This window comes from Halorubrum tibetense (assembly GCF_055396225.1).
This window is the reverse complement of the sequence record NZ_AP043742.1, coordinates 1,725,338-1,950,096: the sequence shown is the minus strand read 5'-3', so window position 1 is coordinate 1,950,096 and position 224,759 is coordinate 1,725,338. Positions and strand designations below refer to the sequence as shown.

Below are 224,759 nucleotides of genomic sequence, written 5' to 3'. Positions count from 1 at the left end.
GCCGCTTTTCCTTCGCGAACAGCTGTTTGACGACTTCGAGGAGGAGCTCGTTGGCAGTACTCTCTTCCAGATAGCCCGAGACGTCGAGGATGATCGGAACGTTCTGCTCTAAGGCGAGGTTCGCGAGTTTCTCGGCGTGTTCGGGCGAGACGACGATGTCACACTCCTCGTCCGCGCCGGCGTGGAGGATCTCGTACTCCTCCTTGAGGCCATAGTACTCCCCGTCCGTGTCGACGATCATGACGGGGAACCCGTTGTCGAGGAGGTTCTCGATAACGACGCTCGCGGTGTTGCTCTTCCCCGACCCGCTTTTTCCCGTGATGAAGGATCTGCCGGTGAGCACGTCGACGACCGGGAGTTCGACCGGCGAGCCCGGATCCGCCGTCGCGTCGCCGCCGATCCCCTCGCTGACGTCCGCGACGTGGATCGTCTCCTGCTCGCTCATACACGTGACAGGAACCCCTCGCCTCATAAACCATCGGCTCGGGGACGACGATCGGACCCTGTGGAACGAAGCGGCGCGTGGCCGCCACAAGACGTATGACTCGGCGGGGAGAGAGCCGGGTCGTGAGCACCGACAACACCCTCCTCAACGCGGTTATCGGCGCGGTTGCGACGTTCGGCCTCTCGTTTACCGGGATCTCTCCGGTCCTCGGCGGTGCGCTCGCGGCGTATCTCGAAGGCGGCGAGACCGCTGACGGGCTCCGTATCGGCACGCTCTCCGGGCTGATCGCCGCCCTCCCCCTCGGACTGCTGGTCGTCGCCGGGTTCGTACTCTTCGGGTTCGCCGGCACCGGTGCCGCCATCGGTGGGATCGCCCTGCTGATCGTTGGCGTCACGCTCGTCGCCGGCTACATCGTCGCGCTGAGTGCGCTCGGCGGCGTCATCGGCATCTACTTGAACGGTGAGCTGTAGCGGGGTCGGCGTCGCAACAGCACCGGCGACCGAAGCGCTCCCGTTCACCGTCTGACGTGGTTTTTAACCCGATGAGGGCCCACGGTCGGCGTGTGAGCATCGTCGTCGCGGTGAAACCCTCCGCGCGGAAGCGCAACGCGAAGGTGGGGCGGCTCGTCTTCGAGGACGGCTCCCGCCACCCCTTCGAGAGCCGTGCGGCCGCCGAGCGCTGGGCCGCCGACCTCTCGACCGGCGACGGCCACGTGTGGGTCGCCAGCGCGCACCCCCGCGACGACGGCGACGCCGACCTCTATCTCGTCTCCCGTGCCACCAACGCCAAGCTGGAAGCAGCGTACGACAAGCGCCGCCGCCGGCTCCGCGGCGATCCGGACCCCGAACAGGAGTCGCTCGGCGGGCGACCCTAACGGTCCCGACGACCCCGGCAGTCTCGGCGACCTCGTCGGCGTCTACCGCTCGACGATCTCCTCGCGGTACCTCTCGACGGCGTCCATCACCGCCTCGCGGTCCGTCGCGTCCACGTCGAACTCCCGCAGCGCGGCGTCGAGGTGTCCCGCCACGACATCGAACTCCTCGTCGGAGATATCGAGCCCCTCGTGGGCCTCTCCCATCTCCGGACCGTCGTACTGCATGGGGCCGTCGGTAACCGCGCTCAGGAACTTGGTCTGGTGGGAGCGCTGCTCCGCCATGTCGACGTCGTCGAAGAACCCGGCGACACGGTCGTCTGCGAGGACGCGGTCGTAGAACTCGTTGACCACGGCCCCGACCGCCGGCTCGCCGCCGAGCCGTTCGTACAGCGTCGCGTCGGACATACGAGATACACCGGTGCCCGCGGTATGGTTCTTTCCCTCCGTACGTGGTCGTCACGGCAGCAGGGCACTCCTAACCCTGTCGGAGCCGCCGACCCAGCGCGACGAGTCCGCCGACGAGTGCGATCCGGACGAGGAAGCGTCGAACCGCGTCGCTCTCGGGAACGAAGAGTGGAGCGCCGAGGCGGAGATTTGAACTCCGGTGTCCGAATGGACAGTAGATTTCGAATCTACCGCCTTGGCCAGGCTAGGCTACCTCGGCTCGATTCGACGTTGACGGGTTCGGATGTTATGGGTTTCGATCGTCGGTCGGTCCGGTGGTGTGATTCCCCCGACAACGCTTTTCGGGCCGGCCGTCCTCTCGCGGGTATGGACGTCCCCGACGCCGCCGACACCTGCGCCCGCGTCATCGACGAGGTCGGCTCCGCCGTCGTCGCCGACCGCGACTTCCTCGAACGCGTCACCCTCGGGATCCTCGCTCGCGGCCACGTCCTCTTGGAGGACGTTCCCGGTACCGGAAAGACCCTCTCGGCGCGGTCGTTCGCGACCGCGCTGGGTTTGGAGTTCTCCCGGATCCAGTTCACCCCGGACCTCCTCCCCTCCGACGTCACCGGGACGAACGTGTTCGACGAGCGCGACAGCACGTTCTCCTTCTCGCCCGGCCCGATCTTCGCGAACGTCGTCCTCGCCGACGAGATCAACCGCGCACCGCCGAAGACGCAGGCCGCCCTCCTCGAGGCGATGGAGGAGGGACAGGTCACCGTCGACGGCGACACCCACGACCTCCCGAGCCCGTTCTACGTCATCGCTACCCAGAACCCCGTCGAGAGCGAGGGGGCGTTCCCGCTGCCGGAGGCCCAGCTCGACCGGTTCATGGTGAAGACCTCGCTCGGATATCCCGACGAGGCCGGCGAGGTGGAGATCCTCCGTCGGCGCGCCGGCCGCGTCGATCGGAGCCCGAGCGTCGAGCGCGTCCTCGACGCCGGCGCGGTGAGCGAGCTCCGGACCGTCCCGGAGTCCGTCCACGTCGACGACGACCTGCTCGGGTACATGGCGTCGCTGGCGCGGGCGACCCGCGAGGACCGCCGCGTCGCCGTCGGGGTTTCCCCCCGCGGCACCCAGCGGCTGTTCGAGGCCGCCCGCGCGGCCGCGGCGCTCGACGGCCGCCCGTTCGTCACTCCCGACGACGTGAAGCGGGTGGCGGAGCCGACGCTCGCGCATCGGCTGGTGTTGACACCGGACGCGACCGTCGACGACGTGGACAAGCGGGACGTGATCGCCAACGTCCTCGACCGCGTCGCCGTCCCGACGGTGGAATCGCCGGAGGCGTGAGCGGGCTCAGGCCGTATACGGGCGCGAGCGGTCGATCGGAGAAAGGTAGTCACGAGCAACACGGCCGGCAAAGAGCGGATGCGACACAGTCGATCAAGAGCGGATATCGGGCCCCACGTGCGGCGGACCCATGCGGCCCACCTACGCGTCCGTATCCCGGTCCGCGAGCAGCGCCGACGCCGTCAACAGCGACTCCAGCTCGATATCGTGTTCGGCCAACCGCTCCGTCGCGCCCTCCTCTCGGTCGACGACGACGAGCACGCGGTCGACGACCGCGCCCGCTTCGCGGAGCGCTTCGACCGCGTCGACGGCCGACTGGCCGGTCGTCGCGATGTCTTCCAGGACGACGACTTCCTCGCCCGCCTCCAGCCGCCCCTCGATCCGGTTTCCGGTGCCGTACTCCTTGGCCTGCTTGCGCGCGATGACGTAGGGCCGACCGAGCCGGTCGGCGGTCACGGCGACGAGCGGGACCGCGCCGAGCGCGACCCCGGCAAGCGTCGCGTCGGTGTCGGCCAGCCGGTCGGCGAACGCGTCGGCGATGAGCCCGAGACAGTCGGGGTCGGTTTCGAAGAGGTACTTATCCACGTAGTAGTCGCTCGTCCCCCCGTGTGAGAGCTCGAACTCCCCGAATCGAACCGCATCCGCAGCGCGAAGCGCGGCGATCAGCTCGACCGGTCGGTCGTCGTCGGTCATATCGGATCGGGGTCGTGGCGCGATAATAAACCGGCCGGTTCCCCCTCACTCCAGGTCCGACTCGCCGGGTGCTGGCTCGTCGGATGGCGACTCGCCGGATGGCGACGACTCCGCGGCCGGCGGACCCGCGGCGGGCAGCCGGAGTCGAACGGTCGTCCCCTCGCCGTCGATCCCGGGCTCGAACCCGACCGTCCCACCGTACGCCTCGACCACCCAGGCGACGATCCACAGCCCGATCCCGGAGTTGTGTCGGAGCTGCGTGATCGCCGCGTCGCCCGAGACCACCTCCCGGATCGCCTCCGGGATCCCCGGCCCGTCGTCGGCCACGCGTACCGTGACGGAACCGCGATCGGGGTCCGCGGTCGCGTCGATCGACACCCGCGGCGCGTCGGTGTCGGCGTGGACGACCGCGTTCTCGACGAGGTGATCGAGCACGCGGTCGAGCCGGTCGTCGGCCCGGACCGTGACCCCGTCCGGGATCGACACCTCGATCCGGGCGTCGGGGTGCTGCTCGGCCCGACGCTCGGCCACCGTCTCGGCCACCGGCCGAACCGACAGCGGCCGCGGCTGTTCGGAGAGCCCCTCTTCGACGACGCGTTTGATCTCCCGTGCGCCGTCGCCGAGGTCCGAGAGACGCTTCGCGGTCGCCTCGATCCGGTCGGCGTAGTCGGCTATCCGGTCGTCGTCGGTTCGATTCGCGATCTCGCTGGCGAACCCGAACACGACGTTCAGCTCGTTCCGGAGGTTGTGTCTGAGGATCCGGTTGACGACGCTGAGATATCGCTCGCGGTGTTTCCGCTCCGTGATATCCGTGTAGATACCGAACGCGTACGTCTGGTCCGGCGCGTCGTACGTGAACCCACGAAAGAGGAACTCCCGGGGGCCCGCCACCGTTCGGCGACGGATCTCGTCGGTGACGTGCCCCTCCTCGCGGACGCGGCGGTCGATCGACGCCTCGCTGGTCGCCGGCTCCGCCGGGTCGAGCGTGTCGTACCGGAGGTCGAGCTCGCCGATCGACTGCCCACGGACCGTGGCCGCCTCGTATCCGAACTGCGACTCGAACGCCGGGTTTATCGATTGGATGACGGTGTCGTCCGCCTCGTGGACTACCTCGATCACGGGATCGGGAAGCCGCTCGAACAGACGGTTGAACCGGTCGCGCTCTCGGCTGAGCTCGGTTCTCGTTCGGTGGAGATCGGTGGTGTCGACGAGTGACGCGACCACCCCGCCGGAGCCGTCGTGGAGCGACGAGAGCCGAAGCTCCCCCCGACGCGTCCGGTCGTCACGTCTCACCCCACCCGAGCCGCCATCCGGCCCCGCCGTGCCTCCCGTGTCCGCCGGCTCGACGGTCACGTCGACGACAGTGCTGTCCGCCTCCTCGTCGCGCGCCAGCGACGCGATCGCGTCCAGGATCGTGCCGTCGGTGCGTGACGGGGAGGTAGCGCGCCCGTCCGCCCCACCCGACGCGTCCAACACCGCCGAGATCGCTCGGCCGACGAGCGCGTCCTTCGGGATGCCGAGCCACGCCGCGAACGGGGTCGTCGCGTACGTGACCGCGCCGTCGGCGTCGAGCACACACACCATGTCGTCGACGTTCTCCAGCGCCGACTCGTACGTTCGGAGCTGCCGCTGTCTGTCGACGCGGTCGAACGCCGCCGTCGCGTTCGTCGCCAGCAGCTGGACGACGGAGAGGTCGGCGTCGTCGAACGCTCCCGGCTCCGGTGACCCGACGGAGAACACCCCGTGACGGCCGAGCGGGACCGCGATAACCGAGCGGATATCCCCGTAGTCACGGCCGTCGTCGCGCTCCCGGACGTCGTCGACGACGACGTGCTCGCCGGTGTCGAGCGCCTCGCTGGAGGTGTCCTCGCCGACCGGTCGCGGCGTCCACTCCCCGAGACGCTCGGCGGCCTCGTCGCTCCACGAGACGATTTCGAGCGTCTCCGTCGCCTCGTCGTACAGCTCGATCCCGTTGATCCGGTAGCCGAGTACCTCACGGGCGGCATCGACAAGTCGGGTCGCGATCCCCTCGGCGTCCTCGGCGCGCTGGAGCCGTTCCGCCGTCCCGAGCAGCTGTCTCAGCCGCTCCTCGCGTCGCTTCCGGTCGGTGATATCGGTGAAGAAGACGGAGAGCCCGTCTTCGGAGGGGTACGCTCGGACCTTCGTCCAGAGGTCGAGCGGGCCGTAGTGGTCCTCGAAGGAGACCGGCTCCTGTGTCTCCATCGCCCCCCGGTACGCCGACTCGTACCTCCGTCCGAGCGCGTCCGGGAACTCGCTCCAGACGTGCGTCCCCACGAGCGCGTCGGGGTCCCGGTCGAGCAGCGTCGCCGCCTTCCCGTTGACGTAGGTGAACTCCCAGTCGGCGTCGAGCGCGAAGAACGCGTCGTCGATCCGTTCGAGCGTGTTCTCCAGCCGTTCCGTCGCGGCCTCGCGCCGGTCTCGGGCCTGCTGGCGCTCGAACTCCTGGCCGAGCCACTCCGCGAGCAGCTCGACGAACAACCGCTCCGCGTCGGTGAAGCGCCGCTCACGGGTGTCCTCGTCCGCGAAACACAGCGTCCCGAGGGTCTCCCCCTCGACGACGACCCGACCGCCGATGTACGTCTCCAGACCGAACAGCTCGTAGGCTGGGTCGTCGGCCCACCCGTCCCGCTCCGGGTCGGTGAACGCCGTCGTCCCGCCGTCTTCGATCGTCCGCCGACAGTACGTCGTCTCCAGCGGGACGGTGCCGTCGGGGCTGATCGCCCCCGCTTCGATGAACGACTGGAGGAGCTCGTCCGCCCCCACCTGCTGGAGCAGCTCGTATCGGTCCTCGTCGACCCGCGAGGTGAACCCGATCGTCAGGTCTAGTCGTTCGCGGCCCACTTCGAGGAGGCGGTCGACCTTGGCTTCGACGTCCATGGAACGGTCGGACGTGATCCGGAGGAAGCGCTCGAGGAACTCGTCGTTCGCGCTTCGGCCGGTGCCACGGCGGCCGCTTGCCGCCCGGACTCGGTTCGCGAGCGTCTCCCCGTCGGCCGTCAGTCGGCGACCGGAGACGTACTCGATCCCGTGTCGACCGGCGTCGATCGCGGCGTCAGCGTCGTCATCGGCGGTATACGCGAGGACCGTCGTCTCGGGGAAGCGCTCGCGGACGGCGCGGAGGCAGTCGGGTCGGTCGATTCCGTTGTATCGGTTACTGCCGTCGTCTCGATCACCCACGTCAAGCCGGACCACGACGGCGTCGGCGTCGCCGGCGACGGCAGTGGCTACGTCCGCGTCGGTTCCGTCCGACGGGACCGCGTCGACGACGCGCGTCTCGGGAGGGAGCTCCGCCCACGGGGCGTCCGCTGGCGCTCCGAGGTGGAGGAGTCGGTTCTCAGCCGCCATCGATCGATCCCCCCGCGCGGCGCGCCACGCCCACCGACGGCCAGCGGATGGGATCCGGTCCGCCCACGGCGTCGTGAGGCGGCCGTCCTGTCGTTCCGATCACGCCCCACCGTACCAGCAGTTACGACTTAACGGTTTCCCGTATATCCTCAGATCCGATATTCGCGCCCCGTATCCGGCCGCCGAAAGTGGACGTTCGATCCGGATCCCTCCGTGTCGGATCGGATTCATCACGTCTCGGCCGCGTGAAGAACGGTGTCGCTCCGCAATAGCCGGACGCCGGAGCCGATGTCAGCGGTCGATCCCGCCGCCGCCGGCGACGACCCGCTCGACCTCGGCGGGCGTCACGACCGCGAGGTCGCCGTCGACGGTGCGTTTCAGCGCCGCAGTCGCGGCCGCCCACTCCAAGGCGTCGGCCGTGTCGCCGCCGGCGAGTCGCTTCGCGAGGAACCCCGCCACGAACGCGTCGCCGGTGCCGATCGCGTCGTGGGTGTCGGCGTCGAAGACGCCCTGCTCGGCCACCGACCCGTCGCGGAGCGCGACCGCGCCCTCCGTGCCGCGGGTGACGACCACGCAGTCGAACCCGTGCTCGGCGGTGAGCCCGTGTGCGATCTCGACCGCGTCGCCCTCGCGGTCGAGGACCTCGCGCGCGTCGCGCCGCGGGACGAACAGGGTGTCGACGTGCTCGAACAGCGCCTCGTACGCTGCCCGGGCGGTCGCCGGCTCCCAGAGTTTCGACCGGTAGTTCAGGTCGAACGTCCGGGTCACGCCGGCGTCGCCGGCCGCCCGCAACAGCGTGGTCGTCGCCTCCCGCGTCGCCGGCGCGAGCGCCGGGGTGATACCCGTCGTGTGGAAGTACGCCGCCGACTCGAACACCTCGGTCGGGAGCTCGCTGGGCTCGACGGTCGTGATCGCCGAGTCGGCCCGGTCATAGATCACGTCCGTACCGCGGGGCTTCCCGCCGTGTTCGAGGTAGTAAGTCCCGACGCGGCTCTCGGCGGGGTCGGTCCACGCGACACCGGTTCGGACGCCGTGGCTGCGGAGCTCGCTCACGACCCGGCGGCCGAGCGGCGAGTCGGGCAGTTTCGAGATCCAGGCGGCGTCGGCACCGAGCCGTGCAGCGCCGACCGCGACGTTGCTCTCGGCACCGCCGGCCTGTACGTCGAGCTCGCGGGCCGTCTCCAGCCGGTCCCCCCGCGGGGGCGAGAGCCGAAGCATCGTCTCGCCGAACGTCACGAGCTCCGTCACGCCGACCACCCCGCCGACGCGGTCGTTGCCGTGTCCATACCCGCCGATCCGTCCCGGAGTACAAAAGCGACCCCGATCCGACGGGCTCGAACGGTCACGATAGGGGCACCATCGGTCACCGGAACGCCGACGCCAACACGACCGCGCCGAACAGCAACAGCGCGAGCGCCGCGACGGGCTGGCCGCCCGCGGCGGCGACGTAGGTCCCGTAGACGACGACCGCGGACAGCGTCCCCACGAGCACCGCGCTCCCGGCGTGGACGGCGACGTTCCGCCGGGTCCGCCCCTCGCGGCCGACGTGACGGCCGACGGAGAGCCCGTGGTCCGCAACGTCCCACCCGACCGCGAGCGCGACGGCGGCGATCAGTAGCGGCTCCGCGCCACCCCCGGACCCGACCGCGACCGCGACGCCGACGACGCCCGCGCCCGCGCCCCACGAGAGCAGGCGGGACGACCCGAGGACCAACCCGACGCCGTATCCCGCGACGGAGAGGCCGACCACCGCCCCGCCGATCGGCGCGGCCAACACGGCGGCCAGCGTCGCCAGCGTCGCCGCGCCGAGCGACAGCGCGACAGCGAGTCGGGGCGGACGCGCGTCCCGTTCCGTATCGCCCGCGAACTCGGGTCGATCCCCGCTTGCAGTTCCTCGCGTTTCGCCGCGAGCTCGGCCCGGACCACGACTACGTTCGCCGCCCCGTCCGTCGCTCCGTAACTCTCCGCCCCGTCCGTCGCTCCGTAACTCGTCGCGACCGCTCATCGCGACCACCGCCGGCCGGCGTTCGCGACGGCGGCCGGGAACGATCCGTCGCCCCACTCCAAAGCGCGGATCCCGGCCGCCCGGAGGTCCCGGATCCGTTCGTCGCGTTCGAGCGCGACGAGTCGCTGCCCGGCTCCGCCCCCGCTACCCCACCCGTCGGCCGCTCCCGACCCCTCGGCGTCGGCCGACGAGCCGGTCGCGGTCGCGTCCGGCGAGAGGACGGTCACGAGGTGGCCGTACGCGTCGAGCCGCCGGGCGATCGACGCGGGGTACCGGTCGGTCAGGGGGCTGAACAACAACACCTGCGCGTCCGCCGGGATCCGGCGACGGAACCGCCGAAACCACAACGACGGGTAGAACGACTCCTCAGGGGGTGTCGGCGCGAGCGCGGGGTCGGTCGCGAGCGTCTCCCGGCCCCGGACCGCGTGTTCGGTCCCGACGCCGGGCGGAAGCCAGCAATCCCCCGGGCCGATCGCCGCGATCCCGACGCGGTCGCCGGTGGCGAGCAGCGCGGTGAACGCCTGGCCAGCCGCCTCGACGCTCGCCTCGACGGCCGTGTCCGCCGACGGCTCCGGGGCGACGTACGCCTCCGACCGCGCGTCGATCAGCAACACGACGGTCGCCGCGCGCTCCTCGCGGAGGTCGAGCGTCGCCAGCTCGCCCGTCCGCGCGCGTCGGTTCCAGTCGACCCGCTTGAGGGGGTCGCCGCGGCGGTACTCGCGGGTGGCGTAGAACTCGACGCCGGAGCCCCCGATGTCCGTCGGTACCCGCCCGTGCGAGACGGTCGTCAGCCCCCGGAGCGGGAGGTCGCCGCCGGCGGAGAGATCCGGCGTACACGCCAGTCGCGTGGGCGTCTCGATCTCCGTGAGTCGCTCGCGCGACCCGGCGGGATTCCGCGTCACTGCCCGTATCGTTCCCCACTCGTGGTCGCCACGGGCCGCTCTGACCGTGTACTCCAGGGTGACCGACGCGCCCGGCCGGAGCGCCGTCGCGACGCGTGCGGGCCCGTCCGTCACCTCCAGCGCCGGCGGCACCCCGTCGACGAGCCGGAGGTCGAAACAGGAGCGGTCGCCGACGTTGCGCGCGCGGAGCGACACCCTCACCTCGTCGCCGGGGTCCGGACGCTCGTCGCTCACGGTCCGCGAGACCGCCAGCTCGGCCGTCCCGGCCTCGCCGACGCGGGCGTACAGCGCGTAGCCGACTCCCGTCGCGCCGACGAGCACCGTCGCCGGCTGTCTGAGGACGACCCCGATCCCCACGAGCGCGAGCGCGACGCCGGTGATCCCGACCCAGCGTCCCGTGTCGAACGCGCGTCGCGGGCGACGCTCGGCGGTCGTCCCTCCCTCGTCCACCCCCGTTTCCTCGTCCCCCACCGCAGTCGCCTCGTCGTCCTCCACCGCAGTCGCCTCGTCGTCCTCCACCGCGGGCGTCCCGTCACCGGCATCGCTCGCATCGTCCTCGATGGCGCTCGTCACCGGTCCGGACGCCCCCGTTCATCCGCCGCCGCGCCGCCCTCCGCTCCGGCCTCCACGCCACGATCCAGGCGTTCGATCTCGGCGAGCGCGGCCAGGACGCCGACGTGGTACGTCGGCCGCCCGAACAATCCCCCGCGAAGTCGGTCGCGAAGGGGGTATCGGACCGACGACGAGAGGAACGCCGCGGCAGTCGGGTCGTCCGTCCACTCGCCGCTCTCGACAAGCGCCTCGGCGCGGTCGTGTGGGTGATTTCGGCGTCGGGCGACGGTCCGGACGGCGACGGACCGCACTCGCCCCTGGATCCGTTCCCGAGTGCGACGCCGGCGAAGGCGGCCGCCCGCCGCGCGGCGGATCTCCCCGTCGAGGTCCGCGCCCGGGACCGTCGCCGGCTCGCGCCGCTCCGGCTCGCCGAGCGTCACGGTCGCTCGCTCGCGCCCGCGACGCGCGTTCACGTACCGGATCCCCTGGAGCACGCCCAACACACCGATCAAGGTGACGACGAACGTCGAGAGGCCGAACGCCTCCGCGAGTCCGGCGTCGAACACGACGAGGAACCCGGCGGCGACAGCGGCGACGCCGACGACGGCGAGCGGGCGCATTACCGGTCACCCCCGAACGAGCCGCCATCGCGAGCGTCGTCGCCGCCCCCGCGGATCCAGCCCTCCTGTCGGTCGCCTCCTCCGTCCGTTTCGCCGCCGTTGCCGTCGTCCCTGTGTGCCGCCTCGATCCGCCGGAGTGCCGCGACGGCCCGTCGCTCGCGCTCGTCGGTCGGGTCTTCGCCGCCGTATCGGACTCGCTCGAAGACGTCGGTGAGCTGTGAGACGGGCCCGGGCTCGACGCCGGCGTCGACGGCCGCCGTCGCGAACTCCGCGGGCGTCGAGGAGGCCGGACGGTCGATGTCGAGGGTCTCCGTCATCTCCCGCCACGCCCGGTACACCTCGTTGCCGGCGCTTTCGGACTCGATCCGGTCGGCCGCCGCGCCGGCAGTTCGGGCGACGGCCGCGAGGTCCGGGTCTGACGGGTCCGTCCCCTCGTCCGAACCGTTCCCTGCCGCCGGGACGCCCTCGTCGTCGCCGGACGCCGCGACGAGGACGAGAACGCTGGCGACGAGTGCGACCACGACCACCGCGACGAACAGCAGCTCCGGCGTCGAGACGGTGCCTGACCCCTCGCCGAACACGCCGCCGCCACCGCCACCCCCTTCGGTGAACGTGCCGTTCTCGTCGCCGATGATCCCGAACTGATCGCGACCGGGGAACTCCAGCGGCCGGCACATCGACAACAGGAGTATCACGACCGCCAACGGGGTACCGACCGTCGCCGCGACGACGGCCCCGGCGAACGCCGACCCGGTGTCGCGGTACGCGAACAGCCCGATCGCGAGGAGGCCGAGTCCGAACAGCAGTAGCGCCGGCGGCTCGCGCAGCCACTCGTAACACACCGGCGGGAGCGACACCCCCGCCTCGCCGCCGGGGCTGTCGGACACGGAGACGTCTTCGCTCGTTTCGCTCGGGCCCGCGCCGCTGCCGGGTGAGTCGCCGCCGAACCCGCCACCGTCGCCCGTGACGGCGGTGTCGAGCGTCGCTGCCGCGACGCCGAGGGCGACGACCGCGAGGAGGGCTAAAACGACCGCAGCGAGGGTCTCTCGCTTCACGGCGATAGATACGGGCTCCGGTGGGTATACCTTTCGCCAACGTTCGGTCGTCCGCGCCGTCGGCGATCACCCGTCCGCGCCGTCGACGACCCCGTCGAGCCGAGTCGTCGGGAACAGCCCGGTGATCTCCGGTTGCTCGGCGGCGTCGACCGGGGTCTCCACGAGCCGATAGGCGTTCCCGTCACGCTCGACGACGCCGGCAGCCGCGAGGTGGTCGAGATGGGCGAACGCCTCGCCGGGGCCGTGGAGGATATGGATGGCCTCGAGCTCGCCGAACAGCGCCGCCGACACCTCCCAGGCGGTCGCCGGACCCTCCGCGAGCACGTCGAGGACGCGCCGGGTTCGGTGGCGGTGATGATCGAGGATCTCCGCGGCCCGTCGGCTCGGCTCGTCGATCCGCTCGCGGTGTCCCGGGTGTGCGGCGTCCCAGTCGCGTTCGACGATCCGCGCGAGGCTATCGGCGTACTTCCCGAGCGGGTCGTCGACGCGGACGTCCGCGCCACCGACGTTCGGCGTGTACCGCGGTAAGAGCGCGTCGCCGGTGAACGCCTCCGCGAACCGTCGTCCGTCTTCGTGGCGATCCGACGCGGCCGACTCGTCGTCCGCGACATCGGATCTGGCGGCGGCGTCCGATTCGCCCGGTAGCTCCCGCGGATCGAACGCGAACGCCGACAGGCCGGCAGTGTGGCCCGGCAGGTGGACCGCTTCGAGCGCGAGTCCCCCGATGTCGAAGGTATCGCCGTCCGTGAACGTCGTGACGGTCGCGTCGCGACCGCGGAGCCCGCGTCCGACCGCGGCGTAGAACGACTGCAGGCGCTCTCGCGCCTCCGCCGGCATCCCCCAGCGGTCGAAGACGGCCGTCTGCGCGTCGGGGTCCTCCGCGAACGCCGTTTCACTCCCGTCAACCAGCGACGCGTCGGCCGCGTGGACGAACACGTCGGCGTCGCCCGCCGCCTGTATCTCGCCGGCGAGCCCGGCGTGGTCCGGGTGCCAGTGGGTGAGGAACACCCGGTCCACGTCCGCGAACGCGACGCCGTGTGCCGCGAGCCCGTCGCGGAGCTCCTCACGGGTGTCGGGCGTCGCGACGCCGGTGTCGATGAGCGTGGTCTCGTCCGTATCGAGCAAGTAGGCGTCGTTTTCGCCCTCGAAAACGGTGTTCCCGAGCTGGATGCGTTTCACGGCCGTGGATCGTCGGGCTCCCTTTTGAGGGTTGCTACCCGGTCACGCCGGTGAACTCGAAGCGAGCGCCGCCCCGTTCGGTCGTGTCCTCGTCGCTGTCGTCTCCGTCCGCCTCGTCGCCGGCGGCGTCGGTGGCCTCGGTGGCGTCAGTCACTCGCGCGTCCCAACCGTGGGCGTCCGCCACCTGCTCGACGATGCGGAGGCCGAACCCCGTCCCCTCCGGCGTCGTGGTGTAGCCGCTTTCGAACACGCGCTCGCGGTCGTCGGGCGGGATCCCCGGTCCGTCGTCGGCGACGTAAAAGCCGTTTTCGAGGTCGCCGACCGTGACGGTCACGTCCTCGCCGCCGTGTTCGATCGCGTTGCGGAACAGGTTCTCCGCGAGCCGTTCCAGCCGGCTCCGGTCGCCCGAGAGGCTCCGGTCCGTCCGAACGTCGAGGATCGCCTCCGCGGTGGCCACGTTCCGCCACGCGTCCGTCGCGAGCGATGCGAGGTCGACGACCTCTCCGTCGTCGACGTCGTCGTCAGCCCGTGCCAGAAGGAGGAGGTCATCGATGAGCTGCCGCATCCGACCGTGTGCGTGGGCGATCTCCTCGACGTGCGTCTCCAGGGCGGCGGTCTCGTCGTCCGAGTCGGCCGGGTCGTCCGAGTCGACAGACCCCTCCGCCCCCGGGGGCTCGCGAAGCTCCCGGAGGGCTCCCTCGAGGAGGTCGAGCCGACCTTCCGCGACGGACAGCGGGTTCCGGAGGTCGTGGCTCACGACCCTCGCGAACTCGTCGAGCCGCTCGTTCTTCCGACGGAGCGACTCCTCGCGTCGCTTCCGGTCCGTGATATCGCGGATAACGCCCACTCGGTCGAGCGTCTCCCCGTCCGCTTTCACCTTCGTGAACCGCATCTCCACCGGGAACCGCTCCCCGTCCGCCGTCAGGAAGTCGTACTCGATGACGCCCACGTCGCGGTCGCCGTCGGCGAGCTCGGCGCGCGCCCGTTTCGCCTTCGCCGCCGTCTCGTCCGTGACCCAGTCGTAGATGTCCGTCCCGATCAGGGTCTCGCGATCCACGCCCTTCATCTCCGCGTACCGGTCGTTGACGTACGCGATGCTCCCGTCCGGCTCGATGGCGTAGACGGCGTCGTCGAGCGAGTCGAGGATCGTCTCGTACCGGCGGAGCGCCCTGTCACGGGCGGGTCGGTCGGCCATACGCGTTCGTCGCACGCTTCGACCTGTCGAGGCATAAACACCGGGTTCCCGAGACATCCCGTTGTCGTCGGGCGGGCCGTCGACACGTCCTCCGGATCACCCGGTTTTTGTTCGCCGGTCACCTCGCGTCGGTATGGAGTACGAACCCGGGGTCTGCAATATCGGACCGGCCCAGCAACGGCGACGCCTCCTGCTGGGCGTCGGATCGCTTCTCGCCGCCGCCGTCCTCGTCGCGGCCGTGGTGACGGTCGAGTGGCCGCGCTGGGCGCTCCTGGCCGTCGTGTTCCCGCTGTACGGGACCGCGCTGGGGTTCATCCAGTACCGCGAGCGGTTCTGCGTCGGCTTCGCCGGGATCGGCGTGTTCGACGTGGGCGACGGGACGACCGAGGTCGCCGATAGCGCGGCGCTGGAGGCCGACCGGAAACGGGCCGTGCGGCTGAACGCGACGGCCGCCGCCGTCGGCGTCGTCGGCGCGCTCGTCGTGTACGGCGTCGCGGTCGTCGGTTTATAAGTAGCGAGCGGCGTCGCGGTCGTTAGTTTATACGTAGCGAGCGGCGTCTCGGTCGTTAGTTTATACGTAGCGAGCGGCGTCTCGGTCGTCGGTTTATAAATGACGAGCGGCGTCGCGGTCGTTAGGTTGTACGTAGCAGACCGCGTCCTCGGCAGTTTCCGACACCGGACCGTCGCGATCAGCGGGGACGGTTTGCGGCCGGTCACTTATAAGTGATCGCTGAAGCAGTGACGGCGGGCGTCCTCGGAAGCAGCTTCAGTCGGTCGCGTCGATATCTCGTCGGGTCCTGCCCTCTCGCAGGGCACCGCACCCCACACGCTTCCTGATCACGGCGACCGGCTCGCGCCCGTATAAACGCGTGAACCGGCGCGCCCGTGGTCGGGACGCGTTCGTGTCGTCGGATCCTGTCGATGCCGCGTCGAATTTGGATACACGAACGTGCACATAGAAAAACATTAGAACGGGTACGATGTCCACGTAAGTGAATGAGCCTGTCCGAGACGGACCACGAGCTCGTGACGGCCGAGCTCGACCGGGAGCCGACCCCGGCGGAAGTCGAGCTGTTCGAGAACCTGTGGAGCGAACACTGCGCGTATCGGTCCTCGCGACCGCTGCTGTCGGCGTTCGACAGCGAGGGCGACGGGGTCGTTGTCGGCCCCGGCGACGACGCCGCGGTGCTCGCGCTCCCGGAGCCCGACGCCGCCGACACCCCACCGGGCGAGCGCGATCCCGACGACTACGGCGAGACGTACGTCACGTTCGGGATCGAGAGCCACAACCACCCTTCCTACGTCGACCCGTTCGACGGCGCGGCGACGGGCGTCGGCGGCATCGTCCGCGACACCATGTCGATGGGCGCGTACCCGATCGCCCTGCTCGACTCGCTGTACTTCGGCGGCTTCGACCGCGAGCAGTCGCGATACCTGTTCGAGGGCGTCGTGGAGGGGATCTCCCACTACGGCAACTGTATCGGCGTCCCCACTGTGGGGGGGAGCGTCGCCTTCCACGGCGGCTACGAGGGGAACCCCCTCGTCAACGTCGCCTGCGTCGGCGTCACGAACGCGGATCGGCTCGTGACGGCGACCGCTCAGGAGCCCGGCAATCGGCTGCTGCTCGTCGGCAACGCGACCGGCCGGGACGGCCTCGGCGGTGCCTCCTTCGCGAGCGAGGACCTCGCCGAGGACGCCGAGACGGAGGACCGCCCCGCGGTCCAGGTGGGCGACCCCTACGCCGAAAAGCGGCTGATCGAGTGCAACGAGGCGCTGATCGACGAGGACCTCGTCCTGTCGGCGCGGGACCTCGGCGCGGCCGGGCTCGGCGGCGCCTCCTCCGAGCTCGTCGCGAAGGGTGGGCTCGGCGCGCATATCGAGCTCGACCGTGTCCACCAGCGCGAGCCGAACATGAACGCCCTGGAAGTCCTGCTGGCCGAGAGCCAGGAGCGGATGTGTTACGAGGTCGCACCCGAGAACGTCGACCGCGTCCGCGAGCTCGCCGACCGGTTCGACCTCGGCTGTTCGGATATCGGCGAGGTCACCGACGGCAACTACGTCTGCACGTTCGACGGCCCGGGCACCGACGGCCGCGAGACGGTCGTCGACGTCGACGCCGAGTTCCTCGCCGACGGCGCGCCGATGAACGACCTCGCGGCCGCCGAGCCCCCGGCTCCCGAACGCGACCTCCCGGAGCTCGCGCTCGCTGACGCCTTCGAGACGGTCGTCGCCGACCCGAACACCGCGAGCAAGCGCTGGGTGTACCGCCAGTACGACCACGAGGTCGGTACTCGAACCGCGATGAAACCGGGCGACGACGCCGCGATCATCGCGATGCGGGAGACGGCCGGGACGACGACGAGCACCGACTCCGACACGGAGGGCGTCGGCCTCGCGCTCTCCTCGGGCGCGAACCCCCGCTGGACGAGCGTCGCCCCCTACGACGGGGCCCGCGCGGTCGCGCTGGAGAACGCGACGAACCTCGCGGCGAAGGGGGCGGTCCCGCTCGCGGCGGTCGACTGTCTCAACGGTGGCAACCCCGAGAAGCCGGACGTGTACGGCGGGTTCACGGCCATCGTCGACGGGCTCGCTGACGCCTGCGCCGCGCTCGACACGCCCGTCGTCGGCGGCAACGTCTCGCTGTACAACGACAGCGTCGAGGGACCGATCCCACCGACGCCAACGCTCGCGCTGCTCGGCACCCGGGCCGGGTACGACGCCCCGCCGGCCGCGCTCGATGCCGACGCCGCGGGAGATTCGACCCTGCTCCTCGTCGGAGGCGCCGGTGACGCGCTCGGCGGGTCGGCGTACCTCGACGCCGCCGGCGGCTCCGACCGGTTCCCGTCGCTCCCGGCCGACCCGGCGGCGGTCGTCGCGTCGCTCGCGGCGGTCGCGCGCCACGAGACCACCCTCGCCACCCACGACGTGAGCGACGGCGGCCTCGCGGTCGCGCTCGCCGAGCTGGTCGGCGACGACACCGGTGTCGACGTCTCGCTGCCGGACCGGATCGCCGCCTTCGAGGAGACGCCGGGGCGGCTCGTCGTCCAGACGACCGACCCCGACGCGGTAGCCGACCGCGCCGGCGACCTCCCAGTCCTCCGGCTCGGGGACGTGACCACGGACGGGACGCTTTCACTGTCGGTCGGTGACGAGTCGATCGCGGCCGACGCCGACGCGATCCGCCAGCTCCGTGGCGTGATCGACCGTGAGCTGGCCTGAGATCACGGCGGTGCTCATCGGAGCGTCCGGGAACAGCCGTCGTCGTCCCGCTCCGGCATTCCCACGCCCCGAATTCGAACGACATGCTTTTAGGTACTCCTAAAATACATCGGGCAACAACGGGACGCCGGTTCGGTCGGTGCCCGACCACCGCATCATGGCCCATACCCAACGGACTGACGCGGACCGATCGACCGAGAGCGTGCGCCGATCGTCGACCGGCGTCGCCGGCGCGGACGACACGGGCGGCAGCGCTGACCCGGCAGCCACCACGTCGGGCGGTCGATCGACCGGGAACACCGCGTCCGCCGACCCCGTATTGACGCTCGACGAGGTCACCAAAGAGTTCGGCCCCGAATGCGCCGTCGAGGAGCTCTCGCTCGACGTTCGGGCGGGGGAGCTCCTCACGTTCCTCGGGCCGTCGGGCTGCGGGAAGACGACGATGCTCCGGATGATCGCCGGCTTAGAGGAGCCGACCAGCGGGTCGATCACCCTCGCGGGCGAGCGCGTCGCGGACGGCGAGTCGTTCGTTCCGCCGGAACGCCGCGACGTCGGGATCGTGTTCCAGAACTTCGCGCTGTTCCCCCACCTCACCGTCCGCGAGAACATCGCGTTCGGCCTCTCCGACGCCGACGATGCCGCGACTGCGGCGCGTGTCGACGAACTCCTCGAACTCGTCGATATGCCGAGCCACGGCGAGAAGACGCCGGACCAGCTGTCCGGCGGCCAGAAACAGCGCGTCGCGCTCGCGCGCTCGCTCGCACCGGAACCCGACCTGTTGCTGCTCGACGAGCCGTTCTCGAACCTCGACGTACGCCTACGCGTCGAGATGCGTGAAGAAGTCCGCCGGATCCTCAAACAGACGGGTGTCACCGCGGTGTCCGTCACGCACGATCAAGAGGAGGCGCTGTCCATCTCCGACCGCGTCGCCGTCATGAGCGAGGGGTCGATAGAGCAAGTGGGCGAGCCCGAGTCCGTCTTCGAGCGGCCGGAATCGAAGTTCGTCGCCTCCTTCCTCGGTCGGGCCTCGTTCCTCGAAGGCTGTCTGTGTGACGGGCAGGTCGAGACCGGGGTCGGCCGCTTCAACGCCGCCGCCCTCGAGGGATACGACACCACCTACGACGGCGCACCCGTCGACGTGCTCGTCCGGCCCGACGACCTGCGGGCGACGCCCGCGAACCCCGACGTCGCCGACGGGGTCGTCGTCGCGCGGCAGTACGTCGGCCCCTCGTTCATCTACCGGGTCGAGCTCGACTCCGGCGAGTCCGTTCACTGCCTCCACAACCACGTCGAGGAGTTCGGCCTCGACGAACCCGTCACGATCGACCTGATCGCCGACCATCCGCTGGCGTGGTACCCCCGCGGGCCGGCCGACGGTGCGGACGAGACCGATTTCTCCGCGATCGACATCGGTGACGGCTGTCGGACCCGGTGAGTGCCGTCGCTGGCGAGGGGAGGCGGTGTCGAACGAACGAGGGTCGGAACGAGGGTCGACGCGCGGGGCTCAGGCGAGGAGCGCCGGCAGAACGTACGCGAGCAGGATCCCGAGCAGGGTGACGGCCGCGCCGATGGCGACCTCGCGGCTCCCGAACTCCTGCATCGGGGCGGTCACGCGTGCGTCCGGGTCGGGCTCGTGGGAGTGATCGGCCATACCCGCGGATCCGTCCGGGGGATACATAAGGGCAGCTGAACCGCGTGGTCGGGGCGGTGAGCGCGGTTCGCCGTCAGATCGCTCCCAGCGGACCGACCCGCCGGGGATGTTTATATAATGCCGCACGGACGGACACGTATGTCCGGCGTCGAACTCACCGAGCGCGGGCTCGTCGTCGACCGCGAGCCGAACCGGCTCGACGAGCTCGCGATCGGCTTCTCCGAAACGCTGTCCGGGCTCGACATCGATCACGTCTTCGTCGCCGGCTACGTCGCCATCCTCGCCGGGCGGTCGCGGTCGACCGAGGACATCGACGTGTTCATCGAGCGCTGTTCGGCCGAGCGCATCGACGAGCTCGTCGCCGAACTACAGCGAGAGGGGTACTGGGGTCCCGCGATGCCGCTCTCCGAGATGTACGGCAACCTCGAAAACGAGACGAACATCTGGGTCGCTCCCGACGGCGAGATGACGCCACACCTCGAAGTGAAGTTCCCGAGCGACGAGTTCGATGACGCCTCTCTCGCGAACACGGTGGACGCACACGTCGGTGGTCACACGATCCCCATCGGTCCGCTTGAACTCCAGATCGCTTATAAGCTCTCGCTCGGGGGCCGAACCGATCTCGAGGACGCTGCGCACCTCTATACTCTCTTTGGAGAAACGCTTTCCCGCGCCCGGCTCGAAGAATGGGTCGAACGACTCGACGTCGAGAATCGCTATGAGCGACTCACAAACGCCTGAGGACGGCTCGGCCGAAGCCGACGACGACGCCGAGCGACCGCCCCGCTACGAGCAGGTGATGCGCTGGGTGGAGTATATAAATGAACACCCGCCCGAGGTGTGGGGCCCACAACAGAACGCGGTCGTGAACGGACAGATAGAGAGTGCCCGAGCGGTCGAGATGAGCGCGGAGGAGAGAGAGCGGATCCGGGCGTTTGCGGACGCGGAGCTGCGTCGAGACGGCGAGAAGGATGCGGACGAAGCGGACGGTGGCAGAACGGAGTGAGGTGTCGGACGACGCGGAGTGAAGAGTCGGACGACGCGGGAGCTACTCAAACGACTCCAGTTTCCGGACGAGCGTCGTATATAAATCGGGCGCGACGTACCAGCCCGCGTCGATCATCGCGTCGACCGTCTCGCGTCCCCGTTCAGGAGTCAGCATCCCCCGCTGTACGGCTGAGAGCACGACGTATGCGCTTCCGCGCGTCTCGATGTCCTCCACCTCGGCCGCGGAGCGTCCAGCGGACTCGTCCATCACGGCGACCCCGTCGCGGGCGTCGGCACAGGCGAGGACTGCCACGTCGGCGTCGCTGAGCCCGGGATGGCGACGGAACCGGGTCGCGGCAGAAGAATCGTCGGTGTCGACCGTAACGACGGCCTCGGTGAGCTGGTCGGTGAGCTCATTGAGGACGGCCGTGCCGGCAGGGACCGCGAGCGGCACGGCCACTAGAGCGCCAAACGCGAGTAGCGGGGTGGTCAATCTGCGAATCTACATCCGACTCATTTTATAGCCGCTATCCGCCGCTCGTTGCGTCGTAGAGATCTTTCACCTCATCTTCAGAGAGTGTACGGTCGTACACTCTCACATTACCAATCCGACCCCGGTGGCCATACCCTCCTCCGATATAACCACCTATCCGGGCAGGACCGGGAGAAACCCGGATGGGGCCTTGCGCGGTCTGGGTTCCGTCGTTTTCGCCATCGATGTAGATGCTCAGTTCGTTTCCGTCGTACGTCCCGACGATATGTGTCCACTCTTCTTCCGGTATATCTCCGCTCTCGGCGTTCAAAACGTGGAGTCCGCCGTTATCGTCAAAAACGCCTACCTGCGGGGTACTGGTCCTATCGTCGAGTTTTACGAAGTAGTTGTGATCACGGCCATCGAAGACGTATACCCGGTTCTTCGAACCAACTCGATAGATCCACGCCGATATACTGACGTTCGTGACACCAAGGCTCTGGTTATCGGAGATTTGAACGTAATCGTCGTCACCGTCAAATTCTGCTGCGCCACCAACCTGTCCGGATGCCGGCTCAACATTTCCATTAATTTGACCGTCGTTCTCTCCAACGATGTCCGGTGTCGTTCCATCGGAGAGATCGTCAAGCGGCCAGTAGCCCACGAGTCCGTCTGTCGGTCCTATCGGCGTCGGATCCGCGACGTCGCCGCCTTTCTCCGGAAGCGTACACTCCGCGTCGGCGTCGGCACGGATCGTCAGCTCCTCCCCCTCGAACAGATCCTCGGCGGAATCGAATCCGAACGCCCGAACTTCGAAGCCGATACACTCGGCGTTACCGTTATCGATCGGCAACCTGATCGCTCCATCACGGTCCGGGTCCAGTCGGTTGTTGACAACGAGTCGCTCGCGATCTGATCCCCGGTAGAACACCACAGCAGGGTCACCGGGGCCGAAGTCGTACCGGTCCGGCACCTCGGCATCATTGGATAGCTGCGGCACGTCAATTTCGAAATCGACACAGACGTTCTGCGTCCCTTGGTTTGCGATCTGGAAAACGTCGTCGAACCGCGTAATTCCATGGGGATTAACACCATCTCCACTCGGGTCGGAGTTACTGTTACTTCCCGAGAGGTTTATGTACAGAAGGCCGTCTTCATTGTCTACGTACTGTCCGTTCGGTGAGTCACAGGGTGCGAGTCTTAAAAAGCCGTCAGCGTCGTCGGCAACAGTCACTGACACGTCACGGTCAGCGCTGACGCTCGTAAACGCCCCGGTCCCCAGTATCGATGCCCCACCTAGTGTTGCCCCGCTTCCGAGCAGGAGTTGGCGTCGTTTCATTGCTGCTCCCTCGTTTGAGGCCCACCGGCGGAATCGAACCGCCGTGAACACCAGTGTGGGAAATATACTGAAATACGATTCCTATTCGATTGCCTCAGCCACGACGGTTACCGTCTCGTCGATTTCGGAGTTCGGGGTCGCACCTTCACCAGCGAAGACTTCGACATCGTACGGTATCGCCTCACCCGGGGAAGGTGTTTGATCTGTGGTTTCTACACTGGGAGAGATATTGACGGTGAGATCATCACCTACATCGGCCAGCCTTATCCTGGCCTTTGGGCCACCATTGGTACCGCCATTGAAGAGCACCTGAATCGACTGTGTTCCCTGGTTTTTGATCTCGAATGCGTCCCGGATGATCGTATCAGCATTCGCATTGACACCAGTCCCACCAGCCTCAGTTGGGTTACTCGGCGTAAGGTCCAATGTGAACGTTCCGTCGTCTCGAATCCTCGCATATTCGGTTGTTGGATTCAACGCGAGGAACGCGTCGCTATCATCGGCGACCTCAACGGTAACGGCTCGTTCTGCCTCGACCGACGTGAACGCCCCGGATCCGATTATCGCGGTTCCAGCTGTCGTGACCGCACCGAGTCCGAGAGCGAATTGTCGTCTCTTCATCTTATTTAACCGTCAGATCGATATTTACTCGCTGCCCTGGTATGGGTCGACGTCGTCGCGAACATCGCCGACGAAGTCACTGTCAGTGGGAGCGTCTTGTTGCGCGACGATCAGTTTGTTTGAGACGAACTCGCCGATCCGAGTTCCCTCACCAGTCTCGAATTGGAAGTCGATCGTGGTACTCTCACCAGTTCCCAGTGTGCGGGAGTTATGCGCGGGTGCGGTCAGATCATCACCATTGTCGTCAAACACATTCGTGCGGTCAGCACGGCCCGCGTCAACGTCCTCTTCATCCGTGACAAAGAAGAGTTCAACTTCTTCTGTGCCTTGGTTTTGGATACTGATAACCTCGTCAAAGCGAGTCGTCGCGTTCTTATTGATGCCGTCCCCATCTGCGCCACTGGCACTTGCACCAGTTGCGTCACCATCGAAAGCCAGTTCCACAATATCATTGTCAGTGACACCAGCGTGTTCGGGATCCTCAACGGTGATTGTGAGGAAGGCGGCCGCGTCGCCCGCGGTAGCGAGTGCGAAGTCACGCTCAGCCTCAACACTCGTGAACGCACCCGTACCCACTGCCGCCGCGCTACCTGTTGCCAATGCACCTGCGCCGATCATGAATTTGCGTCGTTCCATGGTTGGTCTACCTCTGTTACCGCACACGACCCGCGTCCAGGCACACGAGACATCCCGTGTCACCCCGGGTCGCTCTACTTCACCCATGGAACCCTACCCATATCGTTATGACACGCCGGAAGAACTTCTGCCCGCGTCTGAAGGATTTCTGGCCCGGTCTGTAGATGGTTCCGGCTCGGTCTGTACCGGTTCTGGATGGGCCTGAAACGGGTTTTGAGGCCGTTCGAAGGCGACGAGGTGGCCTCAGATCGCTGCCGACGGCAGCAGCAGCCGCCTACACGAACGCAGGTCCCGCCACCGACGCGTCCTCCGCGTCACGCCACGAGTGTGCGGGCTCCCAACCGAGCACGCGCGCCGCCTTCGAGCAGTCGAAGATCGACTCGGTCCCCTCGATCTCGCACGTCTCCGGCAACTCGCCGTGGACCGCCTCGATCGTCGCAGCCGTGTCGCGTCCGAGGAAGTTCTCCGCCGCGGCGACTAACACCGCCTCGTGACCGTCGATCTCGGCGTCGATCGCCGCCTCGATCGCGCTCACGAGGTCGCGCACGTCGATGTGACTCCAGCCGTTGCCGCTCAACGCGGCCGTCTCGGGGTCGAACCCCTCGCGCGCCTCGCGGATCCGTGTCTCGCCGGGATACGTCACCCACGACGACCGGAGCGACACCGCGCCGACGCCGTACCGCCGCGCGACGCGCGCGGCCACCTCCTCGCCGACGACCTTCGAGAGCGCGTAGGGATCCTCCGGCTCCGTCGACGTCTCCTCGTCGATCGGGAGCGCGTCCGGCAGCCAGTCCTCCTCGGCAAAGACGGTGCCGTAGAGACTCTCGCTCGACGCCTGGACGACCCGCGCGCCGACCGCGCCCGCGGCGTCGAGGACGTTGTACGTACTGGTGACGTTGGTCTCGAACACGCGCGAGCCCGCGTGGTCCTCGGGGTTCGGGATCGCCGCGAGGTGGACCACGGCGTCCGGCTCCGCCGCCTCGACGAGCTGCTTGGTCTCGCCGTAGTCGGTGAGGTCCGCGGCCTTGAAATCGACGTTTTTGCGGGTTTTCTCCGGCGTTCGGAGGTCGACACCGACGACGTCGTGACCCTCGCGGGCGAACTCTTCGACCGTCCAGCTGCCGACGCCGCCGCAGGCTCCCGTGACGAGAACGTTCACGATCCGGTTTCCGGCCGGGCAATAATACGCGTTGTGTGTCACGGACGCGGCGGAGCGTGGCGGGGACGCGGCGGAGAGACGACCCGAACTCAGTAGTCGTCGGGGAGACAGCCGCCGAATGCGTCTTCGGAGCCGCGTGTCTCCGTCACCGTGCTACCGGAGACCCCATTTCCGTTGTCGTTTCCGTTTCCGTTGTTCTCTCCGCCCCCACCGCCCGGTGTGACACCACAGTCATCGGCGTCGAACTGCGGGTGAACGAACACGCCGTCGATCCCCTTGACATGAACGCCGGCGATCGTCTTCCCGCCGAGGGACGTCTGCCCACGGAGGTTCTCCCCTACCGAGACGTTCTTGTCGTCGGTCACGGCGACCCCGCCGCCGTCGACATAGTAGATCTGTACGTCGACCTCGCCCTCGTCCGGAGAGGATATCTCGGCGTTACCGTTCCCCTTGAACTCGACGCCTTCGACGCCGACGCCGCCTGAAGCACTGTACGTGGTAACGTCGTAACAGACGATCTCGAAACGGCGCGTCTCCGTGTCGCCGAACAGCTCCGCGCTGACGCCCTCGCCCGCGACGCGAACGGTGAGCTCGACCGTCGCGCGCTCGCCGCTTCCGGCACACTCGATCGTGCCCTCGATCGTTTCACTGTCGCCCGATCCGAACGTCCCGTCGTCGTACGTGACCTCGGTTACCTTCGGGTACTCGCCGTCGTCGGGGATGACCTCGAGCGTGACGTCCTCGATCGAGAGCTCCGCACCGTCGGCGAACCGGTTCTCGACGGTGACCAAGTCGACCCGCTCGCCGTCAGTCACCGCCTTTCCGTCCGCCTCGTCGCTCGGGCTGTCGTACCCCACCAAGGCGTGATCGTCGTCAACGACGCTCACGCTCACCCCGCGTTCGGCCTGGGCGCTGCTGAACGCGCCCGAGCCGATCGTCATCGCGCCGGCACTGGCGCCGCCGAGTGTCAGGATGAGGTGTCGTCGTTTCATGACTGCGTGGGGACCGAGGTTCGGTTAGTCGATCTAACGTGTTCCATCCGTATGGTTACGCGGTGTCTGAAGACCCGTATGGAGTGCCTGAACTCGGGTATACGACTCATTGAACCGGCGTCCGGTGTCCGGTTTTCGGCGACAGTAGGCCCCTGGGTCGGACCGCCGTCGCCGAGTCGCTGTATCGGTACGGACCCGCGATGCGACTCGACGAGGTGGTACCGAAACGGGGGACGACCACTACAGCTCCGGTGGCTCGTCGGGTTTGCCGACTTCCATCTCCGTCGTGTAGTACTTGTGCGCCAGCGCGGAGAACGCGAACGCGACGACGATAGCGAGCGTCCACGCGAGCTCGGGCAGGAGCACGAACGGCCACGCGCCCATCCACACCGCGGCGACGAGCGCGGTTGCAACCCCCGATAACCCCAGATAGCATTCGTCTTTAGCTAAGACTCACACCTCGGTTGTGTAGCGGTAGCAAGTGTCTCTTGTAAGATCGGTCGTTGTTGATGGATCTTCTGAGCGTCCTCGATGAGCCGCTCCAGCAACGGTGGTGGTGAGTAGCCGAGGTACTCACCGAGTTCGTGGAGAACAAGCTGGGCGTGCGACCGGAAGGTCGCCGCCCAGCGTTCCGGTGGAAACACAATCTCGTCGTCAGCCTGCTCGGTGACCAGATCCAACAACTCACGGCTCACTAGCAGCGACAGCAACGCCGCATACAGCAAAATCTCCACCACAACAGGGTTGCTCGTGTCGAACTCATCTAGTTCGTATTGCGTCTTCAACTCACGGAACAGCGTTTCTACCTCCCATCGACACCGATACAGCGTCCCTAGATCTGCCGGGAGAAACTCTTCTCTCGGTAGATTTGTGATGTACAGATGGTAGTCGTCGGCGTCCTCGTCTCGGACGCCGACGACGCGGAACCGCTTCGTGTCTAGCGACCGTGTTCCCTCGTACTCACCCCGCTTGAACTCCGCTTCGACCTCTACGTCAATGTACTCCCGCGAGAGATCACCGACCACGTCGTGGATCTTCTCCCCTTCTAAGGGAATGGCGCGCCCGCGCCATTCCCGTAACTCCTCTGTTATCACCGGATTCGCGTTCTGCTTCAACCGGCTCACAAAGTAGCCGTCGTTCTCGTCGATCAGCGCAAAGCGGCGGTACTTGAAGTACGCTAGGTCGAACAAAACTAGCCGTCCATGCAGCCACGATCCCGTCTTGAACAACGTGCTGTCGTGCGCTTTTTCATCGGTCACGTCAATCCGTTCAATCGTCTGATCGGTGGCATTGTGGAGCAGGTGGAGCTTCGCTCCAGCCTGCTCCTCGTGGCGAGCTTGGAACTCGTCGGAAAGGAACTCGTGTAACCGCAACACCGTTCCATCAGCGATCATCACGTCCCTGAATCGGTCGATATCAGCGTCAACAGCGTCGGGAACAGCGACCTCGTCGAGACCACGCTCGACGAGGTCGCGGAGATACTCTGCAAGTGACGGCGTCAACCGGTGATAGAAGCCACCAGGAGAGATCGTCTCATCGGCTGTGGAGTTGTAGCTACGTCTGAACCCAGCGAGTGTTCGGCTCTCGCCTGCGGCGAAGCCGAACACGAGCGCCCACACGAGGACGGGAATCTGAAGCTTCCCCTCCCGTTCGACCACGCCGAGTTCCTCGGCGTGCTCTTCAAGGAACTCAGAGGGAAACAGTGTAGTGAGACGACGCAAGATTCTCGATGAGGAGGTCTCGTTGTACACACTCGACACCTCCTCATTCCTTCCGAAAAGTAGCCTCGATAAGCCGCTGCTGTCACGCGGTTCTTCGCTTAGCTAAAGACGGATGCCCCAGATAGTACTCGCTCCACGGGATCTCCTTCCCTTCGACGACGTCGAGGTACAGGTCCACGTCCTCCAACGCCGTCGTCGGCGCGACCATCCCGCGATTCTTGTTGAACTCGACGACCCCCGCGCGGTCCATCTTCGGCAGGTGCGACTGCTGAAGTGCGGTGTACACGCGCTTTCGCTCGTTGCCCGTGATCTCCGCCATGTCGACATCGTTCTCCCACGCCGCGATCTGCTCGGCCATCCGCCCGATCTCCATCGACTCCTCCTCGCGTTTCAACAGATGCACCGCGAACCGCCGCCGCTGGTTCGCGAGCACGTCGAACAGTTCGTCTTCAGAGATCTCCGGTCCGGCGGCGGAGGGCCCCCTATCGATCTGCTGTGCCGACGCCATTTCTGTCTGACATATATGAGCCACTCAACATAAAACCCTCGGACGGTTTGGGTCGCTTGACACGTTTCGGAACCGCAACCTTGACCGCGCTAATGTGGGCTACAACGGCCCTAAAGCCACTACAAATACAATTTGCACAGTGTTTATTCTTATATTCGGTGTTCGTACCAGTACTCAAATAGTGAAACATACCCGATCGGACACGAGTCGTCGGGCGTCCTCGGGGGGCGATCGCCGGTTCAGGATGACCCTGAAGTCGGGTTTCACCGCTCCGAACGTCGACGTTCGAGGGTTACCGCCCGACGAGCGCTTCGACGACATCGTGCGTGCGTATTCGTCACACGGTGGCTGTTCGTCTCGGTTTCATGCGGTGCATAACTATGGCGGTACGCCTGATAGATAGCGTTAAGAACCGTATCGATGTCCCGATCACGCACACGGACCGCGCTTCTCCTCTGTCTGATCGGTCTCGCGGCCTCCCTCGCGCTGGCGACCGGCGCGACCGTGATCGACGGCCCGGCCGACACGTTGGCCGACGACCGGGTGGCGATCCAGCCGGCCGACGGGCCGAACGGGGAGTACGCGTACCTCGACGGCGACGACGAGCTCGTCATCGATGTCTCGCCGACGAACCCGAACCTCGACGGCGAGTTCGAGGGAGTCAACGTGAACTCCCGAACCGCCTTCGGAGACGTGTTCACGGTGACGTACACGGCCGACGAGCTGGCTCACGTCTGGATCGAACACGACGTGGACGGGCTCTCCTTCGTCGTCAGCGACGACTCCGACGAGGGATATCGGTCGATCGAGAGCGAGGAGCATAACGTGACGCTCGGCCCGAACGCCACGGCCTCCGTCGGGGTCGTCGTCGACACCACCGACGAGGACGCGGTTCCCGGGACGCTCTCGGAATCGGCGTTCGGGATCCACGCGCGCGTCGCCGACCCTGCCACGGAGCCATCGGACTTCGGCGGGGAACGCGACGAGACGGGCTCGACCGGACCGGTCACGACCGTTACCGCCCCGAGTCCGTCGGAACGGGTGTTCGTCGCGGAGAACGTCGACGACGGTGACACCGTCCGGTTCGATGCTGGGGAGATGGAGCTCGCCGGCGCAGCAGTCAGTCTCGACCGGCTCGATCTCCTCGGCGCGTCCACACGGAGCTACGAGCTCGAGGCCGCCGGGAGCCCGGACGCCTTCGCGGACGCGGGACCGCTCGAGGCCGACGACGATCCCCGACCTCTGGCCTACCTCGCGTTAGCGTATGATCTCGACGCGAACGACGTTGAGGGGCTCAGGCTCCTGTTCAGCGCGGAGCCGGCGTACCTCGACGATACGGCGACCGCGCTGGGTGACGTCACGCTCTATCGGCTCGCCGCCGACGGCGAGTGGGCGGAGCTCGACGCCGACGGCGTCGACGAGCGCGTCGTCGAGCTGCGTGGATCGCCGGCCGACCGTGACCACTTCTCCGCTACGAGCGAGGGGCTCTCGGTGTTCGCGGTGGCGGCACACGTACCGCGGATCCACGCAACGGGAGCGTCGCTTCCCGACGGATCGGTCGACGCCGGCGAGGAGACCGTCGTCGACGTCGACGTCGAGAACCGCGGCGGGGCGGCCGGCGAACGGAGCCTAACGCTCGCGGCCGACGGCGAGGCGATCGCGACCCGAGCGGTCAGGCTCGACCCGGACGCGTCGACGACGGTGTCGTTCCCGGTCACTATGGCCGACCCCGGCGTCTACGAGCTCACGGTCGAGGGCCTCGGCGCGGGCGATGACGCCCTCGCCGCCGGAACGCTCACCGTCGGGAGCCCGGACGCGGGCGACGGGGCCGGTACCGGGAGCGAGGCCGATGTGACCGAGACGCCCGAGGACGCGGGTAACGCGGGCGAGGGAGGCGGCGCTAACGGGGACACAGCGGGGTCCGCGGACACGTCGACGCCGACCGACGAGCCCGGGGGGCTGGGCCTCTCGGGGGTCGCCGGACTCGTGCTCCTGCTCGTCGTCGTGACCGTGGCGGTTCCAGTCGTCCGGCGGATCGGCGGGTCGTGACGCTTAGCCCCGTCAGGTTATCGGATATGGTACTTTGGGCCGTAGGGATTTACCCCGGCATCGCCGAGTCTCGTCCGTGACGACCGTCTCGACCCGAACGGGTACTGGTCGGGAGCGGGCCTCGCTCCGATCGGCCCTGTTCGCACACGCACGAGCGTCCGATCTGGTGCCGTTAGCCGCGGTGCCCGTCCTCCTCCTCGCGGTGTTTACCCTCCCGGAGGCGACCCGTCGCTCGCTCGCGTTCGCCTACACGGAGCCGACGCTTCTCACGGCGTTCACCGCACATTACGTTCATCTCCGAGTCGAACACCTCGCCGGGAACCTCGTCGCCTACGTGCTGCTCGCAGGGATCGGCTACCTGTTGGCGACGGCCGGCCGACAGCGTCGGCTCTTCTTCACCGCCTTCGCGACGTTCTGTCTCGTCCTCCCGGTCGCGCTCTCCGCGCTCAACCTCGCGGTTCCGCGAAACGCGGTCGGGTTCGGCTTCTCCGGCGTCAACATGGCCTTCGCCGGACTACTGCCGCTGCTGCTCGCCGCCTTCGCCCGCGAGCACCTCCCGACGAGCCGGGCCGACCCGGACTCGACCGTCGTCGCGTCGCTGTCCGACTCCGTCCCGGTACGCCTCCTCCCGCCGGTGTTCCTCGTATCGGTCGGGTGGATGGGCGCCCTGGCGATCCCGACCGGCTTAGACGTCGCGGGGACCGCTGGCCCCGCCGTCGCCCTGGTCGGAGGAGGGTGGCTGCTCTGGACGATCACGTCGGTGGCACCCGGCGGTCTCCGGTCGCTCGCGGGGGTGCCGCGTCGGCTCATCGGCACGCCCGGGTACGGCGACCTGTTCGTGGTGGGTGTCGTCCTCGCGGTCGCGTATCCGGTCGCCGGGTTCCCGGCGGACCCGACCGGAGACGGCCGCGTCCTCAACCTGTACGTCCATCTGCTCGGGTACGCGCTCGCCTTTATCGGCCCGTACGTCCTCGTCGCTTTCGGGGCGTTCGACGATCCGGAGGCGGAGTCACGTGACGTCGCCGGATCGCGCGATGCGGCGTAGCCGTCTCGTGGCGACGCGCCGTCCCGTCCGCCCACAGCAGCCCGGTCTGCTCACAACGGTCCCGCCCGCCGCGCGACACCGACTCCACACCGGTGCCGTGATCCGCGAGCTTATTACGCGTCGTGATGACTCTCCTGCAGAGAGCGATTGATTACTGGTTGACACATGTCTCCTCGACGCGCCCTCTCGGTGTTCGCCCAGGCGGCGGTCGTCGTGATCGTCGTCTCGCTCGTCGTCGGGCAGTACCTCGGACAGCCCGTCCTCCTGAGCTTCGTCGAAACCGGGAGCATGGTACCCACGCTCGACCCCGGCGACGGGTTCATCGCGATCCCGGCACCGCTGGCGGGCGGCATCGGCACCGGTGACGTCGTGACGTTCGACGCCCAAGAGATCGAGGGCGGCGGCCTGACGACCCACCGCGTCGTCGAGGAAACCGAGCGGGGGTACGTTACGCAGGGGGACGCCAACCCGTTCACCGACCAGGACGGCGGCGAGCCGATCGTCCAGGACGCGGACATCGTCGCCAAGGCGTTCACGGTCGGCGGGTCGGTCGTCGTGATACCCCACCTCGGAACCGTGGCGATGGCGTTCCAGTCGACCTTGGAGAGCGTCCAGACCTGGCTGGCGGTGACGTTCGGAACCCGCTCGTTCCAGGGGACACAGGGGCTCGCGTACATCCTGTTCGGCCTCTCGATCGTCGCGTACGCGGCCGACTGGTACCTCACGAGTGGAACCCGGGACCGGCCCGACCGCGACCGGTCGCGTGACGACGGCACGTCGGTGGTGTTCGTCCTCGGCGTCCTCGCGCTCGTATTGATGGCCACGGCGACCGCCGCGATGGTTGTCCCCGCCGGAACCCAAGAGTACGGCGTCGTCAGCGCGGACTTCGAGTCCGACAACCCGACCGTGATCGAGCGTGGAGCCAGCGAGGAGCTGGAGTACGTCGTCCCGAACGCCGGACTCGTCCCGGTTCAGGCGTACGTCACGCCCGCCAGCCCCGGGGTCGACGTCAACCCGGAACGCGTCGCCCTCGGCGGGCGCGACGAGGCGTCGACCACGGTGACGCTCACCGCGCCCGACGAGACGGGCTACTACCGCCTGTTCGTCGAGGAACACCGATACCTCGCGGTGTTACCTCCGACAGTCATCGACGAGCTCTACGAGGTTCACCCGTGGACGCCGCTGGTGGCGATCAACGGCCTCCTCGGCGGCGGGATCATCCTCGCGGGACTGCTGTTGTTGCGCGGCGAGCCGGCGCGAATACGGAGCCGCACGTCCCGCCGGAAGACCCCCTTCTATCGACGACTGCTACGCGAACTCTACAGGTGACCACATGAGCACACAGTCAGACCCCGACGAAACACGGATCCGCCTCCGAGCAGTCCTAGACGCACAGTTCACGCTACTTCTCGTCGGCTGTCTCGTCCTCGCCGCGGCGGGCGGCTTCCTCGTGTACGGCACCTACGTCGACCCCGGCACTGAGGAGGAGACCAGGACCGTCTCGTCGTGGACCGTCGACAGCGAATACGTCCACGCCGCCGAGGTGACGGCGGAGAACCCGGTCTTCGAGGTGGGTTCGACGCTCGAGAACCGCGAGACGTACTTCAGCCGGATCGCACCCCAACTCGACGTCGCGGCGGAGGCATCCTACACCGCCGAGCAGTCGGAAAACGTCCGGATCGACGTGGAATCCGAGCTCGTGATCCGGAACGTCGGCGACGGCGTCGAGTACTGGGAGGAGCGCGAGACGCTCGCGGAGACGACCGTCGAGGACGTCGAACCCGGCGAGACGGTCGGGGCCGAGTTCACGCTAGACAGCGCCGCGATCGACCAACAGGCGTCCGATATCGAGGAGGAGCTGGGTGCCTCACCCGGACAGACGGAGACGGAGGTCGTCACCACGGTCGAGCTTGAGGGGACGCTCAACGGCGAGGCGGCCACCTACACGCGGTCGATGGAGTTCGGGATCGATCACGGCGGCGACACGTACACGGTCAGCGATCCGGGTCCCCAGTCGGACACGACCCCCCAGGAAGTGACCGAGACCGTCGAACGGACGTACGGCCCGCTACGATCGATCGGCGCGCCACTCCTGCTCGTGATCGGCGTCGTCGCCGGCGCGGGGCTCTCGTACGCCCGGTACGAGGGACGCCTGGCGGTGAGCGACGCCGAGCGAGCGTACCTCTCGTACCGCGACGACCGCTCGGAGTTCGACGAGTGGATCACGCGGATCCGACTCCCGCCGGCGGCCCACGACCGACCTGTCGCGTACGCCGACAGCCTCCGGGACCTCGTCGACTTCGCCATCGACAACGACACCGGCGTCGTGGAGGACCCCGACACCGGCGCGTTCCACGCCGTGACCGGCGAGTTCGTCTACACGTATCGACGACCCGACCCGCCGGTCCATCGATCCACCGAGGAGGACCCCGCCGGTCCCGACGCGGACGCCGCCGAGGACGGGGTCGGCGTCGACGCCGACCCGCTCGACGACGGAGAAGGGTCGACGGTCGACACGGCGGACATCGGCACGTCAGTCGCCGATAAGAACGTAGGGGCCGACGACGAGGGCGATGACGGCGAGCGGTCCGACGAGGAGGCGAACGGCGATGGAGGCCCGGATCCGTTCGCGATGGGTCCTACCGAGACGGCCGAGCGCGACACGGACGGCGACGACAGCACGGACAGTCCCGAGACGAACGGTTGATAAACGGAGACCGCGGACGGCCGGTGGCTGGCGAGGATCAGGCGACCGGTTCGTAGCCGGCCTCCTCGACGGCGGCCGCGAGCGCGTCGTGGTCGGCGTCCCCTTCGACCGTCGCGGTTCCCGCCTCGTGGTCGGCGGTCGCCGTCTCCACGCCCGGCACCGCCGAGAGCGCTTCCACGACGTTCTCCTCACAGCCGCCACACGCCATTCCCTCGATCTCGATGGTCGTCATAGATCGGATATCGGTCGCCACGGATAACTCGGTTTCCCCTCCGGCAGGACGCTTTTTGTCGCGGCGCGACGAGGTCCGACCATGCGCACGCTCGACGAGACGGACCGGGAGATCCTGCGGCTCCTGTTGGCGGACGCCAGACGGCCGTTTAGCGACATCGCCGAACGGGTCGACCTCTCCGCGCCGGCGGTGTCGGACCGCGTCGACCGGCTTCGCGAGGCGGGCGTCATCGAGGGGTTCACGCTGCGTGTCGACGCGGACGGGCTCTCAACCGGGGTGGAAGCGCTCGTCACGCTGGATGTCGCGCCCGCCGACGCCGAGAGCGCGTACGAGGCGATGGCGGGCCACGACCGCGTCGAACACGCCACCCTGACCGCCGACGGCGACGTGACCGTGCTCGTCCGCCTCCCTGGCGACGACGCTCGCGGGTTCGTCGACCGAACCGTGGGGCTCGACGCGGTCCGAGACCTCACCGTCCGGCTGATCGATCGGCGGGAGTGGTCGCCGGGGCTCGGTGACGCCGACCTCGCCGTCGACTGTGTCGAGTGCGGGAACACCGTCACCGCGGAGGGGGAGTCGGAGCGGGTCGACGGGACGCTGTATCACTTCTGTTGTGGGTCGTGCCGGGGGGCGTTCCGCGACCGCTACGATCGGCTGGCGGAGGGGGCGTGAGTCGTCGGCGGACGGCGGAGCGTCGCGGAAAGTAACCTACTTGAGTCCGGCCCGGTTATCCGCATTCGCAGTCCCGTGGTGTAGTGGCCAATCATAATGGCCTTTGGAGCCATTGACGGCGGTTCGAATCCGCCCGGGACTATCCTGCGGCGAGCGATCCGCGAGCCGCGAGTTGCGGAGCCTCCCTAGTGGTCCACGAGCCGTGCGCCCGCCGGGTGCGTGTGACAGACCGCGGGGTCGTAGCCGGCGTCGGAGAGGCCGGTGCCGAGCGCGAACGCGGTTCGGCCGAGCATCGCCATCGCCGCCCCTGACGCGTCGTCGTCGGTCGCGGCGTCGACCGCCTCGATCGCCTCGGAAACCTCGGGAACGAGCAGGTCCGCCGACGCCGCGAACTCGCGCGCGGCGTCCATCAGTGTCGGGAGCCGCGGGTCGGCGCGGAGCCGATCGAGCGCCCGCTCGCCGACCGTCGAGAGTGCGGTCGTGTCCCCGGCGAGAACCGCCTCCGTGGAGCGTTCGCCGAACGTGACGTACTCGACGCGGGCCTGTGCAGGGATCCCGTCGAGCTCGCCGTGGCCGGGCGCGCCGGGTTCGAGCCGGATCGGAACCCCGCCACGAGCCTGTGCAACCACGTCGCCGAGGCCGGTGCCGCGCTCGACCTCCGCCTCGTGTGCGAGCCGGACGAGCTCGTTCTCGGAGCGCCCGGCGTCGGCGGCGGCGTTGGCGGCGAGAGCCGCCCCCAACGCGGCCGCACCGGAGACGCCGAACCCCGCGCCGATCGGGAGGTCGGTCTCGACGGCGACGGACGCGGCGTCGGCCGCGGGGGCGGTGTCGGCGGCGGGGGCGGTGTCGGCGGCGGGGGCGGTGTCGGCGAGATCGAGGGCGGTGAGCACGTCTTCGACCGCGCCGATCGCGGCGGGAGCGCCGTTCAGGGAAAGCGACGGGGAGTCGGGGGTGTCCCCGGTGTCACCGCCGAGCTCGACCGTCGTCTCGACCCCGTCGGTGAGGGTGAGGCCCGCGCCCCGAGAGCCCGCGGCGGCCGGGGAGTCCGCCGGATGGGCGCTGAAGAAGGCGGTGACGTGACCCGGGACGAACGCGGTCGCCCGCTCGCGTGTCATGGTTCCGGGGAGACCGGCCCGCCGATTAACGGTTGTTATCCGAGTCGGCGACGACACCGTAGGCGGTAAGTAGCGGTCGGTGAAAACGGACGGTATGCGACGCCGTCTGATCCCGCCGCTGGCCGCCTTCCTCGCGGTGTGTTTCCCCGGACTCGGCCACCTGTTCCTGCGCCGGTTCGGGCGGGCGCTCGTCTGGCACGGTGCGATCATCGGCGGGGGAATAGCGCTGTACACCCTGTACGACGTCGGCCCGCTCGATCCCACGGCGTCGATCGCGGAGGTCGCGGCGGCGGTCCCGACCGACGTGTTCCTCCCCGTCGCGCTGCTCGTCACCCTCTCGGCGATCGACGCGCTCCTCGTCGGGAAGGCCACCGTCGCGGAGGCGGAGCGCGCGGACGCGACCGCGGCGGCGATCCGCCGCCGTGTCGCCGAGGAGGACGGCGAACACGACGAGAGCGCCCCGATCGAAGCGATCGTCGGCGGCGGCGAGGGCGACGAACCCGCACGAGTCGAGTGTCCACACTGCGGCCGGGAGACCGACGCCGAGATCGAGTTCTGTCACTGGTGTACCGAACCGTTGCCGTGGGCCGACGAGGAGTGACGCGTGGCGACGTAGTTTCTCACACCTGATAACTGCGCGCGAACGTTCATATACTCCGACAGAAACCGTTCGGGTACGGACGCGAACGACGGACGGAACATGAGTCTGAATCCACGACGATACGACGTACGGGAGTTGCGCTGGCTTGCGGGAACGCGGGCGAGCGCCGACGATGCGGCTCGGGAGCGGCCGCTTCGTCCACCGAACGGGAGCCGAGCCGAGCAGGCGGCGCGCTCGGCCGCGTTCACCGAACTCCTCGGGCGTCAGCGCGGCCTTCGGAACGCGAGTCGCGGGGACCGACCGTACCTACGGACGGTTCCCGGCGGGCCGGCAGCGGAACACGAGATAGCCGACTGGATCGGCTACCTCGTCGATGTCGGCGGCCATCTTCGGAGCCGAGACGCGCTCTCGTACTACGCCGAGATCGGGTGGATCGCCCCCGGTGTCGCCGACGCGTTGGAACGCCGGTTACACGGGTTCGACGCGCCACGACACGACCGGGCGTTCACCCCGGCGGACCATCGGATCAGCCTCGTCTCCATCGTCCGGATCGCTTCGTGTGCGAGTGAACAATGAGCGACGCAGAATCCACGGAATCCACTGACTACGACGGAACCGACGCCCCGACACCGGTCGGGGTGAAACTCGGCAGCACCCGGACGGTACTCGACCTCCCCGACGAGCGCGGGGAGCGCGAACGACACTCCACGCTCACCTGCCTGGCGACGTACGACGACGCCATCACGGGCGAGGAGAAGGTCCTGTTCGGCCACGACGCCGCGATCGAGTACCCGGACACGGTCCGGTTCATGCTCCGATCGGGGCTCCCCGAGGACGACGACAGCGTCGCCGACGCCGAGCGCTTCTTCGAGGCGATCGTCGAAGCCCACGACGTCCCCGCGGACAGCGCGGTCGTCTACGCGGTGCCGACGATCGACAACGAGGCCGGCGTCGAGAACCTCACATCCGTGATCGAGGGCTCCTCGATCGGTGAGGCGGCGGCGCGAAGCTTCCCCGAATCGCTGTGTGGGGCGATCCCCGCCTACGGCGACGGCCTCGACGCGATCGACGACGTGTTCGTCTCTGTCAACATGGGGTCGACGACGCTGGAGGCGTGTGCGTACCGCCGCGGCGAGCAGCTCTCGCCGTTCTCGACCGGCTCGGTGACGGGCAACGAGGTCGACCGCTGGATCGTCGCCGCCGTCGAGGAGGAGAGCCAGGGCCGCGTCCACATCGATCGGACGACCGCCCGGGAGTACAAGGAGGAACACGCCGACGTGTACGAGTTCGAACCGTTCACCGACGTGGTCCAACAGCCCGGCGGCGGGAGCCACGAGTTCACCGTCGATCGCGGGGTCCGCGACCCGGTCGACCGCTACATCGACGACGCGGTCGACGTCGTCGCCAACGAGTTCCTCCCGGCGCTCGCGAACGACCACATGAAACCCTACCAGCTGGCGCTGGGCCGTCCGATCGCCGTCACCGGCGGGATGGCGTGTATCCCCGGCCTCGTCGAGGAGTTCGAGACGCGGCTCGCCGCCGAGCTCGACCGCGATATCGAGGTCGTCTCGCCCGACGATCCCGCGACGGCCGCCGCGGAGGGTGCCGCGCGCATCGCGGAACGACTGGTCTGAACGGCGCCTTCGGCGCACTCGCTTTTCGGAGCCGACCTGTCGTAGAGAGCCGACACGCTCTACCGTCGGATCGGAACCGTGTGATCGGGAATGACCCGCTTTGCGCATCGAGGGGTCGGCCAACGACCGTCTCGGGAGCTCCAGACCTCCGGAACTGAACTATCTGCAGAAATACGGACCCTGATTCGTCGTTTGACCAAATATATATATTCAAACTCGTCGAATGCAATTGTATATAAAAGATGTTATCAGTACGTTATGTGAATGAATGGTCACAAAACTATATATCACCGTGTGCCCTCCGGCCGGTGTATGCCATCTGGTAACCAGAGTCGACGTAACTTCATCAGGGCTGCCGGCGCGACCGGCGCGGCCGGACTAGCGGTCTCGATCGCGGGCTGTGCCGACGACACGGACGAGAACGGGCAAGGGTCCGCCCCCGACGGTGCCGACGAGCTCGGCGAGCAAGTGCGCGAGATCAACTTCGTCATTCCGACGGCCGGCGCGAACTCGTTCCGGAACGAGCTCGGGGTGATCACCGCGGAGAACTGGGAGGAGATCGGGTTCGAGGTCGACCTCGAGGTCCTCGAGTTCGGCGCGCACGTGGACAAAGCCGTCGTCCAGCAGGACTTCGACGCCTCGCTGCTCGGCTGGGGCGGAACCCCGGAGCGGATCGACCCGCACACGTTCATCTACGACATGCACCACTCGGACAACACGGGACAGGGCGGCCGCAACACGCCCGGGTACTCGAACCCCGAGTACGACGAGCTCGCCGAACTCCAGGTGACACAGCCCGACGAGAACGAGCGACAGCAGACGGTGTACGAGGCACAGGCGATCCTCTCGCGGGACCAGCCGCGGACGTACATCGCCAACGAAGGGGGGATGCACCCGTACGCGAGCGCCCGTGTCGAGAACGTCGACGCGACGCTCGGCGAGGGGCTCAACTCCTTCTGGAACATGATCTCGGTCACGCCGATAGGCAGCGATACGGTGACGATGGGGTACCCCTCCGAGATCATCTCGCTCAACCCGATGCAGGACCTCGCCACGCCGGACAGACAGTTCGTCCGGCTGTTGTACGACCAGCTGTTCCGCATCGGGCCGGACGGGCTCCCGCGACCGTGGGCGGCCGCCGACAACCCGGTCGTCGAGGACGACGGCCGGACGTACACCGTCGAGATCCGCGACGACATGACGTTCCACGACGGGGAACCGGTCACCATCGACGACGTCGAGTTCACGTACGATCTGTACGCCGATTCGCCGACGTACAGCGGTCTCGTCGAGATCATCGAGGAGGTCGACACGTCCGGAAACGAGATAACGTTCCATCTGGGCGAACCGTTCGCGCCGTTCACGGCGAACGTGCTCGGACAGGTGTACCTGTTCCCGGAACACGTCTGGGGCGACGTCGAACCGGAGGAGCTGGCCGACTTCCGCGACCCGAACTGGACCGGGAGCGGGCCGTTCCAGTTCGAGGACTGGGAGCGTCAGTCGGAGCTCCAGCTCAGGGCGTTCGCCGACCACTTCAACCCGCCGAACACGGAGCGGTTCATCCGTATTCCGGGTGCGGACGTCTCCCAGCTGGTCGGCGACCTCGAGTCCGGACAGATCGACTTCATCGGTGCGGTTCCGCAGCCGGCCACACTCACCCGGATCGAGGACGACCCCGACCTCAGTGCCACGCCGTTCGAGGCGATCGGTTACGCGAAGATCGCATACAACCTCCGCCGCGAGCCGCTCGACATGCGCGGTATCCGCCGAGCGCTCTCGTATTCGGTCCCGAAGGAGGAGTACGTCGAATTCATCCGTGACGGGATGGGGACGGTCACCGACTCGACCATCTCGGTCCACAACGAGTTCTGGCACAACCCGGACGTCGAACAGTTCCGGCTCGACCTCGACGCCGCCCGACAGGAGCTCGCCGACGCCGGCTTCGGCTGGGACGACGACGGCCTGCTCCATTACGGAGCCGACCAGTAACGATCCGAATTATGAACCCTATTTCACCGTGACCGCTCAATCGGCACCCCGATCGAGACAAGCCGCCCGTGCGCCAAGAGGGGGTGAGTGACGCGTGGCGCTCCGTGAGTTCGTCGTTCGCCGGGTCGCCCAGCTCGTCGTTACGTTCTGGGCGTTCTTCACGCTGCTTTTCGTCCTCTTTCGGCTCGTCCCGGGGGACCCGACATCCATGTTCCTCCTGGACGGGATGACGGCGGAGCAGCGCGAACAGCGGATAGCCGAGCTCGGGCTGGACCAACCGCTGTACGTACAGTACGTCAACTACGTGGAGCAGCTGCTCACCGGCGACTTCGGGCAGTCGTTCATCTACCGCGAACCGGTGATCGACATCATCGTCGTCAGGTTCATGAACACCATCGTCCTGATGGGGACCGCGCTGTTCTTCGCGTACCTCATCGGCGTCACGTTCGGTGCGCTGATGGGCTGGTGGCGCGGGTCACGGTTCGAGCGCGGCGGGATCATCGTCACCCTCGTCGCTCGCTCCTCGCCGGAGTTCTGGGTCGGGATCGTGTTGCTCTCGGTGTTCGTCTTCTGGCTCGGTTGGTTCCCGTCCAGCGGGATGCGGACCACCGGCGGGGTGCTGGGCGGCGGGTTCCTCCAGCGGTACGGCTCCGTGGACTTCCTTCGGCACCTGTTCCTGCCGGCGCTCACCGGCGCGATCGTCTACCTCGCGACGCCGACGCTGTTGATGCGGAGCACGATGCTCGACGTCCTCAAGGCTGACTTCGTGGAGATCAAGAAGGCCGAGGGGCTGCCGGAGTGGACCGTCCTGTACAAACACGCCGCCCGCAACTCGGTGTTACCGCTCGTCACGGTCATGGCGATCGCGACCGGGGCGGCGATGGGCGGCTCCGTCGTCATCGAGACCGTGTTCAACTGGCCCGGGATGGGCCGTGAGATGGTTCGAGCGGTGAACAACAACGACTACCCGGTCGCCATGGCGGCGTTCTTCCTCATGGGATCGGTGGTGATCCTGATGAACTTCGTCGCCGACTTGGCGTACGTGTACCTCGATCCGCGGGTGGAGTACGAATGAGCACCGAAACAGACCGATCGACGGACGGCGCAGTCACCGGAACCGCGAAGCGCGTCGAACAGCTCAGAGCCGGACTGGCGGTGTTCAAAGGGGACCGCCTGGGACAGATCGGCCTCGTGCTCCTCGCCGTCTTCGTGTTCGTCGGGGTTTTCGCCCGACCGATCTCGATCGAGTTCCTGAACGTCACGATCCCGGGGCTCGCGCCGTACGACCCCAGCGAGCGAGCGATCGGCGGGCGGTTGGAGTCGCCGTCGCTCGCACATCCCCTCGGAACGACACAGCTCGGCCGCGACGTACTCTCCCAGCTGATAGCGGGGACGCGCGTGACTCTGCTCGTCGGGACGCTCGCCGCGTTCATGGCCGTGTTCATCGGCACCAACGTCGGGCTGGTGAGCGCCTACTACGGCGGCTGGGTCGACGACGTGCTGATGCGGATCACGGACATCGTCTACGCGGTCCCGTTCCTGCCGTTCGCGATCGTCCTCGTGGCGATCGTCGGCAGCAGCATCGTCAACATCATCGGCGCGATCGTGTTGATCCTCTGGCGGTCGACCGCCCGGGTGATCCGGTCGCAGGTGTTGAGCCACAAACAGCGGCCGTACGTCGAGAGCGCCGAGGCGATCGGCGCGAGCGACCTGCGGATCATGTACAAACACATCCTCCCCAACGTGTTGCCGCTGGCGTTCCTGTACGCCGCGTTCGCGGTCGGATACGCGGTTATCGCCGAGGCGAGCCTCTCGTTCCTCGGCTTCGGCGACCCGAACATGCTGTCGTGGGGAGAGATGATCTTCACCGTGTACACCGCCGACGCGATCCGACAGGCGTGGTGGTGGGTGTTCCCGCCCGGGATCGCCATCACGCTGTTCGTGATGTCGGTGTTCTTCATCGGCCGCACGTTGGAGAAAGTCATCAACCCCGAACTGAGGCATCAAGAATGAGCCTACTCGAAATCACTGACCTACGGACGTACTACCGGGCCGACGACGGCTGGGTTCGCGCCACCGACGGCGTGTCCCTGTCGGTCGACCGCGGCGAGACTGTCGGACTCGTCGGCGAGTCCGGCAGCGGAAAGACCACGCTCGCGAAGTCGATCATCCGGCTGTTCCCGGACAACGCGGAGATCCGCGGCGGATCGATCGAGTTCGACGGAACCGAGATAACCGAACTCACCGACAAGGAGCTCCGCCGACGGATCCGGTGGCAGGAGATCTCGATGATCCCGCAGAACGCGATGAACGGGTTCGACCCGGTGTACACCGTCGGCGACCAGATCGTCCAGGTGATCCGTCACCACGAGGACGGCGTGTCGAAAGCCGAAGCGCGGTCGCGCGCCCGCGACCTGTTCGACGAGCTCGGGATCGAACCCGACCGGATCGACGACTACCCGCACCAGTTCTCCGGCGGGATGGCCCAGCGGGCGATGATCGCGCTGGCGCTGGCGCTCGGGCCGAGCCTCGTGTTGGCCGACGAGCCGACCACCGCGCTCGACGTCGTGATCCAAGACCGGATCCTGGAGACGATCACGGAGAAACAGGCGGAGATCGACAGCGCGATGATCATGATCACCCACGACATGTCCGTCGTCTCCGAGACGTGTGACCGGATCGCCGTGGTGTACGGCGGGCGAGTGGTCGAGATCGCCGACACCAGAACGGTCATCACGAACCCGCGACACCCGTACACGCTCGGCCTCCGGAACGCGTTTCCGGACATCAGCGACGACGACCAGGAGCTGATCTCCATTCCGGGGACGCCACCGGATCTCGTCGACCCGGACGAGGGGTGCCGGTTCGCGCCGCGATGCCCGTTCGCGGAGGAGGACTGCTGGGACGTGACGCCCGAGCCGCGGGAGTACGAACCCGGCCATCTCGTCGAGTGCCACCGGGCGGACGAGATCGACTACCTCCAGGAGGCCGCCGGCCGGAAGGCGACCTGGCAGGACGCGGACGCCGACGGTGGCACCGCCGTTTCGGACGGCGGGACCACCGAGGATTCGGGCGATGACGCCGGCGCTACGGCCGGGAGGTCCGACGCCGTCGACCCCGGAGGTCCCGACGATGTCTGAGGCGACCGAGCGCGTCGTCGACCCCGACCGGACGTACAAGCTCGAGGTTCGGAACCTCGAGAAACACTTCCCGGTGAACACGGGGATCGTCTCGCGGATCCTCCGCGGCGAGAGCGACCGGGCGGTGCGGGCGGTCGACGGCGTCTCCCTCGGAATACGGGAGGGCGAGGCGTTCGGGCTCGCGGGGGAGTCCGGCTGTGGGAAAACGACGCTCGGAAAGTCGGCGATCCGCCTGATCGAACCGACGGGCGGCGAGGTGTACTTCGACGGGACGGAGATCACGAACGCCGGCGGGGCCGAGCTCAATCGGTTCCGCCGGGAGGCACAGATCATCCACCAAGACCCGTACCAGTCCTTGAACCCGCGTTTCACGGTGTACGAGTGGGTGAAGGAACCGCTCGACGTCCACGACATCGGGAGCGCCGAGGAGCGTGACGCCCGGGTGTACGAGACAATCGAACAGGCGGGGCTCCGGCCGGCCGGGGCGTACGCATCGGAGTACCCGAGCGAGCTGTCGGGCGGCGAGCGCCAGCGGGTCGGGATCGCCCGCGCGCTGGCACTCGAACCCTCGTTCCTGCTCGCCGACGAACCGGCGAGCATGCTCGACGTTTCGATCCGCGCGAGCATCCTCGACCTGTTCAAGCAGCTCCAGACCGACCTCGGGCTGACGGCCGTGTACATCAGCCACGACCTCTCGCTACTGAAACACATGTGTGACCGGATCGGGATCATGTACCTCGGGCAGCTGGTGGAGGTCGGCCCCGCCGAGGAGATCATCGACGACCCGAAACACCCGTACACGCAGGCGCTGGTCTCGTCGGTGCCGCGGATCAACCCCGACGAGGACCGCGAGCGGATCGAGCTCGTCGGCGAGGTACCGGACCCGGTCGACATGCCTGCGGGGTGTCGGTTCCATCCGCGCTGTCCCCGGATCGTTCAGCCGGAGGGGTACACGTTCGACCAGGACGACTGGCGGGCGGTCGTCGACCTCCGCCGTGACCTGCTCGCGGACGAGCTCGACCCGACCGCGGCGACCCGGGAGGACGGCGGTTCGGGGAGCGACCCGACCCCAGCGGCGATCCGCGAGGCGTACGGCGTCCCGGAGCGACTCGGGGACGCCGCGGCCGACGACGTCCTCGACGCCGCCCTCTCCGACCTGTTGGCCGGGGACGCGACGGCGGCCCGCGACGCGCTTCGGCGCGAGTTCGCCACGCCGTGTGAGTCCGACCCGATCGAGGTACACCAGGTGACGCCGACACAGGAGGCGAAGTGCGTGCGCTACGACGAGGGCGAGTCGTACGCGGTCGAGTGACGGCCGTCGAGTGCTAGTCACCTCGATCCGTTTGCGACCACCGGACGATGGTCGCACCGATGCGCTCGCGCCCCCGACGAACAAAGCCTTTACCGCGTGGCGCGTCTAGTCTCGTCAAATGGTACTCGACGACCTCGGAACGTCCCTGCGGAGCAGCCTCGACAAGCTCCAAGGAAAGACGAGACTCGACGAGGACGACGTCGAGGAGATCGTCAAGGAGATCCAGCGGTCGCTGCTCTCCGCCGACGTCGACGTCTCCCTCGTGATGGAGCTCTCCTCGTCGATCGAGAGCCGCGCGTTGGAGGAGGAGCCGCCGGGCGGTACCACCGCCCGCGACCACGTCCTCAAGATCGTTTACGAGGAGATGGTCGCGCTCGTCGGCGACTCCACGGAGCTCCCGCTGGAGAACCAGACGATCCTGCTGGCCGGCCTCCAGGGGTCGGGGAAGACCACCTCCGCCGCCAAGATGGCGTGGTGGTTCTCGAAGAAGGGGCTCCGCCCCGCCGTGATCCAGACTGACACCTTCCGGCCCGGGGCGTACGACCAGGCCAAACAGATGTGTGAGCGCGCGGAGGTCGACTTCTACGGCGACCCGGACGGCGACGACCCCGTGGAGATCGCCCGCGAGGGGCTGGAGGCGACCGCCGACGCCGACGTCCACATCGTGGACACGGCCGGTCGCCACGCGCTCGAGGACGACCTGATCGCCGAGATCGAGGAGATAGAGGGCGTGGTCGACCCGGACCGCTCGCTGCTCGTGCTCGACGCCGCGATCGGCCAGGGGGCGAAAGAGCAGGCCAAGCAGTTCGAGTCGTCGATCGGGATCGAGGGCGTCGTCATCACCAAGCTCGACGGGACCGCGAAGGGTGGCGGGGCACTCACGGCGGTCAACGAGACCGGCTCCTCCATCGCCTTCCTCGGCACCGGGGAGACGGTCCAGGACATCGAGCGGTTCGAACCCTCGGGGTTCATCTCGCGACTGCTCGGGATGGGCGACCTCAAGCAGCTCTCCGAGCGGGTCGAGCGCGCGATGCAGGAGACCCAGGAGGAGGACGAGGACTGGGATCCCGAGCAGCTGCTGGAGGGGAACTTCACCCTGAAGGACATGCAAAAGCAGATGAACGCGATGAACCGCATGGGCCCGCTCGATCAGGTGATGGACATGATCCCGGGGATGGGCGGCGGGATGATGGACCAGCTGCCCGACGACGCGATGGACGTCACTCAGGACCGGATGCGTTCGTTCGAGCGCATCATGGACTCGATGACCGACGAGGAGCTGGAGAACCCGCGCGTCGTCGGCCAGGAGCGAACCGAGCGGATCGCCCGCGGCTCCGGCACCGACGAGGAGACGGTCCGGCAGCTCCTCGAACAGCACGCGATGATGGAGCGGACCATCGACCAGTTCCAGGGGATGGGCGAGGGTGACATGCAGCGGATGATGAAGAAGATGGGCGGCGGGAGCGGCGGCCTCGGCGACATGATGGGCGGCGGCAAGGGCCCGTTCTGAGTGACGACGGCAAGGAGCCGTTCCGAGCGACGACAGCAAGACCGGTTGAGGCCCGACATCCTCGACGTGTCGGCTCTGTTGAGATCCGTAGAAAGAGAGATATCTCACCCGATTGCGGCCGATACGGATACGACAACGATCCGTTTCGGGAGTGAGTCTCGTACTGTGAGTGGTCGCCTGTTTATAAATGAACGAGTGGTGTTGCTGGCGCGGTGAACACGCCCGAAGCCCCAGTCGCTCGTTTATACCTCGTTGACTATAGATCGAGTGTGAACGCGTCCAAAGCCCCAGCCGTGGGGACGGCGTACGCTCGCTGCGCTCCTCGTCACTCGCGTTGCTCGTTCCTGCGGTGCTTGGGTCGCCTACGCCGTCCCCACGGCTGCCCCTTTGAGTCCCACCCGGCACCGCAACCGCCCCGCACCTCACGCCTCCCCAGCCTCGTCGTCGTCGGCCTCGCTTCGCTCGGCCGCCGGCGACTCCCTCGCACCGGCGGTTCGCGCCTTTATAAGGCGCGAACCGGGGCGCGCAGCCGCGCTCCTTTATAAACGATCGTCGCAGCCGTTCGTGGTTAATTTATATACTATCCCGTCGCTATCGATCTGGGAGATTTACTCCCGACATCAGCCGACACGTACTCTTCAGTTGGCCGGGTTTTCACCTTCTGTTATCGCTGAAAACGGACTCCAACGGAGCTGGAGCGTCCTAAACAGCCCCCGAACCGTGCGGCGGATCGTGGTGCGGGCCACGAACGTTTTTCAGACCTGCTCTCGATCCACTCGCATGGTCCAGCCCTCCGACGACCCGTCGAGCGACGGCTCGCGACCTCGCGGCCTGCTCTTCGACCGGACCCTCACGCACGTCGAGCGACTCCTCCCGCTCGCACTCGTGCCGCTCGTCACCGCACTGCTCAACGTCGATGACCTGACTGCGACGGGAGGAACCGACACGCTGGTCTCCGTCAGAGCCTCGTTCCCGGTGTACCGATACGACCTCTGGAGCATCGTCGAATCGCCCGGCGACGGGAGCACGTTGGCCTCGGTCCCGCTCGACTCGGTGGGGCCGCTCGCGCTCGTCCCCCCGCTCCTCGGCGTGTACGTCGTCGTCTCCGGGCTCCTGAGCGCGGGATACTTCGGGAGCATCGCGGCGGGGATCGAGACGGGGCGGTTCGATTTCGGGACCAACGTCCGGCGGTTCGGCGTCCGGCTGATCGTGTTGGAGGCGGTCGTGGTCGCCGGGGTCTTCCTCGCTCTCGTCCCGTTGGTCGCCGTTCCGCCGCTGTTCGCGCTCGCCGTGCTGGCGCTTCTCGTCCTCTCGTATCTGTTCTTTCCGACCGTGTACGTGCTGGTGTTGGAGGACCGCGGGATCGGATCGGCGGCCCGGCGGGCGTACGGGCTCGTCAAACGCCACCAGCCGGTGTGGTTCTTCCTCGCGCTGCTGGCAGTGACGGCGCTCTGTTCGGTTCCATTGAGCATGTTGACCTACCTCGGCCCCGTGCCCGCGGTCATCGCGGCGGTCGTCGCGGCACCGATCGCTCTCGCGTTCAACGTCGCGACGGCACTGAAGGTCGACGAGATGGCCGCCATCGACACGACCACCTGACGCGGTCGCCGTCTTCACATAGATGCAAGGTGGAAGCCCACGGCTTCAGCCGTGGGAGGAATCCGACACTCCTCGACACAAACCACGAGCGATAGCAACCCGACTCCCCCAACGTCAGTCGCAGAATTCATAAAATAACGCTTCGTGTGTGAGGTTACAGATGGAGGTCAAACGAACTATTCCGGTCAAACTCTCGGTTCCAGAAGACCGAGAGGATGACCTCCATCAGACCATCGAGCAGTTCAACCACGCCTGCAACTACACCGTCCAACACGGCAGGAATGACGACGGCTATCTCGTTCTCAACAAGTCCACCATACACGACGAAGTGTACCATGGCTTGCGAGACGAGACAGACCTGCCCGCGAACCTCTGCGTCCGGGCGTACTCGAAAGCCGTCGAAGCGATGAAATCGACAGTTGCAGACTGGAAGAAGGGTGACAGCCGACCACTCCCCCGATTCAACGAGCCGTCTGCCGTCTACGGCAAACGGACGTTGACCATCAAGGACAGGTCGGCCACTCTTTCGACCATCAAGGGTCGGGTCGCCGTTGACTACGTTCTCGGTGACTACCAGAAGTCCTACCTCGATGATGACGACTACGAGAAACGGATGGGGACGCTCCACTACCGCGAAGACGAGGGTGCGTTCTACCTCCACATCGTCATCCAGAAAGAGGTAGAGGAACGCGGTGGCGACCGCGTGATGGGCGTGGATTTGAACCTGAAGAACGTCGCCGTGACCAGCACGGGGTCGTTCTCCGATGGTGGCGAACTACTGTGGGGACAGAACCACCACTTTCGTGTGCGTCGAAGCCTTCAGCACAAAGGCACTCGCTCCGCCAAGCAGGTACTCCGGCGACTGTCGGGGCGAGAAAACCGCTTCGTGCTGAATCGCCTGCACACTATTTCTCGACGCATCGTGGAGGAGGCAGATGCCCACGACTGTTCGTATATCGCCGTCGAACGCTTGACCCACATCCGTGAGCGAATGGATAATCGGAACGACCAACTGAAGCGTCAGATGCACAATTGGGCGTTCCGAGAACTCCAAGAAATGCTCGCGTACAAGGCCAGCGAGTACGGCATCTGTGTCGAGCAGATACCGCCTGCGTTTACGAGTCAGACCTGCTCGAAGTGTGGCCATCAATCAAGTACGAACCGCGACAGCGAGACTGGTTGGTTCGAGTGCAACGACTGTGGCTACTCGATTGACGGCGACTACAACGCAGCGAAAAACATCGGTCTCAAACTGTTAACTTTACCAGAGGGCAAACGTCCCTCTGGGTTGGGCGACGGTCATCTCGCCCTCAGGTCCGGGACGCTAAACGGGAACGGCGATTACACCGCCTACGACAATTCGTCGTCAGACCGGGAGTCCACGGACAAGCCCACGACTTCAGTCATGGGTCGATGACGACGCTTATACAGCTCACCGGAGTACGGGCGTCCGATGGACCTCCGCCGGCTCGGCGAGTACGACGTGTTGGTCCTCGTCTCCCTCATCTGGTTTCTCGGGAAGTTCGTTCGGTACGCGTTCCCGCCGTTGTTCGAGACGCTGCAGGGTGCTTACGGGGTGAGCACCGCGACGATCGGCGTCGCCTTCACTGGGTTCATGACGGTGTACGCGCTGATGCAGTTCCCGAGCGGTGCGGTCGCGGACCGGGTCGGCCCGGTTCGGGTGATCGTCGCCGGCGCGGCCGTCGCGGGACTCGGCGCGTTGGCGGTCGCGGTCGACGCCCCGTTCGCGGCGCTCGTCGCGGCGATGCTCGTGATCGGTGCCGGAACGGGCGTCCACAAGACCGTCGCGGTGCGGTTGCTCGCGCGCGCCTACCCGGTTCGGACCGGTCGGACCCTCGGCGTCCACGACACGTTCGGGGCGCTGAGCGGGGTGGTCGCACCCGCGGCGGTCGTCGTCTTCCTCTCCGCGCCCCCCTCCCTCGCGTTTCTCCTCGATCGGGTTCCCGGGGCGTCTTGGCGCGGGCTGTTCGTAGTGATCGCGGGCGCGGCGTTCCTCCTCGCCGTCCTGTTCCTCGTCCGGGGGCCCTCCCGGCTGCCGGACGGGGCGGCCGACGGCGACGACGGGGGGTCGGAGCCCGGCGTCACGGAGTATCTGGCGCTGTTTCGGGACCGGCGGTTCACCGCCTTCGTCGCCGTGACGGTCGGGTTCTCGTTCGCGCACAACGGGCTCATCGCGTTCCTCCCGTTGTACCTCTCGCGGGAGGCCGGGCTGACGGCGGCGACGGCGAGCCTACTGTACTCGGTCGTCTTCGCGGTGACGTTCGTCCAGCTGGTCACGGGCGAGCTGTCGGACCGGGTCGGCCGCTACCCGGTGATGGTCGGGACGCTCGGGGTGGCGGCCGTCGCGCTCCTCGCGCTCGTGCTCGCGCCCGGTGTCGCGGTCGGGGCCACCGGCTCCGTCGGCGGCGTCGATGCCGAAACCCTGCTGTTCGGTGTCGTGGTGGCGGCGTTCGGGCTGGGATCGCACGGCTTCCAGCCGGTGCGGAGCGCGTACCTGATGGAGGTGTTGCCGGACCGGATCGCCGGCGGGGGACTCGGGGTGGTCAGAACCCTCCTGATGGGTGCGGGGGCGCTCGCGCCGGGTGTCGTAGGTATCAGCGCCGACCTCGTCGGATTCGGACCGGCGTTCGGGCTGCTGGCCGCGTCGATGGGGGCCGCGGCCGTGCTCGCGGCCGCGCTGTGGCTGAGCGAGTGAGCGACAGAGCACCCACCTCCCTCTCGCTGTCGATCACCCGTCGAGCGTTCCCGGTTCGAACGTCTCCGGGTCGAACTCGTGTGCCCGGAGGTCGTCGGGATCGACTGCTCGAAGCACGGACTCGTCGGTCGCCTCCAACACGACCGGCGGGGCGACGCCAGCCTCCAGCGCCTCCAGCCAGCGACCCACACAGAGACACCAGCGGTCGCCGGGGTTCAGCCCGGGGAACTCGAACTCCGGCCGCGGCGTGATCAGGTCGTTGCCGCGGTCGCGGCTGTACGTCAGGAACTCGGCCGTCAGGACCGCACACAGCGTGTGTTCGCCGACGTCGCCGTCGACATCCCGGCAGTGGCCGTCGCGGAGGTACCCCGTCACCGGGTCGGTGCTGCAGGGCCGGAGCTCGCCGCCGAGGACGTTGCGGTCGACGGAGGTGTCGGCGTCGTCGTGTGGGGGTTCGCCTCGATCGGAGGGTTCGTCTCGATCGATGTCGTCGCGGGAGGCATCGCCGTGAGAGGGATCGTGAGACACACCCGTAGATCGGCCCGCAGTGACTTGGGGGTGTCGCCGACGGGCAGACAGTATAAGGATCGTCCGGGCGAACGACGCTTATGAGCCGGAACGACGAGGTCGCCGCCCTTTTAGAGGAGTTCGCCGACCGACTCGAGGCGACGGGCGTCGAGTACAAGCCGAGCGCGTACCGCCGCGCGGCCGAGAACGTCCGCGAGCACACCGCGCCGATCGAGAACCTCGCGGGCGAGAGCGAGGAGGCAGTCGCGGAGATCGACCGCGTCGGCGACGCTATCGCCGCGAAGATCGTCGAGTACTTCGAAACGGGAGCGATCGAGGAGCTAGAGGCGCTGCGCGCGGAGCTGCCGGCCGATATCGAGGCGCTGACCGCGATCGAGGGCGTCGGCCCGAAGACGGTCGGGACGCTGTACGAGACGTTGGGGATCACGACGCTCGACGAGATGGAGACGGCCGCGGAGGCCGGCGAGATCCGCGAGGTGAAGGGGTTCGGCGCGAAGACGGAGGAGTCGATCCTGGAGAACATCCCGTTCGCACGGGAGTCACGGAAGCGCACCCGGCTCGGCGACGCCCGTCCCGTCGCCGACGACGCGCTCGCGTACCTCGCGGCGCTCGACCCCGTCTCCCGCGTCGAGGTGTGCGGCTCGATCCGTCGCTGGAAGGACACGATCGGCGACATCGATCTGCTCGTCGCCAGCGACGAGCGGGAGCCGATCCTCGACGCGTTCGTCGACTGGCCGGCCGCGGACGCGACGATCGAGGCCGGCACGGGGAAGGCGAGCGTCCGCGCGAACGGCACGAGAGTCGACCTCCGGGTCGTCGACGACGCGGAGTTCGGCGCGGCGCTCCAGTACTTCACCGGCTCGAAGGCGCACAACGTAGAGGTGCGGAACCGCGCGATCGACCGCGGGCTGAAGCTCAACGAGTACGGGCTGTTCGACGTGAGCGACGTCGACGACCCGGACGCCGGGCAACGGGTCGGCGAGCGCGTCGCGGGCGAGACCGAGGACGGGGTGTACGAGACGCTGGGGATGGACCCGGTTCCCCCGGAGCTCCGCGAGGACACGGGAGAGGTGGCGGCCGCGGCCGACGGGACCCTTCCCGACCTCGTCGAGCTGGCCGACCTCCGTGGCGACCTCCACACCCATACCGACTGGTCGGACGGCGGGTTCACGATCCGGGAGATGATCGAGGCGGCGGCCGAGCGCGGTCACGCGTTCCACGCGGTCACCGACCACGCGTCGGGACCCGGGATCTTCGGCAACACCGGGCTCGACGAGGCCGAGATCGCCGAGCAGGTCGAGGCGGTCGCGGCCGCCCGCGACGCGGTCGCCGCCGAGTCCGACATCGAGGTGTTCCACGGCATCGAGGCCAACATCGACGCCGAGGGAGCGATCACGACCGACGACGACGCCCTCGCCGAGCTCGACATCGTCGTCGCCTCGCCGCACTCGGCGCTGGACGCCGGCCCCGACGCCGCGACGGAGCGGCTGGTCCGTGCGGTCGAACACCCCGAAGTCGACGTATTGGGCCACCCGACCGGCCGGATCATCAACAGCCGACCGGGACTCGCCCCGGACATGGACGCCGTCGCGGCGGCGGCCGCCCGCGAAGGGGTGGCGATCGAGGTGAACGCCAATCCCGCCCGCCTCGACGCCGACGGGTCGGCGGTCCGTGCGGCGGTCGAGGCCGGCGCGACGATCGCCGTGAACACGGACGCCCACTCGCCGCGCGAGCTCGATAACGCCCGCTACGGGGTCCACACCGCCCGGCGCGGCTGGGCCGAGCGCGCAGACGTGCTGAACGCGTGGTCAGTTTCGACGATCCGCGAGTTCCTCGGGTAGATGCCGGGTACTCCGGGCACCGACCGCGACGCCGACCCGCCACGCGTTCTCCTCGACGCCATGTGCGGGTCGCTCGCGACGTATCTCCGGATGTGTGGGTACGACGCCGCCTACGCGCTCGACCGGGGGGCGGAAGCGGACGACCGGCTTCGGTCGCTCGCGGCCGCCGAAGATCGGGTCCTGATCACCCGTGACCGCGAGCTCGCGGCCCGGGCCGCCGACGCGGTATTGCTCACCGAGCGCGACGTCCTCGACCAGCTCCGCGAGGTCGCGGACGCCGGATATCCGGTGTCGCTCGCAGCCGAGCCGACCCGCTGCGGGTCGTGTAACGGAGCGGTCGAACGGGTGGATGGGACCGGGGATGAGGACGGCGACTGGAACGGGGGTGACATCCTCCTCGCCGTAAACGGCGAGGCTTCCCACGCATGGGGAATACCAGTTAGTCGTCGCTGGCAGAGGGTTTCGGCTCTTCGTAGGCCGTGAGCGTCATCTGCGCTGGTACGCTCTTCTCACGGTGAGTCGTGGCGGTGTCACAACCGCTCCCATCCCGATGTGAGTCATCGCGTTCCGCCTTGTCAAGCGGGACGCTCTCTCCCCACGGGTCAATCCGTCGTGCGATATTCGCGGAAGCGTTGATGTCGGCCTGAAACGTCGAAACGTGGCAGTCGTCGTTCGGACATCGGAACTCGGCCTGCGAGTCCCGCCGACCGATACGGTGGCACGAGTGACACGTCTGCGAGGTGTACGCCGGATTCACGTACTCGACCGGGATGCCTGCTTCCGTCGCCTTGTCCTCGATGCGCTCTTGCAGTCGGGCGAACGCCCACGAGTGAAGCCGACGGTTCATGTACTTCCCGTAGTCGAGACGCTCACGGATGTACGTCAAGTCCTCCATCACCAACACGGGATTCTCGTACTGCTTTGCGTACTCGACGGCTTGCCGAGACGCTTTCTCCACGATGTCGGTGAGCGCGTTCTGGTAGTGCGAGAAACGGTCTTCGATACGCCACTCGGATGCGTCACGCTCTTGGAGTCGTTTCAGGGTCGTGTGCATCTCTTTGCGGAGATGCTTCGCTCTGCTCCCGCTACACACGAACGGGTCAGTCGGAGAACCATCCTTGAGGGCACAGCCCGTGATAAGGGCGGTTTCTCCGATGTCTAAACCGATGTGCGTGGCGTCACCGTTTGTCGCTGGTTCTTCAACCGGGTACTCGACGGTGACGTGCAGTACCCAGTTCTTCCGGTGCTGTTGAAGCCGTATTTCGCCCGCCTTCGCGCCCTCCGATACGAGGTCGTGCCAGAGGTCTTCCTGTTCAGGATTGATTTGGAGCGGTATCCAGAAGTTCGTTCCCCGACCGGGACGCGGAACCCACCACGTGAACGCGTAGTCGCGCTCGTCGGAGTGGTCGAACTTCGCGGCTTGGTTCGTGAGCCGTATCGGGTGGCCGTCGTCCAACTCCTTCGCGTTGTACGTCTTGCGGAGTTTCGGGACGTAGTTGCAGAGCGCGGCTTTGGCCTGATACGGCAGGTCGTAGGGCGTCACGATGTCGCTCACCGCCGACATGGTACTCGCCCCGGCGTCGAACGCCTCTTGCAGACCGTCACGGTACGTGTCGAGCAGGTCGTTGAGTTTCGACTGCTTGTGCGCGGTGGGGGGCGCGAACGTCGCCTGCAACGTCTTCGTGACGGTCGTGGACATCGCTACTGCCCCTCGACGTACTTCATGAGTACGTCGATGCTCACTTGGCCGGTGGTGGCGAGGAAGTATCCCGGTTGCCAGAACGCTTTGTTGAGTGCCTGCCGAACCTCGGGGTTCTCGTCACGGATTTTGCGGGACGTGACGCCCTTGAGCGAGTTGATGAACTTGGTGAGGTCAGTCGTTGGCTTCGCCGTGAAGAGGATGTGAACGTGGTCGCTTCCGCCGTTGACGTTCTGGATGTTCACGCCGAAATCCTCTGAGATGTCGCTGGCAATCTCACCGACCCGTTCTGCGATTTCGTCGGTGAGTAGGTCTGCGCGGTACTTCGTGACGGTCACGAAGTGATATTGGAGTGCGTAGACCGTGTGCGACCCGGTTTCGAGGTTGTAATTCATTTGGCCGTACTGATTTCTGCACACCCAATTCTAATAAATGTTTGCAGTCGTGGGGTATTCGGCCTGCAACCGACGGTGGTTCGTATAGGAGTTGTCGGCTTCACGCCCGCCGTAAACAGCGGGATTCTCGCCTTGAAAAAAGATAGGGACGCGAACGGGGACGGCGACGGAGGTGATGACGCGAACGGAGACAGCGACGGAGGTGATGACGCGAACGGAGACAGCGACGGAGGTGGTGACGCGAACGGGGACGAACACAGCCGTGGAGACGCGACACCGGGCGTCGACCGACCCGACTACGTGCCGGATCCCGGTCCCGAGAGCCCCGACCGGTTCTGGCGGTGTCGCGAGTGCGGCCAGTGGTTCTGGAAGGGCGGCCACTGGGAGTCCGTCGGCGAGCGGCTTCGGGCGCTCTGACTCGGGTCCTCCCGCCGTTCCCACCGTCTCTTCCCCTCTCATCGGAGCACAACCGGTATCCGCTCCCCGACCGTATGCCCCGGCAATGGAGCTGGGGACAGCCGTCGATCGCCTGGAGGGGATCGTCGACCGCGTGGAAACGGAGCCGATGCCCGTTCCGGTCCGGGAGGTGTGGGCGTTCGGCGACGTCGCCCTCGGGCTCGACCCGATCCAGCGGCTCGACGTGTACGTGACGAAGGACGTTATCATGGGCGGCGACGCGGACGCGGCCGCCGAGTTCGAGGCCGAGTATGGGATCAAGGGCGTGGGTACCACGGTCGACGCCGCGTGGGCTCGGGCGAACCCCGACCGGGTCCGCGCGAGCGACAACGGGTACGCCGCCCCCGAGAAGTGCCTCGCCGCCGAGCTCGTCGGCGAGGGGGCGGGTGCCGACGACGAGCCGATCCACCTGGAGGTGTGTAACGCGAGCTTCGGCGACAACGTCGCCCAGCGGCTGAAGGGTGCGCTGGCACGGGAGGCGTACGGGGACGCGCTCGACCCCCGAGGCGTCTGTCTATGGGTCGACGGGCAGCGCGATGAGGAGGCGTTCACGAAGCTCCGTGAGGCCGCCTTCGCGATGCCGACGCTGTCGGACGCGTTCGGAATGCTCGGCGCGAACGACGCCGACGCCGAGGCGGCCGCGTCGGCGCTGAACGCCGAGCGGGCGACACAGGAGGGGGCGTCCGTCCGCGGCGACATGGTATAACGCCGCACCGAGGGCGACCCGCTACCGACGCCGATCATCGAGCGTTCGGTGGCCCGACGTCGGTCAGTTCGTCGCTCGGCCGTCGGTCGATCGACCGTCCGGCACCCGGCCGACAGTCACCTCGAACGGGACGAGTTCCAGCCGCTCGTAGCTTCCCTCGCGCATCCCCTCGATCACGTCGCGGCCGAGCTCGCGCCAGCGCTGTCGGAGGTCGTCGTACGCGTCGGCCGACAGCGCGGCCCGCAGCTCGGTTCGGTGGTCGGCCAGCCCCGCCCCGGACGCCTTCCGCGCGGCGGCCTCGAGGGCGGCCTCGTCGTACGGCGGAGCCGTCCGTTTCTCGTGGAGGTACTGCCGTGTCCGGACGTCGACGAGCCCGGCGTCGGCGAACAGCGTCCGCACCCGGTCGCCGAGCGCGACGTCCGTCTCCACCCCGTCGAGGTACGCGCGTCGCGCCTCCCGTTCGAGGTCGGCCTCCCGGTCCACCGTCGAGGAAACGGCCACCTGGGCGTTGTCCGGTTCGACGACGGCGACGAGGTCGCGAGAGACCCGCGCCAGCTCCGCGACGCCGACGGCGGGGTCGGGGAGGTTGATGAGGAGCGCCTGACAGGCCGCGAGGTCGACCCCGCCGTCGGCGACCGGGAGCCGGGTGGCGTCGCCGGCGAGGTAGACGGGCGGGGCCGCGGACGCCCTGGACCCAGCAGCCCCTGCAGATCGATCGGAGGGCCCGGACCCGCCGTCCACGCCCGCAGCCGGCCCGCTATCCGCGCCTACAACCGACTCGCTGTCCTCGCCCGCAACCGATCCGGCGGACTGTTCGCGTGCCACTCCCAACAGGTCGATGTCGGCGTCGACGCCGATCACGGTCGCTTCCGGATCGGTTTCCTCGCGGAGGACGCGCGTGAACTCGCCCGTGCCGCAGCCGACATCGAGGACGCGCCGCCGACTCGACAGCGCGAGGTCGGCCAGCGCCGCTCGGTCGCCCTCCCACATCCCCTCGCGGGTGCGCTCGAGGTACTCCGCCGAGAAACGTCTCACGGGGGGCGTTGGCGGACGACGGGATTAAAGACGGGGATCCGGTTGCCCAACCACGGCAGAGGCACACCGAGTCACGGTAGTCGCAGCAGAGGCACACCGAGTCATGACCCGGCCGCCTCACGCCTCGCTGTCGTCGCTGCCGATCCCGAGAAGGTCGGCCGCCATCGCGGCCGCGACGCCGACGCAGTAGCCGAGGAACGCGCCGCTCACGCCGACGAGGGCGAACCCGACCGTCAACGACCCGAGCAGGGCGTCACCGCCGCCGACGTTGGGGACGCCGACGAGCGTGCCGACGGCGACGAGGACGGCGAACACGACGGCGGGGACGATCCCGACTGCGAGACAGGCCGGACCGCCACACCGGGCGTACGCGCCAAGCGCCGCTACCGGCGCGGGCGCGTAAAACACCAGCAGTGGCACCACTCGCTCCGTGAGTACCGCCGCGACCGGGGCGTCGACGAGGTCTGCGACGACCGCCGCGACCATCGCGAGCGCGACGAGAGCGGCGAACCCGCCGACGAGCTTGACGGCGAGATCGCGTTCCCGGCCGACGAGCAGGGCTTCCGAAGTCGCCATATCCGGGGTGTGTGAACCGGAGGCATAAAAAGCCGCGTCGGACGCGCGGCGGCGGCCCTCGACGGGGCTCGGAGGCGATCGGTCGATCGTATCCGGTGGGTTTCCCTGTGCGCCGAAGTCAGTCATGCCCGGTTCCGAGAGACGGGAACGCGCCGTGTTTCGGGAAGCACGTGGAGCGGGGATCAGTCCTCCGGCCATCGCTCGTCGCCCCGGTCTTCGTCCGTCCCGACCCCGTACTTCTCGGAGAACGTTTGGTCTGAGAGGTCCCCCCGGGCGACATCGACGGCGTCGCGGATCAGTTCGACGGTGGCGTCGTCCATGGCCGGCTCGGGGGCCGATGAGGGATCGTCGGCGGGATCGGACCGATCCAGGGCCGAGTGATCGGTGGCCGGTTCGGTCGAGCGCTCGTGTTCCTCGTCGCGTCCCATGGTCGGGGTGAAGCTCACCGCACCCCTCCGACTGCCGCTTGACCTATTGACTGTTTTATACCCATCCGGTGTCGAGCGACACAGTCCCACACCCATCGTCGATCGGTCCATCGTCACGTCGGCGTGCTGTCTCTCCGCCGACTCGATGTCCACGTCGTTCCGACTGGCGGGACTTTCGCCTCGACTGTCGCATAAAAACGTCCGAACAGGTGAAGGGACATAGAGACGGGAGTAGAGACCGTTCGATGGAGCACGATGAACGAGACGACTGCTGTCCGACCGATGGCAACCGGCGAACGGCGGGAATATCGGGAATGATTGGAGCCCAGCGGCAGGCGGGATCGCCCGCCCAGCCGTGTGTCGCCCGATCGCCCTGCTGCCTATCGAACGCCACGTCGTCGACCGCGGGTCGTCGGGTGCTCGTGGCTCGTCGAGTCTCGCGATCGTGGCCCGACACCGGGCTCCGGATCCCCCGCGATGTCGACGGGTTCGTTCGGCAGCTCGCGACGAACACCGAGGAAGAGCGACCAGTAGGACAGCACCGAGAGGTGTCGCCGTGACCCGCCCTGAAAACCCCAACGACCCGAAAGAGAGGGCTATCGACCTCTTGACCGGGCTCGACCGCGTTCGACGGGAGCACGGGACCGTGACGGTGTCGTGTCAGTTCGAGTGTGCGTCAGATGGGACGTTCGGCGGTCGGTGGCGGGGTGTTCGCCTCCGTGACTTGCTCGGGTCGGCACCCCCGGAGACGACCCACGTCCGAGCGGTTTCCACCGACGGCTACTGTGCACCTGTCGCCCTCGCGGACGCACTCGACACCGTGGTGGCCGTCGACCGACTCGACGCGCCGAACGAGGGGCTTCCCCGACTCGTCGGCGAGGGACTCGACAGCACCGAGACGGTCCGCGGTCTCGACCGGCTCGAACCGGTCGCGTTACCCCCCGATGCCGACCCCGAGCCGACGGCCATCGACGGCTCCGATCCGACCGACGCGGAGGAGTAGTCCGACTCAGTTCTCCCGCAGCTCCCGGACCCGATCGATGTTCCACGCGAAGCTCTTCCCGTCTTCCGTCGGCGTTTCGAGCGCCAAGGGAACGTCACGTAAGTCCGGATGGTTGAGTATCCGTGCCATCCCGTCCTCGCCGATGTGTCCCTCCCCGATGTGGGCGTGTTCGTCCTTGTGGGTGCCACAGGCGTGTTTCGAGTCATTGAGGTGGATGTACTCGAGGTGCTCTAACCCGACGACATCGTCGAACTCCGCGACCGTCTCGTCGACCGCCTCGGGCGTGGAGAGGTCGTAGCCAGCGGCGAACGCGTGGGCCGTGTCGACACAGACGTCGATCGGCGTCTCGGTGCGGTCGATGATCCCGGCGAGGTGTTCGAACTCGCCGCCGAGCTTCGTCCCCGCGCCGGCGTCGCTCTCGATCAGGATCGTGACGCCGTCGGGGACGTCGAGCTCGTCGATGACGCTCGCCGCGTTGTCGAGGCCGCCCTCGACACCCGCGCCGGTGTGTGCACCGAGGTGGACGTTCACGTACGGGATGTCGAGCGTTGCCGCCGCGTCGACCTCCTTCTGCATCGAGTCGAGCGACTTCTCTCGGAGTCCCTCTTTTGGCGTACAGAGGTTCACAAGGTACGAGGTGTGGATCACCCACGGTCCCTCCAGGTCCCGTTCGGTCCCCGAACGGAAGCGTTCGGCCTCCTCGTCGCCGATATTCGGGTCCTGCCACACCTGCGGGGAGTGGGTGAAGATCTGCCCGCAGTTCCCGCCGACCTCGATCTGGTTCGCGACGGCGTTGTCGACGCCGCCGGCGATAGATACGTGTGCACCGACTCTCAGGCTCATACCTACCGTAGACGGTCGGGGGGAAAAGCCGCTTCGGAAGGGTCACGCGGTCTCGGTTCGCCGTGTCGCCCGGATCGGGTGCAAGCGAACGGTTCTTATCCAGTTGTCCCGTCCGGCCACCATGACCGACGACGCACTTCGCGTCGGCGACGAGATCCCTGACGTCTCCGGGGACCTCGTCTCACCCGGCGGGGAGGCGACGCGGACCGCCCTCCGAGCCCTCCTCGCGGACGGTCCGGTGTTGTTGTGTTTCTACACGGCGGACTTCAGTCCGGACTGCATCGAGCAGTGGTGTTCGTTCCGCGATTTCGACTGGTTCGCCTCCGGCGACCACGTCCGGGTCGTCGGCGTCAGCAAGTCCGGGGTCGGGCTCCACCGCCGGTTCATCGCTCGGCTCGGTCTCACTTTCCCCATCTTCTCCGACACGGACCTCTCCATCTCCGAGGGGTTCGGCGTCGACTACCGGGTGCTCGGGCTCGTGCGGCGCTCACGACGTTCCTGTTTCCTGATCGACGGGGCAGGGGTCGTCCGCTACCGCTGGCTCAGCGAGCACTGGCTCGACCCGACCCGCGATGTCCCGCCGGTGGCGGAGATCCACGAGGCGGTCCGTGAGCGCCTCGACGCGACGGATCCGGACACGTTCGGGTTCTGAGACGGCTGGCGGGCTTCGCGTGTCTCGCGCTCTCGCGCCCCACGCACGTCTCACGTCCCCGGCCTCCAGCCACCTCACTCGTGGTCCCTCCCCGACTTCCCTCGTGGCGATCGGACCCAGCCGTCGTCCCGGTACTTCCCCACGACGAGATTGCGTGCCAACTCCGTCTCGTCGTCGCGCCACGCCGCGTCCGTCTCGATCGACCCGGTTCCCGACTCGATCCAGTCCACGAGCGCTGACTCCAGTGTACGGACTGCCGCCGCGCGGTCAACATCGGCCAGCTCGTCGATCCCGACGACCCGCTCGCGGAACCGCTCGGCCGTCACCGGCGGGTCCGCGAAAACGTCGAGGTGTGCCGGCGCGTCGACCGAGAACGTCAACGAGCCGTGTTGGACGACCGCGTCCCGGGTGCGGTACTGCGCGTTGCCAGCGATCTTTCGGCCGTCGGCGACGACGTCGTGTGCGGGGTGGAGCTCCCGGAGGTAACAGGCCGGGTGGTGGAGCTCGGGGACCGACTCGTCGACGTAGTCGGCGTCGATCCCGAGTCGGGTGAACGCGTCGAGCACGGGCTCACACAACAGGTGGTAGGCGTCGAGGAGGCGTCCCGGAACCGCGTCGGTGGGGACCGCGATCGAGTAGGCGATATCGCCGTAGGCGTCGTGGTAGATCCCACCGCCGCCGGTCTGTCTCCGGGTGATGTCCACGCCCGCGCGGTCGCAGGCGTCCCAGTCCACCGTGCCGGGGTCCTGCCCGTAGCCGAGGGTGAGACAGCTCGGGTCCCAGCGATAGGTCCGTACCGTGGCGGTCCCCGTCTCGCTCGCGGTCGCGGCCGCGGCCTCGTCGAGCGCCATCTGCATCGGCCCCGGTCGCCGCTGCTCGCGCATCACCCGCCAGTCGACATCGGGCGCGGTCATACCCCGAAGTCCGGTTGGCGTCCCGAAAGCGGTTGTGTTCCTCGCGGTGGTCCGCCCCACTGACGAGTTCAAATTGTATATCGCTGCATGTGATTTATCAGCCCGAGCAGTCCGACGCGGGCCGTTTTTACGAATCGCCGGAGTACGGGCCCGTATGGTCAGAAACGTCGCCGGCGATATGGCGGAGCTCGCGCCCGAGGACTTCTACTTGCTCTCGGGCGTCGAGCAAGGGATGCGCTTCTCGGAGTGGGTGCGCCGGGACAAGCTCCCCGACTACGCCGACCTGACCCCCGAGGAGGTCGACTACCGGCTCGATCGGTGTCTCGACCGCGAGCTGGTCCAGCGGAAGACGATCCAGTACGAGGGGTACCAGCTCACCTTCGAAGGGTACGACGCGCTCGCGCTCCGGACGTTCGCGGAGCGGGAGACGATCGACGGTGTCGGCTCCCCGCTCGGCTTCGGCAAGGAGGGGGACGTGTACGAGGCGCAGTCGTTCAAGCCGCTCGCGTTGAAGTACCACCGCGAGGGGTACACCAACTTCCGCGAGGTGAACCGCGAACGGGAGTACACCGCCGACCGGAACCACGTCTCTTGGATGTACACCGCACGCAAGGCGGCCGAACGGGAGTACGAGGCGATGGAGGCGCTGTATCCCGACGTGAGCGTGCCGCGACCGGTCGATCACAACCGCCACGCCATCGTGATGGACAAGTTCGACGGCGTCGAGCTCGCCCGCTCGACGCTCGAACCGGCGCAGGCGGCGGCCGTCCTCGATCTGATACTCCGAGAGCTCGAGAAGACGTACGATCGGGGGTGGATCCACGCCGACATGTCCGAACACAACGTGGCGGTCGCCGAGAGCGGGATCACGATCTTCGACTGGCCCCAGGCCGTCCCGGTCGATCACGCGAACGCCGACGAGTTCCTCGCGCGGGACGTGGCGAACCTCCACCGATACTTCGCGCGGAAATACCCACACGAAGTGCCCCGCGGTGTCGATACCGACGCGCTCGCCGCCGCTATCGCCGACGGCTCGTTCGGGAGCGTTCGCGACTTCACCGAAAAATAAACCACATACTGCAATATTAAATTAGTTCCGTAGTTGCGTCCACAGTTTCGGAGGATAGGCTAGTTTTGGATCGAATCGCCATCAAGTCGTGGTGATTCTCAGCAGTCGGGGATCGATTTTGAATCCTTACTCTCGAACTACCGGACGAGCGTACGAAATTGCGTGGATTTTGGCGCTGCTGGATACGGTTGTCACTCTTGAGCGGCGGACCCAGCGAGAGCTCAGCCGACTAGTCGTGCGGGATCAACGCCGAGGCAACGAACTCAACACACTCACCCGCAGTAATCACAGGCGCGTAGTCCATCTCCCCGTCGACACCTGCTTTCAGCAGGAAGTCGGTCAGCCGCCAGATATTGTATAGGAGTACCGCGAACACGAAGTAGAACAGGCGAACGCGGTATTCTTTCGAGGAGGTCTTGGCGAGAAAGTCGTGCTTGATCGATTTGTACTCGCTCTCGATTTGCCACCGGCGACTATACCGTTTACAGAACGCCTCGGCCTCATCGGGTCCCACTCGGAGATTCGTCGCGAAGACGGCTGTCCCCTCCCCACCCGTCGACGGCACGTACAGGAGCCGCATTGGATGCGATCCAGATTCCACATGGACAGAAGCCGACTCAACAGCCACCTCTTGGTCGTCTTCCCCCATTTGTTTGAGTACATCCCGTTCAGAGCTGGAGACTCGCTTCGGAATGAGGTAGTTCACATCGAGGTTTGAGAGCGTCTGAAACACCCGTATCGAATCGAACTCCCGATCACACAGCACTGTCTCGATTGGAACATGCTCTTTCGCTCGTCGAACGAGTCGCCGAACAGTACGATGGATCTGATTCGACGGGTTCTCATCCCACTCAGAACTCTCTCGAACCGGCTCGACAGCTAAGACCAGCGGGATGTTCTGTCCGATGATCGAGAGGGTCGCAAATTTAAACGCTCGACCGTCTCTGTCCTTCGTTCCACTGACCATCGGCATCCCTTCGACATCCCCGTAGTAGGGAATGGTCGTGATATCGATCGCGGCAGTGACTGGCCGGCGGAACGATGCTTCAGAAGCAATCACGGAAAGCAAGCGATCCGTTGTCTCGTTGAAGCCGTCGACGAGCTCGTCAGGATCGAACTGCTTGACGGTGCGAAGGTGGGTATCGCCATGCGGGCCGTAGTCCTCGCCACGCCGGTACTGAAAGGGAGTAGCTCCCTGCGTGGCTCCGCACCGAACCATCCCCATGAATGTCTGTAACTCGAAAAATTGCGTGTCCTCGTACGAGGCGTTCGGCGCCCGATCAGAGTCGAAGTGTCCGAAGGCGTGATCACGCGCGAGGCGCGTTGTCTGAACAATCTCCTCCTGTGAGAAGGATTCGTCTTCTACTGAGTCTGTATCTTCTTGCTCATTGTCGACGATCTCTGCCTTAGGCCGCACCTCCGGCGCTGAGATGCTGCGATCATGGACTTCTTTGACAACGAAGTGGGCGGCAGCGTGGATGTATTCGTGGGTCGCGTCGTCGAATCGATTTCGCCACGCACGAGAGAATGCTGATTCGTCGGGCACTCGACTGAAGCCGAGGATAGTCGCTACTTCCGGTTGTCGGGTGATTCGTCGAGTGAAGTTGGCGTATGAGTCACCCGTTATCTCCATGAACGGCTGTGTTGAATCACCATACAGCAGCGAGGTAGGCCGCTAAATCAAAGGAGTTGAAGCGGGAGAATGCGGTTGTCTATGACGCAAATCTCCCGCTTCATCGGGGAAGTTGTACCGGTTGCTCAAAGAGTTACTGGCGATGGAGGCGAATCCGCCGCCCCGGAAGGCGGCGGCGGATTCGCCGACTATGCACTCGTTTCCCTCCATTGTCTTCGGATTTACCTCGATACGTCGTACCGCATGACGATCGACTTACTCAAAGAGATGCCACAAATAACCGCGGAGATCGGCCTCAACGCGGCCGATCTCCCCGCGCCGTCCACATTGTGTAAGGCGTTCGACCGGATCAGTATGAGCGTCTGTCGAGTGCTGCTGCGCCAGTCGGCGCAGCTGCACGATCTCTCTGAACACGCCGCGATTGACGCCACGTTCTACGACCGCTCACCAGCGAGCCGCCACTACTGCCAGCGAATCAGCTACTGCGTTCAAAAGCTCAAAGTTACGAAACTCGTCGATACAGCGTCGCAGGCCGTCATTGACGTTCACTGCTCAACGAATCGAGAAGGAAGTGACGCAGACCTCGCTGAGCAGATCGCCCGCCGGAACGCGGGCGATCTGCGGTCTCTTGCGGCCGATAAGGGCTACGACAAGCAATCGCTCCGCGAAGCTCTGCGTGAGCTCGGGATCAGACCGCTGATCAAGCACCGCATCTTCGCACCGTACGACCACGCGCACAACGCCAGAATCGACGATAACCGCTACAATCAGCGCTCAATGACTGAAACCGTGAACTCGGCTGTGAAGCGCTCGCTCGGCTTCGCCGTGCGAGCGCGGTCATGGTTCCGTGAGTTCCGCGAAATCGCGCTGATGTGTGTCGTCTATAACATCAAACGCTTCGTCAAACAGTGAATCCATTCGCCTTACAGCGATTCAACACAGCCCTGTCAGCACAATGAACCCTCCTACCGCAAGACCGACAATGCCTCGCAGGAGGCCAGCCATCGGTGTCAGTTGATCAGCGGTGACAAAGACGACGCTTCCGAGCGCGCCGAAGACAGTTCCAAGAATTGCGTACGTCGTCGCTCGCCCGACGTTGAACAGGAAGTGCTGGCGAACCTCGTAGGTCGTGAGATGACCGGCACGTCCGTCGTTGGCTGTCGTCGTTCCGCTGTCAGGCTGCGGCGTCATCTGCTTCGAGTACATCGTCACAAGTGGACCGCACATCCCGATACAGTGTGCGCCGCCCAGCACGCCGATGAGGACGAAGAGCACGACGTCAATCCGGAGGAGCGACTCGATCACAGTCGTTCTCGGCTACGTATTGGTTTGTGTCGTCTGGTGTGTCTATCGAACGAGACCGGACAGATACCGAGGACGCGTTACCACTGGCTAACAAGGGGTCGTGCTAGGCTGGGGACGCCTCAATCATCTGGAGTGTAGCTTGGGACAACAATTCTTCACAGTGGGTGCCAATACGTCAACGATGACGGACGAAATAGATATCCCAACCGAGCCGCGGGCTGCGGTCGACGCACTGGCGACTCATCTAACTGCGACCGCAGATCGCCCAGTAGCGCCAGCAACGAACCGATGGCTCGGAGAGGCTGAAGCCGTCGCCCGTGATGCTACCAGTGACGATCTTGACCCGCAAACCAGACAGAAACGGGTTCGTCAGGTTGTCACACTGCTTGAGTCGGCTGACGAAACAGACGATGTGGTCGCCGACCGCCACATCGAAGCGGCGATTGAATGCTGTCGAGTCGTTCTCGCTAACGAGTGACTGTGTTCCTTTTTGCACGGAATCGCCCTCTCGGCGCTTATTAAATTCATTAATTAGAATAACCAAATTAAACCTCATAAAGTTATTCTCTTTCGTTAAAGAAACCTATATACGTTACAAAAGTATATTCTAGCGCGCCACACTTATATTCGTAGTCTCTGAAGAATACTTTGATGAGTTCAAAACAAGACGATCTTAAAGAGACAAACACCGAGGCTCGCTTCGAGTTCAAAAAAGAGGAGAAGTCCGCCTTCAAAAGCGAGAAGGGGCTCACCGAGGAGACGGTCCGCGTCATCTCTGAGGACAAAGACGAACCCGAGTGGATGCTGGAGCGCCGGTTGCGCGCGCTCAGACAGTTCCAAGAGATGCCGATGCCGACCGACTGGCCCGGCCAGCCGGACCTGAGCGAGGTCGACGTAGACGAGATCGTCCCGTACATCCGCCCCGACGTCGATGTTCGCGCCGGCGTCGATGACTGGACAGAGCTCCCGGACGATATCAAGGACACGTTCGACAAGCTGGGCATTCCCGAGGCGGAAAAGAACGCGCTCTCGGGCGTCGGCGCGCAGTACGAATCGGAGGTCGTCTACCAGAACATGCAGGAGCGGTGGGAGGAGAAGGGCGTCATCTTCTGTAACATGGACGAGGCCGTCCAAGAGCACGAGGAGCTCGTCAAGGAGTACTTCATGACGGAGTGCGTCCCACCGAGCGACAACAAGTTCGCGGCGCTTCACGGTGCGATCTGGTCCGGCGGCTCATTCGTCTACGTCCCCGAAAACACCACCGTCGACATGCCGGTTCAGGCGTATTTCCGGATGAATTCCGAGGGAATGGGCCAGTTCGAGCACACGCTCATCATCGCTGAGGAGGGCTCCGAAGTCCACTACATCGAGGGATGCTCGGCACCGAAGTATTCGAAATTTAATCTTCACTGTGGGGGCGTCGAAGTGTTCGTCGACGAGGACGCCCACGTCCAGTACTCGACGGTGCAGAACTGGTCGAAGAACACGTACAACCTGAACACGAAGCGCGCCATCGCCGAGAAGGGCGGGCGCATGGAGTGGATATCGGGGTCGATGGGGTCGAAGGCGACGATGCTGTACCCCTCGACGATCCTCAAGGGTCGCGGCGCCTCCGACAACCACATCACCATCGCCTTCGCGGGCGAGGGGCAGGACATCGACACGGGCGCGAAGGTGTACCACAACGCGCCGGAGACGAAGTCGACCGTCGAGTCGAAATCGATCGCGAAGGACGGCGGCCGCACGAACTACCGCGGACTCGTCCACATAGCTGACGGCGCGGAGAACTCCTCGACGGCCGTCGAGTGCGACGCGCTGATGTTCGACAACGAGTCGACCTCCGATACGATGCCGTACATGGAGATCAACGAGTCGAAGGTCGATGTCGCCCACGAGGCGACCGTCGGGAAGATCGGCGACGAGGACATCTTCTACCTCCAGTCGCGTGGGCTGGACGACGACGACGCGAAACAGATGATCGTTTCGGGCTTCATCGAGCCCATCACCGAAGAGCTGCCCATCGAGTACGCCGTCGAGCTGAACCGGCTCGTCGAACTCGAGATGGAGGGCTCGCTGGGGTAATTCGATGCCGGAGTGTACACACTGCGGAGGACACGTCTCACAGCGATTCGTGACGGTGTTCGGGTTAGACGGTGGTGACGTAGTCGCCTGTCCGGCATGTTCCGGTCGGTCACACATTGCAGAGACGATCGTGGATCGGTACTAGTCAGGGACCATGGAACACTGCTTTGCGTGTGAGACCGACTACGGGTACCTCGGAACGGCCCCACACGAAGGGTGCTGTCCAGCCTGTGGCTCGACTGCTGTCACTCCCGCAGGCGATCTCAGCGTCGTCGACACGACAACATGGGAGAGCGCGAACGGGCTCTCAACGGTCCACGTGACAGCGACTGACAACCTATCACGCCAATTTGAATTTGTCATTGCGGCGCGGCGGGGACAAGGGAAACTCGTCTGTCTAGCGATCGATGAGGTAACCGTGCCCACTAAGACTGTGTGGTCAGTTCCATCTGCCGTTGCTACGAGAGTTACCGCGCATGGTATCAGGATCAGCGACTCAGCGCCAGCTCAGAGCTCACAATGAACAGTACTGGCCAGACACACAGTAGAACGCGTCTGTCCTGTCCCAGTCACGAGAGGTGATGCCACGTGATGAAAGAGCGCACTAACGAAGAGTGGCTGAACACAGTTTCCCGCAGAAACGGTACTGATGAGCCTTCATCGAGCGAAACCGGCGACGGACAGTCTGTTACCCACTCCGTTTCGGAGGAGGGTAGGGACGGACAGCACAGTCGGACCACATGTCCGGAGTGTCACGGACGACTTCGTCGAGCCGATGATGAGGTTGATGCGGTCTGTGACGACTGTGGACTCGTCGTTTCAGATGCGACGCTTGATACGAACATCAAACTGTACACGCCGAACGGCACCGGCGATCAGGACTCCCGCGTCGGACCAGCAAGCACGAACCTCTTACACGATAAGGGGTTGTCAACGATGATTGGGTGGCAAAACACCGATGCGAAGGGGAACGCGCTGTCAGGGGAACAGCGACAACAGATCCGCCGCCTCCGACGGTGGGATGAGCGCTTCCGACGACGCTCATCTGCGGATAGGAATCTCATGCATGCACTCGGTGAGATCAACCGCATGGCTTCCGCGCTTGGCGTACCCGACAGCACCCGAGAGACAGCAGGCGTCATCTATCGTCGCGCACTTGCGGACGGACTCGTTACGGGTCGAGCCGTTGAAAGCGTCGCCACTGCGGCGCTATACGCGGCGAGTCGCATGGATGATGTCCCGCGCTCTATTGACGAGGTCTCAACAGTGAGCCGCGTCGAACAAATTCGCGTCGAGCGGGCGTATCGACACGTCTCACGTGAACTCGGGTTGGAAATCGCTCCGACAGACCCCCGTTCGTTCATCGGACGGACCGCGTCGGACGTGGAGTGTACGGACGCGACAGAGCGAGAGGCACGACGTCTCGCCGGAATAGCGGTTGAAAACGGCGTTCACAGCGGGAAACATCCGGTAGGCATCGCCGCTGGGGCATTGTACGCGGCCGCTAAGCGATGCGATGAGTCGCTCCGACAGACAGATATCGCTGATGCTACGGACGTGAGCGAGATGACGATACGGAACCGGTATCCTGAGATTTTGGCCGCAACAGATACGGAGGATGAGTAGACACAGTGAATGACAACGCTGCCCCCGAACTCAGAGGCGTATCTGGCTAACCCACATACAAGCTTGCTGCTGTATGGCGATTCAGCACAGCCTCTTACCCCCAAATATTCGATTCTTTTGTTCGATGCCGGACTGTTCCGCCAAAGAAAATAACTTTTCTTCGACTGACTGAAACCTGTCGACCTCTAGACTAGGTTGACGCTATCGACGAAGTGGGGAATCTGTCAGAGGCAAAACGCGTGGCTCGAAGGCACCATCGAGTCACGCGGGTTTCCGCTCTAAGCCAGGCGATCTGTGACTGATTCGATAATCGCGGTTGTCTTATGAAGTGTACCAGCGGATGTCTGTCGAGAGTCGCGCACACGTACATATACGGTATAGGCCATGAGAGGCGGAGTGGTCCGCGAGACGAAAATATATTGATCCACTATTTATGTATATTGACAGACCTATGAACTCGGACTCGTCAGTTACTCGGTTTGATCCGACGACTACTCGGTCAGCACTCGACGCTGTATTCACTGCTGTCTCCGAGTTTAAAAATACAGATGCGAAAAATCTCCGGCGTCTCGACAGATATATTGACGCCGACACAATCAACCTCCTGTTTGGTGGTCCGGATAGTTCAACAACGCGTATTGAAGAGGGGACCCTTTCGTTTCGATACGACGATGTATTCGTGACTGTGACACATGACGGATGGATCGAGGTCGTCGACGCAGACGCGTTCCCCACACGGCCAGCACACCATAGACTGTCAGCCGACGCACGCGCACAGCAATCGACCGAAGCGGCTCTCGAAGCGGCGGCAGCGGCGTTTGCCGAGGCCGAAGAATACGTCTGGACCGCCGCTAGCAACACTTCGGATACTGAACTCGGCGATCCGCTCTGGGCAGTGGTGGAGCAACTCTGGGCCATTCAGACATCGATTGACGACCTGACCGCGCAGTCGTCTTCGACTGAACCGCTGGCAACACAGACAGATGACCAGTTGTGACGAGATGACCGATGACGCACTGTTCAACCTCGGCATCGATCTCAACCGAGAAGAGACAGTAGGTGGCGCTATTGATCGGACACTGACTGCGGTCCGTACCACACTGGGGGACACAGTTATTACCGTGTGGCGAAACCGCAACGAGCATGGTAGTAACCCCGAGAATGCCCAATCGCCGGAACAGCCGTCCCCACCGTTGTTCGGTTCCGAACGCCATACGGGTCGGTCGGCTCGAATCCCTTCACCAGACGCAGCTCTAATCAAGCGATGTTTCACGGCTGATGCGCCGGTTCGAACTGACGGGGTGGCCGGACCAATCGCACCGGATGATAACCGCTGGCTTCCGCGTCAGGAACTTTTCGTTCCGATCGATTCCGAGCGTGTGCTATCGGTTGGCTGGGATCACCACGATCTCGCGACCGCGTTGGACGAGGCCGCTGTCCGTGATGTTCTCGAGCGAGCAGCAGGGTCACTCGCCGCGGCACTCGACCGTATTAGCTCCCAGACCCGTGACCCGACAGGCGAGATCGCCTCGGATATTCGCCTCGGTGCGTTTCAACAGGCGATCGAGGACGCCGCCGATGGCGTCGCCATCCTTGACGACGAGGCGTACGTCTATATCGACCAGACGCACGTCGATATGTACGGATTCGACAGCAAACAGGAGCTACTCGGTCGAAGTTGGCGGGAGCTATACGCTGCGGATGAAGCGGCACGGATCGAGAAGGAAGCTTTCGACGCGCTCGAACGCGATGGTCACTGGCAGGGGCGAGTAACGGGAAGTCGGCCAGATGGAACGACGTTCCCGGCGGAGCTGTCCCTGACGATGGTCACCCCATCCCGAATGGTCTGTACGGTGCGTGACGTGAGCGATCGTGAAGCACGGGAACACGAACTCGCATTAAAAGAGCGGGCGCTGGACGAAGCAGGGACCAGCATCCAGATTACGGACCCAACCCAACCGGGGAACCCGTTGGTGTACGTTAACGAGGAATTTGTACAGCTAACCGGATACGAGCGGTCAGAGGCTCTCGGCCGAAACCCGAGATTCCTCCAGGGCCCCGGATCAGATTCGGAGACGACAAAGCGAATCCGTACGGCGATCGAAACCGAGCGACCGATAACAACTAAGCTGAGAAACTACACCGCGGGGGGTGAACCGTACTGGGCGAAGCTCTCCGTGACGCCGGTTCGAGACGCAAACGGAATCGTGACAAACTACATCGGGGTTCAACACGATATTACCGAGCAACGACGGCGGATCAGAGAGCTCAGAAACCAGACTGAGCGGCTGGAACTCGTCCTCAGCGGGACGGAGACGGGCATCGGTGAGTGGGACTTCAGTACCAACACAGTCACGTTGGACGCCACTTTACGAGAGACGGTCGGAGCGAGCCCGACGACGATAGACGAATGGCAAGCAGTAGTTTATCCGGAGGACCGCGAACGTGCCGCTGACGCCCTGCGGCGCCCGATCGAGACCGGTGACCCGGCTGCTGAGACGATACGAATCGGGACGGATGACAGCGAAGTCACGTGGATAGATCTACACACCGTTGTGAGTGATGCGGGTGATGGCTCTGCCAGTGTGCTGGCGATGGGGCGAGACGCGACGAAGCGCTCCGAGCGTGTGAAATGGGCGTCGAAACTGTTTGATCAGGGCCCGCTGCTGTTCGTTCAAACTCGGGCCGTTGGCGGCGAAGCAGTCATTGAGGCCTGTGACCGGTCGTTTTCCGACGCGCTGGGGTACGAGCGCGAAGCGGTGGTTGGACAGCCGCTCAGTGAGTTTTACGACGATACCTCGGCCGATTCGCTCCAAACAGACGGCTACGAACGCGCGCTTAGCGGCGATCTTACCGTTGCGGAACGCACGCTCGTGACGACGGACGGCGACACGGTCCCGTGTCTGTTACGGGCGATCCCGCGCACCGTCGACGACGAAGTCGTAGGTACCGATGTGCTGTTCATCGATATCTCTGAACGCGAGAAGTACACTCGGCGACTGGAGGCAGTGTTTAACAGCCCGCACCAGTTTACCGCGTTAGTCCGCCCCAACAAAATCGTGACCGACGTGAACGATACGCTGGTTACACGCATCGGCGTTGATCGGTCGACAATAGTTGGTGAACCGATCGACAAATTCCCGTGGCTGAACCTTGACCCGGGCCACGGGCTCACGGTTTGTGAGGCGGTCAACCGCGCGGGTGACGGTGAACTCGTCCAGACCGAAGGAGAGCTACAGGGTCCAGACGGTCTCGCACGCATCGACGTGTCGTTCAAGCCGATTCGTAACGCCGCTGGTGAAATCACGCTGATCGCGGTTGAAGGGAAAGATATCACCGTGAAGACGCGACAGCGACAGCATTTACAGGTGTTCCAGCGGGTCGTCCGACACAACGTCCGAAACGATTTAAATAAACTCGTGGGATGGACAACGATACTCGCCGAGGAACCGGACGCTGACTGTCGTCAGGATCATCTCCGCCGACTGACGCGTATATTCGACGGGTGGGAACGACTTACGAACAAAATGCAGGTGATCGATCGCGCGATACGGGAGATACCACACGACGAGTCGAGCGTTAACATCGCTGAGGTCACTGAAACGGCCGCAACGGCGGTACGAGATGACCACTCGGACGCAACGATCGCTGTCTCTGTCGACGCGACCAACGAGAGTGTCTCACGATGGCTTACACACCCACTTACCGAGGTGATAAAGAACGCGGTGGCCGCAGGAGACCGAGAAGATCCGTACGTCAACGTATCGGTGAGACAGGTCGACAACGGCTGGCTCCAGATCGTCGTGGCCGACGACGGGCCTGGCATGCCAGATATCGAGCGGGAGGTACTCGTCACCGGCGAAGAGACGCCGTTACAGCACGGTTCTGGGCTCGGGATCTGGCTGATTCGGATGTTAGTCTCGGTACTCGGCGGGGAGATCGACGTCGACGTGACCGACACAGGTACCGAAGTTGTGCTTCGCGTTCCGACGTCGTCAGCAAACCGTAATCTGGGTTTAGCCGCACCCGGGCAGATGTCCTAGGGGGCATACCGTACAAACTGCGAGGCGTGTGGAAGGGTCGGCAAAGCCCCGTCTCACAACGAGGGGCAGCGATCCGAAACCCAGCAACCGAGGCCGGGTTGTGACACGGACTCGTCGGGTAACAGTACCGTATTCACTCCGGGGTAGACTCGCCGCCGTCTTCATCGACTATTCCGGAAGGCTGTCGGTCCACTGCTTGGGCCGACGCTTCACTATCCGAGCACGGCGACGAGCCAACCACCTGCCATGTGGGGGCAACATCTCGCTTTCCACACACTCGCGCCTCAATCTGGCCGTCGTCGGTTCGCATCTCAATAACGTAATCGAAGTGTGCCGACCCAAACCAGCTGGAACCGTCGATGTCGCTCGCTGGTGGCAGGTGGATGAGCCCGCCGACGCCCTGATTTCGCCACTGGCCGACCAGTTCGTGGAGGAACCTATCGAGTGCAGTCGAGTCATGATGCGCCAGCAGTTGGGTCAACGTCGCGATCGCGAATGTTCCCGTTCGATCACCCGTCGCGAGTCGTGTCGTCGCCCGTTCGGCGGCGACACCGAGCGAGGTGAGGTCACCACACCGGACCGGTCGGGACTCCGGCGTCGCGACGTCAACGCCGCCATCCGTCTCCGCCCCGGGCGTCGCGTCGATGACGGTCGGATCCACCGTCGAGAGTTGCGAGCGTACCTCATGGCGCGGGTACTTCGTCGTCAGTACGGCGCCGTTCTCGGTCATCGCCGCGTATACGGCATAAAACAAGTCATCGAACAGCTGAGAGCTCGGCGCGGCAAAGCCAACGACATCGTCAGGTTGGACGCCAGTGTCAGCGATGAACGCCGGAGCGATCGCTTCTGGCGACGGCTGTAAGACGGCTTCGAACGCGTCACCGGGATGGCTCTCGGCGTCAAGAAGCCGCTTGATTAGACTGTCCGCGTAATCGTCGGCATAGACGGATGAATCGACCCACGACGAGCGTTCATCGCTCGTTGCGCTCACGGTGAGATCATCTGACCGGTTCAGGTACTCGTACACTATCGTGGCCCGGTCGAACGAGCGGGTACTCACGCGGAATCTCCTCCTCGTGTTGGGGGGTGGCGGTAACGGCGGGGTGTCGAATTTCGCGCCGCACGATCGCGGGGAGGATTCATACTGACAGATGCTCCGTGAGCGATCCTAATTCTGCGCCCGGATATGTATTCCAGACGGAGAGAATGCCTGATATGTCCGTGTTTAACTTCGCAACAGTCGGTGGCAGCTCGTCACTCGAAGAATCCACGCATGATCTTCGACTCCGCGGCCCGTAGATGCTGGTGGAGCGTCGACGAGGACACGTCGAACCGATCGGCGAGGTCGGCGCCGCTGATACCACGCGGGTCATCGTAGTACCCCTCCTGAAGCGCTGTTTCGGCTATCTCCTGCTGTCGGTGCGTCAGCCCCGGGCTCCCACTCGGCCCGTCGCCGACCTCGATCGACCGGGACAAATGCCGCTTCGAGACGAGCCGACGCGACTCGGAAACGGCGGACAGCTTCTCACGGACGTGACCGACCACCGTCGGATCTGTCGTCCAGAACTCCAAGACGTCGGCGTTTGGGCGGGACCGAACGCCACGCAGCTGCGTGTCCGTCTCGATAAGCACGTCGCGAACCGGAGCCAGCGACCGGCTCGGCGTATCCGTCATCCGCACCGCGACCTCGTGTGCGTCGCCCTCGACCGAGTCGATCTTCTCGAGTTCGAGACCGGGTGTCACTGCGACGTAGTCGCGAAACGCCGTGTCAGTGTACCCCTCGATTCGGCCGGTCATGTGGAAGTGCTCCCTGCCGGTCAGCGCGACGTGTTCGACGACGACCGTGCCGTCAGCTGGAAGGTCCGGAAACAGTGGCGACGGGTTTTGACACTCGAGATCGAAGACGAGCGGTGCGTTCGCCCCGTGTGTCGAGTCCAGCGACGACAAACGCATTCCGGCGGCGTCGGTCACGGCCTCGATCGCCCGGCGCTCCGGCTCGTTGAACCGACCGACGTCCGTGCTGGTGAACTCGGCGACAGCGTGGACGGTCCCGTGATAGCTTAGTGGAGCCGCGAGCGATTCTCGGTAGCCGAACTGGAGCAACCGGCTGACATACTCGCCGTGGCCGTTCGGGGGCGCCCGCCTGTCCACGACACGCTGCTGCTCGTTTTGTGAGGCGGCGGCGACTGCGGGAAACGGCTCCTCGCTCGTTTCGTACAGCTTTGCCGGCCCGCCCGGCTCAGACACCGAAAGCGGATCGACCCGCTCGGTCACGGGGTCGTACGTGCCGACGAGCGCGTACTCCGCTACTCGGTCACCGAAGTCGATGACTGCATCGCGCACCGCCGCCGCTGTGTCGGCCGCCACGAGGGTTTCGACGGCCTCGGCTACCGCCGCCCACAGGTTTCGATACCGATCTGCCTGCTGTTCCGTACGCGCAACGTCACCCGAGAGGCCCTCTATTGATGTCTGCTGATGTATCTGTGTGAGCGCCGCCGAAACCTGTTGGCTCACCGCCCGAATGAACGACTCCAGCGTCTCGTCGGGTTCCTCGACGATCACGCTCAGGAGGCTTGCGTCATCGAGCTGTGTGACGAGCGCGTGCTTTTCGCCCGCCACGGTCGAGTCGAGAACGGCATCGCCGTCGAGCCAGTATGTGCCGGGTTCGTTGAACGCTCCCCAGAGGTCCGTTTCGCCCGGCGGGATCCGCTGTCGACTCGCTGTTTCGGACTCGTCACCCGCCGTCGCGATCCGCACGAGCGCTCCGTCTGGCGTGTCGCGGTTGTATACGCCAATCTCGTCGGCTGTCACGACGTCGGCGATCGCCTCGACACACGCATCGAACGCGTCCGCTGGATCCGTTACTTGGAACACACGATTGCTCACGGCGTACAGGTTCGTCAACCGGCGCTGTCGGTCGATCTCGTCGCGTGCGTCGGTGAGCTCGGTGATGTCGTTGGCGACACCGAGTATCGCATCGTCGTCACTGTCGAGCGGGGTAAACGGTATCTTCCACGTTTCCAATACGCGTTCCGTACCCGTGGCGTCGGTAAGTGTCTCTTCGGCACGATACAGCGGGTCGCCAGTCTCGATCACCCGTTGATCGTCTTCAGTGAACGCGTCCACCTCGTCCGGGTCGGCCGTGAAGTCGGCGTCGGTCGAGCCGATCAAGTCCGTCACTGTAGTGCCGTACGCCTCCGCGACCGCCTCGTTCGCGAGCAGAAACTCTCCGTCGGTGTTCTTCGCAAAGATGAGCTGCGGGACCGCGTTGATGATTCGTTCGAGCTGATCGCGTTCGGCCTCGATTCGATCACGCGCCTCGCGCAGTTGCCGTCTCTGTGCGGCGAGCTGTATCGCTGTACTGAGATATTGGGTAATGATCAAGACGAGTTCGCGCTCGCTCTCGTCGAAACCAGCCGTGTCTGGCGCTCCCACAATAAACACGCCGTCATCTCCAACGGGAACGATGAATTCGGCACCGATTGGCGTCTTACGGTTGTGGGCGTGAGCCTCCGCGGCAACATCCGGATAGTATGCGGGCGTGCTGGTATCAAACGCTTTCCACGCGAGCGACTCGCCCGGCCGGAATTCCGGTACCTCATCGACGATCGACTGCCCCGCGCTGGAGACAGCAACTGGAACGAGCGCGTCAGTCACCGTCTGCTCGGAGGCGGTAGCAGCAGTCGTCTCCGTCTCAACGGTTTTACACGCCCAATAGCCGGAGAACGGTCGGTCGATAATTTCCGTCACCCCCTCGATCGCGGTCTCGATCACCGCTTCGTACTCGTTCGCCATCATCATCTCTTCAGCGAGCGAACGCGTCTCCTCGAGTCGACGAATCCGGTGTTCCCGCTCGGTGAGATCGATATTCACACAGGCTATTCCGCCGTCGGGAAGCCGCGCAAGCGACACTTGCTGCGTGATAGAACTCCCGTCGCGTTTGACGCCGACCAGTTCACCGTCCCACGACCCCGTCTTTTCGACGATCGGAAGTATTTCCGCTTCGATCCGCTCGATGACGTCGTTCGTGTACACTTGTCGCCACGTGTCGCCGCGTAGCTCATCGGGGTCCTCGTACCCGAACATCGTGACGTGCGCGTCGTTGAGATACGTGTACTCACCGTCATCGTTCAGGAGCGCGATACCGGACGTCGTCAGATCCATCGCGGTCGCCTGGCGTTCGAGCCGGTCGAGATACGCCATGCGCTCGCTTGCGTCCTGAAAGACGCCGAGTACGTACTCGGTGCCACCGTGTGTAATCGTCGTCGATGTTGCGTCAACGGGGACTGTCGATCCGTCTGCACGAAGGATCGTTGCTGTATCGTCGACTTCTGCAATTGCGTGTTGCTGCTGGCCTTTCTGAACTGCCTCGAATCCTTCGCGATGACGGGTCTCGGTCTCCGGGGGGTGCAGTTCCGTCTGGTGCATCCCGTTGACATCCTCCCCGCCCTAAAGGGCGAGGATTCCCGAGCGTTGGGATATTAGGGTTCGCAACCCACCTGTTCGCTCGGTGCGAAACGCCCCGAGGTTTGATTGAACAGATAGGCTACTGGCCGTGCCAAACGACCGTTACTCATATCCCCCGTTGGGGGATTCTGAGTTATCTTTCTGCGAATGTTCACCGCACCATTCACGTCTGCGTTCATCGTTGCACCCCACGATTCACAGACGTACAACCCACGCTCCACACGGCTCGCCTCACGCTTCCGACCACAACACGAACACGTCTTGCTCGTGTCCCGCTCGCTCTTTCGGTCAACGAGGATACCGTGTTCCTCAGCCTTGTATTCAAGCAACGTGGTGAAACGGTCGAACTCCCATCCGTGGAGTTTCTTATTCCCGCACTTACCCCAGTTCCGCGAGTCACCGTTCTCCTCTTCTCGAATCTTGCTCAAGTCGCCAACAGCCATGCGACCGACCGCGTGGTCAATGCACTGCTCAACGATGTGTTTGGCGAGGGCGTGCAGGAAGTGGTCTTTCCGACGCGAGAGTTTCTGTCGGGCGCGGAGCGCACGGCGTGACGGGCCGTTCTCGCCTTCGGTGTCGTACTCGTCGCGGGTGAAGTAGTGCTTGTCCTGTTTCAGTACGTTCCCCGGATACAACTCCGCATCACCGTCGTCGTAGGCGATAGCGAGGTAGTTCTTGATACCGAGATCGATTCCAGCTGTGTTGTCGCCGGGTGCGTCCTCGACGGGAATTTCGACCTTACAGACGAGGTGCAGTTCCCAGCGGTCGCCGTCCCACACTGCTCGCACTTGCTGGATGTTCTCCACGGTCACGTCCGGTCGTGTTTCGTACTCTGTGAGGATGAAGTCTGAGCGGTGGTTCTTCAGGTTGAAGCCCTTGCTCAGGCGGAGTTTGTTGTGCTTGGAGTCGTGTTTGATGCCGTTCTGCTTCCACGTCACGGTGGAACGCGGGTGTTTGTCGCCTCGCTTTCGGTATCCGGGTGGATTCGCGTCGGTGTCGCCATTCTTGCGCTTTTTGAACCAACCGTTGAACGACTCAGCGAGTTCTTCGAGAACGCGCTGACTTGACTGAGAATGTAGGTCACTGTATCGTTCGTGGTCTTTTAGTTCGCGCTTGAGGTCGGCTTCGGACGGAATCTCTCCCGTGTCATCCCATTCTTGCTGGGAGTGATAGCGGGCGACGTTCCACAGTTTGGATGCTGAGTGCCCGCAATCATCGAGGTCGTCACTCACCTGTTGGTGGTTGACGATTTTCGCTCGATAGGTGCGGGTTGTCTCCAGCATTGTACTGTGTCCATAAGTACTTATAGAATATTTCTATTAAATACAGTGGTTGAGCGTAGAATATCCGGCAGTGCCATCGGCGGTGGGTTGTGTAGGAATTGTCGGCTGTATCCCCGCCCTTCAGGGCGGGGTTTTAGCCTTGTAACTTCGATAAGCGACGACCGGTCGCGGCCGAACAGATCGGTCGCAGCCTCGTTGACTGCCACGACGGTCCCCGTGTCGGCCTCTGCGACGAGGATCGGTGATGGCGCCTCGATCGCCAACCGCGCAAGGAACGTATCAGCGTCGCGGTCAGGCGAGGTGGGTTCCGGACTCATCTTGATATGTAAATTACTACTCTGAATCGATTTGAGGGTGTCGCCGCGATGGCATACGATCAGGTTTCACGGCGGAAAAGCGAAAAATTCCTGCGCCAATAGACGCCATGATATTCAGGATTAGCGAGTAGATGCCTATTGCAACCACTGAACAGATACTTTATTGAGAATTCGTGGAGACTCTCCCCACGACTTTTCGCACATGGTATGAGAATTGGATAGAAGGCACGCATCAAATCTATCCTCCGAGATTATGTTGCGTCCGGCTGTCGAGACAGGTCTCACACGTCTCGGCCACGTACTGGGACCGTCACGCACCGCGACCGAAACGATCATTCCCCGCCCGCGAGACGGGCGTGTATGCACGTCGTCGTCAACGCCGCACAGAGCGTCGACGGGAAACTCTCGACTCGGCGGCGCGAACAGCTCCGGATCTCCGGGTCGGAGGACTTCGATCGGGTCGACCGGATCCGGGCGGCCGCCGACGCGGTGCTGGTCGGGGTCGGAACGGTGCTCGCCGACGACCCACACCTCACGCTCGACGAGGAGGACCGCCGCGTCCAGCGGTTGCGCAACGCTCGACCCGGGAACCCCGCACGGGTCGTGCTCGACTCCTCGGGCCGGACACCGACCGACGCCCGGATCCTCGACGACGCGGCGACGACGTACCTCGTCGTGTCGAAGGCGACTCCCGGGGACCGCCGCGACGCGCTCGCCGACGCCGGCGCGGAGGTGATCGTCGCCGGCGAGGAGCGCGTCGACGTGGCGGCGGCGGTGGACGCGCTGGCCGATCACGGGATCGACCGGCTGATGGTCGAGGGCGGCGGGGAGGTGATCTTCTCGTGTTTCGCGGCCGGCGTCGTCGACGAGCTGCAGGTGTACGTGGGGTCGCTCATCGTCGGCGGCCGCGAGTCACCGACGTTGGCCGACGGCGACGGGTTCGTCGACGAGTTCCCCCGGTTGGAGCTCGCCGAGATCGACCGACTCGACGACGGGGTCGTGCTCTCCTATCAGGTCAACGGGGCCAGCGAGTAGAGCGGTATCGGGGCGATGAAGGAAGCGGCCGGACCGATGAGGGTGGGCGGACCGAGGAGGGCGGCCCGGCCCACGACCCGACGGCCCGAAGTGGACGCAGTGGGGTGTTCCGTTCGGGACAGCGATAGGGGGGAGTTCGTCTCGGATCCACGATAGGGGGTGTGTGATCGACTCACGAGATCGGGAGGTACACGGCCCGTGCTACCGGCTTTCATGCGAATTCACCGAAGTATTTATATGTCACAACGCGGTACATCCTGATACCAGAACGCCTCCGGCGCTGGTAGGATCGCACGCTGAAATGAACGGGAGTTCTTATACACGGCCCCACGCACGACGGCGAGCGGCCGCCACATCCGGAGCGGTGATGGAGAGATAAAAAATGGTAACGAAAGACGAAGTTCTCGAACAGTACGACATCGAGCCGATGAACGACGCGGATAACGTGGACCTTTCCGAGGACGACCTCGAAAACGGGTCCAAAGGGCAGCTCATCAAACGCGCCGGGCAGCTGCGTGACCGACGCAACGAGCTGAACCAGATGGCCTCCGAGCGCGCCTCCAAACGCGACGACCTCAACGCGAAGACGCGCGAGAAGGTCGACGAGGCCCAGGAACACCGCGAGAAACGCGACGAGCTCAACGAGCAGGTCCAGGAACACAAGGACAGCCGCAACGAGCTCAACGCGAAGGCGAACGAACTGTTCGACGAGGTCGAAGAGCTCAAACAGGACATGGAGCTCGGCTCCGGCAAGTCCATCGAAGAGCTCAAAGAGGAGATCGAGGACCTCGAGTTCCGCCAGCAGACGGAGGTGCTCGACGCGGAGGACGAACGCGAGCTCATCGAGAAGATCGATGACAAACGCGAGAAGCTCGCGGACAAAAAGGAGAAGATCGACGACACGAGCGAGCTCGACGAGCTCGTCGAGGAGGCCGAGGAGGTCCGCTCGGAGGCGTCGAAGCACCACCAGAAGGTGACCGAGCTCGCCGACGAGGCCCAGGAGCACCACAACCGGATGATCGAGGCGTATCGCGAGGCCGACGACATCCGCGACGAGGCCGACGAGATGCACGACCTCTTCGTCGAGGCCCAGGAGGCAGCCGACCGCCACCACGAGGACTTCGTTCGCGTCCAGAAGCGCCTTCGCGAGCTCGACAAGAAGGAGGAGGAAGAGCGCAAAGACGAGCGCGCGGAGAAGCGCGAGGAGGAGAAGGAGGAAGCCGAGGAGATCTACCAGAAGTTCAAGGAGGGCGAGACCCTCGACACCGAGGACCTCATGAAGCTGCAGAAGACCGGCCTCCTGTAAGCCGGCGACACCGCGGTTCTTCTATCCCGTTTCAGCCGGCCATAGAGCGACGGCACCGGGGCGAGAACGGACCCTATCTCCGACGTCGACGGGGAAGGCTCAGCATATAAACCGATGGGACACCAACCGAGGGTATGGACGACACGCCTCGGTCGGCGGGACGCGCAGCGCTTCTCGGGCTCGTCGTGGCGGCAGTCACGACGCTGCTCGCGGGACGACGGCTGGTCGCGAGACTCACGCGCGGCCGCCTCGGCGACACGACGGAGTACAACACGGCGAAGGTGTCGGTCTCGGGCCCGATAACACGGGATCGCGGGCGGCCGTCGCCGCTGTCGGGCCCCACGGGCGCGACCGCCGACGAGGTCGTCGAGCAGATCGAGGCCGCCGACGAGGACGAGAACGTCGAGGCGCTGTTGGTCGAGCTCAACACCCCCGGCGGCGAGGTCGTGCCGAGCGACGACATCCGGCGGGCGGCCGCCGCGTTCGACGGGCCGACCGTCGGGTACACGACGGACCTGTGCGCCTCCGGCGGCTACTGGATCGCTAGCGGCTGTGACGAGCTGTGGGCGCGCAACGGGAGTCTCGTCGGATCCATCGGCGTGATCGGCTCGCGGCCGAACGCCGCGGGGCTCGCCGACAAGCTGGGGATCTCCTACGAGCAGTTCACCGCCGGCGAGTACAAGGACGCCGGCGTCCCCCTCCGCGAGATCGAAGAGGAGGAGCGCGAGTACCTCCAGTCGCTGATCGACGGCTACTACGAGCAGTTCGTGGAGACCGTCAGCGAGGGGCGCGAGATGGACTCCGAGACGATCCGCGACACCGAAGCACGCGTCTACCTCGGTCCGGACGCGGTCGAGCTGGGCCTCGTCGACGAGCTCGGCACGCAGGATGACGTCGAAGAGGCGCTGGGGGAGCGGATAGACGCGGACGTCGAGCTCCGCGAGTTCACCCCCGAGCGCGGACTCGCCGAGCGGCTGGGGATCGGCGCGGAACGCGTCGCGTACGCCGCCGGCAACGGGGCCGCCAGCGTGTTCTCGGGCGACGGCCGCGACGTCGAGGTCGAGCTGCGTTAGGACGGCCCGACGAGCAGCACGCCATCGTGGGGTGTCCCACCGTCGTCGACGTCGATCGGCCGGTCGAACGCCCGCGCGACCGCGACCGCGCTCGCGACGTGATCGGTGACGGAGGGGACCCGAACCGTGCCGCCGACGAGGGCGAGCCACGGGACCAGTTGGTCGGCGAGGCGGGCGTCGACGACACCCGGGCTCCGCCCCCATCGTTCGAGCCCGCTAACGGCTCGGTTCGCGATCGTTTCGGCGGGGACCCCTTGCTCGCCGAGCGCCGAGAACCCGGCGACCGGCACAGCGGAGCCGTCGGCAGTCGTGTCGTCGTCCCCGCGATCCACACGGTCCTCGATCCCGCGAGCGACCCGGAGCGTGACGACCGCACCGGTCGAGTCGGTGTCAGCATATCGGGCGGCCCGGCTACCGACGGGGACGCCGCACTCGTCGAGCCGGGTCGCCGCCTCGCGGGCCATCCGATCGGCGACGTTGGCGTCAAGGAGGTCGGCGGAGGCGACGGCGGCGACGTCGACTCGTTCGACGGTCCCCCGATTGGGGGCGTTCGCGAGCGCGAGCCCGAGTCGCCGGGGAGTCGACGGTCCAAGCGTCAGGTCGAGCCGCCCGCCGCCGGCCGGGTAGAACCCCCGTCGGGGCGTGTCGACCGCGGCCGCGAGTCCGTGCGCGCGGAGGACCGGAAGCGTCACCCCGGCGAGGTAGTCCGCCGGCGGGGACCATGCGACATCCGTGCCGCCGTCTATCCGGAGGCGGACGGTGCCGTCGGCGACGAGCGCCGCCGGCAGCACCGTCGTGGCGACGAGCGTCGCGCTCCCGGCGGTCCCGACGTCGACGTCGTGGGTGCCGCCGGTGACGGGTCCCGGCTCGAAGACGACCGTGTCGGCTCCCGTGTCGACGGCGGCGTTCCCGTCGTCGATCGCCTCAAGCCCGCGCTCGTCGGTGCTCGCACGACCGTCGGCGACCGCGCACGCCGCGTCCACGCAGGCGACGTGTTGCGGTTTGAGCCCGGGGTTCGGTCGGTCACCGCGCACGTCGTCGACTTGCACCGGCCGGCCCGTGGCGATCGCGAACCCGAGGGCGGTCCGGAGCACCCCGCCGCCGCCGTCGCTGCCGTCGATCCGTATCACGTCCGGCCGTCGGACCGGCGGCGGGTTGTACCTGTCGACGGCGGCGTCGATCACGCCGGTGCCGGTATCGCCCGGGGGAACGGGGAGGGTTTTTGTTCCGCGGGGGTGTGAGTGGAGGCGTGACGACGCTGGTGATCTGCGTGGACCGTTCCGGGGCGATCGGGCGGGCCACGAACGTCCCGATGCCCGTCGCCGGCTGGGAGGCCGTCAGGTCCCTGGTCACCGACGCGGGGCTCGCGGACCCCGAGGACGCCAGCGTCAACTGCCTGCTCGAAGCGCTCCGTGTCGCCCGCGACCTCCGCGACGAGCGGGAGGACGCGGTCGTCGCCGTCGTCTCCGCCGAGAGCGACACGGCCGTCGGCTCCGACCGCTCGATCGCCGCCCAGCTCGACGACCTCGTCGACCGATACGACCCGAGCGCGGCGATCGTCGTCGTCGACTCCGCCGAGGACGAACGCGTCCTCCCGATAGTCGAGTCGCGGATGCCCGTCGACGGCGTCGATCGCGTCGTCGTCCGGCAGGCGCACGACCTCGAATCCACCTACTACCTGCTGAAACAGTTCCTCGCCGACGAGCAGCTCCGCTCGACCGTGCTCGTCCCGCTCGGCGTCGCGCTGTTGCTGTTGCCCGTGCTGTTCGTCCAGTTCTCGCCGGCGGTCGCGCTCGCGACGGTCGCGGGGCTGTTCGGCGCGGCGCTCCTTTATAAGGGGTTGGGCGTGGACCGCGCCGTCGCGGGGATGCCCGAACGGGTCCGGGAGGCGCTGTATGCCGGCCAAGTGTCGATCGTCACGTACGTCGTCGCCGGCGGCCTCTCGCTCGTCGGGGGGTTTTTCGGCGTGCTGGCGGCCTCCGAGCTGGAGGGTGCGACCGTTGCCGTCGAAGTCATGGAGTTCACGTACGCGGCCGTCCCGTGGCTCGTCGTCGCCGGCGTCACCGCCGCGGTCGGGCGGCTCCTCGACGAGCTGATCCGGGACGAGGGGATCCGGACGCCGTACCTCAACCTCCCGTTCGTCATCGTCGCCGTGGGGCTCGTCGTCCGGGGGTTCGCGGGCTACTTCCTCGCACAGGAGTCGATGATCGACCCGCTGCGCGTCGCCGGGGTCGCGATCTCTCCGGTCCAGCGGCTCGCCGCGTTCATCCTCGTCGGCGTGGTCGTCTCGCTGGTCGGCGTGAAGCTCGCGAGCGACGTGGGCACGGAGACGTTGGAGGAGGTCATCGACGCCGAGAGCGATCCGGACGGGGAGTGACCGTTCCCGCCGCCACACCCGACGGCTTTTCGACGGTGGAGGCCGCGTAGCCGACCATGCAGGTTTACGGGCTCATCGGCAACCCGGTGGAACACTCGTTGTCGCCGCCGCTCCACGAGGCCGGCTACGAGGCGCTCGGGATCGACGCGCGCTACGTCACGTTCGAACCCGGTATCGACGACGCCGCCGCCGCGGTCCGGGGCGCGACGACGCTCGGCGTGGCGGGGCTCAACGTCACCGTCCCGTTCAAACGCGACGTCCTCGACGCGGTCGACCCCGACCCCCTCGCCGAGCGGATCGGCGCGGTGAACACGGTCGACTTCGGGCCGGTTCGGGCGGGGGACGCCGACCAGCCCCGGGGGTACAACACCGACGCCGCGGGCGTTCGACGCGCGTTCGAACACCACGACGTCGCGCTCGACGGGACGGACGCGGTCGTGGTCGGCGCGGGCGGCGCGGGGCGGGCGGCGGCGTTCGCGCTCGCGGACGCCGGCGCGAGCGTTCACGTCGCCAACCGGACGACGGAGCGGGCGGTGGACCTCGCGGGCGACGTGCCGAACGCGGCCGGCGGCGGACTCGACGACCTCGCGACCCGGGTGGCCGACGCCAACGTGCTCGTCAACGCGACGACGGTCGGGATGGAGGAGGACGCCACGCCCGTGCCGACCGAGGCGCTTCACGCGAATCTGGCCGTACTCGACGCGGTGTACACGCCGATCGAGACCCGACTGCTCGCCGACGCCGCGGCCGCGGGCGCGACGACCGTCGACGGGGCGTGGATGCTGCTGTTCCAGGGCGTCGAGGCGTTCGAGCGCTGGACCGGGCGGGACGCGCCGGTCGAGGCGATGAACCGGGCGCTCCGCGATCACTTATAACGTCTCTCGACCTGTCGCGTAGCCGCGTATCACATATCCCGACCGGCCGCGACGATGCTTATAAGCCGAACGGGTTCGCCAGCAGCCCCGCAGTGAGGATCAGCGCGACGGAGAGGCCGGCGGCCGCGTAGAAGAACGGTTTCGCGTCGGCGGCCGCGCCGGCGATGTCGCCGTCGAGTCCGGCGACCGCCTTCGAGCCAGCGACCTCGACGAGCCCGGTGATGAGGAACCAGAGGGCGATCATCGTCAGGACGAGGTGGCCGGCACCGGTGCCGGTGAGCGTGTCGGCCGTGTACAGCTGCCCGGCCATGTGTCCGCCGGTGGCGACGAAGACGAGCGCACCGATCCGGGTTATCCATCGGAGTCGGCCGACGACCGTCGAGAGGAGTTTTCCCCCGACGTCGCCGCGGGTCGCCGGCGGGACGACAGCGAGTGAGACGAACAGCACGCTCCCCGTCCAGAGGATCGCGAAGCCGACGTGCAGCGACCACATGACCGCGTGGATCAGCGTCATGCGATCCGTTGCGAGCGGCGTTACTTATATATGAGTGAAGGAGGCCTTCCGGAGTCGATCGAGGGACGAGCGGCGGGGGGACGCAGCCGAGCAGCTCGTCTACCGGTGGAACGCCGCCTCACACGTTCGCGCGGGACCGGTAGGCCCGTCGCCGGTGTTTAAATATCCCGCGCGTGTATTCCCCGGCAATGGCACTATTACAGAAGATCAAGGCGAAGCTCGGCTTCGGGAGCAACTCGACGGACCACGACGGCGGGGAGACGACGGTGACCGTCGAGAAGGACGCGGACGGCGAAGACGACTCGTCGACCGTGGACGACGGGACGACCGCCGAGACGGCGGAGTCCGCCGATCACGCGGAGTCCGCCGATGCCGTGGGAGTCGATACCGAGCCCGAACCGGTCGACGACGGCGAGTCGGGCGAGACCGACGACGTGGACACCACGGACGCCGAACCCGCCGACGACACCCCCGCTAATGCCGCCGATCCCGACGGCGACGCGGACGCGACCGACGCGGACGCGACCGACGCGAAAGCGGCTGACGCGGACGCGACCGACACGGACGAGCCCGCCGTCGAATCCGACGGCGACCCGGTCGAGGGGATCAAGGGGATCGGACCGGCGTACAGCGAGCGGCTGTCCGAGATGGGGATCCACTCCGTCGCGGACCTCGCGGCGGCCGACCCGGCCGACGTCGCCGAGGGGGCGAAGGTGGGCGAGAAGCGTGCGGCGACGTGGATCCAGCGGGCCGAGGAGTTCTGAATCGGACGCGGTCGGCCCCGGCGAGGCGCTCGAACGACCGCAACCGTTTCACCGGTGCCGGCGAACCCTGATCCATGCACGGTTCCGTTCACACCGACCGGGCGCGGTTCCGCGAGGTCGCCGCGACCGCCCCCGCCGGGGCTCGCGTCCCCGTCGAGCTCCGGGTCGCCGTCGACGACCCGTTCGACGCGTTCAGGCGCGCTCGCGACGGCCCGGGCGGCTTCTTCTACGAGACGACCGGCGGCCAGTCCGGCTGGGGATACTTCGGCGTCGACCCGGCCGAGCGGCTGACGGTCGGCGCTGAGGCGAGCGTTCGATCGACCGGATCGGACGGTTCGGACGCCGGGGAGACGAGCCCGACCGGGGACTACCGCCGCCCGACGCCGACGCTCGCCGCCCTCGAAGGCGTCATCGACGGGGAGACGCTCGTCCGCGGCGATTGTACAGTACCGTACCCGTGTGGCGTCTTCGGTTGGCTCTCCTACGACGTCGCCCGCGAGCTGGAGTCGTTCCCGCCCGCGCCACCCGGCGGGCCGGGCGCGGTCGACGACCGCGGGCTCCCGCGGCTGCAGGCCGCGCTGTTCGACCGGGTAGCGGCGTGGGAGTGTCCGGTCGACGGGGACGATGGGCGGGATGGGAGCGACGACGCGGGAGTCGACCTCCGAGTGACCGCCTGCCCTCTGATACCCGCGGATCGGTCCCCTGAGGGGCTCGACGACGCCTTCGATTCGGGGGTCGCCCGCGCCCGGGAGCTGATCGAGCGGATCCGGGCCGGCGATCCGGCCGTCGGTCCGCCGCCGACGGGGGCAACCGGGAGCCGGGACGCGGGCTCGGGCCCCGAGTCCTCGGCGACCTTCGAGAGCGACACCGGACAGGAGACGTACGCGGACGCGGTCCGGCGCGTCAAGGCGTACGTCCGGGACGGTGACACGTTCCAGGCGAACGTCTCGCAGCGGCTCCGCGCGCCCGCGACCGTCCATCCGGTGGCAGCGTACGACGCGCTCCGGCGGGTGAACCCAGCGCCCTACTCCGGGCTGCTGGAGTTCGAGCGCGACGGGTTGGGGGCCGACCTCGTAAGCGCGAGCCCGGAGCTTCTCTTAGAGCGCGTGCCTAGCGAGGATCCGGAGCGTGGCGCGCGGCTCCTCACCGAACCCATCGCGGGCACCCGGCCGCGGGGCGAGGACGCCGACGCGGACGCCGTGTTGGAGGCCGAGCTGACCGGCGACGCGAAGGAGCGCGCCGAACACGCGATGCTCGTCGACCTCGAGCGCAACGACCTCGGGAAGGTGTCCCGGTTCGGCACGGTCGACGTCGCGGAGTATCGCCGGGTGGACCGGTACTCGGAGGTGATGCACCTCGTGAGCCTGATCGAGGGCGAGGCCCGCCGGGACGTGGGGCTCGCCGACGCGCTCGCCGCCTGTTTCCCCGGCGGGACGATCACCGGCGCGCCGAAGCCGCGGACGATGGAGATCATCGACGAGCTGGAGGAGACCCGCCGAGGGCCCTACACCGGGTCGATGTTCGCGGCGGGGTTCGACGGCCGACTGACCGCCAACATCGTCATTCGAACGCTGGTCCGAACCGGCGAGCGGTACGACTTGCGCGTCGGCGCGGGGATCGTCCACGACTCCGAGCCCGACGCGGAGTACGCGGAGACGCTCGCGAAGGGCCGGGCGCTCGTGACGGCCATCGACGAGGCGCTCTCGGAGGCGGCCCTCGATATCACCGACGAGGGTGCGACGGAGGGTGAGACGTGATGAGTGAAACGGACGCGGACGGCGCGACGAACCGAACGCACGCGGACGGCGCGACGAACCGAACGCACGCGGACGGCGCGACGAACCGAACGCACGCGGACGGCGCGACGAACCGAACGCACGCGGACGACGTGGGCGGCTGGCGCGCCGGCGTCGGCGATGCGGACGCCCGGGTGCTCGTGATCGACAACTACGATTCGTTCGCGTACAACCTCGTCCAGTACGTCGGCGAAGTCGCGGGCGCGGTCGCGGTCCGGCGGAACGACGCGATCGACCTCGCGGCGATCCGGCGACTCGACCCCGACGGCGTCGTCGTCTCGCCGGGGCCGGGGACCCCGCAGTCCGCGGGGGTGTCGATCGACGCCTTCGAACTCGACCGCCCCGTCTTCGGTGTCTGTCTCGGCCACCAGGCGCTGTGTGCCAGCCGGGGAAGTCGCGTGGGGCACGCCCCGGAGGTCGTCCACGGGAAGCCCTCGACGATCAGCCACGACGGGAGGGGGGTCTTCGCGGGGCTTCCGGACCGGCTCAGGGTCGGACGGTACCACTCCCTGTGCGTCGAGCGCGACGACCTCCCCGCGGAGCTGGTCGAGACCGCCCGAACCGAGGACGAACGCGAGGTGGTGATGGGCGTGCGCCATCGCGAGAAGCCGCACGTCGGCGTGCAGTTCCACCCCGAGAGCATCCTCACGCCGGAGGGGAAACGGATGGTGCGGAACTTCGTCGACCTGTGTGAGACCCATGAGTGACTCGGGAGAGTCCCCGGAACCCACCGACCTGCGCTACCATGTCGACGGGGAGCTCGTCCCCGCCGCCGCGGCGACCGTCCACGTCGAGGACCGCGGGTTCGCCTACGGCGACGCCGCGTTCGAGACGCTTCGAGCCTACGGCGGCGAGGTGTTCCGGTGGGACGCACACGCCGACCGGCTCGCCGACACCTGCGAGACGCTCGCGCTGGACCACGGGCTGTCGGACGCGGATCTGAAGGGCCGGATCGACGAGACGCTCGCCGCCAACGACCTCACGGACGCGTACGTCAAGTGCTCGATCACCCGCGGCCGCCAGCCGGGAACGCTCGATCCCCAGCCCGAGATCGACCCGACCGTCGTCGTGATCGCCACCCCCCTCCCGCGCGGCGGCGTCGACTCGTCTCCCGCTCACGACGGTCCCGCAACCCTGCAGACGACGAAGACCCGGAAGATCCCTGACCGCGCGATCCCGGCGGCCGCGAAGACCCACAACTACCTCAACGGGATCCTCGCCAGGCTCGAGCTCCGGGTGACGGGCGCGGACGAAGCGCTGATCCTCGACCCCGACGGCCACGTCGCCGAGGGGGCGACCGCGAACGTCTTTTTCGCCGACGGCAGCGCGCTCAAGACGCCGTCGCTCGACGGCCCCGTGCTCCCCGGGATCACCCGCGAGACCGTCATCGAGACCGCCGAAGACGAGGGGATCCCGGTCGAGGAGGGGACGTACACACCGAGCGACGTGCGCGAGGCCGACGAGGTGTTCCTCACGAACTCCACGTGGGAGGTACGGCCCGTCACACGGGTCGACGGGCTGGCCGTCGACGCCGACGGTGAGGGGGTCGCCGGCCCGCTGACGACGCTGCTCGCGCGACTGTTCGACCGGCGTGTGGAGGAGCGCTACTACGACGGCGAGCGGCTGTGAGCGTCGGACGGGCTCGCTGCCGGCATCGGAGCCGTACCGGACGGGCCGGCCGCAGCGTTATCCCTCCAGAGACCCTACGTGACGGATGGCAGACGACAAGCGCGGACGCGAGAAGCAGGCCGCGGACGAGGACCGACGCCAGCGCGAGCGCGAGCTCGCCACCGAGCTGGAGCGCGGCGATGAGCTCGAACCGGCGGTCGACCCCGCGGCGCTCGCCGAGTTGGAGGCGTCGCTCGAGTCCCTAACGTTCCCGGCGACGGGTCGCGAGCTCGTCGCCGCGGTCGGGGAGCACGATATCGGCGCGGGCGGCGACCGCTACGTCCTCGCGGAGCTCCTGCCCGACGCGGACATGGAGAGCTTCGACGCGCCCGCCGTCGTCAGCGAACGGATCCGACACCCCGCGGTCGCGACGGCGATGAAGCGGGTCGTGGAGGCGGCGGCGACGCTCCCGGACGAGGAGTTCGGCCGCTCACAACACGAGGCGTTCGAGCGGACCTTCAGAGCGCTGAGCGATGTCGATCTCGTCGACGACGAGGCGGGCGTTCACGCCATCGCGGACTGGGTCGTCGACCGGATCGACGAGCGAAAAACGGTCCCCGGCTCCCGGGACGTGCGCCGGCAGGCGGCGACGTACTGCCGGGAGAACGGGTACGAGATCCGCAACGACGAGTGGCTCGGGGTCTGAGAGCGGCCACCCCAAGCCGGTTCATATACCGCCCTCCATCGCCGAATTGGCCGGGAACGCGGAACGTTCAAACCCGCGGCAGGACACGAACCCGTATGGACGCGGACCGTCGGATCGCCGCCGTCGAGGAGGTCCCCGAGGACAGCACGCTGCTCGTGACGCTTCGACCCGTCGACGCCGGGAGCGTCGACGACAGTGAGGGCGACGTGGGCGAGTCCGAAGACGGGCGACCCGAAGCGGAGGCGATCCTCACCCGTGCAGCGGGCGAGGTCGCCGCGTTCCGCAACTACTGTCAACACTGGACCGACGTGCGTCTCGACCGGGACGACGGGGCGTTCGTCCGGAACGGCGAGGTGTTCTGTCAGAAACACGGCGCGACGTTCGAGGCCGACTCGGGGTACTGCAACTTCGGTCCGTGTGAGGGCGCGGTGTTGGAGGGCGTCGACGTGGCAGTCGAGGACGGAGCGGTGTACCTCGACGACGACGCCTACGAGTTCGTCCGTCTCGGGCCCGCCAGCCGCGAGGGTGACGGGAGCGGGTCCCGGATCGACTTCACGGGCAGTTAGAACCGCGTCCGCGACCCGCCACCGCCCTCGTCGCGGCCGAGCGCCTTCTTCAGGAAGCTCATCCAGCGCTTGCGGTCGGCCGCCTCCTGCCGTTTCGCCTCCGTCTCGGGGTCGGGTGCGTCCAATCCGTCCAGTGCGTCGAGCGCGCGGTCGATCCCGATGATCGACGCCGCCAGCTCCTCGCCGCGCTCGTAGCTCACCTCGTTCTCCTCGATGCGTTCGAGCCGCTCCAGCCGCTCGCGACGCAGGTTTCGCTTCGCCTGCTCGACGCGGTCGCGCTCGCCCGGCGGCACCGTGTCGCGCCGCTTGATCTCGAAGACGAACGACTGCAGCTCGATCGGCTCACCCTGGACCTCGATCTCGTCCGGGATCGCTGCGCCGACCGTCGCGGCTTCGCGGTTCACGCGTTCGAGGAGCCCTTTCCGTTCGTACTCCTTCACAAGCGAGAGGGAGGCAGCGATCGTACTTCGCTCCTTCGCTCACCCGGCCGGGCGACGCGCCGGTGTGCGATCGGGGCGACGCACCGATTGCCGACACGGGCGACGCGGCGATGGCCGACACCGGCGACGCACCGATACCCGGCCGCGCCGTCCGGGAGCCGGCCCGTCGATGGCCGCGAACCCCGATGTCGCGAACGAACGGGGTTAACCCGATCGGACCCCAAACGGGGGTATGGAGTCGCTCGAAGCCGAACTCGAACGCGCACGCGACCTGGACGTCGCTGCGCTCGCGGACGCCATCGAGGCGATCGGCTTCGAGTGTACCCGCTGTGGCGGCTGCTGTACGGGGTACGCCCCGGACGAACCCGGTGGCGCGCCGGCCGGCGAGGGGGTCGACGAGGCGGGTTCCGACGGCGCGGACGAGGGAGCAGACGAGGCGGGTTCCGACGGCGCGGACGAGGGCCCGAGCGGGGACCCAACCGGCTGTCACGACGAGGTGGAGCGCGAGCCGCACACCGCGACGGTGTTCCCCGACGAGGTCCGGGCGGTCGCCGACGCCGCGGAGGAGCGGTTCGACGAGGCGTACGACTGGCGCGACGTCGCCCGACCGATGCCGTACGGTCTCGTCGAGGGCGACGACGGCGAGCCCGCGGGCGAGACGTTCGAGTGGGCGCTCGCGACCGACGACTGCGGCGACTGTACCTTCTACGAGGAGACGGACGGGCAGGGGGCGTGTACCGTCCACGACGCCCGACCGCTGATCTGCCGGACGTATCCGTTCAGCGTCGCGCTCGGCGGAACGAGCCAGCCGATGGGCGAGGCGGTCGACGCCCAGGGGCTGGTACGGGCCCACGAGTGTGAGGGGCTCGGGCGCGACATCGACCGGGCGGACGCGGAGGCGCTGGCGGAAGCGTTGAAAGAGCGGGCGGTCCGGGAGCTGCGGGAGGCGATCGGGGTTCGGGACGGCTACGACCCGACCGCGTCGGCCCGCGCGGGCGGCGCGGTCGTGTTCGACTCTGAGGGGCCGAAGCGGGTGGACGGGACGCCGGTCGACGGGGGCGACTCCGACGGCGACTGACCGAGGTCCCGTCCGCTCGCGCGGAGGCGACCGGAGCCCTCGACCCCACCCTGCCAACAGTCGGAGCTGGGTCGGAACGGGCGGTACAACTATGGTGTGGGGCCCCGACGTTTCGGTGGAGTCTTAGCATGGAAATCTCCGAGAAGCTCCTTTGTCTGTTCAGTGCCGATATCCGCGAGGAGGACGACGAGTACGTGATCGAGGTGCCGCGCCGGGAGGTCGACACCGGGTCGCTCGAACCCGGGGAGACGTACCGGGTCGCGCTCATCGCGCGTGACGACTTCGAGAACGACGCCGACGTCGACGACCGTGGGGGCGGAAGCGCCCACGAGGACGGACCGCAGCCGCCGGTCGAGCCGGGCGAGATGCGGTACGTCGAGATCGAGGACCTCGGCAAGCAGGGCGACGGGATCGCCCGTGTCGAGCGAGGGTACGTGATCATCGTGCCCGACACGGAGGTCGGCGAGCGCGTGAAGATCGAAGTGACCGAAGTGAAATCGAACTTCGCGGTCGGCGAAGTGATCGACGACGACGTCTGAGCGTCCCGGACGCGACCCGCCGGACGCGACCCGCGGATCAGTCGGCGGCGCGGTCGCGGTCCGGGACCCGCGCGTCCCAGTAGGAGACGGAGGCGACGTAGTCGCCGGGGATCGTGTTTCCGATCAGCTCGTCGAGCGCGCGGAACGGGGTGGCGATGATCCCGGGGAGCTCGCGATAGAACCCGTACGGGAGGACGAAGTCGTGCTCCTCGCCGGCGAGCGTCAGGCCGGCTTCGCCGAGCATCGTGGCTACCTGCCGCTCGGAGTAGAGCCGCGAGCCCATCGGGAGCAGCCACGTGTACAGCACGCGGAGGCTCCGTCCGTTGAACGTGTCGAAGAACACCTGATCCCTGCTCACCCGACGGAGCTCCCGCATGAACTGCAGCGGCTCCTCCATCAGGTGGAAAAAGCGCATCGCGACGACGGAGTCGAAGTGGTCGTCCGGGAACGGGAGCCGCGAGGCGTCCCCGCGCATGAACTCGACGGTGTCGGAGAGCCCCGCGTCGGCCGCCTTCGCGCGTCCCTGTTCGAGCATCTCACGGGAGATGTCGAGGCCGATGATGTCGGCACCCTGGTCGGCGAGCATCGTCGTGAACCGACCGGTGCCGCAGGCGACCTCCAGCACGCGGTGTCCCTCGTCGATCGGTCCGAGCGCGGAGAGCACGGCCTCCTTCTCGCGCCGGTCGATGAGCGCACCGCCGCCCGTGAACCGGACGTCGTCGTACTCCTCGGCCACCTCGTCGGCCTGATACCAGTCCTGACCCTTCACGATACTGCCGATGAACACCGAACGACCAAAACCGTACTGGATGCGCGACGAGCGGACCCGGTCGCGGTCCAATAATAATCGAGGACCGTCGCGGCGCGACGGTCCCGCGGGCGGCCCGTCAGCCGCTCGTCGATATCTCCTCGGTGGGGATCCGGATCAGCACCCGAGGGCCGGACTCCTCGCCGTGGTGCGGGTACTCGTCGACATCGAAATACCGCCGTGCCAGCTCGTCGATGTGCGCTTTCGCGCCCTCCTCGGTGAGTTCGGCCTCGCCGCGGACGGAGACGTACCGGTACGGGTCGTCGGGGTCGACCACGCTCACGCCGACCTTCGGGTTCGCCCGCACGTTCCGCTCCTTGCGACGGCCGCGAGCCGTGTTCACGAGGACGTACTCCCGATCGTCGTGGTCTACCCACACCGGCGTGACGTGTGGGGTGCCGTCGGGTAACACCGTCGCGAAATGAGCGAACGATTCCTTCTCGAAGATATCGACGTGCGACTCCGGGATCACGTCGAACGGTTCGGGTCGCCGCGACAAAAATCCGCCCGATCGATCGGTATTGACGGCGATCCGACTACTGATATTAACACCTTATACACTTACGATAGGATTCCCCCATATGTAGCCAACCTTTACCAATAGGCAGTGACTCCTCCTGTCGTATGAGTACCAGTCCCGTGGGGACACCCGACCAGGACCGTCTGTCCGAAAGCGAATACCGCGACCGTCTGCGCGAGCTCCCGCCCAGCGCCAAGCTCGTCGCGAAAGTGTTGGAGAGCGACTCGCCGCTCTCACAGGGCGGTCTCGCCGAGGAGTCGCTGCTGCCCGACCGCACCGTACGCTACGCGCTCAACCGCTTGGAGGAGGAGGAGCTGGTCGATTCGCGGTACAGTTTCAAGGACGCCCGCAAGCAGGTGTACTACCTGACGGTCTGACCCCACGGACCACCCGTTTTCGACCGTTCCCGTCCCGTCCAACAGCCTGCTTTTTCCCGCCGTCACGTCACGGGGTCCTTTTTATATCCCCGGGGCGATCGTCACCCGTATGGACCTGTCGGTCGTCGTCCCGACGCTCAACGGCCGGGACCGGTTAGCCGCCTGCCTCGACTCGGTGGCGGCCGGCGCGCCCGACGCGGAGGTGATCGTCGTCAACGGTCCGTCCGCGGACGGCACCACCGGAATGGTTCGTGACCGGGACGACGTCGACGTGCTCGTCGAGATCTCCGACCGCACGGTCAACGTCGCGCGGAACGCCGGGATCGAGGTGGCGACCGGCGACGCCGTCGCGCTCGTGGACTACGACAACCGGATCGCCGACTCGTGGGTCGACGGAGTGCGACGCGGCCTAGCGGAGGCCGACGTGGTAACCGGACCGGCGACGCCGACCGGATCGAACGCGGACGCCGCGGGCAACGAGGCGGGCGACGAAGCGGGGGCCGACCCCGGGATGACGGCTGACGGCGACGAGAGTGGATCGGACGACGAACCCGAACACGGGCCGGAGCGTCGTCGGATCGCGGGCCAGGAGGTGACGTACTTCACGAGCGGTAACGTCGCCTTCCGTCGGGAGACGCTCAGGGACCTCGACGGGTTCGACGAGTACCTCCACATCGGCGGCGCGCGCGACGCGGCCCATCGGTTGGCGCGCATGGATCGCACGGTGGCGTGGGACGGCGCGGTCGCGGTCACGAAGGAGCCGCCGAGCCGGACCGCCGCCGACGGCGGTCACGCCGACCGCGACTGGGGGTGGAAGTACCGGGCGCTCGCGTACCGCCTACTGAAGAACTACGGCGTTCGTCCGACGGTCGTCGCGCGGACGGCCAAACACGCGCTGACCGACGCGTGGGCGACCGCTCGCGACGTAGTTCGCGGCGAGGCGACCCCGTCCGGCTGGGCCGCGAACGGCCGCGACGTGGTGTTCGGGATCGCTAGCGGGAGCTCGGACGGGTTGGTCGCACGGGCCCGCGACAGAAGCCCGGCGCGGAACCCGAACGGCCTCTCGAAGCGCGCCGACCGGGCGGTCGCGAAGTACGACTGGCGGCAGTGATCACCTACTCCAGTAGCCGGTCGACCGTCCTGACGAACCGGTCGACGACGCGGTCGGGAAGCGACGGCGAGACGGCGTCGAGGAGGTCGGCGGTGCGCGTCGGGTCCGCGAGCGAGACCCGCATCGGCTCGTCCGTGGACCGTTCGAGGACGCCGGCCTCCGCGAGGTTCGAGACGTGATACGCGACGGTGCTTCGCGCGAGATCGAGCTCCGTCGCGAGATCGACGGGACGGGTCGGGCCGTTCGCGTGCAGCCGCATCAGGATCGCGCGGGGCGTTTCTCGCCGAAGGTACGCGATCAGCCGTCGCTCCCAGGCGTCGTACCCCGGGGGGAAGTAGTGGGTCCGACCGCCGACGGACTCGGCGACCACCGTTCCGTCACGCGTCAGTCGTCGGAGGTGGTACTGGACCTGTCCGGTCGCCAGATCCAGCTCGCGACCGAGTCGGTTGAAGTGGACGCCGGGGGCGTCGTGGACGTGCCGGCGGATCCGCTCGCGCGTGGCGGCCATGCTCATCGATGAGTTCGCGTCGACGCGGTAAAACCCGTCGGGGATTCCGATCGCGTGGGGAGCGTTCATGTTCCCCGCGGCCCGAGTCACGGACGGTGACAGCAGTGTATTCCAGTATCGCGCCCGTCGTCGCAGCCGCGCTCGCCATTGCGGGGGGGTCCGGCTCGGTCCCGGGGTCCAGCTGGTGGACAGTCGAGGGGTCGACCCCGCTCCTGGCCGTGATCCTCGTCGCGGGGGTCGGCACCGGCGTCCTCTTCGCCGTCAGTCTCGTCGCGTACAGGAGACGCGGCGGGCGACGCTTCCTCCTCGTGAGCGTCGCCATCGGGGCGCTGTGGGCACGATCGATCGTCGGCGCGGGGACGGTCCTGGGATACGTCCCGATGCCGGCGCACCACTACCTCGAACACACGCTCGACTTCGTCATCGCCGGGCTCGTGCTGTACGCGGTGTACGCACACGCCCCCGGCGACGTGTCCGCGCCCGACGACGCCGACCGGTAACGCGTCGACCGCCGCCGCGCCTTTTAATTCCCGGGGTCGCCAACCCCTGACAACGAATGGGACTCACGAAGCGGATCATCCCCTGTATCGACGTCGACCTCGACGACGACGGCGACGCCGCCGTCTACACCGGGGTCAACTTCGAGAACCTGGAGTACACCGGCGACCCCGTCGAGCTGGCGAAGAAGTACAACGCCGCCGGGGCCGACGAGTTCGTCTTCCTCGACATCACCGCGAGCGCGGAGGGACGCGAGACGATGCTCGATGTCGTCAACGCGGTCGCGGACGAGTGTTTCATCCCGCTCACGGTCGGCGGCGGGATCCGGACCAAGGCGGACATCAAGGAGACGCTCCGGGCGGGCGCGGACAAGGTATCGATCACGACGGGAGCGCTCGAACGCCCCGCGCTCATCGAGGAGGGCGCGGCCGCGTTCGGCAGCCAGTGTATCGTCATCTCCGTCGACGCCCGTCGCCGTCACGACGACGAGGGCGAGCACTTCTACGAGGACGCCGACGGCGAGACGGTGTGGTTCGAGTGTACCAAGAAAGGCGGCCGCGAGGGCACCGGGATCGACGCCGTCTCGTGGGCGAAGGAGGCGGAGGAGCGCGGTGCGGGCGAGCTGTTCGTCAACTCCATCGATATGGACGGGACGAAGGACGGGTACGACATCCCCCTGATGAAAGCGATCTGTGACGCGGTCTCGACGCCCGTCATCGCCTCCTCCGGCTGCGGGAGCCCGGAGGACATGTACGAGGTGTTCACCGAGGCGAACGCCGACGCCGGCCTCGCCGCGTCCATCTTCCACTTCGGCGACTACTCCATCGAGGAGACGAAACAGTACCTCGACGACCGGGGCGTCCCGGTTCGGCTGTAGATCTCATTCGACACCGAGTAAATCGGTGGGGGTTTCGAGGACAGCGTCGCGTCGTGCGGGCGAAACCAACACCTATTATCCGATGGGGAATGAACTATCGTGTATGTCCACGTCCCCGACGCGTGTTCACGCGGAGCCGCCGGAGCTCGTCTGTCGCCGGAGTGAGGGGTCCGCGGACGACGAGGTAACCTTCTTCGAGCCCGACCGCGACCCGGACGAGCGGACGACGCGCTGGATCACGGTCCGGGCGGCGGACTGTGTCCCCAGCGACGAGTGGCGCTGAGCCGGTCACAGACTCGAGGGCGGCGGCAGCCGCCTAGTCGTCGGCGGCGACCCGGTCCGTCGGAATATCCGAACGCTCCAGCGACGCCACGGTCGCCAGCCGGATGGCGTGGGGCCAGCCGAGCGGCGTCGCGCTGTCGGGCGTCCCGTCGTCGAAGAACTGTTCGGGGAGGTAGCCGGTCGGCTCACACAGCGAACCGCCGGGCGAGACGTGGCCGAGGAGCTCGCGGGCGCGGTCGGCCATCGCCGTCGCCCGCGGGTCGTCGTGGGCGTCGAGCAGCGCCGCGAGCTCGGCGCAGGCGTTCGCCCCCCACGCGGTCGACACCGTCCATACCTTCTCACCGGGCTGTTCGCCGCGCCGCCAGCCGTCGCCCTCGTAGCGGATCAGGCCGGCGATCGCGTCGGTCTCGTGGGCGAGCCCGTCGACGACCGTCTCGACGTGGGAGACGAGCCGGTCGAGCCGCTCGGCGTCGACCGCGCCGTCGGGGTCGAGCCCGTCGTAAGTCCGGTGGGCGCTCGCGAGCGCCAGCGTCGCGGAGTCGAGCCGGTCGTCGATCGCGCCATCGGGCGTCTCCCGAAGCGCGTAACAGCCGCGTTCGGGGACCCACACGTCGTCGATCGCCTCGTACACTTCCGCAGCGCGCGAGCGGGCGTGGTCGGCGAGATCGGCTCGCCTCTCCGTCGCGCCGCCGTTCGACGCGTCGCCATCCAGCGTCTCGCCATCCATCGCGTCGCTGCCCGCCGGCGACGCCTCCACCCCCGCGCCGTGCCGTGCGAGCGCGGCGTACGCTTCGAGGAACGTCGCGGTGGTGTGTGTGAACCGACCCGCGGAGTCCTCCCACGCGTTCTGACAGACGACCGGCCGGCCGTCGTCCGCGAGCGTCGAGTCGAGGCTGTCGAGGGCGTCGGCGAGCGTCGTCTCCAGTCCCGGCACGTCGATACCCGCTCCCCGGGCGCGGGCGAGGTACGCGATGACGCTACCGGTCTGATCGGCCTGATAGTCCACGTCCGGCCCGTCCTCGATGCGAGCGTTCGCCCAGCCGGGGGCGAGCCCCCCGTTCCGCGGCCAGACGCGGTGGGGCCACGCGCCGTCCGCGCGTTGGGTCTCGACGTACATCCGCGCCGACCGCTCGTGCCAGTCGTCGAGCCCGAGCCCGAGCCGGTGGTCGGACTCTAAGAGGAACGTGGAGATCTCGGCGTCGTCGCGGAACCAGGTGTAGCCGTAGCCGCCGGAGTGCTCGTAGTACGGGTCGAAATCGGGACCCGCGATCCGGAGGCCGGTCTCCGCCGACAGCAACGATAACACGCGGAGGTCGGCGACGACGGACTGCCGCTCGGGCACCGAGTCGGGCACCTCCAGGGTCGTCTTCGCGGCCGCGACCGCCAGCGCCTCCGGCGTGTCGAGCTCGTCGAACAGCGACGCGAGCCGGTCACGTGCCGCCTGGCGGTCGGTCTCCGCGCGGTCGGTCAGGAGCGTTCCGACGGTCGTCTCGCCGTCCTCGAACGGGGCGTCGACGATCACCTCGCCGGAGAGTCGCTCCTCCTCGTAGCGGTCGCCGTCGCGGTCGCGCGGGAGGTCGGTGGGGGCGTCGTCGAGCAGCTCGGGGAACGTCGCCGGCAGCTGGCCGCGCAGCTCGGCGAACCCGGTCGCGCTCGCGAGGAAGTCGTGTTCGTCGGCGTGGTACGCCTCGATGGCGTCGTCGAACCGGAGCTGGCCGACCCGGTCGTCGCGGCCGTCGGGGGCGAACCGCGCGTACACGACGAGCGAGGCGTCGTCGGCGTCGAACGCCGCGTCTTCGGCGGGGTCGATCGTCGCGTGCGTGAGGTGCGCCTCGCCGAGGGCGACGTCGTGGCGACGAACGGTCGCCCGGTCCGTCTCGTGGACGGTCTCGACGACCGTCGTGTCGTCGACGTACCGCTGCTCGGCCGCCGCCTCGTCGAACCACGTCACGTCGCCGTCGACCGCCAGCCCGAACCGGGACCGGACGAGCCCGGTCCGACCGGTGAGCGGGTAGCCGAAGTCCCGGAGCCCCCCGCCGGGGTCGACGTGGACGAGCCGCCCGTCCCCGCCGGTGAACCGTCCCGTCACGGTCCGCCGCTCGCCCGGGAAGAGCCGGCCGTGGCCGGTGGTCCGTTTGTAGTCGTCCAGCGCGTCGCGTAGTTGCATTGGTCGACGGAACGATCCCTCGCAGTATCAATCTTTGGTGTAATCGTCGTTCGTCCTTCTCGAACGGAACGCTCAAGCGGGGTGACGGCGGCGTACGGACATGCACGAACCCGGCCCGCCGCGGACGACGAGCGTCGGCCGATCGGTCGAGCTCGCGCCGCGCGACCCGGACCCGGACGGGACGTACCGGTGGCGGCTCCTCGACGCCCCGGCCGAGAGCGACGCCGAACACGGCGAGGTCGGCGGTGCGACCGCGGATCCCGCCGTCCTCGTCCCGGGCGAAACGACCCGCGATGACGACCCGGTCGTCCACGTCCGTCCGGACGCACCCGGGGAGTACGTCTTCGCGCTCGACGCGCCCGACGGCATCCATCGCCAGCGCGTCCGCGTGTTCCCGGACGAGCGCCGCGAGACGACGATCCGCGTGTCCGCTGCCGACCTGCCGCTTCCGGACGCCGACGTCGACCGCGTGAGCGTGATGTGGCGACACAACGAGCGGCTGCTCGCCCGTGACCGCCCCGAGCGCGAGGGGGGCGAGTGGGTGTTCCGGAGCCGAGTCCCGCCCGGCCGCCACGAGGTGAGCTTCTTGGCGAACGACGACCGCGCGACCGGCCACCGGGTGACTCACGAGGTTCCCGGCCCGGGTCGCCCGCGAGTCTCGCTCGACGCGTCCGTCGAATCGGTCCCGAGCGGGTCGGACGAGTCGGGGAGTAGGGTCCCGGACGGGCCGGACGAGGCGGGAAAAGCGACCCTCGTCGTCGAGGCCGAAGTCGGCGTCCCTCCGGGATCGGGGACGGATCCCGCGACCGTCGACGTCGAGTTCCTCGTCGACGACCGGGACGCGGACCCGGAGACGGTCGCGCGGATCGAGGAGCGCGCGTCAGGCCATCGGCTGGTCGTTCCCCTCGACGAGCTTCCGGACCACGTGACGGGGGGTGCCGTCGACACCGAACCCGCGACCGACGCCGACGGCATTCGGATCCACGCGGTCCCCCACGCCGAGCGACACGGCGCGGCGGCGACGGTTCGAGTCGAGCGAGTCCGCGAACGGGACGCGGACGCCGCGACCAAGGCGAGGGCCGACGCCGCGGACGGGACGACAACAGGGGGCGGCGGCCTCACGGTCACCGACCCGCACGCCCGTCCCGCGTGGGCGGACGCCGCGACGATCTACGAGGTGTACGTCCGGTCGTTCGCGGGCGACACGCTGCCGACAACGTTCGCCGAGATCGAGCGCCGGATCCCGTACGTCGAGAGTCTCGGGGTCGACGTCCTCTGGTTGACGCCGGTGTTGGCCTCGCCGACCGAGCACGGCTACCACGTCACCGACTACACCGACACCGCCGCCGACCTCGGCTCGCGGGCCGCGTTCGAGTCGCTGGTCGCGGCGTGTCACGACGCCGGGATCCGCGTCGTCTTCGACCTCGTCATCAACCACACCTCGCGGGACCACCCCGCCTTTCAGCTACACGCCGCGGGCGTGCCGGCCTACCGCGACCACTACCGGCGGGCCGACGCCGCCTTCGACGTCACCGACATCGAGTGGGCGGCGCTCGATTCCGGCGACATGCCCGAGTACTACTTCAACTGGGGGCGGATCCCCAACCTGAACTTCGACTCACCGGCGGTCCGCTCCTGGCTGCTCGATATCGTCGACGACTGGGCGGGCGTCGTCGACGGGTTCCGCGCGGACGTCGCCTGGGGGATCCCTCACGGGTTCTGGAAGGAGGTGGCCGACCGCGTCCCCGAGGACCTGCTGTTGCTCGACGAGACGCTGCCGCACGACCCGTTCTACGGCGAGGGGGAGTTCCATCTCCACTACGACACCTCGCTGTACGGGGCGCTCCGGCGGATCGGCGCGGGGGACGCGCCCGCCAGCGCGGTCGCCGACGCGCTCGACCGGGGCGCGTGGCTCGGGTTCGACGACCCCGGCGCGCAGATGCGCTACGTCGAGAACCACGACGAGCCGCGGTACCTCGCCGAGTACGGCGAGGCGGCCGCCCGCGCGGCCGTGGCGGTGACGTTCACCCTTCCCGGGTCCCCGATGGTGTACGCGGGCGGGGAGCGAGGGAACGAGACGACCCGCGGCCCGTTCCGGTGGCACGACGGCGACAACGCGCTCACCGAGTTCCACCGAGCGCTCTCGCGGCTGCGCGACGCCCACCCACCCCTTCGGGCCGACGGTGTCGACTTCGGCGGGGAGGCCACCGCCGTCACGGTGACCGCGGGCGACCCCGACAGAGTGGTCGCCTACGAACGACACCCCGGAAACGACGGCGGTGACGCGCCGAGGGACGCCGACAGCGGCGTCCCGGCCGGCGACACGGACGGCCCGGAACGGCTCCTCGTCGTGGTCAACTTCGCCGACGACCCCGCGACGGTCACGGTCCCCGAGGGGGTCGAACGCGACCTGTTCGTGGCGGAGCGTGGCGAGGGAGACGACCGCGTGGACGGCACCGTCGTCGTCGACACCCTCGCGGTGCTCGTGTGAGTCGCCGGCGGACCCCTCGTGTCACCGTGTCGCTGCCGATGCCGCCGACGCCGGCCGGCACCGACCCTTATAAGTGACCGCCTCACCCTTCTCCGGGACATGGACGATCGGACGCTTTCGGACCTCCTCCGTCGGTTCGGGCTCTCCGACAAGGAGATCGACACGTACCTCACGCTGCTCGAACACGGCGAGGCGAAAGCCAGCACGGTCGCCGACGCCGCCGGCGTCTCGAAGCGCTACGTCTACAGCGTGAGCGAGTCGCTCGCGGACCGAGGGTTCGTCGAGGTCCACGACCACGTCGTGCCGACGACGATCCGCGCTAACCCGCCCGACGAGGTGATAGACCGGCTCCGCTCCGACGTGGACTCGATACGACCCGCCCTCGAAGAGCGGTTCTCCCGCGTCGAACGCGAGACCGAGCAGTTCGAGGTCGTCAAATCCCGCGTCACCGTCATCAAGCGGATCCGGTCGCTGGTCGACGACGCCGAGTCCGAGCTCACGCTTTCGATCCCTGCGAAACGCCTCCCGGAGATCCGCGATTCGCTCGTCGCGGCGGTTGAGCGCGGCGTCCTCGTGTTGCTCGTCGTCTCCGACGTCGATGAGCCGCCGGACGTGGACGGCGTCGCCAGCGTGGTTCGGACGTGGAGCGAGGCGATGCCGACGCTCCTCACCGTCGACTCCGACGTGGGCGTCATCGCGCCGCCGGAGCTATTGCGGCGGTCCGACTCCGACCGACAGGCGATCGTCTTCGCACAGGAGCAGCTCGCCCCCGTGATCGTCGGGTCCTTCCTCGGGAACTACTGGCCCGCGGCCGCCGAGGTCGCCACCGTCGAACCCGCCGCGCTGCCCGTGGAGTACGAGAACTTCAGACAGACCGTGTTTCAGGCGACAGTACACCTACGCAGCGGGACGACGCTCACCGCGACGGTCGCCGGAAGATCGACCGCGGACGAGACGGAGACCGAGGTCACCGGCCGCGTCGTCGGCGTCAAACAGGGGATGGTGGAGCCGACGAACAACGAGTTCCCGGTGCAACACTCGCTGGCGATCGAGACGGCGGACGGGACCGTCACCGTCGGCGGGAAAGGCGCGTTCGTCGAGGACATCGAGGCGGACCTCGTCCGGCTCGACGCGGAGTGACCGGCGGTCGATCCCCGTGACCGGCGGTCGATCCCCCGTGATCGGGCGGGCGACCGGCGCGACCCGCGTTACGCCTCAACCCGGCCTACTCCGCAGCCCGCTCGTCGCGGATCGCGCGGATCACGTCTTGGCGGGCGATGAGCCCCACCAGCGTCCCGTCGTCGTCGACGACCGGCAGTCGGTTGATGTCGGGGTCATCGCCGGAGAGCAGCGTCAGGATCTCGTCGATCCCCGTGTCGGGGCCGACGGTGGCCGCGTCGGCCGTCATCACGTCCGACACCGGCCGGTCCGCGTTGCGCACGAGGTCGACGCCGAGGTCGAGGTCCGCCCACGGCGGCTTCACCTGATACGTGAGCGTGTCGACGAACGGCGGGAGCCCGATCGGGATCCACAGCGTCTCCTCAGCCGGTTCGAACAGGTCCACGAGGTCGGACTCGGCGACGATCCCGACCACCCGGTCCGCCTCGTCGACGACCGGGAACCCCGAGAAGGAGTGTCGAGCGAACAGCCGAAACACGTCGGAGATCTCGTCGTCGGGGGAGACCGTCTTCACGTCGGTGATCATCAGGTCGCGTGCGTACATACGTCGCCCATCGCCGCCCCCGATGGTAGTCGTTGCGGCCCACTCGTCCTGACGCGAGCCGTTTCGGCCCACTCGTCCTGACGCGAGCCGTTGCGGCCCGCGCCCACCGGGCTCTGGCCGACACGATTTATATAGCTCAGGCCGAGGATCGACCGTGTCCGATCCCACCGCTCATCACGTCGGCGTCACCGTTTCCGATCTCGACCGCGCGGTCGACTTTTATACTAACGCGTTCGGGTTCGAGGTCGTTACCGAGTTCTCCGTCGGCGGCGAGGCGTTCGCGGCGGCCGTCGACGTCGACGGCGCGACCGCCGAGTTCGCTCACCTCGACGCCGGCGACACCGTTCTCGAACTCGTCGAGTACGACCCGGCAGGGCCGTCGACGGCGGCCCCCGAGTTGAACGGGACGGGAACCGTCCACGTCGGGCTCGCCGTCGACGACGTGGAAGCCTGTTATACTGACCTCGACGACGCCGTCGAGACGCTGAGCCCGCCCCGGACGACCGACACCGGGACCACCGTCCTGTTCTGCCGGGACCCCGACGGCAACCTGATCGAGCTGCTGGACGGCTGAGGCCGAACTGGAGAGGGAGAATACACCCAGGCTCGGTTGCTCCCCGCGCCGCCGCGTTCAGGCGTTCATCTGGCGACTCACGTGGAGCGCGACCGGGAGGCTCGCGGCGACCAGTCCGTACACGCCCCCGTTGACATCCTCCCCGCCCTAAAGGGCGAGGATTCCCGAGCGTTGGGATATTAGGGTTCGCAACCCACCTGTTCGCTCGGTGCGAAACGCCCCGAGGTTTGATTGAACAGATAGGCTACTGGCCGTGCCAAACGACCGTTACTCATATCCCCCGTTGGGGGATTCTGAGTTATCTTTCTGCGAATGTTCACCGCACCATTCACGTCTGCGTTCATCGTTGCACCCCACGATTCACAGACGTACAACCCACGCTCCACACGGCTCGCCTCACGCTTCCGACCACAACACGAACACGTCTTGCTCGTGTCCCGCTCGCTCTTTCGGTCAACGAGGATACCGTGTTCCTCAGCCTTGTATTCAAGCAACGTGGTGAAACGGTCGAACTCCCATCCGTGGAGTTTCTTATTCCCGCACTTACCCCAGTTCCGCGAGTCACCGTTCTCCTCTTCTCGAATCTTGCTCAAGTCGCCAACAGCCATGCGACCGACCGCGTGGTCAATGCACTGCTCAACGATGTGTTTGGCGAGGGCGTGCAGGAAGTGGTCTTTCCGACGCGAGAGTTTCTGTCGGGCGCGGAGCGCACGGCGTGACGGGCCGTTCTCGCCTTCGGTGTCGTACTCGTCGCGGGTGAAGTAGTGCTTGTCCTGTTTCAGTACGTTCCCCGGATACAACTCCGCATCACCGTCGTCGTAGGCGATAGCGAGGTAGTTCTTGATACCGAGATCGATTCCAGCCGTGTTGTCGCCGGGTGCGTCCTCGACGGGAATTTCGACCTTACAGACGAGGTGCAGTTCCCAGCGGTCGCCGTCCCACACTGCTCGCACTTGCTGGATGTTCTCCACGGTTACGTCCGGTCGTGTTTCGTACTCTGTGAGGATGAAGTCTGAGCGGTGGTTCTTCAGGTTGAAGCCCTTGCTCAGGCGGAGTTTGTTGTGCTTGGAGTCGTGTTTGATGCCGTTCTGCTTCCACGTCACGGTGGAACGCGGGTGTTTGTCGCCTCGCTTTCGGTATCCGGGTGGATTCGCGTCGGTGTCGCCATTCTTGCGCTTTTTGAACCAACCGTTGAACGACTCAGCGAGTTCTTCGAGAACGCGCTGACTTGACTGAGAATGTAGGTCACTGTATCGTTCGTGGTCTTTTAGTTCGCGCTTGAGGTCGGCTTCGGACGGAATCTCTCCCGTGTCATCCCATTCTTGCTGGGAGTGATAGCGGGCGACGTTCCACAGTTTGGATGCTGAGTACCCGCAATCACCGAGGTCGTCACTCACCTGTTGGTGGTTGACGATTTTCGCTCGATAGGTGCGGGTTGTCTCCAGCATCGTACTGTGTCCATAAGTACTTATAGAATATTTCTATTAAATACAGTGGTTGAGCGTAGAATATCCGGCAGTGCCATCGGCGGTGGGTTGTGTAGGAATTGTCGGCTGTATCCCCGCCCTTCAGGGCGGGGTTTTAGCCTTGTAACTTCGATAATCGGGTCGACGCCGAACGACGGGCCGAGGAGATAGCCGACGGCGAACCCGATCGGGTCGAGAACGAGCGCGAGGACGAGGACCTGTCGTTCGATAGGCAACGAGTCGAACCAGCGGCGGGGAGACGTCATGGGATGACCGCTGATCCGGACCGGGCGGTTATAACTGTGGACGGACGCGCCGAGTCGGAGTAGGTCCGTATAAACGCGGACGGACGCGCCCGGTCACACCGGCGCGAAGCGTCACTTCACCGTCGTTCCCGGACCGGCGTCCCCGTACGTGGTCAACAGGTCCGCCTCCTCGCCGGCGGCCAACACCATCCCGTTCGACTCGACGCCGAACAGCTCCGCCTTCTCCATGTTGGCGAGCACGATCACCTTCGTGTCCGGCAGATCCGCGACGTCGTGGAGCTGTTTGAGCCCCGCGACGATCGTCCGGGTTTCCGCGCCGAGGTCGACCCGGAGCCGCAGGAGGTCGTCAGCGCCCTCGATCCCCTCGGCGGACTCGATCCGTCCGACCCGAAGGTCGAGATGCTGAAACTCCTCGAAACTGATGCGGTCGTCGCTGAGCGGTTCGATGTCGTCAGGCACGGTGTCGTCGTTCATGTCGTCGTCAACGTCGGCAGTGACGTCGTCCGCATCGGCCGATCCCGTCTCGTCGTCTTCGTCGCTCGGTTCCTCTTCGTCGTCCTCCGCCGCGGCGACGCGCGATTCGAGCTTCTCGTTCAGCGCTTCGACGCGGTCGTCTTCGACCTTCTCGAACAGCTCGGTCGGCTCCGCGAGGTCCCCCGCGGGCTCCTCACGGGCGACGTCGACGGTGGCGTCGTGAACCGACCCGGCCTCGCCGAGTTGATCCCACAGCCGTTCGCATTTCTCCGGGGCGATCGGCTCGAACAGGACCGCGATCGCCTTCGCGATCGCGACGCAGTCGTGGATGACCTGTGCGGCCTCGTCGGGCTCCTCGTCGACGAGCTTCCACGGCTCGTTCCGCTGGATGTACTCGTTACCGAACCGTGCCAGGTCCGTGACCGCGTCGCCGAGCGCCCGGATCGAGTAGTCGTTGACGGCGGCCTCGACGTCCGCGACCGCCTCGTCGATCCGCGCCGCGACCTCCTCGCCCGTCGCGTCGGCGATCGGTGCGTCCTCGTAGTTGCGGTGGGCGAACAGCAGCGAGCGGTACAGGAAGTTGCCGACGGTTCCCACCAGCTCGGTGTTCACGCGGTCGCGGAACTTCTCCCACGAGAAGTCGACGTCCTGCTGGAACCCGCCGTTCGTCGCGAGGTAGTAGCGCAGCGGGTCCGGATGGAACCCCTCGTCGAGGTACTCGTCCGCCCAGACGGCGCGGTCGCGGCTGGTCGAGAACCCCTTGCCCCCGAGGGTGACGAAGCCGCTCGCCATCACCGCGCGGGGCTCCGTGTGCCCCGTCGCCGTCAACATCGCCGGCCAGAATATCGTGTGGTGCTGGATGATGTCGCGGCCGATCACGTGAACGATCTCCCCGCCGTCGGGGTGCTCCTCGGTCGTGCCGTCCGCACCGGCCTTCCAGGCAGCCTCCCAGTCGAAGGTCTCCGCACCGACGCGTTCCGTGTACTGTTTCGTCGACGAGATGTACTCGATCGGCGCGTCGACCCAGACGTACAAGACGAGGTCCGCTTCGGCGGTTTCACCGCCTTCGCGAGACGACTCCGTCGCCTCGCCATCGGGATAGTCGATCCCCCAGTCCAGATCGCGGGTGATACACCAGTCTTGGAGCCCCTGCTCGATCCACTCGCGGGGCTGGTTCCGGGCGTTCGAGGTCCCCTCCAGCCGGTCGAGAAAGTCGGAGAGGTACGCCGAGAACTCGGAGACCGCGAAGAACTTGTGGGTCCGCTCGCGGTACTCGGCGGGGTTGCCGGACACCGTCGACACCGGGTCCTCGACCTCGCCGGGTTCGAGGTGCCGCTGACACCCCTCGTCGCACTCGTCGCCGCGGGCGTGTTCGCCGCAGTACGGACAGGTGCCCTCGACGTAGCGGTCGGGGAGGTACTGATCGTCGACGGGGTCGTACGCGACCATGATCTCCTTCTCGTAGACGTGGCCCGCCGCCTCGAGGTCGCGGACGAGCTGCTGGGTCAGCTCCGTGTTCGTCTCGTCGTGCGTGTGACCGTAGTTATCGAACTCGACGTTGAACTTCGGGAACGTCTCGGCGTACTGCTCGTGCCAATCGAGCGCGAACGTCTCGGGCGAAACACCCGCCTGATCGGCGTTGACCGCGACGGGCGTCCCGTGCATATCGGAACCGGAGACGAACGCCGTCTCTTGGCCGAGTCGTTCGAGCGCGCGGCTGTACACGTCGCCGCCGACGTACGTGCGGAGGTGCCCGATGTGGAGATCGCCGTTGGCGTACGGCAGTCCACAGGTCACCACCGCCGGGTCGGCCGTGGGGAAGTCGTCGTGGCTCATGTAGTGTGTGTATGTCGTGTGTCGGTCGATCGGGCCTAAAGCCCGCTGGTTCGGATCCGGGCGTTCGGTGCCGGCCACGAACGGACCGGCGGGTAGCGGGAGGCGACGGGCTTCACCGAGCGTCGACGCCGATCGTGTTACCGACCGTCGCCGCCGCGGACGGGTCCACCCGACGCGAGAAGAGTCGCATACGCATACGGCGGTCGCCGCGTCCCGAGCGCGTCACGGTCGGACAACGGGGCGGGCAGTTATAATTCCTGTTCACTATCGTCGGTGTCCCGCGGCGATCCGTCCTCGGTCCCGCTCGTCGGGGTCGTTCCCGGACCGCCCCCGGGACCGCCGATCAGGTGCCGGATGGCGTCCTTGCTCGCCTCGAACCGTTCTTCGAGCTCCCCCTTGCGCTCGTCGAGCGCCGCGATCCGGTCGTCCAGTTCGGCGATCCGCTCGTCGAGCGCCGCCCGAGCCGAGGCGGCGTCGGTCTCGACTCGGAGGTCGCCGACCCGACGATAGACGGTGTCCGACCCCTCGGCGTCGTCGAGCGCCTCCCGGGCCGCCCGGGCGTCCGCCCGCCGCTCCTCGATCCGGTCCGTTCGTGTGACGACCGACTCGGCCTCCGCCTGCAGCGCCCGCATCTCCTGGTACTTCTCCTGGGCCGCCGGCGGCAGGTGGTCCTGCATAGACGCGGATCCACGCCCCGCACGCAAATAGCCTGCCCTGCCCTACCCCGCCTCGGCCCGCCGTCCGACCCCGTCTCACACGATATCCCGGACGATCCGGGCGGCCTCCGGCGCGCTCGGCGCGAGCACGTACACGATCGGCTCGATCCCGACCGCGCCGGTCTGATAAAGGACGAGCGCCTCGGTCCCGTCGGACGCGGCGAGGTCCGCGGCCGCGACCGCGTCCCGGACGGCCTCGCGAGTCGATCGCTCCGGATCGAACTCGATCGTCGGGAACGACGCTTCCAGCTGGTCGAGAAGCGCCGGATCGTATCGGAGGTTGACCGCGCCGCGGGCGGTCGAACCACCCTCACGGGCCGCGAGCAGCACGGTCGCGACGTGCTCGCTGACGCCGAACTCGGGCTCGCCGGGCACCATCGCCTGGCCCTTCACGTCGACGAGGCGACCCGGGACGGCGGCCACGTCGTCGACGGAGCTCGCGTCGGCGAGACACTCGGCGACGTTCGCGCCGACGTTCGGGATGAGCCCGGCGAACCCCGAGGCGTTCGTCAGTGTCCGGAGTCCACGCCGGACCGACGCGAGGACGCTCTCGCGCTCTCTGAGTCCGCTGTCGGGGTCGTGAACCGAGAACTCCACGTCAGCCGCGGACAGCGCCGGCATCGCCTCCTCGTGGAGGTCCGCGAGCAGGTCGCCCTCCTCCAGCTGGCGTATCAACACCTCGATCTCGACCACCGCCGCGACCGGGCTCATGTCGCCGGCGGCGAGCCCCTCACCGACGCGCTCGACCAGATCGCTCACACGCTGGTCGGCGACCACGCGCTCGTTGCGGGCGACCTCGCCGTGGGCGTACTTCGAGACCGCCGACTGGGAGATCCCGAGCGCGTCCGCGACCTCGTGTTGTGTGAACCCCCGGTCACGGAGGTCCTCGGCAAGCATCGAGCGCACGGTGGGGAGGAACTCCTCGACGACGACCTCCTCGATGAACCTCATTTGCGGTCACCCGTGAACTCCGGGTCGTCGCCGATACGCGACGCCTGCGGGCCGTCCTGATCCTGGTACTTCGACCCGCGCTCCGCGCCGTACGGCCTGTCGGCGGGTGACGTGAGCTCGGTGAAGGTGAGCTGTGAGACACGCATCCCCGGCGAGAGCGCGACGGGTGCCGTGCCGAGGTTCGACAGCTCCAGGGTGATCTGGCCGTGGTACCCCGGGTCGCACAGCCCCGCAGTGTTCGATAGGAACACCCCTCCTGTTCCGCCGAGGAAGTTCTCTATCGCGTCGTCGTTCGGCTGGACTTCGAGGTCGTACGTCGGTTCGACACGGTCCGTCTCCTCGACCGCGACGACTTCCTCGAATCGAACCTCCTCGCGAAGGATCTGGTCGAGACGCCGTGTGTCGGCCCCGTGTTCGTGATAGACGTCCCGGAACGTTCGGAGCGTCTCTCGTTTGACGGTCTCGTACTCCTCGTTCTCGACGTTGGAGACGCTCGATTTCGACGAGTATCCCATCGCGTCCGCGGCCTCGCTCATTGTCAACTCTGCCGCATTTCGCAGTTTCCGAAGCAGCGCGCTCGGAACGGGAACGTACTGACCCCGTTTGTAGGGGGCCGTCGCGGTGTCTACGGCGTGTTCAGTTCCGCTCGTCGTGACATCGCTCGTCGGGATGTACGTCTCGTGCTCTCTGGAGTAGGTCGAACTGTGCAGGCCGAGCCGAGCGGCCAGATACATCGCACCGTCGGCGAGTGAACCGTTCGCCGTGTATAGCGTATCCCGCGACTCTCGACGGCAGCCATCGCCGTCGAGGAGTCCCTCGTGGAGCTCACGGAGGACCTCGGTCGGCCAGTTCCACGCTCGATCTGGGATGTCCTTTTCGCTCCCCGACCCGGCGAGTTCACGGATGATCTTCGACCACAGCGCGGAACACACGGTGAGTCGTTCGACCCCGTTGTCACCCTCCCGTCGATGAACGCTCGCGTCGTGCGTCTCGAACCACGCGTGAACTCGATCGAGATACGCCGTGTTTTTGTTACCGAACTGGACTTGTTTCCGGCGGGCCGAACCTTCCGCGATATAGAACCCGAGGACCCAACCGAACTCCGAGGTTATATCGAGGGTACGAGACAGTCTGTACGAACTCTGCTTGAACGCCACGTCCGCCTCCGCCGGGGCCCTCGCGCTGGAGACACACGAGAGCGGTGCCGCGTTTCGCGAATCGTAGTGACGACGTGATGGATCCGGCACGTCGGCTGTCCACTCGACGTCCGGCATCCCGTCGGACGCGTACGCGATGATCTCCTTGTCACCCTCCAACAGCGTAAGCAGGTCGAGGGTCGATTCTTCCGACGGGGACGCGGGAAGGGTTCCGGGAACCATCACGTGGGACCCCTCCGCGTTCTCGCTGGCTACTCGCGTCACGCCGCCGTCCGCATCGAGTGTGAACAGGTTGTGGTCTCTCGTCACCAGCACCTCTCGACCGGACGCGAGCGTGACACGGTAGATCCGTTTAGTCGGGTTCGTGATGTGATCCGTAACCCGGTGTGTGCTCACTTTCAACGTTTTCGGGTCGAACGCGACCGCTCGTGCCGGTCGTTCGTTCTCGACGATATCGCCGATCTCGTAGAACCCGAACCCCTCCTCGGGCGTCCACAGAAAAACTGTCTCGTCGGAGGGCAACGACGCGTGTACCACGATCGCAAGCCGCCCGAGCGACGAGCGTCCCTCGACGTGGGCGACGAGGTCGTCGGGGATCTCGACGCGCTCCGTCGTCGTGCCGAGCACGAAGTCGCCGGGGTGGAGAATGAACTCGTCGCCCGCCGCCACCGTCGTCTCCGTGACGTACTCGCCCACCTCGTCGGCCTCGGTCGGGTGGATACAGGGGATGTTCGTCCGCTGGAACTCCAGGAACCGCTCGCCGAGGCGGAGGTCGACGCTCGCCGGCTGGACCTGCTGGTCGACGTCCGCGAGCGGTTCGATGACGAGATCCCCGGCCGCGAGGCGGTCGAGGATGTCGGCGTCCGACAGGATCATGCACGGACAGGGGGCGGCCGCCACCTAAAGGGTCCCGGAACAGCACCGGCGAACCGACAGCGACGGGGCCGCACTCCCACCGAGAGAACAGAGATATACCCGCGGCGGGGATCGAGCTCGTATGAAACAGGCGATCGTCGCCCGCCGCGACCTCGGGATGGGCGAGGGGAAGCTGGCCGCACAGGTGGCACACGCGTCGCTGTCGGCGTACGAGGACACCGGCCGCCGGGCGCGCAAGAAGTGGAAGGGGGCGGGACAGAAGAAGATCGTCCTCGGCGCGGACTCCGAGAGCGAGCTGTTCGCGCTCGCCGACAAGGCGGAGACGGAGGGCGTCCCGTACGCCGTGATCCGCGACGCCGGTCACACCGAGCTGGAGCCGGGGACGGTCACCGCGCTCGCGGTCGGTCCGGCCCGTGAGGAGACTATCGACCGGATCACCGGCGAGCTCCCCCTATACTGAATGTCCGACGACCCGCCACATCGGGCTGCCCACCCGGTCGAGCGCGCGGTCGGCATCGACCACTACGTGAGCGACGCCGACGGGATCGGCGGGCGCCTCCGCGAGCGGCCGGCGGACTTTCGCGTCACCGAGCTGGAGGCGTTCGACCCGGAGCCGCTCGGGGCCGACCGCGGGGCGTACCCCGAGCTCGTGGTCAGGGTCACGCTCCGGAACTGGGACACGAACGACTTCGCGAAACGGGTCTCCGACGCGTTGGGTATCAGTCGCGAGCGCGTCTCGTGGGCCGGGACGAAGGACAAACGGGCCGTGACGACCCAGCTGTTTACCCTCCGGAACGTCGACCCGGACGAGCTCCCCGAGATACGCGGTGTCGAGATCGAGCCGCTGGGACGGGCTGGACGCGGGCTTTCCTTCGGCGACCTCGCCGGCAACGCCTTCGAGATCCGCGTCGCCGACGCGGTCCCGGACGCCCCCGAACGTGCCGCACGCGTCACCCGTGACCTCGTCGAGTTCGCCGGCGGAGACGTCGACGCGGGCGGCCTCGAGCTGGGTTCGCTCGCCGGGAGCGACGGCGCGATCACCGACGCGACCGTCGGCGTCCCGAACTACTTCGGACAGCAGCGGTTCGGGAGCGTCCGGCCGGTCACCCACCGCGTCGGGCTGGCGGTCGTCCGCGGCGACGTTCGGGAGGCCGTCCGACTGTACGCGGGCAACCCCTCGGCGGCCGAGCCGACCGACACGCAGTCCGGCCGCGATCGAGTCGACGCGGCGTTCGGCGTGACCGCGACCGGGGAGCCGGTCGCCGACGGGACGGGTGACGGTGACTGGGCGGCCTGTCTCGACGCGCTCCCCCGAAAGCTGCGGTTCGAACGGTCGATGGTCTCGCGGCTCGCCGAAGCGGGAGTGGACCCCGCCGCTCCGCCCGAGGACGAGGCGTGGCGGACGGCGCTGGAGGCGGTGCCCTCGAACCTCCAGCGGCTGTTCGTCAACGCCGCACAGTCCGTGCTGTTCAACCGGATCCTGAGCGAGCGGCTCCGGCGTGGCCTGCCCTTCGACCGGCCCGTCGCCGGCGACGTCGCGTGTTTCGCCGACCGCGACGCGCCGGACGGGCTGTACGCGCCGGACGTCGACCGGCTCCAGCGGGTGTCGGCCGACCGGGTGTCGATCGTGGCGCGTCATTGCGCGCGCGGACGAGCGTTCGTCACCGCCCCGCTGGTCGGCACCGACACCGAGCTCGCCGCGGGGGAGCCGGGCGAGATCGAACGTTCGGTCCTCGACGAGGCGGGGATCGACCCCACAGACTTCGACCTCCCGGGCGAGTTCGACTCGAGCGGGACCAGGCGGGCGGTGCTGTTGCGGACCGACCTCGATATCCGCGTCGACGACGGCGACCCCCGATTCGCGTTCGCGCTCCCCAGCGGGTCGTACGCGACCGTCCTGCTTCGAGAGTTCACGAAGACGGACCCGCTCGCGGAGTGAGCGAGGAAGCAAATAGATCCACAAAACTGGATCATCAGGTCTCGAACGAGCACGAAACCGTCACGACCCTGCGTGATTTCGAGGTGTTTTTGTGCGGGTGTCGCGAATCGCGGGCATGACACGGATCGTCGTTCTCGACCTCCACGGTCAGTTCACGCACCTCGAGCGGCGCGCGCTCCGCGACATGGGCGTCGATACGGAGATCATCGACGCCGAGACGCCGCCCACCGAAGTCGACGCCGACGGCGTCGTGCTCTCGGGCGGTCCCGACATGGACCGGATCGGTAGAGCGCGCGAGTACATCGCCTCGGACGTCCCGGTGTTCGGGATCTGTCTCGGGATGCAGGTCATCGCCGACGAGTGCGGCGGTCGCGTCGGGTCGGGCGAGTACGGCGGATACGCCGACGTAGACGTGGAGATCGTCGACGACGCGGACCCGCTCGTCGGCTCGCTCGCGCCGGAAACCCGCGTCTGGGCCTCCCACGCCGACGAGGTGAAGGAAGTGCCAGAGGGGTTCGATCACACCGCGACCTCCGACGTCTGTGGGATCGAGGCGATGTCGAACGTCGAGAGCGGGCTGTACGGCGTCCAGTGGCACCCGGAAGTGGCCCACACCGAACGCGGCGAGGAAGTGTTCGAGAACTTCGTCGCCATCTGTGAGTCGGACTGAGACGACACGATTCCTCGTCGGCAGCGGTCGATACGCTCGTTGTCCGGGGTCTCCCGGAAGCGCCCCCTCGCCTCGCCGATCACCAGTTTCGCCGATCACCAGCCCCGCCGCTCACCGTGGTCGATACCGAGGTCGACCCGAACGTCGGGCCGACCGCCCGCGCCGCTTACTCCCCGAACAGCTCGTCGACCGCATCGCCCGCGGCCTCGGTCGCCGCCTCGGCGACGGCCTCCGGGTCGGGGTCGTCCGGGGCGTTCAGGTACACGTCCACGTCGAGGAGCCCGTCCTCGAAGGTGACCGTCACGTCGAGGTCGGTCACCGCTGATTGGTCGTAGTGTTCGAAGACGACGCCCTCGGCCGCCGCCGCCGCGGTCCGCACGACTTCTTCGTCGCTCGGACCGGCGTCGTCCGTCGAGTCACCCATCGTCGCTTACGCGCCGCCGGCGCCCGGGCCGCCGGGACCCATCGGGCCGCCGCCCGCGCCGCCCTGTAGCATCTGCTGGAGCTCGCTCTGCAGCTCCTCGAACTGCTCCTGGACGCGCTCCTCCTGCTTCTCGAGCTGCTCGGTTCGGACCTCGAGCGACTCGACCTTGTTCTCGAGGTCGTCGTAGGCGGACTCGTAGTCCGTCTCGACGAGGACCTCACCGATCTCGCGGTACATCCCCGCGTCCTCGTCGACGTCCTCGAGCGCATCGAGCGCCGTCTTCGACTCGTTGAGCGCGGTCTTGGCCTGCTCCTTCTGCTCGGCGACCTGCTGTGCGGTCTCCTGCAGCTCCTGCAGCTCCTCGATCTTCTCCTGTGCCTCGGGCGGCATGTTCCCTTGCATGGTCGGACCGACGCGGCCCGGAGGGAAAAACCCCCGATTTCTCTTTCGTGCGGGGATCGGACGCGAATCCGGGGGGAGACGGCCGGTAGTGCTACTATCGGCGACGTCGCCACTGCCAGGGAGCCACAGGAAGTCGGCGATGTCCCTAGCCGGTCATCCGCGAATCATGGTCATCCACGAATCATAGCCATCCGCGAACCACGGCCATCCGCGAATCATAGCCATCCGCGAACCACGGCCATCCGCGAATCAGGGTCGCTCACGCGTCACGTCCTCGGCGACCGCGACGAGCCGAGACCAGCTCCGGATCCCGGCTCGAAGCGCCACGAGGTCGTCCGCGACGATCCGCACTCGGACGACGTCGTCGCGGTCGGTTCCTCGGTCGACCGTCGCCGCCGACCGCGACTCGTCGAGGTCCCCGACCTCGGGGGCGAGTGCGCCCGCGATGTGACGTGCCCGCCGATCGGTGGCATATCGGAACGAGAGGACGGCCTCGTGGTCGCGGTCCGCGACCGGTTCCGTCCGCTCCTTGTCGGTCGGGGAGGGGTCAGTGGAGGAGTCGTCGATCATCGAGCCGTCGATATCGGAGCAGTCAGCCGTCGAACCGTCGGCAGAGATGCGGTCGGGCGTCGAACGATCGGCTGTGACACGATCGGTCACGACGCGGGGTTGGTGAGACGTTATTCGACGTCGACTTCCTTGATCCCGCCGCCGCGCTCCTTCAGGAGGACGCGGTGGCCACAGTAGGGACAGCGCACGCCGCCGTACTCGTCGAGGGTCACGTCGCGCTTACAGCGGGAGCACTTGTAACTCATTATTCCTCGTCGGCGAGCGCGGCGCGGATAGAGCGGCGAACCGTGCGGCCGCCGGGGGTCTCCGGCCGGTACGCCCCGCCGGTGAACGTCTCGCCGGTCTCCTCGTTCACCCAGATCCCGGTGCCGACGCGCTTGACGTCGTCGCCGTCGACGGTCGCGTTGCGCATCTCCGCTTCGATGTCCTTGACTCGTTTCCGAGCGACGCGACCGTAGCGTGCGCCGAATCGGCCCGCGCTCCCGGTGCTTCGTGCCTTGTCCTCAGCCATAGTGGAGGTGAATACCGGCAGCGCGAATAAAAAGGCTACGAGTCGCACCCGTCCTGGGGGCCGGTCGTGGCGACTGTCACGACCGCTGCTCGTCGTTCCGAGACCGCTGCTCGTCATCCCGTGACCGCTACTGGTCATCCCGCGGAGAGTTCCAGCCCGTCACGGTCTCGCAACCGATATCGGCGATCCACCCACGCCGACACCCCCGACCACAAGCGTTTTTATTAGTTAGTATTATAACTAAGTTGTATGCTCGACTTCGACGGCTTCAGCGACGTGGACGAATCGGCGGTGACCCGGGCGATCGGCCGGGAGTGGACGGACGGGTTCATGGAGTTCTCGGACACCGAGGTGATCGTGATCGGGGGCGGCCCGTCGGGGCTGATGGCGGCGAGAGAGCTCGCCGAACGGGGTGTAGACGTGATGGTCGTCGAGAAGAACAACTACCTCGGCGGAGGGTTCTGGCTCGGCGGGTTCCTCATGAACACGGTGACGGTTCGAGACCCCGCCCAGTCGGTCCTCGATGACCTTGCCGTCCCGTACGATGCGGTCGAGGAGACGGACGGGCTGTACACCGCCGCCGGGCCGCAGGCCTGTTCGGGGCTGATCAAGGCGGCGTGTGACGCGGGCGCACGTATCCAGAACATGACGGAGTTCACCGACATCGTCGTCCGTGAGGACCACCGTGTCGGCGGGATCGTGATGAACTGGACGCCCGTCCACGCGCTCCCGCGAGAGATCACCTGCGTCGACCCCATCGCCGTGGAGGCCGACCTCGTGATCGACGCGACCGGCCACGACGCGGTCGCCGTGACGAAGCTGGCCGAGCGAGGAGCGCTCGACGCGCCGGGGATCCGACAAGCCGGCGAACAGGACCTGGGTATGGACGCGACGAGCGACGACGAGTACGGCGCGCCCGGCCACGACTCCCCCGGCCACGACTCGATGTGGGTCGCCGAGAGCGAGGACGCCGTCGTCGAGCACACCGGCCTCGTGCACGAGGGATTGGTCGCGACCGGCATGGCGGTCGCAACCGCGCACGGTCTCCCGCGGATGGGCCCGACGTTCGGCGCGATGCTCGTCTCGGGCAAGCGCGCCGCGCAGGTCGCCCTCGACGAGCTCGGCGTCGACGCCCCGTCCGTCTCGCTCTCGACGGCAACGCCGACGGCACCGGCGGACGACTGACCTGGCCGATAAGGGGCGTTTCCGGCGGATCAACGGCGAGTCCGGCGGATCGACGACGCCCTTTTATATGGTGCTCGCGGATGCGAGCACATGTACTGGCGGGGACACGTGGGGCTCGGCCTGCTCGCGTACGCGCCGTTCGCGGCGTTCGCGCTCGGTGCCGGCGAGCCCGACCTCGCGCTCGTCGGCGGGGTGCTCGCGGCCGCGCTCGCGACGCTCCCCGACGTCGACCAGCTGCTCCCGATCCCTCATCGCGGCCCGACCCACACCCTCGCGTTCACCGTCGTCGTGGGCGTCGTCGCCGGGGGCGGTGCCGCGCTCGTGAACGCGACCGCCGTCGCGTCGTCGCCCGAGTGGACCCCGCTTTTCGTCGGGGGTGTCGCGACCGCGTCCCTCTGGTCGCACCTCGCCGGCGACGTGATAACGCCGATGGGGATCCGGCCGTTTCGCCCGCTCTCCGGGGCACACTTCACTCTCGATCTGACGCCCGCAAAGAACCCGCGGGTGAACGTCCTCTTCCTCTCGGTCGGCGTACTCGCGTTGTCGACCGCGGTCATGCTCTCGATCTAAGCGGGCTCACCCTCCGTAGTCGTCACGTCGAACGCACCCTGTCAGTCGTCCGTCGCGGGCTCGACCTGCCCGCGGAGCCGGTCGACGACACTCGCCGGCATGACCGCCTCGGCGACCTCGAGGTCCCGCGGCGTGAGCACGTCGAGCGTCTGTCCGGCGAGAACGTACGTCGCGAGGACGACCACCGGCAACACGACGGCGACGACCGCGGCCGTCTCCACGACCGCGACGACCGCCCATCCGGCCGCGACCGCCGGCAGCCAAGCGAGAACGACCCGGCCGAGGTCGACCGTGAACGGGTGGATCCCGCGGAAGTAGTACACCTCCGCGAGCGCGGCGACCCCCGACAGCGTCAGCGCGAGAGCGGTGCCGACCCCCGCCCCGAGGATCCCGTATCGCGGCACGAGCGCCACGCTGAAGGCGACGTTCGCCACGAGCAGGAGCCCGGTGTTCACGAACACGAGCCGCGAGTGACCGAGCCCCTGGAGCAGTGCGCCGTCGGGGCCGCCGGCGGTGACGCTCACGAGGTAGCCGGCCACTAAGGCGACCACGACCCCGCTCGCGGCGGTGTACTGCGGGGTGAACACGAGCGCGAGGTACGTCTCGGCACCCAACACGAGGATCGCGGCGAACGGAAGCGAGAGGCCGAGCGCCCACCGCGTCGCGGTCCGGTACCGCTCCGAGACGGCGGCCCGGTCGTGTCTGGCCTCCGCGATCAGGGGTTTGAACACGGGCGCGAGCGACGAGAAGAAGACGAGCAGGTTCGCCGCCAGCATGTACCCGATCCGGTAGATACCCACGTCGTCGGACGCGAGGAAGTAACCGACGACGAAGTAGTCGACCTGGCCCATCACGACGTAGATCACGCCCGCGAGCGCGAGCGGCACCCCGTACCGAAGCACGTCCCCTGTCGGCGTGAACGAGACGGTTCCCCCTCTGAGCGCGTCCTGACGGAGGAGGAGGACGACGCCCAACGAGATCCCGACGACGAGCCCGATCACGTACCCGCCGACGACGCCGAGGAGGCCGAACCCGGCGAGCAACAGCCCGAGCGTGGCGACGAGCCGGACGGTCGGTCGGGTGAGATCCCGGACGTACACGCGGTACTTCAGCCGCTTGATCCCCCCGTACGACGCCATGAGCCCGTTGAACACCGCGAGCATCGGCAGCGCGACCGCGAGCAGCCGGAGCGCCGCCGCGAGTCCCGGCTCGTCGAACAGCCCCGCGAGCGCGTCGGCACTCAGGTACACCGCGATCCCCGTCGCCGTCGACGTCGCCAGAAGCAGGGCGAACACCTGGACGGTGACGCCGCGGGCCTTGCCGGGCTCGCCGCGGTCGAGATACTGGGGGACGAAGTAGTCGATCGCTCGGTGCAGCCCGGCGCTGGCGAACACCTGTGTGAGGTGGAGCACGGCCGTCGCGAGCACGAACAGCCCGTACACGCCGGGGCTGACGAGCCGCGTGATGACGGCGACGACGAGGAAGCCGAACCCCTTCTTTATCAGCTCCCCCGCGAAGGTGACGCTACCCTGTTGGGCCATCGTCTCCTCGGCGACGGTCGAGGACTGGACAGAGGTGTCCGTCGTGTCCTCGCGGGTCTCGATTGAGGGCTCCGAACCCGCGTTCGTCACCGTTTCCCTCGAGGAGTAGTCGGTCGACACCCGGTCACGGTCCGGTCAGTTCTCGGGTCGTCCGTGCCGGTCATCTCACGGGTTTCTGACGACGGCCGCCTCGTGGTCGACGACCTCGGCGGCTCGCTCCCCGACGTGGGGGAAGACGACGCGGAACGGCCAGCTGTCACCCGTGTCGACGCCGTCCACCTGTTCGACCGTGCTGTCCGCCACGTCCCCGTCCCCGTCGTGGAACTCGACGCGAACCTCCAAGTACGCGATCTCGACGTCTCGCGTCCGCTCGACCGTGCCTTCGGCGGCGACGGTCTCCTCCTCCGTGCCGGCGTGCTCGCGGACGAGCTCGCTCTCGACGACTCGCGCGGGCGGGTCGACGAGCTCCTCCGCCGGCCCGTCGCTACACCCGGCGACCGCGATCGGCGGGAGCGTGGCGGCCACCGACGCGAGCAGGCGACGCCGATACATACTCCCACCTCGTCGGGACGACCAATAAGGGTCCCGCCGTGTCGCCGCCCGCCGCCGTTAATGCCCGCCGTGTCGCCGACCCCCATCCGCGTCGGCGTTGCCGTCCGCGTCGGTACCGATGTCGACATCGGCGGCGTCGTCGTTTGCGGGGACCGATCCGGCCGTGATCCGGGCGAACCCCGCGAACAGCTGGGTCGTCCGCGCGTCCGGACATCGGTCGTGAACGCGACGATGGGCCGCGAGCGCCCGCCGGTCGAGCCGTTCGACCGCCGACTCGCTGGGCGGTCGTCGCGTGTGCCCCCCGGCCGACGGCGGCGCTGCGGTCCGCACACCAGCCGCGAACAGGGGGTTCAGGAGGCGGCCGACCGGACGAGTGCTCCGTGCGAGTCCGGCGACACAGACCCGCCCGGCAGGCGCGCTCTCTAACGAGCCGGCAGCGACGAGGCGACACCAGTCGTCGACCGCTCCCGCGGGGTCGTCGAGCATCCCCGTGAGGAACGTCGCGAGCACGCCGTCAACGTCACGCACTTCGACGCCAGTCGCGCCGGCAGTCGCCCGTGACGGCGCTCCCGATCGGAGCGGCGGTCGCGTCGCGTCCGCGCGGGCGACGTGGACGTTCTCCCAATCCGCCCGGTCGATCCGCTCCCGGGCCCGTGTGAGCACCCCCGTGGAGACGTCGAGGCCGATCACGGTTCCACCCGGGCCGACCCGCTCACGAAGCAGCCCCAGGTTCGCCCCCGTGCCACACCCCATCTCGACGACGACGTCGCCGCGATGCGGGTCGAGCGCGTCGACAACCCGTTCACGGAGCCGACCCACGAGCGGCGTGTCGCTCGCGATCCGGTCGTACCAGTCGGCGTATCGGGTGTAGAACGCCGCCGCTTCGCGTCCGCTCATATGGCGTCTCTCCGTCCGTCCGAGTCATAAACCCCGGTCACCGACCGGCTGCGTCGGGGTCGTCGCGGGTCACATGGAGGTCGTCGTCGACGGTCCAGACCGTCCCGTCGGGGGACTCGAAACGCACGCCGTCGGGACCGGGCGTCGTGTCCCACGCCATCACCTCGGCGAAGCGGTCCCACCCCGGGTCGAGTCCGCGCTCGGCGAAGAACCCAGCCATCGGACCTCGGTCGGCAGTGACGTGAAGCGGATGGCTGACGCGTCGTTGTCCGCAGTGATCACAGGAGAGCTTCACCAGTCCGTCGTGGGTGAACCGGCTGTCGCCGCCGTTGCCGGTCGAGTCACGGTCGTACCCCGGCATCAGCGTCGCGGTCACGCCGTGGCCGCACTCCGAGCAGAAGCCGCCGGCCATGGTTCGGAGGTGTTGGTCGACGATCGCGTGTGCCCGCTCGAAGGCGGTATCGATCCCGATCCCTCGAACGCCCGACGGTGGATACGAGATCGCCGAAACCGTCCCCGTCGGAACCAGCTCGTGGTCGACGAGGCCGTCACACTCCCGGCAGCGGGTCACCATGTAGCCGCCTCGATAGGCGGTCTCGAGTCCTCCACCACACCGGTAGCAGGTCCGGTCGATCGGTTGCGTGTCGACGCTCGCGTCCGACGTGAGGACCTCCCGTCGCCGCAGGCGAACGACCTCCCGCCCCGGCTCGGCGAGCCGGTATCCATCGTCCGTCTTCGTGACGAACCGGTCCGTGAGCCGATCGAGGTGGTAGCTGAACCGACCGCTGTCATCGACGCCGACGTCCGACTTGATCGTCGAGTACGTCGCGTCGTCGGCGAGTGGACCCGGCTCGACGGTGCGCTCGTACAGCGAGTCGAGGATCGCGAGTCTGACATCGCTGTCGAGTGCGGCGAACGCAAGCGCGTCCCGAGGCTTCCCCCCAGCGGTGGCGTCCATCGCATGTACGATACAGCAGTAATGGTTTAGGTATTTTGTTCTCACTGACAGGAAAACACATCATCGAGCCATCCGGTTCGCCATGCTCCCGCCGTGTGAGCCGCTCTCGACCAGGTGTACCGGGATCGTTCGTCTTCGATCGTGTTCGACTCGACCGTATGGCTTTTTCCGGGGCTCCGTCGAATCGAGGGCATGCGCAACGCAAAGATCGTCTGTACCCTCGGTCCGGCCTCGGACGACCGGGACACGATCCGGGAGCTCGCGGCCGCCGGGATGTCGGTCGCTCGACTCAACGCCAGTCACGGGACGACCGATCACCGCGAGACGGTCATCGAGCGCGTCCGCGACGTCGACGACGCGATCGACGACCCGCTCGCCGTGATGGTCGACCTGAAGGGCCCCGAAGTGCGGACGGCCGAGACCGACGAGCCGACGAACGTGGTCACCGGCTCGGAAGTGACGTTCGTCGCCGGCGACGACGCGACGCCGGAGCGGATCGGTCTGACACACACGATCTCGGCGGCGGCCCCGGGCGACACGGTGTTGCTCGACGACGGTCGGATCGAGTGCCGGGTCGAGCGCGTGACCGACGACGGCGCGGTCGTCGCGACGGTCGTCTCGGGCGGGAAGCTCGGCTCGCGAAAGGGCGTCAACCTGCCGGGCGTCGCCATCGACGTCGACCTGGTCACCCCGGCGGACGAGGCCGAGCTGCGGCTCGCGGCCCGTGCCGACGCCGACTTCGTCGCCGCCTCTTTCGTTCGCGACGGCGACGATGTCTACCGAATCGCCGACCTGTTGGAGGAGTACGGCGGCGACGACATCCCCGTCATCGCCAAGATCGAGCGGGCGGGAGCCGTCGAGAACCTGGAGGGGATCGTCGAGGCCGCCGACGGCGTGATGGTCGCCCGCGGCGACCTCGGCGTCGAGTGTCCGCTGGAGGACGTTCCGATGATCCAGAAACGCATCATTCGGACGTGTGTGAACGCGGGCGTTCCGGTGATCACGGCGACGGAGATGCTCGATTCGATGATCCACTCGCGGCGACCGACCCGCGCGGAGGCGTCCGACGTCGCCAACGCGGTCCTCGACGGCACCGATGCCGTGATGCTCTCGGGCGAGACCGCGATCGGCGATCACCCCGCCCGCGTCGTCGAGACGATGGACCGGATCGTCCGCGAGGTCGAGACCAGCGACGAGTACGCCGAGACCCGCGAACAACGGGTTCCGACGGCCGCCGAGGGGTCACGGACCGAGGCGCTCGCACGCTCCGCACGGTATCTCGCGCGCGACATCGGCGCGTCGACGGTCGTCGCGGTCTCGGAGTCCGGGTTCACCGCCCGGAAGACGGCGATGTTCCGGCCCGGCGTTCCCGTGGTCGCGACCACCCCGAACGACCGCGTCCGCCGCCAGCTCGCGCTCTCGTGGGGCGTCCAGCCGGTCACGACCGAGTACGCCAACGACATGGAATCGGTGCTCGACAACGCGGTCGACGCCGCTATCGACACCGGCGCGGCCACCTCCGGCGACACGCTCGTCGTCCTCTCCGGGATGCTGACGGAGCTCGAGGGGACGAACACGACGAACACGCTGAAGGTCCACGTCGCGGCCGAAACGCTCGTCACCGGCAAAGCGGTCGTCGCCGGGCGGGCCGCCGGGCCAGTGCACCGCGTCACCGACGGCGACCTCGGGGCGGTCCCGGACGGCGCGATCGTCGCGCTCGCCGAGGGGTTCGACGCGGAGTTCGAGGGCGACCTCGACCGGATCGGCGGGGTCGTCGACGCTCGCCCGGGGATGACGGGCTACCCCGCGGTCGTCGCCCGCGAGCTCGGCGTGCCGATGATCTCCGGTGCGACGCTTCCCGAAGGTGTCGCCGAGGGGGATATCGTCACCGTCGATGGCGAGCGGGGGGTCGTGTACGACGGCGACGTCGTCACGCCGGGCCGGCGTCGGTAGGTCTTACGCTGGGGCCGGCGTCGATAGTGCGCGTCGGGATGTCGACTCCGCTTGGGCCCGGACGCCGCGCCCGGCGCACGGGGCGCCCGATCGGCCTCACCCGCCAGCCCTTTATTCGGAACCGGCATAGAGACCTCCATGAGCCGCGACAGCGACGACGACGTGCGGAGCCGGGCGAACGAGGTCCGGGAGTCACGCGGCGACGAGGGCGAGGACGGGGCGGACGATGATGAGCCCGCCGACGGCGAGGAGAGCGAGTGGCGCTTCGCGGTCGACGACGTGGGCCCCGACGGGGTGACGGAGGACACCGCCACGCCGCGCGCGGAGCCCATCGAACCGGGGTCGATCGAGCTCGAACACGCCGTTTTCGTCGCGCTCGGCGTCGCACTGACGGTTGGCGTGTTGGTGTTCGGGTTCTGATCGGCCCGTTCCCGACCGTTCGGCGCGACCGATCTGCGTGCCACAGCTTATTCACTTCGCAGCCGTAGACACACGTATGGACGTGCTCCTGCAGGCCGATCTGTTCGGCCCCGAGACCCTCCCGCTGCTGTTATTGACGGCCGGGTTGCTGCTCTCGATGGCCGAGGCGCTCGCGCCGGGCGCGAACTTCATCGTCGTCGGCATCGCGCTTATCGGGGCCGGCCTCGCCGGGGTGGTGTTGGCGACGCTGGGGGTGGCTGGGACGCTCCTCACCCTGTTGATGGCGGTGTTCACGCTGCTGTTCGGCGCGGCCGCGTTCTACGGCTACCACGAGTTCGACCTCTACGGCGGGAAGGGCCAACAACAGACCAGCGACAGCGACAGCCTGAAAGGGCAGATGGGAACCGTCACCGAGCGCGTGACGACCAGCGGCGGTCAAGTGAAGCTCCGAGGCGGTGGGTTCAACCCCTTCTACTCGGCCCGTTCCATCGAGGGGACCATCGAGGAGGGCGAGGAGGTGATGGTCGTCGACCCCGGGGGCGGCAACGTCGTCACCGTCGAGTCGCTCTCCTACGTCGAAGACGACATCGATCGCGAGCTCGCAGCCGATCGGGCGCGCAAAGAGGCCGAGGCAGCGGCCGACGACGGCGGTAAACGGGAGCGGGCGGCCGACGACGACGCGGGTGAGCAGGAGGCGGCCGACAACGCGGAGCCGCACCTCGAAACCGAGCGGAACGACCGCGACTGACGATCCGGATCGACTCGCGACTCGACTCCGACACGCGACCGAAACGGTCGTGAGGCCGCGCCCGGAACCCCCGGTATGACGAAGTGGTTCCACAGCGGACGACGCCGGGACTGCTGTGCGCTGTTGTACGAGGCCGGCGAGCTGCGCGCACAGACGCTTAAAAACCGGCTGGAGACCCACTACGACGCGCGGATCGACCCGCAGTCGTTTTATGCGACCCTCTCGGCGCTCGTCGACTCCGGGTACCTCGTCCGCCGAACGGAGGGGATCGCCGACATCTACGCGCTCACCGACGCCGGCGAGGCAGCTCTGCTCGACCACTACGACTGGCTCTCGGACCGGATCGATGGCGGACGGGCCGCACAGGACGGGTTCAAGCGGGAGAGCTCCGAGGGAGACGGCGACGACGGGGCGTGAGGTCGAGAAAGTTTCTAAAAGATTAATAATGAGAACGCGTTTGCTTATTATATGACCGTCGTCAGCGTGTCGATGCCAGAGGAGCTGTTGAACCGGATCGACGAGTTCGCGGACGAACACGGCTACACCGGGCGTAGCGAGGTCGTCCGGGAGGCCTCCCGCAACCTGCTCGGGGAGTTCGAGGACGCGAAACTGGAGGACAGGCGGCTAATGGCCGTCGTCACGGTGCTGTTCGATTACGAGACCACGAGCGTCGAGGAACGGATGATTCACCTCCGGCACGAACACGAGGGGCTCGTCGCCTCGAACTTCCACAGCCACGTCGGCGGCCAGTACTGTATGGAGCTGTTCGTCCTGGAGGGGTCGCTGGAGGACATTTCCACCTTCGTCGGGAAGATCCGGGCGACGAAGGACACCCTCACGGTCGATTACAGCGTGACGCCCGTCGACGAGTTCGGGAGCGGGCCGCTCGCGGCCGCGGCGGCGAACGCCGGCGGCGAAGGGCACGGCCACGGTAACGCCCACGGCCACGGCGACGGCGACATGCCCGACAACACCGGAGGCGGCGACAACACCGGGGCCGGCGACGACCCCGGGACCGAAGACTGAGCGCGCGACCGTTCACGGCGTCAGCGACCGGTCGCCGAGGCGTCGCCGATCACCCACGCCAGCGCGACGGAAACGCCGACCGCGTAGCCCGCGAGGTGCGCGAACACGTTGCTTCCGAGCGGCACGATCATCAGCGACCCGACCACGCCAGCGACGGCGACACTCGCCCCAGTAACGTACAGCAGCTCCCGCGACGGCGGGAGGTCGAGTCCGGCGATCCGGGGCCGGCCGACACGGGTGAGCAGGGAGACGAGGGCGACGAGGGCGACGACCGCGAAGGGGAACGCGACCGTCGGGGACGGCGGGAAGTAGCCCGCGCCGCTCGGCGAGAGGAAGACGACCGCCAGCGACCCGAAGACCACGACCAGCGACCACCGCGCGTCGATCCCGGGAGCCGCGGAGGGCGTCGACCGGACGACGGTCACGGACTCCGCCCCCGTAGACCGATCCCGCGGCGCGGCCTCCGCCGAAAGCGCCGCGAACCAGACGACGATCAGATAGCCGAGGAACGCGCTGTTCACGTCGGAGAACCCGGCCGCCGGGGCGTCGAGCGCGCCGCCGAACGCGAGCAGCGTCGCCCACGCGGAGACGAACGGGACGAGCGCCACGTAGGCCACGGTGGCGTACAGCAGCCGCCGGCGCCATCCGGCGACGACGGAGAGGGGGTAGGCGACCGCGAGCACCAACCAGTAGTTCAGGACGTTGTCGAGGAGGTGACCCGTCTCCGTGTGGACGAAACTGGAGGCGAAGGCGGTCCACAGCGTCCATCGACTCTCCAGGATCCCCGTCGCGGACAGCGAGAGCGCCCACCCACGGCTTTCCGGCAGGGCCGCGACCGCGACGAGCAGCGCCGGGAGGGGGAGGGCGACGAGCAGGAGCTCGCCCGGGGGTCGCGATCGGACCGCTCGCGAGAGCGCGGCGAACAGCCCCCTGACCGACGGCGGCTCCTCGGGGCGGTCGACACTGTCGCCGTCCGCACCGCCGGCACCGTCGTCCGACCCGGTCTCGTCCACGGGAGACCTCATACGTCGGCTACGGGGTACCCAGCAAAAGGCGTTCGGCGAGCGTCACCGGCGGCCACGTCCGCTCTCGGTCGATCCGTCCGCCCCCGTCGTGGCGGGACTACAGCTGTGAGGCCGCGACGGTCCCGAGCGCCGACGCGAAATCCTCGGCGGTGATCGACACCTCGTCCGCGTGGTCGTTGGCGGCCTCGCCGTGTTCGTCCGCGACCCGCTCGATCGCGGTCATCGCCGCCTCCCGACAGACGGCCGCGATCTCCGCGCCGGAGTACCCCTCCGTCTCGTCGGCCAGCTCGTCGAGGTCGACGCCATCGGCGACCGGTTTGTCCCGGGTGTGAACCGCGAACACCTTCCGGCGCGCGTCGCGATCGGGCTCCGGCACCTCGATGTGGGTCTCCAACCGCCCCGGGCGCAACAGGGCGGGGTCGAGCGCGGACCGCCGGTTCGTCGCCGACAACACCACCAGGTTCGGGTTGTCGCTCGCGCGGTCGAGCTCCGTCAGCAGCTGCGAGACGACGCGATCGCCGACGCCGGAGTCGCCCCCGCCCGCGGCGTCGCGATCGCTCGCAACCGCATCGATCTCGTCGAAGAAGACGATCGCGGGGGCGGCCTGCCGGGCGCGGTCGAACAGGTCACGGACCGCTTTCTCGGACTCGCCGACGTACCGGTCGAGCAGCTCCGGGCCCGCGACCTGAATGAAGTTGACCCCGCTCTCGCCGGCGATCGCCCGCGCGAGTAGCGTCTTACCCGTCCCCGGCGGCCCGTGGAGGAGGATCCCGGTCGGCGGGTCGGCGTTGGCGGCGTCGAACAGCGGCCCGTACGTCAGCGGCCACGTCACCGCCCGCTCCAGTTTCTCCTTCGCTTCCGGGAGGCCGCCGACGTCGGAGAAGTCGGTGGTGGGCTGTTCGGCGACGTACTCGCGCATCGCGCTCGGCTCGACCGCGGCGTGGGCCGCCTCGAAGTCGGCTTTCGTCACCCGAACGTCCGCGAGCGCGGTCGCGTCGGTCTCGCGGGCGCGACGGAGCGCGGTCATCGCGGCCTCTTGGGTGAGCCCCTCGATATCGGCCCCGACGAACCCGTGTGTCCGGCTCGCGATCCGGTCGAGGTCGACGTCGTCAGCGAGCGGCATCCGCCGGGTGTGGACGTCGAGGATCTGTCGCCGGCCGGCCTCGCCGGGGACGCCGATCTCGATCTCGCGGTCGAACCGCCCGCCACGGCGCAGGGCGGGGTCGAGGCTGTCGACGCGGTTCGTCGCGCCGATAACGATCACGTCGCCGCGGGCGTCGAGCCCGTCCATAAGCGAGAGCAGCTGGCCGACCACGCGGTTCTCCACGTCGCCGCCGTCGTCGCGCTTGCCAGCGATCGAGTCGATCTCGTCGAAGAAGACGATCGCCGGCGACTCCTCGCTCGCCCGGTCGAAGACGTCGCGCAGGCGCTCCTCGCTTTCGCCCTTGTACTTCGACATGATCTCCGGGCCGTCGACCGTGATGAACGTCGCGTCCACCTCGTTGGCCACCGCGCGGGCGATCAGCGTCTTCCCGGTGCCCGGGGGGCCGTACAACAGCACGCCCTTCGGCGGGTCGATCCCGAGCCTGGTGAACACCTCCGGCTCGGAGAGCGGGAGCTCGATGGTCTCACGGACCAGCTCCAGCTCCTCGTCGAGCCCGCCGATGTCCTCGTAGGTCGCCCCCGCGGTTCGCTCGGCAGGCGGCCCCGCGTCGTCGCCGGCGGCGACCCCGTCGATTCCGGGCGTGCCGGCCCGACCGTCCCGACCGCTCCGCGTCCCGTCGGTCTCCCGGGCGTCGCGCGTCGGCGTCGACCGACCCGCGCCGTCGTCGGCACGGCCCCCGGCGACCCCCGCGTCGTCAGCCGAGCCGGATCCCGCGTCACCCTCGGTGTAGACGACCTCGACGTCAGTCGACGACGACACCCGGACGGTGCCGGTGGGGTCGGTTCGCTCGACGACGAACCGGAGGCCGCCGAGCCGCTCGACGTGGACGGCCTCGCCGGGCGTGACCGGACGGTCGCGGAGGTCGCGGGAGAGCGCGCGCTCGACGACATCGCGGCTCACGTCCACGTCGGCGAGCGCCGCCGGGGCGGCGAGGACGACCCGGCGAGCGTCGCCGACCTCGATCGGGCTGACGGTGACGCTGTCGCCGACCTTCACGCCGGCGTTTGCGCGGGTGTCGGCGTCGATGAGGACGGTTCCGTCACGGGCGTCCGCGCCGCCGGGCCACACCTTGGCGACGGCGGCGCGTTCGCCCTCGATCCGGATGGTGTCGCCGCTGAGGAGGCCGAGTCGCTTGCGGGCGGTTTCGGGGAGCCTGGCGATACCGCGGCCGGCATCGCGCTTCTCGGCGGCACGCACCGTGAGCGTGACGCCAGTGGTCTCGTTCATACGTCACGTTCCGGCCCCTGACTCTTTACCCTTGTCCGCGGGCTCGCGTCCCGCGCTCGCCTGCCCGACCGGAACCCCCTTACCGTGTGGGACCGGGAATGACCCCATGCAACCGACAGGCGACCTCCGCGGCGATGCCGTCCACGTCGGCGGCGACGCCCGCCAGCGCTTCTACGACTCGCGCGGCTACGGGCGTCCGCTGGAAGGGAACGCCATCGCCCTCTCGCGGGTCGAGGCCGCCCACCTGCTGTTCCGCGGCGACCTCGCCGGCGTCACGCTCGACGCGAACGGCGGCGGTTCGGGGGCCGGAGACACCGTCGGCTTCGAGCGCTTCTTCGTCGACAGCGCGGCGGCCGTCGAGCGGTTCGCGGTACGGTACCTCGTGTACGCGGATCTTCGCGACCGCGGCTTCTACCTCTCGCCGGCCCGCGACCCGTGGCCCGGCGGCGACGCCGACGTCGCGGACGCGGTCGACCTGGTCGCCTACGAGCGCGGCGCGACGCCGGACACCGGAACCGTCCACTACGCGATCCGGGTCGTCGGCGAGCGCGAGGCGGTCCCCGCGAGCGGGCTGGCCGGGCAGACGCTCGCCGTCGTCGACGAGGAGAGCGACATCACCTACTTCGGGGTCGACCGGCCCGCGATCGACGGCGCGACCGACTACGAGCCGCCGGCGGACGTCCGAGGAGTGTTACTCTCCGACCGGGTCGTCGTCTGGGACGCGCCAGACGGCCTGTACGAGCGCGGGTTCTACGGGCAGCCGTTGACCGGGCGGGCCGCCGCCGTCGAGGGCGTGCTCCAGCTGTCGCTCTTGGAGGCCGCGTCGCTGGCGGCTGACGACCGACTCGGGCTCGACGAGGTCGTCGAGACCGGGGACGGGGCGGCGGAGAGCGAGAGCGACACCACCGCAGCCATCGTCGCCCGCGGTCGAGCGGTCGAGGGCGACCGGTTCGACCGGCGGCTGGCGACGTACCGCGACCTCCGGGATCGGGATGCGGTCCCGAAAACCGGGTTCAAGTTCGGCGCTGATTTCCGGACGTACCTCGACGTCGAGACCGTCGAGTCGCTCCCGCACTCCGAGCATCTCGTCCGGGTGGTCGAGCCGGGGCACGCGTTCGCACCGCGGGAGCTCTCGCTCGACGTCCGGCTCGCCGGCGGGGTCCGCAAACAGCTGCTGTTCGCGCTGACCGACGGAACGGGACCGATAGAGTGGCTGTCCGTGGGGCGGTTGACGCCGTGACGCTCGCGTTCTGGGTCCTCGTCGCCTTCGCGACGGTGACCTGTCTGTTCATGGCGTGGTCGCTCGGCGCGAACAGCAACTCGCCGCCGTTCGCGCCGGCGATCGGGGCGAACGCCGTGTCGACGATGCGGGCGGCGTTCCTCATCGGGCTCCTCGCGGCCGCAGGCGCGCTCACACAGGGCGGGGCCATCTCCGAGACGGTCGGTGCGGACCTGATAAACGGCGTCCAGATCACGCCGCTCGCGGCGACGACGGGGTTGCTCGTGGCCGCGTCGTTCATGGCGTTTGGCGTGTACAGCGGCTACCCGGTTCCCGCGGCGTTCGCGACGACGGGCGCGATGGTCGGAGTCGGGCTCTCGCTCGGCGGTGACCCCGCCTTCGACACGTACCGCCGGATCGGGACGTTCTGGCTCATGGTCCCGCCCGTCTCCGGCGGACTGGCGTACCTCACCGCGACGATGTTGCGGCGCGACGACGTGCCCGACACCGTCGGGGTGCCGCTGCTCGCGGGGATCGTCGCCGGTATCCTCGCGAACGTCCGGCTCGGCGTGATCCCCCATCCGACCCGCGCGCAGGGATCGGTCGCGGAGTGGGTCTCGCGGGCGGTCGGGCGGGGGATCGACTTGCCGAGTGTGGCCGGCGTCGACCCCGCTATCGTCCTCGTGACGCTCGCGTTCGCGGCAGTGGGCTTCCGGTTCATCCGTCGCCGGACGCAGGCCTCCGTCGACCGCGGGATCCGGACGTTCCTGCTGTTGCTCGGGAGCGTCGTCGCGTTCTCCAGCGGCGGAAGCCAGGTCGGGCTCGCGACCGGGCCGCTGGAGAACCTCTACGGCGCGGAGCTCGGATTGCCCGCCATCGTGCTGCTCGCGGTGGGGGCGACCGGGATACTCGCCGGGGCGTGGATGGGCGCGCCACGGCTCCTCCAGGCGACCTCGCGGGAGTACGCGCAGCTCGGGCTCCGGCGGTCCATCGCCGCGCTCGTTCCCGGATTCATCATCGCGCAGGCGGCGATCACGCTGGGGATCCCCATCTCGTTCAACAACATCATCATCTCGGGCGTGATCGGCGGCGGCCTCGCCGCCGGCTCCGCCGGCGTCTCCCGCCGGAAGATCGGCGTGACGCTCGCGTTCTGGGTGATCACGCTCGTCACCTCGATCGCTATCGGGTTCGGCCTCTACCGAGCGTTCTCGACGCTGCTCGGGACGGCGTAGGGCGTGACGCCGGATCCGGACGGAGAACGATCGAGCGCCGAGAGCGTCGATGGCGATCGTCCGACCGAACCGTCCGTTCGTGTCGACTCTGCCCCTCGATCGCTCGACGGAGACGGGTCCCCGACCGCTTAGGCCTCCGTTCGTCCGATGGAGATGCCGACGAAGAGACCCCCGAACCCGAGTACGATCGCCCCGATCGCTCCGCCGGGCGCGAAGGTCGCCGCACCGATGATGGCTCCGGCCGTCAGGCCCATATAAACCGGCTGAGACGCGGTAACGGGGATCGCGTCACGTGACTGAAGCATCGAGAGACCGCCGACGAGCCAGAGCAAAGCGAGGAACCCGAACCCCAGTATCGTCGGTTGAACGGCGTCGAACATGGTTCGCAGTATAGTATATGCTCACGAACACTTCGTTCTGACGGAGAGCGGGATACGTCCAGCCTGAGTACCCAGAGTCCGGATCTCAATCTCGTATCGACCGGAACGCATCGGACCGAAACCCACCGCGACTCCGTTTCAACTGGGAGCGGAAGTGATCCTCCCGGATCGATAGCAACGACATCATTTAAAAGGACTGTGAGCGGCTGCGACGGTTGTTTATAAACAACTGCGGTGGCGTGCGCCTGCGAGCGCCCGATACGGGCGCGAGCAGTCCGCGCGAGGGAGCCCGGAACGGCGCGCTCGCAAGCGCCGTTCCGGCGAGGCTGGGGAGGTGTGAGGTGCGGGCCGGTTGTGGTGCAGGGTGGGACTCAAAGGGGCAGCCTGCTCCGGGAAGACGGGTGAGGTAAGCACTGGAACGGGCGAGCCTCGCGAGCCCGTTCCAGCGCGCAGCGAGCCCCTCGACCGGAGCAGGCTGGGGCTTTGGACGTACCCACTGTCGATCCACCAGGTATCACTTATAAGCGAGTCCTTCGACCGGAGCAGGCTGGGGCTTTGAACGTGTTCACCGTCGATCCGTCACGGATCACTGATGGCTGAGTGGCTGACGCTTCGAACGGCCTCACCACGCTACCAACCGTTTATAAAGGCCGCTAGCAGCGTCGTTCGACCACGTATAAGCGACGCGACAACCACTCGACGATACGTACTGCCGAGATCGACCACGAGAACGTTCGCGCCGCTCAATCGTCGTGCCGGACCACCGTCACCGTCACGTCCGCGCCGCCGACGACGGCGGTCGCGACGGTACCGAGGAGCCGTCGCGCGATCGACCCGGAGTCCCCGCCGTGACCGCCCATCACGACGTGGTCGACTTCACGCTCCGCGACGGCATCGAGGATCGTCTCGGCCGGATCACCCGTGTCGACGATCGTTTCGACCGTCCGCCCCTCCGCGGCGGCTCGCTCGGCCGCTCGATCGACCAGTCGCTCGGCGCGCTCGCGGGCGGCCGCCACGCGCTCGTCGTCCGGCTCTAAGATCCCGCCTTCGACCATGCCGGCGTCGAGCGGCGTGACGACGTTCAGCACCGTCACCCGACAGTCGAACGTCGCGAGCGCGTGCGACAGCGCCTCGTCGGCCAGCGGCGAGCCGTCGAGCGGGACGAGCACGTGGTCGGGCCGGGTCATACACGGGGGTCGGGCCGCGGGCAATATAAACCTCCGCGGGTCGTCCTCGCGCGTGGCCGTCCTCCCGCCGCGCGGTCAGCGTCCCGGCGCGTGGTCGACGGTCCCCGTGAGCGACTCCCGCACAAGCGAACGGTTTTTGCGTCGACCGACGGGAGGGGACGTATGGACGAGGACACCCCCGACGACGGGACTTCCCGATCCGACGACGGGACCTCCCGACCCGACAACGGGACTTCCCGGCCCGACGGCGGGACGGAGCAGGCCGACGGACCGACCGAGGACGTCGCCTTGGACCCGTGGGGGTCGGCGTCGGTCGGCGACTACGCGGACCTGTTCGCGGAGTTCGGCATCGAGGCGTTCGACGAGGTGAGCGGCGACGTCCCGGACCCGCACTACCTGATGCGTCGCGGCGTCATCTTCGGGCACCGCGAGTACGACGCGGTCGCGGAGGCGATGGCGAACGACGAGCCGTTCGCCGCGCTCTCCGGCTTCATGCCCACCGGCGACCCACACATCGGCCACAAGCTCGTCTTCGACGAGCTGATCTGGCATCAACAGCAGGGCGCGGACGCGTTCGGCCTGATCGCCGACCTCGAGGCCCACTCCGCCCGGGGGATGTCCTGGCCCGAGATCGACGAGCACGCGCGAGACTACCTCTTGAGCCTCCTCGCGCTCGGGTTCGACGCCGAGGCGGGTGCGATCTACCGCCAGTCCGACAACCGCGCGGTACAGGATCTCGGTTTCGAGCTCGGCTCGAAGGCCAACTTCTCGGAGCTACAGGCGCTGTACGGCTTCGACGGCGAGACGAACGTCTCACACATGCAGTCGGTGTTGACCCAGATGGCGGACATCCTCTACCCGCAGCTGGTCGACGAGCCGAAGCCCACGGTGATCCCGGTCGGCCCCGACCAGGACCCGCACGTTCGGCTCTCGCGTGATCTGGCGGTCCGGATGCGCTACTTCAAGGTGACCGAGGCGTTCGCGAGCTTCGAGCTCGACGACGCCGAACGCCAGCTGGTGCGGGCCGCATACGACGCGCTGGCGGCCGCGGCCGCCGAAAACACCGGCACGGCCGACGGCTCGGAGGCGGCCGACGTCCGCTGTACGGACGCTGCCGAGTGGCTCGCCGACTACGAGCCGCCCGACACCGGCGACGAGCGACTCGACCTCGCGGCCGCCAAACCGACCGCCATCGAGAAACTGCGGGCGGGAGGAAAAGAGCCGCTCCGGCCGCGGGTGCGCTTCTTCGATCGCAACGCCACCGACGCGGCGTTCGAGGCGCTGATCGAGGCGGTCGACGGCGAGAAGCGCGTCTTCGAGGGGCATATCGACGCGTTCGAGCTGACGCGCGAGGAGGCCGAGTCGCTGGCGCGGGGGGTCGAGATCGACCACGACGGGTTCGGCTTCCGGCAGCCCTCCGCCGTCTTCCATCGGTTCATGACCGGGCTCACCGGCGGGAAGATGTCCTCGTCGATCCCGGCGAGCCACATCTCGCTGCTCGACGACCCCGACGACGGCTACGACAAGGTGAAAGCCGCGACCACGGGCGGCCGCGACACGGCAGCGGAACAGCGCGAGCTCGGCGGAGAGGCCGACGACTGTCCAGTGTACGAGCTGTACGCGTACCTGCTCGCCGGGGACGACGACGAACTGACGAGGGAGGTGTACACCGAGTGTGTCACCGGCGAGCGGCTCTGTGGCGGCTGTAAAGAGCAGGCAGCCGAGCTGATGCGCGAGTTCCTCGCGGACCACCAGGAGAAACGGGCCGAGGCGGAGGCGTTACTCGACGAGCTCGACATCGACTTGGACTCCGACCGGCGCGGAACCGGCGGCGAACACTGAGTGACCGGGACCGGGTGCGGGAACTACTGCTACCCCGTTAGGCCGTCTCCATCTCCCGCTCGAGCTCGCGCAGACGCTCGATCCGCTTCTCCGTGGGCGGGTGTGTGGAGGCGATCCGGCCGATGAACCCCTTCGAGATGGGGAAGATAAAGAACGCGTTCATCTCCGCGCTCTCACGCATGTCCTCCTCGGGGACCCGCTCCATCCCGCTGTTGATACTGACGAGCGCGGACGCGAGCGCCCCGGGCTTCCCCGTGATCACCGCCGCGCCGCGGTCGGCGGAGTACTCGCGGTACCGCGAGAGCGCGCGGATCAGCAGGAACGACACGACCCACACCAGTAGCGACACCATGATCGCCACGATGACGGGCGCGCCCTGTCGGTTGTTCCCGCCCAGCAGCCAGCCCCACCGCACGATGAAGAAGGCGATAGTCGAGAGGAACGACGCGATAGTCATCACCATCACGTCGCGGTTCTTCACGTGGGCGAGCTCGTGGGCGATGACCCCCTCCAGCTCGTCCTGATCGAGGGTGCGGAGCAGGCCCGTCGTCACCGCGACGGTGGCGTTCTTCTGGTTCCGGCCGGTGGCGAACGCGTTCGGCACGTTCGTGTCGGCGACGGCGACCGCCGGCTTCGGGAGGTCCGCCTGTTGGCTGAGCCGTTCGACCATACGGTGGAGCTCCGGGTACTCTTCGGGGTCGACCTCCCGGGCACCCATGCTCCGGAGCGCGAGCTTGTCGCTGAAGAAGTACTGTGCGATCGCGAACCCGCCGAGCAGGATCAGCGGGAACAGCCCACCCTCGAAGTAGAGGGTGATGAACCCGACGAACACGAGGTAGAGGGCGAACAGGAGGAACATCGTGAACGCCATCCGTCCACGAAGCCCCCAATCCGTGTCCCATTGCATACGCGACGGTAGCGGTTCTGCGCGTTAAAACCTGCCGGAGGCGGGCGGGAACCGGCGGCGGTAGGTGGGTGACACCAGCGACGGTACGTGCGTGAAACCGGCCGCCCGGAGTCAGATCGAGAGGATGGCGTTCACGAGGACTCGGGTCGCGATGGCAGTCCCCGCCCCGAGCCAGGTCAACAACACGAAGTGGATGTACCCGTTCGCGGGGTTCCCGCCGTCGATCTTCCGGATCATCTGCGAGGAGAGCGCCGCGTTGAACAGCACGACCGTCAACAGCAGGTACTCGATCAACGGGATGTCGTACGCGCCGGGGTAGACGATCTGGCCGATATCCATCTGGTCGAGCTCGAAGTCCGCCGTCAGCTGGGCGAGGATGGCGACGATCTCCAGTCCGATGAAGAAGGCGAACGTCGCCGCCGCCGTGATCCCGTATAACAGCCCGATGAACGTCACCGCCGCTTGCCGGCGCTGCTCGCGCAGCTGGTTGACGGCGTTCATGTTCTTCGAGATCAGCTCGCCGAGCTGTTTGGGGTCGCCGCCCATCCGCCGGCCGACGAGGTACATCTCGGAGAACTTCTGGATGAGATACGATCGCGTGTCACGCGTGAATGCCCGCCACGCGCCCTCCGTACTGATCCGCATGTTGAGCCGGCGGTACAGCCGCGTGATCGCCGGCGACAGCGCTCCGAAGTCCTTGTCCCGGAGCGTCGTCAGCACGTCGGTCGTAGTCGACTGCTTGGCGCTCTCGGTCGCACCGAGCGCGCGAACGAACGAGGGGAACTCCCTGTCACGAGCGCTGATCGCCTGCTCTTCCGAGCGAAGGATCACCCCCGTGATGAACAGCGGCGAGATGGGGACGGCGAGATACAGCGGCAGTCGGACATCGTCGATGAACCAAAGGAGTCCGGGGAGCCCGGGACCGTATCCGAACATCCCGGCAGCCGTGAACCCGATGAGGAGGAACGAGAGTCCACCGCCGATCCCGAGCGACGCCCACAGCTTCAGGTCGCCCGGGGCGCGCTCCTCGGGGTGGTACCAGATCGGGTCGTACGGCGACGTCGCCCGGATCATCGCGTAGAAGCCGAGCTGGACGAAGACGAACAGGACGATGACCGCCGCGACGGTCGCCGTCGGGTCGTTTCCGGTCAGGATCGGAAGCACGATGGCGAAGACGAGCGCGAACGTCATCGAGAGGATCATCGACATGTACAGGTCCTTCATCACCTCCAAGTTCGACAGCGACGACTCGTACAGGGTCTCGTATTTGGCGAGCATCACGTCCTGTTCGGAGACGAGGAAGTCCTCCAACGACTGCCCCGCCCCGAGCGTGTAGCCGAGCCGGTCGAAGAAGTCGGCCATCGCGTCCGAGGGCACCTCTTTGGCGCGGCGACGACACGCGTCGTCAAGGCTCTGGTTCCACGTGTCGACGAGGCTGACGACCCGCCCGATCTCCTCGGCAGCCGCGCCGTACTCCTCCTCTTTGGCCAGCGTCCGGAACACCTCCATGCGGTCGATGTTCGTTGTCGACAGCACGGTCATGTGGGTCATCACCAGGTGGAGCTGGTTGTCGATCCGGTTCTCGACGCTGCTGAGGTAGATCTTCGGGTAGATGACGGCCGAAACGAGGGTGAGCACGCCGAACATCGGGATCGGGACCCGTGCGGCGAACGGGAGCGGGAGGAGGAACGCGCCGGCGATCGTGAGCAGGAAGACGACCGCCGCCGGGACGAGCACGTAGCCGACGTACTGCCGCTTCGAGATGTCGAGCTTCTCGTAGGACGCCATCACCTCCTCGGTGAGCCGCATGGCGGTGGCGAGCCCCTGACCGGCCTGTTTCACGCCCATAGCTCACACACCTCGGCGTCGGCTGCCGGCGCTCATCTGACGTTCCGGTGCATGTCGAAGGGGAGCCCCTCGACGCCGTCGCGCTGGAACGCGTCGATGGCCTCGTTGACCTCGTGGTAGCCCAAGATCCCCTCCTGGATCATCCGCTCTATCAGCTCCGCGCGGAACTGTAAGTCGTCGTAGATGTCGCGGGTGTCCGCGTAGCCGAGCAGCGTCGCGATCTGCTCTTCGAGCACGTAGGAGTTGTTCATTCCCTGGAAGACGATCTCGTCCTCGACGGGGTCCCAGCTGAACACCTCACGGGTGACGACCCCCTCCATCTCCTTGGAGTACCCCTCGATCTCCTGCACGCTCGTCACCCGACGGAGTACGTCGTCGCCCTGTTTCACCCGGTTCTGGAACAGCGCGACGTCCGCGTTGTCCATGAACGTCTCCGGCACGTTGATCGGCTCGGAGGTGAACCGCTGGATCATCGAGACGATGTCGGAGGCGTGGAACGTCAGCATGACCGGGTGACCGGTCTGGGCGGCCTGGAACGCCATCCGCCCCTCCGCACCACGGACCTCACCCACGATGATGTAGTCGGGACGCGACCGGAGCGCGGCGGCGACTAGGTCGAACATGTCGACGTCCGAGGAGCCCTCGCCGCCGCCCTCGCGGGTCAACAGCTGCTGCCACGTGTTGTGCGGCGGGATGACCTCCGCGGTGTCCTCCGCGGTGTAGATCTTCGAGTCCTGTGGGATGTACGAGAGGATCGCGTTGAGCGTCGTCGTCTTCCCGGACGCGGTCTCACCGACGACGAACACGGTCTGTTCGTTCTCCAGACAGAGCCAGAGGTACGCCGCGAGCTCCGGCGAGAGCGTCCCCCAGTTGGTGATCTGGTTGATCGACAGCGGCACCTCCTCGCCCTGCCGGATCGTGAGCGAAGAACCTTTCAGCGAGACGTCATCGGAGTAGATGATGTTGATACGCGAGCCGTCCGGCAGCGTCGAGTCGACGATTGGGTCGGAGTCGGAGAGCGGGTCACCGATCCGCTCGCCCATGTTCCGGAGCCAGTTGTCGAACTCCTTCGGGGTCCCGAAGTCGACGGTGGTCTCCAACATCCCGAACGTGCCGTGATCGACGTGACACTCGTGAGGGCCGATGACGTGAATGTCCTCGTTGGCCGGGTCACGCATCACCGGTTCCAGCGGGCCGAGTCCGACGATGTCGCGGTTGAGCCGGTAGCGGATGTTCTCGTACGTCTCCTCGGTGACGGAGAGCTTCCCCATGTTCAAGAGCTGTGAAGCGGTCCGTTTCCACCCGGAATCGCCGTTCTGGATGTGGGTGACGTCCGCCAACAGCTCCTCGATCAGGTCGTCGTACTCCGCTTCGGAGTCGGGCGCCGTGTGCCCGCCGCTCGCCGCGAGCAGCTTGTTTTTCACCTGGTTGAGTACCGTCGCCTGAGGCCCCGACATCTCCGGTTCGATCGCGTAGTACTTGGTCTCCTGTCCGAGGTCGCCGTACACGTGACAGAATATCGGGCCGCCGACCGGGTAGAGCACGTTCGGCCGGGCCGACTCGTACTCCGATTTCGGCTCCTCGATGAACAGCGGGAACTCCCCAGTGATCTGTTTGAACTCCTGGAGGTGTTCCCGGAGGTGCGGCCGCCGCATCGCTGCCTTCCGGAGCTCGTCCGACGGTTTCGCGGTCCCGTGTTCTGTCATCGTCTGTTGTGTGTCGTGTGTTGGTCGCGTGTCGTGTGTTGATCGCGCGTCGTGTGTGGTTCACCCGTGGCGACCCGGCGCTCGGGCGTCCAAGTGCCGCCCTCAGGCCACGCTCCGGCTCTCGATCACGATCCCCGTCCCCGAGCGAACGGAGAAGCCGATGGTGTCGCCGACCTGTTCGCCCATCCCCGCGAACCGTTTGACGTTGATCTGTCGTCTGATGTCGTTGCCGACCTCGATCATCTCGAGCTGGAGGAACACGTCGGCGATCGACCGGAACGGGCCGATCGCGTCGTCGTCGACGGCGGAGGGGTCGACGGTGAGAACCACGACTTTCCCCTGTGAGATGATCTCGCGGAAAAACGAGATGATCTCCAAGGCCGCCTGCCGCTCCTCGTTCTTCCGGACGAGCGCCTCGAACGTGGGGTCGTTCCGGAAGATCGCGTCGAACGTGTCGAGGAAGATCACGTCGGAGTTCCACATCGCCTCCGCGTTCATCAGTCGCTTGAGCAGCTCCTTGCGCTCCCCGTCGTCGTCGGAGAACGCGCCGCCGGAGTCGAAGTCGGCGTGCAAAAACAGCAGCTCCTCGTTCAACAGCGGCTTCACCATGTCGTACTCCAACGAGTGCATCTGGTCGATGAACCCGCGAACGGTGAGTTCGGTCGACATCAGCGTCACCGAGGCCCCCTCCTCGACGAGGCCGTAGGAGAACCGCTGGGAGATGGCGCTTTTCCCCGCGCCGTAATCCCCCTCGATGAGGACGATGGAACCGCGGGGGATACCGCCGCCGAGCTCCTTGTTCAGGCGGTCGCGCTCGCCGAGTCCGAGCGACAGGAGGTTGTCGGCACGCGGCATCTCAGTTACTCCCCTCCACGCGGAACTGGAACAGCTCCTCGTCGCCGTTGACGGTGAGGTACACTCGGTGGTCACTCGTCTCATCGTCCAACGAGCCGACGCCGTCCACCTCGTCGAGATCGATCGTGAGCGCGAGGACGTCGCCGCGGCTCCACGCGGTCGCCCCGTCGACGGAGACGAGCTCGCCGTGTTTGGCCGACGGCCGAACGAACCGGCCGTCGAACACGATGTCGACGCCGGAGCCGTCCGGAGCGAGCCGCTGTGTCCCGGTGTTCTTTATCAACAGCGTGACGTTCCCCTCCGCTCCGTGGCTTGCGTCGTACACCCCGCCGTTGGGGTCGGAGACGACCGTGATGTCCGTCCGTAGCTGCTCGGTGGCGTCGAGGCTCCCGTCGTTGACGGCGGAGCTCACGCGGTCGACACCGGTCGTCACGGTGCCGACGACGCCGGCGGCGATCACGAGGCTGGCGACGAACAGGATGAGGTGTGAAACCGGAACGCTCGCCATTCAGCCGCTCACCTCCGTCACGTCGGCGCTGTCGCGCACGCCGGACTCCGTCACGAGGACGACCCGGTCGACCTCGGCGAGGTCGGCGTCGATCGCCTCGTTCGGGATCGTCGCCGACAGCGCCTCGCCGCCGAGCCAGAGGTCGGTGTCCATGACCCCGTCGACGCTCGTCCACGTCGCGTCCGCGCCGAGGTCGACGTACTCGTTGTCGGCGATGAGCGTGGTGTCACTCACCACGAGGCCGACCGACCCGTCGTTGGTGGCGTTGACGACGAGCTCGCCCGACTCCCCGGCCGACTCGTTATACGTGGCCTCCGTCACGGTGAGCGCCGTGTTCTGTCGTTCGAGCGCGCGCTCGTGAACGTCGCGCTCGGCGTCGGTGACGCGGTCGAACCCGTTAGCGGCGACGGGATAGAACGCGGTGAACGCGAAGAACAACCCCGCGACGATTATCGCCGTCGACGCGGAGACGCTAACGCCCATCGTCCCATCCCCCGTCCGCCGGGTCCGCGTGGTCGGGTTGCGGGTCCGGGTCGTTCATCGGGCGGGTCGAGCCGCCGGAGCGACCCTTGCCCGGCTGCCGGCCGCGGTCGCCGTTCCCGCCGTACTCCCCGGCCGCGTCGTGGGTTCGGCGCTCACCTTGGGGTTCCTCGTGTGTCCGGCGACCGTCCCGCTCCCCGTCACGCCGTCGGTCGTCGGCGTGACCGTCACGTTCGTGCCGGCCGTCCCCGTTGGCCTGTCGGCCACGCCGGCCGTCGCCGTTGGCGTGGCGATCGCGCCGGCCGTGCGAGCGGTCCGCACGCCCTCCGCGGCCGCCGTAGGCCGGGGCTGCACCCGAGAACCCGCCGCCGACGAGCGAGCCGCCAGCGAGATCGTCCCAGCGGTCGAGCAGGACGGTGTGTGCGCTCGTCCCGTTGAGTTGGGTGATGTATCGGAGGCTACGGGTGTGGTGTTCACGCACGAGCCGCTCGGTCCCGGGGCGATCGATCAGGTTGCGGTCGATCGTGCCGAACCCGGAGAGGAAATCACGGAGTCGGGCGGCGGCGTCGGGACCGATCCACTCGATCCGTTCGTAGTAGTTGATCGCCCGCACCGCGTCGGTCACGTCGCTCTCGGAGACGAGGAACTCCAGCCACTCCATCACGAGCAGGTCGCCGACGTAATCGGCGGGGAGCTCGGTGAGGTACGGCTTCCGACCGCTTCCCGAGAGGTCGTCCTGTCCGACGTACTGGAACCCGTCGCCGTTCATCTCGGCCGGGTCGCCGCCGGGGGCCGTCGCGTGTTCGTCGATCGAGTCGTGTCCGTGGCCGTTCGCGTCGGTGAGGCCGTCGTCCCCATCGCCGAACCCGCCGTCGTCCCCATCACCGAGCTCCTCGCCCGGCCCATCACCGAAACCCTCCATGTCGTCTATCGGGTCGTCATCCGCCGTTTCGCCGCCGGTGTCGTCGGCCCAGTCGGCCTCGCCGGCGTCGTACTCCTCTTTCAGCTCGCTGAAGCTCTTTGCGTCGTCGTTCATATCTCCGTCATCCGCCGGTTCGGTTTCGGACGCGGCGTCGGCGGGTTCACCGTCGTCCATCTCGTCGAGTTCATCCATCCCGTCGAGGTCGTCCATCCCGTCGAGGTCGTCCATCCCGTCGAGGTCGTCCTCAGAGTCGTCGTCCAGGTCGTCGAACCCGCCGTCGTCCGGCTCGACGAGCTCCTCGTCGAAGAACCCGTCAGCGTCCGCGCTCGCGACGTCGTCGTCGAGCTCCTCCGCGGACTCGTCTTCTTCCTCCGCGTCGTCGAAGAGACCGAAGGAGTTGTCGCCGCCGCCGCCGACGCCGTCGAAGCCGCTCGACTCGTCGACGAACGGGTTGATCCCACGAGTGACCATCTCGTAGATGTCGAGCAGGTTCCGAACGTCCTCCTCGATGTCGTCGACGGCCGCGGAGATCTCCTCGTTCTCCGACCGAACCGTCGAGACGGTCGAGGAGAGCGTCGCGACCTCGGCTTCGAGGTCGTCGAGCCGCTTCTCCAGCTCGTCGGTGTCGGACCCGCCACCACCGCCGCCGTCGTCGAATCCGTCGTCCCACTCGTCCATCCCGTCGAAGTCGTCGAAGCCGTCACCGCCGCCGCCACCCATACCGCCTCCACCGCCGCCACCCATACCGCCGCCGAAGACATCGTCGTCACCATCCATGCCACCGCCGCTATCGTCGGATCCGTCGTCGTCGAGGAACCGATCGAGGACGCTCGCGCCGACGAGCCCCAGCGTGGCGACTGTCCATTCGACCGTCGAGAGGTCCCACACCGGTAGTTCGAGGCCCATTACCGGAAAACACCCGTACTACACACTTCAACCCACCCCTCAAAATATCAACCATGAGAAGTCCGGGGGGATCGAACCGATAGCGAGCGGACGACCGATCATCTCGATGACGGCTGGGACGGGCCGGCTATCGCGTTATCGGAGCGGACGGCGAGCGCTGACGCGAGCTCAGAGGGTCCGTTCGAACCCGTCCGCGGCGCGAACGACGACGGCTCCATCGGATCGGAACAGGACCGTTCGTCCGACGCCGTCGCCGACATCGCTCGCGACGATTGGCACCCCAGCATCGGCCAACACGCGCCGGGCGTGGGAGACGTTTCGTGGCCCGACCGGGGCGGTGAGATCGAGCATCTCCGCCCCGCCGATCAGGCTGGCTTCCAACCGGTCGGGGGATCCACCGGAGTCGGCGACGGCATCGGCCATAACGTCGAACCCGGAATCGACGTACTTCCCCGGTCGGGGTGATCGGAGTCCAGAGGTGTCGGCGTCGTCGATCGACGGGAGCATGGCGTGGAGGAGACCGCGAACGCCCGCGTCGTGGTCGACGACGGCGATCGCGACACAGGAACCGAGCCCGCTCGTCGTGAGGAGGGCGTCGTCGTCGACGACCGCGAGGTCTCCCACGCCGACGTTCACCCGCCGGGGCGACCCGGACACGTCACGGCCCCCGACCGACGTGGGTGGGGTCATACCTCGGAGAGCGAGGAGAGGGCGGCCGCCAGTTCGCGCTCGTTCGGGAGCGCGTACACGTCACACCGCGCCTGGACCCCTGCCGTCCGGATCGCGGCGTCGATGACGAACCCGTAATCCTGTCGCCGGCCCAGCGCCGCGACGAGCGGGCTGATCGTCGCCGACCCCATGTCGTGGACGAACTCCGGCGGGGAGTGGCTGATCGACGTGCCGAGCACGTTCGCCCACCCGTCGATGAATCCGCTCGTCATCACGTTGCCGAGCTCACACAGCGCGTTCTCGGCCATCCCCCCGAGCGGGTCGTCGGGTTCGGTGGGGAGCATCGACGCCGCGACCGCCTCGGCCGACGACTCCTCGAAGAGTATCGCGAGGTAGCCGCCGATCTCGCCCTGTAACTCGAACACCGTCCCGGCGTAGGGTTCGACGCCGACCTCGGCGGGGATGTCGGCGAGCGGGACGAACCGCAGTCGGCTCACCTCGACGCTCGTGTCGAGGCCCGTCATCATCGCGATGTTGTCGGCGGCGTTCGCCGACCCGCGTTTCGCCAGCGACGCGAACGTCGAGAGCGACTCGTACGGAACCGCGGTGTTCGCGCCGGGGGCCGACCCGCCCGTGTCGCCCGCGGCTCCCTCGGCACCGGCGGCCGCCGCGGGCGCGGTCTTCCCGACGATCAGATCGCGGAACGCCGCGGAGTCGGGGAGCATGTAGATGGCGAAGTCGAGGTCCGTCGTCGCCGAATCCAGCCGGCTCTCGAAGAGGAAGACGCCGTCACCGGCGAGCGCGCCGTCGGGGAGCACCGCCGCGCCGTCCGCCTCGAAGTATCTCGGCGGCGTCATATCTATCGCCCGGCCGAGGTAGTTGGCCCAGCCGTCGAGGAAGCCCCCGAGCGCGATGTTGCCGACTTCCGTCACCGCGCTCCGGCCCATCGACGCGCCGCCGGGAAGCAACGAGAGCAGCGCGTCGGCGTGGGCGGCGTCGAACGCGAGGACGGCCTCGCCGTCTAACCCGCCCGAGAGCCCGACGCTCACGCCGATGGACTCGCGACCGGCGAACGCCTCGGCGAGGTCCTCACCGCTGGCGACACTCGCGCCGGTTACCTCGACCGCGAGGTCCGTCCCCGTGAGCTCGGCGACCGCGTCGGCGGCCTGCTCGGCCCCGCGCTGGGTGAGCCGGTTACAGGCCCCGAGCGCCCGGACGTCGACGCGCATTATACCGCCGACCCGATGGCGTCGAGCACGTTCGGCTTCTGGAACGGCTTCGTGATGTACCCCTCCGCACCCGCCTTGATAGCGGCCTTCATCTTCTCCTCCTGCCCGACGCTGGTACACATGATCACCGTCGCCTCCGGGTCGTCGTCTTTGATCTCCGTCGTGGCCTCGATCCCATCACGGATCGGCATCACGATGTCCATCATCACGAGGTCGGGGGCGTGCTCGTCGTACATGTTCACGGCCTCTACCCCGTTTTCCGCCTCGCCGACGATCTCGAACTCCCCTTCGAGGATCTCCCGCAGGAGGTTCCGCATGAACTCCGAGTCGTCCGCGATAAGCACTCGCGTCGCCATATATACTCGGAGACGGGCCGAGGAGTCACTTAACCGCTCGCCCGCGGTTCTCACCGCTGAGAACCGCGTGGCAGTCGTGAGCCAACGGGGCGAGCTCCCAGAGGGGAGATCCCGACGGGACGGGCCCGAACTCCCCGTGATGGTCGCCCTCCCCCAACCGCTCAGAGCCAGTGATCGGCGATGTACATCGTCCCGACGAGGAGCGTTCCGGAGACCGCCTCCCGGGTCCCGATCCCGAGCGGGAGCGGGATCGCGGTACGGGGCTCGGACGGGTCGTCGTCAGCTCCCTCCTCCACGTCGTTTCCGTCACCGTCCGCGTCGTTTCCGTCACCGTCCGCATCGTTTCCGTCACCGTCCGCATCGTTTCCGTCACCGTCCGCATCGTTTCCGTCACCGTCCGCGTCGCTTCCGTCCTCGTCCGCGGTGGTGTCGTCGTCGCCTTCGACACCGGTCGAGGCGTCGCCCTCCTCACCGACCGCCGCCGAGTCGTTGGCATCGACCTCGCTATCGGCACCGGTCTCGCCGTCGTCGACACCCTCGCTGTCGGCGTCGTCTTCGGTTTCTCCGTTCGCGGCGTCGTCCTCGCTGTCGTCGATCACGTTGTCCTCGCCGTCGGCCTCCTCCTCGTCAGGTTCCCAGTCGGGACCGGGCGCGACGACGAGCGTCCCGTTCGTCTCGTCGTCGCCGACCCCTACCGAGTAAGCGTACTCGCCGGGCTCCAGATCGGCCGTGACTCGGGAGAACGCGACGGTCGAGGTCCGGTCCGGCTTGACGCGGATCCGACGATCGTCCGTCAGCGCTCCGTCGGCTACGTCGAGCGAGAGGCGCTCGACGCCGTCGACGTGGCCGTCGTTCCGAACGTCGACCGAGAGCCGCTCCAAGCTATCGCCCTGGATGATCGTGAGGTTCCCGGGAGCGTCGTCGATCGCGAGTGGGGTGGGGTCGTTCGGGTCCTCGACGACGACGAGCGAGCGGGTGTCGTACAGCGACGTGCCCTCGTACAGCTCCAGCGAGACGGACGAACCGACCGGAACGTCGGAGAGAACCGCCCGGATGGAGAACGTGTCGTTCTCGCTGATCTCGACGGAGCGCGTCTCCACGGTCGGGGTATCGCCGGCGTCGGCGACGAACTCGGCGGTGAGTTCGGTTTCGGGATGGAGCGTCGTCTCCCCGGAGAGGGTGACGGTGGTGCCGTTCTCGACGAGGACGACCCCGTCGTCGGTGACGTCGTCGAAGGACAGGTCGGGAGCCCGGATCGAGAACGACGCCGTCGCCGAAACGTCGCCCTCGTCGAGCGCGCGGTACGGGAACTGCTCGTCGACGTCGGGGTCGGTCGCGGACGCCGCCGCGAAGGGATCGGCCGGGCCGCCGCCGGACCGATCGAAGCGATAGCGGTCGCCCTCGACGCCGTCCAGGCCGAACGTGACCGCGTACTCGTCGCCGGGGTCGAGCGTTCCGTCGAAGGCGGCTGCGGCGTCCGTATCCAAGACGAGGTAGAACGCGCTCGGGGTCGGCCCGTCGCCGTGGCCCGTCAGGTCCTCGGGCGGACCGTACACCGCCTGAACAGCGTCGGTGTCGCCGGTGACGGCGGAGAGGTCCAGCTCGGTCGGCGGTTCGTTCATCCCCGTGTTCGTCTGGCGGATCGTGAGCGAGACGCCCTCGCCCAGGATCTCGCCGTCGTCGCTCGTCAATAGGTCGTTGAGGGCCGCCGTGGAGAGGTTCCCGCTCGACCCGAACCGGTCGTCCGGATCGCCGTCGGCGGCCCGCGCGAGTGCCCCCCAGATCCCGGTCGCCTCGAATCCGAGTATCAGCCGGTCACCACGGGTGATCGCGTCGCGTTCGCGCGCCGGGCCGAGCAGGTCGTCGACCGATCCCGCGCCGTCGACGTCGTCCGCGAGAGCGGTGTACACGTCGACCCGCTCGCGGAACGCCGGCGGGGTAAGACGGAGGTCGGCGCGGTCGAGCCGGTGTTCCAGCTGGATCGTCCCGTCGTGTGCCGTGACGTTCCCGGAGCCGAGGAGGAGCCGGTACCGCTGCGGCGCGAGCGGGGCCGGGTTGGAGCCGACGTCGACGGCGGACCGGAGCGCGGACAGGTTCCCGTACGCCGCTCCCGTCTCCCCATCGACGAGCGTGAGGTCGTCGAAGCCGTCCAGATCCTCGACCGGTGTCTCCGGGCCGTGTTCCGCGCCGTGCGCGTAGCTGGACACGCTCGCGCCGTCACTGGCGTACACCGCGTCGGTGGACGCGTTCGTGCCGAGCAGCCGGGTGTTGACGGTGATCGTCGTGTCGCCGGTCACCCGCAGGACGTCGAGGAACCCGGTCGGACTCCCGTCGCTCAGCCGGTCGCCGCCGACGACGACGTACGCCGGGTCACTGCCGCCGGCGGAGACGTCGACCTCGACGAGGTCGCCCGCGGACGTCACGTACTCCGCGTCGCCGAACGACCCCGTGGCGTCGGTCGTGTCCCGGACCGCGTCGTCGCCAGCGGGAGTGAGGCTCGGCCGGTCCGCGACAGCCCCGTCGGACGTACCGGAAACGCCGGACGCGCCGGCCATCACCGGAGCCGCGAGCGAGAAGAGACACAGGAGCGCGAGGGCGACGGCGAGCCCGGAGTCGACCCGTCGTGACAGGGCTTTCGGAAGCGCGCTGCGGGCCCGTCGGCGGAGGCGGGCGGGGTCGAGGCGTCGTGTGCGTGCCATCGTGTGTGGTGTGTCGCGACCGGTCGGTCGGCGGGTCGCGGGGCCCGGAGCAGGCCGACGCGGGCGTCCCGACCGAATCGGATCGTCGGTTGTCTGTCGGATCGAGTCGGGGCCGGGATTAAAACGTGCGTCCCCGATTATCAGACCGGAAAACGAACGGAAACAAGAGTAGAACCGCGATAGCAACCGATATCGGCGGATAACACAAATGAGATGGCGGACGGCCGACCGAAGAGTTAAGCCCGGGCGCGCTGCCGATCCGATGAGGATGAAGACGTGTCCCCGGTGTGAGTCGTCCATCGACGAGTCGGCCCGCTTTTGCGAGCAGTGCGGCGCGCCGCAGACGGAGGCGGCCGCCGAGGAGCTCGACGAGCTCGTCCAGCGGCAGGCGAAGCAGGTCGCGACCGAGTCCGGGGGCGGAGGCGGCGGGGACGCCTTCGGTCAGGGCGGTGGGGGCGGCGGCGGGGGCGGCGACGGAGGTGCCGGCGCGGACGACCTCGTCGGGGCGGCCCGCGAGGAGCTCTCCGACCGGGAGTCGCTCTGGCGGCGGGGGTCGTACGTCGTCGGCTACGCCACGATCGTGGTCGCGCTCACGCGGATCACGAGCCCCGGGGCGTGGTTCCTGCTGCTCGGCGGGATCGCGATCCTGCCGCCGACCCGCCGGCTCCTCGGCCGACCGGTCGGCGGGACGTTCAAACGCGAGGCGATGGCGGGGCTGTACGCCGTGTTCGTCGTCCTCGGCGCGTTGCTGCTGGTCCTCCTATAAGGGGTCCGCGGGTCGCGGGGTGTGGGTTGCGGAGTGTGGGCCGAGTGGTGTGGGCTGTGGAGTACGTACCGGCGGCCGCCGGCCGCGCCGCCGATCCGGGGCGTTCCTCACGGGCGGCGATATAACCCTTATATACCCACTGTGGACGATGAGACGGCGCTTATAAACACGTCGCGGGCGGCGGTGCGGCACTTATAAATCCCGCTCGTCCGGGACCCGGGGCGGCGGTCGCTGTCAGTCGACCCGGAACCCGCCCTCCCGTTCGGCGGCGCGGACCAGGTCGCCGATCGAGTCGTCGGCGGAGAGTCCCTGGCTCGCGGCGAAGCGTTTGATCGCCACGGGCGGCAGGTCGATCGGGGTGTCGCCGGCGACGAGGAGGAGGCCGAGCGCCTCGGCCGCGTCGGTGTCGGGGCCAGCGTTCGAGACGAACCAGGAGAGGAGGGTGTCGAACGTCGAGACGACGTCGTTCGACGCCGAGCGGTTGCGCGCGGTCTCGCCGTTCGCGTGGAGCGTGGCGTCGATCCCGTAGTCGAACCCGTCGTGGTCGAAGGAGGTCGCCAGCCAGCGGCTCACCGCCTGGCGGTCGACGCCTCCGGCGGGCGCACCCCCACGCGCAGACGACGCGCCGGCGGACCGGCCGCCCGCGACGCCCCGGTCGTCCCCGGCGATCGGCTCGCGGTCGGCGGCCGGACTGGGGTTCGCCGCCGACTCGAAGCCGGACCCGCCGGTCGCGTCGGGGGCCCCGGATCCCTGTGCGGGTTTCGGGTCACCCGGCGGGCGGCCGGGCCGGACGTTCGGCCGGCCGTTCGTGCCGACGACGTACCGGCCCTCCCCGATCTCGACGACGTGCTCGTCGTCGGTGAAATCGAGCTCCTCGGGGTCGGCCGGCGGTGCGTCGTGGTCACTCATAGCGTGGCGTTGGTCGCGCGATAAAATAGGTGTTCCGGGCGGGGGGATCCGCCGGATAAGTGGTTAGGGGGCTGTTCGAGGCTCGTTAGAGCCGGACCGCTTCGCCGCTGTCGGTGAAGAGGTCGGGCGCGTTCAGTTCGACCTGTGTCGTCGCCGAGGACGGCGAGACGATGTCGAGCGTCGCGGTGTCACCCTGACCGAAGCGGTCGTTCGTGAAGTCGGTGTTCTCGAACGCACCGGCGGCCGGGTTCAGCAGGATGGTGTACGATTCACCGTCGAGGACGGGGTTCGACTCGAAGTCGCCGTCCTCACCGACTGCGAATTCGTTCGGACCGAGGTCGGCGACAGTAGCTGAGTCAACGAACGCGACAGTCTCTGGGCCGAAAATATTAGTATCGTCGCTATTGTCAACTAGCTCTACAGAAAGGTCTCCATCCGAAGGATCGGCACTGCTGATATCGAGAGTGACAAGTTCGTCTCCGTCGCTGGAGTCCAACACTACCCGATCTTGCTCAGTATCAGTACCGTCCTCAACAATTAGAGCAGTTCCATCGTTAGTGATATCACTCACAGCTACCGTGATCGATTCTTCAGTTTCACCGACCTCTGCCGGTGCATCAAACTGATCAGGGTCATCTGGTATTTCCACATCATCGTCAGCGGTTGAACTCGTGAACACGAGGTTCTCCTGCCCACCAGGCCCAACAGCCTGTATCGTCGTCTCACTCAAGTCGATCTGATCCGCTCCAGGCGCACCGGAGACCGAGATCCGGATCTCGTTCAGCGTTTCCTCATCACCCGCGACGATTCCAACGGAGCTCGTTACGTCGATTCGCTCGGAGACGAGGTCAGTACTCTCCTCACCCGTTGCCTCTGCTTGCGATTGGAGGAACCCGGCGGTGTTGATCAGGACGCCGGCAGCGATCGCCGCCACCAGCACCATCGCGATGAACACGATGAGTGTCCCGATTCCAACCTGACCGCGCTCCTCGGAGTTATTGATAAATTCGAACATTGTTATAGCCTCACGGTGTCTTCGACCACGGTGCTCGGGACGCGGATCTCTGAGGTGGTCGTCGCGCCGCTCGATGTCGTGAACGTCACGCTGAGTCGATCACCCTCCTCAAGAACGTATCCGAGATCGTTCGCACCACTATCTCCGAAAGTCGTTTCGTCGAGTGTAATACTAACAGTTGCCCGATCACTGTTATCAGTTAATACGACATCTCCATCGTTATCGGTGAAGATCTCGATCCCGACCGCGTCTTCATCGCCAAGTCTGAAGGTTTCCTGACCGGCCGTCCCAATCAGCTCAGCCGACACTTCATCAAGATCGATGTTGTCAGCACCGGGTGCCTGTGCAACGACGAACTCGAGATCAGTAATCTGACCGTCGCCCTCGCCACCGTCAGCAGTTTCGTCGAACGTCCCGGACTGGCTCACGACCTGTAGCCGGTCACTTACCTGCGCTGTACTCTCTTCACCCGTTGCCTCTGCCTGCGTCTGGAGGAAGCCGGCAGTGTTGATCAGGACGCCAGCGGCGATCGCCGCCACCAGCACCATCGCGATGAACACGATGAGCGTCCCGATGCCCACCTGACCACGCTCTTCCTCGTCGAATACTTGTTCAAACATCGTGTGTGTTGTGTGCGCCCGTGATTCCGATCGCGGGCCGTACTCGTAGCGAAGAGAATGGGTAATATAAGTAGTAGGTCCAGATTATCTGAATCAATAACGAGGTTCAGTCTGACGATCAACGCGTCGCTACTACATGATGGATTTCAGGTAAAAGGAAGACCGCGAGTCGGTGTGTCTTACAGCCGGACCGCTTCGCCGTTGTCGGTGAAGAGGTCGGGCGCGCTCAGTTCGAGCGATGTCGTCGCCGAGGACGGCGAGACGATGTCGAGCGACGAGGTGTCGCTCTGGCCGAAGAAGGTTGCTTCGCCGGGACTCGCGATTGCGGTATAGTCAGTGCCATCATGGACGGCTTCATTCTCGGTGTCACTATCATCGAGATCACCAAACGGCTCGGCTGCCGGGTTCACAACGATCGTGAACTGGTCCTCATCGTTGAGGACAGCCTCTCCATCTTCAGTGATTTCACCGTTCTTGAGCACGACGAACTCTCCCTGCTCGATCTGCAGTGCAAAGTTCTCATCCTGGCCACCACTGTAATCGAAGTCACTCCCATCAGCAGCTTGATCGGTGAATACCAAGTTCGCTTGCCCGTTTGGACCGACAGCTTGGATCGTCGTTTCACTCAGATCGATCTGATCAGCACCGGGCGATCCGGCGACACTGAGCCGGATCTCGTCCAGCGTGCCCGCGTCCGCGTCACCAACGATCCCGACGGAGCTCGTTACGTCGATCCGCTCGGAGACGAGGTCGGTACTCTCCTCACCCGTTGCCTCTGCTTGCGATTGGAGAAAGCCGGCGGTGTTGATCAGGACGCCAGCGGCGATCGCCGCCACCAGCACCATCGCGATGAACACGATGAGTGTCCCGATACCCACCTGACCGCGCTCCTCGGAGTTAGTTATGAATTCGAACATTGTTACAGCCTCACGGTCTCTTCGACCACGGTGCTCGGGACGCGGATCTCCGTCGTCGTCGTCGCGCCGCTCGACGTTGTGAACGTCACACTGAGCCGGTCACCCTGTTCCAGGACGTATCCAAGATCGTTGGCACCAGCGTCGCTGAACGTCTCTTCATCAAGCGTGATGCTAACCGTCGCTCGGTCGCTGTTGTCGGTTAGGACGACATCCCCGTCATTGTCGGTGAATATCTCGATATCGACTGCAGTTTCATCACCGAGTTGGAACGTTTCTTGACCGTCAGTCCCGATCAGTTCGGCCGATACCTCATCGAGATCGATGTTATCCGCACCGGGTGCCTGTGCAACGACGAACTCGAGGTCGGTTATCTGCCCGTCAGCACCGTCACCATCGGCAGCTGCATCGAACGTTCCGGACTGACTCACGACCTGCAGCCGGTCACTAACCTGTGATGTACTCTCCTCGCCCGTTGCCTCCGCCTGCGTCTGAAGGAACCCGGCGGTGTTGATCAGGACGCCGGCGGCGATCGCCGCCACCAGCACCATCGCGATGAACACGATGAGCGTCCCGATACCCACCTGACCGCGCTCTTCCTCATCCAGTATGGATTCGAACATTGTTTGTTGTGTGGGCCCCCGGGCTGCCCGGCGGGCGTTATCAATAGGGAATGGGAACGAATACATAAACACATAGAACAAATTATTGAACCTGATAAAGTACTTGGGTCGTGCGGTTTTAGAGAAATATACGAGCAGTAGTTACAGAATAAATAAACGATTTTCGTGGGGTGAGTATCAGTCGTGAATGTTGGACCCTCACAGCGTCGTCCCTGAACAGGTGGGCTTGGGTTCGTGCCGCGTCAGCGCTTTCGCGACGCGGTCGACTCGCGATCCCGACGTGACCCCCACTCCCAGTCTGCCAGCTCGGGGTCGCTATCGTGATCGGACCCACGGGCGGGGCGCTGGTTCACCCGGTCACGATCCGGTTTCTCACGACCGCGCGAGACCGGACGTTCGGATCGGCGAGTCGAGTCACGAATCGGGTGTTCGTCGGTAGCCCCCCGTGCTCCGGGCTGGTCGGCGTCGGCCGTGACCAGTCGGTCGAGCCGGCGTTCGAACTCCGTATCGTCGAGCTCGCCGGCAACGTAGCGGTGTTTCAACCGCTCGATCGGCGTGACGGCGGACGCCGACATCGACGCCTCCCGCTTCGCCATCGCCTCGTCGACGAGGTGCCCACCGAGCGCGGCGCTTCCGATCACGTACACCGCGCCGACGAGCGTGAGCGCGAGCACGCCTATCGTCGCCGCGGGCGAGATGGTCGAGGCGGCGGCGACCGCGACGAACGTCAACGGCAGCGACAACAGCGTGACGAGTCCGCCCGCTGCGGCCCCGACGCGGCTGCCACGATCGGCCGCATCGCTATCGGTCCAACTCGCAACCCCGCCGCCGATGGCCGGCGCGATCAGCCCCAAGACGGGCAACACGCTCACCAGCACCGTGACGCCCGCGCCAACGCCTGCACGGCCAAGGAACCCGGAGACCCAGCGATCGAGCGTTCGGCCCCGTCGCCGTTCACTCCGAGTCATCGGCGACCAGAGGCTGCCGCCCCGTCGGTCGTCATGCGTCCCTCTGCCGCGGGATGGAACCAGTTCCGTCGTCGCGCGATACGGGCACGCGTCATCACACGAATGTACGGGACACGACAGTAAAACACCCTCGCTGCCGACGAATCCGATCAGACCGATCATCGCGTGTACGAACCGGCGAGCGACCGGGATACGGCCGTACGGATGAGTGCGAGGATCGACTGAATACGTCCGTTCGGGTGGTGACGAACCGCGACCGAGCCGGCTACCGCTCGCGCAGCCGCGACAGCTCCGCCTCGGGGATCACGAGCTCCTGTGTCCCGGGTTCGTACGCCGCGAGGCTACCGGCGATGAGCGCCATACCGCCGGCGAGCAGCCCGGTGTTGACGAGGAGGATCGCCTCCGGGTTCGCGAACGACGTGAGAAACGCCGCGAGCGGCGTCGCCACCGAAGCGACGGCGATCAGCCCGAACCCGACCGCGAGATACGCCATCGCCGCCTGCCCCGACGACCGATACGCGGACAGCGCGAACGCGGTAAGCGTCACGCCCGCCCCCGCGAGCACGGTGGTCGTCGCGAGATACAACGCTTCGATGAGGTCCATACCCGCCGTGTTCGACGGGGGAGAATAAACCCCCGGGAGCGTGTATCACTACCGATAACCGTGACTCGTGACACGCGTTCACCACGGACGAGGGCCGGCAGTCGCGGAAACCGGGTTACCCACCGATGTACGGGGATTTCGACCCACCGTGAGTCGGGCGTCCCGGTGGGAACCACCGACATCCTTTTAGGCCTAAGCCTCACAATCAATAACGATAATGGTGGGGGACGATCTGATCACGGTACTCGGGAACAAGTACAACACGGACATCCTGACGGCGACGGGGGAGGCGATGTCCGCACAGGACCTGAGCGAGCAGCTCGACGTGCCCATCGCGACGTGTTACCGCCGGATCAACGAGCTGGAGGAGGCGGACTTGCTCGAGCTCCACGACCGCCCGCTCTCGGACGAGCACCGCCGCGTGAAAGTGTATCGCCGGAAGGTCGACGGCGTCGAGGTCGACTTCCGTGACGGGCTCACGATCGAAGTAGAGGAGCGCTCCGCGGTGAAAAACCGGCTCGACGACGTGTGGCGGGACCTCTCGGCGCGCGGGGACTGAGACGACGGCGTCGACGAGATCAGAACGAGGGCTCGTCCGAACGACTCATCATCGAGAACCCGCCCGCCCGCTGGTGGACCGTGATCCCGCCCTCGCCGATGTCCATGGGGAAGATGTCCGTATCGATGTCCTGTTTCCGCATCTTCGCCACCCAGACGTACCGGTTGACGCCGGAGTCCGTCGGGGTCTGGATGAAGTAGATGTTCCCGTCGGTGAGGAAGTTCTCCAGCCCGACCTCCGTGTCGGGGAACACGGCACCCTGCTCATTGATAAGCAGCGAGGTGAGCCCGTTCGCTTTGAGGATGTCCGAGAACTTGAGCAGGTACGTCCGTTTCTCCTGCTCGTCGGCGAAGAACAGCTGAAACATCGACAGCGAGTCGAGCACGAGTCGGTCGAAGGACTCGCCCTCGACGGTGTCCAAGAGCTTGTCGACCGCGGTCGAGAAGTCGGTCTCGCGGAGCATCTGGCGTTTGTCGAGGATCACGATCTCGCCGTCGTCGACGAGCTCGCCGAACCGCTCGAACCCGACCGACTCGGCCGCGGCGCGGATGTCCGCTTCGTCCTCCTCGAAGGAGACGTACACGCCCCGCTCGCCCTGCTCGGTCGCGCCGTGATAGAGGTACTGGATGCCGAAGATGCTCTTTCCGGTTCCGGGATTCCCGGAGACGAGGACCGTCGACCGCTCCGTGATACCGCCGGTGAGGATCGAGTCGAGCCCATCGACCCCGGTAGAGACGAGTTCTGACATTCGTCCATTCATTGGCGATGGGAGTATATAAAAGACGATCCGTTCGCATCACCGGGAAGACGCCGACAGGTTTATTTCTCGACACGCCGCCCACTACGTATATGCGCGGAGGACCGTCTCTCGTGACCCGCGGCGGTGATGGTCGGTGAGCGGCACCTCGGTCCTCGTCGTCGAAGACGAGCCCGACATCGCGGCGCTGTACGCCGGGTTCCTCGAGGAGCGATACGACGTCACCGTGGCGGAGACGGCCGCCGAAGCCATCGAGATCGTCGACGGGAGCATCGACGCCGTCCTCCTAGATCGACGGCTCCCGGACGGCAGCGGCGACGACGTACTCGAACACATCCGCGAGAACGGGTTCGACTGTCGCGTCGCGATGGTGACGGCCGTCGAGCCCGACTTCGACATCATCGACATGGGGTTCGATCTGTACCTCACCAAGCCGGTGAGCCGGACGAACCTGCTCGACGCCCTCGAAACGCTGTTGACTCGAAACGAGTACGACGACCTGCTTCAGGAGGCCGCGTCGCTGGCGAGCAAGCGGGCGGTGCTCAAATCACAGAAACCGACCGCCCGGCTCGAAGGGAACGAGTCGTACACGGAGCTCGTCGACCGCCTCGAAGCGATCGACGCCGACATCGACGATATCGGCGAGTCGCTGTCGACGGACGACTACCGGGCGATGTTCCGCGACATCGGCGAAGTCTGAGCCGATACCGACGAACCCACCGGTGGGTCGGATCACGTAGCCACTACTCAGGACAGCTGATCGCCAACCAGCGCGTCCGCCGCAACGACGAACGCGTCGCGCTCGTCGACCGGGATCGTGGCCCCTGCGGCCACGTCGTGACCCCCGCCGTCCCCGCCGACGGAGCGGCTCGCCTCTCGCATCACCGCGGAGAGGTCGAGCCCCTGACGGACCAGCCGTCCGGTTCCACGCGCGGACACCTTCAGCTCCGTCGCGCTCTCCTCGGCGAAGGCGATCACGGGTTTCGACCGGTCGACCGCGGGCGACCCGGCCGCCATCCCGGCGACGATCCCGACGATCGTCTCCCGGATCCGCGAGCCGGCGTCGAACCACTGGAGGTGTTGTTCGTGAGTCACTCCCTCGGTTTTGACCCACTGAAGCCCCTCGGAGAGGTTCCGCCGGTGGTTCCGGAGTAGCGAGCGAGCCTCCGCGAGCGCGCCGTCCCGGTCGCCGAGACACACGGCTAACCCGACATCGGCGCGCTCGTAACGAGCAGTGGCGTTGAGCAGGGTCGAGAACTCGCTGACATCTCGGAGCTCGGTGCCCGGCTCTTCGTCGACGAGCGTGTAGGCGGTCCCGACGAGCGCCTCGATCCGCTCCGACGGGACGCCGGAGGCGACCGCCCGACGCATCAGTCCGGAGGCGATCGTCTGTCGCTCGTCGGTGTCGAGGTCGACCCACCGACGCCACTCCCCGTCGGTTTTCACGTCGACGTCGAGCTCCTGGAGGAACGCGATCGCGCCGGCCTCGTCGTTCGAGATACCGGGGATCCGGACGTCCGACGCGTACTCCAGCAGCTTCGGGAGGGGACGGGTCTGTCGGCCGTACAGGTCCAAGTCGGTGCGGGTCTCGAGCACTCCGGCATCGACGCCGTCCGCGACGATCCCCGCGTTCGCGCCGACGAGCCCGTCGCCACCGTCCTGCATGTCGCCGACGGCACCGACGACGGCGAGCGCCGCCAGATCGCGATTGTCGCCGTCCGGGCCCTCCAGGGCGCGGGCGAGGACGTAGCTCGCGCCGGCACCGGAGAGCTCGCTCGCGCCGTCGATCCCCTCCAACAGCGGGTTGAGATGGAACTCCGTGTCGGCGTCGGCGGGCTGGTGGTGGTCGGCGATAACGGGAACGAACTCCCCGCGCGACTCGTGGGTCGCGATGACGTCGAGCTGACCCGAGCCGAAGTCGGTGAACAGCACGACATCGTACTCCCGGGCGGCGATCCCCGCGATCGATTCGGCGTCGAGCTGCTTCTCGAAGACGACCTCGTGATCGATCCTGGCACGCGCGAGCGCCGCGGAGGCGACCGCGGCACTCGTCAGCCCGTCGGCGTCGATGTGGGACGCGAGGAGAACCCGGTCGGCCGATCGCAGGCGGTCGGCACAGGCACGGGCACGGTCGCCGAGGTCGGGCACGGGATGGTCGGCTACTGCCATTACCTCCCGTTCGGTCGCCATCGCCGATAAGCTCACGCACCGGCCGACGGCGGTCCGCCCGTCTCCGAACCGTCACCGACCGCCGGATCGACACCGACTCGTGTCCCACGGACCGGCAGCGCTTGCCGTAACTGACGGTTATAGAAGTTTGTAGATATATGCGTGATATACATGACACGTGGGTTCAACACCCGGAGTCTCCACGCCGGCGCCGCACCCGATCCGGAGACTGGGGCGCGCGCAACCCCGATCCATCAGACGACGTCGTACGTCTTCGACGACGCGGACACGGCGGCGGAGATGTACGCGCTCCGGGCGGAGGGCCACATCTACTCTCGACTCTCCAACCCGACCGTGAACGTTCTCGAAGACCGTCTCGCCGACCTCTCGGGCGGGTCGGGCGCGGTCGCGACGGGTTCGGGGATGGCCGCGTTCGACGCGATCACGACGGTGCTCGCGAGCGCGGGCGACAACGTCGTCGCCAGCGCGGAGATGTACGGCGGGACCGCCGCGTACCTCTCCGGTATCGCGAACCGTCGCGGGGTCGAGGCGCGGCTCGTGGAGACCACTGACTACGCGGCGTACGAGGCCGCGATCGACGACGACACGGCGTTCGTTCACGTGGAGACGATCGCCAATCCGTCGCTCGTCACGCCGGATCTCGAGCGGCTCGCCGAGATCGCCCACGACCACGCGGTCCCGCTGGTCGTCGACAACACGTTCGCGACGCCGTACCTCTGTCGGCCGTTCGAGCACGGCGCGGACGTCGTCTGGGAGTCGACGACGAAGTGGATCACCGGCAATGGCACCACGGTCGGCGGAGTCGTCGTCGACGGCGGGCAGTTCCCGTGGGACCATCCCGACGCCGACTACGACGAGCTCTCCGGGCAGTCGCCCGCGTTCCCGATCGATTTCGTCGAGCGGTTCGGCGACGCCGCGTTCGCCAACGTCGCCCGCCAGCGAGGGGTGCGACCGACGGGCGGCCAGCAGTCGCCCTTCGACGCCTGGCAGACGATACAGGGGCTCAACACGCTCCCGCTGCGGATGGATCGCCACTGCGAGAACGCCCGGACCGTCGCGGAGTTCCTCCGCGAGGACGACCGCGTCGGCTGGGTGACGTATCCCGGCTTCGAGGATCATCCGACTCACGGGAACGCGGCGGCGTATCTGGACGGTTACGGCGGGATGGTGACGTTCGGCGTCGCCGGCGGCTTCGAGGCGGCGAAGACGCTGTGTGAGAACGTCGACCTCGCCAGCTTCCTCGCGAACATCGGCGACGCGAAGACGCTCGTCGTCCACCCGGCCTCGACGACGCACGCGCAGATGGACGAGACGGAGCAGCGACGCGCCGGCGTCTACCCGGAAATGCTTCGGCTCTCCGTCGGGATCGAGTCGGTCGACGACGTGATCGAGGACCTCGACCGAGGGTTGGACGCCGGGCTGCGTGCCGCCGAGGCGGACGGTGGGGACGGAGGAGCCGTCCCAGACGAGGCGGACAGCGGAGCTGGACCCGGAGGTGCCGACCGATGAGCGCGGTTCCGACCGACGCCGGAGTCGCGGCTCTCGGGGAGTTCACGTTCGAGTGTGGGCAGTCGATCCCCGACCTCCGGATGGCGTACGAGACGTACGGCGAGTTCGACGGAGACAACGTCGTTCTCGTCTGTCACGCGCTCACCGGGAGCCAGAACGTCGCACGGACGCCCGAGAGCGACGCCGACGCGGGGCAGGCGGGACAGGCCCGGGCGTGGTGGGACGACGTGGTCGGCCCGGGGAAGGCGATCGACACGACGGAGTACTACGTCGTGTGCGCGAACGTCCCCGGCTCCTGTTACGGCTCGTCGGGACCGGCGAGCGAGCGCCCGCCGGACATCGACCTGCCGGCCGACGAGGAGCCCGACCACGACCGGTGGGGGACGGCATTCCCGCCGGTACAGGTCGAAGACTGGACGCGCGCACAGCGCCGGCTGCTCGACCACCTCGGCGTGGGGCGGCTTCGCGCGGTCGTCGGCGGCAGCGTCGGGGGGATGAACGTCTTGGAGTGGGCGAAACGCTACCCCGACGACGTCGACCGGGTCGTGCCGATCGCGGCCGCGGCCCGCTTGGACGCGCAGTGTCTCGCGCTGGAGGCGATCGCGCGGCGGGCGATCCGCTCGGACCCGAACTGGCACGGCGGCGACTACTACGACGCAAACCGAGCGAGCCCGGACACGGGACTGGCGCTGGCGCGGCAGATCGGCCACGTGATGTACCTCTCGAAGGCGTCGATGGAGCGGAAGTTCGGCCGGCGCTCCGCCGGACGCGACTCGCTGAGCCGGGACGACGGCGACCTCGGTCTGTCCGCCGACCCTGCCGCCGCGTTCTTCCCGTACCGCGAGGTGGAGTCGTACCTCGACTACCAGGCCGAGGGGTTCGCCGACCGGTTCGACGCGAACAGCTACCTCTACCTCACCCGGGCGATGGACGAGTACGACCTCGCCGCAGGATACGGCTCTGACGCCGACGCCCTCGCCGCGTTCGAGGGCGAGGCGCTCGTGATGAGCTTCACCGGCGACTGGCATTTCACCGTCGAGCAGGCCGCCTCGGTTGCGGGAGCCTTCCGCGAGCGCGACACCCCCGTCGCCCATCACGTGATCGACTCCGACCACGGCCACGACGCGTTCCTCGTCGAACCCGAACACGTCGGCCCGCCGCTCCGCGATTTCCTCGCCGACGGGGTCGAGGGACGCGCCGTCGACGACGAGGGGCCGGACGGCTCCCCGCGCGAGGACGCCGACCACGAGCCGAACCACGCCCCCGTCCACTCCAGCCTATTTAAGGGGTAGCGGCAGGGAGTCGAGTGAATCATCCGAACCTCGGCCGGCCTAGTAACGGCGACGGCGATTTCGACGGGGGGTGGCGGGAACCTCAACGGGGCGACCGCGGGGACCTCGACCGGGCGGTGGCGCGCCGGTTCGCGGCTTTATAAGGCGTGAACCGCCCGCGAGGTCGTCGGGCGAAGCCCGACTGCCAGAGGCGCGTAGCGCCTCACTGTCGCCGTCGCTACGCGCCCGCTGCTAGCGGAACCGCCGGTTCCTCGCTGGGGCCCGGCACAGCGTTTATAAACGCCGTTCCGGCGAAGCTGGGGCTTCGGGAGTAGTCACCGCACTGGCACCAGTTTATAAGTAAACGGAAGAACGCGTCACACTCCGCGGTACGTCGGGTGTGGCTCTCTGCTCGACTGCCGCCGCGGTCATTGAGTCCGTATATACGGATCAGGCGCGCTCGCCGACGACCCACTTGTGCGAGTAGCTGCCACCGCAGGTGCAGTGGGCGTACGCGTGGACGACATCGCCCTCGGCGTAGAGGCCGCCGACCTCCTCGTTTTGCGCCTCGGCAAACGCGAACACGAACCGGACGCGATGCGTCTCGTCGGGGGAGTCGTCCGCGAACGGACAGTCGCCGCCGTCGAGCGAGCGCGCGATCGTCCCCTCGGACCCCATCGCCTCCTTGGCGAACTCCATCGCGCCCATCCCGGTCCCGGCCTGGAACGCCGAGCGGCCCGTCTCCCCGTCGAGGATCAGCCGCACGCCGGCGTCCGTCTCGGTGCCGACCTTCCGGAGCCGGGAGTCGTCGTCGAGGTAGTCGTCGCTCAGGTAGAACACGACGTCGTCGAGGCGGTCGCCGGCGAGGAACTCGTCCAGCTTGCTCATGCCGGCGGGACGCACGTGAGCCGTAAAAGGAACGCGTGTCGTCGGCGCGTGTTGTCGGCACGGCCGAGGACGGAGGGAGGCCGTAGAGCGACGAGAACGACACGAACGAGGTCGCATGCGGTGTGAGCCGAGCGATTGACGGCGTGATAGAATCGGAGTAACAATTATTACCTATCCCGGAGATCAGCCGTGTGATGAGCGCACGTACACCATCCGGAGACCGGCTCGTAGAGTGGGCCGAGTTGGTTGACGAGGACGTGCCCGACGATCTCGGTCGTGACGGTCGTGACGGTCACGACGCACGCGGCGGGTGACGGCCACGACGCACGCGGCGGGTGACGGCCACGACGCACGCGGCGGGTGACGGCCGATAACTGACGACCGGTATCGGTCGTTCACGCGATGCCGGTCGGGATGAGGGCCACCCGGCCGGCGCGATCGACCCCCGAACAGTCGGTTCTCGCACGTATAACCGCCCATTCAGTCCGCGTCAGGTCACCATCCGTACCACTTTCACCCCGCTTCACGAAGCCTTTAGGCCGACGACGGCGAATCCCCGCCGATGGCGACCGAGGTCACTGGGATCAACCACCCGTTGCTCGTCGACGACTTCCTCCAGTCCCGCCGCTACCAGCTACAGCTCGCGGACGCCGCGATCGACGACCACACCCTGGTGTGCCTCCCGACCGGCCTCGGCAAGACGACGGTGAGCCTGCTCGTCACCGCGAGACGGCTCCACGAGGCCGGCGGAACCGCGCTGTTTCTGGCCCCGACGAAACCGCTCGTCCAGCAGCACGCGGAGTTCTACCGCGAGGCGATGACGATCCCGGACGACGAGATCGTCGTGTTCACCGGCGACGTGAAACCCGACGACCGCGCGGCCGTCTTCGGGGACGCGCGGATCGTGATCGCGACCCCACAAGTCGTCGAGAACGACCTCGTTGGCAACCGTATCTCCCTGCGCGAGGTCACGCACCTCACCTTCGACGAGTGTCACCGCGCGACCGGCGACTACGCCTACGTGTACATCGCGGAGCGCTACCACGCCGACGCCGCCGACCCGCTCGTGACCGGAATGTCTGCGTCGCCCGGCGGCGACACCGAGGAGATCGAGACGGTGTGTGAGAACCTCGGGATCCGCAACGTCGAGGTGATGACCGAGGACGACGCCGACGTCGACGAGTACACCCACGATACGGACGTTCGCTGGGAGCAGGTCACCCTGCCCGACGAGGTGCTCGCGATCCGCGACGCGCTCAACGAGGTGATCACCGACCGACTGGAGAAGCTCAAACAGCTCGGCGTGACGAACACGACGAACCCCGACCTCTCCCAGCGCGACCTCAACGAGATGCGCGGCAAGCTGAAGCGGATGATGGACAACGACCAGTCGGACGGCTACAAGGGGATGAGCACCCACGCGGAGGTGATGAAGCTCCGCCGCGCGACCGAGCTCGTCGAGACCCAGTCGGTCGAGTCCGTCCGGCGATACTTCGAGCGACAGCGCGAGGCGGCCCGATCGTCGGGGGCGTCGAAGGCGAGCCAGCGGATGATCGCGGACCCCAAGGTTCGCGAGGCGATGCGGAAGGCGGAGTCGTTCGACGGGCTCCACCCCAAGTTCTCGCAGGCCCGGATCCTGCTCGCGGAGACGCTCGGGATCAACGAGGGGGAACGGGCGATCCTCTTCACGGAGTCGCGGGACACCGCGGAGGCGTTGGTCGAGTTCCTCGAGACGAGCTTCGACGTCCGGAAGTTCGTCGGGCAGGGCGACAAGGAGGGCTCCGACGGGATGAGCCAGAAACAGCAGCAGGAGCGCTTACAGGCGTTCAAGAACGGCGAGTTCGAGGTGCTCGTTTCGACGAGCGTCGCCGAGGAGGGGTTAGACGTCCCAGAGGTGGACCTCGTCTGTTTCTACGAGCCGGTTCCGACCGCGATCCGCTCGATCCAGCGGAAGGGTCGGACCGGCCGACAGGCCGAGGGACAGGTCGTCGTGCTCATGGCCGAGGACACCCGCGACGAGGCGTTCTTCTGGATCTCGCGGCGTCGCGAGAAGAAGATGGAACAGGAGCTGTCCGCGCTCAAGAGCGCGACCGACGACATCGAAGCGTCGGTGACGGGCGGGGGGCAGTCCGATCTCGGCGCGTTCGCGGGCGGAGACGGAACGGACGGGGGCACACCCACCTCGGACGGCAACGACGAGGGGACGACCGGAGACGCGGCCGACGACGACGCGACCGACGCGGGACTGACGGACTTCGCGGCGGAGGCGGGCGCGAGCGACGACGAGGGAACGGAGGGCGACGGTGCCGCGAGCGCGGCGGCCGGGGACGACGACGAGAGCGATTCCGCCGAGGAGACCGCGACGGACGCCGACGAGGCGAGCGACGGTGTCGTCGCGACCGCGGGCGTCGAAGACGGGGTCGAGGTCGTGGTCGACCAGCGCGAGCTCGACTCCTCGATCGCCAAGTCGCTCTCGACGCGCGAGGGGCTGGTCACCCGGCTCGAAACCCTCGCGGTCGGCGACTACGTGCTCTCGGACCGGGTCGCCGTCGAGCGGAAGTCGGCCGCCGACTTCGTCGACTCGATGCTCGACGCCGACCGATCGCTGTTCCAGCAGGTCGGCGAGCTGTCGCGGGCGTACGCACGACCCGTCCTGATCGTCGAAGGGACGAACCTCTACGGACAGCGGGACATCGACCCGAACGCGATCCGTGGTGCGCTCGCGTCACTCGCGGTCGATTTCGGGATCAGCGTCCTCCGAACGGAGGGCGAGACGGACACGACCGAGCTGCTGGCGACGATCGCGCGCCGCGAGCAGGAGACGCGCGACCGCGAGGTGAGCGTCCACGGCGAGAAGACGACGAAGACCCGCGCGGAACAACAGGAGTACGTCGTCTCCTCCATCGCCGACATCGGCCCCATCACCGCTCGGAGCCTGTTGGAACACTTCGGCAGCGTGGAGGCCGTGATGACCGCCGAAAAAACGGATCTACTGGAGGTCGACGGCGTCGGGTCGGTGACGGCCGAGCGGATCCGGGAAGTGGTGGGGAGCGAGTACGAGTGATGGCATCACCCGGTCACAGCTCGTAGACTTCCCCGTCGACCGCCAGCGGCTCCGCGAACGCCTCGTCGGGCGGGTAGTAGTGTGCGAGGTGGACGAGCCGCGTCCGATCGGCGCGTAGCTCGTCGGCGAGCGCGAGCGCCCCCTCTCGAGTCATGTGTTTCGACCCGAACGTGCGGGGGATCCCGTCCGGCCCCTCGTGGCGCCCGCCGATCGGGTGGTACTCGCAGAGCGAGGCGGGGACGATGGCGTCGGCGAGGAGGAGGTCGGGGTCCGCGAGCGTCTCCCGCGATCGGTCGGGGATGTCGTAGCTCGTATCGCCGGTGAGCGAGAGCTTCGCGCCCGTTTCCGGGTCCTCGACGACGAGCCCGAAACAGAGCAGCGGCGGGTGATCGACGGGGACGAATCGGAGCTCGAACCCACAGGACTCGAACGGCTCGAACGGGTCCCGGGCGTGGACGCCGATCCGGTCCTCCAAGTAGTCGTACTTGTCGCGGATCGTCTCGGCGACGCTCTCGTCGGTGGCCGGGTCGGTTTCGCTCGGCGCGTGGACGGGGAGGCCGTCCACCAGCCGGTAGACGTTGCCGAGGCCGTCGAGGTGATCGAAGTGGATGTGTGTCACGACACCGGCGTCGGGGAGCGGGACGTCGTTCGCGAGGAACTGGCTCCGGAAGTCCGGGCTGAAATCGACGAGCAGCGAGTCGCCCGTGCGCTCGTTGGCGACGTGGACCGAAAAGCGCGAGCGTGACACGCCGCGGTCGCGCGCCTCGATACACGTCGCACAGTCGCAACCGACGGTCGGCGTTCCAGTCGTATCGCCGGTTCCCAGCAGGGTGACCCGCATTCTCGCCCGGAGCTTCGTCGGCCACCGACTTAGCGTCCGTGATCGGGAGCGGACGGCTCGACCACCGAGCGGCCGGATCACCCCGAGGTATAACGTCGTTCGGGACCGAAACGGCGGTATGCACGACAGTCGCGACCTCGTCCTCGCGCGGCTCCCGTCAGGCGTTCCGATCCGCACGACCGTCCACGTGTACGGGGAGGGGCATCTCGTCGACGACCCTGGATCCGGCCCCCGGCTGGTGACTCCGGACGACGGTGGCCCCGTGGTGTACGCGCAGGCCGCCCAACACGGGCGAGAGGTGAACGGTACAGCGGTCCTCCGACGGCTCCACGATCGACACATGGACGCGGACGACGATCCCGGCGGCTCGGACGCGCTTGACGACCTCGCCGGCACGCTCGTGACCGTCCCCGTCGCCGACCCGCTCACCTTCGATCACGTCTCGTACACGACGCCGGAGGCGCTGGACTCGGTGCACTCGAACATGAACCGTTGTTGGCCCGGCGATCCCGAGGGCACCCTCCACGAGCGGATGGCCGCGCGACTCTGGTCGTTCGTGAGCGACGCCGACGCCGTCGTCGACCTCCACACCGGGTCGCCGTCGATGCTCACGCACACGGTCTATATGCGCGGTGACGAGGAGTGTCGGCGGCTCGCGGAAGCGTTCGGCACGAACCTGTTGCTCGCCGAATCGGCCGGCGACGATGCGGACACGGAGTGGGCCGAGCGCGGGTTCGCGGGCAAGCTCCGGGTCGCGGCCACCCGGGAGGGGATCCCGACGATCACGCCGGAGCTCGCGCACAGCCGTGAGATCGTCGAGTCGGCGGTCGAGGCCGGCGTCGACGGGATGATCGGGGTTCTACGTTCGGAGGGGCTCCTCGCCGGCGACCCCGAACCGTGGGACGGAACCGTCGCCCGCAACCACCTCGGCCGCGTAACCGCCGCGGACTCGGGGCTGTTCCGACCGCGACCGGACCTCGATATCGGAGACGAGGTCGCGGACGGCGACCGGCTCGGCGAGGTGTACGACCCGACGACGTTCGAGACGCTCCAGACCGCCGTGGCCGACCGCGACGGGATCGTCTACTCGGTCGCGCGCGAGTCGACGGTTACCGCGGGGTCGACACTCGTCGGCGTGGCCGAACGGCTCGAGGACGCGAGTACCGACGCGTAGCCGGCGATCGATGCCGACCCGACACGAAACGTATTTATTTCGGCTTCGACGAGCCGTGAGTACGTCTTTTTGGCCAGCCTAAATCGGAATGCTTATTTGTTTTAGGTCGGCCTAAAACAAATATGGCACACGACTCCCGCGGTCGCAACGCTGCCTCGATCACGGACCGTCGGTCGTTCCTCGGAAGCCTCGGTGCGGCCGGCACGCTCGCGCTCGCCGGCTGTGCCGGCTTCGGAGGTGGGGACGGCGACCCATTCGACGACTACGGTCCGCAGGGTGCCGCGCTCGAACCATCCGCCGTCTCGTGGGACGACCTCGGTGACCTCGAGGGCGAGCTCACGGTGTACTCCGGACGTACCAGAGACCAGATCGACCCGCTGTTCGCCGCCATCGAGGAGCGGTACGACGAGTTCACCATCGACAGCGATTTCGACGACAACTCCACCCAGCTCAACAAGATCAACGAGGAGACCGCCGACACCCGCCCCGACGTGTTCTACACTCAGTCGTCCGGCGCGCTCGCCGCGCTCAAACAGGACGGCCTCGTCCGGACGCTGCCGGAGGACGTGATCGACGCCGTCGACGACAACTACAGCGACCCCGACGGGACGTGGACCGGTGCCTCCGGTCGTGTGCGAGCGATCCTGTACAACACGGAGCTGTGGGAGGGCGGCGCGGACGCCCTACCGGACGATATCTTCGCGTACGCCGAGGACGACCGGTTCGAGGGGATCATCTCCACCCGTCCGAACTCCGGGACGTTCCGGTCGTTCATCGTCGCCATGATCGAGATGGAAGGCGAGCAGGCGACCCGCGAGTGGGTCCGCTCGATGGTGGAAGACCAAGACGCGACGCTGTACTCCAGCGGCTCGCAGCAGGCCGAGGAGGTGGCGGCCGGAAACCAGGCGGTCGCGCTCGGCAATCAGTACTACGCCGGTCGGATAGTGGAGAACGATCCCGACTCCCCGCTCGACGTGGCGTTTACCTCCGGCGACGCCGGGTGTCTGTTCAACGTCTCGGGGGTCGGGATCCTCGAGGACGCCGACAAGCCGAACCTCGCGGCGGAGTTCACCCGGCACGTCCTCGCGGCCGAGGGACAGGAGTTCTTCGTGGAGACGAACGGGGAGTATCCCGTCCTCGACGGCGTCGAGTACGTCGGCGACCTCCCGACGCTCGCGGAGATCAACCCGCCAGAGTTCGACCTGAACGCCCTCGCGAACGTCGAGCAGGCGGTCGACCTGCTCCGCGAGGAAGGGATGACGGTGTAAACTACCCCATTCGACTCCTTCGACGCTCGTTCCAGAAGCCGTATATCGCGCGAGACGAACCGTGATCCGAGAAGTCGTGTTCGAGACGCTCCGCGATGAGTCCACGAGCCCGGAGGAGGCGGACGACTACTCCTCGCTCGGCCTCCTGCTCTTGAGCGGCGTCATCGCCGTGCTCGTGACGTCGCCGCTGTTCTGGCTGTTCCTCCGCGCGTCGGAGGTGGCGTCGCCCGAGCGCGCGGTCTCGCTCGTGTTCTCGGCGCGCACCGCGGAGATCCTCGCCAACAGCGTCGGGCTGATGCTCGCCGTCACCGTGCTCTCGGTCGCCATCGGCGTCCCGTTGGCAGTCGTGACGACGGGGACAGACCTCCCGTACGGCCGGTTCTGGACGATCGTCGCGGCGTTGCCGCTCGTGATCCCGAGCTACATCGGGGCGTTCGCGTTCGTCCGAACGTTCGGCCGGGGCGGGGAGCTGAGCACCGCACTCGGGATCCCGCTCCCCACCATCGACGGGTTCTGGGGTGCCGTGCTCGTCATCACGCTGTACACCTACCCGTACGTGTTCCTGTCGACGCGGGCCGCCCTGTTGTCGCTCGACATGGCGCTCGTCGAAGCGGCGCGCAGCCTCAACGTCGCGCCGATCGCGGCGTATCGGCGCGTCGTCCTCCCGCAGATCCGACCCGCGATCGCCGCCGGCGCGCTCCTCGTCGCCCTGTACGCGGTGTCGGACTTCGGAACCCCGGCGTTCATGCGGGTGAGCGTCTTCACCTACGAGATCTATGTCGAGTCCGGCGCGTTCAACGTCGAGTACGCCGCGCTGCTCTCCTTGCAGCTGTTGGCGGTCACCGCAGTCATCCTGCTGATCGAGGCGCGGGTCGGCCGCGACGAGGGGTCGTCGGGCGGCGGCCGGACCGCCCGGATCCGACTCGGCCGCTGGAAGTGGCCCGCGATGGCGGGGATCGCCGCGATCGGCGTCGTCACGCTCGTCGTCCCCGTCGCGATCTTCGGCGTGTGGGCGCTTCGCGGACCGTCGGGGGAGATACCCTCGCTCGCGTTCGAGCTCGGGTTCGCGCTCAACTCCGTCTTCCTCGCGACGATGGCGGCCGCCGTCGCCTGCCTGCTCGCGATCCCGGTGGCGTACCAGTCGGCGCGCTCCGACTCCCGGCTCTCCCGGCTGTTCGAGCGCGCGACGTACGTCGGCTTCGCGGTCCCCGGCGTCGTCATCGGGCTGGCGCTGGTCTTCTTCGGCTCGAACTACGCCCCCTGGGCGTACCGGACGGTCCCCCTCCTCGTGTTCGCGTACGTCGTCCGGTTCCTCCCGCAAGTCGTCGGGACGACGCGCTCGGCCGTGTTACAGGTCGATGACCGGCTCGTCGAGGCCGCTCGCACGCTGAACGCCGGGCGGGTCGAGACGTTCCGGAAGGTGACGCTCCCGCTCATCCTCCCGGGGATCGTCGCCGGAGGCGTGTTGGTGTTCCTGACGACGATGAAGGAGCTGCCCGCGACGCTTTTGTTACAGCCCAGCGGCGTCGACACGCTGGTGACGATCGTGTGGGCCGCCCACGAGACACTGTACTACCAGTACGCGGCGATCCCCGCACTCATCCTCGTGGTGGTCTCGGCGCTCTCGATGGTAGTGCTGCTGAGACAGGAGTCCGGCCTCGGGTGAGAATGGAGGCGTCGACGATCACGGCGGGCGGTTGACAGTCACGGCGAGGGGCTACGTACCCGTATCCCTCCGTCCGCCGCGACCGTCACGAACAGTCGCTCGCGGACCTCCCGACCGTGGACCGCGTCGCCGGCGCGGTCGCCGATCGTCTTCATCAGGTCCGGGGCGGTCTCGTTGACTTTCACGCCCGCCTCGTCGCAGGCGTCATACACCCGTTTCGGAGCGTCATAGAGGTCGGTTCCGGCAGGGATCTCCACGCGGACCGGGGAGGCGAGCGCCTCGGCGAACGCGACCGTCTCGCGAGCACGCTCGATATTGTCACGCGCGCTCGCCTCGACGCTGGAGACGTTCGCCCGGGAGGTGCCGAGCCGCTCGGCGATGTCGGACTGGCGTAAGCCCTGTTCGCGGAGCGCGAGCACCTCGGCCTGTCGCTGCGTGAGCACACCGGTGTCGGCGTCGAACCCGGCACGCCCCAACAGCTCGTCGGCGTCGACCGTCTCGTCGGCGTCGTCCGCGGCGGGACCCCCGGACCCGTCGTCGTTCGCGACCATACACGTACGACGGGACGGTCGGTGAAAAAACGGCGGTTCCCGTCGGGCACGGCGGTGTCAGGACTGTCCGTGGGGCGAGTCGGCCCCGATACGCCTCACTTGCCCCAGAAGTTCTCGCGGCTGCCGAGCCGCTCTCGGTCGGGACGGTCGCGGCGACGATCGCTCTCGTCGTCTCCGTCGGCGGCGTCCGCTTCGCCGTCCCCGTCGTCGGCGTCGGCGTCCGCTTCGCCGCCCTCGCTCTCGTCGTCCTCGTCGCCGTCCTCCGGAAGACGCTCGACGACCTCCTGGGCGGTCGCGTGGCTCGATTTTACGCGATGGATCCGGACCTCGGCGCGCGCCGGCGGAAGCAGCCCGTCGACAAGGACGATGAACCCGTCGTCAGTACGGCCGACGCCGGCCCCGCTCTCGTGGATGTCGTCGACCTCGACGACGACCTCCTCACCCGGCTGGACCGGCTGCTGTTTGAGCTCGTAGATCGGCATGTCGTAGTGGTTACACCACTCGGCACCCCCCTTGTTGCCGTAGTGTTGACATCCCATGCCCTGGATCCGTTCGTCGAAGCTGGGGCAGTCGTCGGCGAGTGGACAGTCCGCCATACCGTACCGAAACCGGCCGCCGTTGTAAACGTTTCCGACTGTACACGGTGAAACCGACGAAACCAGCGTGTCGGCGGGGTGAACACGGACTCAGAGGAACTCACGGACCTCCGAGTACCACATGTCGTGGTGGTCGACGGCGTCGACCGCGTCGGCGACATCGACCGCGATGGCGTGCCAGCAGCGCTCGCTCGGGTCGTCGCTATCGAGGTTGTACGTCGCGTCCGCACAGGTACACTCCCCCTCCTCGACGACGTACTCGTCGTCGTACCCGACGACGACCGTGAAATCGCGGTACCGTTTCACTCGCCGGTCGCCGACCGCCTCGATCGCGCGCTTCCCGCGATCGCCGTGCTCGGCGACGATGGCGGCGGCGATCGGCCCGGACAGCTCCCCGGACTCGGCGAGCGTCGCGCGCCAGTCGTCGACCGGCTCCATGGGTCGCCGTTCTCGGGCGGTCGGTTAAACACCGTCGGTCGGCAGGGTCGTCGCGACGCCGTCGGTTCAGCGTCCCGCGTCGCCCCACTCGGATTCGAGCACGCCGTACCAGTGGACGTCCCAGTATCGGCCGTCGACGAACACCGCCTCGCGACTCGTCCCCTCGCGGACGTAGCCGAGTGATTCGAGCAGCGCCTGCGAGGCGTCGTTGAACGCGAACACGCGGGCAGCGATCCGGTGGAGGCCGCGCTGTCGGAAGCCGTAGTTCGTCAGGAGCCTGGCCGCCTCCCGACCGTGGCCCTGCCGACGGAACCCCTCGGCGATCCAGTAGCCGAGCTCCATGGCGTCCGCCTCGTCCGGGGTCGGCGAGAGGCCCACCGTCCCCGCCGGCGCGCCGTCGACGGCGACGAGGAGGTGGACGCCGTCGCCGTCACAGACGACGTCCTCGAAGAACTCCCGCTCCTGCGGCCCGTTGACCGGGTCCGACGACCCGATGGCCCGCCAGACGGAGGAGTCGTTGATGTGTTTCTGGAGGAACTCGAGGTCCTCCTCCTCGATCGTTCGGAGTGCGACCTCGTCGCCATCGAGGAACACTGGCCCGGGCATTGGCCGTGATCGGGTGGCAGTAAATAAATAGATTCAGTCGGTGTGTGATGTATAGGCATACCAACCCTGATAGCGTCTATCGAAAACGCGATCGGCAGCGGACTCCGCCGGATGCAGGTATAAATAGCGCGGCAACCGTCGTAAAACCGTATATAAGTGGCGCGGCAACTGCCGCGTTTCGACGTATACGGAACGCTCGGTCGCGGTTGCTCCGCTCACTCCAGAACGACGAGCACGTCGCCCATGTCGACGCTGTCGCCCTCGCCGACGTGGACGCCCGCGACCGTGCCGCCGCGCTCGGCCACCACGTCGTTCTCCATCTTCATCGCTTCGAGGACGCAGACCACGTCGCCGGCGGCGACCTCGTCGCCCTCGCCGACGTCGACGGAGAGGATCGTCCCCTGCATCTCCGCCTCGATCGCCTCCCCGCCCTCGGCGACATCGACGCTGCTGGACCCGCCGTCGTCCCCGTCATCGGTCGCCTGCGGCGGGCGCTGGGTTCGACCGCCGGAGCCGCCCGGCGTCGGGATCGCCGGCGCGCCGCGCTCCTCTAAGTCGACCTCGAACCGCTTCCCGTTCACCTCGACGGTGAACTCGCGTTCGGTGACCTCCTCGTCGTCGTCGGTGGCCGACGACTCGGAGCCCCACCGCGCCTGTGCGTCGGCGATCCGTTCGGGGTCGACCTCCTCGTCGAGGTACTTCGTCGTGTGGGTGCCGTCGACGAACCGCTGGTCGTCGAGCATCAGCCGGTGGAAGGGGATGATGGTGACGACGCCCTCCACGTCGTACTCCGCGAGCGCGCGCTTCGACCGGGCGAGACACTCCTCACGGTCGCCGGCCCACACGATCAGCTTCGCGATCATGGAGTCGTAGTCGGTGACGAGCGGGTCTCCCTGTCGGAGCGCGTCGTCGACGCGGACACCGATCCCGCCCGGCGGGTCGTACGTCTCCAGGCTCCCCTCGTTGGCGGGTTGGAACTCCTCGGCCGCGTTCTCGGCGTTGATCCGGAACTCGATCGCGTGGCCCTCCAGTTCGACGTCCGACTGGGTGACGGAGAGCCCCTCGCCGCTCGCGACCCGGAGCTGCTCTTTGACGATGTCGATCCCGGTCAGCTCCTCGGTGACGGTGTGTTCGACCTGGATCCGGGTGTTGACTTCGAGGAAGTAGAACGGCGTGTCCGGCCCGAGCGGCTCGGCGGGGTCGCGGTCGGGGTCTTCCTCAACGAGGAACTCGACGGTGCCCGCGTTGGTGTAATCGGCGGCGGCGACACCGCGCCGGGCCGCCTCGCCGATGCGCTCGCGCAACTCGTCGGAGAGCGCGGGGGACGGTCCCTCCTCTATCACCTTCTGGTGGCGGCGCTGGAGCGAGCAGTCCCGCTCGCCGAGGTGAACGACGTCGCTCTCGTCGGCCGGGCCCTCGCCGTCGGCCCCCTCGTCGGCGACGATCTGCACCTCGACGTGTCGGGGGGTTTCGAGGTAGCGTTCGAGGTAGACGGAGTCGTTCGAGAAGTACGCCTCCCCCTCCCGTTTGGCCGATTCGAGCTGCGATTCGGCCTCGTCGGCGGACTCGACGATCTTCATCCCGCGGCCGCCGCCGCCGCCTTCCGCCTTGATCGCGACCGGATAGCCGTGCTCCTCGCCGAACTCGCGGACCGCCTCGGGGTCGGTGACGGGCTCCGTCGTGCCGGGGACGATCGGCACGTCGGCGGCGTCCATCGCGCGGCGGGCGTGCGTCTTCTCGCCGAGCCGTTCCATCGCGTCGCTGGCGGGGCCGATCCACGTGATCCCGTCGGTCGATTCGACGCGGGCCGCGAAGTCGGCGTTCTCGGCGAGGAACCCATACCCCGGGTGGATCGCGTCCGCGCCGGCCGCGCGAGCGGCGTCGACGACCGCCTCGCCGTCGAGGTACGAGTCGGCCGCCCGCGCCGGCCCGACGTTGTACGCCTCGTCCGCGTACCGGACGTGGCCGCCGTGTTTGTCCGCGTCGCTGTAGACGGCGACCGTGTCGACGCCCAGCTCCTCGCAGGCACGCATCACCCGCACCGCGATCTCGCCCCGGTTGGCGACTAGGACTTTGTCGAACATTCCTGTACGTCCCTTCTAACAAGTCCTACCTGATTCTGTCGGTCCGGAACGAGCGCCCGGGCGGGCGAAAGGGGCGGAACGGGCTCCGCGGGGGCCGGTGACACACCGTCGAACGGGACGATTAAGACGGTGCCGGACGGGACGAACGAGTATGTTGGACGCAGGAAACCCGTACGTGTTGCCGTCGGCCATCGTCGGGGCGGTCGTCTACCTCGGAGTGACGGCGCTGACGGACGCCTCGCTGCTCGTTCGGCTCGGCGTTCTCCTCGGGATCGTCGGCGTCGTCCCGGTCGTGCTCAACCGGGCTCTCGGCGGGGGCACCGAGACGGACACGACGGATGCGACGGAATCGACTACGGATCCGGATGGGGGGGCGGACGACCCGACGCCGTCGACCGGCAACGATCGGAAGACGAACTGATCGGGTCACGCTCGCCGACCACACCACGCTCGCCGACGACTCGATATCGCCCGGTTCAGGAGCGTTGGATGGGGATATATACAGGGACGTATCCGGGAGATGAACGCTTAAATATCTCCTTTCATACTAGTTCGTATGTCGAACGACCGGCGGTCGACGGGGACTGTTGATGAACGCCGACGCCGTCTCCTCGCGGGAGCGGCGGGCGGGCTGACGGTCGGCGCGCTCGGACTCGGGGGGACCGGGAGCGCGGCCGCGGCCGACGAGGACACGCTAACGATCATCCACGACACGCACTTCCACGGCCGCTTCGAGGACGCGGACGTCGAGACCCTCGATATCGCCCGGTACCAGACGCTCGTCGACGAGCTTCGTGCGGAGTACCCGAACGCCATCTACCTCGGCAACGGCGACGACCTCGCACCTTCGGTGCTGGGACTGGAGTTCGAGGGCGAACACATGATCGAGGCGCTCAACGAGACGGACATCGACGCGATCGGCGCCGGGAACCACGAGTTCGACTTCGGCGTCGAGGTCGCCGAGGAGCGCTTCGAGGAGTCGACGTTCCCGTGGGTGATCGCCAACCTGCTCACGCCCGACGGCGACCCGGTACCGGGCGCGGAGCGCTGGACGACCGTCGAGACGGCCGACCACACCGTCGACGTGTTCGGAATGGGAACGAGCGGGTTCCACGACATCACCGACTACCCGGACGACTGGCAGGTGCTCGGCTACGAGGAGGCCGCGGAAGACGCCGTGGAGGCGTTAGAAGCGGAGACGGACTTCATCGTCTGTGCGTCCCACGCCCCCTCCGGTGCGCATTCGACGATCGCGAGCGTCGACGGCGTCGACGCGGTCGTCGGCTCCCACTCGGGGATCGTCTTCGACGAGCCCGACGAGAGCGGGAACGGCGTCATCGCGGAGTTCGGTGACGAGTTCGACCACATCGGTCGACTGACGTTCGAGGTCGACGACGCGGCGCTGACCGACTGGGAGCGGCTCGATCTGTACGACTCGGCGGCGCTCGACGAGGAGGCGTACCCCGAGGAGACGGACCACCACACGCCGGTCGACGTCCAGGACGTCGGGCGGACCGAGGAGCTCGCCGAGATCGCGGACGGGTACCTCGACGAGCTGGAGGAGCGGCTCGGCGAGCCGGTCGTCGAGAGCGAGGTCGAACTCGACGCCACCTTCGCTAACTACGAGAACGAGACGGCGTGGGGGAACTTGATGACCGACATCATGCGGTCGGTGGACCGGATCGTCGACGTGGACCGTGAGATCGAGGTGGCGGTACAGAACGCGGGCGGCATCCGCTCGAACGCCACCTACGGCCCCGGTGACATCACCGGCAGCGACGTGATGGACATCCTCCCGTTCCCCAACGAGATAGAGGTGTGGGAGGTCGAGGGAGCCACCATCCGGAACTACCTGGAGTGGGCCACACGAGCGATGCCGGACGACTTCGGCGCACAGCCCGCGATCCAGGTGTCGGGCCTCTCCTACGAGTGGAACGGCCACGACGACGACTGGGAGCAGGGGGACGACGGCTTCCCGGATGGCGGCGTGTACGAGATATTCGTCGGCGGCGAGCCGCTCGACGAGGACGAGACGTACCTGCTCGCGACCAACGACTTCGAGGCGGGTCGCAGCCCCATCGCGGAGGAGGGCGAGCTCGTCGTCGAGTCCGGGCAGTTCCAGGGTCCGTTCACCATGGACTACCTCGAGGCGGAGACGGAGACGGTCTCGCCGGCGGTGGGACACCGCATCGTCCGCGTGGACGAGGACGTGGGCGACGCCGCCCTCGCCGCGGACAACAGCGTCACGGCGACGTTCCCGGTTCCGGAGGGCGCCGAAGTGGTCGTCGACGACGGGTTCCGTGCGGTCTCGCGGACGCAGGAGGTCGCCGAGGCGACGGCGGTCGAGGTCGACGGCGACGAGGTCGTCGTCACGTTCGACGCCGATGATCTCCTCGGCCTCGCAGCGGTCGATGACCCACGCGTCCGCGTGTACGGTCACTTCGACCCCGACGACGCCTACTACGGCTATGAGGACGGGGACGGCTACGTCGATCTGCCCGTGAACCCCAGCTACGAGTTCCACAAGCTGAAAGCGTCCGTCTCGGACTCCGATCTGGAGGCCGTCGCCGGCGCGCTCGAGGACGACGAGGATACTGCTGACGACGACGGCGAGGAGGCCGCAGCTGACGACGACGAGGAGGAGGGCGTCGAGGACGACGTGCCCGGGTTCGGGCCCGCAGCCGGGGCGGCCGGCATCGCCGGGGGCGCGTACCTCTACAGCAAGTACGGCGCGAACGGCGACGAGGCGTCGACCGACGACTGACCGGTCCCGTCCGTCGACGACCCGAACCGCCAGGGTTCGGACGGGGAAACCGGGTCCCGTTGAACGGTATTTATCCGTGTTTATGGATATATAATCCAATTTATCCCCGTTACTAACTATTATATGTCCGCGTTCGTGAGTATTCTACATGGGAGAGAGTCCTACACAGGGGGAGATCGACGAAGGACGACGGGCCGTGCTCGGCGCGACCGCCGGCGGACTCGCGCTCGGCGCGCTGGGAACGGGAACCGTCGGAAGCGCTGCCGGCCAAGAGGGAACGGTGACCGTCATCCACGACACCCATTTCCACGGCCGGTTCGAGGACGACGTCGCCAACATCGCGGAGTACTGGTGGCTGATCCAGGAGCTCCAAGCGGAACACGAGAACACGCTGTTCGTCGGAGCCGGAGACGAGTTCTCGCCGTCGCTCGCCGGGTCGTGGTTCGAGGGCGAGAACGTCGTCGAGGCACTCAACGAGATGGAGCCCGACGGGATCGCCGTCGGCAACCACGAGAACGACTTCGGCGACGACCGGATGAAGGAGCTGTTCGCCGATAGCGACTTCCCTTGGCTGGCGACGAACCTCGCCGCCGAGGACGGCGAGAGTCCGTATCCGGAGACCGAACAGTGGGTAACGACCGAGGTCGGCGGGGTGTCGGTCGGGCTCCTCGGGTTCGTCCCGCGCGGCTGGGCACCCGACGACGGCGTCAACCTCGATCTGGCCGAGTCGACGCAGGCGGCGATCGACCGCCTCCGCGAGGAGGAGGGCGTCGACCTCGTCGTCGCGGGCTCACACCTCGGCGGCGAGTCGCCGAAACGGACGCTCGCACGGGAGGTCGACGGGCTCGACGCGATCGTCGGCGACCACTACGCGACGATCGACGAGGAGCTCCAAGAGATCGAAGGGACCGCGATCTCGCTCGCCGGCGACGAGTACGACCACCTCGCCACGCTGACGCTCGAGTCGGACGGCGGCGTCGTCGACCGGACGCTCTACTCGCTGGCGGAGATGGAGCTGGAAGCGGACGAGGCGATGGCGGCGATCCGCGAGGAGTACAACTCGATCCTCGACGAGGAGCTCTCGGAGGAGATCGCATACGCGGGCCAGGACCTCGACGCGCGGTTCGACTCCAACTACAACCTCGAAAACGAGTTCGGGAACCTCGTCACGGAGGCGATGGCCGAGCAAACCGACGCCGACGTCGCGATCCAGAACGGCGGCGGGATCCGGTCGAATCGGATCTACGAACGGGGGCCGATCGAAGCCGGCGACGTGTACGAGATCCTTCCGTTCCCCGACCCGGCGGTGAAGCTCGAGATCACGGGGGCGGAGCTGAAAGCGACCCTGGAGGAGGCCGTCGCGGTGCTTCCCGGCGCGAACTTCGGCGCACAGCCACAGATACAGGTCCACAACATCCACTACGACTGGTACGGGCTGGAGGAGCCGGTCGTCGAGAACGTCCACGTCGACGGCGAGCCCGTCGCCGACGACGACACGTTCACCGCCACCCTTTCCGGCCCGAACTTCGGACGGTGGCAGTCGGCGACCGGGAACGAGGACCTCGCGCCGGCCGAAGCCGGCGAGGAGACCGACACCATCGGGAACCTCGTGTACGACCACATGGCGGCGCTCGGCTACCTCCAGCCGAAGCTGCACAACCGGATCCATCGCTTCGACGAGGACGCGGGCGAGCCGCTCGACGTCTTCGAAGAGGGGCACGACCTCGTCCTCGCGTACCCGGAGCCGGAGCACTCGCTTGCCGTCCACGAGCAGACGTTCTACGCTGTTTCCCGGCACGGGAACCGGATCGACGCCGCTGGAGTCGATGTCGAGGACGGCGAGGTCCACGTCGCGTTCGATGCCGGACAGCTCGAGACGCTCGCGACCGGGCCCGCGGACCCGACGATCCGGGTATTCGGCGGCTTTGACCCCGACAGCGACGGGTACGACCTCGTCCCGGACGGCGAGTCCGAGCCGCTCGAACTCCCGGTGGCCGCGCGGTTCGACTACTTCGTCATGCGAGGGGAGGTCGATGTCGACGCGCTCCCGCTCGATCTCGGTGCGGACGGATCGGCCGCATCCACCGACGGTGAGGGAGACGGCAGCAGTGGAGGCGGCGACACCGACGGGGACGGCGGCACCGACGGGGACGGCGGCACCGACGGGGACGGCGACACCGACGGGGACGAGGGTTCAAACGGCGACGCTAGCGTCGACGACGAGGTCCCCGGGTTCGGCCCTGCCGCCGGGGCGGCCGGCGTCGCCGGTGCGGCGTACCTCTACAAGGAGTACGGCGCGGACGACGACGAGGAGTCGATCGACGGATAACTGGCGTATCGTCGAGGATTCGACGAGTCGCCACGGAACGGTGACCCCCTCGGATCCGTCGCCGACGTACTCTTTGCCGTCAAACGCCAACCAACACACACGACACGAATGAGCCTTCCCGACCCAGAGACGGTCCCGCGCCGCGAGTTCTGTAAGGCCGCCGTCGCGCTCGGCGGTGTCGCCGGGTTGAGCGCCTGCCTCGACGCTGGCGGCGACGGTACCGACCCCGATGCCGATGGATCCCTCGCCGACGTCCCCACCGGCGACCCCGAGGGCGCCCCGTCGCGCCAACACGCGTGGAACGACGTCCTCGAGCGCGACGAGAACGGGAACGTCGTCGCCCCGACACACCACGTCCTGCGAGGGCTCTCGGTCTCGTCCGACCTCGTAGACGTCATCGGTGGCGGCGACACGGCGGCGCTCGACGACGCTCGACGGCGGTTCGAGGACGCCCTGACGGATCTCGAACGCGCCTTCGAGCGGTCCAACGAGGGGCTGTTGTTCACCGTCGGCTACGCTCCGGCGTACTTCGATCGGTTCGACAACGGGGAGGACGGCCCGGCGGGCGTGGAGCTCCCGGAGCCGACGGCGCTCACGTCGATGGAGGACCCGGAGTTCGACGCGGCGGACGTGCTCGTCCACTTCGCGAGCGACAGTCCCGAGGCGGTGCTCGCGGCGGAGGAGGCGCTGTTCGGCGACGAGTCCGCGGCGAACGGGATGTCGGTGACCGACGTGACCGACCTGTTCGAGCCGGTCGACCGCCGAACCGGGTTCCTCGGGCCCGGACTGCCACGGGAGCGGCGTGACGTTCAGGGCGTCCCCGACGACGCGCCGATCCCGGAGGAGGCCCCGCTGTTCATGGGGTTCAAGAACGGGTTCGCCGGCTCACAAGCGCCCGAGGACCGGGTGACGATAGACGAGGGACCGTTCGCCGACGGGACGACCCAACACGTCTCGACGCTGCAGACCCAGCTGAACGCGTGGTGGGACCAAGAGAACCACCACCAGCGCGTCGCCAAGCTGTTCAGTCCGACTCACGCGGCCGAAGAGCGGGTCGGCGAGTGGGGCGAGAAGCTCGGGTCCGCCCCGAGCGTCACCGATCTGCCGGAGGACGCCCTCGAGTACGCCCGCGAAGAGGGCGTCGTCGGTCACGCCCAGAAGGCGGCTCGGGCCCGCGACGACGACGGGACGCCGCCGCTGCTCCGCCGGGATTTCCCGACGACTGACGGCGATCACACGGGGTTACATTTCCTCACCCTGCAGGAGTCGATCGCCGACTTCGTCCGCGTCCGCGACGCGATGACGGGGGCCGACCTCGCCGACGAGAGCGGCGTCGGCTCCCGGCTGAACAACGGGATCCTCCAGTACGTGTTCGTCCGACGGCGGGGGAACTACCTCGTCCCGCCGCGGGCGCATCGATCGCTACCCGATCCGCAGCCATGACACCACCCAATGACGACCGAACACACTGACCACGACGGAAGCGCGCGACACTCGAACGGCCGGCCGGGCGACGCCTCCGGGCCACCCGTCGGCGACCGCCTGACTCGACGACGCGTTCTCGGCGGCGTCGCGCTCGGAACCGCGGCGCTCGCCGGCTGTGCCGACGACGACGACGGCGATCCGGATCCCGCGGACGACGGAAGCGAGCCGGACGACGGCGACGGATCGTCCGATGGTGGCGACGGGGACGGGGTCCCCTCCCTCCCGTCGGTCGATGACCCGCCGGACGCGACGTACATACCGACACACTTCGAGGCGATGCGTCACCTCGACCCGATCCGCGCGGGCGAGTTCGAGGTGGAGCCGATGGTCACGTACCCCCATCAGTTCTGGAACGTGACGGGCCGGGAGGTCGTGTCGGCGGAGCCGGGGAGCGACGACGATGTCCACCTCATGGTGGCCGTTCGCGACCCCGAGACGGGAGCGGTCCTCCCGGCCGAGACGGGGTTAGAGCTGAACGTGGGACGCGAGGGCGAGTCGAAAACCCCGCACGCGCCGTGGCCGATGATCTCCCAGGAGATGGGGTTCCACGTCGGTGACAACGTCCCGCTCGGCGAGAACGGCACCTACGAGGTGGAGGTCCGGGTCGGGAGCATCGACGCCCGGCTCACCGGGGAGTTCGCCGGGCGGTTCGACGAGCCCGGCCGTGGCTCGTTCACCGTCGAGTTCGACCAGGCGTTCCGCGACGAAGTCGTCGGCGGGATCCACTACTTGGACGAGGAGCACTGGGGGCGACACGGCGCGCTCGCGAACCACATGGCCGGCGGACACGGCGATGGGGACCATCACGGCGACGACGGCCACGACGGTCACGGTGACGACGGTCACGATGGCGACGACGAGCACGACAACGGCGATGCCGACGACGGGCATAACGGCCACAACGGTCACAGTGGTCACGACCACCGTGGCGAGGAACGATGGTCCGTCGGCGAGGGCCACCATCGCTTCGGGACGTATCAGCGTGGCCCCGACGAAGGCGAGGTCCCGCTCGCGGAGGACCTCCCCGGACGGCTCCTCGGCGAACCGAGCGTGGCCGACGCGCTGTACCCGGCCACGGTCGTCGACCGCGGGTCGCGGTTCGTCGACGGCGACGAATTCTACCTCGCGGTGTCGCCCCGAACGCCGTACAACCGGCTGATGCTCCCGTCGATGGCGCTCGGCTACGAGATCGAACGCGACGGCGAGGTGGTCGCCGAGGGGTCGCTTCGGGACACGCTCGACCACGAGGTGGGGTATCACTACGGGACGCCGATCGACGACCTGTCGGGCGGCGAGGCCCTGTCGGTGACCGTCGAGACTATCCCCAACGTCTCCAGACACGCCGGCTACGACACCGCGTTCAACGAGCCCGGAACCGCCACCTACACGATCGAGCTCCCATGACGGACGACGAGACGACCCGGTTTGGAATCCGAGACGGACGGCGAGGGGTCCGTTTCGTCTCGGCCGCCGTCCTGCTCGCGCTCGTCGTCGCGCTCGTCGGAGTCGCGCTCGGAGCCGGCGGGGCGGTCGCCGGGGACAACGCTGCAGTGCTGGAGTTCGAACCGGACGAGCTGTCGGTCGACCCGGGCGACACCGTCGAGATGGACGTGACGCTCCGAAGCCACGGGTTCGCCGGTCAGGGCGTCGGATCCATCGAGCTCCAGATCGACTACCCGTCCGAGCACCTCACGGTGACGCATGTCGAGCCCAACAACTGGTTCGAGGACGCGCCGGACGGCGACCAGATCGGCGAGGGACAGTCGGACACGACGGTCCGCGAGCGGACCGTGTTCGCCGACGAGAACGGCGCGGCGCTGTTCGAACAGTCGCTCGTCAACCCCGAGTTCGGCGTGATCGGGACGGCGACCGTCGCGACGGTCACCGTCGAGGTGAGCGAGGACGCCGACGCGGCCACGGCGCGGCTTACGACCGATCGAACCGGCGTGTACCCGACTCGTAGCCAGTACTCGCAGCCGACACCCACGATGTGGGCCGATCTCCACATCGCCGGTGGCGGCGACTCCGTGGAACCGGCGTTCGTGGAGGACCCGTTCGCCGACACCGATTCGACGGAGTCGGATGACGACGGGAGCGACGGGGACGATGGAAGCAACGCGGACGATGAAGGCGACGCGGACAACGGAGGCGACGACGGGGACGGCGGAACGGACGCGGGTGATGGTGGCGACGCGGGCGGCGAAGCGGGAGCCGACCCGGAATCGTCCGGTGACGACGCCGACGACGACGTGCCCGCACCGCTCGGAGCGGTCGTGCTCGGCGTCCTGTTGGCGGCGTTCTGGTCTCGTCGGCGGGCGCGACGCTGACCGCGCGAGGGTCAGCGATCGGGTCGAATCGCGTTAGAACCGGTCGTTTCGGCCCGCGGCGGCCCACGGGTCGGTCGGCGCACCCGTCGGAACCCGGCCGCGGTGGCCGCGAACCGACTCCAGCCGGCCGGCGAACGCCCAGCGCTTGCCGGTCCAGCCGGCGTCGTCGTCCGCGGCGGCCGCGGCCGCGGCCGCTTCGCGGTCTCGCAGGTGAGCGGCGACGGCCGCGACGATGGCGGCCGCCTCGTCGTCGCTCGCGTCGTCCGGCAGGTCGAGGTCGGCCGCCGCGAGCGCCCCCGGATCGATCGTCGGTGGATCGGTCGACTCCGACTCCGGCGTCTCCGTCGCCATCTCAGATCGGGATGTTGCCGTGTTTCTTGTCGGGCTGGTCCGAGCGTTTCCCCTTCAGCATCGTCAGGTCGTCGACGAGGCGGGCCCGGGTCTCGGCGGGCTCGATGACGTCGTCGATGAACCCGCGGTCGGCGGCGGTGTACGGGTTCGCGAACTCGTCGCGGTACTCGTCGATGAGCTCCTGTCTCCGGGCGTCCGGGTCGTCGGCCTCGGCGAGCTCCTCGCGGTAGAGCACGTTCACCGCCCCTTTCGGCCCCATCACCGCGATCTCGGCGGTCGGCCAGGCGTAGTTCACGTCGCCGCCGATGTGTTTCGAGGACATCACGCAGTACGCCCCGCCGTACGCCTTTCGGGTGATGACGGTGAGGAGGGGAACGGTCGCCTCCGAGAAGGCGTACAGCAGCTTCGCGCCGTGGCGGATGATCCCGTTGTGCTCCTGGTCCGTCCCGGGCATGAACCCGGGCACGTCCTCGAAGGTGAGGATGGGGACGTTGAACGCGTCACAGAACCGGACGAACCGCGCGCCCTTCTGGCTCGACTCGATGTCGAGCGTGCCCGCGTTCACGCGGGGGTTGTTTGCGACCACGCCGATCGAGTGGCCGTCGAGCCGCGCGAACCCGATCACGATGTTCTTCGCGAAGTTCTCTTGGACCTCGAAGAAGGACCCCTCGTCGACGACGCCCTCGATGACGGCGTGCATGTCGTACGGCTTGCGAGGCGCGTTCGGGACGATCTCGGCGAGGTCGTCGTCCGCGCGCTCGGGGTCGTCCCACGGCTCGACCCGCGGCGGGTCCTCCACGTTGTTCGCGGGGAGATACGAGAGGAGCCGAGCGATGTCGTCTAACGCTTGCTCCTCGCTCTCCTCGGCGAAGTGGGCGACGCCGGAGGTCGAGGTGTGGGTGACCGCGCCGCCGAGCTCCTCGAAGCTCACCTCCTCGCCGGTGACCGTCTCGATGACGTCCGGCCCGGTGATGAACATGTGGGAGGTGTCTTTCACCATGAACGTGAAGTCCGTGATCGCCGGCGAGTACACCGCGCCGCCGGCACAGGGGCCCATGATCGCCGATATCTGTGGAATAACGCCCGACGCCTCCGTGTTCCGGCGGAAGATCTCGGCGAACCCGCCGAGCGAGGCGACCCCTTCCTGGATCCGCGCGCCGGCGGAGTCGTTGAGGCCGACGACGGGCGCGCCGACGTCCATCGCCTTGTCCATCACCTTACACACTTTCTCGGCGAACACCTCGCCGAGCGAGCCGCCGAAGACGGTGAAGTCGTGCGCGAAGACGAACGTCTTCCGGCCGTTCACCTCGCCGTAGCCGGTCACCACGCCGTCGCCTGGGATCTGCTGTTCTTCCATCCCGAAGGTGTGGTTCCGGTGGGTCCGAAACCGGTCGAACTCGTGGAACGTCCCGTCGTCGAGGAAGTAGTCGATCCGCTCGCGCGCGGTCATCTTCCCTTTGTCGTGTTGGGACTGGATCCGCTCCTCGCCGCCGCCTTTCGCGGCGCGTTCGCGCCGGTCGCGGAGATCGTCGATGCGGTCCTCCATCGTCACGCCGGACCACCCTGCGTCATTATCCGGTGGATCGGAAAGCGCGGTCAAAAGGGTTCCCCTATGCGACGATATCACATTCGACGGACGTCGAATCCTCAGGGAGTCGCGTGTCCCCATCTCACATGGACAGGGGGGCTTCGACGGTTTTAAGCGTCTCATGAGCCACTCTCCGATGAGACAGGCTTCGCCTGTTTCACTGACCCGTAGGAGCGACCTGCGTACTACGGAGGTGAAAATGGCAGACACAATACAAGAGGCCGTAACCCTCGCACTCGATGAGGCCCCTGAGCGGAACTTCCGCGAGACGGTGGACATCGCGATCAACCTGCGAGACCTCGACCTCAACGATCCGTCGAATCGCGTCGACGAGTCCGTCGTGCTGCCGGCTGGAACGGGGCAGGAGACACAGATCGTCGTCTTCGCGGAGGGCGAAACCGCCGTCCGCGCCGCCGACGTCGCTGATCAAGTGCTTGACAGCGACGATCTGGAGGATCTCGGAGACGACGACGACCGCGCAAAGGACCTGGCCGGCGAAACCGACTTCTTCGTCGCCGAGGCCAACCTGATGCAGGACATCGGTCGGTACCTCGGTACCGTCCTCGGTCCGCGCGGGAAGATGCCTACCCCACTACAGCCGGACGACGACGTCGTCGACACAGTCAACCGGATGAAGAACACGGTGCAGCTCCGATCCCGTGACCGACGCACGTTCCACACGCGCGTCGGCGCGGAGGACATGGGCGCCGAGGCGATCTCGGACAACATCGACGTCATCATCCGCCGACTCGAAGCGAACCTCGAGAAGGGACCGCTCAACATCGACGGGATCTACGTGAAAACCACGATGGGTCCCGCCAAGGAGGTGCCCGTATGAGCACCGTCCGGAAGACCGAGACGATCCCCGAGTGGAAACGCGAGGAGGTGGACGAGCTCGTCGAGTTCGTCGAGTCGTTCAACTCCGTCGGGATCGTCGGCGTCGCCGGCATCCCCAGCCGCCAGCTCCAGGCCATGCGCCGGGAGCTCCACGGCTCCGCGGACGTGCGGATGAGCCGCAACACGCTCACGATCCGCGCGCTCGAGGAAGTGAACGAGGGCGTCGAACAGCTCACCGGCTACGTCGAAGGACAGGTGGCGCTCATCGGCACCAACGACAACCCCTTCGGCCTCTACAAGCAGCTGGAAGCCTCGAAGACCCCCGCCCCGATCAACGCGGGCGAGGTGGCCCCCAACGACGTCGTCATCCCCGAGGGTGACACGGGCGTCGATCCGGGGCCGTTCGTCGGCGAGCTCCAGACGGTCGGCGCGTCCGCCCGGATCATGGACGGCTCGATCAAGGTCACCGAGGACTCGAAGGTGCTCGAGGAGGGTGAGGTCGTCGACGACGACCTCGCGAACGTCCTGACCGAGCTCGGCATCGAGCCGAAGGAGGTCGGCCTCGACCTGAAGGGCGTCTACTCCGACGGCGTGCTGTTCGAGCCCGACGAGCTCGCCATCGACGTCGACGAGTACCGCGCGGACGTCCAGTCCGCCGCGGCCGCCGCCCGCAACCTCTCCGTCAACGCCGCCTACCCGACGGCCGCCACCGCCGGTACCCTTCTCGCGAAGGCGTCCGGCGAGGCGAAGTCGGTCGGGCTGTTCGCGGAGATCGAGAGCCCGGACGTCGTGCCCGACCTCATCGGGAAGGCCGACGCCCAGCTGCGTGCGCTCGCGGCACAGATCGACGACGAGGAGGCGCTCCCCGAGGAGCTGCAGGGCGTCGAAGCCGCCCCGGCTCCGGAGACGGACGACGCCGACGAGGAGGAACAGGCCGACGAAGACACCGCGGAGACGGACGACGCCGAGACGGCCGACGACGACGCCGACGACGACGACGGCGACGACGGCGGCGAAGGCCTCGGCGCGATGTTCGGCTAACACTACGAGGACACACCAATGGAATACGTTTACGCTGCACTCATCCTGAACGAGACTGGCGAAGAGATCAACGAGGACAACATCACCGGCGTGCTGGAAGCCGCCGGCGTCGACGTCGAGGAATCCCGCGTCAAGGCGCTCGTCGCCGCGCTGGAGGACGTCGACATCGAGGAGGCCATCGAGACGGCCGCCGCCGCGCCCGCCGCGGGTGCCGCCGCGGGCGGCTCCGACGACGGGGGCGACGAGGCCGACGAAGCCGACGACGAGGCCGACGAAGCCGACGCCGCCGAGGAGGAGGAGGACGACGACGAGGACGAAGGCGACGGCGGCGAAGGGCTCGGCGAGCTCTTCGGCTGAGAGGTCGACGCCCGACCCCTCGACGACGCACGATCCGCACCTCGATTTCTTTCGAACCCGTTTCTCGACCAGTGATAACGCCGCCCGCGCGTTTTTATACCGCAGCCGGGAACTCCCCGTGAGAGATGAAGATCGTCGATGGCGACAAAGCCGAGTGTGCCCGATGTGAGTCGATTTTTCCGCTGGAGTCGGTGTCGTTGCTCGAGAAGGACACGAACCGGGATTACGAACGGGTGCTGTGTGAGGCCTGCCTGAGCGCGGTCGGGGTCCCGCGCGGCTACTCGCTTCGGCGGGACATCACGCACCTCGGTCGCTGACGATCGACAGTCCACTGCCGGCCGACGCGGTCTCAGTACAGGTCTTCGAGCGACTCCTCGACGTGCGTGTGCTCCTCCGCGGGGAACGCTCCAGTCTCGACCGCGGTTTTGTACTCGGCGACCGCCCGCCGCATCTCGCCGCGGACGTCCCCGAACTGTTCGGAGAAGGGTGGCGACCAGTCGCCGAGGCCGACGACATCGTTGATAACGAGGACCTGTCCGTCGGTGTCCGGGCCCGCGCCGATACCGATCGTCGGGATCGAGAGCGCCTCGGTCACCGCCGCCGCGAGGTTCGCCGGGACGTGTTCCAACACGAGCGAGAACGCTCCCGCGTCCGCGTGTGCGCCCGCCAGCTCGATGATCTCTTCGGCCGCGTCCTGGTCGGTCCCCTGTCGCGAGTAGCCGCCCAGACGGTTGACGTGTTGGGGAGTGAGCCCGAGGTGGGCCATCACGGGGATCCCCACGTCGGTCATCCGGCGGGTGGTTTCGACCGTGTGTGGACCGCTCTCGATCTTGACGGCGTCGGCGTCGGCTTCCTTTAAAAACGCGCCCGCGTTCCGGACGGAGTCGGCCTCGTCGACGCCGAACGAGAGGAACGGCATGTCGGCCACGACGAGCGCGTCGTCGACCGCGCGGGCGACCGCCGCGGTCCGGGAGCGGACATCCGCCATCGTCACCGGCAGCGTCGAGTCGTAGCCGAGCGCGGCGTTCCCCATGCTATCGCCGACGAGGACGACATCGATCCCGGCCTCGTCGACGATCCCCGCCGTGGGGGCGTCGTAGGCGGTGAGCATCGTGATCGGTTCCTCGCGGTCCCGCAGTCCCCGCGTCGTGGTCATCGATCCGAGCTGGTCGCCCGACGCGTTAAAATCGGGGGATCCGGAAGGGCGTTCCGGCGGGGAGCGGGCCCGCCAGTGGTCGAGAGAGAAGGGTCGGCGACTCGGCCCACGCGGCGACCGCCATCGATTAGTCCGTGCGCTACCGAGCGTTTGGCGTGCAACCCGTCGAGGAGGCAGAGATCGAGGGAGTCGACTACGGCTGGGTGATGCAGACGACGTTCGTCGTCACCATCCTCGTCGGGGCTCCCGTCGTCGCCGTGCTCTCCGCGTTCGTCACGCTCGACTCGTGGGGCGCGAGGGCCGCCTTCGCGATCCGCGTGGGCGCACCGATCTGGTTCGTCACCGCAGTCGTCGTCGCGCTGTACGCGAAACGCGTCGAGGCGAGCGAGACCGACGACGCGACGATCGGCGACGACGCGACGATCGGCGACGACGAGCAGATCGGGAACGACGAGCAGATCGGGAACGACGACTGACGGACGGGGCGGGGTGGCCTCGTTTACTGGGGTCGACGGGAGCGACGTGTCGGATCCGAGGCGCGCGGCCACTGTGCGTCTGGACGCTACCTCGAACAGCTCATCAGCGGTCGTCTCGGCAGCAATCCTTTCCCGACAGCCGGCATCAGTTCGGGTATGGCTACCGAGGCAACGTTCACGGTTCCGTCAGACCAGTTCCCCTTAGGGACAGTGTTCCACCAACTACCGAACGTGACGGTCACGCTGGAGCGACTTATCCCCGCACAGAACGTGGTGATCCCCTATTTTTGGGTTCGGGGAACCGAAGCCAAAGACATCGAGAGTGCGTTCACCGAGCATCCAGGCGTGGACGACATTCGGCTCGTTGACTCCGTCGGGGACGAGTACCTGTTACGGGTCGAGTGGGTATTGGACTACAACGACGTGCTAACCGTCCTGGCGGAGACAGGGGTCCCGCTGATCGAGGCTACCGGTACCACCAACGAGTGGCGGTTCGAGATCCGCGGTGACGATCGAAGCGACATCGCTGCCTTTCAGGAACGCTGTCGAGCGCTGGACATCCCGGTCACGTTGACGGAGTTGCACGCGCTTACGCCGGTTACGTCGGGAACCGAAGCGGTCCTCACTGACACGCAACAAGAGGCGCTCGTGCTCGCCTACGAGCGCGGGTACTTCGAGTCCCCCCGCGAGGTCACGTTGGAAGCCCTCGGCGAAGAACTCGGTATCTCACAACAGGCCGTCGGCTCCCGCCTCCGAGGGGGGATCAAGCGTGTCCTCGGGAACACGCTCTCCGCCCTTACAGCTCGGCCCTAGGTAGGAACGTAAAGTCGGTTTGTGCATGAAAAAGTCACTGTGATTGTGATCGGTCGACTGTAATAGCGTAATGAGCGTCGACTCTCTCGCCTTCGATTCGGTACTCGACCTGTGTCGAAACCAGCACCGGCGGATCGTGCTTGGGGCACTCACAGGGGAACAGCAGTCACTAACGCTCGACGACCTTACGGAGGTCATCATCACCCACGAGCAGCAGACGCCGCTTACGGAGACGTCGGATGATGAACTAGCGGAGATCCGTCTCTCGTTATATCATGTCCACCTCCCGAAGTTGGTCTCAGCAGGGCTCATAACCTATGATTCGGAGCTCCAACTCGTGGACCCGACGGAGAAATTCGATCGAACGCAACCGACCCTGACTACGATCCTCAATGCCGATCCCTCCCTCGAAGCACCGATGAAACAGTAGTGGCGACTCCATCTAACGTCTCGACCACTCGAGTATAAGCGGTTGATCGCGGATCGACGGCGACTCTCCTTATAAATCCCCGGCCAGCGGTGGAGTCGCTGGAACAGTGCTTAAAAGGGAACGTCGCCGCTTCCGATCGGTTGTATACCACGTTGTCAGCAGGCGTCTGGGGCGCTCACATCGGATGTCGACGCCACCGGTCGCGGATCCCGACGGAGTCACGACGACTTATATATCGTCGGAAGCGAGCGCGTCGGCGACCGAGACGAACGCGACGCCCGCCCGGTCGGCAGTCACCGCGTCGCTCGCGGAGTCCCCGACGAAGACGGCGCGATCCGGCTCGGCGTCGATGGCGTCGATCGCCGCCAGCAACGACTCCGGTTCGGGTTTGTGGGTCTCGACGGTGTCGCGGCCGACGACGGCGTCGACCGTCTCGACGAGCCCGTGTTCCTCGAGCGCGATGTGACACGCCGCTTCACAGTTGAGCGAACAAACCGCCGCGGGGCGGGTGTCCGCGCCCGACAGGAGCCGCTCACCAAGCGGGAGGAGTCGGGAGCGGGCCGCGCCGGCCCGTTCGTGGTCCGCGATCGCCGCCTCGACCTCGGCACCGATCCCGTACTCCTCGGCCGCGTCCAGCAACTTCCAGAGGTCCTCCGTGGGCGGGATCAGCGCGTGTTCCGCGTAGGCGGCGGCGACATCGTCGGCGACGCGGTCCCAGTCGACGACGAGTTCGAGGAGCGTTCCGTCGAGGTCGTACACGACCGCATCGGCCGCGGCGAACGCGTCGGGCCCGGAGAGTCGATCTGCTCCGGTAGGGGCGTCGGCATCGGCGGAAGCGTCGGCCCCAGTGGGAGCGTCGGCACCGGACGGCCGGTCGGTCATTCGTCACCCAGGACGCCGCGGGCGATGATCTTCTTCTGGATCTCCGTCGTCCCCTCGTAGATCTCCGTGATCTTCGCGTCGCGATAGAACCGCTCCACGTCGAACTCGCTGACGTAGCCGTAGCCGCCGTGGATCTGGACCGCCTCGTTGGTGACGGACATCGCCGTCTCGCTCGCCGTGTACTTCGCCTTCGAGGCCATCATCCGGTTGTCCTCGCCCGCCTCCGCCTGACGGCAGGCCTCCCGGACGAGCAGCCGCGACGCGGAGATGTCGGTCGCCATCTCGGCGAACTTGTGGCGGATCGCCTGGATCTCGCCGATCGGTCGGTCGAACTGCTCACGCTCGAAGGCGTACGACTTCGCCTCGTCGAACGCCGCCTGGGCGAGCCCGACCGCCTGAGCGGCGATGCCGATCCGGCCGCCCGTGAGGATCCGGAAGGCGGCCGAGAGCCCACGCCCTTCCTCGGTCAGCCGGTTCTCGCCGGGGATCCGGCAGTCATCGAAGGAGACGGACGTGGTGTCTGAAGCGCGCAGTCCCAGTTTCTCCTCTTTGGGGCCGACGGCGAACCCCGGCGTGTCCATCGGGACGAGGAACTGCGTGATCGAGCCGGGATCGTCGGCGTCGACCTTCGCGAAGACGATGGCGACCCCGCCGCGGTCGCCGTTGGTGATCCACTGTTTCTCGCCGTTGAGCACGTACTCGTCGGCGTCGGGGTCGTACTCGGCCGTCGTCGACATCGCCGCGGGGTTCGACCCGGCGTGGGGCTCGGAGAGACAGAACGTCCCGACTGGGCGGCCGTCGACCATCTCGGGTAGCCACCGCTCCTGCTGGTCCTCCGTGCCGAACGCCGCGATACAGGAGGTCGCGAGACAGTGAACGGAGAGCGCGGTGGCGACGGCGAGCGTCCCGTAGGCGAGCTCCTCGTTGACGACCGCGTATGTCGTCTCGTCGGCGTCGAACCCGCCGTACGCCTCGGGGACCGTGAGGCCGGTCAGCCCGAGCTCCGCGAGCCCGTCCCAGACGTCCTCGGGGAACGACGCCTCCGCGTCCGCCTCGCGGGCGATCGGCCGGACCTCCTCGACCGCGAACTCCCGGACGAGGTCGCGGATCGCCGCCTGTTCGTCGGTGAGTGCCGAGCCGACGCGTGCGCCAGTCATACCGTCGAGTTCGATCCCGCAGGGAAAAAGATGAGCGATCGGCGAGGCGGCGGTTTCCTCCCAAACGCCGCCGCGTCGGGGGCTGGATCACCGTTATCGCTCGCGGAACCACGCGACGACGGCCGCGGGGTCGGCGTCGAGCCCGCCGCCCTGCGCGAACGTCGGCCCGCCACCGCCGCCGCCGCCGAACGCGTCGGTCACCGCGTCGACGACCTCGCCGGCGTCGACGCCGGCATCCGGCGCGGCGGCCACGACGACGAACGGAGCCGGTCCGGTCCCGATCGCCGCGAGCGCGTCCGAACCCTCCTCGTCGTCGGAGACGACCGCGGTCGCCGGTTCGCGCAGGTCGTTCGGCTCGGCGTCGGCAACGGTCCCGACGGCCCACGTCGTTCCGTCGACGTGGACCGTCGGCAGCGCCGCGAGCCGCGAGCGAAGCAGCGTCACTCGCGTGTCACGGAGCTCCGCCTCAAGCCGGTCGGCCTCCTCGACGAGCCGGTCGACCGAGTCGGCGAGCCCGTCGACGTTCGTATCGAGGGTCGCCGCCGCCTCCAGCGCGGCGGTGTGAACGTCGGCGGTCCGGTCGATCGCGGTCGGGCCGACGGCGAACTCGACGCGAGTGACACCCTCTCCCGGGTTCGAGCGGTCCAGCGCCGCGATCGGCCCGATCTCGGCGGTGTTCGCGACGTGGGTGCCGCCACAGGCTGCCACGTCCCAGCCCTCGACGGTGACGACCCGCACGTCCTCGTGGCCGCTCATCGCGCCCTCCTCCGTCTTGTCGTTGAACGCGATACCGTCGAGCGCGCGGGCTTCCGCCTCGGGGAGCGTCTCCCACGACACCGGACGGGACTCCCACACCGCGCGGTTCGAGAGGCGTTCGAGCTCGACGAGGTCCGCGTCGTCGAGCGGCTCGGCTGTCGTGAGGTCGACGCGGACCTTCTCCGGCGAGACGTCGAACCCGGCGTAGCCGAGCTCGTCCGTGATCCGCCGTGCGGCGCCGTAGAGGACGTGTGACGCCGTGTGTGCGCGGGTGCAGTAGGTGCGGAACTCGTCGTCGACGACACCGCCGACCGCGTCGCCGACGGCGAACCCTGGCGGGTCCGCGAGGACGTGGACGACCTCCCCGTCGCGGTCGCGGACGTCCGCTAGCAGTACCCCGCCGAGCGTGCCCCGGTCGGCGGGCTGGCCGCCGGAGGCCGGGTAGAAGTACGTCTCGTCGAGGACGACCTCCCGGTCGTCGACGCGTTCGACGGTCGCCTCGAACTCGCGGACCGTCGGGTCCGCCGGCGCGCGTGACGCGGTCATGTACGACCCGTCACGGCGAGCCGGCTTATAAGGGTCGCTCGGGGTGGACGTGGCGGATCGGCTGATACGGGAGTTCGGGCCCGGCCGCGACGGATCAGTATATAAAGGCCGTTCGGGTCCGGCCGCGACGGATCGGTATATAAGGGCCGTTCGGGTCCGGCCGCGACGGATCAGTATATAAAGGCCGTTCGGGTCCGGCCGCGACGGATCAGTATATAAAGGCCGTTCGGCGGCAGTGATTGGCCCCTCATCGCGCCGCAGCCGCCCGCCACACCGGTTCGGGCATAGGGTTTTGTGTGCTCGCAGCGAGCTCCCGACGCATGCCCGAAGAGACGATCCACGAGTCCGAGGGGTCCCGAACCCGACAGGCGTTGGCCACGTACTTCCGCCGGCTCGCAAACGCGTTCGGTCGCGGCGAGCCCGCACCCGTCGACGACGCCGGCACGGTGACCGTCGACCCCGGCGACGAACCCGCGTTCGAGGTGGAGGTCGAACGCGAGGACGGCACGGTGAGCCTCGACCTGTCGATGGAGTTCGACGAGGCGGACGGCGAGGTCGACGCGGACGCCGCCGCGAGCAAGGCCGCCTTCGAGCTGTACGAGGACAGCGCCGAGCAGTGGCGGTGGCGGCTCGTCCACGACAACGGGAACATCATCGCCGACGGCGGCGAAGGCTACTCGGAGAAACGCGACGCGCGGAACGGGCTCGACAGCGTGAAGCGGAACGCGCCGGGCGCACACGTCGTCGACACGGAGAAAGACGAGGGCGTGCCCGAAACGGGGGGCAGCGACGCGACGTTCGAGCTGTTCGAGGACAACGCCGGGAAGTGGCGGTGGCGGCTCGTCCACGACAACGGGAACATCATCGCCGACGGCGGACAGGGGTACGCGTCCAAACGCAACGCGACGACCGGCCTCCGGAGCGTCAAGGCGAACGCCCCCGGCGCGGCGGTCGAGGAGACCGAGGACTGAGGCGGCGCGGACGGAACCGGGCGGAGACGGAACCGGGCGCGGACGGAACCGGACGCGGACGGAACCGGGCGCGGACGGAACCGGACGCGGACGGAACCGGGCGGAGACGGAACCGGGTGTGGGAGGGAACGGGACACGGCCGACCGACCGTGTACCGCACCGCTTATTCGCCGCCCCCCACAACCACGGAGCGGACATGGACGCGCTCCACGCCAAGTACCCGTTCTTCGAGGGGGCCCGCGAAGCCGTTGCCGGCGCGTCGGCGTCGCTGCCGACGCTCGTCGCCGAGGACGCCCCCGCGGTCGAGCGGGCTCGTGAGCGCGTCGAACGCGCGCTTCTTGAAGGGACCGTCGAGCCCGAAGGCGGCGCGTTCACCGGTACGGACGGACGGGTTGAGATCCGGTCGGAGCTCCTCTCGTACCCCATCGCGCGGATCCTCGTCTCGCTGCTCGACTCCGAGCCCGCCATCGAGAAGTACGCGGCCGCCGAGGCCGCGACCGCGCTCGACCGGCTGCGGGCGGACCTCGACGCCGACGACGGACTGCGGTCGACCCCGACGCCGAGGGTCGGCCTCGACGACGCACTCGACGAGTTCGGCCTCGGGGACGACGTGCGCGCCGAGCCCGCCCGCGGCAGTCGGGATCCGAGCCACTACTGGGTCGCCGTCGGGCCGTACCTCCGGTTCACGTCCCCGTCGTGGGGAGCGTCGTGGCGGCTCGTCAACCGTGCGCTCGCCGACGGCGCGGTTCGCGTCTCCCGGGAGGAGCTGTTGGAGGTACTCGGGACGGCCATCGAGGCCCGCGTCCGCGAGGGGCTCCCGTTCGAGCTGGACGCCGACGAGGGGATCGCCGCCGACTTAGAGTCGCGTGTGGCCGAGCTCAAACGGCTGCTCTCGGAGCGGACGTACACGGGCCCGATCGACGTCGTCGCACCGGCGCTGTTCCCGCCGTGTATGACGAACCTGATCGAGAAAGCGGAGCGCGACGTGACGCTCACCGCCCCGGAGTCGTTCGCCCTGATGGCGTTTCTCGTCGGGATCGGGATGACGCCGGACGAGGTGGTCGCGTTCTGTGCGGACACCAGCCTGGACGCGGAGGGGATCCGGTACCAGACGGAGTACCTGCGGGACGACCGCGGCACGCAGTACCCCCCGCCGACGTGCGAGACGCTCGCGAACTACGGGATCTGTCACAACGAGGACGACCACATGCGCGTCGCCCCCGACCCGCTGTCGTACTACGAGACCCGGGTCGAGGAGGCCGACGAGGTGGTCGACTGGCGGGACGAACACGGGATCGGGGACGGCGACGGTGACGACACCGATGAAGACGAACCGAGCGGCGGGGAGTCACGCAGCGAGCGGGTGAGCGGCGAGCGAGCGAGCGGCGAGGAACCGGATCCGACCGCGAACTGACGGCCGCGGACCGGCCGGTGGCGAACCGGCCGGGAGGAGCGAAAACAGCTAACCGGCGGAACAGTCGAGATTCGACGGGCTACGCCTCGGCGTCCTCGTTGCGCATGAGATAGAGGCCGACGAGTGCCATCAACAACACGAACCCGGTGAGGAGCCCGACCAGCGCGACCGCGCCGTCCTCCGGCAGCGTGGAGCCGTCGAAGGTGACGCCGATGGCGACCAGCCCGGCGAGGAAGACCGCCGCCGCGAGAAGGGAGACGACGATCTGTCGACGGAGCTCCGCATCGATTTCCATACACGCGGCTACCCGGCGGCACTAAAAAAGGACTTCGATGGCACGCGCTTCGACCGGCAAGGACGCCATCGGCACGGGGTTCGGCGTCGGGAGTCCGGATCGGCAGGTACGTCGATCACGCCCGAGAGTTTAAGCGGTTGACGTGTCTGCCCGCGAGTGACGCGTGATCCACGCGAGTGTATGACACGAACGGACGCACACCCCCCGGCCGAACGAGGTCGGGTCCGGACGGACGGGTCGGGAGGGAACGCCACGGGCGGCGACAGCGGCGCCACCGACGACGTCTGGACGGGTGGTAACCGGGAGGACCGGTCCGCGAGGGCACGACGCGAGCCGATGACCGTGTATCCGCTTCGGGACCGGCGCTACCTCGTGGATACGGCCGGTGGGACGTACGTCGTCGGGCTCGACACCGGGACGTGTTCGTGTCCGGACCACGAGATCCGCGGGTCGCGGTGTAAACACCTCCGACGGGTCGCGATGGGCGTGACCGAAGGGGAGCTCCCCGCGCCCGACGAGCGAGTCGGCGTCTGTGCGGTGTGTGGCGTCGAGACGTTCGTCCCGCTCACCGCCGCCGGGCCACAGCTGTGTGGGCGACACGGGTTCGCGCGCGGCGACGCCGTCCGCGACCGCGAGACCGACACGCCCCTCGTCGTCACCGACGTCACCGACCGCCGCGCCGACGCGTACCTGACCGACGAGCGCCGGCCGGTCGCGTCGTACCCCACGAACGCCGCGTACGGCGCGCACGAACCGGTCGTCGAAGCGGTGTACGTCGAGTCGTTGACGCCCACACACGGGGTCGACGACGCGAGGCGATACGGGTTTCCGGCCTCCCGGCTGGTCCGGGCGGAGACCGACAGCGACGCGGAGCCGAGCGGCCCGGAAGGCTGACCGTGGGAGAGCCGACCGTAGACGGAGGGGTCGAGTCGATCACAACACGTCGAGTGCGTCCTCGACCGGCATGTGACCGTCACGGACCGCCTCCAGAACCTCCCGGCGTTCCTCGTCGGGGTCGGTGTCGATCTCGTCTAACCGCACCTTCTCCGTCTCGCCGACGAACTCGGGGAAGTCCGTCCCGTCGGCGAGCGCGGTTTCCTTCTTCACTCGATAGGAGCCGGCGTCGGTCGTGTAGAGGTCGCCGGGGTGGAAGAAGTACCAGTCCTCGCGGTCGAACCGGACCGCGATCCGCGCCTTCGCGCCGAAGTTCCGCGCGAAGAACAGCAGGGCTTCCACTTCCTCCCCGGAGAGGTAGATCGGGTCGCCGGCGCTGGACTTCGCCTCGATCGCGTAGAACGTCTCGCCGTTCCCGGCGAGCACGTCCGGCAGCTCTCGCTCGGTCGCCGCGCCGCTGGCCGGCGCGCGCATCACCGCGAACCCGGCGTCGTCGAGCGCGTTGACGAGCTCGCGCTCGCGGCGGTCCCCCTTCCGGTTAGCGGACACGGTCGTCGTCACCCGGATTCGTCACGCACTTCTCTAGCCGCGAGGGGAGTAAAAGACCGACGGGTTGCCGCCGAGGGTTGCCCCAATACTGATTACCGTGTCGGTCGATCGTACACCGTCGAATGCCCGAAAAGCAGCCGATCCCAGACTGGGACCTCTCGGAACGAGACACGATAATCCTCCAGGAGCTCGCCCGCGATCCGCAGCTCACCTCCCGGGGGCTCCGAGATCTCCTCGCGGAGGAGCACGACATCGACGTCTCTCACGTGACGGTGAACGAGTCGATCCGACGGATGCGGGAGGCGGAGGTGTTCCGCGAGGCGCTCGTCCCCAACGAGGAGTACCTCTTTTTTTCACTGTTCGAGTTCCAGTTCAACCCCGAGGGGTTCGAGGACGGGTGGCGCGACGCCTTGGAGCATATCCGCTCCAGCAAGCACACGTTCATGTACTTCCTCTCGGACGGCGACTACCAGTGGAAAACCATCATGATGTTCAAGGACCGCGAACAGGAGTCGAAGTGGATCCACGAGTTCTACAAGGAACACGGCGACCTCGTCAACAACCTCCGCAACTCGGTGGTGACAAACGTGCTCAAGTTCGGGACGGACCCGGAGCTGTTCGACGTGTTCCACGAGGCGGAGTCGGACGAGGAGTGACACCCGTCAGTCGAACTCGCCGAACCGCGTGATCGGATCGAGCTCCTCCATCGGGGGGTCGTCGAAGGCGTCCCGTGCGATGGATCGGCGGTGAACCTCGTCGGCGCCGTCGACGATCCGGAACTGCCGGACGTTCTCGTAGAAGGCCGACAGGGGAAGGTCGCGAGCGATCCCGTTACCGCCACAGAACTGGAGCGCGTCGTCGATAGCCTCCTGTGTGACGTTGGCCGCGAACGTTTTCGCCATCGCCACCTCGATGCGTGCCTCGCTCCCCGCCGCGATCCGCCCGGCCGCGTGGCGGACCATCGTTCGGGCGGCGTGCAGCTCCGTCCGACGGTCCGCGATCCGGAACCGGGGGCCCTGCTTCTCGGCGAGCGGCTCCCCGAACGCCTCGCGCTCCGTCAGGTACGCCGTCGCGATGTCGAGCGCGCGGTCGGCCATTCCGGCGTACCGCATGCAGTGAGTGAGCCGGGCCGGTCCGAGCCGCTTCTGTACGAGCGTGAACCCCTCGTTCTCCTCGCCGAGCGTGTTCTCGACGGGGACGCGGACGTCGTCGAACCTGACCTCGGCGTGTGTAGTCCCGAGGAGTCGCTCGCCGACGTGCGGGATCGACCGGACGACCTCGACGCCGGCCGTGTCGGCGGGGACGAGGATCACGGAACAGCCGGCGTACGGGTGGGCCTCCTGGTCGGTTCGCGCGAACGTCAGGAACACGTCGGCTTCGACCCCCCCGGTCGTCCACCATTTATGCCCGTTTATGACCCATTCGTCGCCGTCCTTCTCGGCGGTCGTCGCGAGCATCTTCGGGTCCGAGCCGCCGCCCTGGATCGGCTCGGTCATCGCGAACCCGGAATCGATCTCCCCGGCGGCCAGCGGGCGGAGCCACCGCTCCTTCTGGTCGTCAGTCGCCGCGATCTCCAAGGTGTGCATGTTCCCCTCGTCCGGCGCGGCACAGCGGAGCGCGGCCGGCCCGAGCAGGCTACGTCCGGCCTCCTCGAACACGGGGAGCATCTCCCGAAACCCGAGTCCAAGCCCCCCGAACTCCTCGGCGACTTGTGGCGCGTAGATCCCCCGGTCGCGTGCCTCCTCGCGTAAGGACTCGATCGCCGTCTCGGGGATCCGGCCCCGGCCGAGCCGTTCACGCTCCACCGGGAGGACCGCCTCGTCGATGAACGATCGGACTGCCTCGGCGATCTCCGGGCCCCGCCCGATATCGTCGTATTTCATGGCCGAGCGTTAGTTAGCAATGTAAATAGTAGTTCCGGCGATTCCCGCCAAAAGCAATATATCCCCCGGCATGTATCCACGAATAAGGACAGAGTCGATTAACAATGTTATCCAAAAACCGGAATACCGTTTGTTCTCGTTCAGCAGCCTCGCACGGTCTTTGGAGGGCGTCATGAGCGACGCGGAGTACCTCGATCGGCTCGTGGACGACGAGTCGTTCGCGGCGTACCTGGAGGCGGAGTTCGGCCCGGCGGAGTCGTTCTCCGTCGAGCGTCACGCGGAGGGTCACTCCAACGAGACGCTGTTCGTCACCTGGGGGGACCGCGAGCTCGTCGTCCGGCGACCACCGCCGGGCGAGACCGCGGACACCGCTCACGACGTGCTCCGGGAACACCGCGTCGTCTCCGCGCTCGCCGACACGTCCGTCCCGGTCCCGGAGACCCTCCGTTCCTGTGACGACCCGTCCGTCCTCGGTAGCGACTTCTACCTCATGGAACGTGCTAACGGCGATGTCCTCCGCGGGGAGGAACCCGCCCGCTTCGGGACTCCGGAAGCGAGACGACGGGCGGGCGGAGCGCTCGTCGACACGCTCGCGGCGATCCACGGGGTCGACTACGAGACGGTCGGGCTCGCCGAGTTCGGCCGACCGACCGGCTACACCGAACGACAGGTCGACCGCTGGACCGCCCAGCTGGAGTGGGCCTTCGAGACGACCGCCTCGGTGCGCGAGGTCCCCGAGATCGTCGCGGTGGGCGAGTGGCTCGCGGACAACGTCCCGACCGAACACGACGAGACGCTCGTCCACGGCGATTTCAAGCTCGACAACGTGATGTACGGTCCCGGCACGCCGCCGGAGATCGTCGCCGTCTTCGACTGGGAGCTGTCGACGCTGGGTGACCCGCTCGCCGACCTCGGCTGGCTGCTGTTGTTCTGGTACGACGAGGGCGACCCGGAGCCCGCGATGCCGGACCTGATGTCGACGTTCACCGCTCGCGATGGGTACCCGACGCGCATGGAGCTGGTCGAGCGATACGAAACCACGACGGGGCGGACCTTCGAACACGAGCGGTTCTATCGAGCGCTCGCCGCCTACAAGATGGCCGCGCTCGGCGAGATGTTCCTCGCGCGCTATCACAACGGCGACAGCGACGACCCGCTGTACCCGAAGATGGAGGCGCGCGTCCCGGCGCTCGCCGAGCGGGCGCTGGCGTACGTGAACGGGGAAACAACCCGTCTCTAAAGGCGATCGCTTCACCTCTCAGACGCCGACGGAGCCGACTCGATCTGCGTGCCGGCCGATGATCGCCGCTAGCGTGCGGTCCACCCGCCGTCAGCGGCGAGCGTCTCCCCGGTGACGAAGCTCGCCGCGTCGCTGGCGAGGAACGCGACCGGCCCCGCGATCTCGATCGGCTCCGCGAACCGGTCGAGCGGCGTCCTGTCGAGGATCGACTGTCGCAGGCGCTCGTTCTCCTGGAGCGTCTCCGTCAGGTCGGTCGCGACGTAGCCGGGCGCGACCGCGTTCACTCGGACGTCCGGGGCCCAATCGAGCGCGGCGCTTTTCGTCAGCCCGACGAGCCCGTGTTTCGAGGCGACGTACGGGTGTTGTCTGGGGAGTCCGACCACGCCCGCGACGCTCGCGACGTTGACGACGCAGCCGCCGGCGTCGACGAGGTGTGGACCGGCGGCCCGGACCGTTCGGAACGCGCCGCGAAGGTTCACGTCGAGCACGGTGTCGACGGCGTCGCTCCCCACGTCCGCCGGGCCGCCGAGCGCGTCGTCCGGGTTGAACCCGGCGTTGTTCACGAGGACGTCGAGCGATCCGAGCTCCGCGACGGTAGTCTCGACGAGCGCCGCCACGTCGTCGTCGTCGGTCACGTCGGCCGTCACCCCGTGGGCGTCGACGCCCAGCTCGCGGGCCTCGGCCGCCACCGACACGACCTCCTCGGCGGTGCGCGCGGACGGGACGACGTCCGCGCCCGCGGCCGCCAGCCCGAGCGTGATCGCCCGGCCGATCCCGCGGCCGCCGCCGGTGACGACCGCGACGCGACCGGAGAGGTCCGGAAGCGCGGCCGTCGGGTCGATGTCCATCGCCGCCGCACTGGGCTCCGAGTTCGAGTCCGAACCCGAACCGGTCCCCGGCGCGCCGTCGATCATTCCGATCCCCCGTCGTCGTCGGCACCCGGCGCGTACGGTAAGGCGGGCTCGTCGAGCGCGTCCCGCAGACGTTTCTTGTCGAACTTCCCCGTGGCGGTTTTCGGGATCGACTCGCGGAGCCGGACGTCGTCCGGGAGCCACCACCGCGGGAACTCCTCGGCGAGGAACGACCGGACCGTCTCGACGTCGAGCTCGCGTCCCGGCTTCGGGACGACGAACGCGAGGGGCCGTTCCTGCCACCGGTCGTGTGGCGCGGCGACGACGACCGCCTCGGCGACATCGTCGTGGGCGATCAGGGCGTTCTCTAGCTCGATGCTGGAGATCCACTCGCCGCCGGATTTGATCACGTCCTTGACGCGGTCGACGATCTCGATGTACCCGTCGGGGTCGACCGTGGCGATGTCGCCGGTGCGAAGCCAGCGGCCGCCGCCGTCGTCGGGGTCGAGGAAGTCCGCCTCGTCGGCGTCCGGTCGGTTGTAGTACCGATCGATGACGGTCGGTCCGCGCACGAGCAGCTCGCCGAACGCCTCGCCGTCCCACGCGACGGGGTCGCCGGCATCGTCGACGACGCGCATCTCCAGCCCGGGCGAGAGCAAGCCCTGTTTGGTCCGCTTGTCGAGACGCCGCTCGGCGTCCACATCGACCATCGACGACTTCGGCCGAGAGACCGAGCCGATGCTCATCGTCTCCGTCATCCCCCACGCGTGTTCGATCGTGACGCCGTGTTCCGCCTCGTAGCGGCGCATCACCTCCCGTGGGGCGGCGCTCCCGCCGACGACGATGCGTTCGAGCGAGGAGAGGTCGCCGCCGTGTTCGTCGAGGTAGTCGAGCACGTCGATCCAGACGGTCGGTACCCCCGCGGTGAGCGTCACCGCCTCGGTCTCGATCAGGTCGACGAGCGCTTCGGGGTCGGGCGACGGCCCCGGATACACCTGCTTCGCGCCCGCCATCGTCACCGCGTACGGGAACTCCCACGAGTTGACGTGGAACATCGGCACGACCGGCATCACCACGTCGGACTCGTCGATGTCCAGCGCCGACGGCGTCATCACCATCAGCGCGTGGGCGTAGATCATCTTGTGGGTGTACTCGACGCCCTTCGGCTTTCCCGTCGTTCCCGAGGTGTAACACATCCCCGCGGGGTCGTCCTCCGAGAGCGCCGGCCACGACTCGACGGGATCGGCCGCCGTCAGCAGCGCCTCGGAGGCGTGGATCGGGAGGTCGTGTTCCGTGTCCGGGACGGTCTCGCCCAACACGACGACCTCACGGACGCTTTCGAGCCGGTCCCAGATCCGGTCGACGGTTCCGACCACGTCGGGCTCGACGAGCAGGACCTCGTCGGCCGCGTCGTTGATGATGTGTACGACGTTGTCCGCCTGCAGCCGGAAGTTCACCGTGTGTAGCTGCGCGCCGGACAGCGGAACCGCGTAGTACGCCTCGAAGTGGCGGTGGGTGTTCCAACCGAGCGTGCCGACCCGGTCGCCGCGGTCGACGCCGAGGTCCGCGAGCGCGCCGGCCAGCCGCCTGACACGGTCGCCGAACGCCGCGTACGTGTAGCGATGGGTCCCGTCGTGCGTCCGGGCGACGACCTCCCGCTCCGGGAACAGCCGCGTCGCCCGCCAGAAGAACGGCCGGAGGGTGAGCTCCTCAGGCATCCGCCGTCCCCACCGAGAGGTACGTCTCGAGGAGGTCCTCGCGCGCCTGGATCTCCTCAACCGTGCCGTCGAAGACGATCTCGCCGGTATCCATGATGTACCCGCGCTCGGCGAGGTCGAACGCGAAGTCGACGTTCTGTTCGGTCAACAGCACCGTGACCTCCTCCTCGACGACGGTCCGGACGATCTCGCGGAGGTCGTCGACGATGACGGGCGCGAGCCCCTCGGTCGGTTCGTCGAGTAACAGCAGGTCCGGTGCTTGGACGAGCGCCCTGGCAACCGACACCATCTGTTGTTCCCCGCCGCTGAGGTTCCGTCCCTTGTTTTTGCGTAAGGGGTCGAGCGCCGGGAACAGCTCGTACATCTCCGCGACCGGCCGCGGGTCGGCCGCCAGGTTGTGCGCCAGCGTGAGGTTCTCGTGGACGCTCAGCGTGGGGAACACCCGACGGTCTTCGGGAACGAGCGAGATGCCGAGCGCGTTGATCGCGTCCGGCGAACGGCCGGCGATTTCCTCGCCGCGATACGTGATCGATCCGCGCCGCGGCGGCGACGCGCCGACGATCGAGCGCATCGTCGTCGTCTTTCCCGCGCCGTTTCGTCCGAGCAGCGTCACGACCTCCCCTTCGTCGATCTCCAAGGAGATCCCGTGGAGGACGTGGCTGTTGCCGTAGTACGTGTCGATGTCGTCGACCGCGAGTATCGTCATGTGGTGTCTCCCCCCTGTCGTTCGTGGCTCCGTGAGCCGTTCATACCGCTTCACTCCCCAAGTAGGCCTCGGTGACCCGTTCGTCCGTCAACACGTCTTCGGGCGCCCCGTCCGCGAGGATCGCCCCCTCGGCGAGCACCACGATACGGTCCGAGATGTCCGTGACGACGTCCATGTTGTGTTCGGTGACGACGAACGTCGCATCGAGGTTCGTGTCGAGCTGCTGGATCAGCGAGACGATCTCCGTCACTTCGGTTGGATTCATTCCGGCAGTCGGCTCGTCCATCAGGAACACGCTCGGTTCGATGGCGAGCGCCAACGCGATCTCGACGGTCCGTTTCTCCCCGTGGCTGAGGGTGTCGCATTTCGTGTCGGCGATCCCCGTCAACCCCGTCAGCGACAGCAGCTCCTCGATGTCCGCCTCCAGCGCCTCGTCGCTGCCGGCGCGCGACCGGAAGTCGAGCCGCTGGTTCTCGTGGCTGATCCGCGCGACCCGAACGTTCTCGCGGACGGTCAATCCCTCGAAGACGTTCGTGATCTGGTAGGAGCGCGAGAGCCCGGCGTTCGCCACCTCGTGTGGCGGCGCGTCCGTGATATCGGCGAGCTCCCCGTCCTTCCGGAGCCAGATCGCGCCGTCGGTCGGCTCTAACACCCCCGTCAGGAGGTTATAGAACGTCGTCTTTCCGGCCCCGTTGGGGCCGATGATGCTGGTGATATCGCCGTCGTCGATCTCGATCGAGACGTCGTCGACGGCAGTCAGTTCGCCGAACTGTTTTCGTAGGTCTTCCGTTTTCAGTACGGTCGTCACGAGCCCTCACCTCGGTGGTCGTCGGTCGTACGGTCGGTGTCCGCGACGCCCGCGTCGGTGGCGGTAGCGCCGGTGGCGGTGCCGTCGGTGGCGGTACCGTCGGTGGCAGTGCCGTCGGTGGCGGTAGCGCCGGTTGCGGTGCCGTCGGTGGCGGTACCGTCGGTAGCGGTGGCAACCGTTTCACCCCCGTCGGTGGCGACCGCGTCGCCGCCGTCACCGTCCCCGCCGCTTCCCTCGTCGCCGTCATCACCGAAGAACCGGTCACGCAGCAGGAGGAGCCCGCCGACCGCGCCGGCTTTGAAGTACAGCACGATACCGATCAGCAGCGCGCCGAAGAACAGCTCCCAGTGCGCTTCGAGCGCCGGGAACCGGCTGATCCCCCACCGGACGTACAGGTAGACGAACGCGCCGACGATCGGCCCGGCGAAGTAGGTCGCCCCGCCGATGACTGTCGCGACGACCGCGATCGCGCTCGTCGACCAGTGTGAGAGGTACGGCGACGCGACGCTGGCGAGCCCGGCGCGCAAGACGCCGGCGACAGCGACAACCGCTGCCGACAGGATGAACGTCATCCACCGGTGGTGGGTGACGTCGATCCCCAGTGCGGCGGCACGGTCCGGGCTCTCGCGGATCGCCTTACACACCGTGCCGAACGGGGAGTTGACGATCCGCCACACCGCGTAGATCCCGGTGGCGACGACGCCGACCGTCAGGAAGTAGTACAGCCGGCGGTCGCCGATGCGGAACTCCATGCCGGCGACCTCGACGGTACCGAGCAGGATGATGATCCCGTCGGTGCCGTTCGTCAGTCCCCCCGGGTTCTGGATGATGAACGAGAACGCCAGCATCCCGAACGCGAGAGTGATCAACGCGAAGTAGATCTCCTCGAGCCGGACGGAGAGCCACCCCACCGGGATCGCGACGACGACCACGAGCGCGACGCCGGCGAACGCTCCGAGACCGAACGTGACGAGCGGGGCGAGCCCCGCGCCGACGACGTCGGCGACGAAGGGGGTGAGATCGCGTAACACGATGGCGAGCCCGTACGCCCCGCCGGCGTAGAACATCCCGTGACCGAACGACAACAGCCCGGTGTATCCATACAGGAGGTTGAACCCGAGCGCGAACAGCGCGATGATCAGGAACTCCGTGAACAGGAACACCTGGAAGCTGGGTCCGAAAGAAAGCAGTATCGCTCCGACCGCGGCCAGGACGCCGAACCGCTCCCGGGTCCAGCCGTCCGCGACGGCCGTCCCGAACTCGCGGACGCGACCGGCCGACTCCGTGTCGGCGCTCATTCGCCGATCCCCCCGAAGAGGCCCTCGGGCCTGAACAGCAGGACGATCACCATCGCGAGGAAGGGGATGGCGATGGAGCCCGCGGAGATGAACTGCGGGCCGAGGCTCTGTAGGATCCCGATTATCATCGCGCCGACGAACGCGCCGGTCATCGACCCGAGTCCGCCGATGACGACGACGATGAACGCGTCGATGATGACCTGGTCCCCGAGCGCCGGACTGGTCGCCTGGAGCGGTGCCGAGAGCGCCCCGCCCAACCCGGCGAGCACGCTCCCGAGGAAGAACACCGCAGTGTACAGCCGCGGCACGTCGACGCCGAGCATCGACGCCATCTCACGGTCCGAAGACGTTCCCCTGACCAGCGAGCCGAAGTACGTCCGCGTGATGAACAGCCAAAGGCCCGCCATCACGGCGACCGCCATCCCAATGACGAACAAGCGGTACGCGCCGAACGTGCTCGCCCCGATCGAGACGGAGAAATCGAACAGCCCGGGCGGGTCCATAGAGTAGGACTGTGACCCCCAGACGAACCGTACCGCCTCGTGGATGACGAGGACGAACCCGAACGTCACGATGAGCTGGTCGAGCTCGCTCTCGATCCGGCCGTACAGCGGCCGGATGGCGGCGAATTCGATAAGCGCGCCGACGACCCCGACGCCGAGCGCGCCGACGACGACCGCGAGCCAGAAGTTGTCGACGAGACTGGTCGTGACCGCGAGCGCGAAGTACGCCCCGAGCATGTAGAGCCCGCCGTGTGCGAAGTTAAGCACCCCGAGCACCCCGAAGATCAGGCTGAGCCCCACCGCGATGAGGAACAGCCGGCTACCGAGGCTGAGGCCGACGACGATGTCGCCGATACCGACGAGCGGGACGAGAGTTGTGAGACTCATGACGGTGCTCCGCGATCAGACGCCGGTCGGCAGGTCGGAGTCGGCGAGCGCGTCCGCCATCTCGTCCGGTCCCGCGTCGTACACGTTCACCGGATCGAGAACGTTGCTATCGTACTCCTCGTTGTACGTCACGGTCCCCCAGATCGCCGGCACCGTCGCCTGGTTCGACCGGGAGTCGAGCCGGTAGTCGCCGACGGGACCGGAGTGTTCCATCCCGTCGAAGGCGTCAACGAGGTCGTCAGCGTCCGTGCTGCCGGCGGACTCGATCGCCTCCTTGTACAGGAACGGGGCGCGGTACGCGCCCTCTGCGTTGTACGTCGGGAGCGAGTCGTATTCCTCGACGTACATGTCGCGGAACTCGTTGTTGGTCGCGGTGTCAGGCACGAACGGGTCGTACCGCGTCGAGGCCAGCTCCCCCTCCGGAAGCGGGTTCCCGTCTGCCGGAAGATCCGTTCCCATCCCGACGCTGAACAGCGTGTAGTCGATCTGGTCGAACCAGCCGGCCTCCTCGGCTTGACTGACGAACGTGGTGAGGTCGGCACCCCACAGCGGCGTGATCACGGCGTCGGGCTCGGCGCTCAGGATGTCGCTGATGAACGGCGTGTAGTCGCTCGTCTCCAGCGCGGGGTACTGCTCGGTCGTGAACTCGGCGTCGACGCCGAGCCCCTCACAGAAGTCCTGGAAGTAGTCCCACGTCTCGTACCCGAACGCGTAGTCAGGGCCGATCGTCGCCCACTCCGTGGCGTCGAGCTCCGCCGCCGTCCGTGCGGCCCCATACATGTCCTGTGCGAGGTTGTTGGCACACCGGAACATGTAGTCGTTACCGACGGAGTTCTCGTGTTCACCCGCCGGCGACGTGATAAACGGCGTCGCCGCGTGCGTTACCATATACGGGATCCCTTCCTCGGCTGCCTGCGGCGCGACCGCCTGTGCGACACCGCTGGAGTCGAGTCCGAACAGGCCATCGACGCCGTCTTCCTCGATCAGGCTGCGCATCTGGCGGATCGCCGTGTCAGCACTGCCTTCGGTGTCGCGGGCGATGATCTCGAGTTCCTGGCCGTTGATCCCGCCGTTGTCGTTTATGTCCTCCTCCGCGAGTTCGAAGCCGCGCTCGGCCTCGTCGCCGTACAGCGAGGCGAACCCCGAGAAGATGTACGTCGCACCGAGCCTGACCACGTCGTCGTCGTCGCCGGCACACCCGGCGAGCGCGACTGCCGCACCAGCCCCCGTCGCCTGTAGGAACCGACGCCGGCCGACCGGCGATTCGGTTTCCGAACTCGTACCGATCGTCTCGGTTGACTTACTCTTGTTTTTCATATCGGTGTTACCGGTTTCCATTGTTAACGGATATCCGTGAGAGTCCGGCCCATATAAATATGCGGGTCACTGGCATGCGTCGGCGGGTGAAACGAACGTCGTGCGAGCGGTTAGCGTCTCGACGGCGTCCGGCAGGGTGAGTCGATGATCACGGGTGTATCTGGTCCGCGATCCCCGCCATCACTTTCGCCTCCGCTCGGGAGAGATGTTCCCACGCGGTGGTCGACCCGAGGGCTAACGCATCGCTGATCTCCTCGATACCGACACCACCACCGTGTTCGTAATACCCGAGCTCGATGGCAGTAGCAAGCGTCTCGCGTTGACGGGACGTGAGGTCCTCGAGGAAGCCGGTAAGCTCCAACTGCGGTGGCCGCGTGATATCCGAAAGCGCGACGTTACGCACCAGCGTTACTTCGTTGCCACCACGTTCGAGCGAACGCATCACTCCGGAGAGATCCTCGTCATCGTTTAAGTATAGCGTCCAGCGCTCGATCCCCGAATTGATCGTCGTCCCCATTCGGTGATGGATCCCGAGATCCGAGAGCCGTTCCGAGATACTGTCCCACAACGCGGCGTCAACCACGAGTGCGACGTACACGTGGTCCCGTTCGATCGGTGAGAGGGGTTCAGCCTCGATCACCGAGTCAGCCTCCCGAAACGCACCCAGGAATCCTTCGATATCGGTCGCTGGACCGGTGATTTCGATTATCCGCTTCCGCTCTTTGGTTCGGCCAGTCATCGAGGAGACGGAGCGAAGCGTCACCTCCGGGAACTGGGAACTCACCTCACACTCCGGTTCCCCTTTATGATAGATCTGTAGCGTCACCTCGCGCATATCACTGCCAGACCTTCATTGGTCAAATCCGTTTCGCCTGTGGTCGTTACCATCGAGCGAATGTCTAAGAATTCAATAAAATAGTCAAATAATTCAATGTTTACGCTAGATCGCCTCCGAAGCGCTCGGCGTGATATCGCCGGACGGAAATATTCGGTGTAAAGTTCATGCCGCCAAGCCTATGAGTGGCATGTGAGCAAATGTCACGAGAACTCGACGCGGCGGACCTATCCGGCCCCCGTGTAAGTAGACGGACTGCAGCAAAGCTGTTCGGTGCCGCTGGGATCACGAGCCTCGCCGGTTGTACGAGTGGCGGTGACGGTGACGAGGAACCGGCTGTCGGAGATGTCGACGAAGACACTCTCGCAGGCGGTCGGCTGACCGCCGGGTGGTTTCTCGGCGAGGTCGGTGACTTGTATCCCGCCCATATCAGTGTCGGCCAGTACTTCCAGATATCAGCGAACATTTTCAATGGGCTGGTGACGCTGAACGAGGACATCGAGATCGTCGGTGACCTCGCGACCGACTGGACAGTATCCGACGACGGGCTCCGCTACGAGTTCGAGCTCCGTGACGATGTCACGTTCCACAACGGTGAGGAGTTCTCCGCCGAAGACGTCGCATACACGATCACACACAACATCGAGACGGATGCGCCACAAGCCTCCCGGCTCGCCGATCTCGAACCACCGTCTGAAGGTGGTGTCGAAGTGATCGACGAGTACACTGTCGCACTCAATTTCGAGTCACCGAACGCTGCGACATTGGCCCACCTGACCCGCGGGCCCGGGCGGGTCGGGGCAGTCATCAATCAGACGGCGCTTGAGGAGATGGGACGCGATCAGTACTCCCTAGAGCCGGTCGGTACCGGGGCCTTCGAGGTCCGTGAACACGAAGTGGGGTCGCACATTTACCTCGATGCCCACGAGGACTACCACGAAACGGACGAGGAGGGCAATCCGCTTCCGTACCTCGATGGTGTGGACATCGAAATGATTCCCGAGCCGGGAACTATCGTGAACGCGTTACAGGCCGGTGATATCGACTTCGCCAACCTGGTGCCGCTCGAAAACGTCGACGAGGTGGAGGGGAACCCCGATATCGAAATCAGCGGCGTGCTCGGTAACGGCTGGCTCGGATTCGCCATGAATCACGAACGCGAGCCGTTCGACGATCCGGACGTCCGGCGCGGCCTCGCGAAGGCAGTGAACAACGAGGCGCTCGCACAAAACGCCTACTTCGGCTACGCCGAGCCCGCGACGGGCGTGTTCGGGCCGCTGCCCGAGTGGGTCGCTCGCCCGAACGAAGAGAAAGACCAAACGCAAGCGTACGATCCCGAGGAAGCGGAAGACCTGCTTTCTGGAACCGAAATGATGGAGACCGACGGAGAGCTCCAGATCATGCAGACTAGCGAGAATCTCCGAGCCGCACGGACGATCGTCAATCAGCTGTCGGAGATCGGTGTCGATATCGAACTGGACCAGGTGACCGACTCCACGTACTGGGAGCGGTACGCCAACGGCGACTACGACATGACCGTCTCTGGCAGCGTTCAGAAGCCCGATCCCGAGGAGTCCGTGTGGAACTTCTACCGGCTCTCGGACGTCGACGGCGTCTGGAACTGGAACAACTACGAGAGTCAAGAGGCACACGATTTACTCGGCGAACAGCGGGCAACGCCAGACCTCGAAGAACGAGCAGCGATCCTCCATGAACTCGAAGACCTGCTCATTCGCGACGTCGCAGACGCGTATATCGTCCACAGCGAGGACGTCACGGGGTACCGATCCGATGTCCACGGATTCACGCACATTCCGTCGTTCCTCCGAAACTTCCATAACGTCTGGCTCGAGGAATGAAACGGTACGTCGCGAAGCGAGTTGTCCACGCCGTCTTCGTGATGTGGCTGGTCGCGACGGTGGTGTTCTTCGGACTTCGGGCGATCCCGGGCGGGCCGATCCGCGCGATGCTCGGTCCGGAAGCGACGCCGTCCGCCGTCGAGTCACTCCGAACACAGCTCGGACTCGACCAGCCGTTATATATCCAGTACGTGGACTGGTTCCTCGGACTGCTCGTTGGCGATCTCGGACAGAGCATTACAACCGGACAAGAGATAACGACGCTCCTGTCCGCAGCCTTTCCGCGGACGTTCTCTATCGCGATCGTCGGGGTGATCGTGGGACTCGGACTGGCGCTCCCGACGGGGATAGTGAGTGCTACCCGGAAACACGAACCGGCCGACTACATCGCTACGGTAGCGGCGTTTCTCGGTTTGTCCATGCCAGCGTTTTTCATCGGCATCCTGCTTGCACTCGTGTTCGGGGTCCAGCTTGGCCTCCTACCGATCTTCGGGTACACTCCGATCCGTGAGGGGTTCGTCCCGTGGCTCCGATCGATCATCTTGCCCGGCGTCGCCGTCGGGCTACCGTACGCAGCCATCGTAATGCGTATGATGCGTTCGTCGCTGTTGGAGACGATGAACGAGCCGTACATGACGACCGCCCGCGCGAAGGGAGTCGGCTCCCGAGTCCGGCTGTACAAACACGCGATGCAGAACGCGCTGATTCCAGTTGTGACGGTCGCCGGGATCCAGGTCGCGCTGATCCTCGTTGGATCGGTTACGGTCGAGATCGTATTCGGTATCCAGGGTATCGGTCGGATGCTCGTCGATTCCATCATCGATCGGAACTACCCGGTTACCCAAGCCGTCATCCTGCTCGTCGCCGCTATCATGGTGTTCACCAACCTCGCCGTCGACGTACTGTACACGTTCATCGATCCACGGATCCGCTATGGGGGTGACGTATGAAGGACTCGTCGGAAGGCAGTATCAACGGTACCGCCACCGACAATCGGTCCCCGGATGATAACGCGGTGGCCGATGGCGGCGAAACACGGGATGAATACCCCGGAGCTGCGCCACCGGAACGGTTCCGGGACACGGGACACGTGGCACCACGACGAACGTTCCGTGAACGTCTCGCCACCGGGCTCCGTAATGACCGGAAGGCACTCACCGGAGCAGTCGTCGTCGTGGGATTCATCGCCACCGCGTTGCTTGCCCCGATCGTCGCGCCGTACGACCCGAACGCGACGTTCACGATCCTGCAAGAGCCGGCGACGAGCTCGACGACTACCGACGGCGAGTTCTTTCACCTTCTCGGGACGGACTCGTTCGGACACGACGTGCTCTCACGGATAGTGTATGGCGCTCGGGTGTCGCTTCTCGTTGCGGCGGCGACTGTGCTGTTCGCGTTCACTATCGGGACCGTGATCGGTACGGTTGCCGGCTACTACGGCGGCTGGGTAGACAGCGTCCTGATGCGGTACGTCGATTTCCAGTGGGCGTTTCCCACACTCATTCTCGCCGCAGGGATAATCGCGTTCGCCGGCGGTCTCGGGGTCTGGAACGTGATCATCGCTATCGGCGTTGCGTTCATCGACGACTTCGCACGGCTCGTTCGTGGCGAAGTGTTGTCGATCCGTGAGGAGGAGTACGTGATGGCTGCTCGTGCGATCGGGATGAACGACACCCGGATCATGTCACGGGAGATCCTTCCGAACGCGGTCGCGCCGATAATCGTACAAGTGACGCTGATGATTCCGTTAGCGATCCTCGCCGAAGCAGGGCTCTCGTTCCTTGGACTCGGCGTCACGCCAACCACCCCTACGTGGGGCTTGATGCTTTCGGAGGGCCGCCAGTTCCTCTCGCAGGCCTGGTGGATCTCCATTTTTCCCGGATTCGCGATCATGATAACAGTACTCGCGTTCAACATGTTCGGTGACGGACTTCGTGACGTGTTCGATGTCAAGGAAGGCGAGGTGGGCGATCGATGAGTTCACCGCGCCGCTCGGTGCACTCGACCGACCCGGCAGACCAGCCGTTGCTCGAGGTGTCCGGGCTTAGAACCCAGTTCTATACCGATCGTGGCACAGTCACTGCCGTAGACGGGGTCGACCTCTCGCTCACGTCCGGTGAGATCGTGGGTCTCGTCGGAGAATCTGGCTCCGGAAAAAGCGTCCTTGCACGCTCCGTTATGGGTCTCGTCGATGACCCCGGAGAGATAACCGACGGCGACGTCAGGCTCAACGATGAGTCACTGGTCAACGCCGACGACGAGCGACTCAACGAGCTCCGTGGTGGTACCGTCTCGATGGTGTTTCAGGACCCGATGCACAGCCTCAATCCGACGCTCTCGGTCGGCGAACAGATCGCCGAAACCGTCCGGTTGAATCAGGATATCGGTGAATCCGTCTCGCTGTCAGCAGAAATCAAACGGAAGATCCTCGGTGCCGCGGAAGACAGCGAGGCGTGGCGACGTGCGATCGAAATGCTCGAAACCGTCCAGATCCCGGAGGCAGCCACGCGTGCAGACGACTTTCCGCATGAGTTCTCCGGCGGGATGCGCCAGCGTGCGATGCTCGCCATCGCGCTGTCGTGTGAGCCCGATCTCCTGATCGCCGACGAGCCGACGACCGCGCTCGATGTCACGATTCAGGCCGGGATCCTCGACGAGCTCCGCGCGTTGAAAGACGCGTTCGACACGACGATCCTGCTTATTACGCACAATCTCGCGGTGGTAGCGGAGACGTGCGACTGGGTGAACGTGATGTATGCTGGAGAGATCGTCGAACGTGCACCGACTTCGGTGTTGTTCGAGAACCCATCACACCCGTATACACAGGGGCTGATCGCGAGCACGCCCCGTGTCGATGACCCGGATGCCGCACTCAAGCCAATTCCGGGAAGTGTCCCCGACGGGGTCGGTGAACAGCCCGCCTGTAAGTTCGCGAAACGCTGCCCGGAGGCGAAACCCGCCTGTTATGAAGATCCACCGACGTTCCGGTCGGTCGGGACGGATCACGAGGTCGCGTGTCTCCGCCGGGGCACGGAGGCGGAACGGCTATGAGCCCCGGATCCGGCGACGACCCGCTAGTTCAGGTCCATGACCTTCGTAAGTATTATCCACAGGCTGACGGCGTGCTCGACAAACTCGTCGGCGAGTCGGCCGATGTGAAAGCCGTCGACGGCGTCGATTTGACAGTCGACCGCGGGGAAACCCTCGCGATCGTCGGCGAGTCCGGCTGTGGTAAGTCGACGCTGGGACGGACACTGCTCAACCTCGAGGAGGTCACTGGCGGGTCGATCGTGTTCGGTGGTGACGACGTAGCCGGACTGTCTGACCGTGAGATGCGGCCGTACCGTCGCCGTATGCAGATGATTTTCCAAGATCCGCTCGCCTCGCTGAACCCTCGTCAGAGCGTGGGGTCGATTCTCACTGCCCCGATGGAGGTACACGGGATCGGCAATGACGGTGCGGACCGGTTAGAACGAGCGCGTGATCTCCTCGAGCGAGTCGGGCTGGAACGCGGCCACGTCGACCGATATCCACACCAGTTCTCCGGGGGACAACAGCAACGCGTTGCGATCGCACGAGCGCTCACTGTCGAACCGGAGTTCATCGTGGCGGACGAGCCGACCAGTGCGCTCGACGTGAGCGTTCAAGCACAGATCCTCAACCTCTTGGGGGAACTACAGGAGGAGCTCGATATCGCGTTGTTGTTCATTACACATGACCTTTCAGTGGTGCGCCAGGTCGCCGACCGCGTCGCGGTGATGTATCTCGGCGAGATCGTGGAGACGGCACCGACGAAGCGACTGTTCGCCGAGCCAGCACACCCGTACTCTGCGGCGTTGTTGTCCGCAGTACCACGGATCGACCCGGAAACACGCACGGATCGGACCTTGTTGACCGGGACAGTCCCGTCACCGATCGAACCACCCACAGGATGTCGGTTCCACACGCGATGTCCCGCGGTGATCCCGCCCGCCGAGTGGGGCGGAGATCAACCAGCGTTTCGCGCCGCGTTCGCCTTCCGGAACCGGCTGTTGGACGGTGAGGTAGACCGAGACGCTGCTGCCGCTCGTCTCGGCACGGAAGACGCAGAGCGGATCGCCACGTACATCATCGAACAGTCGCTGCCGGTCGACATCGATGAGCTGCCGGCCGACGCGGCCGAAGCCGTCCGCGAGGCGGCTCGTCTCGCGGCGGCAGGAGACGATGATGCTGCGAGCGAACGGGTGTCGGAGGCGTTCGTTTCGCCGTGTGAAACCGATCAGCCGGACAGGGTTCCTGCCATCGTACCCGGATCGAGCGCCGCGGATGTCGTGAATGCAGACGGCGGGTGGGCGACGTGTCATCGCAACGATCCCGACGCACCGGGAACCGCGACCATCGAGGAATGACCGGCGTCGACGAGCGGTATCAGTCGAAGATCCGTTCTTTTGACGCCTCGCTGAATCCGTCGCTCGCGCCGTAGGCCGCTTCATACACCCGGCGGAGCTCATCAACCGGCTCGTCGTGGTGGTCGACACGAAGGTCGTGATACGCAGTCGTCTGAGGTGCAGACACGACGACCGCCGCGGAGCTGTGTCCGCGTTTGTCGCCACCGGCTTCGACACCCGCGGCCAGCGAATCGATCAGCCGTGGAACTGTCCCGGCGTCAACTGCGTCCGTCGCCTCTCCCTCGGTGAACGCCTCGGAGACTGCTCTGAGTGTCTCAGGACCCGTGAGCATATTTCCGGCGACCGTTACCCCCTCCCCGGGATATGTTTCGTGTCCGGACCACTCTTCGGTCTCCTCACCGGTGTGTCCGAAGACCGCATCAGAACCGACGCCGTGTAACTGTCGAAGCGCGGCGTGTTCGTCGCGCTCAAGAACACCGGAGAGTGCCTGTTCTAACGGCACGTCATCGAGCAGTGCGATTCCACGTCGACCCAGTCTTACGTTGACGAACGCTTGTGTACTCACTGCCCCGTGGACGGAGGTGTAAGGCGCCAGCGCACCGACAGCGGGTGCGTCAGTTGCGACCGCGGTGCCGTACACTGTTCCATCAGGGGACTCCGTGCGGACACAGATTGAAAACGTCATATGTGACACTGCGGCCGTGACGGATTAACTCACCCACCGAACGTATCCGGGGTGATGGCCTCCGAGCCGGCATCGTTCCGGTGTTGGTCGTCTCGTCGCTATCGAGCAGACGATGCGAATGCCGTGATGTTCAGTGTCAAGCAGGTGCCTGCCGATACTTTTACCATTCGGTAAACAAACAGAGTCTCACGAATGCGTATCGATAAACGGTCAGACGGGCAAATCGTACGGTCAATCGAAGGGGAGCGTGCCATCCCGCTTCGGACCGTGATCCGACGACGACGGAAGACGGGCACGTGTGCAACCGAATCGAGATCGAATCGAACCGCAAGCAACAGGGCCGCCGTGGAGAGAACACGATGAACGAGCACGACCGGATCTTGGAGGGTGTGACCGTCGTCGACCTCTCGACGTTCGTCACCGGCGGGTTCTGCTCGGCGATGCTCGCGAACCAGGGCGCGGAGGTCCTCAAGATCGAACAACCCGGATACGGGGACGCCGTCCGCCACTCGGGGCCGCCGTTCATCAACGGCGAGTCACCGTACTACTGGACGCTGAATTACGGGAAACGGAGCCTGGAGCTCGACCTCAAGAACGACCGGGCGAAGGACGCGCTGTACGAGCTCGTCGCGGAGGCGGACGTGTTCATCCAGAACTTCCGTCCGGGCACCGCCGAACGGCTCGACGTCGACTACGAGACCCTCTCCGAGCACAACGACGACCTGATCTACCTCGCTATCTCCGCGTTCGGACAGACGGGGCCGTGGCGCGAGCGCTCCGGGTACGACCTCCTCATCCAGGGGATGAGCGGGGTCATGAGCGTCACCGGCGAGGAGGGCCGCCAACCCGTCAAAGTCGGGTTGCCGATGACCGACCTGATCACGGCGATGTGGGCCGCGTTCGGGACGACGACGGCACTGTACCGCCGCGAACGGACGGGGAAGGGCGAGTACATCGACCTCGGGATGTTGGAGGCGACGCTCCCGTGGCTCACGAAGCAGGCCGGCATGACGTTCGCCGGCGAGGAGACCAAACGCATGGGGACGAAAGACCCCGTGCTCGCCCCGTACCAGACGTTCGAGACGAAGGACGGCTTCATCAACATCTGTATCCTCAACGAGAAGCTCTGGGGCGAGCTGTGTGAGGCGCTCGATCGGCCGGACCTCCCGGCCGACGACCGTTTCGAGGAGAACGCCGACCGGGTCGAGAACGCCGACGCGCTGGAAGCGGAGATCGAGTCGACGCTCGCGGCGCGGACGACCGACGAATGGATCGAGATCATCGCCGAAGACGCCGGCGTCCCCGCCGGCCCGGTGTACGACGTCGAGGAGGCGCTCGACAACCCGCAGATCGACGCGCGGGGGACGGTCACCGAGATCGAACACCCAGAGCTAGGCGAGGTCCCCGTGATCGAACACCCGCTGAAGTTCGACGGCGCGGAGAGCGGGTTCGAGCTCCCGCCACCGTTACTCGGTGAGCACAACCGGGAGGTGTTCCGCGAGCTCGGCTACGGGGACGCCGAGATCGACGAACTGGAGGCGCTCGGCGTGTTCGGCGAGCCGGACGACGACAACGGAACAGAGTGAGACGGGTCTTGAGGCGGGACCGTGGTGCGTCCCTAACGTGGGACCGTGGTGCGTCCCCGACACGGAGCCGCTGACGGCAGAACCGGCTCGGCTCACCTGGGCCGGTCGACCCGGCTACCCGTCGGCATACAGCGAGTCGAGGACGAACTCGTCGATGGCTCGCCGCGTCTCCGCGGGCGCATCCTCGTGACCGAGGGCGATCCGGCGGCCGCGAGCCGCGTGGATGATGTCAGTGATGAACTGCCCCATCCGCTCGGCGTCGACCGGCTCGAACGTCCCCTGCTCGATCCCCTCCTCGACGACCTCGACGATGCTCCCCTGGATCCGGTCGTAGTGGGCGTCGAAGATATCGCGGTGCTCCGGGTCGTTCTGGGCGTACACGTACAGCTCGTGATACACTTTCATCCGGTCCCAGTGGCCGAACTCCTCGAACTCCGGCCCGAACAGACACTGGTCGATCCGGGCGTCGAGCTCCGCTCGTGGGTCGGCGTCGGCGTCGACCTCAACGCTGCCCTCGTACTGGTCGATGACGTACTCGAGAAACGAGGAGAGCAGGTCGTACTTCCCGTCGAAGTGGTAGTGGATGACCTGCCGGGTCAGGTCCATCTCTTCGCCGATATCGCGCATCCGGAGGTCCCCGTACCCGTGTTTGCTCAGGGCGCGGAACGTCGCCTCCATGATCACCTCCTCGGTGTCCTTCGTGGAGATCGGTTCGCCGGAGTTGCTCATACGCGTACTGGGCGTGTCCAGCATATAATACGATCCCCTCCACGCCGACCGCTGTGTTTACCGTACGGTAAACTTTTATCCTACTGGTCAAACGGTACAACTGCACATGACACGAACGATCATCAAAAACGGGACGGTCGTCTCGCTCGATCCGGAGATCGGTGATCTCGACGACGCGGACGTGCTGATCGAGGACGGCGAGATCGTCGACGTAGGACACGGGTTGTCGTCCGACGGGGCCGAAACCATCGACGCGTCCGACCGGATCGTCGTTCCCGGGTTCGTCGACTCACACATCCATCTCGCCCAGACCCAGGTGCGGGGGATCGCCGGGGACTGGTCGCTGATGGGCGAGTACTTCGAACACATGCTCGGCAACATCACCGGGCTGTATCAGCCCGAGGACATGTACCTCGGCGGCCTCTTCGGCGCGTTCGAGAAGCTGTACACCGGAACGACGACCGCCCTCGACTGGTCGTACCCCAACACGCTCGAACACGGCGAGCGGGCGGTCGACGCGCTCCAGGACACCGGACTGCGCGCGGTGTACACGTACGGCCCGCCGGGCGATGACGCGGCGAAGTGGTGGTTCGAGAGCGACGTCGGCCTCCCGGAGGAGAACATCCGTGAGCTCTACGAGGGGCACATCCGCGACGACGACCTGCTCAGTCTGGCGCTCGGGCTCCGGGGGCCGGACTTCTGTACCGACGGGACCGCCCTGCGCGACCTGGAGCTCGCACGCGAGCTCGGCGTGCTCTCGACGATCCACATGGGTGCCGCCCTGTGGCCGTCGTCGGTGTACGGCGAGGGGTATCAGGGGTTCGGCTGTCTCCACGACGAGCTCGGTCCCGACGTCAACGTCGCCCACGGCAACCACTTCACACAGGAGGACATCGACCACGCCGTCGAGCAGGGCGTCTCCTTCTCCTCAACGCCGGAAGTGGAGATGCAGATGGGCCACGGGATCCCGGTCACGGAGAAGGTGCTCGACGCCGGCGGGCGGCCCACGTGGGGTGTCGACGTCTGTTCGGACATCAGCGGCGACATGGGGAGCCAGATGCGGATCGGGCTGCAGCTCCAGCGCATGTTCGACAACCAGAAAGTCCTCGACGGCGACGAGGAGGTCGACGAGGTGCGGATCACCGCCCGCGACACGCTCGAAATGGCGACGATCGAGGGCGCGAAGGCGCTCGGCATGGCCGACGAGATCGGGTCGATCACGCCCGGGAAACGCGCCGATATCGTCATGATCGACGCCAACGACTTCATGACCGCGCCGTCGCACTCACCGGTCCAGACGGTCGTGTTCCAGTCCGACCCCTCCCACATCGACACCGTGCTCGTCGACGGCGAGGTCGTCAAGCGCGACGGCGAGCTGACGAACCCGAAGGTCCACGAGGAGTTCGACCGGTTCGTCGCGTCCGGACAGCGCCTGCTCGACGAGGCCGGGGTCGACCTGTAACGAGCGGCACCCACACAGCACGCTTCCCTATGCGACTCGCACAATATCGACTGACGGATGAACCGCACGGCTGGCCCGGCGTCACGACCGACGACGGCGAGGTCATCGAACTCCCCGCGGCCGGCGCGGCCGCCGGCGTGGAGATACCCGACACGACCACCGATCTGCTCGACGCCTGGAACTGGCGGGCGAAAGCCGAGCTCGCGGTCGAACACGCGACGGAGACGGGCGTCGGCGTTCACGACCCCGCCGAGCTCGATCGGCTCGCACCGGTCACTGACCCGCAGAAAGTCGTCTGTGTCGGGCTCAACTACCGGGACCACGCCGAGGAGGGCGACAACCCGATCCCTGAGGAGCCCGTCCTCTTTTCGAAGTTCCCGACGACCGTCACGGGGCCCGACGACACCGTCTCGTGGGACCCGGCGTACACGGAGAAGGTGGATTACGAGGCGGAGCTCGTCGCCGTTATCGGCGAGGAGGCGCGCCGTGTCGACCCCGACGAGGCGATGGACCACGTCGCCGGGTTCACCGTCGGCAACGACGTCTCCGCGCGGGATCTCCAACACGGCGACGGCCAGTGGATCCGTGGGAAGAGCCTCGACGGCTTCGCCCCGATCGGCCCGGAGCTGGTGACGACCGACGAGATCGACGACCCACATGACCTGTCGATCGCCGCAGACGTGAACGGGGAGCGGCTTCAGGACTCCACGACTGCGAACCTGATCTTCGGGATCGACGAGCTCGTCTCGTTCTGTAGTCAGGCGTTCACGTTGACGCCGGGCGACCTGTTGTTCACCGGGACGCCGCCGGGAGTCGGCGTCTACCGGGAACCGCCGGTGCTACTGGGGGACGGCGACACGGTCACCGTCACCGTCGAGGGCGTCGGCGAGCTGACTACCCGATTCGCGTTCGACGCGGACTGAGACCGCGGACACCGCGCCGCGCCGAGCGCCCTCACGGCGCGTCGACCGTCCCTGAGCCATCCGTTTCGACCCCCGTCACTCCGTTTCGAACCCGAACACCTCACGCGGGTTCTCCAACACCACGTTCCGGATATCCTCGGGGTCGATCCCGTATCGGTACAGCTCGAATATCGCCCGCTTCACCGCGTAAGGATCCGTTCGGAGGACGTTCGCGCAGTCCGTATCGATCAGGATCCGATCGGAGCCGTACTCGTCGATGGCGTCGGCGACGTCCGCGGCGTCGACGCCGATCAGCCAGGAGTGGCCGATCGTGTAGCTCAGGTAGCAGTCTGTCTCCTCCATCAGGTACGCGGTGTTGTTGGCGTCGGCGTGGGAGGCGACGACGCGGTCGTCGTCGAGGCCGGCGTCACGCATCGCCTCGACGTCGAGCCGCACCGCGTCGAGCGCGGGGTTCTCGCCGTCGAGGACGGGGTCGGCACCGAGCCCCGCGTTCTTCTCGTATCCCGGTGTCACGCCGAGACCGTCGCGGTACGGTCGTTTCGCGTCCGTCGACGTGTTAGGCGTGTGGAGGATCACGGGGAGGTCGTGGTCCCGGGCGAGCGCCATCTGTGCCTGGACGACCGCCTGCTGTTCGTCGACGCCCCACGCGCTGACGTGCTGGGAGGGGACGACGCCGGTCTCGCCGACCGCGACGACCTCGTCGAGCGCGCAGTAGGCGTCCATCGCCGTCAGCAGCTCGTCGGGGTTCTCGATCCGAACGCCGGTGTGGACGCCGAGCCCCAGTTTCGCCTCGAAGAAGTGGTTACGTTCGATCGCCGCCCGGCGGTTGATCGCGTCGTCCCAGAGGAACCGGACGTCGTCCGCCTCGACCGGCTTGTACGGGGTCCAGTGGTAGCCGGACGCGACCATGAGCATGGACCGGCAGCCGGCGAGCGCGTACCGCTCACGGTCGGCCCACGAGAGCGTGTGTGCGTGATTGTGCGGGTCGATCCACGGGAGGGTGAGCAGCTCCCGTGGCGGGTCGATGTCGTCGAGATGCGCCGCGTCAGTCGGTCGCTTCGTTGGGGTCGGTGTGGTCATTGGCGTGTGGTGCGGGACGTGTAGCCTCCGTTATGCCCCCGGTCACTTAGCGTTTTACGGGTTGGTAAAACTTTAGTATGCGTCGGACTCACACTCTCGGGTATGACACTATTGATCGGAACGGATAACGGGCTGTACCGCGTCGCCGACGTGCCGTTCGAGCGCGGTGAGCCCGAGCGAGTCCTCGACTGCGGGGTCGTCACCGCCGTGACGTCGTGGGGCCACACCGACGGCGTCTTCGTCGCGTCGAGCACGGGGGCGTACCGGTCGGTCGACGGGGGTGAGACGTTCGAGGACCTCGGCGTCCCGCTCGGCGACCGGTTCTGGCACGCGGGGCAGAGCGAGGTGTGGTCGATCCTCGCGACCGCCGACGGCGCGCTGTACGCGGGCACGAACGACCCGTACGTCTTTCGTTCCGTCGACGCCGGCGACACTTGGACCGAGCTGAAGGGGTTCCGGGAGCTCCCCTCGCGAGGGCACTGGGAGTCGCCGATCGACCCACACTACGCACGGCTGCGCGCGCTCGAAGCGGTCCCGGGCCGACCCGAACACCTGATCGCCGGCGTCGAGGCGGGCGGGATCCACCTCAGTCGCGACGGGGGGCGGACGTGGCACGACCGCCGCGACACCATCGTCGACGACATCCATCAGGTCCTCCCGATCTCCGAGGACGTCTGGCTGGCGACGACCGGCTACCTCGATCACGACTTGGAGAACCTCGGGCTCGGCCACGCCGTCGGGGAGGGCGGGCTGTGGCGGACGACCGACGCCGGCGACTCCTGGAGCCGTCTCGACCGCGGTAACGACTTCTCCTACATCCGGCGGGTGTTCGTCCACGACGGGACCGTCTTCTTCTGTGGCGGCGAGGAGGCCCCGCCGGCCTGGGTGAACGACGACCACGAGGTCGCGCTGTTCGAATCGACCAACTTCGGCCGCGACTTCGAGCGCGTTCCCTTCCCCGGCGAGCCACAC

The 224,759-nt window shown here is 67.1% G+C and carries 214 protein-coding genes, 2 tRNA genes and 8 pseudogenes (2 of these 224 running past the window's edge); 110 read left to right on the top strand and 114 right to left on the bottom strand.

All coding sequences use genetic code 11. From position 1 onward, the window contains the following. Nucleotides 1-445: the 5' end (the start) of a helicase HerA domain-containing protein gene (locus ACZ5TV_RS09855; RefSeq protein ID WP_379782777.1), read on the bottom strand. 1,559 nt of this gene lie to the left of the window's left edge; 445 of the gene's 2,004 nt are visible here — the first part of the coding sequence; it begins with the start codon at nt 443-445; the stop codon falls past the left edge of the window. 122 nt (nt 446-567) lie between these two features. Between ACZ5TV_RS09855 and ACZ5TV_RS09850 the strand changes: the two genes are divergently transcribed. Both ACZ5TV_RS09850 and ACZ5TV_RS09845 read left to right on the top strand, forming a co-directional pair. Further along, nucleotides 568-915: a DUF5518 domain-containing protein gene (locus ACZ5TV_RS09850; protein WP_379782775.1), complete on the top strand. Its 348-nt coding sequence runs from the start codon at nt 568-570 to the stop codon at nt 913-915. A gap of 92 nt (nt 916-1,007) precedes the next feature. Then, nucleotides 1,008-1,319, top strand: coding sequence for a DUF8081 domain-containing protein (locus ACZ5TV_RS09845; RefSeq protein ID WP_464383782.1), 312 nt, complete (start codon nt 1,008-1,010; stop codon nt 1,317-1,319). Between the two features lie 42 nt (nt 1,320-1,361). Here the strand turns inward: ACZ5TV_RS09845 and ACZ5TV_RS09840 are convergent, their stop codons facing one another. Together ACZ5TV_RS09840 and ACZ5TV_RS09835 are read right to left on the bottom strand one after the other, a co-directional pair. Continuing rightward, on the bottom strand, nt 1,362-1,724 hold the full coding sequence (locus tag ACZ5TV_RS09840; protein ID WP_379783619.1) for a group I truncated hemoglobin: 363 nt from the start codon (nt 1,722-1,724) through the stop codon (nt 1,362-1,364). A gap of 174 nt (nt 1,725-1,898) precedes the next feature. Next, nucleotides 1,899-1,983 (bottom strand) — tRNA-Ser (locus ACZ5TV_RS09835). A 107-nt stretch (nt 1,984-2,090) separates the two neighbouring features. On the opposite strand from ACZ5TV_RS09835, the gene ACZ5TV_RS09830 reads away from it, so the two are divergent. Further along, nucleotides 2,091-3,053: an AAA family ATPase gene (locus ACZ5TV_RS09830; RefSeq protein WP_464383781.1), complete on the top strand. Its 963-nt coding sequence runs from the start codon at nt 2,091-2,093 to the stop codon at nt 3,051-3,053. 141 nt (nt 3,054-3,194) lie between these two features. Here ACZ5TV_RS09830 and pyrE read toward each other — a convergent pair whose 3' ends face one another. From pyrE to ACZ5TV_RS09785, 9 genes are all read right to left on the bottom strand, one after another. Next, the gene (pyrE, locus tag ACZ5TV_RS09825; protein ID WP_464383780.1) at nt 3,195-3,746 is read right to left on the bottom strand and encodes an orotate phosphoribosyltransferase; all 552 of its coding nucleotides are present in this window, start codon (nt 3,744-3,746) and stop codon (nt 3,195-3,197) included. Nucleotides 3,747-3,791: 45 nt separating this feature from the next. Further along, nucleotides 3,792-7,112: a PAS domain-containing protein gene (locus ACZ5TV_RS09820; RefSeq protein ID WP_379782591.1), complete on the bottom strand. Its 3,321-nt coding sequence runs from the start codon at nt 7,110-7,112 to the stop codon at nt 3,792-3,794. Between the two features lie 291 nt (nt 7,113-7,403). Continuing rightward, entirely contained in the window at nt 7,404-8,330 is a 927-nt protein-coding gene (gene kdgK1 / locus ACZ5TV_RS09815; protein WP_464384340.1) for a bifunctional 2-dehydro-3-deoxygluconokinase/2-dehydro-3-deoxygalactonokinase, read from the bottom strand. 145 nt (nt 8,331-8,475) lie between these two features. Further along, complete coding sequence (locus ACZ5TV_RS09810; protein ID WP_464383779.1) at nt 8,476-9,117, bottom strand: DUF7519 family protein; 642 nt, start codon at nt 9,115-9,117, stop codon at nt 8,476-8,478. Further along, nucleotides 9,114-10,592, bottom strand: a complete 1,479-nt coding sequence (locus ACZ5TV_RS09805) for a DUF58 domain-containing protein (protein ID WP_464383778.1) — start codon at nt 10,590-10,592, stop codon at nt 9,114-9,116. The genes ACZ5TV_RS09810 and ACZ5TV_RS09805 overlap by 4 nt, the downstream gene beginning before the upstream one ends. Next, the gene (locus ACZ5TV_RS09800; RefSeq protein ID WP_464383777.1) at nt 10,589-11,191 is read right to left on the bottom strand and encodes a DUF7269 family protein; all 603 of its coding nucleotides are present in this window, start codon (nt 11,189-11,191) and stop codon (nt 10,589-10,591) included. The genes ACZ5TV_RS09805 and ACZ5TV_RS09800 overlap by 4 nt, the downstream gene beginning before the upstream one ends. Beyond that, nucleotides 11,191-12,246 carry a DUF4129 domain-containing protein gene (locus ACZ5TV_RS09795; RefSeq protein WP_464383776.1) on the bottom strand — a complete coding sequence of 352 codons (1,056 nt, stop codon included), beginning with the start codon at nt 12,244-12,246 and terminating at the stop codon, nt 11,191-11,193. Before ACZ5TV_RS09795 ends, ACZ5TV_RS09800 begins: the two co-directional genes overlap by 1 nt. A gap of 66 nt (nt 12,247-12,312) precedes the next feature. After that, on the bottom strand, nt 12,313-13,425 hold the full coding sequence (locus ACZ5TV_RS09790; protein WP_464383775.1) for an MBL fold metallo-hydrolase: 1,113 nt from the start codon (nt 13,423-13,425) through the stop codon (nt 12,313-12,315). 34 nt (nt 13,426-13,459) lie between these two features. Beyond that, a complete protein-coding gene (locus ACZ5TV_RS09785; RefSeq protein WP_379783125.1) occupies nt 13,460-14,620 on the bottom strand; it encodes a PAS domain S-box protein in 1,161 nt (386 codons plus the stop codon). Nucleotides 14,621-14,753: 133 nt separating this feature from the next. Here ACZ5TV_RS09785 and ACZ5TV_RS09780 point away from each other — a divergent pair, with 133 nt between their 5' ends. The 3 genes and pseudogenes from ACZ5TV_RS09780 to ACZ5TV_RS09770 form a co-directional block, all read left to right on the top strand. After that, nucleotides 14,754-15,131, top strand: coding sequence for a hypothetical protein (locus tag ACZ5TV_RS09780; RefSeq protein ID WP_464383774.1), 378 nt, complete (start codon nt 14,754-14,756; stop codon nt 15,129-15,131). Nucleotides 15,132-15,616: 485 nt separating this feature from the next. Continuing rightward, complete coding sequence (gene purL / locus ACZ5TV_RS09775; protein WP_464383773.1) at nt 15,617-17,839, top strand: phosphoribosylformylglycinamidine synthase subunit PurL; 2,223 nt, start codon at nt 15,617-15,619, stop codon at nt 17,837-17,839. Between the two features lie 157 nt (nt 17,840-17,996). Continuing rightward, a pseudogene (locus ACZ5TV_RS09770) lies at nt 17,997-19,202 on the top strand (ABC transporter ATP-binding protein); the annotation flags it as partial. 141 nt (nt 19,203-19,343) lie between these two features. Here the strand turns inward: ACZ5TV_RS09770 and ACZ5TV_RS09765 are convergent. Further along, on the bottom strand, nt 19,344-19,490 hold the full coding sequence (locus tag ACZ5TV_RS09765; protein ID WP_379780913.1) for a DUF7550 family protein: 147 nt from the start codon (nt 19,488-19,490) through the stop codon (nt 19,344-19,346). A 138-nt stretch (nt 19,491-19,628) separates the two neighbouring features. Between ACZ5TV_RS09765 and ACZ5TV_RS09760 the strand changes: the two genes are divergently transcribed. Continuing rightward, on the top strand, nt 19,629-20,231 hold the full coding sequence (locus tag ACZ5TV_RS09760; RefSeq protein WP_379780915.1) for a hypothetical protein: 603 nt from the start codon (nt 19,629-19,631) through the stop codon (nt 20,229-20,231). Next, nucleotides 20,209-20,496 carry a hypothetical protein gene (locus ACZ5TV_RS09755; protein WP_379780917.1) on the top strand — a complete coding sequence of 96 codons (288 nt, stop codon included), beginning with the start codon at nt 20,209-20,211 and terminating at the stop codon, nt 20,494-20,496. The genes ACZ5TV_RS09760 and ACZ5TV_RS09755 overlap by 23 nt, the downstream gene beginning before the upstream one ends. Before the next feature lie 42 nt (nt 20,497-20,538). On the opposite strand, the gene ACZ5TV_RS09750 is transcribed toward ACZ5TV_RS09755, so the two are convergent. The 9 genes and pseudogenes from ACZ5TV_RS09750 to ACZ5TV_RS09710 form a co-directional block, all read right to left on the bottom strand. Continuing rightward, nucleotides 20,539-20,970 carry a PIN domain-containing protein gene (locus ACZ5TV_RS09750; protein WP_464383772.1) on the bottom strand — a complete coding sequence of 144 codons (432 nt, stop codon included), beginning with the start codon at nt 20,968-20,970 and terminating at the stop codon, nt 20,539-20,541. 34 nt (nt 20,971-21,004) lie between these two features. After that, nucleotides 21,005-22,288, bottom strand: a complete 1,284-nt coding sequence (locus ACZ5TV_RS09745) for a LamG-like jellyroll fold domain-containing protein (protein ID WP_379780922.1) — start codon at nt 22,286-22,288, stop codon at nt 21,005-21,007. Between the two features lie 81 nt (nt 22,289-22,369). Beyond that, a complete protein-coding gene (locus tag ACZ5TV_RS09740; protein ID WP_379780924.1) occupies nt 22,370-22,909 on the bottom strand; it encodes a hypothetical protein in 540 nt (179 codons plus the stop codon). A gap of 24 nt (nt 22,910-22,933) precedes the next feature. After that, nucleotides 22,934-23,545 carry a hypothetical protein gene (locus ACZ5TV_RS09735; RefSeq protein WP_379780926.1) on the bottom strand — a complete coding sequence of 204 codons (612 nt, stop codon included), beginning with the start codon at nt 23,543-23,545 and terminating at the stop codon, nt 22,934-22,936. Between the two features lie 274 nt (nt 23,546-23,819). Continuing rightward, entirely contained in the window at nt 23,820-24,707 is an 888-nt protein-coding gene (locus ACZ5TV_RS09730) for an NAD-dependent epimerase/dehydratase family protein (protein WP_379780931.1), read from the bottom strand. An 86-nt stretch (nt 24,708-24,793) separates the two neighbouring features. Further along, nucleotides 24,794-25,696 carry a hypothetical protein gene (locus tag ACZ5TV_RS09725; protein ID WP_379780928.1) on the bottom strand — a complete coding sequence of 301 codons (903 nt, stop codon included), beginning with the start codon at nt 25,694-25,696 and terminating at the stop codon, nt 24,794-24,796. 240 nt (nt 25,697-25,936) lie between these two features. Beyond that, nucleotides 25,937-26,134, bottom strand: a pseudogene (locus tag ACZ5TV_RS09720) (DUF7344 domain-containing protein); the annotation flags it as partial. A gap of 8 nt (nt 26,135-26,142) precedes the next feature. Then, nucleotides 26,143-27,417, bottom strand: a complete 1,275-nt coding sequence (locus ACZ5TV_RS09715) for an IS4 family transposase (RefSeq protein WP_379783741.1) — start codon at nt 27,415-27,417, stop codon at nt 26,143-26,145. A gap of 100 nt (nt 27,418-27,517) precedes the next feature. Further along, nucleotides 27,518-27,925, bottom strand: a pseudogene (locus tag ACZ5TV_RS09710) (DUF7344 domain-containing protein); the annotation flags it as partial. Between the two features lie 420 nt (nt 27,926-28,345). On the opposite strand from ACZ5TV_RS09710, the gene ACZ5TV_RS09705 reads away from it, so the two are divergent. The 4 genes from ACZ5TV_RS09705 to ACZ5TV_RS09690 all read left to right on the top strand — a co-directional run bounded on the left by ACZ5TV_RS09705 (nt 28,346) and on the right by ACZ5TV_RS09690 (nt 33,726). Beyond that, nucleotides 28,346-29,974: a DUF1102 domain-containing protein gene (locus ACZ5TV_RS09705; protein WP_464383771.1), complete on the top strand. Its 1,629-nt coding sequence runs from the start codon at nt 28,346-28,348 to the stop codon at nt 29,972-29,974. 76 nt (nt 29,975-30,050) lie between these two features. After that, nucleotides 30,051-31,019, top strand: a complete 969-nt coding sequence (locus ACZ5TV_RS09700) for a hypothetical protein (protein WP_379782425.1) — start codon at nt 30,051-30,053, stop codon at nt 31,017-31,019. A gap of 165 nt (nt 31,020-31,184) precedes the next feature. Beyond that, nucleotides 31,185-32,348 carry a S26 family signal peptidase gene (locus tag ACZ5TV_RS09695; protein ID WP_379782423.1) on the top strand — a complete coding sequence of 388 codons (1,164 nt, stop codon included), beginning with the start codon at nt 31,185-31,187 and terminating at the stop codon, nt 32,346-32,348. A gap of 4 nt (nt 32,349-32,352) precedes the next feature. Continuing rightward, nucleotides 32,353-33,726: a DUF5305 domain-containing protein gene (locus ACZ5TV_RS09690; RefSeq protein WP_379782421.1), complete on the top strand. Its 1,374-nt coding sequence runs from the start codon at nt 32,353-32,355 to the stop codon at nt 33,724-33,726. A gap of 37 nt (nt 33,727-33,763) precedes the next feature. Here the strand turns inward: ACZ5TV_RS09690 and ACZ5TV_RS09685 are convergent, their stop codons facing one another. Continuing rightward, complete coding sequence (locus ACZ5TV_RS09685) at nt 33,764-33,958, bottom strand: heavy-metal-associated domain-containing protein (RefSeq protein WP_379782419.1); 195 nt, start codon at nt 33,956-33,958, stop codon at nt 33,764-33,766. An 81-nt stretch (nt 33,959-34,039) separates the two neighbouring features. On the opposite strand from ACZ5TV_RS09685, the gene ACZ5TV_RS09680 reads away from it, so the two are divergent. Together ACZ5TV_RS09680 and ACZ5TV_RS09675 are read left to right on the top strand one after the other, a co-directional pair. Further along, nucleotides 34,040-34,630 (top strand): winged helix-turn-helix transcriptional regulator, encoded by a 591-nt coding sequence (locus tag ACZ5TV_RS09680; RefSeq protein WP_464383770.1) that lies wholly within the window; start codon nt 34,040-34,042, stop codon nt 34,628-34,630. A gap of 69 nt (nt 34,631-34,699) precedes the next feature. Further along, nucleotides 34,700-34,772: transfer RNA gene (locus ACZ5TV_RS09675), tRNA-Gln, on the top strand. 43 nt (nt 34,773-34,815) lie between these two features. On the opposite strand, the gene ACZ5TV_RS09670 is transcribed toward ACZ5TV_RS09675, so the two are convergent. Next, nucleotides 34,816-35,745 carry a pantoate kinase gene (locus tag ACZ5TV_RS09670; RefSeq protein ID WP_464383769.1) on the bottom strand — a complete coding sequence of 310 codons (930 nt, stop codon included), beginning with the start codon at nt 35,743-35,745 and terminating at the stop codon, nt 34,816-34,818. A 94-nt stretch (nt 35,746-35,839) separates the two neighbouring features. Here ACZ5TV_RS09670 and ACZ5TV_RS09665 point away from each other — a divergent pair, with 94 nt between their 5' ends. From ACZ5TV_RS09665 to ACZ5TV_RS09610, 12 genes are all read left to right on the top strand, one after another. Further along, on the top strand, nt 35,840-36,346 hold the full coding sequence (locus ACZ5TV_RS09665) for a DUF7575 domain-containing protein (protein ID WP_464383768.1): 507 nt from the start codon (nt 35,840-35,842) through the stop codon (nt 36,344-36,346). A gap of 99 nt (nt 36,347-36,445) precedes the next feature. Continuing rightward, nucleotides 36,446-36,922, top strand: coding sequence for a FlaD/FlaE family flagellar protein (locus ACZ5TV_RS09660; RefSeq protein ID WP_379781024.1), 477 nt, complete (start codon nt 36,446-36,448; stop codon nt 36,920-36,922). Beyond that, nucleotides 36,919-37,980 carry a hypothetical protein gene (locus ACZ5TV_RS09655; RefSeq protein WP_379781026.1) on the top strand — a complete coding sequence of 354 codons (1,062 nt, stop codon included), beginning with the start codon at nt 36,919-36,921 and terminating at the stop codon, nt 37,978-37,980. The genes ACZ5TV_RS09660 and ACZ5TV_RS09655 overlap by 4 nt, the downstream gene beginning before the upstream one ends. Before the next feature lie 312 nt (nt 37,981-38,292). Then, nucleotides 38,293-39,969, top strand: coding sequence for an ABC transporter substrate-binding protein (locus ACZ5TV_RS09650; protein WP_379781028.1), 1,677 nt, complete (start codon nt 38,293-38,295; stop codon nt 39,967-39,969). 94 nt (nt 39,970-40,063) lie between these two features. Next, nucleotides 40,064-41,044: an ABC transporter permease gene (locus ACZ5TV_RS09645; protein ID WP_379781030.1), complete on the top strand. Its 981-nt coding sequence runs from the start codon at nt 40,064-40,066 to the stop codon at nt 41,042-41,044. Further along, on the top strand, nt 41,041-41,982 hold the full coding sequence (locus tag ACZ5TV_RS09640; protein ID WP_379781032.1) for an ABC transporter permease: 942 nt from the start codon (nt 41,041-41,043) through the stop codon (nt 41,980-41,982). Before ACZ5TV_RS09645 ends, ACZ5TV_RS09640 begins: the two co-directional genes overlap by 4 nt. Further along, nucleotides 41,979-43,109, top strand: coding sequence for an ABC transporter ATP-binding protein (locus tag ACZ5TV_RS09635; protein ID WP_379781034.1), 1,131 nt, complete (start codon nt 41,979-41,981; stop codon nt 43,107-43,109). The genes ACZ5TV_RS09640 and ACZ5TV_RS09635 overlap by 4 nt, the downstream gene beginning before the upstream one ends. After that, a complete protein-coding gene (locus tag ACZ5TV_RS09630) occupies nt 43,102-44,421 on the top strand; it encodes an ABC transporter ATP-binding protein (RefSeq protein WP_464383767.1) in 1,320 nt (439 codons plus the stop codon). The genes ACZ5TV_RS09635 and ACZ5TV_RS09630 overlap by 8 nt, the downstream gene beginning before the upstream one ends. Before the next feature lie 118 nt (nt 44,422-44,539). Continuing rightward, nucleotides 44,540-45,931 carry a signal recognition particle protein Srp54 gene (locus ACZ5TV_RS09625; protein ID WP_379782122.1) on the top strand — a complete coding sequence of 464 codons (1,392 nt, stop codon included), beginning with the start codon at nt 44,540-44,542 and terminating at the stop codon, nt 45,929-45,931. Nucleotides 45,932-46,711: 780 nt separating this feature from the next. Continuing rightward, complete coding sequence (locus tag ACZ5TV_RS09620; protein ID WP_379782120.1) at nt 46,712-47,530, top strand: hypothetical protein; 819 nt, start codon at nt 46,712-46,714, stop codon at nt 47,528-47,530. Between the two features lie 160 nt (nt 47,531-47,690). Further along, nucleotides 47,691-48,947 (top strand): RNA-guided endonuclease InsQ/TnpB family protein, encoded by a 1,257-nt coding sequence (locus ACZ5TV_RS09615; protein WP_379782118.1) that lies wholly within the window; start codon nt 47,691-47,693, stop codon nt 48,945-48,947. A gap of 36 nt (nt 48,948-48,983) precedes the next feature. Next, nucleotides 48,984-50,246 carry an MFS transporter gene (locus tag ACZ5TV_RS09610; RefSeq protein ID WP_464383766.1) on the top strand — a complete coding sequence of 421 codons (1,263 nt, stop codon included), beginning with the start codon at nt 48,984-48,986 and terminating at the stop codon, nt 50,244-50,246. A 33-nt stretch (nt 50,247-50,279) separates the two neighbouring features. On the opposite strand, the gene ACZ5TV_RS09605 is transcribed toward ACZ5TV_RS09610, so the two are convergent. Further along, on the bottom strand, nt 50,280-50,732 hold the full coding sequence (locus tag ACZ5TV_RS09605; protein WP_379782727.1) for a DUF2237 family protein: 453 nt from the start codon (nt 50,730-50,732) through the stop codon (nt 50,280-50,282). Between the two features lie 122 nt (nt 50,733-50,854). Between ACZ5TV_RS09605 and polX the strand changes: the two genes are divergently transcribed. Both polX and ACZ5TV_RS09595 read left to right on the top strand, forming a co-directional pair. Continuing rightward, entirely contained in the window at nt 50,855-52,615 is a 1,761-nt protein-coding gene (gene polX, locus ACZ5TV_RS09600; protein ID WP_464383765.1) for a DNA polymerase/3'-5' exonuclease PolX, read from the top strand. Continuing rightward, nucleotides 52,616-53,098: a Mut7-C RNAse domain-containing protein gene (locus tag ACZ5TV_RS09595; protein WP_379784173.1), complete on the top strand. Its 483-nt coding sequence runs from the start codon at nt 52,616-52,618 to the stop codon at nt 53,096-53,098. Here the strand turns inward: ACZ5TV_RS09595 and ACZ5TV_RS09590 are convergent. Together ACZ5TV_RS09590 and tnpA are read right to left on the bottom strand one after the other, a co-directional pair. Then, nucleotides 53,055-54,314 (bottom strand): RNA-guided endonuclease TnpB family protein, encoded by a 1,260-nt coding sequence (locus tag ACZ5TV_RS09590; protein ID WP_464383764.1) that lies wholly within the window; start codon nt 54,312-54,314, stop codon nt 53,055-53,057. The genes ACZ5TV_RS09595 and ACZ5TV_RS09590 overlap by 44 nt on opposite strands. A 2-nt stretch (nt 54,315-54,316) precedes the next feature. Beyond that, on the bottom strand, nt 54,317-54,709 hold the full coding sequence (tnpA, locus tag ACZ5TV_RS09585) for an IS200/IS605 family transposase (protein WP_464383763.1): 393 nt from the start codon (nt 54,707-54,709) through the stop codon (nt 54,317-54,319). A 132-nt stretch (nt 54,710-54,841) separates the two neighbouring features. Between tnpA and ACZ5TV_RS09580 the strand changes: the two genes are divergently transcribed. Together ACZ5TV_RS09580 and ACZ5TV_RS09575 are read left to right on the top strand one after the other, a co-directional pair. Next, nucleotides 54,842-55,126 (top strand): Mut7-C RNAse domain-containing protein, encoded by a 285-nt coding sequence (locus ACZ5TV_RS09580; protein WP_464383762.1) that lies wholly within the window; start codon nt 54,842-54,844, stop codon nt 55,124-55,126. An 85-nt stretch (nt 55,127-55,211) separates the two neighbouring features. Further along, nucleotides 55,212-55,871, top strand: a complete 660-nt coding sequence (locus ACZ5TV_RS09575) for a DUF7095 family protein (protein ID WP_379783755.1) — start codon at nt 55,212-55,214, stop codon at nt 55,869-55,871. A 63-nt stretch (nt 55,872-55,934) separates the two neighbouring features. Here ACZ5TV_RS09575 and ACZ5TV_RS09570 read toward each other — a convergent pair whose 3' ends face one another. The 3 genes from ACZ5TV_RS09570 to ACZ5TV_RS09560 form a co-directional block, all read right to left on the bottom strand. Then, a complete protein-coding gene (locus ACZ5TV_RS09570) occupies nt 55,935-56,906 on the bottom strand; it encodes a class I SAM-dependent methyltransferase (protein ID WP_464383761.1) in 972 nt (323 codons plus the stop codon). A gap of 117 nt (nt 56,907-57,023) precedes the next feature. Then, entirely contained in the window at nt 57,024-57,482 is a 459-nt protein-coding gene (locus ACZ5TV_RS09565) for a hypothetical protein (protein ID WP_464383760.1), read from the bottom strand. A 182-nt stretch (nt 57,483-57,664) separates the two neighbouring features. Then, nucleotides 57,665-57,928: a hypothetical protein gene (locus tag ACZ5TV_RS09560; protein WP_379779252.1), complete on the bottom strand. Its 264-nt coding sequence runs from the start codon at nt 57,926-57,928 to the stop codon at nt 57,665-57,667. A 538-nt stretch (nt 57,929-58,466) separates the two neighbouring features. Between ACZ5TV_RS09560 and ACZ5TV_RS09555 the strand changes: the two genes are divergently transcribed. Continuing rightward, on the top strand, nt 58,467-58,913 hold the full coding sequence (locus ACZ5TV_RS09555) for a molybdopterin-dependent oxidoreductase (RefSeq protein ID WP_379779248.1): 447 nt from the start codon (nt 58,467-58,469) through the stop codon (nt 58,911-58,913). 6 nt (nt 58,914-58,919) lie between these two features. Here the strand turns inward: ACZ5TV_RS09555 and ACZ5TV_RS09550 are convergent, their stop codons facing one another. Then, a complete protein-coding gene (locus ACZ5TV_RS09550) occupies nt 58,920-59,750 on the bottom strand; it encodes a deoxyribonuclease IV (RefSeq protein ID WP_379779260.1) in 831 nt (276 codons plus the stop codon). A gap of 127 nt (nt 59,751-59,877) precedes the next feature. Here ACZ5TV_RS09550 and ACZ5TV_RS09545 point away from each other — a divergent pair, with 127 nt between their 5' ends. Continuing rightward, complete coding sequence (locus ACZ5TV_RS09545; protein WP_379779246.1) at nt 59,878-60,408, top strand: redoxin domain-containing protein; 531 nt, start codon at nt 59,878-59,880, stop codon at nt 60,406-60,408. Nucleotides 60,409-60,482: 74 nt separating this feature from the next. Here the strand turns inward: ACZ5TV_RS09545 and ACZ5TV_RS09540 are convergent, their stop codons facing one another. Next, nucleotides 60,483-61,322, bottom strand: coding sequence for a lipoate--protein ligase family protein (locus ACZ5TV_RS09540; protein WP_379779244.1), 840 nt, complete (start codon nt 61,320-61,322; stop codon nt 60,483-60,485). A gap of 154 nt (nt 61,323-61,476) precedes the next feature. Here ACZ5TV_RS09540 and ACZ5TV_RS09535 point away from each other — a divergent pair, with 154 nt between their 5' ends. Then, nucleotides 61,477-62,391: a serine/threonine-protein kinase RIO2 gene (locus tag ACZ5TV_RS09535; RefSeq protein WP_379779242.1), complete on the top strand. Its 915-nt coding sequence runs from the start codon at nt 61,477-61,479 to the stop codon at nt 62,389-62,391. Between the two features lie 229 nt (nt 62,392-62,620). Here the strand turns inward: ACZ5TV_RS09535 and ACZ5TV_RS09530 are convergent. Beyond that, nucleotides 62,621-64,027 (bottom strand): annotated as a pseudogene (locus ACZ5TV_RS09530) (transposase); the annotation flags it as partial. A 78-nt stretch (nt 64,028-64,105) separates the two neighbouring features. Here ACZ5TV_RS09530 and ACZ5TV_RS09525 point away from each other — a divergent pair. Next, nucleotides 64,106-64,936 (top strand): IS5 family transposase, encoded by an 831-nt coding sequence (locus ACZ5TV_RS09525; protein WP_379779238.1) that lies wholly within the window; start codon nt 64,106-64,108, stop codon nt 64,934-64,936. 27 nt (nt 64,937-64,963) lie between these two features. Here the strand turns inward: ACZ5TV_RS09525 and ACZ5TV_RS09520 are convergent. Further along, nucleotides 64,964-65,329 (bottom strand): annotated as a pseudogene (locus ACZ5TV_RS09520) (sulfite exporter TauE/SafE family protein); the annotation flags it as partial. A gap of 181 nt (nt 65,330-65,510) precedes the next feature. Here ACZ5TV_RS09520 and ACZ5TV_RS09515 point away from each other — a divergent pair. The 6 genes from ACZ5TV_RS09515 (at nt 65,511) to ACZ5TV_RS09490 (ending at nt 73,080) form a co-directional block, all read left to right on the top strand. Next, complete coding sequence (locus ACZ5TV_RS09515) at nt 65,511-65,807, top strand: hypothetical protein (protein WP_345777157.1); 297 nt, start codon at nt 65,511-65,513, stop codon at nt 65,805-65,807. A gap of 173 nt (nt 65,808-65,980) precedes the next feature. Further along, complete coding sequence (gene sufB / locus ACZ5TV_RS09510) at nt 65,981-67,411, top strand: Fe-S cluster assembly protein SufB (RefSeq protein ID WP_379779234.1); 1,431 nt, start codon at nt 65,981-65,983, stop codon at nt 67,409-67,411. 4 nt (nt 67,412-67,415) lie between these two features. Continuing rightward, nucleotides 67,416-67,556, top strand: a complete 141-nt coding sequence (locus ACZ5TV_RS09505) for a DUF7563 family protein (RefSeq protein WP_464383759.1) — start codon at nt 67,416-67,418, stop codon at nt 67,554-67,556. A 446-nt stretch (nt 67,557-68,002) separates the two neighbouring features. Next, nucleotides 68,003-69,037 carry a transcription initiation factor IIB gene (locus ACZ5TV_RS09500; protein ID WP_379779232.1) on the top strand — a complete coding sequence of 345 codons (1,035 nt, stop codon included), beginning with the start codon at nt 68,003-68,005 and terminating at the stop codon, nt 69,035-69,037. A gap of 451 nt (nt 69,038-69,488) precedes the next feature. Further along, nucleotides 69,489-70,034 carry a HalOD1 output domain-containing protein gene (locus ACZ5TV_RS09495; RefSeq protein WP_139175734.1) on the top strand — a complete coding sequence of 182 codons (546 nt, stop codon included), beginning with the start codon at nt 69,489-69,491 and terminating at the stop codon, nt 70,032-70,034. 424 nt (nt 70,035-70,458) lie between these two features. Continuing rightward, the gene (locus ACZ5TV_RS09490) at nt 70,459-73,080 is read left to right on the top strand and encodes a sensor histidine kinase (RefSeq protein ID WP_464383758.1); all 2,622 of its coding nucleotides are present in this window, start codon (nt 70,459-70,461) and stop codon (nt 73,078-73,080) included. 133 nt (nt 73,081-73,213) lie between these two features. Here ACZ5TV_RS09490 and ACZ5TV_RS09485 read toward each other — a convergent pair whose 3' ends face one another. The 3 genes from ACZ5TV_RS09485 to ACZ5TV_RS09475 all read right to left on the bottom strand — a co-directional run bounded on the left by ACZ5TV_RS09485 (nt 73,214) and on the right by ACZ5TV_RS09475 (nt 78,830). Next, the gene (locus tag ACZ5TV_RS09485; RefSeq protein ID WP_379779227.1) at nt 73,214-74,140 is read right to left on the bottom strand and encodes a DUF7504 family protein; all 927 of its coding nucleotides are present in this window, start codon (nt 74,138-74,140) and stop codon (nt 73,214-73,216) included. A 194-nt stretch (nt 74,141-74,334) separates the two neighbouring features. Then, nucleotides 74,335-77,508 carry a PAS domain S-box protein gene (locus tag ACZ5TV_RS09480; protein ID WP_464383757.1) on the bottom strand — a complete coding sequence of 1,058 codons (3,174 nt, stop codon included), beginning with the start codon at nt 77,506-77,508 and terminating at the stop codon, nt 74,335-74,337. Between the two features lie 53 nt (nt 77,509-77,561). After that, nucleotides 77,562-78,830, bottom strand: coding sequence for an RNA-guided endonuclease InsQ/TnpB family protein (locus tag ACZ5TV_RS09475; protein WP_464383756.1), 1,269 nt, complete (start codon nt 78,828-78,830; stop codon nt 77,562-77,564). Between the two features lie 677 nt (nt 78,831-79,507). On the opposite strand from ACZ5TV_RS09475, the gene ACZ5TV_RS09470 reads away from it, so the two are divergent. The 3 genes from ACZ5TV_RS09470 (at nt 79,508) to sppA (ending at nt 82,561) form a co-directional block, all read left to right on the top strand. After that, the gene (locus ACZ5TV_RS09470) at nt 79,508-80,182 is read left to right on the top strand and encodes a 2,5-diamino-6-(ribosylamino)-4(3H)-pyrimidinone 5'-phosphate reductase (protein WP_464383755.1); all 675 of its coding nucleotides are present in this window, start codon (nt 79,508-79,510) and stop codon (nt 80,180-80,182) included. Nucleotides 80,183-80,564: 382 nt separating this feature from the next. Next, nucleotides 80,565-81,488 carry a coiled-coil protein gene (locus tag ACZ5TV_RS09465; protein WP_379783224.1) on the top strand — a complete coding sequence of 308 codons (924 nt, stop codon included), beginning with the start codon at nt 80,565-80,567 and terminating at the stop codon, nt 81,486-81,488. 134 nt (nt 81,489-81,622) lie between these two features. After that, nucleotides 81,623-82,561, top strand: a complete 939-nt coding sequence (gene sppA, locus ACZ5TV_RS09460; protein ID WP_464383754.1) for a signal peptide peptidase SppA — start codon at nt 81,623-81,625, stop codon at nt 82,559-82,561. On the opposite strand, the gene ACZ5TV_RS09455 is transcribed toward sppA, so the two are convergent. After that, nucleotides 82,558-83,745, bottom strand: a complete 1,188-nt coding sequence (locus ACZ5TV_RS09455) for an RNA 3'-terminal phosphate cyclase (protein ID WP_464383753.1) — start codon at nt 83,743-83,745, stop codon at nt 82,558-82,560. The two genes, sppA and ACZ5TV_RS09455, sit on opposite strands and share 4 nt — an antisense overlap. A 65-nt stretch (nt 83,746-83,810) precedes the next feature. Here ACZ5TV_RS09455 and ACZ5TV_RS09450 point away from each other — a divergent pair, with 65 nt between their 5' ends. Then, a complete protein-coding gene (locus ACZ5TV_RS09450; RefSeq protein ID WP_464383752.1) occupies nt 83,811-84,938 on the top strand; it encodes a DUF373 family protein in 1,128 nt (375 codons plus the stop codon). A 56-nt stretch (nt 84,939-84,994) separates the two neighbouring features. Next, a complete protein-coding gene (locus tag ACZ5TV_RS09445) occupies nt 84,995-85,813 on the top strand; it encodes a shikimate dehydrogenase (protein WP_464383751.1) in 819 nt (272 codons plus the stop codon). A 58-nt stretch (nt 85,814-85,871) separates the two neighbouring features. Here the strand turns inward: ACZ5TV_RS09445 and ACZ5TV_RS09440 are convergent, their stop codons facing one another. Then, nucleotides 85,872-86,327, bottom strand: a complete 456-nt coding sequence (locus ACZ5TV_RS09440) for a transporter (RefSeq protein WP_379783639.1) — start codon at nt 86,325-86,327, stop codon at nt 85,872-85,874. A gap of 188 nt (nt 86,328-86,515) precedes the next feature. Between ACZ5TV_RS09440 and ACZ5TV_RS09435 the strand changes: the two genes are divergently transcribed. The 6 genes from ACZ5TV_RS09435 to ACZ5TV_RS09410 all read left to right on the top strand — a co-directional run bounded on the left by ACZ5TV_RS09435 (nt 86,516) and on the right by ACZ5TV_RS09410 (nt 91,767). Further along, on the top strand, nt 86,516-87,091 hold the full coding sequence (locus ACZ5TV_RS09435) for a helix-hairpin-helix domain-containing protein (RefSeq protein ID WP_464383750.1): 576 nt from the start codon (nt 86,516-86,518) through the stop codon (nt 87,089-87,091). A gap of 74 nt (nt 87,092-87,165) precedes the next feature. Next, entirely contained in the window at nt 87,166-88,848 is a 1,683-nt protein-coding gene (locus ACZ5TV_RS09430; RefSeq protein ID WP_464383749.1) for an anthranilate synthase component I family protein, read from the top strand. Then, nucleotides 88,848-89,594, top strand: coding sequence for an anthranilate synthase component II (locus ACZ5TV_RS09425; protein WP_464383748.1), 747 nt, complete (start codon nt 88,848-88,850; stop codon nt 89,592-89,594). The genes ACZ5TV_RS09430 and ACZ5TV_RS09425 overlap by 1 nt, the downstream gene beginning before the upstream one ends. Further along, nucleotides 89,587-90,516, top strand: a complete 930-nt coding sequence (locus ACZ5TV_RS09420) for an aminotransferase class IV (protein WP_379783637.1) — start codon at nt 89,587-89,589, stop codon at nt 90,514-90,516. The genes ACZ5TV_RS09425 and ACZ5TV_RS09420 overlap by 8 nt, the downstream gene beginning before the upstream one ends. An 85-nt stretch (nt 90,517-90,601) precedes the next feature. After that, entirely contained in the window at nt 90,602-91,201 is a 600-nt protein-coding gene (locus tag ACZ5TV_RS09415; protein WP_464383747.1) for a DUF5789 family protein, read from the top strand. Nucleotides 91,202-91,296: 95 nt separating this feature from the next. Beyond that, complete coding sequence (locus ACZ5TV_RS09410; RefSeq protein WP_379783661.1) at nt 91,297-91,767, top strand: Rieske (2Fe-2S) protein; 471 nt, start codon at nt 91,297-91,299, stop codon at nt 91,765-91,767. Here the strand turns inward: ACZ5TV_RS09410 and ACZ5TV_RS09405 are convergent. Then, nucleotides 91,764-92,207: a DUF5788 family protein gene (locus ACZ5TV_RS09405; RefSeq protein WP_379783659.1), complete on the bottom strand. Its 444-nt coding sequence runs from the start codon at nt 92,205-92,207 to the stop codon at nt 91,764-91,766. The genes ACZ5TV_RS09410 and ACZ5TV_RS09405 overlap by 4 nt on opposite strands. A 232-nt stretch (nt 92,208-92,439) precedes the next feature. Here ACZ5TV_RS09405 and ACZ5TV_RS09400 point away from each other — a divergent pair, with 232 nt between their 5' ends. Together ACZ5TV_RS09400 and ACZ5TV_RS09395 are read left to right on the top strand one after the other, a co-directional pair. Further along, complete coding sequence (locus ACZ5TV_RS09400) at nt 92,440-93,285, top strand: YkgJ family cysteine cluster protein (protein ID WP_464383746.1); 846 nt, start codon at nt 92,440-92,442, stop codon at nt 93,283-93,285. Nucleotides 93,286-93,413: 128 nt separating this feature from the next. Continuing rightward, nucleotides 93,414-93,824: a TRAM domain-containing protein gene (locus tag ACZ5TV_RS09395; protein ID WP_379782853.1), complete on the top strand. Its 411-nt coding sequence runs from the start codon at nt 93,414-93,416 to the stop codon at nt 93,822-93,824. Between the two features lie 37 nt (nt 93,825-93,861). Here ACZ5TV_RS09395 and ACZ5TV_RS09390 read toward each other — a convergent pair whose 3' ends face one another. Together ACZ5TV_RS09390 and ACZ5TV_RS09385 are read right to left on the bottom strand one after the other, a co-directional pair. After that, the gene (locus tag ACZ5TV_RS09390) at nt 93,862-94,593 is read right to left on the bottom strand and encodes a class I SAM-dependent methyltransferase (protein WP_379782851.1); all 732 of its coding nucleotides are present in this window, start codon (nt 94,591-94,593) and stop codon (nt 93,862-93,864) included. Nucleotides 94,594-94,711: 118 nt separating this feature from the next. Next, nucleotides 94,712-95,104, bottom strand: coding sequence for a PPOX class F420-dependent oxidoreductase (locus ACZ5TV_RS09385; RefSeq protein ID WP_379782849.1), 393 nt, complete (start codon nt 95,102-95,104; stop codon nt 94,712-94,714). Between the two features lie 152 nt (nt 95,105-95,256). Between ACZ5TV_RS09385 and ACZ5TV_RS09380 the strand changes: the two genes are divergently transcribed. Next, complete coding sequence (locus ACZ5TV_RS09380) at nt 95,257-95,529, top strand: helix-turn-helix domain-containing protein (RefSeq protein ID WP_379782847.1); 273 nt, start codon at nt 95,257-95,259, stop codon at nt 95,527-95,529. Nucleotides 95,530-95,638: 109 nt separating this feature from the next. After that, nucleotides 95,639-96,640, top strand: coding sequence for a glycosyltransferase (locus ACZ5TV_RS09375; protein WP_464383745.1), 1,002 nt, complete (start codon nt 95,639-95,641; stop codon nt 96,638-96,640). 4 nt (nt 96,641-96,644) lie between these two features. On the opposite strand, the gene ACZ5TV_RS09370 is transcribed toward ACZ5TV_RS09375, so the two are convergent. Further along, entirely contained in the window at nt 96,645-97,148 is a 504-nt protein-coding gene (locus ACZ5TV_RS09370; RefSeq protein WP_379783286.1) for a winged helix-turn-helix transcriptional regulator, read from the bottom strand. 146 nt (nt 97,149-97,294) lie between these two features. On the opposite strand from ACZ5TV_RS09370, the gene ACZ5TV_RS09365 reads away from it, so the two are divergent. The 3 genes from ACZ5TV_RS09365 to ACZ5TV_RS09355 all read left to right on the top strand — a co-directional run bounded on the left by ACZ5TV_RS09365 (nt 97,295) and on the right by ACZ5TV_RS09355 (nt 98,806). Continuing rightward, nucleotides 97,295-97,648, top strand: a complete 354-nt coding sequence (locus tag ACZ5TV_RS09365) for a DUF7471 family protein (protein ID WP_379783288.1) — start codon at nt 97,295-97,297, stop codon at nt 97,646-97,648. A 56-nt stretch (nt 97,649-97,704) separates the two neighbouring features. Beyond that, entirely contained in the window at nt 97,705-98,523 is an 819-nt protein-coding gene (gene hisF / locus ACZ5TV_RS09360; protein WP_379783282.1) for an imidazole glycerol phosphate synthase subunit HisF, read from the top strand. 103 nt (nt 98,524-98,626) lie between these two features. Next, complete coding sequence (locus tag ACZ5TV_RS09355; protein WP_379783284.1) at nt 98,627-98,806, top strand: DUF7511 domain-containing protein; 180 nt, start codon at nt 98,627-98,629, stop codon at nt 98,804-98,806. A 33-nt stretch (nt 98,807-98,839) separates the two neighbouring features. Here ACZ5TV_RS09355 and ACZ5TV_RS09350 read toward each other — a convergent pair whose 3' ends face one another. Further along, nucleotides 98,840-100,972, bottom strand: a complete 2,133-nt coding sequence (locus tag ACZ5TV_RS09350) for a DUF7997 domain-containing protein (RefSeq protein WP_464383744.1) — start codon at nt 100,970-100,972, stop codon at nt 98,840-98,842. Nucleotides 100,973-101,072: 100 nt separating this feature from the next. Here ACZ5TV_RS09350 and ACZ5TV_RS09345 point away from each other — a divergent pair, with 100 nt between their 5' ends. Beyond that, complete coding sequence (locus ACZ5TV_RS09345) at nt 101,073-103,463, top strand: alpha-amylase family glycosyl hydrolase (RefSeq protein ID WP_464383743.1); 2,391 nt, start codon at nt 101,073-101,075, stop codon at nt 103,461-103,463. Nucleotides 103,464-103,562: 99 nt separating this feature from the next. Further along, the gene (locus ACZ5TV_RS09340) at nt 103,563-104,603 is read left to right on the top strand and encodes a TrmB family transcriptional regulator (protein WP_379783194.1); all 1,041 of its coding nucleotides are present in this window, start codon (nt 103,563-103,565) and stop codon (nt 104,601-104,603) included. An 85-nt stretch (nt 104,604-104,688) separates the two neighbouring features. On the opposite strand, the gene ACZ5TV_RS09335 is transcribed toward ACZ5TV_RS09340, so the two are convergent. Then, nucleotides 104,689-105,186, bottom strand: coding sequence for a CBS domain-containing protein (locus tag ACZ5TV_RS09335; RefSeq protein ID WP_379783192.1), 498 nt, complete (start codon nt 105,184-105,186; stop codon nt 104,689-104,691). Between the two features lie 154 nt (nt 105,187-105,340). On the opposite strand from ACZ5TV_RS09335, the gene ACZ5TV_RS09330 reads away from it, so the two are divergent. After that, complete coding sequence (locus tag ACZ5TV_RS09330; protein ID WP_379783190.1) at nt 105,341-105,760, top strand: VOC family protein; 420 nt, start codon at nt 105,341-105,343, stop codon at nt 105,758-105,760. Nucleotides 105,761-105,817: 57 nt separating this feature from the next. Here the strand turns inward: ACZ5TV_RS09330 and ACZ5TV_RS09325 are convergent, their stop codons facing one another. The 9 genes and pseudogenes from ACZ5TV_RS09325 to dcd form a co-directional block, all read right to left on the bottom strand. Next, nucleotides 105,818-105,883: a hypothetical protein gene (locus tag ACZ5TV_RS09325; protein ID WP_464384339.1), complete on the bottom strand. Its 66-nt coding sequence runs from the start codon at nt 105,881-105,883 to the stop codon at nt 105,818-105,820. A gap of 56 nt (nt 105,884-105,939) precedes the next feature. Beyond that, nucleotides 105,940-107,208: an RNA-guided endonuclease InsQ/TnpB family protein gene (locus tag ACZ5TV_RS09320; protein WP_379783719.1), complete on the bottom strand. Its 1,269-nt coding sequence runs from the start codon at nt 107,206-107,208 to the stop codon at nt 105,940-105,942. A gap of 20 nt (nt 107,209-107,228) precedes the next feature. Then, nucleotides 107,229-107,492, bottom strand: coding sequence for a DUF8141 family membrane protein (locus tag ACZ5TV_RS09315; protein WP_464383742.1), 264 nt, complete (start codon nt 107,490-107,492; stop codon nt 107,229-107,231). Nucleotides 107,493-107,603: 111 nt separating this feature from the next. Continuing rightward, entirely contained in the window at nt 107,604-109,802 is a 2,199-nt protein-coding gene (gene metG / locus ACZ5TV_RS09310) for a methionine--tRNA ligase (protein WP_379782821.1), read from the bottom strand. Between the two features lie 248 nt (nt 109,803-110,050). Then, complete coding sequence (locus tag ACZ5TV_RS09305) at nt 110,051-110,479, bottom strand: prefoldin subunit (RefSeq protein WP_379782819.1); 429 nt, start codon at nt 110,477-110,479, stop codon at nt 110,051-110,053. Between the two features lie 75 nt (nt 110,480-110,554). Continuing rightward, complete coding sequence (locus tag ACZ5TV_RS09300; RefSeq protein WP_464383741.1) at nt 110,555-111,469, bottom strand: thiamine-phosphate synthase family protein; 915 nt, start codon at nt 111,467-111,469, stop codon at nt 110,555-110,557. Then, nucleotides 111,466-111,708 (bottom strand): annotated as a pseudogene (locus ACZ5TV_RS09295) (dCTP deaminase); the annotation flags it as partial. The pseudogene ACZ5TV_RS09295 and the gene ACZ5TV_RS09300, both read right to left, overlap by 4 nt. A gap of 84 nt (nt 111,709-111,792) precedes the next feature. Further along, nucleotides 111,793-113,163 (bottom strand): annotated as a pseudogene (locus ACZ5TV_RS09290) (LAGLIDADG family homing endonuclease); the annotation flags it as partial. Next, nucleotides 113,149-113,502: pseudogene (gene dcd, locus ACZ5TV_RS09285) on the bottom strand (dCTP deaminase); the annotation flags it as partial. The pseudogenes dcd and ACZ5TV_RS09290, both read right to left, overlap by 15 nt. Nucleotides 113,503-113,623: 121 nt before the next feature. Here dcd and pth2 point away from each other — a divergent pair. The 3 genes from pth2 (at nt 113,624) to ACZ5TV_RS09270 (ending at nt 116,111) form a co-directional block, all read left to right on the top strand. Next, nucleotides 113,624-113,962: a peptidyl-tRNA hydrolase Pth2 gene (gene pth2 / locus ACZ5TV_RS09280; protein ID WP_379782805.1), complete on the top strand. Its 339-nt coding sequence runs from the start codon at nt 113,624-113,626 to the stop codon at nt 113,960-113,962. Further along, nucleotides 113,963-115,441, top strand: coding sequence for a tRNA pseudouridine(13) synthase TruD (truD, locus tag ACZ5TV_RS09275; protein WP_464383740.1), 1,479 nt, complete (start codon nt 113,963-113,965; stop codon nt 115,439-115,441). It abuts the gene before it with no gap. 115 nt (nt 115,442-115,556) lie between these two features. Beyond that, nucleotides 115,557-116,111: a GMP synthase subunit A gene (locus ACZ5TV_RS09270; RefSeq protein ID WP_379783727.1), complete on the top strand. Its 555-nt coding sequence runs from the start codon at nt 115,557-115,559 to the stop codon at nt 116,109-116,111. Between the two features lie 166 nt (nt 116,112-116,277). Here the strand turns inward: ACZ5TV_RS09270 and ACZ5TV_RS09265 are convergent, their stop codons facing one another. The 5 genes from ACZ5TV_RS09265 to ACZ5TV_RS09245 all read right to left on the bottom strand — a co-directional run bounded on the left by ACZ5TV_RS09265 (nt 116,278) and on the right by ACZ5TV_RS09245 (nt 118,018). Beyond that, nucleotides 116,278-116,535: a DUF3194 domain-containing protein gene (locus ACZ5TV_RS09265; RefSeq protein WP_379783729.1), complete on the bottom strand. Its 258-nt coding sequence runs from the start codon at nt 116,533-116,535 to the stop codon at nt 116,278-116,280. A gap of 6 nt (nt 116,536-116,541) precedes the next feature. Then, complete coding sequence (locus ACZ5TV_RS09260) at nt 116,542-116,925, bottom strand: prefoldin subunit beta (RefSeq protein ID WP_464384338.1); 384 nt, start codon at nt 116,923-116,925, stop codon at nt 116,542-116,544. Nucleotides 116,926-117,186: 261 nt separating this feature from the next. Further along, nucleotides 117,187-117,507 (bottom strand): KEOPS complex subunit Pcc1, encoded by a 321-nt coding sequence (locus ACZ5TV_RS09255; RefSeq protein ID WP_379783258.1) that lies wholly within the window; start codon nt 117,505-117,507, stop codon nt 117,187-117,189. A gap of 110 nt (nt 117,508-117,617) precedes the next feature. Continuing rightward, nucleotides 117,618-117,752 (bottom strand): DNA-directed RNA polymerase subunit P, encoded by a 135-nt coding sequence (locus tag ACZ5TV_RS09250; protein WP_006114270.1) that lies wholly within the window; start codon nt 117,750-117,752, stop codon nt 117,618-117,620. Continuing rightward, nucleotides 117,752-118,018, bottom strand: a complete 267-nt coding sequence (locus ACZ5TV_RS09245; protein ID WP_122105282.1) for an eL43 family ribosomal protein — start codon at nt 118,016-118,018, stop codon at nt 117,752-117,754. The genes ACZ5TV_RS09250 and ACZ5TV_RS09245 overlap by 1 nt, the downstream gene beginning before the upstream one ends. 249 nt (nt 118,019-118,267) lie before the next feature. Here ACZ5TV_RS09245 and ACZ5TV_RS09240 point away from each other — a divergent pair, with 249 nt between their 5' ends. Further along, nucleotides 118,268-119,203: an FAD-dependent oxidoreductase gene (locus ACZ5TV_RS09240; protein ID WP_464383739.1), complete on the top strand. Its 936-nt coding sequence runs from the start codon at nt 118,268-118,270 to the stop codon at nt 119,201-119,203. A 90-nt stretch (nt 119,204-119,293) separates the two neighbouring features. Continuing rightward, entirely contained in the window at nt 119,294-119,773 is a 480-nt protein-coding gene (locus ACZ5TV_RS09235; protein ID WP_464383738.1) for a metal-dependent hydrolase, read from the top strand. 41 nt (nt 119,774-119,814) lie between these two features. Here the strand turns inward: ACZ5TV_RS09235 and ACZ5TV_RS09230 are convergent, their stop codons facing one another. From ACZ5TV_RS09230 to ACZ5TV_RS09215, 4 genes are all read right to left on the bottom strand, one after another. Further along, nucleotides 119,815-121,404 (bottom strand): flippase, encoded by a 1,590-nt coding sequence (locus ACZ5TV_RS09230; protein ID WP_379783354.1) that lies wholly within the window; start codon nt 121,402-121,404, stop codon nt 119,815-119,817. A 75-nt stretch (nt 121,405-121,479) separates the two neighbouring features. Beyond that, nucleotides 121,480-121,866 carry an FxLYD domain-containing protein gene (locus ACZ5TV_RS09225; RefSeq protein WP_464383737.1) on the bottom strand — a complete coding sequence of 129 codons (387 nt, stop codon included), beginning with the start codon at nt 121,864-121,866 and terminating at the stop codon, nt 121,480-121,482. Between the two features lie 57 nt (nt 121,867-121,923). Further along, a complete protein-coding gene (locus ACZ5TV_RS09220) occupies nt 121,924-122,763 on the bottom strand; it encodes a class I SAM-dependent methyltransferase (protein ID WP_464383736.1) in 840 nt (279 codons plus the stop codon). Nucleotides 122,764-122,800: 37 nt separating this feature from the next. Then, a complete protein-coding gene (locus tag ACZ5TV_RS09215; protein WP_379782955.1) occupies nt 122,801-123,721 on the bottom strand; it encodes a DUF7351 domain-containing protein in 921 nt (306 codons plus the stop codon). A gap of 192 nt (nt 123,722-123,913) precedes the next feature. Between ACZ5TV_RS09215 and pyk the strand changes: the two genes are divergently transcribed. The 5 genes from pyk to ACZ5TV_RS09190 all read left to right on the top strand — a co-directional run bounded on the left by pyk (nt 123,914) and on the right by ACZ5TV_RS09190 (nt 127,868). Next, nucleotides 123,914-125,674, top strand: a complete 1,761-nt coding sequence (pyk, locus tag ACZ5TV_RS09210; protein WP_464383735.1) for a pyruvate kinase — start codon at nt 123,914-123,916, stop codon at nt 125,672-125,674. 138 nt (nt 125,675-125,812) lie between these two features. Beyond that, a complete protein-coding gene (locus tag ACZ5TV_RS09205; RefSeq protein ID WP_379783338.1) occupies nt 125,813-126,094 on the top strand; it encodes a DUF7312 domain-containing protein in 282 nt (93 codons plus the stop codon). A 76-nt stretch (nt 126,095-126,170) separates the two neighbouring features. Continuing rightward, nucleotides 126,171-126,842, top strand: coding sequence for an NfeD family protein (locus ACZ5TV_RS09200; RefSeq protein WP_379783340.1), 672 nt, complete (start codon nt 126,171-126,173; stop codon nt 126,840-126,842). Nucleotides 126,843-126,917: 75 nt separating this feature from the next. Beyond that, complete coding sequence (locus tag ACZ5TV_RS09195; RefSeq protein WP_379783342.1) at nt 126,918-127,259, top strand: PadR family transcriptional regulator; 342 nt, start codon at nt 126,918-126,920, stop codon at nt 127,257-127,259. Between the two features lie 51 nt (nt 127,260-127,310). Beyond that, nucleotides 127,311-127,868: a CopG family ribbon-helix-helix protein gene (locus tag ACZ5TV_RS09190; RefSeq protein ID WP_464383734.1), complete on the top strand. Its 558-nt coding sequence runs from the start codon at nt 127,311-127,313 to the stop codon at nt 127,866-127,868. A 20-nt stretch (nt 127,869-127,888) separates the two neighbouring features. On the opposite strand, the gene ACZ5TV_RS09185 is transcribed toward ACZ5TV_RS09190, so the two are convergent. Then, nucleotides 127,889-128,893 (bottom strand): hypothetical protein, encoded by a 1,005-nt coding sequence (locus ACZ5TV_RS09185; RefSeq protein ID WP_464383733.1) that lies wholly within the window; start codon nt 128,891-128,893, stop codon nt 127,889-127,891. 97 nt (nt 128,894-128,990) lie between these two features. Continuing rightward, the gene (locus tag ACZ5TV_RS09180; protein ID WP_464383732.1) at nt 128,991-131,285 is read right to left on the bottom strand and encodes an AAA family ATPase; all 2,295 of its coding nucleotides are present in this window, start codon (nt 131,283-131,285) and stop codon (nt 128,991-128,993) included. Nucleotides 131,286-131,391: 106 nt separating this feature from the next. Here ACZ5TV_RS09180 and endA point away from each other — a divergent pair, with 106 nt between their 5' ends. Together endA and ACZ5TV_RS09170 are read left to right on the top strand one after the other, a co-directional pair. Continuing rightward, nucleotides 131,392-132,525 carry a tRNA-intron lyase gene (gene endA, locus ACZ5TV_RS09175; RefSeq protein ID WP_464383731.1) on the top strand — a complete coding sequence of 378 codons (1,134 nt, stop codon included), beginning with the start codon at nt 131,392-131,394 and terminating at the stop codon, nt 132,523-132,525. 50 nt (nt 132,526-132,575) lie between these two features. Next, nucleotides 132,576-133,736, top strand: coding sequence for an anion permease (locus ACZ5TV_RS09170; RefSeq protein WP_464384337.1), 1,161 nt, complete (start codon nt 132,576-132,578; stop codon nt 133,734-133,736). A gap of 128 nt (nt 133,737-133,864) precedes the next feature. Here ACZ5TV_RS09170 and ACZ5TV_RS09165 read toward each other — a convergent pair whose 3' ends face one another. Together ACZ5TV_RS09165 and ACZ5TV_RS09160 are read right to left on the bottom strand one after the other, a co-directional pair. Further along, nucleotides 133,865-134,116 carry a hypothetical protein gene (locus tag ACZ5TV_RS09165; protein ID WP_379782911.1) on the bottom strand — a complete coding sequence of 84 codons (252 nt, stop codon included), beginning with the start codon at nt 134,114-134,116 and terminating at the stop codon, nt 133,865-133,867. A gap of 743 nt (nt 134,117-134,859) precedes the next feature. Continuing rightward, nucleotides 134,860-135,303, bottom strand: a complete 444-nt coding sequence (locus ACZ5TV_RS09160) for a universal stress protein (RefSeq protein ID WP_464383730.1) — start codon at nt 135,301-135,303, stop codon at nt 134,860-134,862. A gap of 162 nt (nt 135,304-135,465) precedes the next feature. On the opposite strand from ACZ5TV_RS09160, the gene ACZ5TV_RS09155 reads away from it, so the two are divergent. Continuing rightward, on the top strand, nt 135,466-137,145 hold the full coding sequence (locus ACZ5TV_RS09155; RefSeq protein WP_379781009.1) for a tryptophan--tRNA ligase: 1,680 nt from the start codon (nt 135,466-135,468) through the stop codon (nt 137,143-137,145). A gap of 37 nt (nt 137,146-137,182) precedes the next feature. Here ACZ5TV_RS09155 and htpX read toward each other — a convergent pair whose 3' ends face one another. The 11 genes from htpX to ACZ5TV_RS09100 all read right to left on the bottom strand — a co-directional run bounded on the left by htpX (nt 137,183) and on the right by ACZ5TV_RS09100 (nt 150,230). Continuing rightward, entirely contained in the window at nt 137,183-138,052 is an 870-nt protein-coding gene (htpX, locus tag ACZ5TV_RS09150; protein ID WP_379781007.1) for a zinc metalloprotease HtpX, read from the bottom strand. A gap of 111 nt (nt 138,053-138,163) precedes the next feature. Beyond that, nucleotides 138,164-139,900, bottom strand: coding sequence for an archaellar assembly protein FlaJ (gene flaJ / locus ACZ5TV_RS09145; protein WP_379781005.1), 1,737 nt, complete (start codon nt 139,898-139,900; stop codon nt 138,164-138,166). A 32-nt stretch (nt 139,901-139,932) separates the two neighbouring features. Continuing rightward, nucleotides 139,933-141,606: a type II/IV secretion system ATPase subunit gene (locus ACZ5TV_RS09140; protein ID WP_379781003.1), complete on the bottom strand. Its 1,674-nt coding sequence runs from the start codon at nt 141,604-141,606 to the stop codon at nt 139,933-139,935. A 102-nt stretch (nt 141,607-141,708) separates the two neighbouring features. Next, on the bottom strand, nt 141,709-142,461 hold the full coding sequence (gene arlH, locus ACZ5TV_RS09135) for an archaellum protein ArlH (protein ID WP_379781001.1): 753 nt from the start codon (nt 142,459-142,461) through the stop codon (nt 141,709-141,711). 1 nt (nt 142,462) lies between these two features. Then, entirely contained in the window at nt 142,463-142,969 is a 507-nt protein-coding gene (gene arlG / locus ACZ5TV_RS09130) for an archaellum stator protein ArlG (protein ID WP_379780999.1), read from the bottom strand. After that, complete coding sequence (gene arlF, locus ACZ5TV_RS09125; protein WP_379780997.1) at nt 142,970-143,452, bottom strand: archaellum stator protein ArlF; 483 nt, start codon at nt 143,450-143,452, stop codon at nt 142,970-142,972. Continuing rightward, nucleotides 143,442-145,277 (bottom strand): FlaD/FlaE family flagellar protein, encoded by a 1,836-nt coding sequence (locus ACZ5TV_RS09120; RefSeq protein ID WP_464383729.1) that lies wholly within the window; start codon nt 145,275-145,277, stop codon nt 143,442-143,444. The genes arlF and ACZ5TV_RS09120 overlap by 11 nt, the downstream gene beginning before the upstream one ends. A 168-nt stretch (nt 145,278-145,445) precedes the next feature. Continuing rightward, complete coding sequence (locus ACZ5TV_RS09115) at nt 145,446-145,967, bottom strand: chemotaxis protein CheD (RefSeq protein ID WP_379782943.1); 522 nt, start codon at nt 145,965-145,967, stop codon at nt 145,446-145,448. Next, the gene (locus tag ACZ5TV_RS09110; protein WP_464383728.1) at nt 145,964-147,175 is read right to left on the bottom strand and encodes a chemotaxis protein CheC; all 1,212 of its coding nucleotides are present in this window, start codon (nt 147,173-147,175) and stop codon (nt 145,964-145,966) included. The genes ACZ5TV_RS09115 and ACZ5TV_RS09110 overlap by 4 nt, the downstream gene beginning before the upstream one ends. Further along, nucleotides 147,175-147,531: a chemotaxis protein CheY gene (gene cheY / locus ACZ5TV_RS09105; RefSeq protein WP_379783116.1), complete on the bottom strand. Its 357-nt coding sequence runs from the start codon at nt 147,529-147,531 to the stop codon at nt 147,175-147,177. Before cheY ends, ACZ5TV_RS09110 begins: the two co-directional genes overlap by 1 nt. 161 nt (nt 147,532-147,692) lie before the next feature. After that, nucleotides 147,693-150,230, bottom strand: coding sequence for a BGTF surface domain-containing protein (locus tag ACZ5TV_RS09100; protein WP_464383727.1), 2,538 nt, complete (start codon nt 150,228-150,230; stop codon nt 147,693-147,695). A 268-nt stretch (nt 150,231-150,498) separates the two neighbouring features. Here ACZ5TV_RS09100 and ACZ5TV_RS09095 point away from each other — a divergent pair, with 268 nt between their 5' ends. Further along, on the top strand, nt 150,499-150,996 hold the full coding sequence (locus tag ACZ5TV_RS09095) for a zinc-ribbon domain-containing protein (RefSeq protein ID WP_464383726.1): 498 nt from the start codon (nt 150,499-150,501) through the stop codon (nt 150,994-150,996). A 234-nt stretch (nt 150,997-151,230) separates the two neighbouring features. On the opposite strand, the gene ACZ5TV_RS09090 is transcribed toward ACZ5TV_RS09095, so the two are convergent. The 7 genes from ACZ5TV_RS09090 to ACZ5TV_RS09060 all read right to left on the bottom strand — a co-directional run bounded on the left by ACZ5TV_RS09090 (nt 151,231) and on the right by ACZ5TV_RS09060 (nt 156,649). Then, nucleotides 151,231-151,905, bottom strand: a complete 675-nt coding sequence (locus tag ACZ5TV_RS09090) for a DUF7500 family protein (protein WP_464383725.1) — start codon at nt 151,903-151,905, stop codon at nt 151,231-151,233. Nucleotides 151,906-151,990: 85 nt separating this feature from the next. Next, entirely contained in the window at nt 151,991-152,920 is a 930-nt protein-coding gene (locus ACZ5TV_RS09085) for an archaellin/type IV pilin N-terminal domain-containing protein (RefSeq protein ID WP_379782542.1), read from the bottom strand. A gap of 2 nt (nt 152,921-152,922) precedes the next feature. After that, complete coding sequence (locus ACZ5TV_RS09080) at nt 152,923-153,540, bottom strand: archaellin/type IV pilin N-terminal domain-containing protein (RefSeq protein WP_379782540.1); 618 nt, start codon at nt 153,538-153,540, stop codon at nt 152,923-152,925. Between the two features lie 179 nt (nt 153,541-153,719). Continuing rightward, nucleotides 153,720-154,457 carry an archaellin/type IV pilin N-terminal domain-containing protein gene (locus ACZ5TV_RS09075; protein WP_379782538.1) on the bottom strand — a complete coding sequence of 246 codons (738 nt, stop codon included), beginning with the start codon at nt 154,455-154,457 and terminating at the stop codon, nt 153,720-153,722. A gap of 2 nt (nt 154,458-154,459) precedes the next feature. Then, the gene (locus ACZ5TV_RS09070) at nt 154,460-155,077 is read right to left on the bottom strand and encodes an archaellin/type IV pilin N-terminal domain-containing protein (RefSeq protein WP_379782536.1); all 618 of its coding nucleotides are present in this window, start codon (nt 155,075-155,077) and stop codon (nt 154,460-154,462) included. 242 nt (nt 155,078-155,319) lie between these two features. After that, on the bottom strand, nt 155,320-156,045 hold the full coding sequence (locus tag ACZ5TV_RS09065) for an SHOCT domain-containing protein (protein ID WP_464383724.1): 726 nt from the start codon (nt 156,043-156,045) through the stop codon (nt 155,320-155,322). 265 nt (nt 156,046-156,310) lie between these two features. After that, a complete protein-coding gene (locus ACZ5TV_RS09060) occupies nt 156,311-156,649 on the bottom strand; it encodes a DUF7521 family protein (protein ID WP_379782683.1) in 339 nt (112 codons plus the stop codon). A 217-nt stretch (nt 156,650-156,866) separates the two neighbouring features. On the opposite strand from ACZ5TV_RS09060, the gene ACZ5TV_RS09055 reads away from it, so the two are divergent. Then, complete coding sequence (locus ACZ5TV_RS09055) at nt 156,867-157,208, top strand: helix-turn-helix domain-containing protein (protein WP_379782686.1); 342 nt, start codon at nt 156,867-156,869, stop codon at nt 157,206-157,208. Nucleotides 157,209-157,227: 19 nt separating this feature from the next. Here the strand turns inward: ACZ5TV_RS09055 and ACZ5TV_RS09050 are convergent, their stop codons facing one another. Next, on the bottom strand, nt 157,228-157,956 hold the full coding sequence (locus tag ACZ5TV_RS09050) for an RAD55 family ATPase (protein ID WP_379782690.1): 729 nt from the start codon (nt 157,954-157,956) through the stop codon (nt 157,228-157,230). A gap of 145 nt (nt 157,957-158,101) precedes the next feature. On the opposite strand from ACZ5TV_RS09050, the gene ACZ5TV_RS09045 reads away from it, so the two are divergent. Beyond that, a complete protein-coding gene (locus ACZ5TV_RS09045) occupies nt 158,102-158,665 on the top strand; it encodes a HalX domain-containing protein (RefSeq protein WP_379782692.1) in 564 nt (187 codons plus the stop codon). 47 nt (nt 158,666-158,712) lie between these two features. On the opposite strand, the gene ACZ5TV_RS09040 is transcribed toward ACZ5TV_RS09045, so the two are convergent. Continuing rightward, nucleotides 158,713-160,134 carry a DHHA1 domain-containing protein gene (locus ACZ5TV_RS09040; RefSeq protein ID WP_464383723.1) on the bottom strand — a complete coding sequence of 474 codons (1,422 nt, stop codon included), beginning with the start codon at nt 160,132-160,134 and terminating at the stop codon, nt 158,713-158,715. 171 nt (nt 160,135-160,305) lie between these two features. Between ACZ5TV_RS09040 and ACZ5TV_RS09035 the strand changes: the two genes are divergently transcribed. Together ACZ5TV_RS09035 and metX are read left to right on the top strand one after the other, a co-directional pair. Then, nucleotides 160,306-161,664 carry an O-acetylhomoserine aminocarboxypropyltransferase/cysteine synthase family protein gene (locus ACZ5TV_RS09035; RefSeq protein ID WP_379783270.1) on the top strand — a complete coding sequence of 453 codons (1,359 nt, stop codon included), beginning with the start codon at nt 160,306-160,308 and terminating at the stop codon, nt 161,662-161,664. Continuing rightward, the gene (gene metX, locus ACZ5TV_RS09030; RefSeq protein ID WP_464383722.1) at nt 161,661-162,956 is read left to right on the top strand and encodes a homoserine O-acetyltransferase MetX; all 1,296 of its coding nucleotides are present in this window, start codon (nt 161,661-161,663) and stop codon (nt 162,954-162,956) included. The genes ACZ5TV_RS09035 and metX overlap by 4 nt, the downstream gene beginning before the upstream one ends. A 429-nt stretch (nt 162,957-163,385) precedes the next feature. Here the strand turns inward: metX and ACZ5TV_RS09025 are convergent, their stop codons facing one another. Then, a complete protein-coding gene (locus ACZ5TV_RS09025; protein ID WP_379782623.1) occupies nt 163,386-163,823 on the bottom strand; it encodes a DUF5807 family protein in 438 nt (145 codons plus the stop codon). A 562-nt stretch (nt 163,824-164,385) separates the two neighbouring features. Here ACZ5TV_RS09025 and ACZ5TV_RS09020 point away from each other — a divergent pair. Continuing rightward, on the top strand, nt 164,386-166,887 hold the full coding sequence (locus ACZ5TV_RS09020) for a DEAD/DEAH box helicase (protein ID WP_464383721.1): 2,502 nt from the start codon (nt 164,386-164,388) through the stop codon (nt 166,885-166,887). 13 nt (nt 166,888-166,900) lie between these two features. Here the strand turns inward: ACZ5TV_RS09020 and ACZ5TV_RS09015 are convergent, their stop codons facing one another. Next, nucleotides 166,901-167,728, bottom strand: a complete 828-nt coding sequence (locus tag ACZ5TV_RS09015) for an MBL fold metallo-hydrolase (RefSeq protein WP_379780979.1) — start codon at nt 167,726-167,728, stop codon at nt 166,901-166,903. A 118-nt stretch (nt 167,729-167,846) separates the two neighbouring features. On the opposite strand from ACZ5TV_RS09015, the gene ACZ5TV_RS09010 reads away from it, so the two are divergent. The 3 genes from ACZ5TV_RS09010 (at nt 167,847) to ACZ5TV_RS09000 (ending at nt 171,836) form a co-directional block, all read left to right on the top strand. Next, nucleotides 167,847-168,902: a succinylglutamate desuccinylase/aspartoacylase family protein gene (locus ACZ5TV_RS09010; RefSeq protein ID WP_379780981.1), complete on the top strand. Its 1,056-nt coding sequence runs from the start codon at nt 167,847-167,849 to the stop codon at nt 168,900-168,902. A 122-nt stretch (nt 168,903-169,024) separates the two neighbouring features. Further along, the gene (locus ACZ5TV_RS09005) at nt 169,025-170,170 is read left to right on the top strand and encodes an extracellular solute-binding protein (protein ID WP_379780983.1); all 1,146 of its coding nucleotides are present in this window, start codon (nt 169,025-169,027) and stop codon (nt 170,168-170,170) included. Nucleotides 170,171-170,234: 64 nt separating this feature from the next. After that, the gene (locus ACZ5TV_RS09000) at nt 170,235-171,836 is read left to right on the top strand and encodes an ABC transporter permease (RefSeq protein ID WP_379780995.1); all 1,602 of its coding nucleotides are present in this window, start codon (nt 170,235-170,237) and stop codon (nt 171,834-171,836) included. A gap of 38 nt (nt 171,837-171,874) precedes the next feature. Here the strand turns inward: ACZ5TV_RS09000 and ACZ5TV_RS08995 are convergent, their stop codons facing one another. The 5 genes from ACZ5TV_RS08995 to ACZ5TV_RS08975 form a co-directional block, all read right to left on the bottom strand. Beyond that, complete coding sequence (locus ACZ5TV_RS08995; RefSeq protein WP_379780985.1) at nt 171,875-172,387, bottom strand: Tfx family DNA-binding protein; 513 nt, start codon at nt 172,385-172,387, stop codon at nt 171,875-171,877. A gap of 95 nt (nt 172,388-172,482) precedes the next feature. Further along, nucleotides 172,483-172,983, bottom strand: coding sequence for a TRAM domain-containing protein (locus ACZ5TV_RS08990; RefSeq protein ID WP_464383720.1), 501 nt, complete (start codon nt 172,981-172,983; stop codon nt 172,483-172,485). Nucleotides 172,984-173,073: 90 nt separating this feature from the next. Continuing rightward, the gene (locus ACZ5TV_RS08985) at nt 173,074-173,421 is read right to left on the bottom strand and encodes a hypothetical protein (protein ID WP_379780989.1); all 348 of its coding nucleotides are present in this window, start codon (nt 173,419-173,421) and stop codon (nt 173,074-173,076) included. A gap of 66 nt (nt 173,422-173,487) precedes the next feature. Continuing rightward, the gene (locus tag ACZ5TV_RS08980; RefSeq protein ID WP_379780991.1) at nt 173,488-174,027 is read right to left on the bottom strand and encodes a GNAT family N-acetyltransferase; all 540 of its coding nucleotides are present in this window, start codon (nt 174,025-174,027) and stop codon (nt 173,488-173,490) included. Between the two features lie 215 nt (nt 174,028-174,242). After that, nucleotides 174,243-176,111, bottom strand: coding sequence for an acetyl-CoA carboxylase biotin carboxylase subunit (locus tag ACZ5TV_RS08975; RefSeq protein WP_464383719.1), 1,869 nt, complete (start codon nt 176,109-176,111; stop codon nt 174,243-174,245). Nucleotides 176,112-176,262: 151 nt separating this feature from the next. On the opposite strand from ACZ5TV_RS08975, the gene ACZ5TV_RS08970 reads away from it, so the two are divergent. The 6 genes from ACZ5TV_RS08970 to ACZ5TV_RS08945 all read left to right on the top strand — a co-directional run bounded on the left by ACZ5TV_RS08970 (nt 176,263) and on the right by ACZ5TV_RS08945 (nt 185,016). Beyond that, complete coding sequence (locus ACZ5TV_RS08970; RefSeq protein ID WP_379780684.1) at nt 176,263-176,532, top strand: hypothetical protein; 270 nt, start codon at nt 176,263-176,265, stop codon at nt 176,530-176,532. A gap of 135 nt (nt 176,533-176,667) precedes the next feature. Continuing rightward, nucleotides 176,668-178,875 (top strand): bifunctional metallophosphatase/5'-nucleotidase, encoded by a 2,208-nt coding sequence (locus ACZ5TV_RS08965; protein ID WP_379780682.1) that lies wholly within the window; start codon nt 176,668-176,670, stop codon nt 178,873-178,875. A gap of 148 nt (nt 178,876-179,023) precedes the next feature. Then, nucleotides 179,024-181,204, top strand: a complete 2,181-nt coding sequence (locus ACZ5TV_RS08960) for a bifunctional metallophosphatase/5'-nucleotidase (RefSeq protein ID WP_464383718.1) — start codon at nt 179,024-179,026, stop codon at nt 181,202-181,204. Nucleotides 181,205-181,312: 108 nt separating this feature from the next. Further along, a complete protein-coding gene (locus tag ACZ5TV_RS08955; RefSeq protein WP_379780678.1) occupies nt 181,313-182,647 on the top strand; it encodes a DUF7405 family protein in 1,335 nt (444 codons plus the stop codon). A 9-nt stretch (nt 182,648-182,656) separates the two neighbouring features. Continuing rightward, nucleotides 182,657-184,093: a DUF7350 domain-containing protein gene (locus ACZ5TV_RS08950; RefSeq protein ID WP_379780676.1), complete on the top strand. Its 1,437-nt coding sequence runs from the start codon at nt 182,657-182,659 to the stop codon at nt 184,091-184,093. After that, complete coding sequence (locus tag ACZ5TV_RS08945; RefSeq protein ID WP_464383717.1) at nt 184,090-185,016, top strand: cohesin domain-containing protein; 927 nt, start codon at nt 184,090-184,092, stop codon at nt 185,014-185,016. The genes ACZ5TV_RS08950 and ACZ5TV_RS08945 overlap by 4 nt, the downstream gene beginning before the upstream one ends. A gap of 33 nt (nt 185,017-185,049) precedes the next feature. Here the strand turns inward: ACZ5TV_RS08945 and ACZ5TV_RS08940 are convergent, their stop codons facing one another. Further along, nucleotides 185,050-185,367 (bottom strand): hypothetical protein, encoded by a 318-nt coding sequence (locus ACZ5TV_RS08940; RefSeq protein WP_464383716.1) that lies wholly within the window; start codon nt 185,365-185,367, stop codon nt 185,050-185,052. A 1-nt stretch (nt 185,368) separates the two neighbouring features. Beyond that, nucleotides 185,369-186,913: an acyl-CoA carboxylase subunit beta gene (locus tag ACZ5TV_RS08935; protein ID WP_379782698.1), complete on the bottom strand. Its 1,545-nt coding sequence runs from the start codon at nt 186,911-186,913 to the stop codon at nt 185,369-185,371. A 241-nt stretch (nt 186,914-187,154) separates the two neighbouring features. Here ACZ5TV_RS08935 and ACZ5TV_RS08930 point away from each other — a divergent pair, with 241 nt between their 5' ends. The 4 genes from ACZ5TV_RS08930 (at nt 187,155) to ACZ5TV_RS08915 (ending at nt 189,507) form a co-directional block, all read left to right on the top strand. Further along, the gene (locus ACZ5TV_RS08930; RefSeq protein WP_379782701.1) at nt 187,155-187,793 is read left to right on the top strand and encodes a 50S ribosomal protein L1; all 639 of its coding nucleotides are present in this window, start codon (nt 187,155-187,157) and stop codon (nt 187,791-187,793) included. Then, the gene (locus ACZ5TV_RS08925; RefSeq protein WP_379782704.1) at nt 187,790-188,833 is read left to right on the top strand and encodes a 50S ribosomal protein L10; all 1,044 of its coding nucleotides are present in this window, start codon (nt 187,790-187,792) and stop codon (nt 188,831-188,833) included. Before ACZ5TV_RS08930 ends, ACZ5TV_RS08925 begins: the two co-directional genes overlap by 4 nt. A gap of 18 nt (nt 188,834-188,851) precedes the next feature. Then, complete coding sequence (rpl12p, locus tag ACZ5TV_RS08920; protein WP_464383715.1) at nt 188,852-189,190, top strand: 50S ribosomal protein P1; 339 nt, start codon at nt 188,852-188,854, stop codon at nt 189,188-189,190. Between the two features lie 125 nt (nt 189,191-189,315). Continuing rightward, a complete protein-coding gene (locus ACZ5TV_RS08915; protein WP_379782055.1) occupies nt 189,316-189,507 on the top strand; it encodes a hypothetical protein in 192 nt (63 codons plus the stop codon). 32 nt (nt 189,508-189,539) lie between these two features. Here the strand turns inward: ACZ5TV_RS08915 and panB are convergent, their stop codons facing one another. Further along, nucleotides 189,540-190,346 carry a 3-methyl-2-oxobutanoate hydroxymethyltransferase gene (gene panB / locus ACZ5TV_RS08910; protein WP_379782057.1) on the bottom strand — a complete coding sequence of 269 codons (807 nt, stop codon included), beginning with the start codon at nt 190,344-190,346 and terminating at the stop codon, nt 189,540-189,542. A gap of 155 nt (nt 190,347-190,501) precedes the next feature. On the opposite strand from panB, the gene ACZ5TV_RS08905 reads away from it, so the two are divergent. From ACZ5TV_RS08905 to ACZ5TV_RS08895, 3 genes are all read left to right on the top strand, one after another. Beyond that, nucleotides 190,502-190,822, top strand: coding sequence for a DUF5822 domain-containing protein (locus ACZ5TV_RS08905; protein ID WP_379782059.1), 321 nt, complete (start codon nt 190,502-190,504; stop codon nt 190,820-190,822). A 156-nt stretch (nt 190,823-190,978) separates the two neighbouring features. Next, nucleotides 190,979-191,635: a helix-turn-helix domain-containing protein gene (locus tag ACZ5TV_RS08900; protein ID WP_379782061.1), complete on the top strand. Its 657-nt coding sequence runs from the start codon at nt 190,979-190,981 to the stop codon at nt 191,633-191,635. Between the two features lie 70 nt (nt 191,636-191,705). Then, a complete protein-coding gene (locus ACZ5TV_RS08895) occupies nt 191,706-192,065 on the top strand; it encodes a DUF7344 domain-containing protein (protein WP_379782063.1) in 360 nt (119 codons plus the stop codon). A gap of 228 nt (nt 192,066-192,293) precedes the next feature. Here the strand turns inward: ACZ5TV_RS08895 and ACZ5TV_RS08890 are convergent, their stop codons facing one another. The 3 genes from ACZ5TV_RS08890 to ACZ5TV_RS08880 all read right to left on the bottom strand — a co-directional run bounded on the left by ACZ5TV_RS08890 (nt 192,294) and on the right by ACZ5TV_RS08880 (nt 195,406). Further along, nucleotides 192,294-192,947 (bottom strand): HAD family hydrolase, encoded by a 654-nt coding sequence (locus ACZ5TV_RS08890; protein ID WP_379782065.1) that lies wholly within the window; start codon nt 192,945-192,947, stop codon nt 192,294-192,296. Beyond that, nucleotides 192,944-194,104 carry an acyl-CoA dehydrogenase family protein gene (locus ACZ5TV_RS08885; RefSeq protein WP_379782067.1) on the bottom strand — a complete coding sequence of 387 codons (1,161 nt, stop codon included), beginning with the start codon at nt 194,102-194,104 and terminating at the stop codon, nt 192,944-192,946. Before ACZ5TV_RS08885 ends, ACZ5TV_RS08890 begins: the two co-directional genes overlap by 4 nt. A 93-nt stretch (nt 194,105-194,197) precedes the next feature. Further along, nucleotides 194,198-195,406 carry an alanyl-tRNA editing protein gene (locus ACZ5TV_RS08880; RefSeq protein ID WP_464383714.1) on the bottom strand — a complete coding sequence of 403 codons (1,209 nt, stop codon included), beginning with the start codon at nt 195,404-195,406 and terminating at the stop codon, nt 194,198-194,200. Nucleotides 195,407-195,726: 320 nt separating this feature from the next. Between ACZ5TV_RS08880 and ACZ5TV_RS08875 the strand changes: the two genes are divergently transcribed. Together ACZ5TV_RS08875 and ACZ5TV_RS08870 are read left to right on the top strand one after the other, a co-directional pair. Further along, nucleotides 195,727-196,377: an HVO_2922 family protein gene (locus ACZ5TV_RS08875; RefSeq protein ID WP_464383713.1), complete on the top strand. Its 651-nt coding sequence runs from the start codon at nt 195,727-195,729 to the stop codon at nt 196,375-196,377. A 196-nt stretch (nt 196,378-196,573) separates the two neighbouring features. Next, nucleotides 196,574-197,791: a DNA primase gene (locus tag ACZ5TV_RS08870; protein WP_464383712.1), complete on the top strand. Its 1,218-nt coding sequence runs from the start codon at nt 196,574-196,576 to the stop codon at nt 197,789-197,791. A 79-nt stretch (nt 197,792-197,870) separates the two neighbouring features. Here ACZ5TV_RS08870 and ACZ5TV_RS08865 read toward each other — a convergent pair whose 3' ends face one another. After that, complete coding sequence (locus ACZ5TV_RS08865; protein ID WP_379783597.1) at nt 197,871-198,086, bottom strand: DUF7472 family protein; 216 nt, start codon at nt 198,084-198,086, stop codon at nt 197,871-197,873. 180 nt (nt 198,087-198,266) lie between these two features. Here ACZ5TV_RS08865 and ACZ5TV_RS08860 point away from each other — a divergent pair, with 180 nt between their 5' ends. After that, nucleotides 198,267-198,980, top strand: a complete 714-nt coding sequence (locus ACZ5TV_RS08860) for an SWIM zinc finger family protein (protein WP_464383711.1) — start codon at nt 198,267-198,269, stop codon at nt 198,978-198,980. A 39-nt stretch (nt 198,981-199,019) separates the two neighbouring features. On the opposite strand, the gene hjc is transcribed toward ACZ5TV_RS08860, so the two are convergent. Then, nucleotides 199,020-199,541 carry a Holliday junction resolvase Hjc gene (gene hjc, locus ACZ5TV_RS08855; RefSeq protein WP_379782399.1) on the bottom strand — a complete coding sequence of 174 codons (522 nt, stop codon included), beginning with the start codon at nt 199,539-199,541 and terminating at the stop codon, nt 199,020-199,022. Nucleotides 199,542-199,651: 110 nt separating this feature from the next. On the opposite strand from hjc, the gene ACZ5TV_RS08850 reads away from it, so the two are divergent. Then, the gene (locus ACZ5TV_RS08850) at nt 199,652-200,185 is read left to right on the top strand and encodes a winged helix-turn-helix domain-containing protein (protein WP_379782401.1); all 534 of its coding nucleotides are present in this window, start codon (nt 199,652-199,654) and stop codon (nt 200,183-200,185) included. Between the two features lie 6 nt (nt 200,186-200,191). Here ACZ5TV_RS08850 and ACZ5TV_RS08845 read toward each other — a convergent pair whose 3' ends face one another. Further along, complete coding sequence (locus tag ACZ5TV_RS08845) at nt 200,192-201,412, bottom strand: acyl-CoA dehydrogenase family protein (RefSeq protein ID WP_379782403.1); 1,221 nt, start codon at nt 201,410-201,412, stop codon at nt 200,192-200,194. Between the two features lie 172 nt (nt 201,413-201,584). Here ACZ5TV_RS08845 and ACZ5TV_RS08840 point away from each other — a divergent pair, with 172 nt between their 5' ends. Beyond that, nucleotides 201,585-202,652, top strand: a complete 1,068-nt coding sequence (locus ACZ5TV_RS08840; RefSeq protein ID WP_379782405.1) for a phosphotransferase family protein — start codon at nt 201,585-201,587, stop codon at nt 202,650-202,652. Nucleotides 202,653-202,720: 68 nt separating this feature from the next. Here the strand turns inward: ACZ5TV_RS08840 and ACZ5TV_RS08835 are convergent, their stop codons facing one another. From ACZ5TV_RS08835 to ACZ5TV_RS08800, 8 genes are all read right to left on the bottom strand, one after another. After that, nucleotides 202,721-203,500: an SDR family NAD(P)-dependent oxidoreductase gene (locus ACZ5TV_RS08835; RefSeq protein ID WP_464384336.1), complete on the bottom strand. Its 780-nt coding sequence runs from the start codon at nt 203,498-203,500 to the stop codon at nt 202,721-202,723. A gap of 62 nt (nt 203,501-203,562) precedes the next feature. Next, nucleotides 203,563-205,221 carry a long-chain fatty acid--CoA ligase gene (locus tag ACZ5TV_RS08830; RefSeq protein WP_464383710.1) on the bottom strand — a complete coding sequence of 553 codons (1,659 nt, stop codon included), beginning with the start codon at nt 205,219-205,221 and terminating at the stop codon, nt 203,563-203,565. Then, the gene (locus ACZ5TV_RS08825) at nt 205,214-205,927 is read right to left on the bottom strand and encodes an ABC transporter ATP-binding protein (protein ID WP_379779262.1); all 714 of its coding nucleotides are present in this window, start codon (nt 205,925-205,927) and stop codon (nt 205,214-205,216) included. The genes ACZ5TV_RS08830 and ACZ5TV_RS08825 overlap by 8 nt, the downstream gene beginning before the upstream one ends. 40 nt (nt 205,928-205,967) lie before the next feature. After that, nucleotides 205,968-206,735, bottom strand: a complete 768-nt coding sequence (locus ACZ5TV_RS08820; RefSeq protein WP_379779264.1) for an ABC transporter ATP-binding protein — start codon at nt 206,733-206,735, stop codon at nt 205,968-205,970. Continuing rightward, on the bottom strand, nt 206,732-208,033 hold the full coding sequence (locus ACZ5TV_RS08815) for a branched-chain amino acid ABC transporter permease (RefSeq protein ID WP_464383709.1): 1,302 nt from the start codon (nt 208,031-208,033) through the stop codon (nt 206,732-206,734). Before ACZ5TV_RS08815 ends, ACZ5TV_RS08820 begins: the two co-directional genes overlap by 4 nt. Then, nucleotides 208,030-208,923, bottom strand: a complete 894-nt coding sequence (locus ACZ5TV_RS08810; RefSeq protein ID WP_379779268.1) for a branched-chain amino acid ABC transporter permease — start codon at nt 208,921-208,923, stop codon at nt 208,030-208,032. Before ACZ5TV_RS08810 ends, ACZ5TV_RS08815 begins: the two co-directional genes overlap by 4 nt. Before the next feature lie 15 nt (nt 208,924-208,938). Then, on the bottom strand, nt 208,939-210,261 hold the full coding sequence (locus tag ACZ5TV_RS08805; protein ID WP_379779270.1) for an ABC transporter substrate-binding protein: 1,323 nt from the start codon (nt 210,259-210,261) through the stop codon (nt 208,939-208,941). Nucleotides 210,262-210,388: 127 nt separating this feature from the next. Further along, nucleotides 210,389-211,075 (bottom strand): helix-turn-helix domain-containing protein, encoded by a 687-nt coding sequence (locus ACZ5TV_RS08800; protein ID WP_379779272.1) that lies wholly within the window; start codon nt 211,073-211,075, stop codon nt 210,389-210,391. Nucleotides 211,076-211,275: 200 nt separating this feature from the next. Here ACZ5TV_RS08800 and ACZ5TV_RS08795 point away from each other — a divergent pair, with 200 nt between their 5' ends. The 5 genes from ACZ5TV_RS08795 to ACZ5TV_RS08775 all read left to right on the top strand — a co-directional run bounded on the left by ACZ5TV_RS08795 (nt 211,276) and on the right by ACZ5TV_RS08775 (nt 217,322). After that, entirely contained in the window at nt 211,276-212,934 is a 1,659-nt protein-coding gene (locus ACZ5TV_RS08795) for an ABC transporter substrate-binding protein (protein ID WP_379779274.1), read from the top strand. Then, nucleotides 212,931-213,884 carry an ABC transporter permease gene (locus ACZ5TV_RS08790; RefSeq protein WP_379779276.1) on the top strand — a complete coding sequence of 318 codons (954 nt, stop codon included), beginning with the start codon at nt 212,931-212,933 and terminating at the stop codon, nt 213,882-213,884. The genes ACZ5TV_RS08795 and ACZ5TV_RS08790 overlap by 4 nt, the downstream gene beginning before the upstream one ends. A 140-nt stretch (nt 213,885-214,024) precedes the next feature. Next, complete coding sequence (locus ACZ5TV_RS08785) at nt 214,025-214,912, top strand: ABC transporter permease (protein WP_464383708.1); 888 nt, start codon at nt 214,025-214,027, stop codon at nt 214,910-214,912. Then, nucleotides 214,909-215,985, top strand: a complete 1,077-nt coding sequence (locus ACZ5TV_RS08780; RefSeq protein ID WP_379779280.1) for an ABC transporter ATP-binding protein — start codon at nt 214,909-214,911, stop codon at nt 215,983-215,985. The genes ACZ5TV_RS08785 and ACZ5TV_RS08780 overlap by 4 nt, the downstream gene beginning before the upstream one ends. Then, entirely contained in the window at nt 215,982-217,322 is a 1,341-nt protein-coding gene (locus ACZ5TV_RS08775; RefSeq protein WP_379779282.1) for an ABC transporter ATP-binding protein, read from the top strand. The genes ACZ5TV_RS08780 and ACZ5TV_RS08775 overlap by 4 nt, the downstream gene beginning before the upstream one ends. A 19-nt stretch (nt 217,323-217,341) precedes the next feature. On the opposite strand, the gene ACZ5TV_RS08770 is transcribed toward ACZ5TV_RS08775, so the two are convergent. Further along, the gene (locus ACZ5TV_RS08770) at nt 217,342-218,007 is read right to left on the bottom strand and encodes a DUF1028 domain-containing protein (RefSeq protein WP_379779284.1); all 666 of its coding nucleotides are present in this window, start codon (nt 218,005-218,007) and stop codon (nt 217,342-217,344) included. Nucleotides 218,008-218,366: 359 nt separating this feature from the next. On the opposite strand from ACZ5TV_RS08770, the gene ACZ5TV_RS08765 reads away from it, so the two are divergent. Continuing rightward, nucleotides 218,367-219,593 carry a CaiB/BaiF CoA transferase family protein gene (locus ACZ5TV_RS08765; RefSeq protein WP_379779298.1) on the top strand — a complete coding sequence of 409 codons (1,227 nt, stop codon included), beginning with the start codon at nt 218,367-218,369 and terminating at the stop codon, nt 219,591-219,593. Between the two features lie 114 nt (nt 219,594-219,707). Here the strand turns inward: ACZ5TV_RS08765 and ACZ5TV_RS08760 are convergent, their stop codons facing one another. Then, nucleotides 219,708-220,322, bottom strand: a complete 615-nt coding sequence (locus tag ACZ5TV_RS08760) for a TetR/AcrR family transcriptional regulator (RefSeq protein WP_379779286.1) — start codon at nt 220,320-220,322, stop codon at nt 219,708-219,710. A gap of 106 nt (nt 220,323-220,428) precedes the next feature. Here ACZ5TV_RS08760 and ACZ5TV_RS08755 point away from each other — a divergent pair, with 106 nt between their 5' ends. Then, nucleotides 220,429-221,784, top strand: a complete 1,356-nt coding sequence (locus tag ACZ5TV_RS08755) for an amidohydrolase family protein (RefSeq protein ID WP_379779288.1) — start codon at nt 220,429-220,431, stop codon at nt 221,782-221,784. Nucleotides 221,785-221,813: 29 nt separating this feature from the next. After that, nucleotides 221,814-222,707: a fumarylacetoacetate hydrolase family protein gene (locus ACZ5TV_RS08750; RefSeq protein ID WP_379779290.1), complete on the top strand. Its 894-nt coding sequence runs from the start codon at nt 221,814-221,816 to the stop codon at nt 222,705-222,707. 75 nt (nt 222,708-222,782) lie between these two features. Here the strand turns inward: ACZ5TV_RS08750 and ACZ5TV_RS08745 are convergent, their stop codons facing one another. Then, nucleotides 222,783-223,787 carry a TatD family hydrolase gene (locus ACZ5TV_RS08745; protein ID WP_379779292.1) on the bottom strand — a complete coding sequence of 335 codons (1,005 nt, stop codon included), beginning with the start codon at nt 223,785-223,787 and terminating at the stop codon, nt 222,783-222,785. 102 nt (nt 223,788-223,889) lie between these two features. Here ACZ5TV_RS08745 and ACZ5TV_RS08740 point away from each other — a divergent pair, with 102 nt between their 5' ends. Further along, nucleotides 223,890-224,759: the 5' portion of a WD40/YVTN/BNR-like repeat-containing protein gene (locus tag ACZ5TV_RS08740; RefSeq protein ID WP_379779294.1), read on the top strand. 177 nt of this gene lie beyond the right edge of the window; only the first 870 of its 1,047 coding nucleotides appear in the window; its start codon is at nt 223,890-223,892; its stop codon lies beyond the right edge, outside the window.

Bases quoted from the DNA above. Each gene is read 5' to 3' on its own strand.
- ACZ5TV_RS09840 (WP_379783619.1), bottom strand. From the start codon at position 1,724: ATGTCCGACGCGACGCTGTACGAACGGCTCGGCGGCGAGCCGGCGGTC.
- ACZ5TV_RS09830 (WP_464383781.1), top strand. From the start codon at position 2,091: ATGGACGTCCCCGACGCCGCCGACACCTGCGCCCGCGTCATCGACGAG.
- pyrE (WP_464383780.1), bottom strand. From the start codon at position 3,746: ATGACCGACGACGACCGACCGGTCGAGCTGATCGCCGCGCTTCGCGCT.
- ACZ5TV_RS09820 (WP_379782591.1), bottom strand. From the start codon at position 7,112: ATGGCGGCTGAGAACCGACTCCTCCACCTCGGAGCGCCAGCGGACGCC.
- kdgK1 (WP_464384340.1), bottom strand. From the start codon at position 8,330: ATGCTTCGGCTCTCGCCCCCGCGGGGGGACCGGCTGGAGACGGCCCGC.
- ACZ5TV_RS09810 (WP_464383779.1), bottom strand. From the start codon at position 9,117: ATGAGCGGTCGCGACGAGTTACGGAGCGACGGACGGGGCGGAGAGTTA.
- ACZ5TV_RS09800 (WP_464383777.1), bottom strand. From the start codon at position 11,191: ATGCGCCCGCTCGCCGTCGTCGGCGTCGCCGCTGTCGCCGCCGGGTTC.
- ACZ5TV_RS09785 (WP_379783125.1), bottom strand. From the start codon at position 14,620: ATGGCCGACCGACCCGCCCGTGACAGGGCGCTCCGCCGGTACGAGACG.
- ACZ5TV_RS09780 (WP_464383774.1), top strand. From the start codon at position 14,754: ATGGAGTACGAACCCGGGGTCTGCAATATCGGACCGGCCCAGCAACGG.
- purL (WP_464383773.1), top strand. From the start codon at position 15,617: ATGAGCCTGTCCGAGACGGACCACGAGCTCGTGACGGCCGAGCTCGAC.
- ACZ5TV_RS09765 (WP_379780913.1), bottom strand. From the start codon at position 19,490: ATGGCCGATCACTCCCACGAGCCCGACCCGGACGCACGCGTGACCGCC.
- ACZ5TV_RS09760 (WP_379780915.1), top strand. From the start codon at position 19,629: ATGTCCGGCGTCGAACTCACCGAGCGCGGGCTCGTCGTCGACCGCGAG.
- ACZ5TV_RS09755 (WP_379780917.1), top strand. From the start codon at position 20,209: ATGAGCGACTCACAAACGCCTGAGGACGGCTCGGCCGAAGCCGACGAC.
- ACZ5TV_RS09745 (WP_379780922.1), bottom strand. From the start codon at position 22,288: ATGAAACGACGCCAACTCCTGCTCGGAAGCGGGGCAACACTAGGTGGG.
- ACZ5TV_RS09740 (WP_379780924.1), bottom strand. From the start codon at position 22,909: ATGAAGAGACGACAATTCGCTCTCGGACTCGGTGCGGTCACGACAGCT.
- ACZ5TV_RS09735 (WP_379780926.1), bottom strand. From the start codon at position 23,545: ATGGAACGACGCAAATTCATGATCGGCGCAGGTGCATTGGCAACAGGT.
- ACZ5TV_RS09725 (WP_379780928.1), bottom strand. From the start codon at position 25,696: ATGAAACGACGACACCTCATCCTGACACTCGGCGGCGCCAGTGCCGGC.
- ACZ5TV_RS09705 (WP_464383771.1), top strand. From the start codon at position 28,346: ATGTCCCGATCACGCACACGGACCGCGCTTCTCCTCTGTCTGATCGGT.
- ACZ5TV_RS09695 (WP_379782423.1), top strand. From the start codon at position 31,185: ATGTCTCCTCGACGCGCCCTCTCGGTGTTCGCCCAGGCGGCGGTCGTC.
- ACZ5TV_RS09690 (WP_379782421.1), top strand. From the start codon at position 32,353: ATGAGCACACAGTCAGACCCCGACGAAACACGGATCCGCCTCCGAGCA.
- ACZ5TV_RS09685 (WP_379782419.1), bottom strand. From the start codon at position 33,958: ATGACGACCATCGAGATCGAGGGAATGGCGTGTGGCGGCTGTGAGGAG.
- ACZ5TV_RS09680 (WP_464383770.1), top strand. From the start codon at position 34,040: ATGCGCACGCTCGACGAGACGGACCGGGAGATCCTGCGGCTCCTGTTG.
- ACZ5TV_RS09670 (WP_464383769.1), bottom strand. From the start codon at position 35,745: ATGACACGCGAGCGGGCGACCGCGTTCGTCCCGGGTCACGTCACCGCC.
- ACZ5TV_RS09665 (WP_464383768.1), top strand. From the start codon at position 35,840: ATGCGACGCCGTCTGATCCCGCCGCTGGCCGCCTTCCTCGCGGTGTGT.
- ACZ5TV_RS09660 (WP_379781024.1), top strand. From the start codon at position 36,446: ATGAGTCTGAATCCACGACGATACGACGTACGGGAGTTGCGCTGGCTT.
- ACZ5TV_RS09655 (WP_379781026.1), top strand. From the start codon at position 36,919: ATGAGCGACGCAGAATCCACGGAATCCACTGACTACGACGGAACCGAC.
- ACZ5TV_RS09650 (WP_379781028.1), top strand. From the start codon at position 38,293: ATGCCATCTGGTAACCAGAGTCGACGTAACTTCATCAGGGCTGCCGGC.
- ACZ5TV_RS09640 (WP_379781032.1), top strand. From the start codon at position 41,041: ATGAGCACCGAAACAGACCGATCGACGGACGGCGCAGTCACCGGAACC.
- ACZ5TV_RS09635 (WP_379781034.1), top strand. From the start codon at position 41,979: ATGAGCCTACTCGAAATCACTGACCTACGGACGTACTACCGGGCCGAC.
- ACZ5TV_RS09630 (WP_464383767.1), top strand. From the start codon at position 43,102: ATGTCTGAGGCGACCGAGCGCGTCGTCGACCCCGACCGGACGTACAAG.
- ACZ5TV_RS09625 (WP_379782122.1), top strand. From the start codon at position 44,540: ATGGTACTCGACGACCTCGGAACGTCCCTGCGGAGCAGCCTCGACAAG.
- ACZ5TV_RS09620 (WP_379782120.1), top strand. From the start codon at position 46,712: ATGGTCCAGCCCTCCGACGACCCGTCGAGCGACGGCTCGCGACCTCGC.
- ACZ5TV_RS09615 (WP_379782118.1), top strand. From the start codon at position 47,691: ATGGAGGTCAAACGAACTATTCCGGTCAAACTCTCGGTTCCAGAAGAC.
- ACZ5TV_RS09610 (WP_464383766.1), top strand. From the start codon at position 48,984: ATGGACCTCCGCCGGCTCGGCGAGTACGACGTGTTGGTCCTCGTCTCC.
- polX (WP_464383765.1), top strand. From the start codon at position 50,855: ATGAGCCGGAACGACGAGGTCGCCGCCCTTTTAGAGGAGTTCGCCGAC.
- ACZ5TV_RS09595 (WP_379784173.1), top strand. From the start codon at position 52,616: ATGCCGGGTACTCCGGGCACCGACCGCGACGCCGACCCGCCACGCGTT.
- ACZ5TV_RS09590 (WP_464383764.1), bottom strand. From the start codon at position 54,314: ATGTCCACGACCGTCACGAAGACGTTGCAGGCGACGTTCGCGCCCCCC.
- tnpA (WP_464383763.1), bottom strand. From the start codon at position 54,709: ATGAATTACAACCTCGAAACCGGGTCGCACACGGTCTACGCACTCCAA.
- ACZ5TV_RS09575 (WP_379783755.1), top strand. From the start codon at position 55,212: ATGGAGCTGGGGACAGCCGTCGATCGCCTGGAGGGGATCGTCGACCGC.
- ACZ5TV_RS09565 (WP_464383760.1), bottom strand. From the start codon at position 57,482: ATGGCGACTTCGGAAGCCCTGCTCGTCGGCCGGGAACGCGATCTCGCC.
- ACZ5TV_RS09545 (WP_379779246.1), top strand. From the start codon at position 59,878: ATGACCGACGACGCACTTCGCGTCGGCGACGAGATCCCTGACGTCTCC.
- ACZ5TV_RS09540 (WP_379779244.1), bottom strand. From the start codon at position 61,322: ATGACCGCGCCCGATGTCGACTGGCGGGTGATGCGCGAGCAGCGGCGA.
- ACZ5TV_RS09535 (WP_379779242.1), top strand. From the start codon at position 61,477: ATGGTCAGAAACGTCGCCGGCGATATGGCGGAGCTCGCGCCCGAGGAC.
- ACZ5TV_RS09525 (WP_379779238.1), top strand. From the start codon at position 64,106: ATGACGCAAATCTCCCGCTTCATCGGGGAAGTTGTACCGGTTGCTCAA.
- ACZ5TV_RS09515 (WP_345777157.1), top strand. From the start codon at position 65,511: ATGACGGACGAAATAGATATCCCAACCGAGCCGCGGGCTGCGGTCGAC.
- sufB (WP_379779234.1), top strand. From the start codon at position 65,981: ATGAGTTCAAAACAAGACGATCTTAAAGAGACAAACACCGAGGCTCGC.
- ACZ5TV_RS09505 (WP_464383759.1), top strand. From the start codon at position 67,416: ATGCCGGAGTGTACACACTGCGGAGGACACGTCTCACAGCGATTCGTG.
- ACZ5TV_RS09500 (WP_379779232.1), top strand. From the start codon at position 68,003: ATGAAAGAGCGCACTAACGAAGAGTGGCTGAACACAGTTTCCCGCAGA.
- ACZ5TV_RS09495 (WP_139175734.1), top strand. From the start codon at position 69,489: ATGAACTCGGACTCGTCAGTTACTCGGTTTGATCCGACGACTACTCGG.
- ACZ5TV_RS09480 (WP_464383757.1), bottom strand. From the start codon at position 77,508: ATGCACCAGACGGAACTGCACCCCCCGGAGACCGAGACCCGTCATCGC.
- ACZ5TV_RS09475 (WP_464383756.1), bottom strand. From the start codon at position 78,830: ATGCTGGAGACAACCCGCACCTATCGAGCGAAAATCGTCAACCACCAA.
- ACZ5TV_RS09470 (WP_464383755.1), top strand. From the start codon at position 79,508: ATGCACGTCGTCGTCAACGCCGCACAGAGCGTCGACGGGAAACTCTCG.
- ACZ5TV_RS09465 (WP_379783224.1), top strand. From the start codon at position 80,565: ATGGTAACGAAAGACGAAGTTCTCGAACAGTACGACATCGAGCCGATG.
- sppA (WP_464383754.1), top strand. From the start codon at position 81,623: ATGGACGACACGCCTCGGTCGGCGGGACGCGCAGCGCTTCTCGGGCTC.
- ACZ5TV_RS09445 (WP_464383751.1), top strand. From the start codon at position 84,995: ATGCAGGTTTACGGGCTCATCGGCAACCCGGTGGAACACTCGTTGTCG.
- ACZ5TV_RS09440 (WP_379783639.1), bottom strand. From the start codon at position 86,327: ATGACGCTGATCCACGCGGTCATGTGGTCGCTGCACGTCGGCTTCGCG.
- ACZ5TV_RS09435 (WP_464383750.1), top strand. From the start codon at position 86,516: ATGGCACTATTACAGAAGATCAAGGCGAAGCTCGGCTTCGGGAGCAAC.
- ACZ5TV_RS09430 (WP_464383749.1), top strand. From the start codon at position 87,166: ATGCACGGTTCCGTTCACACCGACCGGGCGCGGTTCCGCGAGGTCGCC.
- ACZ5TV_RS09425 (WP_464383748.1), top strand. From the start codon at position 88,848: ATGAGTGAAACGGACGCGGACGGCGCGACGAACCGAACGCACGCGGAC.
- ACZ5TV_RS09420 (WP_379783637.1), top strand. From the start codon at position 89,587: ATGAGTGACTCGGGAGAGTCCCCGGAACCCACCGACCTGCGCTACCAT.
- ACZ5TV_RS09415 (WP_464383747.1), top strand. From the start codon at position 90,602: ATGGCAGACGACAAGCGCGGACGCGAGAAGCAGGCCGCGGACGAGGAC.
- ACZ5TV_RS09410 (WP_379783661.1), top strand. From the start codon at position 91,297: ATGGACGCGGACCGTCGGATCGCCGCCGTCGAGGAGGTCCCCGAGGAC.
- ACZ5TV_RS09400 (WP_464383746.1), top strand. From the start codon at position 92,440: ATGGAGTCGCTCGAAGCCGAACTCGAACGCGCACGCGACCTGGACGTC.
- ACZ5TV_RS09395 (WP_379782853.1), top strand. From the start codon at position 93,414: ATGGAAATCTCCGAGAAGCTCCTTTGTCTGTTCAGTGCCGATATCCGC.
- ACZ5TV_RS09380 (WP_379782847.1), top strand. From the start codon at position 95,257: ATGAGTACCAGTCCCGTGGGGACACCCGACCAGGACCGTCTGTCCGAA.
- ACZ5TV_RS09375 (WP_464383745.1), top strand. From the start codon at position 95,639: ATGGACCTGTCGGTCGTCGTCCCGACGCTCAACGGCCGGGACCGGTTA.
- ACZ5TV_RS09370 (WP_379783286.1), bottom strand. From the start codon at position 97,148: ATGGCCGCCACGCGCGAGCGGATCCGCCGGCACGTCCACGACGCCCCC.
- hisF (WP_379783282.1), top strand. From the start codon at position 97,705: ATGGGACTCACGAAGCGGATCATCCCCTGTATCGACGTCGACCTCGAC.
- ACZ5TV_RS09355 (WP_379783284.1), top strand. From the start codon at position 98,627: ATGTCCACGTCCCCGACGCGTGTTCACGCGGAGCCGCCGGAGCTCGTC.
- ACZ5TV_RS09350 (WP_464383744.1), bottom strand. From the start codon at position 100,972: ATGCAACTACGCGACGCGCTGGACGACTACAAACGGACCACCGGCCAC.
- ACZ5TV_RS09345 (WP_464383743.1), top strand. From the start codon at position 101,073: ATGCACGAACCCGGCCCGCCGCGGACGACGAGCGTCGGCCGATCGGTC.
- ACZ5TV_RS09340 (WP_379783194.1), top strand. From the start codon at position 103,563: ATGGACGATCGGACGCTTTCGGACCTCCTCCGTCGGTTCGGGCTCTCC.
- ACZ5TV_RS09335 (WP_379783192.1), bottom strand. From the start codon at position 105,186: ATGTACGCACGCGACCTGATGATCACCGACGTGAAGACGGTCTCCCCC.
- ACZ5TV_RS09320 (WP_379783719.1), bottom strand. From the start codon at position 107,208: ATGCTGGAGACAACCCGCACCTATCGAGCGAAAATCGTCAACCACCAA.
- ACZ5TV_RS09315 (WP_464383742.1), bottom strand. From the start codon at position 107,492: ATGACGTCTCCCCGCCGCTGGTTCGACTCGTTGCCTATCGAACGACAG.
- metG (WP_379782821.1), bottom strand. From the start codon at position 109,802: ATGAGCCACGACGACTTCCCCACGGCCGACCCGGCGGTGGTGACCTGT.
- ACZ5TV_RS09305 (WP_379782819.1), bottom strand. From the start codon at position 110,479: ATGCAGGACCACCTGCCGCCGGCGGCCCAGGAGAAGTACCAGGAGATG.
- ACZ5TV_RS09300 (WP_464383741.1), bottom strand. From the start codon at position 111,469: ATGAGGTTCATCGAGGAGGTCGTCGTCGAGGAGTTCCTCCCCACCGTG.
- pth2 (WP_379782805.1), top strand. From the start codon at position 113,624: ATGAAACAGGCGATCGTCGCCCGCCGCGACCTCGGGATGGGCGAGGGG.
- truD (WP_464383740.1), top strand. From the start codon at position 113,963: ATGTCCGACGACCCGCCACATCGGGCTGCCCACCCGGTCGAGCGCGCG.
- ACZ5TV_RS09270 (WP_379783727.1), top strand. From the start codon at position 115,557: ATGACACGGATCGTCGTTCTCGACCTCCACGGTCAGTTCACGCACCTC.
- ACZ5TV_RS09265 (WP_379783729.1), bottom strand. From the start codon at position 116,535: ATGGGTGACTCGACGGACGACGCCGGTCCGAGCGACGAAGAAGTCGTG.
- ACZ5TV_RS09260 (WP_464384338.1), bottom strand. From the start codon at position 116,925: ATGCCGCCCGAGGCACAGGAGAAGATCGAGGAGCTGCAGGAGCTGCAG.
- ACZ5TV_RS09255 (WP_379783258.1), bottom strand. From the start codon at position 117,507: ATGATCGACGACTCCTCCACTGACCCCTCCCCGACCGACAAGGAGCGG.
- ACZ5TV_RS09250 (WP_006114270.1), bottom strand. From the start codon at position 117,752: ATGAGTTACAAGTGCTCCCGCTGTAAGCGCGACGTGACCCTCGACGAG.
- ACZ5TV_RS09245 (WP_122105282.1), bottom strand. From the start codon at position 118,018: ATGGCTGAGGACAAGGCACGAAGCACCGGGAGCGCGGGCCGATTCGGC.
- ACZ5TV_RS09240 (WP_464383739.1), top strand. From the start codon at position 118,268: ATGCTCGACTTCGACGGCTTCAGCGACGTGGACGAATCGGCGGTGACC.
- ACZ5TV_RS09235 (WP_464383738.1), top strand. From the start codon at position 119,294: ATGTACTGGCGGGGACACGTGGGGCTCGGCCTGCTCGCGTACGCGCCG.
- ACZ5TV_RS09225 (WP_464383737.1), bottom strand. From the start codon at position 121,866: ATGTATCGGCGTCGCCTGCTCGCGTCGGTGGCCGCCACGCTCCCGCCG.
- ACZ5TV_RS09220 (WP_464383736.1), bottom strand. From the start codon at position 122,763: ATGAGCGGACGCGAAGCGGCGGCGTTCTACACCCGATACGCCGACTGG.
- ACZ5TV_RS09215 (WP_379782955.1), bottom strand. From the start codon at position 123,721: ATGGACGCCACCGCTGGGGGGAAGCCTCGGGACGCGCTTGCGTTCGCC.
- pyk (WP_464383735.1), top strand. From the start codon at position 123,914: ATGCGCAACGCAAAGATCGTCTGTACCCTCGGTCCGGCCTCGGACGAC.
- ACZ5TV_RS09205 (WP_379783338.1), top strand. From the start codon at position 125,813: ATGAGCCGCGACAGCGACGACGACGTGCGGAGCCGGGCGAACGAGGTC.
- ACZ5TV_RS09200 (WP_379783340.1), top strand. From the start codon at position 126,171: ATGGACGTGCTCCTGCAGGCCGATCTGTTCGGCCCCGAGACCCTCCCG.
- ACZ5TV_RS09195 (WP_379783342.1), top strand. From the start codon at position 126,918: ATGACGAAGTGGTTCCACAGCGGACGACGCCGGGACTGCTGTGCGCTG.
- ACZ5TV_RS09190 (WP_464383734.1), top strand. From the start codon at position 127,311: ATGACCGTCGTCAGCGTGTCGATGCCAGAGGAGCTGTTGAACCGGATC.
- ACZ5TV_RS09185 (WP_464383733.1), bottom strand. From the start codon at position 128,893: ATGAGGTCTCCCGTGGACGAGACCGGGTCGGACGACGGTGCCGGCGGT.
- ACZ5TV_RS09180 (WP_464383732.1), bottom strand. From the start codon at position 131,285: ATGAACGAGACCACTGGCGTCACGCTCACGGTGCGTGCCGCCGAGAAG.
- endA (WP_464383731.1), top strand. From the start codon at position 131,392: ATGCAACCGACAGGCGACCTCCGCGGCGATGCCGTCCACGTCGGCGGC.
- ACZ5TV_RS09170 (WP_464384337.1), top strand. From the start codon at position 132,576: ATGGCGTGGTCGCTCGGCGCGAACAGCAACTCGCCGCCGTTCGCGCCG.
- ACZ5TV_RS09165 (WP_379782911.1), bottom strand. From the start codon at position 134,116: ATGTTCGACGCCGTTCAACCGACGATACTGGGGTTCGGGTTCCTCGCT.
- ACZ5TV_RS09160 (WP_464383730.1), bottom strand. From the start codon at position 135,303: ATGACCCGGCCCGACCACGTGCTCGTCCCGCTCGACGGCTCGCCGCTG.
- ACZ5TV_RS09155 (WP_379781009.1), top strand. From the start codon at position 135,466: ATGGACGAGGACACCCCCGACGACGGGACTTCCCGATCCGACGACGGG.
- htpX (WP_379781007.1), bottom strand. From the start codon at position 138,052: ATGCAATGGGACACGGATTGGGGGCTTCGTGGACGGATGGCGTTCACG.
- flaJ (WP_379781005.1), bottom strand. From the start codon at position 139,900: ATGGGCGTGAAACAGGCCGGTCAGGGGCTCGCCACCGCCATGCGGCTC.
- ACZ5TV_RS09140 (WP_379781003.1), bottom strand. From the start codon at position 141,606: ATGACAGAACACGGGACCGCGAAACCGTCGGACGAGCTCCGGAAGGCA.
- arlH (WP_379781001.1), bottom strand. From the start codon at position 142,461: ATGCCGCGTGCCGACAACCTCCTGTCGCTCGGACTCGGCGAGCGCGAC.
- arlG (WP_379780999.1), bottom strand. From the start codon at position 142,969: ATGGCGAGCGTTCCGGTTTCACACCTCATCCTGTTCGTCGCCAGCCTC.
- arlF (WP_379780997.1), bottom strand. From the start codon at position 143,452: ATGGGCGTTAGCGTCTCCGCGTCGACGGCGATAATCGTCGCGGGGTTG.
- ACZ5TV_RS09120 (WP_464383729.1), bottom strand. From the start codon at position 145,277: ATGGGCCTCGAACTACCGGTGTGGGACCTCTCGACGGTCGAATGGACA.
- ACZ5TV_RS09115 (WP_379782943.1), bottom strand. From the start codon at position 145,967: ATGACCCCACCCACGTCGGTCGGGGGCCGTGACGTGTCCGGGTCGCCC.
- ACZ5TV_RS09110 (WP_464383728.1), bottom strand. From the start codon at position 147,175: ATGCGCGTCGACGTCCGGGCGCTCGGGGCCTGTAACCGGCTCACCCAG.
- cheY (WP_379783116.1), bottom strand. From the start codon at position 147,531: ATGGCGACGCGAGTGCTTATCGCGGACGACTCGGAGTTCATGCGGAAC.
- ACZ5TV_RS09100 (WP_464383727.1), bottom strand. From the start codon at position 150,230: ATGGCACGCACACGACGCCTCGACCCCGCCCGCCTCCGCCGACGGGCC.
- ACZ5TV_RS09095 (WP_464383726.1), top strand. From the start codon at position 150,499: ATGAAGACGTGTCCCCGGTGTGAGTCGTCCATCGACGAGTCGGCCCGC.
- ACZ5TV_RS09090 (WP_464383725.1), bottom strand. From the start codon at position 151,905: ATGAGTGACCACGACGCACCGCCGGCCGACCCCGAGGAGCTCGATTTC.
- ACZ5TV_RS09085 (WP_379782542.1), bottom strand. From the start codon at position 152,920: ATGTTCGAATTTATCAATAACTCCGAGGAGCGCGGTCAGGTTGGAATC.
- ACZ5TV_RS09080 (WP_379782540.1), bottom strand. From the start codon at position 153,540: ATGTTTGAACAAGTATTCGACGAGGAAGAGCGTGGTCAGGTGGGCATC.
- ACZ5TV_RS09075 (WP_379782538.1), bottom strand. From the start codon at position 154,457: ATGTTCGAATTCATAACTAACTCCGAGGAGCGCGGTCAGGTGGGTATC.
- ACZ5TV_RS09070 (WP_379782536.1), bottom strand. From the start codon at position 155,077: ATGTTCGAATCCATACTGGATGAGGAAGAGCGCGGTCAGGTGGGTATC.
- ACZ5TV_RS09065 (WP_464383724.1), bottom strand. From the start codon at position 156,045: ATGACTCGGAGTGAACGGCGACGGGGCCGAACGCTCGATCGCTGGGTC.
- ACZ5TV_RS09060 (WP_379782683.1), bottom strand. From the start codon at position 156,649: ATGGACCTCATCGAAGCGTTGTATCTCGCGACGACCACCGTGCTCGCG.
- ACZ5TV_RS09055 (WP_379782686.1), top strand. From the start codon at position 156,867: ATGGTGGGGGACGATCTGATCACGGTACTCGGGAACAAGTACAACACG.
- ACZ5TV_RS09050 (WP_379782690.1), bottom strand. From the start codon at position 157,956: ATGTCAGAACTCGTCTCTACCGGGGTCGATGGGCTCGACTCGATCCTC.
- ACZ5TV_RS09040 (WP_464383723.1), bottom strand. From the start codon at position 160,134: ATGGCAGTAGCCGACCATCCCGTGCCCGACCTCGGCGACCGTGCCCGT.
- ACZ5TV_RS09035 (WP_379783270.1), top strand. From the start codon at position 160,306: ATGACACGTGGGTTCAACACCCGGAGTCTCCACGCCGGCGCCGCACCC.
- metX (WP_464383722.1), top strand. From the start codon at position 161,661: ATGAGCGCGGTTCCGACCGACGCCGGAGTCGCGGCTCTCGGGGAGTTC.
- ACZ5TV_RS09025 (WP_379782623.1), bottom strand. From the start codon at position 163,823: ATGAGCAAGCTGGACGAGTTCCTCGCCGGCGACCGCCTCGACGACGTC.
- ACZ5TV_RS09020 (WP_464383721.1), top strand. From the start codon at position 164,386: ATGGCGACCGAGGTCACTGGGATCAACCACCCGTTGCTCGTCGACGAC.
- ACZ5TV_RS09015 (WP_379780979.1), bottom strand. From the start codon at position 167,728: ATGCGGGTCACCCTGCTGGGAACCGGCGATACGACTGGAACGCCGACC.
- ACZ5TV_RS09010 (WP_379780981.1), top strand. From the start codon at position 167,847: ATGCACGACAGTCGCGACCTCGTCCTCGCGCGGCTCCCGTCAGGCGTT.
- ACZ5TV_RS09005 (WP_379780983.1), top strand. From the start codon at position 169,025: ATGGCACACGACTCCCGCGGTCGCAACGCTGCCTCGATCACGGACCGT.
- ACZ5TV_RS08995 (WP_379780985.1), bottom strand. From the start codon at position 172,387: ATGGTCGCGAACGACGACGGGTCCGGGGGTCCCGCCGCGGACGACGCC.
- ACZ5TV_RS08990 (WP_464383720.1), bottom strand. From the start codon at position 172,983: ATGGCGGACTGTCCACTCGCCGACGACTGCCCCAGCTTCGACGAACGG.
- ACZ5TV_RS08985 (WP_379780989.1), bottom strand. From the start codon at position 173,421: ATGGAGCCGGTCGACGACTGGCGCGCGACGCTCGCCGAGTCCGGGGAG.
- ACZ5TV_RS08980 (WP_379780991.1), bottom strand. From the start codon at position 174,027: ATGCCCGGGCCAGTGTTCCTCGATGGCGACGAGGTCGCACTCCGAACG.
- ACZ5TV_RS08975 (WP_464383719.1), bottom strand. From the start codon at position 176,111: ATGTTCGACAAAGTCCTAGTCGCCAACCGGGGCGAGATCGCGGTGCGG.
- ACZ5TV_RS08970 (WP_379780684.1), top strand. From the start codon at position 176,263: ATGTTGGACGCAGGAAACCCGTACGTGTTGCCGTCGGCCATCGTCGGG.
- ACZ5TV_RS08965 (WP_379780682.1), top strand. From the start codon at position 176,668: ATGTCGAACGACCGGCGGTCGACGGGGACTGTTGATGAACGCCGACGC.
- ACZ5TV_RS08960 (WP_464383718.1), top strand. From the start codon at position 179,024: ATGGGAGAGAGTCCTACACAGGGGGAGATCGACGAAGGACGACGGGCC.
- ACZ5TV_RS08955 (WP_379780678.1), top strand. From the start codon at position 181,313: ATGAGCCTTCCCGACCCAGAGACGGTCCCGCGCCGCGAGTTCTGTAAG.
- ACZ5TV_RS08950 (WP_379780676.1), top strand. From the start codon at position 182,657: ATGACGACCGAACACACTGACCACGACGGAAGCGCGCGACACTCGAAC.
- ACZ5TV_RS08945 (WP_464383717.1), top strand. From the start codon at position 184,090: ATGACGGACGACGAGACGACCCGGTTTGGAATCCGAGACGGACGGCGA.
- ACZ5TV_RS08940 (WP_464383716.1), bottom strand. From the start codon at position 185,367: ATGGCGACGGAGACGCCGGAGTCGGAGTCGACCGATCCACCGACGATC.
- ACZ5TV_RS08935 (WP_379782698.1), bottom strand. From the start codon at position 186,913: ATGGAGGACCGCATCGACGATCTCCGCGACCGGCGCGAACGCGCCGCG.
- ACZ5TV_RS08930 (WP_379782701.1), top strand. From the start codon at position 187,155: ATGGCAGACACAATACAAGAGGCCGTAACCCTCGCACTCGATGAGGCC.
- ACZ5TV_RS08925 (WP_379782704.1), top strand. From the start codon at position 187,790: ATGAGCACCGTCCGGAAGACCGAGACGATCCCCGAGTGGAAACGCGAG.
- rpl12p (WP_464383715.1), top strand. From the start codon at position 188,852: ATGGAATACGTTTACGCTGCACTCATCCTGAACGAGACTGGCGAAGAG.
- ACZ5TV_RS08915 (WP_379782055.1), top strand. From the start codon at position 189,316: ATGAAGATCGTCGATGGCGACAAAGCCGAGTGTGCCCGATGTGAGTCG.
- panB (WP_379782057.1), bottom strand. From the start codon at position 190,346: ATGACCACGACGCGGGGACTGCGGGACCGCGAGGAACCGATCACGATG.
- ACZ5TV_RS08900 (WP_379782061.1), top strand. From the start codon at position 190,979: ATGGCTACCGAGGCAACGTTCACGGTTCCGTCAGACCAGTTCCCCTTA.
- ACZ5TV_RS08895 (WP_379782063.1), top strand. From the start codon at position 191,706: ATGAGCGTCGACTCTCTCGCCTTCGATTCGGTACTCGACCTGTGTCGA.
- ACZ5TV_RS08890 (WP_379782065.1), bottom strand. From the start codon at position 192,947: ATGACCGACCGGCCGTCCGGTGCCGACGCTCCCACTGGGGCCGACGCT.
- ACZ5TV_RS08885 (WP_379782067.1), bottom strand. From the start codon at position 194,104: ATGACTGGCGCACGCGTCGGCTCGGCACTCACCGACGAACAGGCGGCG.
- ACZ5TV_RS08880 (WP_464383714.1), bottom strand. From the start codon at position 195,406: ATGACCGCGTCACGCGCGCCGGCGGACCCGACGGTCCGCGAGTTCGAG.
- ACZ5TV_RS08875 (WP_464383713.1), top strand. From the start codon at position 195,727: ATGCCCGAAGAGACGATCCACGAGTCCGAGGGGTCCCGAACCCGACAG.
- ACZ5TV_RS08870 (WP_464383712.1), top strand. From the start codon at position 196,574: ATGGACGCGCTCCACGCCAAGTACCCGTTCTTCGAGGGGGCCCGCGAA.
- ACZ5TV_RS08865 (WP_379783597.1), bottom strand. From the start codon at position 198,086: ATGGAAATCGATGCGGAGCTCCGTCGACAGATCGTCGTCTCCCTTCTC.
- ACZ5TV_RS08860 (WP_464383711.1), top strand. From the start codon at position 198,267: ATGACACGAACGGACGCACACCCCCCGGCCGAACGAGGTCGGGTCCGG.
- ACZ5TV_RS08850 (WP_379782401.1), top strand. From the start codon at position 199,652: ATGCCCGAAAAGCAGCCGATCCCAGACTGGGACCTCTCGGAACGAGAC.
- ACZ5TV_RS08845 (WP_379782403.1), bottom strand. From the start codon at position 201,412: ATGAAATACGACGATATCGGGCGGGGCCCGGAGATCGCCGAGGCAGTC.
- ACZ5TV_RS08840 (WP_379782405.1), top strand. From the start codon at position 201,585: ATGAGCGACGCGGAGTACCTCGATCGGCTCGTGGACGACGAGTCGTTC.
- ACZ5TV_RS08835 (WP_464384336.1), bottom strand. From the start codon at position 203,500: ATGGACATCGACCCGACGGCCGCGCTTCCGGACCTCTCCGGTCGCGTC.
- ACZ5TV_RS08830 (WP_464383710.1), bottom strand. From the start codon at position 205,221: ATGCCTGAGGAGCTCACCCTCCGGCCGTTCTTCTGGCGGGCGACGCGG.
- ACZ5TV_RS08825 (WP_379779262.1), bottom strand. From the start codon at position 205,927: ATGACGATACTCGCGGTCGACGACATCGACACGTACTACGGCAACAGC.
- ACZ5TV_RS08815 (WP_464383709.1), bottom strand. From the start codon at position 208,033: ATGAGCGCCGACACGGAGTCGGCCGGTCGCGTCCGCGAGTTCGGGACG.
- ACZ5TV_RS08810 (WP_379779268.1), bottom strand. From the start codon at position 208,923: ATGAGTCTCACAACTCTCGTCCCGCTCGTCGGTATCGGCGACATCGTC.
- ACZ5TV_RS08805 (WP_379779270.1), bottom strand. From the start codon at position 210,261: ATGGAAACCGGTAACACCGATATGAAAAACAAGAGTAAGTCAACCGAG.
- ACZ5TV_RS08800 (WP_379779272.1), bottom strand. From the start codon at position 211,075: ATGCGCGAGGTGACGCTACAGATCTATCATAAAGGGGAACCGGAGTGT.
- ACZ5TV_RS08795 (WP_379779274.1), top strand. From the start codon at position 211,276: ATGTCACGAGAACTCGACGCGGCGGACCTATCCGGCCCCCGTGTAAGT.
- ACZ5TV_RS08790 (WP_379779276.1), top strand. From the start codon at position 212,931: ATGAAACGGTACGTCGCGAAGCGAGTTGTCCACGCCGTCTTCGTGATG.
- ACZ5TV_RS08780 (WP_379779280.1), top strand. From the start codon at position 214,909: ATGAGTTCACCGCGCCGCTCGGTGCACTCGACCGACCCGGCAGACCAG.
- ACZ5TV_RS08775 (WP_379779282.1), top strand. From the start codon at position 215,982: ATGAGCCCCGGATCCGGCGACGACCCGCTAGTTCAGGTCCATGACCTT.
- ACZ5TV_RS08770 (WP_379779284.1), bottom strand. From the start codon at position 218,007: ATGACGTTTTCAATCTGTGTCCGCACGGAGTCCCCTGATGGAACAGTG.
- ACZ5TV_RS08765 (WP_379779298.1), top strand. From the start codon at position 218,367: ATGAACGAGCACGACCGGATCTTGGAGGGTGTGACCGTCGTCGACCTC.
- ACZ5TV_RS08760 (WP_379779286.1), bottom strand. From the start codon at position 220,322: ATGAGCAACTCCGGCGAACCGATCTCCACGAAGGACACCGAGGAGGTG.
- ACZ5TV_RS08755 (WP_379779288.1), top strand. From the start codon at position 220,429: ATGACACGAACGATCATCAAAAACGGGACGGTCGTCTCGCTCGATCCG.
- ACZ5TV_RS08750 (WP_379779290.1), top strand. From the start codon at position 221,814: ATGCGACTCGCACAATATCGACTGACGGATGAACCGCACGGCTGGCCC.
- ACZ5TV_RS08745 (WP_379779292.1), bottom strand. From the start codon at position 223,787: ATGACCACACCGACCCCAACGAAGCGACCGACTGACGCGGCGCATCTC.